Source organism: Kitasatospora herbaricolor (assembly GCF_030813695.1).
GTDB classification, from domain to species: domain Bacteria; phylum Actinomycetota; class Actinomycetes; order Streptomycetales; family Streptomycetaceae; genus Kitasatospora; species Kitasatospora herbaricolor.
In genome coordinates this window covers 2852449-3079111 of record NZ_JAUSVA010000002.1, presented here as the reverse complement: position 1 = coordinate 3079111, position 226663 = coordinate 2852449, and the positions used below count along the sequence as shown (strand labels likewise).

At 74.2% G+C, this 226663-nt stretch carries 200 protein-coding genes, 4 tRNA genes and 7 pseudogenes (2 of these 211 running past the window's edge); 117 read left to right on the top strand and 94 right to left on the bottom strand.

Annotated elements, in window-relative coordinates; genetic code table 11:
* From J2S46_RS13820 to J2S46_RS13810, 3 genes are all read right to left on the bottom strand, one after another.
* On the bottom strand, nt 1-461 hold the 5' portion of the coding sequence (locus J2S46_RS13820) for a hypothetical protein (RefSeq protein WP_191289233.1). It extends 133 nt beyond the left edge of the window; the window shows 461 of its 594 coding nt (coding positions 1-461); its start codon is at nt 459-461; the stop codon falls past the left edge of the window.
* Nucleotides 462-715: 254 nt separating this feature from the next.
* Nucleotides 716-2617: an ABC transporter ATP-binding protein gene (locus J2S46_RS13815; protein ID WP_229912584.1), complete on the bottom strand. Its 1902-nt coding sequence runs from the start codon at nt 2615-2617 to the stop codon at nt 716-718.
* Between the two features lie 155 nt (nt 2618-2772).
* Complete coding sequence (locus tag J2S46_RS13810; protein WP_191289353.1) at nt 2773-4506, bottom strand: ABC transporter ATP-binding protein; 1734 nt, start codon at nt 4504-4506, stop codon at nt 2773-2775.
* A 276-nt stretch (nt 4507-4782) separates the two neighbouring features.
* Here J2S46_RS13810 and J2S46_RS13805 point away from each other — a divergent pair, with 276 nt between their 5' ends.
* Together J2S46_RS13805 and hemW are read left to right on the top strand one after the other, a co-directional pair.
* Nucleotides 4783-6705 (top strand): AMP-dependent synthetase/ligase, encoded by a 1923-nt coding sequence (locus J2S46_RS13805; protein WP_229912510.1) that lies wholly within the window; start codon nt 4783-4785, stop codon nt 6703-6705.
* 66 nt (nt 6706-6771) lie between these two features.
* On the top strand, nt 6772-8001 hold the full coding sequence (gene hemW, locus J2S46_RS13800) for a radical SAM family heme chaperone HemW (protein ID WP_191289232.1): 1230 nt from the start codon (nt 6772-6774) through the stop codon (nt 7999-8001).
* A 145-nt stretch (nt 8002-8146) separates the two neighbouring features.
* Here the strand turns inward: hemW and J2S46_RS13795 are convergent, their stop codons facing one another.
* The 5 genes from J2S46_RS13795 to htpX all read right to left on the bottom strand — a co-directional run bounded on the left by J2S46_RS13795 (nt 8147) and on the right by htpX (nt 11458).
* Nucleotides 8147-8983 carry a DUF3097 domain-containing protein gene (locus J2S46_RS13795; RefSeq protein ID WP_191289231.1) on the bottom strand — a complete coding sequence of 279 codons (837 nt, stop codon included), beginning with the start codon at nt 8981-8983 and terminating at the stop codon, nt 8147-8149.
* A 57-nt stretch (nt 8984-9040) separates the two neighbouring features.
* On the bottom strand, nt 9041-9502 hold the full coding sequence (locus J2S46_RS13790) for a DUF2785 domain-containing protein (RefSeq protein ID WP_268255681.1): 462 nt from the start codon (nt 9500-9502) through the stop codon (nt 9041-9043).
* 18 nt (nt 9503-9520) lie between these two features.
* Entirely contained in the window at nt 9521-9835 is a 315-nt protein-coding gene (locus tag J2S46_RS13785) for a hypothetical protein (RefSeq protein ID WP_229912507.1), read from the bottom strand.
* 53 nt (nt 9836-9888) lie between these two features.
* Nucleotides 9889-10473 (bottom strand): PspA-associated protein PspAB, encoded by a 585-nt coding sequence (gene pspAB, locus J2S46_RS13780; protein ID WP_191289230.1) that lies wholly within the window; start codon nt 10471-10473, stop codon nt 9889-9891.
* 64 nt (nt 10474-10537) lie between these two features.
* A complete protein-coding gene (gene htpX, locus J2S46_RS13775; protein WP_191289229.1) occupies nt 10538-11458 on the bottom strand; it encodes a zinc metalloprotease HtpX in 921 nt (306 codons plus the stop codon).
* A 253-nt stretch (nt 11459-11711) separates the two neighbouring features.
* Between htpX and hrcA the strand changes: the two genes are divergently transcribed.
* The 17 genes from hrcA (at nt 11712) to J2S46_RS13690 (ending at nt 28796) form a co-directional block, all read left to right on the top strand.
* Nucleotides 11712-12803, top strand: a complete 1092-nt coding sequence (gene hrcA, locus J2S46_RS13770; protein WP_191289228.1) for a heat-inducible transcriptional repressor HrcA — start codon at nt 11712-11714, stop codon at nt 12801-12803.
* Between the two features lie 73 nt (nt 12804-12876).
* Nucleotides 12877-14016, top strand: coding sequence for a molecular chaperone DnaJ (gene dnaJ / locus J2S46_RS13765; RefSeq protein WP_073927634.1), 1140 nt, complete (start codon nt 12877-12879; stop codon nt 14014-14016).
* A gap of 258 nt (nt 14017-14274) precedes the next feature.
* Nucleotides 14275-15024 (top strand): 16S rRNA (uracil(1498)-N(3))-methyltransferase, encoded by a 750-nt coding sequence (locus tag J2S46_RS13760; protein WP_191289227.1) that lies wholly within the window; start codon nt 14275-14277, stop codon nt 15022-15024.
* A 207-nt stretch (nt 15025-15231) separates the two neighbouring features.
* Nucleotides 15232-18486: a S41 family peptidase gene (locus J2S46_RS13755; RefSeq protein WP_191289226.1), complete on the top strand. Its 3255-nt coding sequence runs from the start codon at nt 15232-15234 to the stop codon at nt 18484-18486.
* A 101-nt stretch (nt 18487-18587) separates the two neighbouring features.
* Nucleotides 18588-19214 carry an RDD family protein gene (locus tag J2S46_RS13750; RefSeq protein ID WP_191289225.1) on the top strand — a complete coding sequence of 209 codons (627 nt, stop codon included), beginning with the start codon at nt 18588-18590 and terminating at the stop codon, nt 19212-19214.
* Between the two features lie 42 nt (nt 19215-19256).
* Nucleotides 19257-19616, top strand: coding sequence for a histidine triad nucleotide-binding protein (locus J2S46_RS13745; RefSeq protein WP_191289224.1), 360 nt, complete (start codon nt 19257-19259; stop codon nt 19614-19616).
* A gap of 4 nt (nt 19617-19620) precedes the next feature.
* Entirely contained in the window at nt 19621-20538 is a 918-nt protein-coding gene (locus tag J2S46_RS13740) for a ribonuclease Z (RefSeq protein ID WP_191289223.1), read from the top strand.
* Nucleotides 20539-20756: 218 nt separating this feature from the next.
* Nucleotides 20757-21896, top strand: coding sequence for a PhoH family protein (locus tag J2S46_RS13735; RefSeq protein ID WP_191289222.1), 1140 nt, complete (start codon nt 20757-20759; stop codon nt 21894-21896).
* A 14-nt stretch (nt 21897-21910) separates the two neighbouring features.
* Entirely contained in the window at nt 21911-22405 is a 495-nt protein-coding gene (gene ybeY / locus J2S46_RS13730; protein ID WP_191289221.1) for an rRNA maturation RNase YbeY, read from the top strand.
* Nucleotides 22406-22424: 19 nt separating this feature from the next.
* Entirely contained in the window at nt 22425-23765 is a 1341-nt protein-coding gene (locus J2S46_RS13725; protein WP_191289220.1) for a hemolysin family protein, read from the top strand.
* 99 nt (nt 23766-23864) lie between these two features.
* The gene (locus J2S46_RS13720) at nt 23865-24101 is read left to right on the top strand and encodes a hypothetical protein (RefSeq protein WP_191289219.1); all 237 of its coding nucleotides are present in this window, start codon (nt 23865-23867) and stop codon (nt 24099-24101) included.
* Between the two features lie 162 nt (nt 24102-24263).
* A complete protein-coding gene (locus J2S46_RS13715) occupies nt 24264-24803 on the top strand; it encodes a DUF4383 domain-containing protein (protein ID WP_191289218.1) in 540 nt (179 codons plus the stop codon).
* A 148-nt stretch (nt 24804-24951) separates the two neighbouring features.
* Nucleotides 24952-25305 (top strand): cytidine deaminase-like protein, encoded by a 354-nt coding sequence (locus J2S46_RS13710; protein WP_073927916.1) that lies wholly within the window; start codon nt 24952-24954, stop codon nt 25303-25305.
* Nucleotides 25306-25423: 118 nt separating this feature from the next.
* Nucleotides 25424-25585 carry a hypothetical protein gene (locus J2S46_RS13705; protein ID WP_191289217.1) on the top strand — a complete coding sequence of 54 codons (162 nt, stop codon included), beginning with the start codon at nt 25424-25426 and terminating at the stop codon, nt 25583-25585.
* Between the two features lie 53 nt (nt 25586-25638).
* Nucleotides 25639-26589 carry a GTPase Era gene (era, locus tag J2S46_RS13700; RefSeq protein ID WP_073927624.1) on the top strand — a complete coding sequence of 317 codons (951 nt, stop codon included), beginning with the start codon at nt 25639-25641 and terminating at the stop codon, nt 26587-26589.
* An 88-nt stretch (nt 26590-26677) separates the two neighbouring features.
* On the top strand, nt 26678-28156 hold the full coding sequence (locus J2S46_RS13695) for a peptidase M16 family protein (protein WP_191289215.1): 1479 nt from the start codon (nt 26678-26680) through the stop codon (nt 28154-28156).
* 52 nt (nt 28157-28208) lie between these two features.
* Entirely contained in the window at nt 28209-28796 is a 588-nt protein-coding gene (locus tag J2S46_RS13690; protein ID WP_191289214.1) for a hypothetical protein, read from the top strand.
* Nucleotides 28797-28852: 56 nt separating this feature from the next.
* On the opposite strand, the gene J2S46_RS13685 is transcribed toward J2S46_RS13690, so the two are convergent.
* Together J2S46_RS13685 and J2S46_RS13680 are read right to left on the bottom strand one after the other, a co-directional pair.
* Nucleotides 28853-29119, bottom strand: coding sequence for a protealysin inhibitor emfourin (locus J2S46_RS13685; RefSeq protein ID WP_073927915.1), 267 nt, complete (start codon nt 29117-29119; stop codon nt 28853-28855).
* Between the two features lie 68 nt (nt 29120-29187).
* Nucleotides 29188-30207, bottom strand: a complete 1020-nt coding sequence (locus tag J2S46_RS13680) for a M4 family metallopeptidase (RefSeq protein WP_191289213.1) — start codon at nt 30205-30207, stop codon at nt 29188-29190.
* A 311-nt stretch (nt 30208-30518) separates the two neighbouring features.
* On the opposite strand from J2S46_RS13680, the gene leuA reads away from it, so the two are divergent.
* The 4 genes from leuA (at nt 30519) to J2S46_RS13660 (ending at nt 35218) form a co-directional block, all read left to right on the top strand.
* The gene (leuA, locus tag J2S46_RS13675; protein ID WP_191289212.1) at nt 30519-32315 is read left to right on the top strand and encodes a 2-isopropylmalate synthase; all 1797 of its coding nucleotides are present in this window, start codon (nt 30519-30521) and stop codon (nt 32313-32315) included.
* A 330-nt stretch (nt 32316-32645) separates the two neighbouring features.
* Entirely contained in the window at nt 32646-33308 is a 663-nt protein-coding gene (locus J2S46_RS13670) for a TerB family tellurite resistance protein (RefSeq protein WP_191289211.1), read from the top strand.
* A 315-nt stretch (nt 33309-33623) separates the two neighbouring features.
* Nucleotides 33624-34370 (top strand): DNA repair protein RecO, encoded by a 747-nt coding sequence (recO, locus tag J2S46_RS13665; RefSeq protein ID WP_073927618.1) that lies wholly within the window; start codon nt 33624-33626, stop codon nt 34368-34370.
* A 2-nt stretch (nt 34371-34372) separates the two neighbouring features.
* Nucleotides 34373-35218, top strand: coding sequence for an isoprenyl transferase (locus tag J2S46_RS13660; protein ID WP_191289210.1), 846 nt, complete (start codon nt 34373-34375; stop codon nt 35216-35218).
* Between the two features lie 61 nt (nt 35219-35279).
* On the opposite strand, the gene J2S46_RS13655 is transcribed toward J2S46_RS13660, so the two are convergent.
* Genes J2S46_RS13655 through J2S46_RS13640 form a run of 4 tightly spaced genes read right to left on the bottom strand, consistent with a single transcriptional unit; the run spans nt 35280 to nt 38509 of the window.
* The gene (locus J2S46_RS13655; RefSeq protein ID WP_073927616.1) at nt 35280-35690 is read right to left on the bottom strand and encodes a Fur family transcriptional regulator; all 411 of its coding nucleotides are present in this window, start codon (nt 35688-35690) and stop codon (nt 35280-35282) included.
* 35 nt (nt 35691-35725) lie between these two features.
* The gene (locus J2S46_RS13650; protein ID WP_229912504.1) at nt 35726-36661 is read right to left on the bottom strand and encodes a metal ABC transporter permease; all 936 of its coding nucleotides are present in this window, start codon (nt 36659-36661) and stop codon (nt 35726-35728) included.
* Nucleotides 36658-37533: a metal ABC transporter ATP-binding protein gene (locus J2S46_RS13645; protein ID WP_191289209.1), complete on the bottom strand. Its 876-nt coding sequence runs from the start codon at nt 37531-37533 to the stop codon at nt 36658-36660. Before J2S46_RS13645 ends, J2S46_RS13650 begins: the two co-directional genes overlap by 4 nt.
* 16 nt (nt 37534-37549) lie before the next feature.
* Nucleotides 37550-38509: a metal ABC transporter solute-binding protein, Zn/Mn family gene (locus J2S46_RS13640; protein ID WP_191289350.1), complete on the bottom strand. Its 960-nt coding sequence runs from the start codon at nt 38507-38509 to the stop codon at nt 37550-37552.
* 237 nt (nt 38510-38746) lie between these two features.
* Here J2S46_RS13640 and J2S46_RS13635 point away from each other — a divergent pair, with 237 nt between their 5' ends.
* The gene (locus tag J2S46_RS13635; RefSeq protein ID WP_073927614.1) at nt 38747-40129 is read left to right on the top strand and encodes a glycine--tRNA ligase; all 1383 of its coding nucleotides are present in this window, start codon (nt 38747-38749) and stop codon (nt 40127-40129) included.
* 78 nt (nt 40130-40207) lie between these two features.
* Here J2S46_RS13635 and J2S46_RS13630 read toward each other — a convergent pair whose 3' ends face one another.
* The 3 genes from J2S46_RS13630 to ybiA form a co-directional block, all read right to left on the bottom strand.
* Nucleotides 40208-41593, bottom strand: a complete 1386-nt coding sequence (locus J2S46_RS13630) for a hypothetical protein (RefSeq protein WP_191289208.1) — start codon at nt 41591-41593, stop codon at nt 40208-40210.
* A gap of 73 nt (nt 41594-41666) precedes the next feature.
* Nucleotides 41667-42965: a hypothetical protein gene (locus J2S46_RS13625; RefSeq protein WP_191289207.1), complete on the bottom strand. Its 1299-nt coding sequence runs from the start codon at nt 42963-42965 to the stop codon at nt 41667-41669.
* Between the two features lie 7 nt (nt 42966-42972).
* Nucleotides 42973-43551 carry a riboflavin biosynthesis intermediates N-glycosidase gene (gene ybiA / locus J2S46_RS13620; RefSeq protein ID WP_191289206.1) on the bottom strand — a complete coding sequence of 193 codons (579 nt, stop codon included), beginning with the start codon at nt 43549-43551 and terminating at the stop codon, nt 42973-42975.
* Between ybiA and J2S46_RS40840 the strand changes: the two are divergent.
* A pseudogene (locus tag J2S46_RS40840) lies at nt 43550-43855 on the top strand (hypothetical protein); the annotation flags it as partial. The gene ybiA and the pseudogene J2S46_RS40840 sit on opposite strands and share 2 nt — an antisense overlap.
* A 198-nt stretch (nt 43856-44053) precedes the next feature.
* Here J2S46_RS40840 and J2S46_RS13615 read toward each other — a convergent pair.
* Nucleotides 44054-45379 (bottom strand): MFS transporter, encoded by a 1326-nt coding sequence (locus J2S46_RS13615; RefSeq protein ID WP_229912580.1) that lies wholly within the window; start codon nt 45377-45379, stop codon nt 44054-44056.
* A 299-nt stretch (nt 45380-45678) separates the two neighbouring features.
* On the opposite strand from J2S46_RS13615, the gene J2S46_RS13610 reads away from it, so the two are divergent.
* The gene (locus J2S46_RS13610) at nt 45679-46575 is read left to right on the top strand and encodes a helix-turn-helix transcriptional regulator (RefSeq protein WP_191289204.1); all 897 of its coding nucleotides are present in this window, start codon (nt 45679-45681) and stop codon (nt 46573-46575) included.
* A 45-nt stretch (nt 46576-46620) separates the two neighbouring features.
* Here J2S46_RS13610 and J2S46_RS13605 read toward each other — a convergent pair whose 3' ends face one another.
* The 4 genes from J2S46_RS13605 to J2S46_RS13590 form a co-directional block, all read right to left on the bottom strand.
* Entirely contained in the window at nt 46621-47412 is a 792-nt protein-coding gene (locus J2S46_RS13605) for an alpha/beta fold hydrolase (protein WP_191289203.1), read from the bottom strand.
* Between the two features lie 361 nt (nt 47413-47773).
* Entirely contained in the window at nt 47774-48118 is a 345-nt protein-coding gene (locus J2S46_RS40835; protein ID WP_370882188.1) for a hypothetical protein, read from the bottom strand.
* A gap of 128 nt (nt 48119-48246) precedes the next feature.
* Nucleotides 48247-48915, bottom strand: a complete 669-nt coding sequence (locus tag J2S46_RS13595) for a YdcF family protein (RefSeq protein WP_191289202.1) — start codon at nt 48913-48915, stop codon at nt 48247-48249.
* Nucleotides 48912-50027, bottom strand: coding sequence for a helix-turn-helix domain-containing protein (locus tag J2S46_RS13590; protein ID WP_191289201.1), 1116 nt, complete (start codon nt 50025-50027; stop codon nt 48912-48914). The genes J2S46_RS13595 and J2S46_RS13590 overlap by 4 nt, the downstream gene beginning before the upstream one ends.
* A 179-nt stretch (nt 50028-50206) precedes the next feature.
* Here J2S46_RS13590 and J2S46_RS13585 point away from each other — a divergent pair, with 179 nt between their 5' ends.
* Genes J2S46_RS13585 through J2S46_RS13575 form a run of 3 tightly spaced genes read left to right on the top strand, consistent with a single transcriptional unit; the run spans nt 50207 to nt 51221 of the window.
* On the top strand, nt 50207-50530 hold the full coding sequence (locus J2S46_RS13585; RefSeq protein WP_191289200.1) for a hypothetical protein: 324 nt from the start codon (nt 50207-50209) through the stop codon (nt 50528-50530).
* A complete protein-coding gene (locus J2S46_RS13580; RefSeq protein WP_191289199.1) occupies nt 50527-50733 on the top strand; it encodes a hypothetical protein in 207 nt (68 codons plus the stop codon). Before J2S46_RS13585 ends, J2S46_RS13580 begins: the two co-directional genes overlap by 4 nt.
* Nucleotides 50730-51221, top strand: a complete 492-nt coding sequence (locus tag J2S46_RS13575) for a hypothetical protein (RefSeq protein WP_191289198.1) — start codon at nt 50730-50732, stop codon at nt 51219-51221. Before J2S46_RS13580 ends, J2S46_RS13575 begins: the two co-directional genes overlap by 4 nt.
* Before the next feature lie 55 nt (nt 51222-51276).
* Here the strand turns inward: J2S46_RS13575 and J2S46_RS13570 are convergent, their stop codons facing one another.
* Together J2S46_RS13570 and J2S46_RS13565 are read right to left on the bottom strand one after the other, a co-directional pair.
* Nucleotides 51277-51861 (bottom strand): hypothetical protein, encoded by a 585-nt coding sequence (locus J2S46_RS13570; protein WP_191289197.1) that lies wholly within the window; start codon nt 51859-51861, stop codon nt 51277-51279.
* The gene (locus tag J2S46_RS13565) at nt 51858-52373 is read right to left on the bottom strand and encodes a hypothetical protein (protein WP_191289196.1); all 516 of its coding nucleotides are present in this window, start codon (nt 52371-52373) and stop codon (nt 51858-51860) included. The genes J2S46_RS13570 and J2S46_RS13565 overlap by 4 nt, the downstream gene beginning before the upstream one ends.
* A 135-nt stretch (nt 52374-52508) precedes the next feature.
* Here J2S46_RS13565 and J2S46_RS13560 point away from each other — a divergent pair.
* The 9 genes and pseudogenes from J2S46_RS13560 to J2S46_RS41030 form a co-directional block, all read left to right on the top strand.
* Nucleotides 52509-53222: pseudogene (locus J2S46_RS13560) on the top strand (sensor domain-containing protein); the annotation flags it as partial.
* A gap of 58 nt (nt 53223-53280) precedes the next feature.
* Nucleotides 53281-53742: a sensor histidine kinase gene (locus tag J2S46_RS13555; protein ID WP_229912588.1), complete on the top strand. Its 462-nt coding sequence runs from the start codon at nt 53281-53283 to the stop codon at nt 53740-53742.
* On the top strand, nt 53730-54374 hold the full coding sequence (locus tag J2S46_RS13550) for a response regulator (RefSeq protein WP_191289195.1): 645 nt from the start codon (nt 53730-53732) through the stop codon (nt 54372-54374). Before J2S46_RS13555 ends, J2S46_RS13550 begins: the two co-directional genes overlap by 13 nt.
* Nucleotides 54375-54376: 2 nt before the next feature.
* Nucleotides 54377-55249, top strand: coding sequence for a DUF4097 family beta strand repeat-containing protein (locus J2S46_RS13545; protein WP_191289194.1), 873 nt, complete (start codon nt 54377-54379; stop codon nt 55247-55249).
* Between the two features lie 84 nt (nt 55250-55333).
* A complete protein-coding gene (gene dusB / locus J2S46_RS13540) occupies nt 55334-56518 on the top strand; it encodes a tRNA dihydrouridine synthase DusB (protein ID WP_191289193.1) in 1185 nt (394 codons plus the stop codon).
* A 563-nt stretch (nt 56519-57081) separates the two neighbouring features.
* The gene (gene ppdK / locus J2S46_RS13535) at nt 57082-59790 is read left to right on the top strand and encodes a pyruvate, phosphate dikinase (protein ID WP_229912500.1); all 2709 of its coding nucleotides are present in this window, start codon (nt 57082-57084) and stop codon (nt 59788-59790) included.
* A 258-nt stretch (nt 59791-60048) separates the two neighbouring features.
* Nucleotides 60049-60564 (top strand): ribonuclease domain-containing protein, encoded by a 516-nt coding sequence (locus tag J2S46_RS13530; RefSeq protein WP_229912499.1) that lies wholly within the window; start codon nt 60049-60051, stop codon nt 60562-60564.
* Nucleotides 60565-60691: 127 nt separating this feature from the next.
* Nucleotides 60692-61255 (top strand): ADP-ribosylglycohydrolase family protein, encoded by a 564-nt coding sequence (locus J2S46_RS41035; protein WP_307349948.1) that lies wholly within the window; start codon nt 60692-60694, stop codon nt 61253-61255.
* A complete protein-coding gene (locus J2S46_RS41030) occupies nt 61252-61956 on the top strand; it encodes an ADP-ribosylglycohydrolase family protein (RefSeq protein WP_307352762.1) in 705 nt (234 codons plus the stop codon). Before J2S46_RS41035 ends, J2S46_RS41030 begins: the two co-directional genes overlap by 4 nt.
* Before the next feature lie 61 nt (nt 61957-62017).
* On the opposite strand, the gene J2S46_RS13515 is transcribed toward J2S46_RS41030, so the two are convergent.
* Nucleotides 62018-62746, bottom strand: a complete 729-nt coding sequence (locus tag J2S46_RS13515) for a GNAT family N-acetyltransferase (RefSeq protein WP_191289191.1) — start codon at nt 62744-62746, stop codon at nt 62018-62020.
* An 813-nt stretch (nt 62747-63559) separates the two neighbouring features.
* Here J2S46_RS13515 and J2S46_RS13510 point away from each other — a divergent pair.
* The 3 genes from J2S46_RS13510 (at nt 63560) to J2S46_RS13500 (ending at nt 66699) form a co-directional block, all read left to right on the top strand.
* Complete coding sequence (locus tag J2S46_RS13510) at nt 63560-64504, top strand: PAC2 family protein (RefSeq protein WP_073927595.1); 945 nt, start codon at nt 63560-63562, stop codon at nt 64502-64504.
* A 426-nt stretch (nt 64505-64930) separates the two neighbouring features.
* The gene (locus tag J2S46_RS13505) at nt 64931-65458 is read left to right on the top strand and encodes a DUF1062 domain-containing protein (protein ID WP_191289190.1); all 528 of its coding nucleotides are present in this window, start codon (nt 64931-64933) and stop codon (nt 65456-65458) included.
* Between the two features lie 248 nt (nt 65459-65706).
* On the top strand, nt 65707-66699 hold the full coding sequence (locus J2S46_RS13500; protein ID WP_191289189.1) for an SGNH/GDSL hydrolase family protein: 993 nt from the start codon (nt 65707-65709) through the stop codon (nt 66697-66699).
* A 191-nt stretch (nt 66700-66890) separates the two neighbouring features.
* On the opposite strand, the gene nirD is transcribed toward J2S46_RS13500, so the two are convergent.
* From nirD to J2S46_RS13480, 4 genes are all read right to left on the bottom strand, one after another.
* Nucleotides 66891-67280 carry a nitrite reductase small subunit NirD gene (nirD, locus tag J2S46_RS13495; RefSeq protein ID WP_191289188.1) on the bottom strand — a complete coding sequence of 130 codons (390 nt, stop codon included), beginning with the start codon at nt 67278-67280 and terminating at the stop codon, nt 66891-66893.
* On the bottom strand, nt 67277-69886 hold the full coding sequence (gene nirB, locus J2S46_RS13490) for a nitrite reductase large subunit NirB (RefSeq protein ID WP_191289187.1): 2610 nt from the start codon (nt 69884-69886) through the stop codon (nt 67277-67279). The genes nirD and nirB overlap by 4 nt, the downstream gene beginning before the upstream one ends.
* A complete protein-coding gene (locus J2S46_RS13485; protein WP_191289186.1) occupies nt 69883-71187 on the bottom strand; it encodes an NAD(P)/FAD-dependent oxidoreductase in 1305 nt (434 codons plus the stop codon). Before J2S46_RS13485 ends, nirB begins: the two co-directional genes overlap by 4 nt.
* Nucleotides 71188-71332: 145 nt before the next feature.
* Complete coding sequence (locus J2S46_RS13480) at nt 71333-71905, bottom strand: TetR/AcrR family transcriptional regulator (protein ID WP_191289185.1); 573 nt, start codon at nt 71903-71905, stop codon at nt 71333-71335.
* 85 nt (nt 71906-71990) lie between these two features.
* On the opposite strand from J2S46_RS13480, the gene J2S46_RS13475 reads away from it, so the two are divergent.
* Entirely contained in the window at nt 71991-73295 is a 1305-nt protein-coding gene (locus tag J2S46_RS13475; RefSeq protein ID WP_191289184.1) for an MFS transporter, read from the top strand.
* Nucleotides 73292-73732, top strand: coding sequence for a nuclear transport factor 2 family protein (locus tag J2S46_RS13470; protein WP_191289183.1), 441 nt, complete (start codon nt 73292-73294; stop codon nt 73730-73732). Before J2S46_RS13475 ends, J2S46_RS13470 begins: the two co-directional genes overlap by 4 nt.
* A 125-nt stretch (nt 73733-73857) precedes the next feature.
* Here J2S46_RS13470 and J2S46_RS13465 read toward each other — a convergent pair whose 3' ends face one another.
* Complete coding sequence (locus tag J2S46_RS13465; protein WP_191289182.1) at nt 73858-75942, bottom strand: molybdopterin oxidoreductase family protein; 2085 nt, start codon at nt 75940-75942, stop codon at nt 73858-73860.
* Nucleotides 75943-76100: 158 nt separating this feature from the next.
* Between J2S46_RS13465 and J2S46_RS13460 the strand changes: the two genes are divergently transcribed.
* The 4 genes from J2S46_RS13460 (at nt 76101) to J2S46_RS13445 (ending at nt 81873) form a co-directional block, all read left to right on the top strand.
* The gene (locus tag J2S46_RS13460; RefSeq protein WP_191289181.1) at nt 76101-76967 is read left to right on the top strand and encodes a sirohydrochlorin chelatase; all 867 of its coding nucleotides are present in this window, start codon (nt 76101-76103) and stop codon (nt 76965-76967) included.
* Between the two features lie 189 nt (nt 76968-77156).
* On the top strand, nt 77157-78491 hold the full coding sequence (locus J2S46_RS13455; protein ID WP_191289180.1) for a deoxyguanosinetriphosphate triphosphohydrolase: 1335 nt from the start codon (nt 77157-77159) through the stop codon (nt 78489-78491).
* 41 nt (nt 78492-78532) lie between these two features.
* Entirely contained in the window at nt 78533-80452 is a 1920-nt protein-coding gene (dnaG, locus tag J2S46_RS13450) for a DNA primase (protein ID WP_191289179.1), read from the top strand.
* Between the two features lie 170 nt (nt 80453-80622).
* The gene (locus J2S46_RS13445; protein ID WP_442358320.1) at nt 80623-81873 is read left to right on the top strand and encodes an RNA polymerase sigma factor; all 1251 of its coding nucleotides are present in this window, start codon (nt 80623-80625) and stop codon (nt 81871-81873) included.
* Nucleotides 81874-81906: 33 nt separating this feature from the next.
* On the opposite strand, the gene J2S46_RS13440 is transcribed toward J2S46_RS13445, so the two are convergent.
* From J2S46_RS13440 to J2S46_RS13420, 5 genes are all read right to left on the bottom strand, one after another.
* Entirely contained in the window at nt 81907-82080 is a 174-nt protein-coding gene (locus J2S46_RS13440) for a hypothetical protein (RefSeq protein ID WP_191289178.1), read from the bottom strand.
* A gap of 235 nt (nt 82081-82315) precedes the next feature.
* Nucleotides 82316-83296: a DUF2690 domain-containing protein gene (locus J2S46_RS13435; protein WP_191289177.1), complete on the bottom strand. Its 981-nt coding sequence runs from the start codon at nt 83294-83296 to the stop codon at nt 82316-82318.
* 185 nt (nt 83297-83481) lie between these two features.
* On the bottom strand, nt 83482-84885 hold the full coding sequence (gene gad, locus J2S46_RS13430; protein WP_191289176.1) for a glutamate decarboxylase: 1404 nt from the start codon (nt 84883-84885) through the stop codon (nt 83482-83484).
* A 103-nt stretch (nt 84886-84988) separates the two neighbouring features.
* Nucleotides 84989-86422 carry an FGGY family carbohydrate kinase gene (locus tag J2S46_RS13425; protein WP_191289175.1) on the bottom strand — a complete coding sequence of 478 codons (1434 nt, stop codon included), beginning with the start codon at nt 86420-86422 and terminating at the stop codon, nt 84989-84991.
* 199 nt (nt 86423-86621) lie between these two features.
* On the bottom strand, nt 86622-86918 hold the full coding sequence (locus J2S46_RS13420) for a hypothetical protein (RefSeq protein ID WP_190209930.1): 297 nt from the start codon (nt 86916-86918) through the stop codon (nt 86622-86624).
* 244 nt (nt 86919-87162) lie between these two features.
* On the opposite strand from J2S46_RS13420, the gene J2S46_RS13415 reads away from it, so the two are divergent.
* A tRNA-Asn gene (locus tag J2S46_RS13415) sits at nt 87163-87238 on the top strand.
* 58 nt (nt 87239-87296) lie between these two features.
* Nucleotides 87297-87369: transfer RNA gene (locus J2S46_RS13410), tRNA-Asn, on the top strand.
* A gap of 136 nt (nt 87370-87505) precedes the next feature.
* On the opposite strand, the gene J2S46_RS13405 is transcribed toward J2S46_RS13410, so the two are convergent.
* Together J2S46_RS13405 and J2S46_RS13400 are read right to left on the bottom strand one after the other, a co-directional pair.
* The gene (locus J2S46_RS13405; protein ID WP_191289174.1) at nt 87506-88255 is read right to left on the bottom strand and encodes a trypsin-like serine peptidase; all 750 of its coding nucleotides are present in this window, start codon (nt 88253-88255) and stop codon (nt 87506-87508) included.
* Nucleotides 88256-88416: 161 nt separating this feature from the next.
* Entirely contained in the window at nt 88417-89298 is an 882-nt protein-coding gene (locus J2S46_RS13400) for a trypsin-like serine protease (RefSeq protein WP_229912497.1), read from the bottom strand.
* Nucleotides 89299-89547: 249 nt separating this feature from the next.
* Here J2S46_RS13400 and J2S46_RS13395 point away from each other — a divergent pair.
* From J2S46_RS13395 to J2S46_RS13380, 4 genes are all read left to right on the top strand, one after another.
* Nucleotides 89548-89621 (top strand) — tRNA-Ile (locus J2S46_RS13395).
* Between the two features lie 368 nt (nt 89622-89989).
* The gene (locus J2S46_RS13390; RefSeq protein ID WP_229912495.1) at nt 89990-91078 is read left to right on the top strand and encodes a hypothetical protein; all 1089 of its coding nucleotides are present in this window, start codon (nt 89990-89992) and stop codon (nt 91076-91078) included.
* A 78-nt stretch (nt 91079-91156) separates the two neighbouring features.
* Complete coding sequence (locus J2S46_RS13385) at nt 91157-91678, top strand: isochorismatase family protein (protein WP_191289173.1); 522 nt, start codon at nt 91157-91159, stop codon at nt 91676-91678.
* A gap of 91 nt (nt 91679-91769) precedes the next feature.
* Nucleotides 91770-92696 carry a 1-aminocyclopropane-1-carboxylate deaminase/D-cysteine desulfhydrase gene (locus J2S46_RS13380; protein ID WP_191289172.1) on the top strand — a complete coding sequence of 309 codons (927 nt, stop codon included), beginning with the start codon at nt 91770-91772 and terminating at the stop codon, nt 92694-92696.
* Here J2S46_RS13380 and J2S46_RS13375 read toward each other — a convergent pair.
* Nucleotides 92656-93270, bottom strand: coding sequence for a TetR/AcrR family transcriptional regulator (locus tag J2S46_RS13375; protein ID WP_191289171.1), 615 nt, complete (start codon nt 93268-93270; stop codon nt 92656-92658). The genes J2S46_RS13380 and J2S46_RS13375 overlap by 41 nt on opposite strands.
* Nucleotides 93271-93438: 168 nt before the next feature.
* Here J2S46_RS13375 and J2S46_RS13370 point away from each other — a divergent pair.
* Nucleotides 93439-94293: pseudogene (locus J2S46_RS13370) on the top strand (NADP-dependent oxidoreductase); the annotation flags it as partial.
* Between the two features lie 215 nt (nt 94294-94508).
* On the opposite strand, the gene J2S46_RS13365 reads toward J2S46_RS13370, so the two are convergent.
* Nucleotides 94509-96101 carry an LCP family protein gene (locus J2S46_RS13365; protein ID WP_229912493.1) on the bottom strand — a complete coding sequence of 531 codons (1593 nt, stop codon included), beginning with the start codon at nt 96099-96101 and terminating at the stop codon, nt 94509-94511.
* A gap of 223 nt (nt 96102-96324) precedes the next feature.
* Entirely contained in the window at nt 96325-96831 is a 507-nt protein-coding gene (locus J2S46_RS13360; protein WP_191289169.1) for a MarR family winged helix-turn-helix transcriptional regulator, read from the bottom strand.
* 150 nt (nt 96832-96981) lie between these two features.
* Between J2S46_RS13360 and J2S46_RS13355 the strand changes: the two genes are divergently transcribed.
* Nucleotides 96982-98007 (top strand): NADP-dependent oxidoreductase, encoded by a 1026-nt coding sequence (locus tag J2S46_RS13355; protein WP_191289168.1) that lies wholly within the window; start codon nt 96982-96984, stop codon nt 98005-98007.
* Between the two features lie 397 nt (nt 98008-98404).
* A complete protein-coding gene (locus tag J2S46_RS13350) occupies nt 98405-98899 on the top strand; it encodes a DUF3145 domain-containing protein (RefSeq protein ID WP_073927575.1) in 495 nt (164 codons plus the stop codon).
* A gap of 192 nt (nt 98900-99091) precedes the next feature.
* Here the strand turns inward: J2S46_RS13350 and fabF are convergent, their stop codons facing one another.
* The 5 genes from fabF to J2S46_RS13325 form a co-directional block, all read right to left on the bottom strand.
* Nucleotides 99092-100357 carry a beta-ketoacyl-ACP synthase II gene (gene fabF, locus J2S46_RS13345; RefSeq protein WP_191289167.1) on the bottom strand — a complete coding sequence of 422 codons (1266 nt, stop codon included), beginning with the start codon at nt 100355-100357 and terminating at the stop codon, nt 99092-99094.
* A gap of 156 nt (nt 100358-100513) precedes the next feature.
* On the bottom strand, nt 100514-100759 hold the full coding sequence (locus J2S46_RS13340) for an acyl carrier protein (RefSeq protein WP_073927573.1): 246 nt from the start codon (nt 100757-100759) through the stop codon (nt 100514-100516).
* Between the two features lie 82 nt (nt 100760-100841).
* Nucleotides 100842-101873 (bottom strand): beta-ketoacyl-ACP synthase III, encoded by a 1032-nt coding sequence (locus J2S46_RS13335; RefSeq protein ID WP_307349921.1) that lies wholly within the window; start codon nt 101871-101873, stop codon nt 100842-100844.
* Nucleotides 101870-102829 carry an ACP S-malonyltransferase gene (locus tag J2S46_RS13330; protein ID WP_191289165.1) on the bottom strand — a complete coding sequence of 320 codons (960 nt, stop codon included), beginning with the start codon at nt 102827-102829 and terminating at the stop codon, nt 101870-101872. Before J2S46_RS13330 ends, J2S46_RS13335 begins: the two co-directional genes overlap by 4 nt.
* Before the next feature lie 90 nt (nt 102830-102919).
* Complete coding sequence (locus J2S46_RS13325) at nt 102920-104095, bottom strand: PucR family transcriptional regulator (RefSeq protein WP_286158462.1); 1176 nt, start codon at nt 104093-104095, stop codon at nt 102920-102922.
* A 298-nt stretch (nt 104096-104393) separates the two neighbouring features.
* On the opposite strand from J2S46_RS13325, the gene J2S46_RS13320 reads away from it, so the two are divergent.
* Entirely contained in the window at nt 104394-105170 is a 777-nt protein-coding gene (locus tag J2S46_RS13320) for a pirin family protein (protein WP_229912491.1), read from the top strand.
* Between the two features lie 44 nt (nt 105171-105214).
* On the opposite strand, the gene J2S46_RS13315 is transcribed toward J2S46_RS13320, so the two are convergent.
* Nucleotides 105215-106048 (bottom strand): serine hydrolase domain-containing protein, encoded by an 834-nt coding sequence (locus J2S46_RS13315; protein WP_191289164.1) that lies wholly within the window; start codon nt 106046-106048, stop codon nt 105215-105217.
* Between the two features lie 106 nt (nt 106049-106154).
* Between J2S46_RS13315 and J2S46_RS13310 the strand changes: the two are divergent.
* Nucleotides 106155-106661: pseudogene (locus tag J2S46_RS13310) on the top strand (MerR family transcriptional regulator); the annotation flags it as partial.
* A gap of 218 nt (nt 106662-106879) precedes the next feature.
* Nucleotides 106880-107884, top strand: a complete 1005-nt coding sequence (locus tag J2S46_RS13305) for an aldo/keto reductase (RefSeq protein ID WP_191289162.1) — start codon at nt 106880-106882, stop codon at nt 107882-107884.
* A 97-nt stretch (nt 107885-107981) separates the two neighbouring features.
* Here J2S46_RS13305 and J2S46_RS13300 read toward each other — a convergent pair whose 3' ends face one another.
* Nucleotides 107982-108551: a TIGR03086 family metal-binding protein gene (locus J2S46_RS13300; RefSeq protein WP_229912577.1), complete on the bottom strand. Its 570-nt coding sequence runs from the start codon at nt 108549-108551 to the stop codon at nt 107982-107984.
* A 103-nt stretch (nt 108552-108654) separates the two neighbouring features.
* Here J2S46_RS13300 and J2S46_RS13295 point away from each other — a divergent pair, with 103 nt between their 5' ends.
* Nucleotides 108655-109662: a helix-turn-helix transcriptional regulator gene (locus tag J2S46_RS13295; protein WP_191289160.1), complete on the top strand. Its 1008-nt coding sequence runs from the start codon at nt 108655-108657 to the stop codon at nt 109660-109662.
* 33 nt (nt 109663-109695) lie between these two features.
* On the opposite strand, the gene J2S46_RS13290 is transcribed toward J2S46_RS13295, so the two are convergent.
* The 8 genes from J2S46_RS13290 to J2S46_RS13255 all read right to left on the bottom strand — a co-directional run bounded on the left by J2S46_RS13290 (nt 109696) and on the right by J2S46_RS13255 (nt 121328).
* The gene (locus J2S46_RS13290) at nt 109696-110910 is read right to left on the bottom strand and encodes an alpha/beta hydrolase (protein ID WP_191289159.1); all 1215 of its coding nucleotides are present in this window, start codon (nt 110908-110910) and stop codon (nt 109696-109698) included.
* Nucleotides 110911-111297: 387 nt separating this feature from the next.
* Nucleotides 111298-113640 carry a Dyp-type peroxidase gene (locus J2S46_RS13285; protein ID WP_229912485.1) on the bottom strand — a complete coding sequence of 781 codons (2343 nt, stop codon included), beginning with the start codon at nt 113638-113640 and terminating at the stop codon, nt 111298-111300.
* Between the two features lie 155 nt (nt 113641-113795).
* On the bottom strand, nt 113796-115688 hold the full coding sequence (locus J2S46_RS13280) for a galactose oxidase early set domain-containing protein (RefSeq protein ID WP_191289158.1): 1893 nt from the start codon (nt 115686-115688) through the stop codon (nt 113796-113798).
* 223 nt (nt 115689-115911) lie between these two features.
* The gene (locus J2S46_RS13275) at nt 115912-117138 is read right to left on the bottom strand and encodes an acyltransferase family protein (protein ID WP_191289157.1); all 1227 of its coding nucleotides are present in this window, start codon (nt 117136-117138) and stop codon (nt 115912-115914) included.
* Nucleotides 117139-117276: 138 nt separating this feature from the next.
* Entirely contained in the window at nt 117277-118407 is a 1131-nt protein-coding gene (locus tag J2S46_RS13270; protein WP_191289156.1) for an alpha/beta hydrolase, read from the bottom strand.
* Between the two features lie 130 nt (nt 118408-118537).
* Entirely contained in the window at nt 118538-119209 is a 672-nt protein-coding gene (locus J2S46_RS13265) for a response regulator (protein ID WP_191289155.1), read from the bottom strand.
* On the bottom strand, nt 119206-120507 hold the full coding sequence (locus J2S46_RS13260) for a sensor histidine kinase (RefSeq protein WP_191289154.1): 1302 nt from the start codon (nt 120505-120507) through the stop codon (nt 119206-119208). Before J2S46_RS13260 ends, J2S46_RS13265 begins: the two co-directional genes overlap by 4 nt.
* Nucleotides 120508-120653: 146 nt before the next feature.
* On the bottom strand, nt 120654-121328 hold the full coding sequence (locus J2S46_RS13255; RefSeq protein ID WP_191289153.1) for a TetR/AcrR family transcriptional regulator: 675 nt from the start codon (nt 121326-121328) through the stop codon (nt 120654-120656).
* 221 nt (nt 121329-121549) lie between these two features.
* Between J2S46_RS13255 and J2S46_RS13250 the strand changes: the two genes are divergently transcribed.
* Nucleotides 121550-123157 carry an MFS transporter gene (locus J2S46_RS13250; RefSeq protein ID WP_191289152.1) on the top strand — a complete coding sequence of 536 codons (1608 nt, stop codon included), beginning with the start codon at nt 121550-121552 and terminating at the stop codon, nt 123155-123157.
* A gap of 225 nt (nt 123158-123382) precedes the next feature.
* Nucleotides 123383-124936, top strand: a complete 1554-nt coding sequence (gene wsfD, locus J2S46_RS13245; RefSeq protein WP_191289151.1) for a glycan biosynthesis hexose transferase WsfD — start codon at nt 123383-123385, stop codon at nt 124934-124936.
* 37 nt (nt 124937-124973) lie between these two features.
* On the opposite strand, the gene J2S46_RS13240 is transcribed toward wsfD, so the two are convergent.
* Both J2S46_RS13240 and aceE read right to left on the bottom strand, forming a co-directional pair.
* Complete coding sequence (locus J2S46_RS13240; RefSeq protein WP_191289150.1) at nt 124974-126290, bottom strand: cryptochrome/photolyase family protein; 1317 nt, start codon at nt 126288-126290, stop codon at nt 124974-124976.
* Nucleotides 126291-126436: 146 nt separating this feature from the next.
* The gene (gene aceE, locus J2S46_RS13235; protein WP_191289149.1) at nt 126437-129187 is read right to left on the bottom strand and encodes a pyruvate dehydrogenase (acetyl-transferring), homodimeric type; all 2751 of its coding nucleotides are present in this window, start codon (nt 129185-129187) and stop codon (nt 126437-126439) included.
* Nucleotides 129188-129794: 607 nt separating this feature from the next.
* Here aceE and J2S46_RS13230 point away from each other — a divergent pair.
* From J2S46_RS13230 to J2S46_RS13210, 5 genes are all read left to right on the top strand, one after another.
* Nucleotides 129795-130232 carry a DUF3052 domain-containing protein gene (locus J2S46_RS13230; RefSeq protein ID WP_073927554.1) on the top strand — a complete coding sequence of 146 codons (438 nt, stop codon included), beginning with the start codon at nt 129795-129797 and terminating at the stop codon, nt 130230-130232.
* A 230-nt stretch (nt 130233-130462) separates the two neighbouring features.
* Nucleotides 130463-130921, top strand: a complete 459-nt coding sequence (locus tag J2S46_RS13225) for a peroxiredoxin (RefSeq protein WP_191289148.1) — start codon at nt 130463-130465, stop codon at nt 130919-130921.
* Between the two features lie 210 nt (nt 130922-131131).
* On the top strand, nt 131132-131707 hold the full coding sequence (locus tag J2S46_RS13220) for a TerD family protein (protein WP_073927552.1): 576 nt from the start codon (nt 131132-131134) through the stop codon (nt 131705-131707).
* A 290-nt stretch (nt 131708-131997) separates the two neighbouring features.
* Nucleotides 131998-132573 (top strand): TerD family protein, encoded by a 576-nt coding sequence (locus J2S46_RS13215; RefSeq protein WP_073927551.1) that lies wholly within the window; start codon nt 131998-132000, stop codon nt 132571-132573.
* Between the two features lie 139 nt (nt 132574-132712).
* Nucleotides 132713-133819 (top strand): DUF475 domain-containing protein, encoded by a 1107-nt coding sequence (locus J2S46_RS13210; protein ID WP_191289147.1) that lies wholly within the window; start codon nt 132713-132715, stop codon nt 133817-133819.
* A 141-nt stretch (nt 133820-133960) separates the two neighbouring features.
* Here the strand turns inward: J2S46_RS13210 and J2S46_RS13205 are convergent, their stop codons facing one another.
* Nucleotides 133961-135088 (bottom strand): DUF2637 domain-containing protein, encoded by a 1128-nt coding sequence (locus J2S46_RS13205; RefSeq protein WP_191289146.1) that lies wholly within the window; start codon nt 135086-135088, stop codon nt 133961-133963.
* 345 nt (nt 135089-135433) lie between these two features.
* Here J2S46_RS13205 and J2S46_RS13200 point away from each other — a divergent pair, with 345 nt between their 5' ends.
* On the top strand, nt 135434-136177 hold the full coding sequence (locus J2S46_RS13200) for a TerD family protein (RefSeq protein WP_073927548.1): 744 nt from the start codon (nt 135434-135436) through the stop codon (nt 136175-136177).
* Between the two features lie 76 nt (nt 136178-136253).
* Here J2S46_RS13200 and J2S46_RS13195 read toward each other — a convergent pair whose 3' ends face one another.
* Nucleotides 136254-137294, bottom strand: a complete 1041-nt coding sequence (locus J2S46_RS13195; RefSeq protein ID WP_191289145.1) for a TerD family protein — start codon at nt 137292-137294, stop codon at nt 136254-136256.
* A gap of 436 nt (nt 137295-137730) precedes the next feature.
* Between J2S46_RS13195 and J2S46_RS13190 the strand changes: the two genes are divergently transcribed.
* From J2S46_RS13190 to J2S46_RS13180, 4 genes and pseudogenes are all read left to right on the top strand, one after another.
* Nucleotides 137731-138897: an HpcH/HpaI aldolase/citrate lyase family protein gene (locus J2S46_RS13190; protein ID WP_191289144.1), complete on the top strand. Its 1167-nt coding sequence runs from the start codon at nt 137731-137733 to the stop codon at nt 138895-138897.
* Between the two features lie 385 nt (nt 138898-139282).
* A pseudogene (locus J2S46_RS41025) lies at nt 139283-140701 on the top strand (phosphoribosyltransferase family protein); the annotation flags it as partial.
* A gap of 152 nt (nt 140702-140853) precedes the next feature.
* Nucleotides 140854-141993 (top strand): annotated as a pseudogene (locus tag J2S46_RS41020) (cysteine protease StiP family protein); the annotation flags it as partial.
* A gap of 6 nt (nt 141994-141999) precedes the next feature.
* Nucleotides 142000-142869 carry an HAD family hydrolase gene (locus J2S46_RS13180; protein WP_191289143.1) on the top strand — a complete coding sequence of 290 codons (870 nt, stop codon included), beginning with the start codon at nt 142000-142002 and terminating at the stop codon, nt 142867-142869.
* Nucleotides 142870-142953: 84 nt separating this feature from the next.
* Here J2S46_RS13180 and J2S46_RS13175 read toward each other — a convergent pair whose 3' ends face one another.
* The 3 genes from J2S46_RS13175 to J2S46_RS13165 all read right to left on the bottom strand — a co-directional run bounded on the left by J2S46_RS13175 (nt 142954) and on the right by J2S46_RS13165 (nt 145087).
* Entirely contained in the window at nt 142954-143181 is a 228-nt protein-coding gene (locus J2S46_RS13175; protein ID WP_191289142.1) for an FmdB family zinc ribbon protein, read from the bottom strand.
* A gap of 21 nt (nt 143182-143202) precedes the next feature.
* Nucleotides 143203-143685: a DUF4442 domain-containing protein gene (locus tag J2S46_RS13170; RefSeq protein WP_229912477.1), complete on the bottom strand. Its 483-nt coding sequence runs from the start codon at nt 143683-143685 to the stop codon at nt 143203-143205.
* 109 nt (nt 143686-143794) lie between these two features.
* Nucleotides 143795-145087: a coiled-coil domain-containing protein gene (locus tag J2S46_RS13165; RefSeq protein ID WP_229912576.1), complete on the bottom strand. Its 1293-nt coding sequence runs from the start codon at nt 145085-145087 to the stop codon at nt 143795-143797.
* Between the two features lie 368 nt (nt 145088-145455).
* Between J2S46_RS13165 and J2S46_RS13160 the strand changes: the two genes are divergently transcribed.
* A tRNA-Val gene (locus J2S46_RS13160) sits at nt 145456-145527 on the top strand.
* Between the two features lie 249 nt (nt 145528-145776).
* On the opposite strand, the pseudogene J2S46_RS41095 reads toward J2S46_RS13160, so the two are convergent.
* Nucleotides 145777-146040: pseudogene (locus J2S46_RS41095) on the bottom strand (site-specific integrase); the annotation flags it as partial.
* Nucleotides 146041-146141: 101 nt separating this feature from the next.
* Here J2S46_RS41095 and J2S46_RS13155 point away from each other — a divergent pair.
* The 5 genes from J2S46_RS13155 to J2S46_RS13135 all read left to right on the top strand — a co-directional run bounded on the left by J2S46_RS13155 (nt 146142) and on the right by J2S46_RS13135 (nt 148798).
* Nucleotides 146142-146318: a hypothetical protein gene (locus J2S46_RS13155; RefSeq protein ID WP_191289140.1), complete on the top strand. Its 177-nt coding sequence runs from the start codon at nt 146142-146144 to the stop codon at nt 146316-146318.
* A 441-nt stretch (nt 146319-146759) separates the two neighbouring features.
* A complete protein-coding gene (locus J2S46_RS13150; RefSeq protein WP_191289139.1) occupies nt 146760-147560 on the top strand; it encodes an SDR family NAD(P)-dependent oxidoreductase in 801 nt (266 codons plus the stop codon).
* Nucleotides 147561-147704: 144 nt separating this feature from the next.
* Nucleotides 147705-147920 carry a hypothetical protein gene (locus tag J2S46_RS13145; protein WP_191289138.1) on the top strand — a complete coding sequence of 72 codons (216 nt, stop codon included), beginning with the start codon at nt 147705-147707 and terminating at the stop codon, nt 147918-147920.
* A 173-nt stretch (nt 147921-148093) separates the two neighbouring features.
* The gene (locus J2S46_RS13140; protein WP_191289137.1) at nt 148094-148543 is read left to right on the top strand and encodes a DUF2871 domain-containing protein; all 450 of its coding nucleotides are present in this window, start codon (nt 148094-148096) and stop codon (nt 148541-148543) included.
* A gap of 90 nt (nt 148544-148633) precedes the next feature.
* Entirely contained in the window at nt 148634-148798 is a 165-nt protein-coding gene (locus J2S46_RS13135) for a hypothetical protein (protein ID WP_191289136.1), read from the top strand.
* A gap of 95 nt (nt 148799-148893) precedes the next feature.
* On the opposite strand, the gene J2S46_RS13130 is transcribed toward J2S46_RS13135, so the two are convergent.
* The 4 genes from J2S46_RS13130 to J2S46_RS13115 are packed head-to-tail and all read right to left on the bottom strand — an operon-like array spanning nt 148894 to nt 153003.
* The gene (locus tag J2S46_RS13130) at nt 148894-150195 is read right to left on the bottom strand and encodes an ABC transporter permease (protein ID WP_191289135.1); all 1302 of its coding nucleotides are present in this window, start codon (nt 150193-150195) and stop codon (nt 148894-148896) included.
* A complete protein-coding gene (locus tag J2S46_RS13125) occupies nt 150192-150926 on the bottom strand; it encodes an ABC transporter ATP-binding protein (protein WP_370882309.1) in 735 nt (244 codons plus the stop codon). Before J2S46_RS13125 ends, J2S46_RS13130 begins: the two co-directional genes overlap by 4 nt.
* Nucleotides 150927-150955: 29 nt before the next feature.
* Nucleotides 150956-152326: a peptidoglycan-binding protein gene (locus tag J2S46_RS13120; RefSeq protein ID WP_191289134.1), complete on the bottom strand. Its 1371-nt coding sequence runs from the start codon at nt 152324-152326 to the stop codon at nt 150956-150958.
* Nucleotides 152323-153003 carry a hypothetical protein gene (locus J2S46_RS13115; RefSeq protein WP_191289133.1) on the bottom strand — a complete coding sequence of 227 codons (681 nt, stop codon included), beginning with the start codon at nt 153001-153003 and terminating at the stop codon, nt 152323-152325. The genes J2S46_RS13120 and J2S46_RS13115 overlap by 4 nt, the downstream gene beginning before the upstream one ends.
* Before the next feature lie 257 nt (nt 153004-153260).
* Here J2S46_RS13115 and J2S46_RS13110 point away from each other — a divergent pair, with 257 nt between their 5' ends.
* Both J2S46_RS13110 and J2S46_RS13105 read left to right on the top strand, forming a co-directional pair.
* Entirely contained in the window at nt 153261-153917 is a 657-nt protein-coding gene (locus tag J2S46_RS13110) for a response regulator transcription factor (RefSeq protein WP_190212145.1), read from the top strand.
* 32 nt (nt 153918-153949) lie between these two features.
* Nucleotides 153950-155275 carry a sensor histidine kinase gene (locus tag J2S46_RS13105; protein WP_229912475.1) on the top strand — a complete coding sequence of 442 codons (1326 nt, stop codon included), beginning with the start codon at nt 153950-153952 and terminating at the stop codon, nt 155273-155275.
* A gap of 186 nt (nt 155276-155461) precedes the next feature.
* Here the strand turns inward: J2S46_RS13105 and J2S46_RS13100 are convergent, their stop codons facing one another.
* Nucleotides 155462-156178, bottom strand: coding sequence for an SDR family oxidoreductase (locus J2S46_RS13100; RefSeq protein WP_191289132.1), 717 nt, complete (start codon nt 156176-156178; stop codon nt 155462-155464).
* Nucleotides 156179-156320: 142 nt separating this feature from the next.
* Between J2S46_RS13100 and J2S46_RS13095 the strand changes: the two genes are divergently transcribed.
* On the top strand, nt 156321-157274 hold the full coding sequence (locus tag J2S46_RS13095) for an AraC family transcriptional regulator (protein WP_191289131.1): 954 nt from the start codon (nt 156321-156323) through the stop codon (nt 157272-157274).
* 179 nt (nt 157275-157453) lie between these two features.
* On the opposite strand, the gene J2S46_RS13090 is transcribed toward J2S46_RS13095, so the two are convergent.
* Both J2S46_RS13090 and J2S46_RS13085 read right to left on the bottom strand, forming a co-directional pair.
* A complete protein-coding gene (locus J2S46_RS13090) occupies nt 157454-157642 on the bottom strand; it encodes a VOC family protein (protein WP_191289130.1) in 189 nt (62 codons plus the stop codon).
* 145 nt (nt 157643-157787) lie between these two features.
* Nucleotides 157788-158573, bottom strand: coding sequence for a DUF2470 domain-containing protein (locus J2S46_RS13085; protein WP_191289129.1), 786 nt, complete (start codon nt 158571-158573; stop codon nt 157788-157790).
* 292 nt (nt 158574-158865) lie between these two features.
* Between J2S46_RS13085 and J2S46_RS13080 the strand changes: the two genes are divergently transcribed.
* Entirely contained in the window at nt 158866-160470 is a 1605-nt protein-coding gene (locus J2S46_RS13080) for an ROK family transcriptional regulator (protein WP_442358319.1), read from the top strand.
* 128 nt (nt 160471-160598) lie between these two features.
* On the opposite strand, the gene J2S46_RS13075 is transcribed toward J2S46_RS13080, so the two are convergent.
* On the bottom strand, nt 160599-161690 hold the full coding sequence (locus tag J2S46_RS13075) for a sugar ABC transporter substrate-binding protein (protein WP_191289128.1): 1092 nt from the start codon (nt 161688-161690) through the stop codon (nt 160599-160601).
* 360 nt (nt 161691-162050) lie between these two features.
* Between J2S46_RS13075 and J2S46_RS13070 the strand changes: the two genes are divergently transcribed.
* The 6 genes from J2S46_RS13070 to J2S46_RS13045 all read left to right on the top strand — a co-directional run bounded on the left by J2S46_RS13070 (nt 162051) and on the right by J2S46_RS13045 (nt 168647).
* The gene (locus J2S46_RS13070; protein ID WP_191289127.1) at nt 162051-162779 is read left to right on the top strand and encodes a ScbR family autoregulator-binding transcription factor; all 729 of its coding nucleotides are present in this window, start codon (nt 162051-162053) and stop codon (nt 162777-162779) included.
* A 143-nt stretch (nt 162780-162922) separates the two neighbouring features.
* The gene (locus tag J2S46_RS13065; protein WP_191289126.1) at nt 162923-164125 is read left to right on the top strand and encodes a sensor histidine kinase; all 1203 of its coding nucleotides are present in this window, start codon (nt 162923-162925) and stop codon (nt 164123-164125) included.
* Entirely contained in the window at nt 164122-164790 is a 669-nt protein-coding gene (locus J2S46_RS13060) for a response regulator (RefSeq protein WP_191289125.1), read from the top strand. The genes J2S46_RS13065 and J2S46_RS13060 overlap by 4 nt, the downstream gene beginning before the upstream one ends.
* A 211-nt stretch (nt 164791-165001) precedes the next feature.
* Nucleotides 165002-165298 (top strand): SHOCT domain-containing protein, encoded by a 297-nt coding sequence (locus J2S46_RS13055; protein WP_191289124.1) that lies wholly within the window; start codon nt 165002-165004, stop codon nt 165296-165298.
* Nucleotides 165295-166071, top strand: a complete 777-nt coding sequence (locus J2S46_RS13050; RefSeq protein WP_191289123.1) for an ABC transporter ATP-binding protein — start codon at nt 165295-165297, stop codon at nt 166069-166071. The genes J2S46_RS13055 and J2S46_RS13050 overlap by 4 nt, the downstream gene beginning before the upstream one ends.
* A complete protein-coding gene (locus tag J2S46_RS13045; RefSeq protein ID WP_191289122.1) occupies nt 166068-168647 on the top strand; it encodes an ABC transporter permease in 2580 nt (859 codons plus the stop codon). Before J2S46_RS13050 ends, J2S46_RS13045 begins: the two co-directional genes overlap by 4 nt.
* A gap of 87 nt (nt 168648-168734) precedes the next feature.
* Here the strand turns inward: J2S46_RS13045 and J2S46_RS13040 are convergent, their stop codons facing one another.
* The 3 genes from J2S46_RS13040 to J2S46_RS13030 all read right to left on the bottom strand — a co-directional run bounded on the left by J2S46_RS13040 (nt 168735) and on the right by J2S46_RS13030 (nt 171261).
* Nucleotides 168735-170510 (bottom strand): hypothetical protein, encoded by a 1776-nt coding sequence (locus tag J2S46_RS13040; protein WP_191289121.1) that lies wholly within the window; start codon nt 170508-170510, stop codon nt 168735-168737.
* 160 nt (nt 170511-170670) lie between these two features.
* Nucleotides 170671-170988: a hypothetical protein gene (locus J2S46_RS13035; RefSeq protein ID WP_229912473.1), complete on the bottom strand. Its 318-nt coding sequence runs from the start codon at nt 170986-170988 to the stop codon at nt 170671-170673.
* 117 nt (nt 170989-171105) lie between these two features.
* The gene (locus J2S46_RS13030) at nt 171106-171261 is read right to left on the bottom strand and encodes a hypothetical protein (protein ID WP_191289120.1); all 156 of its coding nucleotides are present in this window, start codon (nt 171259-171261) and stop codon (nt 171106-171108) included.
* Nucleotides 171262-171388: 127 nt separating this feature from the next.
* Between J2S46_RS13030 and J2S46_RS13025 the strand changes: the two genes are divergently transcribed.
* The 6 genes from J2S46_RS13025 to J2S46_RS13000 all read left to right on the top strand — a co-directional run bounded on the left by J2S46_RS13025 (nt 171389) and on the right by J2S46_RS13000 (nt 177949).
* Nucleotides 171389-172018, top strand: a complete 630-nt coding sequence (locus tag J2S46_RS13025; protein ID WP_191289119.1) for a TetR family transcriptional regulator — start codon at nt 171389-171391, stop codon at nt 172016-172018.
* A 108-nt stretch (nt 172019-172126) separates the two neighbouring features.
* Nucleotides 172127-173026 carry a trypsin-like serine peptidase gene (locus J2S46_RS13020; RefSeq protein WP_191289118.1) on the top strand — a complete coding sequence of 300 codons (900 nt, stop codon included), beginning with the start codon at nt 172127-172129 and terminating at the stop codon, nt 173024-173026.
* Between the two features lie 134 nt (nt 173027-173160).
* Complete coding sequence (locus J2S46_RS13015; protein WP_191289117.1) at nt 173161-174603, top strand: S28 family serine protease; 1443 nt, start codon at nt 173161-173163, stop codon at nt 174601-174603.
* 229 nt (nt 174604-174832) lie between these two features.
* Entirely contained in the window at nt 174833-175444 is a 612-nt protein-coding gene (locus J2S46_RS13010; protein WP_191289116.1) for a TetR/AcrR family transcriptional regulator, read from the top strand.
* Nucleotides 175428-177065 carry an acyl-CoA dehydrogenase family protein gene (locus J2S46_RS13005; RefSeq protein WP_191289115.1) on the top strand — a complete coding sequence of 546 codons (1638 nt, stop codon included), beginning with the start codon at nt 175428-175430 and terminating at the stop codon, nt 177063-177065. The genes J2S46_RS13010 and J2S46_RS13005 overlap by 17 nt, the downstream gene beginning before the upstream one ends.
* Complete coding sequence (locus J2S46_RS13000; RefSeq protein WP_229912471.1) at nt 177062-177949, top strand: amidohydrolase family protein; 888 nt, start codon at nt 177062-177064, stop codon at nt 177947-177949. Before J2S46_RS13005 ends, J2S46_RS13000 begins: the two co-directional genes overlap by 4 nt.
* 3 nt (nt 177950-177952) lie before the next feature.
* On the opposite strand, the gene J2S46_RS12995 is transcribed toward J2S46_RS13000, so the two are convergent.
* Nucleotides 177953-178753 carry an inositol monophosphatase family protein gene (locus tag J2S46_RS12995; RefSeq protein WP_191289114.1) on the bottom strand — a complete coding sequence of 267 codons (801 nt, stop codon included), beginning with the start codon at nt 178751-178753 and terminating at the stop codon, nt 177953-177955.
* A 108-nt stretch (nt 178754-178861) separates the two neighbouring features.
* On the opposite strand from J2S46_RS12995, the gene J2S46_RS12990 reads away from it, so the two are divergent.
* Nucleotides 178862-179857, top strand: coding sequence for an Lrp/AsnC family transcriptional regulator (locus J2S46_RS12990; protein WP_191289113.1), 996 nt, complete (start codon nt 178862-178864; stop codon nt 179855-179857).
* Here the strand turns inward: J2S46_RS12990 and J2S46_RS12985 are convergent.
* Together J2S46_RS12985 and J2S46_RS12980 are read right to left on the bottom strand one after the other, a co-directional pair.
* Nucleotides 179825-182806 carry an AfsR/SARP family transcriptional regulator gene (locus tag J2S46_RS12985; RefSeq protein ID WP_191289112.1) on the bottom strand — a complete coding sequence of 994 codons (2982 nt, stop codon included), beginning with the start codon at nt 182804-182806 and terminating at the stop codon, nt 179825-179827. The two genes, J2S46_RS12990 and J2S46_RS12985, sit on opposite strands and share 33 nt — an antisense overlap.
* A 320-nt stretch (nt 182807-183126) precedes the next feature.
* On the bottom strand, nt 183127-183612 hold the full coding sequence (locus J2S46_RS12980) for a DUF2269 family protein (protein WP_191289111.1): 486 nt from the start codon (nt 183610-183612) through the stop codon (nt 183127-183129).
* 415 nt (nt 183613-184027) lie between these two features.
* Between J2S46_RS12980 and J2S46_RS12975 the strand changes: the two genes are divergently transcribed.
* Nucleotides 184028-185386: a hypothetical protein gene (locus tag J2S46_RS12975; protein WP_229912464.1), complete on the top strand. Its 1359-nt coding sequence runs from the start codon at nt 184028-184030 to the stop codon at nt 185384-185386.
* Nucleotides 185387-185492: 106 nt separating this feature from the next.
* Here the strand turns inward: J2S46_RS12975 and J2S46_RS12970 are convergent, their stop codons facing one another.
* Entirely contained in the window at nt 185493-186224 is a 732-nt protein-coding gene (locus J2S46_RS12970) for a 4'-phosphopantetheinyl transferase family protein (RefSeq protein ID WP_191289110.1), read from the bottom strand.
* Between the two features lie 213 nt (nt 186225-186437).
* Here J2S46_RS12970 and J2S46_RS12965 point away from each other — a divergent pair, with 213 nt between their 5' ends.
* The gene (locus J2S46_RS12965) at nt 186438-188321 is read left to right on the top strand and encodes a choice-of-anchor A family protein (protein ID WP_307349872.1); all 1884 of its coding nucleotides are present in this window, start codon (nt 186438-186440) and stop codon (nt 188319-188321) included.
* A gap of 122 nt (nt 188322-188443) precedes the next feature.
* Here J2S46_RS12965 and J2S46_RS12960 read toward each other — a convergent pair whose 3' ends face one another.
* From J2S46_RS12960 to J2S46_RS12950, 3 genes are read right to left on the bottom strand one after another with little or no spacing between them, the layout of a single operon-like run.
* Nucleotides 188444-188929 carry a F0F1 ATP synthase subunit B gene (locus tag J2S46_RS12960; RefSeq protein WP_191289108.1) on the bottom strand — a complete coding sequence of 162 codons (486 nt, stop codon included), beginning with the start codon at nt 188927-188929 and terminating at the stop codon, nt 188444-188446.
* Between the two features lie 59 nt (nt 188930-188988).
* Complete coding sequence (gene kynU, locus J2S46_RS12955; protein WP_229912462.1) at nt 188989-190266, bottom strand: kynureninase; 1278 nt, start codon at nt 190264-190266, stop codon at nt 188989-188991.
* Nucleotides 190263-191093: a tryptophan 2,3-dioxygenase gene (locus J2S46_RS12950; RefSeq protein ID WP_191289107.1), complete on the bottom strand. Its 831-nt coding sequence runs from the start codon at nt 191091-191093 to the stop codon at nt 190263-190265. The genes kynU and J2S46_RS12950 overlap by 4 nt, the downstream gene beginning before the upstream one ends.
* A gap of 249 nt (nt 191094-191342) precedes the next feature.
* Here J2S46_RS12950 and J2S46_RS12945 point away from each other — a divergent pair, with 249 nt between their 5' ends.
* Nucleotides 191343-191777, top strand: a complete 435-nt coding sequence (locus J2S46_RS12945; protein WP_191289106.1) for an Lrp/AsnC family transcriptional regulator — start codon at nt 191343-191345, stop codon at nt 191775-191777.
* 24 nt (nt 191778-191801) lie between these two features.
* Nucleotides 191802-192335 (top strand): NADPH-dependent FMN reductase, encoded by a 534-nt coding sequence (locus J2S46_RS12940; RefSeq protein WP_191289105.1) that lies wholly within the window; start codon nt 191802-191804, stop codon nt 192333-192335.
* A gap of 98 nt (nt 192336-192433) precedes the next feature.
* On the opposite strand, the gene J2S46_RS12935 is transcribed toward J2S46_RS12940, so the two are convergent.
* Nucleotides 192434-193066, bottom strand: coding sequence for a MarC family protein (locus tag J2S46_RS12935; RefSeq protein ID WP_191289104.1), 633 nt, complete (start codon nt 193064-193066; stop codon nt 192434-192436).
* A 42-nt stretch (nt 193067-193108) separates the two neighbouring features.
* Nucleotides 193109-193432: a barstar family protein gene (locus J2S46_RS12930; protein ID WP_191289103.1), complete on the bottom strand. Its 324-nt coding sequence runs from the start codon at nt 193430-193432 to the stop codon at nt 193109-193111.
* Nucleotides 193433-193574: 142 nt separating this feature from the next.
* Here J2S46_RS12930 and J2S46_RS12925 point away from each other — a divergent pair, with 142 nt between their 5' ends.
* From J2S46_RS12925 to J2S46_RS12905, 5 genes are all read left to right on the top strand, one after another.
* Nucleotides 193575-194135: a DoxX family protein gene (locus tag J2S46_RS12925; RefSeq protein WP_191289102.1), complete on the top strand. Its 561-nt coding sequence runs from the start codon at nt 193575-193577 to the stop codon at nt 194133-194135.
* Between the two features lie 139 nt (nt 194136-194274).
* A complete protein-coding gene (locus J2S46_RS12920; protein ID WP_229912460.1) occupies nt 194275-194895 on the top strand; it encodes an FxLYD domain-containing protein in 621 nt (206 codons plus the stop codon).
* A gap of 120 nt (nt 194896-195015) precedes the next feature.
* Nucleotides 195016-195594: a Uma2 family endonuclease gene (locus tag J2S46_RS12915; protein WP_191289101.1), complete on the top strand. Its 579-nt coding sequence runs from the start codon at nt 195016-195018 to the stop codon at nt 195592-195594.
* A 308-nt stretch (nt 195595-195902) separates the two neighbouring features.
* Entirely contained in the window at nt 195903-197720 is a 1818-nt protein-coding gene (locus J2S46_RS12910) for a glycosyl hydrolase family 18 protein (RefSeq protein WP_191289100.1), read from the top strand.
* A 199-nt stretch (nt 197721-197919) separates the two neighbouring features.
* Nucleotides 197920-198483 carry a SigE family RNA polymerase sigma factor gene (locus J2S46_RS12905; protein ID WP_191289099.1) on the top strand — a complete coding sequence of 188 codons (564 nt, stop codon included), beginning with the start codon at nt 197920-197922 and terminating at the stop codon, nt 198481-198483.
* 42 nt (nt 198484-198525) lie between these two features.
* Here the strand turns inward: J2S46_RS12905 and J2S46_RS12900 are convergent, their stop codons facing one another.
* On the bottom strand, nt 198526-199086 hold the full coding sequence (locus J2S46_RS12900) for a MarR family winged helix-turn-helix transcriptional regulator (protein ID WP_190212184.1): 561 nt from the start codon (nt 199084-199086) through the stop codon (nt 198526-198528).
* Between the two features lie 172 nt (nt 199087-199258).
* On the opposite strand from J2S46_RS12900, the gene J2S46_RS12895 reads away from it, so the two are divergent.
* The 4 genes from J2S46_RS12895 (at nt 199259) to J2S46_RS12880 (ending at nt 203946) form a co-directional block, all read left to right on the top strand.
* A complete protein-coding gene (locus J2S46_RS12895; protein ID WP_191289098.1) occupies nt 199259-200548 on the top strand; it encodes an MFS transporter in 1290 nt (429 codons plus the stop codon).
* Between the two features lie 194 nt (nt 200549-200742).
* Nucleotides 200743-202356: a dolichyl-phosphate-mannose--protein mannosyltransferase gene (locus J2S46_RS12890; RefSeq protein ID WP_191289097.1), complete on the top strand. Its 1614-nt coding sequence runs from the start codon at nt 200743-200745 to the stop codon at nt 202354-202356.
* Nucleotides 202357-202359: 3 nt separating this feature from the next.
* Nucleotides 202360-203151, top strand: a complete 792-nt coding sequence (locus J2S46_RS12885; RefSeq protein WP_229912459.1) for an ABC transporter permease — start codon at nt 202360-202362, stop codon at nt 203149-203151.
* Between the two features lie 210 nt (nt 203152-203361).
* Nucleotides 203362-203946 carry a TMEM165/GDT1 family protein gene (locus J2S46_RS12880; protein WP_229912457.1) on the top strand — a complete coding sequence of 195 codons (585 nt, stop codon included), beginning with the start codon at nt 203362-203364 and terminating at the stop codon, nt 203944-203946.
* Between the two features lie 98 nt (nt 203947-204044).
* On the opposite strand, the gene J2S46_RS12875 is transcribed toward J2S46_RS12880, so the two are convergent.
* The gene (locus tag J2S46_RS12875) at nt 204045-205076 is read right to left on the bottom strand and encodes a peptidoglycan-binding domain-containing protein (RefSeq protein WP_191289095.1); all 1032 of its coding nucleotides are present in this window, start codon (nt 205074-205076) and stop codon (nt 204045-204047) included.
* 311 nt (nt 205077-205387) lie between these two features.
* Between J2S46_RS12875 and J2S46_RS12870 the strand changes: the two genes are divergently transcribed.
* The 6 genes from J2S46_RS12870 (at nt 205388) to J2S46_RS12845 (ending at nt 213443) form a co-directional block, all read left to right on the top strand.
* The gene (locus J2S46_RS12870; RefSeq protein WP_191289094.1) at nt 205388-207466 is read left to right on the top strand and encodes an MFS transporter; all 2079 of its coding nucleotides are present in this window, start codon (nt 205388-205390) and stop codon (nt 207464-207466) included.
* Nucleotides 207467-207703: 237 nt separating this feature from the next.
* Nucleotides 207704-209332: a PucR family transcriptional regulator gene (locus J2S46_RS12865; RefSeq protein WP_191289093.1), complete on the top strand. Its 1629-nt coding sequence runs from the start codon at nt 207704-207706 to the stop codon at nt 209330-209332.
* A 286-nt stretch (nt 209333-209618) separates the two neighbouring features.
* Nucleotides 209619-210953, top strand: coding sequence for a type III PLP-dependent enzyme domain-containing protein (locus tag J2S46_RS12860; protein WP_191289092.1), 1335 nt, complete (start codon nt 209619-209621; stop codon nt 210951-210953).
* Between the two features lie 236 nt (nt 210954-211189).
* Nucleotides 211190-211429, top strand: a complete 240-nt coding sequence (locus tag J2S46_RS12855) for a hypothetical protein (protein ID WP_191289091.1) — start codon at nt 211190-211192, stop codon at nt 211427-211429.
* Nucleotides 211430-211663: 234 nt separating this feature from the next.
* On the top strand, nt 211664-211999 hold the full coding sequence (locus tag J2S46_RS12850) for an antibiotic biosynthesis monooxygenase family protein (RefSeq protein WP_191289090.1): 336 nt from the start codon (nt 211664-211666) through the stop codon (nt 211997-211999).
* Between the two features lie 232 nt (nt 212000-212231).
* Nucleotides 212232-213443: a beta-ketoacyl-[acyl-carrier-protein] synthase family protein gene (locus J2S46_RS12845; RefSeq protein WP_191289333.1), complete on the top strand. Its 1212-nt coding sequence runs from the start codon at nt 212232-212234 to the stop codon at nt 213441-213443.
* Nucleotides 213444-213455: 12 nt separating this feature from the next.
* Here J2S46_RS12845 and J2S46_RS12840 read toward each other — a convergent pair whose 3' ends face one another.
* The 6 genes from J2S46_RS12840 to J2S46_RS12815 form a co-directional block, all read right to left on the bottom strand.
* Nucleotides 213456-214409 carry an ECF transporter S component gene (locus tag J2S46_RS12840; protein ID WP_191289089.1) on the bottom strand — a complete coding sequence of 318 codons (954 nt, stop codon included), beginning with the start codon at nt 214407-214409 and terminating at the stop codon, nt 213456-213458.
* Nucleotides 214406-216073, bottom strand: coding sequence for an ABC transporter ATP-binding protein (locus J2S46_RS12835; protein WP_191289088.1), 1668 nt, complete (start codon nt 216071-216073; stop codon nt 214406-214408). The genes J2S46_RS12840 and J2S46_RS12835 overlap by 4 nt, the downstream gene beginning before the upstream one ends.
* Entirely contained in the window at nt 216070-217173 is a 1104-nt protein-coding gene (locus tag J2S46_RS12830; RefSeq protein WP_191289087.1) for a CbiQ family ECF transporter T component, read from the bottom strand. The genes J2S46_RS12835 and J2S46_RS12830 overlap by 4 nt, the downstream gene beginning before the upstream one ends.
* A 92-nt stretch (nt 217174-217265) precedes the next feature.
* Nucleotides 217266-217931 (bottom strand): SCO2322 family protein, encoded by a 666-nt coding sequence (locus J2S46_RS12825; RefSeq protein WP_229912451.1) that lies wholly within the window; start codon nt 217929-217931, stop codon nt 217266-217268.
* Nucleotides 217928-219217 (bottom strand): SCO2321 family membrane protein, encoded by a 1290-nt coding sequence (locus tag J2S46_RS12820; protein ID WP_191289086.1) that lies wholly within the window; start codon nt 219215-219217, stop codon nt 217928-217930. Before J2S46_RS12820 ends, J2S46_RS12825 begins: the two co-directional genes overlap by 4 nt.
* Nucleotides 219218-219569: 352 nt before the next feature.
* Entirely contained in the window at nt 219570-220184 is a 615-nt protein-coding gene (locus J2S46_RS12815) for a TetR family transcriptional regulator (protein ID WP_191289085.1), read from the bottom strand.
* A gap of 263 nt (nt 220185-220447) precedes the next feature.
* Between J2S46_RS12815 and J2S46_RS12810 the strand changes: the two genes are divergently transcribed.
* The 3 genes from J2S46_RS12810 (at nt 220448) to J2S46_RS12800 (ending at nt 223662) form a co-directional block, all read left to right on the top strand.
* Entirely contained in the window at nt 220448-221755 is a 1308-nt protein-coding gene (locus J2S46_RS12810) for a glycosyltransferase family 4 protein (RefSeq protein ID WP_191289084.1), read from the top strand.
* A 93-nt stretch (nt 221756-221848) separates the two neighbouring features.
* Nucleotides 221849-222607, top strand: a complete 759-nt coding sequence (locus tag J2S46_RS12805) for a class I SAM-dependent methyltransferase (RefSeq protein WP_191289083.1) — start codon at nt 221849-221851, stop codon at nt 222605-222607.
* On the top strand, nt 222604-223662 hold the full coding sequence (locus tag J2S46_RS12800; protein WP_229912448.1) for a prenyltransferase/squalene oxidase repeat-containing protein: 1059 nt from the start codon (nt 222604-222606) through the stop codon (nt 223660-223662). Before J2S46_RS12805 ends, J2S46_RS12800 begins: the two co-directional genes overlap by 4 nt.
* A gap of 87 nt (nt 223663-223749) precedes the next feature.
* On the opposite strand, the gene J2S46_RS12795 is transcribed toward J2S46_RS12800, so the two are convergent.
* From J2S46_RS12795 to J2S46_RS12785, 3 genes are all read right to left on the bottom strand, one after another.
* Entirely contained in the window at nt 223750-224676 is a 927-nt protein-coding gene (locus tag J2S46_RS12795) for a hypothetical protein (protein WP_191289082.1), read from the bottom strand.
* Nucleotides 224677-224849: 173 nt separating this feature from the next.
* Nucleotides 224850-225884 (bottom strand): N-acetylmuramoyl-L-alanine amidase, encoded by a 1035-nt coding sequence (locus tag J2S46_RS12790; RefSeq protein WP_370882186.1) that lies wholly within the window; start codon nt 225882-225884, stop codon nt 224850-224852.
* A 7-nt stretch (nt 225885-225891) separates the two neighbouring features.
* Nucleotides 225892-226663 carry the 3' portion of a hypothetical protein gene (locus J2S46_RS12785; RefSeq protein WP_191289081.1) on the bottom strand. The gene runs 530 nt beyond the window's last position, so only the last 772 of its 1302 coding nucleotides appear in the window; its start codon lies beyond the right edge, outside the window — the gene reads right to left on this strand; it ends in the stop codon at nt 225892-225894.

Sequence of the window (226663 nt, the reverse complement as noted above, 5' to 3'; positions counted from 1 at the left end):
GGCCGACCGGCGGCCCGTTCGGCGGCCTGGAGGGTTTTGGGATTGGTCGTGGTGGCCGGCAGGTCGGGGGCGCCCTCGATCCGGTGCAGGCCGACGTACGACATGGCCCCGGTCCGCCGGACCCAGAGCTCCACCCCGACGATGTCGCCCCAGGGCACCAGTGCGCTGGTGCCCTCGTACCGCAGGGGGTGGCCGCCCAGCAGGATGCCCTCGCGGTCCACCCGCAGGGCGGTCCGGCGGCCGCGGACGGCGGCCGCGGTGACGGCCAGCGAGGCGCCCGCGGTGAGCAGGGCGAGGACGCCGAGGGTGACCAGCACCAGTCCGGCCGCGCCTCTGACGAGCACGCCGATCGCGATCGCCACCAGGCCGGTCAGCGCGCCGACGGCGTTGGTGACGGCCTTGCGGGTGCTCCGACCGGTCCAGCCGAAGTGGGTCTCGTAGACGTCCTGGGGTGTTGGCACGGGTGCGAGTGTGGCAGTGCCGGGGGCGGCACGGAAGATCTTTTTCAGGCCTCGGAGCGGCCGGTCCGAGGTTCGGCCGCCGAGGCGGCCCGGGGCCGGGGGAGGCGGGCGGCCGCGGGGCCGGGGAGGCCGGTGGGTCCGCGGCCGGGGGCCGGGCACTCCGGGAGCCGGCACACGACGAGGGGGAGGCCGGTCCCACCGGCCTCCCCCTCGCCCTCCGCCCGCGGGGGCGCGGACCCGCGCCCCCGCCGCGGTCAGTCGACCTCGGCCACCGCCTCGGCGAACTGCGCCTGGTACAGGCGGGCGTAGGCGCCGCCGACGGCGATCAGGTCGTCGTGCGAGCCCTGCTCGACGATCGAGCCGTTCTCCATCACCAGGATCACGTCGGCGTCCCGGATGGTGGAGAGGCGGTGGGCGATCACGAAGCTGGTCCGGCCGCTGCGCAGGCGGGCCATGGCCCGCTGGATCAGCACCTCGGTGCGGGTGTCGACGGAGCTGGTCGCCTCGTCCAGGACGAGGATGCTCGGCTCGGCCAGGAAGGCCCGGGCGATGGTGATCAGCTGCTTCTCGCCGGCGCTGACGCCGGTGCCCTCGTCGTCGATGACGGTGTCGTAGCCGTCCGGCAGGGTGCGGACGAAGCGGTCGACGTGCGCGGCCTTCGCCGCCTCGACGATCTGCTCGCGGGTGGCGCCGCCGTCGGCGCCGTACGCGATGTTCTCCGCGATGGTGCCGCCGAACAGCCAGGTGTCCTGGAGCACCATGCCGATGCCGGCCCGCAGCTCCTCGCGGGTCATCGCGGCGATGTCCACCCCGTCCAGGGTGATCGTGCCGCCGCTGACCTCGTAGAACCGCATGAGCAGGTTCACCAGGGTGGTCTTGCCGGCGCCGGTCGGGCCGACGATGGCCACCGTGTGGCCGGGCTCGACCTTCAGCGAGAGGTCCTCGATGAGCGGCTTCTCCGGGTCGTAGCGGAAGGCCACGTCCTCGAAGGCGACCCGCCCGCGCAGCTCGGCCGGGCGCTCGGGCCTGACGGGCTCGGCGGACTGCTCGGGGGCGTCCAGCAGCTCGAAGACCCGCTCCGCCGAGGCGACGCCGGACTGCACCAGGTTGGCCATGCTGGCGACCTGGGTGAGCGGCTGGCTGAACTGCCGGGAGTACTGGATGAACGCCTGCACGTCACCGATGGACAGCGCGCCGCTCGCCACCCGCAGGCCGCCGACCACGGCCACCAGCACGTAGTTCAGGTTGCCGATCAGCATCATCGCCGGCTGGATGATCCCGGAGATGAACTGGGCCCGGAAGCTCGACGCGTACAGCGCCTCGTTGTGCTCGCGGAAGGTCTCGGCGGACTCCTTCTGCCGGCCGAAGACCTTCACCAGCGCGTGGCCGGTGTACATCTCCTCGATGTGGCCGTTCAGCTGGCCGGTGGTCTTCCACTGCGAGACGAACTGCGGCTGCGCCCGCTTGCCGACCTTGGTCGCCACGACGATCGAGGCCGGGACGGAGATCAGCGCGATCAGGGCCAGCAGCGGCGAGATCCAGAACATCATGGCCAGCACGCCCACGACGGTGAGGGTCGAGTTCACCACCTGGCCGGTGGTCTGCTGCATCGACTGGGCGATGTTGTCGATGTCGTTGGTGACCCGGCTGAGCACCTCGCCGCGCGGCTGCTTGTCGAAGTAGCTCAGCGGCAGCCGGGAGAGCTTGGCGTCCACCGACTCGCGCATCCGGAAGACCGTGCGCTGGATGGCGTTGGCCGCGATCCGGCCCTGCACGATGCCGAACAGGGCGGAGGCCACGTAGATCGCCAGCACCCAGAGCAGCACGGTGCCGATGGCACCGAAGTCCATGCCCTGGCCGGGGGTGAAGTCGACCGAGTTGAGCATGTCGGCGACGCCGCCCTGGCCGTTCGCGCGCAGGCCGTCGAGGACCTGGGCCTTGGTCTCGCCGGCCGGGGCCTGTCGGCCGACCACGCCGGCGAAGATCAGGTCGGTCGCGTTGCCGAGCACCTTGGGGCCGACCACGGCGCAGCCGATGCTCAGCACGCCGAGCCCCAGCACGCCGACGATGGCCGCGCGCTCGGGGCGCAGCAGGTTCAGCAGGCGCTTGCCGGAGCCCTTGAAGTCCATCGACTTCTCGGCGCCCTGGCCGCCCATGAACCGGCCGGGGCCGGCCGGGCCGCGACGGGCGGCGGCGGTCTGCGAGTCGCTGACGGCGATCTTCGGCGCCGCGCCGTCCGCCGGGCCGGGGCCGCCGCCGGGGCTCTTGCCCCCGGGGCCCGGCTTCTCGGGGCCCTTGTTCATCGGGGTGGTCACGTCGCCTCCTGCTCGGTGAGCTGGGAGAGCACGATCTCCCGGTATGTCGGGTTGTCGGCCATCAGCTCGTGGTGCGTGCCGACGCCGACCACGGCGCCCTCGTCCAGGACGATGATCCGGTCGGCGTCGCGGATGGTGCTGACCCGCTGCGCGACGATCAGCACGGTCGCCTCGGCGGTCTCCCGGGCGAGCGCCTTGCGCAGCTTCGCGTCGGTGGCGTAGTCGAGTGCCGAGAACGAGTCGTCGAAGAGGTACACGCCGGGCTTGCGGACGAGGGCGCGGGCGATGGCCAGGCGCTGGCGCTGGCCGCCCGAGACGTTGCCGCCGCCCTGGGCGATCGGGGCGTCCAGGCCCTCGGGGAACTTCTCCACGAATTCCTTCGCCTGGGCGACCTCCAGCGCGTGCCACAGCTCCTCGTCGGTCGCGTCCGGCCGGCCGTAGCGGAGGTTTCCGGCCACCGTGCCGGAGAACAGGTACGGCTTCTGCGGGACCAGTCCGACGGTTTCGGCGATCAGCTCGGGCGCCAGCCGGCGGACGTCCACGCCGTCCAGCAGCACCTCGCCGCCGGTGGCGTCGATCAGCCGCGGGACGAGGCCGAGCAGGGTGGACTTGCCGCTGCCGGTGGAGCCGATCACGGCGGTGGTCTCGCCGGGCCGGGCCAGGATGTCGATGCCGCGCAGCACCGGGGCTTCGGCGCCCGGGTAGCGGAACTCGACGTTGCGCAGCTCCAGGTTGCCGCGTCGCAGCAGCTCGGTGACCGGGTCGGTGGGCGGGACGACGCTGGACTCGGTGCCCAGCACCTCCTCGATCCGCTCGGCGCAGACCTCGGCGCGCGGCACCATCATGAACATGAAGGTGGCCATCATGACGCTCATCAGGATCTGCATCAGGTAGGAGAGGAAGGCCGTGAGCGCGCCGATCTGCATCCCGCCGCTGTCGATCCGGTGGGCGCCGAACCACATCACGGCGACGCTCGAGAGGTTCACCACGAACATCACGCTGGGGAACATGAAGGCCATCAGCTTGCCGACCCGCAGCGAGACGTCGGTCAGCTCCTGGTTGGCGCCGGCGAAGCGTTCCTGCTCGTGGCCGTCCTTCACGAAGGCGCGGATCACCCGGATGCCGGTGATCTGCTCGCGCAGCACCCGGTTGACGGTGTCGATCTTCTTCTGCATGCTGCGGAACTGCGGCCGCAGCCGGCGCACCAGCAGGACGACCACGGTGCCGAGCAGCGGCACCACGACCAGCAGCAGCGCGGACAGCGGGACGTCCTGGTTGAGGGCCATCAGCACGCCGCCGAAGCACATGATCGGCGCGGCGACCATCAGGTTGAAGCCCATCAGGACCAGCATCTGGACCTGCTGGACGTCGTTGGTTGTGCGGGTGATCAGGGAGGGCGCGCCGAACTGCCCCAGCTCGCGGGCCGAGAAGCTCTGCACCCGGTCGAAGACCGAGGCGCGGATGTCGCGGCCGACCGCCATCGCGGTGCGCGCGCCGTAGTACACCGCGCCGATCGAGCAGGCCGCCTGGACCAGGGTGACGGCGATCATCACCGCACCGATCTGCAGGATGTAGCCGGTGTCGCCCTTCACCACGCCGTCGTCGATGATGTCGGCGTTCAGGGTCGGCAGGTAGAGCGCTGCGATGGTGGAGACCAGCTGGAGCAGCACCAGCAGGGAGATCGGTCGGGAGTAGGGCGTCAAATGGGCCCTGAGCAGTCTGATCAGCACTGGCAACACTCTCATGCTCGACAGTGGGATTCGCATCCCGATTTTGGGTCCTCGGGGGACTCGTACAACGGCATTGCCTCGGTCCGACCCTGAGACTAGTGGCGCGCATTGCACTTGCGGCGCGCCGGTGTGCCAGCTGGAGTCACCCTCTTACGGAACGGCTGGTTTCCCCCTAGGCTGCTGCCATCCCCTTGTTACTTGTCGGTTAACAAGACGGCCCGGCGGCCGCCCCCACGGTCACCGTTCACCCTCGGCCACCCGCCCCCGGAGGTCTCGTTGAGTTCCGCGCAGTCCCTGATCGGCTCCGGCAGTGTCGACATCGTCGCCGGGCGCCCCGCCTCCGTCGCACACCTCTTCCTCGACCGGGTGGCGGCGACACCCAACGGTGAGGCCTACCGCTACCCCGTGCCGGTGGACGAGCACGCCGCGGACGGCGCCCCCGGCGCCGAGCAGTGGCGCTCGCTCACCTGGGCGCAGACCGCCGCCCGGGTGAAGGCCGTGGCCGCCGGGCTGATGTCGCTCGGCATCGAGGCCGAGGACCGGGTCGCGCTCTCCTCGTCCACCCGGGTCGAGTGGATCATCGCCGACCTCGGGAACATGTGCGCCGGCGCGGCCACCACCACCGTCTACCCGAGCACCAACGCCGACGAGACGGCGTTCATCCTGTCGAACTCCGGCTCGAAGGCCCTGTTCGCCGAGAACGCGGCCCAGCTGGACAAGGCCGTCAGCCAGCGGGAGCACCTGCCGGAGCTGAGGACCGTCATCCTGTTCGACGCCCCCGCCGAGATCCCCGAGCCGGCCGGCCTGACCGTGCTCACCTTCGCGGAGCTGGAGCGGCTGGGCAACGAGTACCTGGCGGAGCACGCCGACGCCGTCGACAAGGCCGTGGCGGCCATCGACAAGGAGCAGCTGGCCACCCTCATCTACACCTCCGGCACCACCGGCCGCCCCAAGGGCGTGCGCCTGGTGCACGACTGCTGGGCGTACGAGGGCCGGGCCCAGGAGGCCAGCGGGCTGCTGCGGGCCGAGGACATCCAGTTCATGTGGCTGCCGCTGTCGCACGTCTTCGGCAAGACCCTGATCTCCGGGCAGATCGCCACCGGGCACGTGATGGCCCTGGACGGCCGGGTCGACCGGATCATCCACAACCTGCCGGTCATCCGCCCGACCCTGATGGCCTCGGCGCCGCGGATCTTCGAGAAGGTCTACAACGGCATCGCCGGCAAGGCCCGGGCCGAGGGCGGCGCCAAGTACAAGATCTTCCAGTGGGCGGCCAAGGTCGCCCGTGAGCACGCCCGGATCTCCCAGGCCACCCGGATCGCGACCGGCCGGGAGTCGGTGCCGTTCGCGCTGGGCCTGCAGCACGCGCTGGCCGACAAGCTCGTCTACGCCAAGATCCGCGCGGCCTTCGGCGGCCGGATGCGCGGCTCGGTCTCCGGCAGCGCCGCGCTGGCGCCCGAGATCGGCTACTTCTTCGCCGGGGCCGGCGTCCCGATCCTGGAGGGCTACGGCCTCACCGAGACGAGCGCCGGGTCCTGCGTGAACCGCGCGGAGGACTTCCGGATCGGCACCGTCGGCCTGCCGCTGCCGGGCACCGAGGTCCGGATCGCCGAGGACGGCGAGATCCTGCTGCGCGGCCCGGGCGTCATGCGCGGCTACCACAACCTGCCGGAGAAGACCGCGGAGGTGCTGGAGCCGGACGGCTGGTTCCACACCGAGGACATCGGCGAGCTGACCGAGGACGGCTTCCTGCGGATCACCGACCGCAAGAAGGACCTGTTCAAGACCTCCGGCGGCAAGTACGTCGCGCCCAGCGAGGTGGAGGGCAAGTTCAAGGCGATCTGCCCGTTCGTCAGCAACATCCTGGTGATCGGCAACGGCCGCAACTACTGCACGGCGCTGATCGCCCTGGACGAAGCGGTGATCATGCCGTGGGCCGCCGAGCACGAGCTGGCCGGCCGGTCCTACGCCGAGGTGGTCTCCTCGCCGCAGGTGCGCGAGCTGATCGAGGGCTTCGTGCAGCGGCTGAACACCGACCTCCAGCGCTGGCAGACGGTGAAGAAGTTCACCCTGCTCCCGCGCGACCTGGACATCGAGCACGGCGAGCTGACCCCGAGCCTCAAGATCAAGCGCCCGGTGGTCGAGAAGACCTACGCCGACGCGGTCACCCAGATGTACGCGGGGGCCGTCGAGGCCTGACCGGCCCGTCCGCGGCTCCTCCGTCGTCCCGTACGGCACACCCGTGCCGTACGGGACAATGGACCAATGCCTTCCGCACTCCCCGACGGCGAACCCGTGCCGTCCGACGGTTCCCTGCCCGCCCACGCCCTCGACGGGCTGGGAGAGCGGCCCTTCGGGTTCTACGTCCACGTGCCGTACTGCGCCACCCGCTGCGGCTACTGCGACTTCAACACCTACACCGCCACCGAGCTGCGCTCCTCGGGCACGGTCGCCTCGCAGGAGACCTACGCCGACAACCTGGTGGCGGAGATCCGGCTCGCCCGGACGGTGCTCGGCGACGCCGACATCCCGGTGCGGACGGTCTTCCTCGGCGGCGGCACCCCCACCCTGCTGCCCGCCCGTGACCTGGTGCGGATGCTCGCGGCGATCCGCGAGGAGTTCGGCCTGGCGCCCGGCGCCGAGGTCACCACCGAGGCCAACCCGGAGTCGGTCGACCCCGCCTACCTCGCCGAGCTGCGCGAGGGCGGCTTCAACCGGATCTCCTTCGGCATGCAGAGCGCCCGCCCGCACGTCCTGGAGCTGCTCGACCGCCACCACACCCCGGGCCGGCCCGAGGCCTGCGTGGCCGAGGCCCGGGAGGCCGGCTTCGAGCACGTCAACCTGGACCTGATCTACGGCACCCCCGGCGAGTCGGACGACGACTGGCGGGCCTCGCTGGACGCCGCCGTCGGCGCCGGCCCCGACCACGTCTCCGCGTACTCGCTGATCGTCGAGGACGGCACCAAGCTGGCCGCCCGGGTCAAGCGCGGCGAGCTGCCGATGATCGACGACGACGTGCACGCCGACCGCTACCTGATCGCCGACGAGGCGCTCGGCAAGGCCGGGTTCGGCTGGTACGAGGTCTCCAACTGGGCCACCTCCGAGGCCGCCCGCTGCCGCCACAACGAGCTCTACTGGACCGGCGCCGACTGGTGGGGCGCCGGCCCCGGCGCGCACAGCCACGTCGGCGGCGTCCGCTGGTGGAACGCCAAGCACCCCGCCGCGTACGCCCAGGCGCTGGCCGAGGGCCGCACGCCCGGCCAGGGCCGCGAGGTGCTCCCGGCGGCGGACCGCCGGGTCGAGCGGATCCTGCTGGAGCTGCGGCTGGTCGAGGGCTGCCCGCTCTCCCTGCTGGCCCCGGCCGGCCTGGAGGCCGCCCACCGGGCGCTCGACGACGGCCTGCTCGACCCCGCCGCCTTCGAGGCCGGCCGCGCCGTGCTGACCCTGCGGGGGCGGCTGCTGGCGGACGGCGTCGTGCGTGACCTCGTGGACTGAGTCCCGTCGGCGTGGGAGCAGCCGTCGCCCGGGGCCTGCCCGATCACCGCTCCGAGCGGACCAGCAGGTTCGGCGACCCCGTTCGCCGGCCGTGCTCGGGGTGACGCCCGACACGGTGGAGTACCGGACCCACGCCCGAGGGCGCTCAGTCCTCCGTGAGCGTCACGAAGTCGATCAGTTCCTCGACCCGGCCCAGCAGGGCCGGGTCGAGGTCCCGGTAGGAGTTCACCGAGGCGAGGATCCGCTTCCAGGCGGCGGGGGTGTCCACCGGCCAGCCGAGCCGGCGGCAGACGCCCTCCTTCCAGGACTCCCCGCGCGGCACCTGCGGCCAGCCGGGGATGCCGACGCTGGCGGGCTTCACGGCCTCCCAGACGTCGATGTACGGGTGGCCGACGACGAGCACCGAGGAGCCGGTGACCTGGCCGGCGATCCGGTGCTCCTTGGTGCCCGGCAGCAGGTGGTCGACCAGCACGCCCAGGCGCCGGCCCGGGCCGGGGGAGAACTCGGCCACGATCGCGGGCAGGTCGTCGATGCCCTCCAGGTACTCCACCACCACGCCCTCGATCCGCAGGTCGTCGCCCCAGACCCGTTCGACCAGCTCGGCGTCGTGCCGGCCCTCCACGTAGATCCGCGACTCGCGGGCGACCCGGGCCCGGGCCCCGGGCACGGCCACCGAGCCGGAGGCCGTCCGGCCCGGCCCTTTCGCCGGCGCGGGTGCCGCGCCGGCCGGCCGGACCAGGGTGACCACCCGGCCCTCCAGCAGGAAGCCGCGCGCGCCCATCGGGAACACCCGGTGCTTGCCGAAGCGGTCCTCCAGGGTGACCGTCAGCCCCTCCGCCGTCTTCTCGCACCGCACCACCGCCCCGCAGAAGCCGGTGGCCGCCTCCTCCACCACGAGGCCCCGCTCGGCGGGCACCTCCGGGGCGGGCTGCTGCCGCTTCCACGGCGGGGTCAGGTCCGGGCCGTAACTCCTGCTGCGCATCCTCGGACTATACGAAACCCTCCGTCACCCCACCGCCGGGCACGCGCACCCGGCGCCTCACCCGAGGAACGGCGCGACCACCGACAGCACCTCGGCGAGCCGCGCGAGCAGCGCCGTACGGTGCGTCAGCGGTACGGCTTCGCCGACGCCTTGGGGGCCGGGTCGCACACCGCGGTCGGCCAGCAGATAGAGCATCCGCAGGGTGCGCATGGTGTTGGAGGCGTACGCGGGGACGGGGCCGGGCGTGCCGGCCGCGAAGTCGGCGGCGACGGCGTCCAGCCAGCCGAGCGACTCCTCCCAGGTCAGTTCGGGACGGGTCAGGACGAGGGCCGGCGCCCGGGCGAGCCGGTCGTCCTCCTGCGCGTCCCACACGTGGGTGGCGGGGGCCAACAGGCGGGCCGCGCCGAGGTCGAGCAGCGGCGCCGGTGCGACCTGCGGGCAGCGTCCGAGGGCTCCCAGCAGGTCGGCGCCGTGGGCCACCGCGTGCAGCCGGCCGAGCTGCGGGTGGTGGCCGCGCAGGTCCGTCTCGGCGGGGTATCAGTCGGCGAACGCCGTGACCCGGCCGGCCCGGTGGTCGCCGTTCCTGACGAGCGCGGCGAGGACCGGCGCGGCGAAGCTTCGGGTCTGGATCTCTGGGTCGGACAGTCGCGCCGCCATCGTGTCGCCCAGGTCGCGTCGCAGCTCCCGGTCGAGCCCGGGGATCCAGCGGGCCAGCAGGGTGTACGCCTGGTCGTCGCGGAGCACCGGGTCGGGCGAGCGCAGCGCCTCGGTGAGTTCGGCGACCAGTCCGGCCGGGGAGCGGTCGGCGGGCCGGGCCGAACCGTGGTCGATGATCTGCTGCCAGTCGGTCATGACCGGCAACGGTAGGGCCCGGACGGCGCCCGTACCAGGGATTCCGGGCCGGCTCAGAGCCCCGGCGCGCCCCAGACCGGGAACCAGCGGGAGAGGTCGGACTCGACCCGCAGGTCGTTGCCGAGCATCGCCTTGATCTGGAGTTCCAGCGGGCTGTTGCGCTTCTCGCCGCCGCCGGGCACGGGCGCGAAGGGGAAGAAGGTGCCGCGCTTGTACAGGTAGACCAGGGCCAGCGACTGCCCGGCGTCGTTGCGGAAGCCCACCAGGGAGCAGAGCAGTTGCGGGCCGAAGCCGTTCGCCTCCAGCTCGCTGTTGACCGCGTGCAGGTCGTTGACCAGCTCCGGCAGCTCCTCGGGGGTGTGCCGGGCCAGCAGCCAGGAGTAGCCGTAGCCGTCCTGGCTCGCCTCCACCGGGACGCCGCCGCGGCCGGTGTCGGCGTCCAGCAGTTCGCGCACCTGCCGCTCCACCTCGCCGAAGGCGCCGCCCTCGACGGCCGCGAAGCAGACCGAGCCGAGCCCGGTGGGCCGGAACCCGGCGGCGGCCTCCAGGGTCAGCGCCGCCGACGGCACGCCGAAGAGCTGGTCGAGGTCGGGCCGGACGGGCTTGCTGCGGCCGAACAGGGTGTCCAGGAATCCCATCGGGCTCCTCCACGGTCGATCGGGCGAGGGATCGGGCCTTACGGGATCCGCTGTTCCCGGGCGGTCAGCGGTTGAGGTCGGTCGAGATCCGCGCGAGCTGCTCCAGCCGCTTCTCCAGCGACGGGTGGGTGGACAGCAGCTGGCCGGCCGCCTCCCGGGCGCTGAGCGCGGGGGCGAAGTAGAAGGCGTTGTACGGCTGCGCCTGGCGCAGGTCCCTGGTGGGGATCGCGGCGATCTGGCCGGTCACCTTGGTCAGGGCGGAGGCCAGCGCGCTGGGGCGCCCGGTCAGCTGGGCGGCGGCCCGGTCGGCGGCCAGCTCGCGGTAGCGGGACAGCAGCCGGGTCAGCAGGAAGCTGATCACGTACACCACCATCGAGACCAGCGGGATGATCAGCATCGCGATGGCGGCGTTCTGGTCGTTGCTGTTGCGGTTGCCGCCCATCAGCCCGCTGTACATGGCCATCCGGGTCATCGCGCCGGCCAGCACGCCGAGGAACCCCGCGACGGTCATGACGGCGACGTCCCGGTGGGCGACGTGCGAGAGCTCGTGGGCGAGGACGCCCTCCAGCTCCTCCGGCTCCAGCCGGCGCAGCAGGCCGGTGGTGACGCAGACCACGGACTTCTCGGGTTTGCGGCCGGTGGCGAAGGCGTTCGGCATGTCGTTCCGGGAGACCGCCACCCTGGGCTTGGGCATGTCGGCGAGTGCGCAGAGCCGGTCAATGGTTCCGTGCAGCTGGGGGTACTGCTCGGGGGTGACCTCGTGGGCGCCCATCGCCCGTTCGGTGATCTTGTCGCTGAACCAGAACTGGGCGACGAACAGCCCGCCCGAGATCAGCACGATGATCGGCCAGGCCCCGCGCAGCAGCACGATGAGCACACCGGTGAAGCCCACGTACAGGAGGCCGATCACGAACATCGTGGCGACCATCCGGCCGGTCAGTCCACGGTCGGGCGCGAAACGGGTGTGCTGCCCTGAGGTCGACATCGCTGCTCCTCGCATTCGCCGGTTGACTTCGATGCTGCCACCTGGCGGGGCGGGCGGCATCACCCCGCGCGGGGCGGTGCGTGCAGGATCACCACCGACGGGCCGTTCCTGCCGTCGGGCCCGGGCCTTACACTGGCAGGTACGGTTCTGGCACTCGACTGTCCTGAGTGCCAGGCGGCCCACAGCGGGTGATCCACCGGGTGACCCAGACCGAGTCATAACGGACAACGTGCGAAGACGGAGGTGCGTGCCCATGGCCAACGACCGCAGGGCGGACGACCGCAAGTCCGACACCAGGCACCTCGACGGCAGGCAGCTCGACGTGCGTCCGCTGGACGACCGCAAGCTCGCGGTGCTGCGCGCGATCGTCCAGGACTACGTCGGCACCGAGGAGCCGGTGGGCTCCAAGGCCCTGGTCGAGCGGCACAGTCTCGGGGTCTCCCCGGCGACCGTGCGCAACGACATGGCGGCCCTGGAGGAGGACGGCTACATCCAGCAGCCGCACACCAGCGCCGGCCGCATCCCCACCGACAAGGGCTACCGGCTCTTCGTCGACCGCCTCGCCGAGGTGAAGCCGATGACCGCGCCCGAGCGGCGCGCGATCCGGCACTTCCTGGACGGCGCGGTCGACCTGGACGACGTGGTCGCCCGGACGGTGCGGCTGCTCGCGCAGCTGACCCGGCAGGTCGCCGTCGTGCAGTACCCCTCGCTCTCCCGCTCGACCGTGCGGCACATCGAGCTGGTCGCCCTCGCGCCGGCCAAGGTGATGCTCGTCCTGATCACCAACACCGGCCGGGTCGAGCAGCGGATGGTCGACTGTCCCGGCACGGTCGGCGAGACCGTCCTGGCGGACCTGCGGGCCCGGATCAACGCCCGCGCCGTCGGGCAGCGGCTGCCGGACGTCCCCGAGCTCCTGGAAGGCCTGCCGGCCGCCTTCGAGGCGACCGACCGCCCGACCGTCACCACCGTGCTGGCGACCCTCTTCGAGGCGCTCGCCGAGCAGAACGAGGAGCGGATCATGCTGGCCGGCACGGCCAACCTGACCCGCTTCGGGCACGACTTCCCGCTCACCATCCAGCCGGTGCTGGAGGCGCTGGAGGAGCAGGTCGTCCTGCTCCGCCTGCTGGGTGAGACCGGCGACGCCGGGATGATGGTCCGGATCGGCCGGGAGAACGCGTACGAAGGGCTCAATTCCACCTCGGTCGTCTCGGTCGGTTACGGTTCGGGCGACGAGAGTGTGGCGAAGCTGGGCGTGATCGGTCCGACCCGGATGGACTACCCGGGCACAATGGGGGCGGTGCGAGCGGTGGCACGGTACGTGGGTCAGATCCTGGCCGAGTCGTAGAACAGCGCCGTTGGACCTCCAACGGTGACAACCAGTCGCAGCACTTCTAGAGGCGGAACAAGCGGAGCATTTGGTGGCCACGGACTACTACGCGGTACTCGGCGTCCGACGGGATGCGGGGCAGGACGAGATCAAGAAGGCGTTCCGGCGCCTTGCCCGTGAACTGCACCCGGACGTCAACCCGGACCCGAAGACGCAGGAGCGGTTCAAGGAGATCAACGCCGCCTACGAGGTGCTCTCCGACCCGGCCAAGCGCCAGGTCTACGACCTCGGCGGCGACCCCCTCTCCCCGAACGGCGGCGGCGCGGGCGGATTCGGCGCGGGCGCGGCCGGATTCGGCTTCTCCGACATCATGGACGCGTTCTTCGGCGCCGCCTCCGGCCAGCGCGGGCCCCGCTCGCGGACCCGGCGCGGCCAGGACGCGATGATCCGGCTGGAGATCACCCTGGAGGAGGCCGCCTTCGGCACCACCAAGGAACTCCAGGTCGACACCGCCGTGACCTGCACCACCTGCTCCGGCGAGGGGGCGGCCCCCGGCACCTCCGCGCAGACCTGTGACATGTGCCGCGGCAAGGGCGAGGTCTCCCAGGTCACCCGGTCCTTCCTGGGCCAGGTCATGACCTCCCGCCCCTGCCCGCAGTGCCAGGGCTTCGGCACCGTCGTGCCCACCCCCTGCCCCGAGTGCGCGGGCGACGGACGGGTCCGCGCCCGCCGCACGCTCACCGTCAAGATCCCGGCCGGGGTCGACAACGGCACCCGGATCCAGCTGGCCGGCGAGGGCGAGGTCGGCCCCGGCGGCGGCCCGGCCGGCGACCTGTACGTCGAGATCGCCGAGACCGCCCACCCGACCTTCCAGCGGCGCGGGGACGACCTGCACTGCACGGTCACCATCCCGATGACGGCGGCCTCGCTCGGCACCCAGGTGCCGCTGCAGACCCTGGACGGGCTGGAGGAGGTCGACATCCGGCCCGGCACCCAGTCCGGCCAGTCGATCCCGCTGCACGGGCGGGGCATCACCCATCTCCGCGGCGGCGGCCGGGGCGACTTGATAGTGCATGTCGAGGTGCAGACGCCCACCAAGCTCGACCCCGAGCAGGAGGAGCTGCTGCGCCGGCTGGCTCTGCTGCGCGGCGAGGAGCGCCCCTCGGGCACCTTCGCCCCCGGGCAGCAGGGGCTGTTCTCGCGGCTGAAGGACGCCTTCAACGGCCGCTGAGCCGCCGAGCCCCGGGCGCAAGCGCGGCAGCGGCCCGTGACCCCGTACGACGGGGGCGCGGGCCGCTGTCACCCCCGCGCGGGCCCGTCGGAGCGCGCCGCGGGACGCCTCGCGCGCGGGGGCGGCGACGTGCGCTCCCCGGCGTACGCGTCAGCGCCCCCGTAGGCCCGCGCGCCCGAGCAGCCCCCGCGGCCCCGACCCGCACACCTGAGCACCAGCACCAGCACCAGCACCGCCAGCCCCCGGAGGCAGACCCCGATGACCGCACCCGTGTTCGTCACCGACTCCGCGCGGCTCGAAGGCGCCGCCGCCGGCACGCTGGTCCGCCTGGACGGCCCCGAGGGCCGGCACGCCGCCGCCGTGAAGCGACTGGAGCCCGGCGAGGCGGTCACCCTCGCGGACGGGCTCGGCCTGGGCGTGGACGGCACCGTCGCGGCCGTGCACGGCAAGGACGCGATCGACGTCACGGTCCTCGCGGTGCGCCGCGAGCCCGGTCCGTCCCCGCGGATCGTCGTCGTGCAGGCCCTGCCCAAGGGCGACCGGGGCGAACTCGCGGTCGAGACCATGACCGAGGTCGGCGTCGACGTGGTGATCCCGTGGCCGGCCTCCCGGTGCATCACCCAGTGGAAGGGCGACCGCGGGGCGAAGGCGCTCGCCAAGTGGCGGGCCACCGCGCGGGAGGCGGGCAAGCAGTCCCGCCGGTTGCGGTTCCCCGAGGTCCGCGACCCGATGACGACCCGCCAGCTGGCGCCGCTGCTGGCCGGGGCCGCGTTCGCCGCCGTGCTGCACGAGGACGGCGCCCAGCCGCTCGCCGCCGCCGCGCTGCCGCCCGCCGGTGACCTGGTGCTGATCGTCGGCCCCGAGGGCGGGGTCTCCCCGGAGGAGCTGGCGGCCTTCGCCGAGGCCGGCGCGGGGCCGTACCGGCTGGGCCCGTCCGTGCTGCGCACCTCGACGGCCGGGGTGGCGGCCGGCGCCCTGCTGCTCGGGCGGACCGGGCGCTGGTCCTGACCGGGCACCGAGCCTGACCGGGCACCGGGTGCCGCACCGTCTGCCGTCTGCCGCCGGTCCGCCCGGCGACCGGCCGGGTGCGAACGGCCGCCCCACGGCCGGGCCCGCGGCCGGCCCGTCCCGGGCCCCGCGGCGGGGGGCGCCCACCCGGGTTCGCTGTCGAAGAAAACGCTTCGCACTGTGCGTGCACATGCATAAAGTGACGCCGTGACCGAACCCCACAGCACCCTCGCGGGCGCGTACCTGCGCCACCCCCACCTGCACGGTGACCTGATCACCTTCGTCGCCGAGAACGACATCTGGCTGGCCCCGCTCGACGGCGGCCGGGCCTGGCGGCTGACCGCCGATCAGGTCCCGGTCTCGCACCCCAGATTCTCCCCGGACGGCCGGCACATCGCCTGGGCGTCCACCCGCGACGGCGCGCCCGAGATCCACCTGGCGCCGGTCGAGGGCGGCCCGGCCCGCCGGCTGACGTACTGGGGCAGCGGCCAGACCAGGATGCGCGGCTGGACGGCGGACGGCCGCCCGATCGCCACCACCACGGCCGGCCAGGCGACCCTGCGGCGCAGCTGGGCGTTCGCCGTCCCGCTGGACGGCGGCGAGCCCGCCCGGCTGCCGTACGGTCCGGTCGGCGGCCTGGCGCAGGAGCCCGGGGCCACGGGGGAGTCCCCGGCCGGGGGCGGGGGGCGGGTGCTGCTGCTGTCCGCCTGGAGCCGCGAGCCAGCGCACTGGAAGCGCTACCGCGGCGGCACGGTCGGCAAGCTGTGGATCGGCACCGAGGAGTTCACCCGGGTGCACGCCGGGCTGGGCGGCAACATCGAGTCCCCGCTCTGGGTCGGCGGCCGGATCGCCTTCCTCTCCGACCACGAGGGCGTCGGCCGGCTGTACTCCAGCCTCCCGGACGGCAGCGACCTGCGCGTCCACACCACCGCGGACGACGGCTTCTACGCCCGCAACGCCAGCACCGACGGCGCCCGGGTGGTCTGGCACAGCGCGGGCGACCTCTGGATCCTGGACGACCTGGACGGCGCCGAGCCGCGCCGGCTCGACATCCGGCTGGCCGGCCCCGCGACCGGCCGCCGGCCGCGCCCGGTCGGCGCCGCGCACTGGCTGTCGGGCGTCGCCCCGGACCGCACCGGCCGGGCCAGCGCCGTGGTGGTGCGCGGCAGCGTGCACTGGCTGACGCACCGTGAGGGACCGGCCCGGGTGCTGGACGAGACGCCGGGCGTCCGCGCCAGGCTGGCCCGGGTGGTCCCGGGCGAGGACGGCGCCCAGGGCGTGGTCTGGGTGACCGACGCGGAGGGCGACGACGCCGTCGAGTACGCCCCGGCGGTGCTCGGCGCGGAGCGGCGCCGACTGGCCGCCGGGCAACTCGGCCGGGTGCTCGGCCTGGTCGTCTCGCCGGACGGCAAGCAGCTGGCGGTGGCCTCCCACGACGGCCGGGTGCTGCTGGTGACCCTCGCCGACGGCACCGTGCACGAGCTGGCCCGGAGCACCGACGGCGAGGTCAACGGGCTGGTCTTCAGCCCCGACTCGGCCTGGCTGGCCTGGTCGCAGCCCGCGCTCGGACCGTGGTCGCTGCGCCAGATCGTGCTCGCCAACCTGGCCACCCGCTCGGTCGGCGAGGCCACCCCGCAGCGGTTCGTCGACACCTCGCCGGCCTTCACCGCGGACGGCAAGCACCTCGCGTTCCTGTCGGTGCGCAACTTCGACCCGGTGTACGACGCGCACGTCTTCGACCTGTCGTTCCCCAACGGCTGCCGCCCGTACCTGATCACGCTGGCCGCCGACACGCCGTCCCCGTTCGGCCCGCAGCGCGCCGGCCGTCCGTTCGGCGGCGAGGACGACGAGGCCAAGGGCAAGAAGGCGGACGCCGAGGACGGCTCCGACACGACTCCCGTCACCCGGGTCGACCTGGACGGCATCGCGGACCGGATCATCCCCTTCCCGGTCGAGGGCGGCCGGTTCGGCAGCCTGCGCGCGGTCAAGGACGGCGTGCTCTGGACCAGGCTGCCGCTGGTCGGCGAACTGGGCGACGAGGCGGCCTCGCTGGAGGACGAGCGGCCGCGCCCGGTGCTGGAGCGCTTCGACTTCAAGAAGCTGCGCGCCGAGGAGCTGGTCACCGGGCTGGACTCGTTCTCCGTGACCGGGGACGGCAGCCGGCTGGCGGTGCTGGACGAGGGGCAGCTGCGGATCGTCCCGGCCGACCACAAGGCCGCGGGGGAGGACGACGAGACCGACGTGGACCTCTCCCGGCTGCGGGTCACCGTCGACCCGGCGGCCGAGTGGCGGCAGATGTTCGACGAGAACGGCCGCATCATGCGTGACAACTTCTGGCGCGCGGACATGGGCGGTTTCGACTGGGCCGGTGCGCTGGCCCGGTACCGGCCGCTGGTGGAGCGGCTCGGCTCGCACGACGACCTGGTCGACCTGCTCTGGGAGGTCCAGGGCGAGCTGGGCACCTCGCACGCCTACGTGACCCCGCACGGCACCGGCACCGAGGCCGCCCGCCGGCAGGGCCTGCTCGGCGCGGACCTGGTCAAGGACGGCGAGGTCTGGCGGATCGAGCGGATCCTGCCCGGCGAGTCCTCCGACCCGCGGGCCCGCTCGCCGCTGGCCGCGCCCGGCGCCGCCGTGCGCCCGGGTGACGCCGTGCTGGCCGTCAACGGCCGCCCGGTGGACCCGGTCACCGGCCCGGCGCCGCTGCTGGCGGGCACGGCCGGCCAGCCGGTCGAGCTGACCGTGGCGGGCAAGGACGGCACCGACCAGCGGCACCCGGTGGTGGTGCCGCTGGCGGACGAGGAGGCGCTGCGCTACCACGACTGGGTGGCCGGGCGCCGGGCCGCCGTCCGGGAGCTGTCCGGCGGCCGGCTGGGCTACCTGCACGTCCCGGACATGGTCAGTGCCGGCTGGGCTCAGCTGCACCGCGACCTGCGGGTCGAGATGGCCAAGGAGGGCGTGGTGGTGGACCTGCGGGAGAACCGCGGCGGCCACACCTCGCAGCTGGTGATCGAGAAGCTCAACCGGAAGATCATCGGCTGGGACCGCGCGCGGGACGTCGCGGGCGCCGACCCGTACCCGGGCGACGCCCCCCGCGGGCCGGTGGTGGCGCTGGCCAACGAGTTCTCCGGCTCGGACGGCGACATCGTCAACGCCGCGATCCAGGCGCTCAAGATCGGCCCGGTGGTCGGCACCCGCACCTGGGGCGGGGTGATCGGCATCGACAGCAAGTACAGCCTGGTCGACGGCACCGGGGTGACCCAGCCCAAGTACGCCTTCTGGCTGGAGGGTTACGGCTGGGGCGTGGAGAACCACGGGGTCGACCCGGACGTCGAGGTGCCGATCGCCCCGCACCAGTACGCGGCCGGCGAGGACCCGCAGCTCGCCGAGGGCGTCCGGCTGGCCCTGGCCGCCCTGGCGGAGAACCCGGCGAAGACGCCGCCGCCGGTGCCGGGGCTGTAGCCGGGCCGGTGGTCCGCCGGGCGGGAGCAGGCCTCCCGCCCGGCGGTGGCCGGTTAGGATGCGTGGCTGATCCATGATCACCGCGCAACGGGGGCAGCGAGATGGCACAGGCACACCCGCAGGGTTCGTACGGCCAGGATCCGTACCGGCAGCCGCCGGCCGGCCCGTACGGGCAGCCGGCGCAGCCGTACGCCCAGCAGCCGTACCCGGCGCAGCCGTACGCCCAGTACCCCCAGCCCCCCTACCCCCAGCCCCCCTACCCCCAGGCCCGGTACCCCCAACCCGGTCACGGCCCGCAGCTCCCGCCGGCGCCGGCGGAGGCGGGGGACGGCCGCCGGATGCTGGCCGCCCTGCTCGACGGGGTCTTCGCCCTGGTGGCCGGGTTCGCGGCGGCCAAGAACTCCTCGCAGCACGGCGGTTCGGCGGGCGCCTACTTCGGGCTGCTGCTCGCGGTGGCGGTGGGCTTCTCCTTCGTCAACCACGTGGTCCTCGCCCGGCTGCTCGGCTTCAGCCTGGGCAAGGGAGCGCTGGCCGTGCGGGTGATCCGGTACAAGGACGTCAGCCGGCCCGGCACCTGGCGGCTGACCAGGCGCTGGCTGCTCGGCTTCGTGCTGATCCCGATCGGCCTGATGGTCGAGGAACTGGAGCCGGCGGAGGCCTGCGGCGTCCGGGTCGTGCGCCGCAAGCACCTGGCCGCCCGGGAGCAGCGGGCCGGGCGGCTCGGCTAGCATGCGGCCGTAGCCCCGACCCGATTCCGCGAGGAGACACCGATGTCCGGCGAGCCGCAGTCCGACTGCCTGTTCTGCAAGATCGTGGCGGGGGAGATCCCGGCGACGGTGGTCCGGCAGAACGAGCGCACCGTCGCGTTCCGGGACATCAGCCCGCAGGCCCCGACCCACATCCTGGTGATCCCCAAGGCGCACTACCCGAACGCGGCCGCGCTCGCCGCCGCCGAACCCGCGCTGGCCGCCGAACTGCTGGTCGAGGCGGGCGAGGTGGCGGCGGACGAGAAGATCGACCGGGCCGGCTACCGGCTGATCTTCAACACCGGTGCCGGCGCCGGGCAGACCGTCTTCCACGCGCACGTCCACGTGCTCGGCGGCACGCCGCTGCGTGAGGGCCTGGTCTGACACCGTGTCGCAACGCGAACTCGTCGTCCTGGGCACCGCCAGCCAGGTGCCCACCCGGCACCGCAACCACAACGGCTACCTGCTCCGCTGGGACGGCGAGGGCCTGCTCTTCGACCCCGGCGAGGGCACCCAGCGGCAGATGCTGCACGCCGGGGTCTCCGCCACCCAGATCACCCGGATCGGCGTCACGCACTTCCACGGCGACCACTGCCTGGGCCTGGCCGGGGTGATCCAGCGGATCAACCTGGACCGGGTGCCGCACCCGGTGGACGTCTACTTCCCGGCCTCCGGCGAGGTCTTCTTCCACCGGCTGCGGCACGCCACGGCCTTCCACGAGACGGCCGTGCTGCGCCCGCACCCGGTGGAGGAGGCGGGCCCGCTGCCCGTCCCCGGGGCCCGGTTCACGCTGGACGCCGTCCGCCTGTCGCACCCCGTGGAGTCCTTCGGCTACCGGCTGGCCGAGCCGGACGGCCGCCGGCTGGTGCCGGAGCGCCTCGCCGAGCTGGGCGTCTTCGGCCCGGCGGTGGGGCGGCTGCAGCACCAGGGCGCCGTCGAGGTGGACGGCCGGACGGTCACCCTGGACGAGGTCAGCGAGCCGCGGCCGGGTCAGCGGTTCGCCTTCGTGATGGACACCCGGCTCTGCGACGGCGTCGGCGAGCTGGCCGAGGGCGCCGACCTGCTGGTGATGGAGGCGACCTTCCTGGACGCCGACGCGCACCTGGCCCGCGAGCACGGCCACCTCACCGCCGGGCAGGCCGCCCAGGTGGCCGCGGAGGCGGGCGCCCGGACCCTGGTGCTCACCCACTTCTCCCAGCGCTACCCGGACCTCGGCGGCCACCTGGCCGAGGCCCGCCGGTACTTCGACGGGGAGATCGTGGTCGCCGAGGACCTCGCCCGGGTGCCCGTCCCGCCCCGGCGTTGACCGCGTCGGAATTTGGACGGCCTCGGTGCCCGGCCCGGAAAACCAGTCGCATCGGCCCCGGAACTGCCGGAGCATCGACCGCGTGCGCGATTCGTCCGCCGGGAGGTGGCGCCGCACCGCCCCGGCGATCACGCGCGCGGCGTACCCTGGTGACCCCGGACCGACCGAGCGGCACCACGAGACCACGGATGGGATGAGGCAGGCCTCAGCGCCGACCTATGAGTAACACATCACATACCCGTACGAACGGACAGTCGCGGCCTGCCGAGGCGGCCGGCTCCGAGCGGGTCGCCAGCGCCAGGATCGTCATTCCCGAGAAGCACCCGATGGTCACCCTGCTCGGTGCCACCGACTCGCTGCTGCGCGTGATCGAGCGGTCGTTCCCGGCCGCCGACATCCACGTCCGGGGCAACGAGGTCACCGCGACCGGGGAGCGCGCCGAGGTCGCCCTCGTGCAGGAGCTCTTCAACGAGATGATGCTGGTGCTGCGCACCGGCCAGCCCCTGACGGAGGACGCCGTGGAGCGTTCGATCGCGATGCTGCGCAACGCCGGGGACAACCCGGACGACCCGTCGCCGTCCCAGGTGTTCACCGCGAACATCCTCTCCAACCGCGGCCGGACCATCCGCCCCAAGACCCTCAACCAGCAGCGCTACGTCGACGCCATCGACAAGCACACGATCGTCTTCGGCCTCGGCCCGGCCGGTACCGGCAAGACCTATCTCGCGATGGCCAAGGCCGTGCAGGCCCTGCAGGCCAAGGAGGTCAACCGGATCATCCTGACCCGGCCCGCCGTCGAGGCGGGGGAGCGGCTGGGCTTCCTGCCCGGCACCCTCTACGAGAAGATCGACCCGTACCTGCGCCCGCTCTACGACGCGCTGCACGACATGATGGACCCGGACTCGATCCCGCGGCTGATGGCCGCCGGGACGATCGAGGTCGCCCCGCTCGCCTACATGCGCGGGCGCACCCTCAACGACGCCTTCATCATCCTGGACGAGGCCCAGAACACCTCCCCCGAGCAGATGAAGATGTTCCTCACCCGCCTCGGTTTCAACTCCCGGGTGGTGGTCACCGGCGACACCAGCCAGATCGACCTCCCGGGCAGCACCCGCAGCGGTCTCAAGGTCGTCCAGGAGATCCTCGTGGACGTCCCCGACATCCACTTCTCCGTCCTCACCAGCACCGATGTGGTCCGCCACAAGCTGGTCGGCCGGATCGTGGACGCCTACGAGGCCTGGGACGCCCGCCAGGAGGCCGAGGAGAACACCCCGCCCGCCCGCAAGCCCTCCCAGCGGCGCACCGTCAAGCCGCCGTCGGCCCGGGCACCCCGCCAGTCCCATCGCACCGAAAGCTGAGTAACAGCCCCTCCATGTCGATCGACATCGCCAACGAGTCCGGTTGGGACGCCGACGAGGACTCCATCCTCGACATCGCCCGCTACGCCCTCGACAAGATGCGGATCCACCCGCAGTCCGAACTGTCCGTGATCCTGGTGGACAGCGCGGCGATGGAGGAGCTCCACATCCAGTGGATGGACCTGCCGGGCCCCACCGACGTGATGTCCTTCCCGATGGACGAACTGCGTCCCGGCAAGGAGGGCGACGAGCTGCCGCAGGGCCTGCTCGGTGACATCGTGCTCTGCCCGGAGGTCGCCAAGCAGCAGGGCGAGGCGGCGCCGTCGAAGCACTCGATGGACGAGGAGCTGCAGCTGCTCACCGTCCACGGGGTGCTGCACGTGCTCGGCTACGACCACGAGGAGCCGGACGAGGAGCGCGAGATGTTCGCGCTCCAGAAGCGGATCCTGGACGACTGGCGTGCCGGTCGGGGCCTCGGCGGCATCTCGCCGGCCCCCACCACCCACTGAGCGCGGGGTCCGGTCCGCTGTGAGTGGCGAGAGTACGAGCTTCATCCTGGGCGCCGTCCTGCTCACCGGCGTCGGGTGGCTGGCCGCCTGCGCCGAGGCGGGCATCTCCCGGGTCTCCCGGTTCCGCGCCGAGGAGGCCGTCCGGGCCGGCCGGCGCGGCGCCGACCGGATGCTGACGCTGGCCTCCGACCCGATCCGCTACCTCAACCTGGCCACCCTGATCCGGGTGGCCAGCGAGATGGCGGCGGCGGTCATGGTCACCGTGGTCTGTGTCCGCAACGTGGAGCCGACCTGGCAGGCCGTGCTGCTGGCGTTCGGGGTGATGGTGCTGGTGTCGTTCGTCGCGGTCGGCGTCTCGCCGCGCACGATCGGCCGTCAGCACCCGCTGAGCACCGTCACGGCGGCGGCCTTCGTGCTGCTGCCGCTGGCCCGGATCCTCGGCCCGATCCCGCGGCTGCTGATCCTGACCGGCAACGCGCTGACCCCCGGAAAGGGCTACCGGGAGGGTCCGTTCGCCTCCGAGGCGGAGCTGCGGGCCCTGGTCGACCTGGCCGAGAAGGACGACCTGATCGAGGACGACGAGCGCCGGATGGTGCACTCGGTCTTCGAGCTGGGCGACACCATCGTGCGCGAGGTGATGGTGCCGCGCACCGACCTGGTGATGATCGAGCGCCACAAGACCGTCCGGCAGGCCCTCACGCTGGCGCTGCGTTCCGGCTTCTCGCGGATCCCGGTGGTCGGCGACAACGAGGACGACGTGGTGGGCATGGTCTACCTCAAGGACCTCGTACGCCTCACCCACATCAACCGTGACGCCGAGTCCGAGCCGGTCGGCGGCATGATGCGCCCGGCCGTCTTCATCCCCGACAGCAAGCCGGCCGGCGACCTGCTGCGCGAGATGCAGCAGATGCGCTCGCACGTCGCGATCGTGATCGACGAGTACGGCGGCACGGCCGGCCTGGTCACCATCGAGGACATCCTGGAGGAGATCGTCGGTGAGATCACCGACGAGTACGACCGGGAGATCGCACCCGTCGAGGACCTCGGCGACGGCTCGTACCGGATCACCGCCCGGCTGCTCGTGGAGGACCTCGGCGACCTGTTCGGCATCGAGCTGGAGGACGAGGACGTCGAGACCGTGGGCGGCCTGCTCGCCAAGCACCTCGGCCGGGTGCCGATCCCCGGGTCGTCCTGCGAGATACCGCTGCCGGAGGACGCCGGCACCGACCTCAGCGCCATCCTGCTGACGGCCGAGAGCTCGGCCGGCCGGCGCAACCGGATCGGCACGGTGGTGGCCGCCCCCGTCCGCCCGGTGGACGACGGCGACGGCGAGGACGCCGACCGCGCCGACGGGCGCTGACCGGGGCGACGGACGAGGACCCTCCGGGGCGGGCGCGGCCCGCCCCGGAAGGCTCAGCACGAGTTGCCCGGCCGCCGGGCACGTCACCACGATGTGGTCATGACTCATGAGTTGCGCGCTGAGTACGGCCCGCAGGGCCGGTCCGGCGGCGTCAGGACCTGGCACATCATGCGCACCGTCGGGGCCACCGAGGCGATGTGCGGCCGGACGATCGACCCGGACGCGGAGACCCGCCCGGAGGACGACTGGGGCAGGACCGAGCGGCCGGCCTGCCAGCAGTGCGGTTCGCTGTACCTGCACGAGGTGCCGCACGGGTCGGGCGACCCGCACCGCTAGGCCGTGTCGGACAATTCGCGCGCCCGGCGGGAAGTGTCGGACACGCCCCAGGGCCCGCGCCCGCCGCCATGCGGTCCCCGGGATCGGGCGTAGCGTGGAACGCGGGGCGCGTTGTCCGTCCGGGGGGCGGTCCACGGCTTCTTCCGCATCGTGGAGGTCTCCATGAAACTGCAAGACGAACTGCCCGTCGACCACCGGCTGGCCTCGGTCTACCGGTACAGCGCGGGCCTGGGCGGCGTGTTCCTGCTGGTCTTCGGGATCCTCGGGCTGCTGGACCACCCGGGTTTCCTGTCCACCAGCGGCAACCACATCGCGGGCATGTCCACCAACGGCGCGCTGAGCCTGCTCTCCGTGGTGATGGGCGTCGTACTCGTCGGCGGCGCGGTGGTGGGCGGCAACTTCGCCTCCAACCTGAACATGATCGTCGGCGTGCTGTTCGTGCTCTCCGGCTTCTACGGCCTGACCGTGCTCGGCCGGCCGGACGCGAACATCCTCAACTTCCGCATGTCCAACTGCCTGTTCGCCTTCATCTTCGGATTCGTCGTCCTCACCTTCGGCATGTACGGCCGGGTGAGCAGCCACCTGCCGCACGACAATCCCTACTGGCAGAAGCGCCACCGCGACCAGGAGCCGCTGCCCTCCGGCCCGCCCGCGTTCGTGAAGGTCCTCAAGCCGGGGCCGCCGAACCCGATCGGGCACTGACCGGACCCGGTCGGGCGCCGACCCGGCGCGCGGCGGTCCCGGGCCGGCCGGCAGCCGCGGCCCGGGACCGCCTCGCCCGGAGCGGCCGGGCGACCGCCGGTCGGAACGCGCCGACGCCCGACGATCACGGCGGCCTATGCTCTGCGGCATGAGTGATGTCACCGAGCTGGACCCTGAGGACAAGAAGATCATCACCCTGGCCCGTTCCGCCCGCGCCCGCAACGGCGTGGCGGAGGGGGCCGCGGTGCGCGACGAGAACGGCCGCACCTACGTCGCCGGCACGGTCGCCCTGGAGTCGCTGAAGCTCAGCGCGCTGCAGACGGCCGTGGCGATGGCGGTGGCCAGCGGGGCGCGCAGCCTGGAGGCGGCCGCCGTGGTCACCGAGGCCGGGCAGCCCGCCGAGGCCGACCTGGCCGCCGTGCGCGACCTCGGCGGCGCCGGCACCCCGGTGCTGCTCGCAGGCCCGGACGGCGCCCTGCGGGTGGCCGCCGAGGCCCGCTGAACGACGGCCGCCGGGGCCGGCCGGACCGGCAGGCGGACGGACGCCCACTCCCGTCGATCCGACGGATAATCTCACCGGGAGAGCTCCGGGGGGAGCTCCTGACCGGGGGAGCCGGACGATGGGGACGTGGGCGTTCTTCGCCGGGCTGCTGGCCAGCGTGATGGGCATGGGCAAGTGGCAGGAGACCGGCTCGCCCTGGTGGCTGGGCGGCTCGATCGCCCTCTTCGTGATCGTCCTGGTCAGCGGCCTGGCCTCGCTCGGCGGCGGCAAGAAGCCGTAGCGCGCGACCGGGCTGCGGCGGCCTGTCCGTCCAGACCTTGGTGATCAGGGACAATGGGGCGCATGAGCGTTACTTCCCCCTCCCAGGCCGGCACCTACCGATCCGGCTTCGCGTGCTTCGTCGGCCGCCCCAACGCGGGCAAGTCGACCCTGACCAACGCCCTGGTGGGGACGAAGGTCGCGATCACCTCCGACCGCCCCCAGACCACCCGGCACACCGTACGCGGCATCGTGCACCGCCCGGACGCCCAGCTCGTGCTGGTCGACACCCCCGGCCTGCACAAGCCCCGCACCCTCCTCGGCGAGCGCCTCAACGACCTGGTCCGCAGCACCTGGGCCGAGGTCGACGTGATCGGCTTCTGCCTCCCCGCCGACCAGAAGCTCGGCCCCGGCGACAAGTTCATCGCCAAGGAGCTCGCCGAGGTCAAGAAGACGCCCAAGGTCGCCGTCGTCACCAAGACCGACCTGGTCGACTCCAAGGCACTGGCCGCCCAGCTGATCGCCATCCACCAGCTCGGCCTGGAACTCGGCATCGAGTGGGCCGAGATCGTCCCCGTCTCCGCCGTCGCCGACACCCAGGTCGGTCTGCTGGCCGACCTGCTCACCCCGCTGCTCCCGGCCGGCCCGCCGCTCTACCCGGACGGCGACCTCACCGACGAGCCCGAGCAGGTCATGGTGGCCGAGCTGATCCGCGAGGCGGCCCTGGAGGGCGTCCGCGACGAGCTGCCGCACTCGCTGGCCGTGGTGGTCGAGGAGATGATCCCGCGCGAGGGCCGCCCGGCGGACCGCCCGCTGCTCGACATCCATGCCAACGTGTACATCGAGCGGCAGAGCCAGAAGGCCATCGTGATCGGCGCCAAGGGCGCCCGCCTGAAGCACGTCGGCACCACCGCCCGCAAGCACATCGAGGCGTTGCTCGGCACGCCTGTCTACCTGGACCTGCACGTCAAGGTCGCCAAGGACTGGCAGCGCGACCCCAAGCAGCTGCGCAAGCTCGGTTTCTGACGGACCGCCGGCCCGGCCGTGCCCCCGGGGGCACGGCCGCCGGGGGCCCCGTGACCCCATCTGACCTGGGCAATCGTATGATCGCCCGATGCATCGTGATGTCATCGACGGAGTCCCCGTCCTCTGGGAGCAGGCCCCCGGCCCGCTCGAAGCCGCCCTGGTGTTCGGCTGCGGGGCGAGGGACGAGACCTTCCGCACGCTCGGCGTGACGCACCTCGTCGAGCACCTCGCGATGAGCACCCTGCCCAGGCTGCACCACGAGCACAACGCCATGGTCGACCTGGAGCTCACCCAGTTCACCGCCACCGGACGGCCCGAGCAGATCGCCGCCTACCTGACGCTGGTCTGCCAGGCGCTCGCGGACCTTCCGGTCCAGCGGATCGAGCAGGAGAGCGGCGTCCTGGCGGCCGAGGACGGCTGCGCCAGCCACCCGACCGTCGGCGCCCTGCTCTCGCACCGTTACGGCATCGAGGGGCTCGGCCTGGCCCCCTGGAACGGTCCCGGGCCGGACCGCATCCCGCTGGAGGCGGTCCGCGACGTCGTCGCGCGCTTCTTCCACGCCGGCAACGCCGTCCTCGTCCTCACCGGCCCGCCGCCGGAGGGCCTGCGGCTGCCGCTGCCGGCGGGGCCGCGCCCGGCCCGCGGCGAGGCCCAGCAGGTCCGCACGGCGCACTCCCGCTGGCAGGAGGACGCCGTCCCGGGCCCGGGCCTCGGCCTCGACTGCGACCTGGCCGACCAGCCGCTCCAGCTGGCGCTGGCCGTCCTCCAGGAGCGCCTGCGCAACACCGCCCGTCACCAGCACGGGCTCAGCTACGACGTCTCCTGCGCCTCCGCGGCGGCCGGCCTCGGCCGGGGCGAGCGGGTCGTGCACCTCGACGCGCGGGAGGGCGAGGAGCAGCGGGTCGCCGTACTGCTCTGGGAGGGAGCCCTGAAGCTGGCCGCCGAAGGCCCCTCGGAGGAGGAGGTCGCCGAGGAGATCGCCGCCGCCCGGGAGCTGTTCCTGGACCCCCGCGCGGTCTCCTTCGAGCTGGAACTCGCGGCCTCGGCCGAACTGTTCGGCACCCCCTACCGGCCCGTCCCGGAGCGGCTCGCACTGCTGGAGAAGGTCACCGCGGAGCAGGTGCGCCAGGCCTTCGCCCGGGCGATGGACTCCGCGCTGCTCGTCGTCCCCCCGGGGACCGAGGTCTCGCTGCGCCTGCCCGACGGCTCCCCGCTGCCCGAGGCCCGCTGCACCGCGGCCGGCCTGCCGGCCGACGGGCAGCAGTTCCGCCCCTCGGTCAAGGACCGGCTGTTCCACCCGGCGGCCCGACGGGCCCGGCTGGTGCTGAACGACGCGGGCGTCTGGCTGCGCAACCCGGACGGCGAGGTGCACCACATCCCGTACCGGGAGGTGGTCGGGGTGGAGATCCAGGGGCCCGGGCGGGTGGTGTTCGGGGCCGCGCCCTGCGTCATCCCCGTCCTGCCGGAGATGTTCGCCGGCCTCACGCCCGGGCTGCGGGCCCTCGACGCGGCCGTGCCCGAGGAGTTGCGCTACGCCGCCTCCGGGTTCCGCAGCGCGGACAACTGACCCACCGCTCAAGCGTTTTCGCCCTCCGCCCAGCGAACGATCGGAACACACCGTGCCCACCTACGCCGCAGTCACCGGCGCCCCGACCGAGCGCACGCTGGCGGCCCTGGGCCGCTCCAGGCTCGGCGGCTACCTCTTCCCCGGGGCGGACGGCCGGGGCAGCGGCGTCCTCTTCGACCCGCCCAGGCCCCGGTTCGGGCGGATCTCGGCGGGCCGCCTGCGGAACCCCGCCTGGGACCTCGCGGTCGAGCTCAAGGAGACGGTCTGGCTGCTCCGGGACGAACAGGGCGGCGCCTGCGCCACGGCCTGCTTCCCCGGCGGCGGCTACCTGGAGATGGGCTGGGCGGCCGACTGGACCCCGGCCGGGGACCCGCGGCAACGGGACGCCCAGCGCGCTGGCTGGGACAAGCACTGTGCGGAGATCACCCGCAAGGCCGGGCTGGTGCCCGGGGCGGCGGGCCCGCTCGCCGAGGTCCGCAACGACCCGGCGCCGGACGGCAGCCGGCCGAGCGGTGAGGACGTGCTGCGGCGGCTCTGCGCGGTGGTGGGCGCGCCGGACACGGTGGTCGGCCAGTCGCTGCTGGAGCAGGCCGGGCCGCGGGGCCGGGACTTCGTCCGGTTCGAGGCGAAGGGCCGCTGACCCGCCGGGGCCGGCCCACCGCCGGGCGGCCCCGGCCCGGCGGGGCGGCCGGGGGCTCAGGCGCCCTCGCGGAGGACCAGCGAGACGAGTTCGCGCTGGGAGTCGGTCAGTTTGGGATCGGCGCAGTGGACGGTGCGCCCGTCGACGGTGATGGCGTAGTGGAAGCCGTCCGGTACGCCGTACGAGGGCGCGCGCAACCCGCCCACCACGGCCTCCCGGGCGAGGGCGTGGACGTGCGGGGCGTCCGTGCGCTCGGCGGTGTCCAGCTCCGCCTGGCGTGTGCGGCCCGCGAGGCCGCCGGTCCGGGTCACATGGATACGCATGGTGTCCATGGTGCTACCCAGGGCTGGGATTTGCGGTCGCTTTCCCAGAGCTTCACATTAACCGGACCTCATCCGACACTGATGCCGACCTTGGCCCAGGCCGCCGTCACGGTGTTGGCGACCGCCGCGTCCTGGTAGCGGGCCGCGGCGGCGGCCACGGTGGCCCGGGCGAAGGCGGTGAACCCGGCGTCGGGGGTGAGCCGGTCGGTGGTCAGGGTGTCGTACCAGATCCGGCCGGCCCGCTCCCAGGCCGGACCGCCGAGGGCGGTGGCGAGCAGGTAGAAGGCGTGGTTGGGGATGCCGGAGTTGATGTGCACGCCGCCCTCGTCCTGTGCCGTCTCGACGTAGTCGCGCAGATGGGCCGGCTGCGGGTCCTTGCCGAGCCGGGGGTCGTCGTAGGCGGTGCCGGGCGCCTTCATCGAGCGCAGCGCCACGCCCTGCACGCCGGGGGCGAGCAGGCCGGCGCCGATCAGCCAGTCGGCCTCGTCGGCGTCCTGCCGCAGGGCGTACTGCTTGACGAGGGAGCCGAAGACGTCGGACAGCGACTCGTTGAGCGCGCCGGACTGGTCGTGGTAGGCCAGCCCGGCGGTGAACTGGGTGACGCCGTGGGAGAGTTCGTGGCCGATGACGTCCACGCAGGCGGTGAAGTCGCCGAACACGACGCCGTCCCCGTCGCCGAAGACCATCCGCTGCCCGTCCCAGAAGGCGTTGTCGTAGTGCTCGCCGTAGTGGACGGTCGCGTCCAGCCGCATGCCGGCGCCGTCGATCGAGGGGCGGCCGTACACGTCGGAGAAGAGCGCGTAGGTGGCGCCCAGGCCGTCGTAGGCCTGGTTGACGCAGTGGTCGGCGACCGGCGGCGCGCCCTCCGGGCGCACCGTGCGGCCGGGCAGCCGCTCGGTGTGCCGCGCGTCGCGGACGACGCGCCGGGGACGGTCCGTTCCGGGCGCGGGCACCGGTGCCACCAGCCGGGCCTCGCGGTGCGCGGCGTCGAGGGCGAGCGAGCGGACGGCGGCCGCGTGGCCCTGCTCGGCGAGCCGGTCCAGGATGTAGGGCGGGACGATCGAGCAGCGCGGAGGGAGGGGAGTCATGGCGCCAAGGGTGACGCAGCCGTGACAATTTGTCACCAGGCCGTCACGCAGCCGTTCGTCTCAAAGGGTGAAAAAGTCCGTGGACGCGCTTCGGCCTCGGGAGGGCCTGGGTTAGGCTGGTTCACATCATGCGTATCCGGCAGCTTCTTCTTAGCCGCCGCGGCGAGGGCCTGTAGTCCACTGAGGCCGGCTCCCTTGCCGCGGGGGACTGTGCTGTGCGCGTATGAACGCCAAGCGCGGCAGCAGCCGGCCAGTCGGGTGTCCATCACCCCGACCAGCCCGCATCACACACGGAAGCCGAGAGTCACTCCATGACCGAGCAGAGCTCCGCCACGTCGATTCCCGCCGGGCGCCCGTTCGTCGACCGTCCCACCCCGATCACCGCCGCCGGCGTCCGGCAGAAGCCCTCGGGCATGCCGTTCGGCCGCTACGTACCCTTCGGGACCATCGACCTGCCGGACCGCACCTGGCCGAGCAAGGTGATCACGCAGGCGCCGCGCTGGCTCTCCACCGACCTGCGCGACGGCAACCAGGCGCTGATCGACCCGATGTCGCCGGCCCGCAAGCGCAAGATGTTCGACCTGCTGGTGAAGCTGGGCTACAAGGAGATCGAGGTCGGTTTCCCGTCCTCCGGCGCGACCGACTTCGAGTTCGTCCGCTCGCTGATCAACGAGGACGCCATCCCCGAGGACGTCACCATCTCGGTGCTGACCCAGGCCCGCGAGGACCTGATCGAGCGCACCGTGGAGTCCCTGAAGGGCGCGCCGCGCGCCACCGTCCACCTGTACAACGCGACCTCCCCGCTGTTCCGCCGGGTGGTCTTCAAGGGCAGCAAGGACGACATCAAGGGCATCGCCGTCGACGGCACCCGCCTGGTGATGGAGTACGCCGAGAAGATCCTGGGCGACGAGACCGTCTTCGGCTACGAGTACTCGCCGGAGATCTTCATCGACACCGAGCTGGACTTCGCCCTGGAGGTCTGCGAGGCGGTGATGGACGTCTGGCAGCCCGGCCAGGGCCGCGAGATCATCCTGAACCTGCCGACCACGGTCGAGCGCTCCACGCCGAACGTCTACGCCGACAAGATCGAGTGGATGTCGCGGAACCTGACGCGCCGTGAGTTCGTGGCGCTGTCCACCCACCCGCACAACGACCGCGGCACCGGCGTCGCCTCGGCCGAGCTGGCCATCATGGCCGGTGCCGACCGGGTCGAGGGCTGCCTGTTCGGGCAGGGCGAGCGGACCGGCAACCTGGACCTGGTCAACGTCGGGATGAACCTGTTCTCGCAGGGCGTCGACCCGATGATCGACTTCTCCGACATCGACGAGATCCGCCGCACCGCCGAGTACTGCAACCAGATGGGCGTCCCCGAGCGCCACCCCTACGCCGGCGACCTGGTCTACACCTCGTTCTCCGGCTCGCACCAGGACGCGATCAAGAAGGGCTTCGACGCCCTGGAGGCCGACGCCAAGGCGGCCGGCGTGCCGGTCGGCGAGTACACCTGGGGCGTCCCGTACCTGCCGATCGACCCGAAGGACGTCGGCCGCAGCTACGAGGCGGTCATCCGGGTCAACAGCCAGTCCGGCAAGGGCGGCATCGCGTACGTCCTGAAGAACGACCACAAGCTGGACCTGCCGCGCCGGATGCAGATCGAGTTCTCGAAGATCATCCAGGCCAAGACCGACACCGAGGGCGGCGAGGTCACCCCCGCCGACATCTGGGCCGTCTTCCAGGACGAGTACCTGCCCACCCCCGACAACGCCTGGGGCCGGATCTCGCTGACCGGCTCGCGCAGCCTGACCACCGAGGACGGCCGTGACGCGCTGACCACGCAGGCCCTGGTGGACGGCGTGGAGACCACGCTGACCGGTACCGGCAACGGCCCGGTCTCCGCCTTCGGCGACGCGCTGGCCGGCATCGGCGTGGACGTCCGCGTCCTGGACTACGCCGAGCACGCGCTGAGCGAGGGCGGCGACGCCCAGGCCGCCGCGTACGTCGAGTGCGCGGTGGACGGCAAGGTGCTGTGGGGCGTCGGGATCGACAGCAACACCGTGCTGGCCTCCCTGAAGGCGATGATCAGCGCGGTCAACCGCGCGCGCCGCGGGTAATCCGTCCGGCTGAACCTCGCAGGACCGAGCGGGCCGCCCTCCGGGGCGGCCCGCTCGCGTTCCCGGGACCACTCGCCCCGCCCCCTCCACCCCGCCACACCCCCGCACGTAGTGACCCCAGCCCCCACCAGGGCGAGCCGAGCCCCAACAAGGCTGTGTTCTGCGCCACATTTTTCTGCGTCGGAAGCCGTTCGGGGTGCTGACACATGCCCGTAACCATGGCAACATCGACCCACCGGAAATCCGGGGTCGGTGGGACGGCCACGGCGTCCGGTCGCGTGACCTGCCCATTGTTGTGCAGGCCGCCTGCCATGTCTGGGGAGTGGCGCCGTGACAGGGTTGTGGGGTGTCCGTCCTCGGTGGCGGACTGACGTTCTCGGTGACTTCTTCTGCCCAGGCTGCGGCGGGGACCGCAACTACCGTCGGCAGCACGGCCGGCGGTGGCTGCGTCTCCTCGGCACGCCGGTGCTCCCGCTGGGACCGGTGATCGGCAGCGTCCAGTGCACCACCTGCCACGGCCGGTACGGCGTGCAGAGCCTGGAACAGCTCACCGGCGTCCGCCTCTCGGCGATGCTCCGCGACGCCCAGTACACCGTCGCCCTGGCCGTCCTCGCGGCCGGCGGCACCGGCGGCCGCAGCGCCCGCGAGGCGGCCTGCGCGGTGGTCAAGGACGCCGGCTTCGAGGACTGCGGCGAGGCCCAGGTGCTCGCCGCGCTGGCCGCGCTGTCCGGTCTGGGCGGCGAACTCCACCAGGCGCACGGCCTGGCCGACGGCCTGGCCATCGAACTCCACGCGGCGCTCGAACCGCTCACCCCGCACCTCGCCCAGCAGGGCCGCGAGCGGCTGCTGCTCCAGGGCGCCTGGATCGCGCTGGCCGACGGCCGGTACCTGCCGCAGGAGCGCGAGGCGTTGACCGAGGTGGGCCGGTGCCTGGGCCTCGGCGAGGAGCAGGTCGCCACCCTGCTGGAAGCGGCGACCCGCGCCGCGCACTGAGCCTCCGGGGCCTCCCCCCTGCCCCGGAGCAGGGCCCGACCTCCCCCCTCGGGCCCGCCGCGACCCGTACCGGCGGACATCCCCCCACGGACCCCGGTGCGGGATCACGGCTGCCGTCCCGATGCCGCGCCCGCCGCCCGCCGCCCCGCCCGGAGCACGCGGCCGGAGCACGCGGCCGGTACGCGAGAATGGAGGGATGCCCCCTCTGTTCGAGAGTCTCGCGCCCCTCGACGGCCCCGTGCCCCCGCGGCGTTCCGCGCCCCCCGGCGGCGCCGTGCCCCCCGGTGGTCCGGCGCGGACCGGCGGGGCCGCGGCATGAGCCTGTTCCGGGACGACGGTGTCGTGCTCCGGGCGCAGAAGCTCGGTGAGGCCGACCGGATCATCACCCTGCTCACCCGGCGGCACGGCAAGGTCCGCGCCGTCGCCCGCGGGGTGCGCAAGACCAAGTCCAAGTTCGGCGCCCGGCTGGAGCCGTTCTCGCACGTGGACGTGCAGTTCTTCAGCCGCGGCAGCGACCTGATCGGCCGTGGCCTGCCGCTCTGCACCCAGGTGGAGACGATCGCGCCGTACGGCGGCCCGATCGTCGCCGACTACGGCCGCTACACCGCCGGGACGGCGATGCTGGAGACGGCGGAACGATTCGCCGAGAACGAGGGCGAGCCGGCCGTCCAGCAGTACCTGCTGCTGGTGGGCGGACTGCGGACGCTCGCCGCCGGCCAGCACGAGTCGCACCTGGTGCTGGACGCGTTCCTGCTGCGTTCGCTCGCCGTCAACGGGTACGGCGCGAGCTTCACCGACTGCGCGAAGTGCGGACTCGAAGGGCCCAACCGGTTCTTCTCGCTGCAGGCCGGCGGGGTGCTCTGCGGGGACTGCCGGGTGCCTGGCTGTGCCGTACCCTCCCCTGAGACACTGGTACTGCTCGGCTCGCTCCTGTCAGGGGACTGGCAGACGGCCGACGCCTGCGAGCCGCGGTACTGGCGGGAGGGCAGCGGTCTGGTCGCGGCCTATCTGCAGTGGCACCTGGAGCGGGGAATCCGCTCGATGAGATACGTGGAGAAGTAAGCATGGCAGCGCGACGGCTCTTCGGCGGAAGCAAGCAGAGGGACTACCTCCCCCCGACCCCGCACCCGAGCGGCGCCCGGCCGCCGAAGATCCCCGGCGAGCTGGTGCCGGGCCACGTCGCCATCGTGATGGACGGGAACGGCCGCTGGGCCAAGGAGCGCGGGCTGCCCCGCACCGAGGGCCACAAGGTCGGCGAGAGCGTCGTGCTCGACGTCCTCAAGGGCGCCATCGAGCTGGGCGTGAAGAACATCTCGCTGTACGCCTTCTCCACCGAGAACTGGAAGCGGTCCCCGGAGGAGGTGAAGTTCCTGATGAACTTCAACCGGGACGTCATCCACCGCCGCCGCGACGAGATGGACGCGATGGGCGTGCGGGTCCGCTGGGCCGGCCGGATGCCCAAGCTCTGGAAGAGCGTGGTGCAGGAGCTGCAGGTCGCCGAGGAGCAGACCAAGGACAACGACGCCGTGACGCTCTACATGTGCGTCAACTACGGCGGCCGGGCCGAGGTCGCCGACGCGGCGGCGGCCATCGCGGCCGATGTCGCGGCCGGCAAGCTGGACCCGAAGAAGGTCAACGAGAAGACCGTCGCCAGGTACATGTACCACCCGGACATGCCGGACGTGGACCTCTTCCTGCGTCCCAGCGGCGAGCAGCGCACCTCCAACTTCCTGCTCTGGCAGTCCGCCTACGCCGAGTTCGTGTTCCAGGACGTGCTCTGGCCGGACTTCGACCGCCGCGACCTGTGGCGGGCCTGCGAGCAGTACGCGATGCGTGACCGCCGGTTCGGCGGCGCCCTGCCCAACGAGGTGACGGGGGAGCCCGCCGCCGAGGTGCCGACCCAGCGCTGAGTCCGCGCGGACGTGCCGAGGGCCCACGGGATCCGTCCCGTGGGCCCTCGGTGCGTGCGGCTCAGGCCTTGGCGGCGCAGTCCGCACAGGTGCCGAAGATCTCCAGCGTGTGCGCGATGTCGCTGAAGCCGTGCTCGGCGGCGACGGCGTTGGCCCAGCGCTCCACCGCCGGGCCCTCGACCTCGACGGTGGCTCCGCAGTGACGGCACACCAGGTGGTGGTGGTGCCCGCTGCTGCAGCGCCGGTAGACGGCCTCGCCGTCGGCGGTGCGCAGCACGTCGACCTCGCCGGCGTCGGCGAGCGACTGCAGGGTGCGGTACACGGTGGTCAGGCCGACCGAGTCACCCCGGTGCTTGAGCATGTCGTGCAGCTCCTGCGCGCTGCGGAAGTCCTCGATCTCGTCCAGGGCCGCCGAGACGGCGGCTCGCTGCCGGGTCGATCGGGCGCGCGGCGTCGGGCCTGCGGTGGTCACCGTGGGTCCTCCTGGGGGTGGGGGCGTCTCGCACCTCATTGTGCCAGCCCCGCTCCGCTCGTCGGGCCGCTCTGCGCGCAGGCGTTCGCCTCGGCCCCGCCCTGGCCCGGCAGCCGCACGTCGCAGACCTCGGGGCCGCGGTCGGCCGGGGCCCGGTGGCGGCGTCGGGCGAGTGGCCCGGAGACGGCGCTGAACAGGGCGAAGACCACGATGGCGAGCAGCACGATGGCCGGGCCGGAGGGGACGTCCGCCTGGTAGGAGCCGGTCACGCCGGCCAGCGAGACCACCACGCCGAGCGCGATGGCGGCGGCCTGGGTGGCGGCGAAGGAGCGGGTGAGCTGCTGGGCGGCGACCACCGGGACCACCATCAGGGCGCTGACCAGGAGCAGGCCGACCACCCGCATGGCCACGGTGACCGTGACGGCGGCCATCACCGCGAGCAGCAGGTTCAGCAGGCGCACCGGCAGGCCGGTGACCCGGGCGAACTCCTCGTCCTGGCAGATCGCGAAGAGCTGGCGGCGCAGGCCGACGGTGACGGCGATGACGACGGCGCCGAGGATCGCGATGGTGAGCAGGTCGGCGGGGGCGACGGTGAGGATGGAGCCCCAGAGGTAGCTCTCCAGGCTGCCCGAGCCGGCCTCGGCGGAGAGCGAGACCAGCAGCTTGCCGCAGGCCATGCCGCCGTAGAAGAGCATGGCGAGGGCGATGTCGCCGCGCTGGTTGCCGCGGGAGCGGACCAGCTCCATGACGACCGCGCCGAGCACGCAGACCAGGACGGCCATCCAGACCGGGCTGGTCTGGAAGATGAAGCCGAGGCCGACGCCGGTCATCGCGACGTGTCCCATGCCGTCGCCCAGCAGGGCCTGGCGCCGCTGCACCAGGTAGATCCCGACCGCGGGCGCGGTGACGCCGACCAGGACGGCGGCGAGCAGGGCCCGCTGCATGAAGTCGTAGGAGAGCATCTCGGTCATGCCGGCCGCCTCGGGGTGGTCGTCAGCCCGGTACCCGTCAGGCCGGTGCTCGTCAGGTGGTGGTCGTCCGCGTGCGGGTGGACGTGGTCGTGGCCGGGCAGCGCGTGCAGGCCGGTGTTCGGCACCGGCGGGCCGTCGTGGGCGACGCAGCCGTCCCGGAGCAGCACCACGCGGTCGATCAGCGGCTCCAGCGGGCCCAGCTCGTGCAGCACCAGCAGGACGGCGGTGCCGCGGGCGACCTCGCTGCGCAGGGTGTCGGCGAGCACCTGCTGGCTGGCGGCGTCCACGCCGGCCATCGGCTCGTCCATGATCAGCAGGTCGGGGGAGCCGACCAGGGCGCGGGCGATCAGCACCCGCTGCTGCTGGCCGCCGGAGAGGTCGGCGACGCCGTCGCGGGCGCGGTCGAGCATGCCGACGGCGTCGAGGGCCCGGTCGACCGCCTCGCGGTCCTTGCGGCGGAACGGCAGCAGCCGGTGCTGGGGGAGCCGGCCGGTGGAGACCACCTCGCGGACGGTGGCGGGGACGCCGCCGGCGGCGGTGGTGCGCTGCGGGACGTAGCCGATCCGGTGCCACTGACGGAACTTGGCGTACGCGGTGCCGAACAGCTCCAGGGTGCCGCGCTCCAGCGGGACGGCGCCGATCACGCTCTTCACGGTGGTGGACTTGCCCGAGCCGTTGGCGCCGAGCAGGGCGACCACCTCGCCGGGCCGGACGGTGAGGTCCACGCCGCGCAGGACGGGGCGGCCGCCGAGCGAGGCGACCGCGCCGGTGAGGCGCACGACGGCGGGGGCGGCGGCCGTCGGGGTGCCGGGGAGCGGTGCCGGGTCGGGATCCGTCGGGGGTGTGACGTCCTTGGTGCTGTTCTGGAGCATGGGGTGTGGTGTCCCGTCAGCTGGTGGCGCCGAGCGCGGCCTGCAGGTTGGCGAGGTTCTGCTTCATGATCGTCAGGTAGTCGTCGGCCGCCGCGCCCCCGGTGGGGGGCTTGATGCCTTCGAGCGGGTCGAGGACGGCGGTCTTCAGGCCGAGGTCCTTGGCGACGGTGTCGGCGAGCTTGGGGCTGACCAGGGTCTCGAAGAAGATGGTGGTGGCGCCGTTGTCGCGGGCGGCCTTCTGGACCTCGGCGAGCCGGGCGGGGGTGGGTTCGGCCTCGGGGTCGACGCCGTTGATGGCCACCTGGGTCAGGCCGTAGTGCTCGGCGAGGTAGCCGAAGGCGGCGTGGCTGGTGACGAAGGTCCTGGTGGTCGCGTTCCGCAGGCCGTCCTGGAACTGCTGGTCCAGCGCGGTGAGCTTGTTCACCAGGTCGTCGGTGTTCCGGGTGTACTCCGCGGAGTGCTCGGGGTCGGCCTTGGCGAACTCGGCGCCGACGCTCCTGGCGACCGCCGCGTAGCGGGTGGGGTCGAGCCAGATGTGCGGGTCGCCGGCCGGGCCCTCGTGGTGGTGGCCGCCGCCCTCCTCGGTGCCCTCGTCGAGGTGGTGGTCGACCAGCGGGCTGGCGGCGGCGGCGTCCACCAGGTGCTTGCTGTGGGACTGGCCGACGGCCTGGTCGACGGTGGGCTGCAGGCCCTTGAGGTAGAGCACGGCGTCGGCCTTCTGGACCGCGCCGACCTGCTTGGCGGTGAGCTCCAGCTCGTGCGGCTCGACGCCGGCCGCGGTGAGGTCGGTGATCCTCACGTGCTCGCCGCCGATCTGCGCGGCGAGGAACTCCATCGGGTAGAAGGAGGCGATGACGTCCAGCTTGCCGTCCGAGCCCTTGGCGCTGCTGGTGCCGCCGCAGGCGGACAGGGCCAGGGCGCCGATCGCGGCCGTGGCGGCCAGGGCTATGGAGCGGGGGGCGCGTCGGAGGATCATCATGACAACCATTCTCATCTTATGTGGAAATGATTGTCAACTCACCCGTTCGGGTCAATGGACCCGGCCGTCCGGGGGACACCTGTTCGGGCCGCTCCGGCGCCGTGTCGTCACCGGGCCGGTGCCTCGCTGCCGATACCGATTTGAACCCGGTACCCGTATGGCCGGTAACCTGAGGTATTCGGGTACGAGCAACCAGCCGTGCCCTGACCGTGCCGTCGTACTGAAGAGAGCACTGTGGCCGCCGACAAGATCGACACGATCGTCAGCCTGAGCAAGCGCCGTGGCTTCGTCTACCCCTGCAGCGAGATCTACGGTGGCCAGCGCGCCGCCTGGGACTACGGACCGCTGGGTGTCGAGCTCAAGGAGAACATCAAGCGCCAGTGGTGGCGTTCGATGGTCACCGCGCGGGAGGACGTCGTCGGGCTCGACTCGTCGGTGATCCTGGCCCGCGAGGTCTGGGAGGCCTCCGGCCACGTCGCCACGTTCAACGACCCGCTGACCGAGTGCCTCTCCTGCCACAAGCGGTTCCGCGCGGACCACCTGGAGGAGGCGTACGAGGCCAAGCACGGCAAGCTGCCGGCCAACGGCCTCGCCGACCTCAACTGCCCCAACTGCGGGAACAAGGGCTCCTTCACCGAGCCCAAGGAGTTCTCGGGCATGCTGAAGACCCACCTCGGCGTCACCGAGGAGGCCTCCGGCCTGGCCTACCTGCGCCCCGAGACCGCGCAGGGCATCTTCACCAACTTCAAGGCCGTCCAGCAGACCTCGCGCAAGAAGCCGCCGTTCGGCATCGCCCAGACCGGCAAGAGCTTCCGCAACGAGATCACGCCCGGCAACTTCATCTTCCGCACCCGCGAGTTCGAGCAGATGGAGATGGAGTTCTTCGTCAAGCCGGGCGAGGACGAGGAGTGGCACGAGTACTGGCTCCAGCAGCGCTGGGACTGGTACGTCGGCCTCGGCATGAAGACCGAGAACATGCGCTTCTTCGAGCACCCGAAGGAGAAGCTCTCGCACTACGCCAAGCGCACGGTGGACATCGAGTACCGCTTCAACTTCGGCGGCACCGAGTTCTCCGAGCTGGAGGGCGTGGCCAACCGCACCGACTACGACCTCACGGTGCACAGCGAGCACTCCGGCCAGGACCTCAAGTACTTCGACCAGGAGTCCGGCGAGCGGTACTTCCCGTACGTCATCGAGCCGGCGGCAGGCCTCAACCGCGCGATGCTGGCCTTCCTGCTCGACGCCTACTTCGAGGACGAGGCGCCCAACGCCAAGGGCGTCATGGAGAAGCGCGTCGGCATGCGCCTTGACCCGCGCCTGGCGCCGGTCAAGGTCGCGGTGCTGCCGCTGTCGCGCAACGCCGACCTCTCGCCCAAGGCCCGCGGCCTCGCCGCCGACCTGCGCACCGCGTGGAACGTCGAGTTCGACGACGCGGGCGCGATCGGCAAGCGCTACCGCCGCCAGGACGAGATCGGTACGCCGTTCTGCGTCACGGTCGACTTCGACACCCTTGAGGACAACGCGGTCACCATCCGCGACCGCGACACCATGGCGCAGGAGCGGGTCTCGCTCGACCAGGTCAAGACCTACCTGGCGAGCCGTCTGATCGGCTGCTGACAGCACGCTTCGGCCCCCGTACGCCATCGCGGCGTACGGGGGCCTTCGTATGTCCTGGACCCGCCCGCGGGGCGCCGGTCAGCGGCGGGAGCGGCGGGAGCGGGGCGCCGGCGGCTCGGTCGCCAGGCCGGCCGCGCGCAGGGCCGCCTCGGCCGCTCGCCGGCGGCCCGGGTCGCCCTCGGCGACGGCGGTCAGCAGCGTGCCGTACCGGCCGGGGTCGCCGGCCAGCGCCACGCCGACCTGCGCCAGTTCGGCGGGCTGCCGCAACGCCACCAGCTCCCGCAGCAGGGCGCCGGCCAGCGGCTCGGTCAGGGCGGCGGCCAAGGCGGAGATCTCCGGGCCGGGCCGGGCGGCGGCCTGGCGCAGCAGGGTCCGGGTGTCGCCGGGCCGGCCGGCCGCGTGCAGCCGCTCGGCCAGGGCGGCCAGGTCGGCGGGCGGCGCGGAGCCCCATTCCCAGAGCAGGGTCTGCCCGTCCGCGTCCTGGCCGGAGCGTTCCAGTGCGGCCAGCAGCTCGGGCAGGACGGCGGCCGGGTAGCCCCAGAGGGCGTGGAACAGCTCGGCCGCCTCGCTGACCAGGGCCGCCCGGCGCAGTTCGGCGAGGGTCCCGGCGGCGTGGCCCGGCGCCCCGTGGGCGACGGCCCGGGCGAGGTAGGCGGCGGCGCCGGCCGGGCCGCCGGAGCGGAGCAGCGCGGTGAGCCGGGCGACGTCGGCGGGGGCGAGGGTGACGGCGGCCTGGGCGACCAGGGCGGCCGACTCCTGGGCGGAGCCGCGCCGGTGCAGGCCGGCGATCCGTTCGGCGAGGCCGGCCAGTTCGGCGGGGGTGCGGGGCTGCGGGGCCGGGGCAGGCGGGGCGTGGAGGTCGGCCGGCCCGGCATCGTCGGTCCGGGCCTCGGCCGGTGCCGGACCGCCCGCGGCGGCGTCGTCCGGGTCGGTCTGCCGGGCGGCCCGTCCGCCGCCGAAGCGGGCGCCCGTGGCCCGCGGTGCGGCGGCCGTCGGCGGGGTGTCGGCCGGGGGTGCCGGCGCGGGCGGTGCGGCGGGCTCCTGCTCGTACGCGCCGCCGAAGCGCGCCCCGGTCGGTCGCTTGCGCCGGGGCTCGGGCGCCGGGGCCGGCGCGGGCTCGGGGGCGGCGGCCTGCGCCGGTACGGCCGCCTCGTCCTGGCGCCGGAGCCGGTCCTCGACGGTGAGCAGGTGCTCGCTGAGTTCCAGGCAGCGGGCGCCGAGGGACTCGCGCAGTTGCCGGGCGTGGTCGAGCTGGCGCAGCAGTTCGGGGTCGGGCTGCTGCTGGGGCTGGGCGTAGCCGTGGTCACGACCGGGCAGGCTGACCGCGCGGACGGCTTCGCCGAGCCGGCGTTCGCGCTGGGTGGCGTACTGGCGGGCGCGCAGCAGTTCGTCGAGTTCGGCCCGCAGCGCCCGGGCGTCCTGTCCCACCGATGAGCGGGTCCTGCTCTCCTGGTGCACCGTCATCGCCCGCCCGACCTCTCCACCGTGCCCCGACCCTGGTTGCCGGTCATCCTGGCGGGGCGATACGGCGGGCGTGTTACGGCCGTGAGTCCGCTCGTTTTCGGTCCGGGGAGGAATGCCCGTCCGGTGTACGAACAGGGTCGGCGTGAGGTGCCGCCCGGGGCCGGCGGGCGGCGCCGGGGCCGTCCAGGAGGCGGTCGGCCGGCGCGCGGTCGGCCTGTAGACGGTCGGCCAGCGCGCCCGCGGCGACGGCTGCCAGCAGGAAGGCGGTGGCCGCGCGCAGCAGGCCGGCCTCGTAGTACGCGTCCGGCACCCAGCGGGCCGCGGGCCGGGCGGCGGCGAGGCCGGCCGCGCCGGCGAGGGCGAGCCGGCCCGGCGCGCCCGCCCGCAGCGCGGGCAGCGCGGCCGTGAGCAGGACCAGCAGTCCGCCGGCGAGCGCCACCACGGGCGTCCCGAACGCCGTCCCGTAGCGCACGGCGAGCGCCGGTACCAGGAAGAGGACCAGGCCCCGGCGCAGCAGCGTCCCGATCGCCGAGACCGCGGGCCCGGCCGGCGCTCCCCGCGCGGGCAGCGCGACCCGGACCCGGTGCACGGCGGCGAGCACGGCCACCGCCCCGGCCGCGGCCGGGAGTTCGGCGCCGAGCCGGCCCAGGTTGTACAGCAGCACGGTGTCGTAGAGGGCGAGCACCAGGCGGCCGACCGCCCACAGGCCGACGCCGAACAGCAGCAGCCCGGCCGCGCCGGCCGGCGGCGCCGGGGCGTCGTCCCGGGCCGCGAGCCGGCGGATCAGCAGCGGCGTCAGGGCGGCGGAGAGCACCCGCAGCAGGATGTCGTCGACGGTGTACGGGTTGTGCAGCTGCCACTCGACGGCGCAGAAGGCCACCGTGTACGAGACGGCGGCCAGCGGGAGGAGCGGCGAGCGGGCCGCCCGCCGGTACAGCCCGGGGTCGAGCATCCGCAGCACGGTGGCGAACGCCAGCAGGACGAAGGGCAGTTCCAGCAGCGCGGGGACGCGCAGCACCGACGGCGCGAGCAGCCGAGGGGCGGGCCAGTGCGCGGCGAGCCACCGCACCGGCGCGTTCCCGTCGGCGAGCGCGAACCACCCGGCGGGCAGGTGGCGGGTGATGAAGGAGGTGTCCCCGCCGTGCTCGCGCAGCACGTACACGGTGACCAGCACCTGGTTGAGGGTGAGCAGCGCGATCACGACGGCCAGGGCCGCGCCCGTGCCGGGCGGCCGGCGGCGGGGCGGGGCCACCGGGCCGGCCGGGGCGGGCGATCCGGGGGCCGCGCGCAGGACCTCGGGGGCGAGGAGCAGGCCGGCCAGGACGGAGGCCAGCACGGTGGCGTCGATCAGCAGCGGTACCGGGGCGGGCACCGGGCGCTCACGCCGAGAGCCGTGCGCGGGCCGCCATCAGGGCGAAGCCGAGCAGGTTCAGCCCCCGCCAGCGGGCCGGCTTCGTCACGTCCTCGTGGTCGGCGGCCAGCCCGACGCCCCAGATCCGGTCCACCGGGCTGGCCTCCACCAGGACGCGCTGGGAGGTGTCCAGCAGGTACGACCGCAGCGCCTGGTCCTGCCCGAACTTGGCGACGCTGCCCGCGACCACCAGCTCGAAGCGCTCCGCCGTCCAGCGCTGGTCGTCGAAGCCCGTCACCTGCCGCCCGAGCGCCTTGGCCTCCGCGGGCGTGCGGGCCTTGAGGATCCGCGGCACCATCTGCTCGTCGCCGAACATCCGCGCCTTGCCCGCCATCATCCAGTGCTCGGCCGTCGGGTAGGTCACCCCGTCGACGACGAACGGCGACGGCCACCACTGGCTCAGCGCCCCGGGGCCGATCCTGCCGCCGGGCTGCGGCCGGTGACCCCAGAACAGCAGGTACTTCGGCCGGACCCCGGCCGCCACCAGGGCGGTGAGCTCCTCGCGGTCGCGGGTCTCGGCGGGGGCGGTGGGGCGGCTGATCGTCATGGGGGCATCCTCGCACCGTCGGCGGGGGAGGGGCGCGGGGTTTTCCGGGCGGCGCGGATGGTCACTGCGCGCCGTGCTCCGGGCCGGGCGAGCCCCCGGGGACGGGGCGGGGCGTGGCCGATCCACCACCCTGGGTGACGTCCCGCTGCGGCGAGCAACCCGGAGCCGACCGGTGATCGTGACGGAACGGCAGGGGCGGCGCGGCCCCACCGCCGCGGAGCACCAGGCCGAGTTCGACCGGCTGGCCGCCCGCGGCTTCCGGCCGCTGCGGGTCCGCGGCCACGAGCCGGCCGGCGTCCGGCTGTTCGCGAGCGTCCGGGCGGTGCAGGGCGGCAGCGCCTGGCAGGCCCGCCACGACCCTGATGCGGCAGGTGCGGCAGGCGGTGTGACCCGCCGGGCCGCCGACGGCCGCCGAAGGGCGGCCGGGGCGCGGCGCCGCAGCCCCCCGGACGCGAGGCCGCTCCCGCCCCGGGGCACCGGGGACGGGAGCGGGCCCGTACGCTCACCCCACCACCCTCGGCAGCCGCAGGCTGAGGCCGAGGATGGTGAACGAGCCCAGCAGTTGGATGCCCAGTACGAGGGCGAGCGCGTGGCTCATGCCGAGCGAGGGGGAGAGCGCGAGGTAGAGGGTGCCGAGGGTGGCCACCCCGAGCGCCAGGCTGGACTGTTGACCGGTCGCCAGTACGCCGCTGCCGACACCCGCCCGCTCCGCCGGGACCTTGGAGAGCACGATCCGGAACAGCGGGGTCCCGATCAGGCCCTGCCCGATGCCGGCCAGGGCGACGCCGGGTGCCATCCGCAGCGGCGAGAAGTGCGCCCAGTCGGTGAGCACCGTGGTGGCGAGGGTGGCCAGTCCGAGGGCCTGGACGACCGCGCCGGCGGCCAGCACCCGGCTGCCGAAGCGCCCGATCAGCCGCGGCCCGGACAGCGAGGCGGCGAAGTACCCGACGGCCATCGGCACGAGGGCCCAGCCGGCCGCGACCGGCCCCAGCCGCAGGCCCTGCTGGAGGGCGACGGCGACGACGAACATGAAGCCGCCGAAGCCGGCGAAGTACGGCACCGCGATGCCCAGGCCCCGCCGCATCTCGGGGATCCGCAGCAGCGACGGCGGGACGAGCGGCAGGCCGCCGGCCCGCTCCGAGCGGCGCTCGACCTGGACGAAGGCGGCGACCAGGAAGGGGAACAGGGCGAGCAGCAGCCAGGTCCAGAGCGGCCAGCCGACCGCCCGGCCCTCCATCAGCGGCACCAGCAGCGCCAGCAGCGAGGCCGTCAGCAGGGCGGTGCCCGGCACGTCCACCCGGGCGGCCTGCGGGGAGCGGCTCTCCGGCACGTAGCGGAGCGCCAGCACCAGGGTGAGCAGCGCGAACGGGACGTTGAGCAGGAAGACCGAGCGCCAGCCGGTGCCGAAGAGGTCGGCGGCGACCAGCATGCCGCCGAGCACCTGGCCGATCACCACGGAGAGGCCGCCGGCCGCGCCGTAGATGCTCAGCGCCCGGGCCCGGCGGGCGCCGCCGGTGGCCGCGGTGATGGTGGCGAGCACCTGCGGGAGCAGCAGCGCCGCCGAGGCGCCCTGGGCCGCGCGGGCGGCGACCAGGGTCCAGGCGCCGGGGGCCAGCCCGCAGGCGAGCGAGGTGAGGGCGAAGGCGGCGGCGCCGATCACGAACAGCCGGCGGCGGCCGAAGATGTCGCCGAGCCGTCCGCCGAGGACGAGCAGGACGGCGAAGGCGATGCCGTACCCGGCGGCGACCAGCTCCAGCAGGGCCGGGCCGGCGGCGAGGTCGTGGTCGATGGTGGGCAGGGCGACGTTGACGATGAAGAAGTCGAGCATCGGCAGGAAGGCGCCGAGCAGGACGGTGACGAGTCCGGCGGTGCCGAGGGTGCCGGCGCCCGGGGTGGGGGCGCCGGCGGCCGCGGCGCCGGTCGAGCCGGTGTCGCGGGAGCCGGTGGCGGGAGCGGTGGCGGTGATGATCGATCGTCCCGGGTGCGGGGTGGCGGGGGCCTTGACTGCTTCTAGTGGCTGGGTCACGACTACTACGATCGGCCGCCGCCTACCCTGGTACCAGAGTCTCTTTATCCAGGTATAGGAAGTACCTGGCAACCGGCTGCGAGAAGGTGCATGCTGGTGCCATGAGCCTGAGCACCGCACCCGCCGACCCCGTTGCCGGCATCGGCGCCGGCGGCCGGTCCGCACCCGTGGAGGCGCCTGCCGAGGCGCGCCGGCACGAGCTGGCGGCCTTCCTGCGCAGCCGCCGCGAGCGGATCGCCCCCGAGCAGGTCGGCCTGCCCGTGACCGGCCGCCGCCGTACCCCGGGCCTGCGCCGGGAGGAGGTCGCGCAGCTCGCCGCCGTCGGGGTCACCTGGTACACCTGGCTGGAGCAGGGCCGGGCCATCCAGGTCTCCGTCCAGGTCCTGGACGCGGTCGCCCGCGCGCTGCTGCTGGACCGGAACGAGCGGGCGCACCTGTTCGCCCTCGCCGGCGCGGACGACCCCTCGCCGGTGCAGGAGTGCGCCACGGTGACTCCGGCGGTCCGCCTGATGCTGGACCAGTTCGGGCCGATGCCCGCGGCCGTGGTGAACAGCCGGTACGACATCCTGGCCCACAACCACGCCTACACCCACCTGGCCGGGGACCTCGAGGCGCAGCCCTTCGAGGACCGGAACCTGCTCTGGATGGCCTTCACCCCCTCGCGCTTCCAGGACGTCCTGGTGGACGTCGAGGTCGAGCGCGAGGGCATGGTGGCCCGGTTCCGCTCCGCGATGGCGGACCACAGCGCCGAACCCGCCTGGAAGGCCCTGGTGGCCCGGCTCCGGCAGGCCTCCCCGGACTTCGAGGCCGCCTGGGCGCGCCACGAGGTGGCGCGGCCCGGCAACGGCGTCAAGCGCTTCCTGGTCCCCGGCGCCGGTCTGCTCAGCTTCGACTACACCGGCCTGTGGCTCGGCCCCCGGGCCGGCTCCCGGATGGTGGTGTACACCCCGCGCTGCGAGGAGACCCGGGAGCGGCTGGCGCTGCTGGCCGCCCGGTAGGCCGCCGCCGGCGGGCGGATGCCGGCGCCCGGGGCGGGCCGGCCGTCAGCCCTGGGCGTCGAGGAACGGCCGCAGGGCGGCGGTGAGTTCGGCCGGCGACTCCACGGCGATCAGATGGGCCGCGTCGGGGAACTCGACCAGCTCGGCGCCGGGGATCTCGGCGGCGTAGCGGCCGGCGATGGCCTGGAAGTCGGCGTTGTCGCGCAGGCCGATGCCGACCAGGGCCGGGACGCCGATCGTGGCGACCTCGTTGCCCGTGACGCCCCGGGACAGTTCGCCCACCGCCTCCTGGTTGGCCAGTGCCGTCCGTACCGGCCTCCGGAGCCGCTCGGTCAGCCCGGGGTCGATCTCCTCCCAGCCGCGGGTCGCCCCGCGCAGCCACATGTCCAGGTTCACCTGGACGGCGGCGTCCAGGTCTCCGGCAGCCAGGGCCTTGGTCTCCGCCTCGTCGTAGGCGAACATGTCCGCCGACCAGTCGTACCCCGGCCACGGCGCGGCCAGCAGCGCGAGGGACCGCACCCGCTCGGGGTGGGCGAGGGTGAAGCCCACCGACACCCGGCCGCCCCAGGAGGCCCCGACCAGGTGGACCCGCTCGTGGCCGAGGTGGTCCAGCAGCCGGAGCAGGTCGTCGGTCTCGCCGAACTCGCCGCTCGGCACCGGGGATGCGCCGAAGCCGCGCAGGTCGTACCGGACGACGGTGTACCGCTCGGCGAGCGCGGGGACGACCGCGTCCCACATCCGGTGGTCGGCGATGCCGGCATGCACGAGGACGACGGGCGGACCGTCACCGGTGACGGTGTACGCGAGGTGGCCGAGTTCGTCGGCGAGGTTGATCATCCGGGCATGGTGGCAGGTTGGCGGCGTACATGCCACCGGGTTCCCGTGGCGGACCGGTTGCCGCTGCGGGCGGAGCCTCCGGCGCACCTCCAGCGCGGGAGGGACCTGCGCCTGTTCAACGGCGCCGTCCCGCCGTGGCCGGAGGTGCGCCGGAGGCGAGCCCGGTCGGGCAGGCGCTCGCGGAGCGCCTCGGAGTGCCGTTCCACGTCGCGAGCCCCGACCTGCCGGACGACTCCGCTCCGCGCTGGCGGACCTCCGCCGACCGCGGTTGCGCCGGGCCCGCCGACCGGGCGGGGACGTCCTACCGGGTTCTGCCCGTCGATGTGGTCAACTGGTGGCTCCGCGCGCCGGTGCGAACCGGTCACCGGTCGGTGGCCAGGCCCGTCGGCACCGCGGAACCCGCCCCGGCCGACGGCCTGCCGGCCAGCCGGCCGGGGCGGGACCTCACACCCTCGGGGAGGCGCCGCGTTCGCGCGGGATCGGGCCTGTCTGAGGTGGTCGGCGCCACCGCGGGTCGGCGAACCCGCCGCTCTCCGTGGCCGAACCGTCGGCACTGGCTGGAGTTTTCAGGCCACGGTGAACTCGCCGGTGGCGGTGGCGGTGACGAAGGCCTGCCAGGCCTCGGCGGGGAAGAGGAGGGCGGGCCGTCAGGGTTCTTGGAGTCGCGGACGGGCGTGAGGTCGGGGTAGCCGTCGGCGACCTCCACGCAGCCGTTCTGCCCGCCGCTGTATGTGCTCTTGCGTCAGGGAGCTATGGCCGAATCACGTTGCATGGTTCTCGAATTCCTTCCGTACAGCGCGGATGAGGGCGAGCGAGGCGGCCTGTGGTAGCCGCTCAGCGGAGGAGACGGCTGTCGAAGCCGCCGTCCAGGAGGCGTCCGTAGGCGTCACGCACTCTCACTGGTACGTCCTGCTCGATGGCGAAACCGAGCCGCGGGTACTCGATGACCCGCTGCAGGTCGCCCACCAGATTGTCGATGACGAGGGTGTCATCGCCGATGGCCTCCACGTAGTCGTCCAGGCTCATGGGTGCTGACGCGCAAATCACCTCGACCTCCGGCCAAAGCCTGCGACACGTCGCGTAGGCCCGGCGTTCCATGTAGGGCATGGAGATGAGCATCACCGACCGGACGTCCAGCCCCGCCGTAGCGAGCGAATCGCGGGAGAACTGGATGTTCTGGCCGGTGTTCCGCGCCGTCGGCTCCTGCAGTACGGCGTTGGCGGGAACGCCCAGGGCGACGGCCTGCTCGGTGAAGTGAGCCGCCTCGCCCCGGGGGAAGCGCTCAGGGTGAGTCGGGTTGGGTCCGCCGGTGAACACGAGCGTGGTGAAGAGGTTGGCGTGGAACAGCTCGGCGGCGTAGGTCGGCACGCCGAAGTCGTGACTGCCCAGGCCGATCGCGGCGTCGCAAGGGCGCAATTCGTGCTTCATCTGGTGGTAGTCCCAGATCAACGCGGCATCGGCCCACTGCTGGTCGGTGATGCGGCACTGCTGCGTTTCCGTCATCCTGGCTCTCCAGTCACCCCGGGGCCGAGGGTTGGTGGCGACTGTGTGAACTGCCGTCTGATTCCCTCGATGCTCTTCAGTTGGTGGCTCATACCGTACTGGGCGGCCTGCCGTGCAGCCGTGTCCAGCACATGCAGACCCTCGCCGGCGGTCGCCCGATCGGACAGCAGGATGTGTCCGTGGGCGGTGGTCAGGCGTACACGCTGCATCGGCGAGTCACCCGCGCTCGTGCTCCTCGCCACCTCGATCAGGCGAGAGGCAGTCTCGAGGTTGCCGGCGCCTCGGTGGGCCAATGCCAATTTCTGGTGTGCCACCGACCAATCCTCGGGCTCGCCGAGACCCTCGAACGCCCGGATCGCGGATTCCATGACGCTTGCAGCGTAGTCATGCTCGCCGCTCTTGCTGAGTGCTGTGCCCACCCAGAGCCGTGCGCGGGCCCGATCGCGTGGGCTCAGTCGGTCATCGACGGCAAGATGTTCGTACCGCTTTGCTGCCAGGTCCAGCTTGCCGGACATCTCGGATACTACTGCCAGCGACAGGTCCAGTTGAGCGACTCGGCGAGGGATGCCCAACTGAGTGAAGAGAGCGTGCGATTCCGAGTATGAGTGCGAGGCTGACAGAGGCCCGACGAGAGCGCCTTTGTCGCGCTGGAGGTCCCCGAGCAGCGTGGTGGAGCGGGCATACAGGTATAGGCCCTTCTCGTCGAGTTCCCGTGCCGGCCAGCGCCCTCGCCACCTGTCGAGCAGGCTGGCAGCGAAGTTGAAGTCCTGACGACTGAGCGCGGCCACGGAGCGGTCGATGTCCTCGGTCCAGGACTCGTAGTCCCACAATCGTGGGCTGTTTGCGGGGTCCGGCTGAGATTGAGCTGGGCCGCTGCCCTCAGACAGAAGCGACTCGAAGCGTAGGTGCGTCGCCGGGTCGCACCGCGCGAGCGCGGTGTCGAGGATGGCTTGAGTGTCTGCCCGAGGCACCGTCGTGGCGCCGAGCTTCTCCCAGTTCGACACAGTGCGAACTGCCACGCCCAGGTCCCCTGCGAAGTCCCGCACGCTGCGCCGACTTGCCTTTCGGAGGGCGCGTGCCTCAATGCCACTCCATTGCTGAACAGTCGTCATGTCCGCCTCGCACTGTGGGAGAACTCATCGAAGCATGCATCGAGGCGAAGGTGCTCCGGAACTGCCACGAAAGTGCAACGCTGCGGCATTCCCAAGCGATTCCGGGGGCGGCAACCTTGAGGCATCCCCAGGTGCCCCAATTCGGGCGTATCCCCAGCTTCATATGAAAGGAAATACGTATGGGAGCAGGTGTTTCTTCGAAGCTCGAGAAGGAGCTTGATTCGTCCATGGGCAAAGCCGCCCCTTGGGTTGATCCGGTGCGACCGGAAGGGCCTTCGGCTGGTGTTGCGCCGATCCCGTGGTCGCCTGGCGCTGGTCAAGCCGTCGCCGTCGTCCCCCCGGACTGGGAGATCACCGATCCGGCGGCCCCTCGTTGCCGGGGCGAAGTGGTCGACGTGGTGGGTGACTTGGTGACAGTCCGGGTGCTCGGGCACCTGCGGTTGCGGCGGGTGCACCAGGTGGCGGCGTGGACGGGCGAGGAACAGGAGGAGGGTGCGCGATGAGCGACCGGGCGAAGCCGTACCGGCCCCGCGAGGGCGAGACGGTACGGGACAGCAGGCGCCGGCTGACCGGTGTCTGCATGGACACCCAGGGCGGCTGGGTCTACCTGAGCCCCGAGGGCGGGGGAGTGGAGTGGACGGCGAGGCCCGAGCACATCGCGCCGCTGGGGGACCTGGGCGCCGACGGGGAGGAGGGTGCGGCGTGAGGAGTCCGGACGGGGTGCGGCCGCTGGTCACGGCGGGCGTGGTCGTGGTGGCCGCTGCGGCGGTCGCCGTTGCCGCCGTGATCCCGGTCCGGGGCGGCCCGCCGGGGACGACGGGGCTGGTGGCACTGCTGGCCTTCGCGATGGCGCTGATGACGGGCATCGCGGTCTCGGGAGCACCGGAAAGGGCAAGGGCGGAGACAGCGGCAGGAACGGGGGCAGACACGGAGGAGACGGTGGCGCGGCAGCCGGCCCGCCATGAGGCCGTGCTGCCGCCGCCCGCGCCGGCGGAGGAGGTGCCCCCGCGGCGAGGGCGTTGCTTCGGTTGCGTCCGACTTGCGGCGGTGACCGAGACCGGGGTGCTCGCCAGGGGCGGGGTGGAGGTGCCGTTGTACGTCTGCTCGTCCTGCCTGGAGCACCTGGAGGCCTGGCACGCGGCGCAGCTCCCCGTGGCCCGGGCGGACCGGACGGGCGCCGGGTTCGCCCCGTGACCCCGGACCCGCCGCCCCGCCGACCCGGCGGAGGGACCGGCGGCGTCGCCCGGGCCTACCGGATCGCCGGACTGCTCGCCGCCGTGACGGGCCAGGACGTCCGGCTCGCCAGGATTCCCGCCGGGTACCGCCTGACCCTCGCGGCCCCGGCGGACCCGCTGATCCAGGGCGCCCTGCTGCCGGTGCTCGGCGCCACCACGCGCTGGGGGTACGCGAGCCGCACCGGGCTCTGGTGCGAGGTCGACGGCTGAGCGGCCGGGGCGCCGGCCCGGGCCACGAGCAGGCAGGCGGCGGCCAGGGGCAGTTCGACGCACAGGGCCATCACCAGCGCCGAGGCGAGGGCGACACCGGGTGCGGCCGTGACCACGTCGGCGAGGGCATCGGCGCAGAGCAGCACCGCGGCGCCGGCCGCCGTCCGACGGGCCGACCGTGCAGGATGTGTGAGCAGGACATGGGTGGCGGCGAGCGCCCCGAACTCCAGGGTGTCCAGCACCACCCACCAGGTCTCCCCGCAGGCGGCCAGCACCGCCAGCCAGGGCAGCAGCGCGAGGGCGGCCGGGCCGGGCAGGCGTACGGCCAGGCGTTCGCAGGGGCCGAGAGGTTCCGGGCGTCCAGGGCCGGGACGGGTGGCGGGATTCACGCCGCATCGCCGCCGTGGGCGCCCGTGGTCCTGGACCGGGACCGGACCAGGGGCAGCCGCTCGGCGGGTGCCTCACCGGTGGAGTCCCGTACCGTCACGGTGCTGAACGGGCCCTCGGCCCAGGCCAGCCAGAACACCCCGGACACCGTCACGGCGGGTGCCACCAGCCGGGCCCGGCGCCGCAGCGGCAGCCGTCCGGCGGAGAACTCCACCACCGGGACGGGCCCGTGGGCCGGCAGCCGGCCCCAGGCGAACGAGAGGCGCCGCCCGCCGTCCGTGCTGCGCCGCGCGCCCCGCAGCAGCCGGGCCGAGAGCCGCGAGAGGACCAGGACGTCCAGCAACTCGCCGTGCTCGTAGACCTCCAGGGCGGGCCGCCCCCGCCGGTGCCCACCGCCGCCACCGCTGCGGCGGACCTCCCACGGCCCTCCCGGCGCGGCCGGCTCCCGCCCTTCGTCGCGGGTGCCCGACGGTGCGTCCGCCGCCTCCACTGCTGTCCCCGTTGTCCTCGTCATGCCGTCAAGCCTTGCTGTCGGGGCGGGAGATGTCGGTAGCGCGATCGACCCGACCGGGGGTGTAGCCAGCTGCACCCCCGGCCCGGCAGCCCCCTTCATGGCGGGCCGTGATCATCACGTCCTAGGCTGTCGGGCATGCCCCCGACCCCCACCCCGCTGCGCCGCGCGCTCACCGCGAGTGCCGGGCGGGCCCCCTGGTCGGCCGGGCCCTGGCACGACACGCTCTTCGTCTCCGCCGGGGCCGCACTGAGCGTTCCGCTCTGGGCGGCGGTGCTCGTCCCGAAGCTGCTCTTCCCGCTGCTGGGGCTGGTGCTGCTCTCGCTCGGCCCGCTGAGCGCCGCGCAGCGCAGCCGGATGCGGGTGCTGCGCGGGGTGGAGATCCCGCGCAGGGCCCGGGACGGCCTGGGCCCGCTGCGCCGGCTGCGTTCACCGGCGGCCCGGCGGCAGGCGGGGTACCACCTGGTGGCCGCGCCGCTGCTGGCGGTCGGCGCGGCCCTGGTCCTGTACGGCTGGGGCGTCGGCCTGGTGCTGGCGACGGTGTACGGCTGGGAGTGGCTGATGCCGCCCGGCAGCCGGGTGCACGCGGACAACTGGCTCGTCCCGCAGGAGGCCCTGGTCACGCTGGCGGGTCTGGTGCTGCTCGCCGTCGCGCCGTACGCGGCCGGCCGGCTGGCCGGGCTGGACGAGCGGGTGACCAGGGCGATGCTCGGCCCCAACCGGGCGGAGCAACTGGAACGCCGGGTGGAGGACCTCGCCGAGAGCCGGGCCGGGGTGGTGGACGCGGCCGACGCCGAGCGCCGCCGGATCGAACGCGACCTGCACGACGGCGCCCAGCAGCGGCTGACCTCGCTCGCGATGAACCTGGGCCTCGCCCGGCGCACCCTCAAGGACGTCCCCCCCGGAGGCGATGCAGGTGATCGTCGACGCGCACGAGGAGGCCCAGGCCGCCATCGCCGAGCTGCGCGACCTGATCCGCGGCCTGCACCCGGTGGTGCTGGAGGACCGCGGCCTGGACGCCGCGCTGTCCGGCATCGCCGCCCGCGCCCCGCTGCCGGTGCGCCTCGACGTCCAGGTGCCGCCGGGGATCGCGCCGACCGTCGAGGCGGTCGCGTACTTCACCGTCTCCGAGGCGCTGACCAACGTCGCCAAGCACGCCCGCGCCTCCAGGGTCGACCTGTCGGTGCGCGGGCGGGGCGGCCGGCTGCGGATCACCGTCACCGACGACGGCGTGGGCGGAGCCGACCCGGCGGGCGGCACCGGACTCACGGGACTGCGCAAACGCGCCGCCTCGGTGGACGGCACCCTCGCCGTCCACAGCCCCCTCGGGGGCCCCACCACCATCACCGTGGAGCTGCCGTGCGTGCTGTGATCGCCGAGGACTCGGTCCTGCTGAGGGCCGGGCTGGTCAAGGTCCTGGAGGCGGTGGGCTTCGAGGTGGCGGCCGCGGTCGGTGACGCCGAGGAGCTGCTCGCCGCCGTCGAGGAGCACGCGCCGCAGGTGGTGGTGACGGACGTCCGGATGCCGCCGGGCTTCACCGACGAGGGCGTCCGGGCGGCACTGATGATCCGGCGGCAGTGGCCGGAGGTCGCGGTGCTGCTGCTCTCCCAGTTCGTGGAGGAGCGCTACGCCGCCGACCTGCTCGCCACCAACACCAGCGGTGTCGGCTACCTGCTCAAGCAGCGGGTGGCGAACGTCGACGACTTCGTGGACGCCCTGCAGCGGGTGGCCGAGGGCGGCACCGCGCTGGACCCGGAGGTGGTCGCCCAGCTGCTGGTGCGCCGCAACAGCGACCCGCTGGAGCGGCTGACCCCGCGGGAGCGGGAGGTGCTCGGCCTGATGGCGGAGGGCCGCTCCAACGCGGCCATCGCGGCGGCCCTGGTGGTCGGCGACAGCGCCGTCGCCAAGCACATCAACTCGATCTTCACCAAGCTGGACCTGCCGCCGGCGGACGCGACCCACCGCCGGGTGCTCGCGGTGCTGCGCTTCCTGGAGGTCGGCTGACGATGGAGCGGGTCGCCGGAGGGCAGAGGGCGGGGGCCGCGGACGCGGACGGGGCCTGGACGGACGGTCCGGAGGGGACGCGGCGGCCGGGCGGGACGGCGCGCGGACTCCGGGTCTGGCGCCTCGGCGGCGGGCTGGTGATGGCGGTGGTGCTGGTGCTCTCCGGCTCGCAGGCCGTGGGCGTGCTGGTGCGGCAGCACACCGTGCGGGACAAGACGTACGCGCTGGCCGCCCGCGAGCTGGTGCTCGACACCACCGGGGCGGAGGTCCGGATCGAGCCGGGACTGCCCGGGCAGGTGCTGGTCCGCAGCAGCCTGGACTGGACCCTGCGCAAACCGCTGGTGGCGATGCTCTGGGAGGGCGACACCCTGAAGGTGACGGTGCGCTGCGACCGGATGCTCGACCTCGGCGGTCTCGGCTGTGGGGTCGGCCTCGACATCCGGGTGCCGGCCGCCACCGTGGTGACCGGCCTGAGCACGTCGGGGTCCGTCGAGGTGCGCGGTCTGACCGGGGAGGTCCGGCTGCGGAGCGGCTCGGGGGCGTTGGTGCTGACGGGCCTCGGCGGGCGGGTGACCGCCCGGTCGGGCTCGGGATCGGTCTGGGGCACGGCGCTGGCGTCGGCGCGGGTCGAGGTGGGCACCGGCTCCGGCGACGCCCGGCTGGCCTTCGCCCGTCCGCCGGACGCGGTCACCGCCTCGACCACGTCCGGGGAGCTGTGGATCACCGTTCCCACCGGTTCGCGGTACCGGATCACCGGCCGTTCGTCCTCGGGCGGGCGCAGCATCGACCCGGTGCTGGAGGACCCGGAGGCGCCGCGCGGGATCGACGTCTCCACCCGCTCGGGGGCGGTGTTCATCAGGTCGTCCGACGGCTGACCGGCCACCGGGCCGGGTGGGGGACAATGAAGAGTCCCGGACCGCGCCCGGCGGGACCGCCTAGCTGCTGAGGATGCGCCGCGCATGACCGCCACGCCCGCCACCGCCACGCCCGTGCCCGCCCCGGCCGACTCCGAGTTCGCGCCGCTGGACATCGGCCCGATGCGGGTGTGGCCGCCCGTCGTGCTGGCCCCGATGGCGGGCATCACCAACGCGCCGTTCCGCACCCTGTGCCGGGAGCAGAGCGACGGCAAGGGCCTGTTCGTCAGCGAGATGATCACCACCAGGGCGCTGGTCGAGCGCAACGCCAAGACCATGCAGCTGATCCGCTTCGACCCGAGCGAGAAGCCGCGCTCCATCCAGCTGTACGGGGTGGACCCGGTGACCGTCGGCAAGGCCGCCCGCATGATCGCGGACGAGGGCCTGGCCGACCACATCGACCTCAACTTCGGCTGCCCCGTCCCCAAGGTGACCCGCAAGGGCGGCGGCTCGGCGCTGCCGTACAAGCGGAACCTGCTGCGGGAGCTGCTGCGCGAGGCCGTCGCGGGCGCGGGCGACCTGCCGGTGACCATGAAGATGCGCAAGGGCATCGACGACGACCACCTCACCTACCTGGACGCCGGCCGGATCGGCGCCGAGGAGGGCGTCTCGGCGATCGCCCTGCACGGCCGCACGGCCGCCCAGCACTACGGCGGCACCGCGGACTGGTCGGCGATCGCCCGGCTGCGGGAGTCCGTCCCGGCGCACATCCCGGTGCTGGGCAACGGCGACATCTGGTCGGCCGGCGACGCGCTGCGGATGATGCGGGAGACGGGCTGCGACGGTGTGGTGGTAGGCCGCGGCTGCCTGGGCCGGCCGTGGCTGTTCAAGGACCTGGTCGCGGTCTTCGAGGGGGACGCCGACCCGGCGCGCCCCTCGTTCGCGGACGTGTCCCGGGCGATGGTGCGCCACGCGCAGCTGCTGGGCGAGTGGATGGGGGACGAGCAGCGCGGGGTGGTGGACTTCCGCAAGCACGTCGCCTGGTACACCAAGGGCTTCTCGGTCGGCTCCGAGCTGCGGGTGCGGCTGGCCAACTCCAGCTCGCTGGCCGAGCTGGGCGGGACGCTGGCCGAGGTGGAGCAGTCGCAGCTCTGGCCGGCCGGCGCGGACGGCCCCCGCGGCCGGACCAGTGGCAACAACCGGGTGGTCCTCCCCGAGGGCTGGTTGGACGATCCGTACGACTGCGCCCTGCCGGGCGTTGACGCCGAATCGGACACCTCCGGCGGGTGACTTGGACGTTCCGGCCGGTCGGCCCCGGAGGGGGTGACTGCCGGAGCGGCCCAGCCCTCTTGGACAACCTGGCCAAGAGGGCTCCATTCGGGCTTGGTCCGATCACGGAACGAACACGTTTCTGGACACAGTGCGACGATTGGCGCAGTGTCGCTACGCACGACTGGTGAGATGCGCCCGTGACGCTTGCCACATACCGTGGCGACTGACATACGGTCAGGTGTCGGTCTTGGCCCGGAAGGCGCAAATCGCCTTCCGAAGGGGTCGGCGGAGTATCGGAGGGTCGGGGTGCAGGAAATCAAACCGGGGCAACACGGCCGGGCGCTCACCATCACGCTCTGTCCGCTTCGTGTGATCTTCGTGTTTCCATGCGTTCAAGACTTGAATGCTAGCTAGCGTCAGCCGGACGATTTCAGCACCAGAGGTGAACGCCCTGACGGGCATTCGATCTGCTGGGTTACCGATCGGTACCGGCCTCGTACGGCCTATTGGCAGCGCAAGAACGCCTTCGAAATGGGTATGTTCTCCGGCGTCAGGGCAACCGTGTGCGAGGAGACCGACCCGTGCCGTCCCAGCAGAAGTTTGTTTACTCCTTCACTGAAGGAAACAAGGACCTCAAGGATCTTCTTGGCGGCAAGGGCGCCAACCTCGCCGAGATGACCAACCTGGGCCTCCCCGTCCCTCCGGGGTTCACCCTCACCACCGAGGCCTGCAAGGTGTTCCTGGAGACCGGCAGCGAGCCGGCCTCGCTCCACGAAGAGGTGAGTGCGCACCTCGACTCCCTGGAGCGGGAGATGGGCAAGAAGCTCGGCCAGGCCGACGACCCCTTGCTGGTGTCCGTCCGTTCCGGCGCCAAGTTCTCGATGCCCGGCATGATGGACACCGTCCTCAACATCGGGCTCTCCGACGCCTCGGTGCTCGGCCTCGCCGCGCAGTCCGGCAACGAGCGCTTCGCCTGGGACTCCTACCGCCGCCTCGTCCAGATGTTCGGCAAGACCGTGCTGGGCGTCGAGGGCGAGCTGTTCGAGGAGGCCCTCGACGAGGCCAAGGCCGCCAAGGGCACCGCCGACGACCTGGACCTGGACGCTTCCGACCTCCAGGTACTGGTCGACACCTTCAAGGCCATCGTGCTGCGCGAGACCGGCCGTGACTTCCCGCAGGACCCGCGGGACCAGATGGACCTCGCCATCCACGCCGTCTTCCACTCCTGGAACGGCGACCGGGCCCGGCTGTACCGCCGTCAGGAGCGCATCCCCAACGACCTGGGCACCGCGGTCAACGTCTGCAGCATGGTGTTCGGCAACCTCGGCGAGGACTCCGGCACCGGCGTCGCCTTCACCCGTGACCCCTCCACGGGCGCGGTCGGCGTCTACGGCGACTACCTCTCCAACGCCCAGGGCGAGGACGTCGTCGCCGGCATCCGCAACACCCTGCAGCTCAGCGAGCTGGAGAAGCTGGACAAGAAGTCGTACGACGAGCTCATGGCGATCATGCACAAGCTCGAACTGCACTACCGCGACCTGTGCGACATCGAGTTCACCATCGAGCGCGGCAAGCTCTGGATGCTGCAGACCCGGATCGGCAAGCGCACCGCCGCCGCCGCCTTCCGGATCGCCGTCCAGCTGGTCGACCAGGGCCTGATCGACCTGGACGAGGCGCTGCACCGGGTCACCGGCGGGCAGCTCGCCCAGCTGATGTTCCCGCGCTTCGCCCCCGACGCCAGCTCCAAGCGGGTCGCCTGGGGTCTCGCGGCCTCGCCGGGCGCCGCGGTCGGCAAGGTGGTCTTCGACTCCTACACCGCCGTGAAGTGGTCCCGCTCCGGGGAGAAGGTCATCCTGGTCCGCCGGGAGACCAACCCGGACGACCTGGACGGCATGATCGCCGCCGAGGGCATCCTCACCTCGCGCGGCGGCAAGACCTCGCACGCGGCCGTCGTCGCCCGCGGCATGGGCAAGACCTGTGTCTGCGGCGCCGAGGAGCTGGAGGTCGACACCAAGCGCCGCCGCTTCACCACCGCCGACGGGCAGGTCGTGGAGGAGGGCGACATCGTCTCCATCGACGGTGCGACCGGCAAGGTGTACCTCGGCGAGGTACCCGTGCTGCCCTCCCCGGTGGTCGAGTACTTCGAGGGCACCCTGCACGCCGGCGCCGACGTCCAGGGCGGCCTCGTCCAGGCCGTCCACCGGCTGATGTCGCACGCCGACGTGCGCCGCCGCCTCGCGGTCCGCGCCAACGCCGACAACGCCGAGGACGGCGGGCGCGCCCGCCGCTACGGCGCCCAGGGCATCGGCCTGTGCCGCACCGAGCACATGTTCCTCGGCGAGGAGCGCCGCAAGGAGGTCGAGCACCTGATCCTGGCGGACAACGACAAGGACCGGGAGTCCGCGCTCGGCACCCTGCTGCCGCTGCAGAAGGGCGACTTCCTGGAGCTCTTCCAGGCGATGGACGGACTGCCCGTCACCGTCCGGCTGCTCGACCCGCCGCTGCACGAGTTCCTCCCCGACATCACCGAGCTGTCGGTGCGCGTCGCCCTCGCGGAGGCCCGCAAGGACCCGAACGAGAACGACCTGCGCCTGCTCCAGGCCGTCCACAAGCTGCACGAGCAGAACCCGATGCTGGGCCTGCGCGGCGTGCGCCTCGGCCTGGTCATCCCCGGTCTGTTCGGCATGCAGGTCCGGGCGATCGCCGAGGCGGCCGCCGAGCGCAAGCTGGCCGGCGGCGACCCGCGCCCGGAGGTGATGATCCCGCTCGTCGGCACCGTCCAGGAGCTGGAGATCGTCCGGGACGAGTGCGAGCGGGTGCTCGCCGAGGTCTCCTCCTCCACCGGTGTCCAGCTGGACATCAAGCTCGGCACCATGATCGAGCTGCCGCGCGCCGCCATCACGGCCGGTCAGATCGCCGAGGCCGCCGAGTTCTTCTCCTTCGGGACGAACGACCTCACCCAGACGGTCTGGGGCTTCTCCCGCGACGACGTGGAGGCCTCGTTCTTCACCGCGTACCTGGAGAAGGGCATCTTCGGGGTCTCCCCGTTCGAGACCATCGACCGCGACGGCGTCGGCGCGCTGGTGAAGCAGGCCGTCGTAGCCGGCCGGGCCACCCGCCCGGACCTCAAGCTCGGCGTCTGCGGCGAGCACGGCGGTGACCCGGACTCGGTGCACTTCTTCCACGAGGTGGGCCTGGACTACGTGTCCTGCTCCCCCTTCCGGATCCCGGTGGCGCGCCTGGAAGCGGGCCGCGCCGCCCTCGAGACGGCGGGCAGCGACTCGCGCTGACGGTGGCGGGCACCCGGGCGGCCAGGCATCGGCCGTCCGGGGCCCGACCCGCCTCGGCGCAGGTCGCTGACCGCATCCCCTCCCGCCGGGAGGGGCGTACACCGGAGCTCGGCGCAGGAGAACCGGCGTACGTACAGCAGTTGGGGCGGGAACGGACAATGGCGTCCGCTCCCGCCCCTTCCGCATTCCCTGCGCCGATCGGGTGATGACGCACCCCGTTCGGACGGCCGGCGCGACGTGCCCGGCAAGCTGGATGTCATGACCAGTCCCATGACCAGCCGCAACCGCCTGATCGCCGTCGCCGTGCTCCTGGTCTGCGCGATCGCCGCCGCGGGCGCCTACGCCCTCAGTGCGCACCGGGACCCGGCGGACGCCGGCGCGACCCCCTCCCCGCCTGCCGCCTCCGGCTCGGCCCCCGGTTCGCCCACCGCCGGTCCGGGCTCGCCCGGCGCCGGCCCCACCGCCGCAGCCTGGGTGCCGGCCGACCCGCGGATCGCCGACGTCTGCCGGAGCAGGCTCCCCACCCCGGCCCGCAGCACCCTCGCCCTGATCGCCGCGGGCGGCCCCTACCCGTACCGCTCCGACGGCGTCGTCTTCGAGAACCGCGAGAGCCGGCTGCCCCGGCAGCGCGCCGGCTACTACCACGAGTACACCGTGGTCACCCCCGGCTCCCAGGACCGCGGCACCCGACGCGTCGTCACCGGCGCGGTCGGCGAGCAGTACTGGACGGCCGACCACTACGCGAGCTTCCAGGAGATCGACCCGCGCTGCTGAACCGGGCCGGTCACCCGGGCCGGCGCACCGGGCCCGGTCATCCGGGCCGGCCACGGTCGGACCGGGCCGGACGGCGGCCCGGAAAAGCACTGGGCGTCATGTTCTCAGTCTGAGAACATGACGCCCGATGACCCTTCCCGCCGACAGCGACGCGACCACCGACCCCGCCCTCGACTCCCTGCACGGCCTGGCCGTCGGGGACGCCCTCGGCGCCCAGTTCTTCGTCCCCGGCACCGGAGGCCACCTGGCCGCCCGGACCACCCCGCCCGGCCCCTGGCCGTGGACGGACGACACCGAGATGGCCTGCTCCGTCCACGCCGCGCACCGCGAACGCGGCAGCATCGACACCTTCGACCTGACCCACGCCTTCGCCCGCCGGCACGACTTCGACCGCGGCTACGGCCCCGCCGCCAACCGGCTGCTGCGCCTGATCCGCGAGGGCGGCGACCCGAAACGCCTGGCGGCCGAACTCTTCGACGGTCAGGGCTCGTACGGCAACGGCGCCGCCATGCGGGTCGCCCCGCTCGGCGCCGCCTTCGCCCACGACCCGGCGGCCGCCGTCGGGCCCGCCGCCGACAGTGCCGTGATCACCCACACCCACCCGCAGGCGGTCGCCGGCGCGATCGCCGTCGCGGTGGCGGCCGCCCACGCCGCCCGGGCCCGGAACCCACCACCCCCGCCGCCCTTCTGACGGCGGTACGGGAGCTCACCCCGCCCGGCGCCGTCCGGGAGGGCATCGGCGAGGCGATCGGCCTGCTCGCCGCGCCGGACCTGCGGGCGGTCGCCCGGGTGCTCGGCAACGGCAGCCGGGTCAGCGCCGCCGACACGGTGCCGTACGCGCTCTGGTGCGCGGCCCGCCGGCTCGGGGACTACCCGGGCGCGGTCCGGGACGCGATCGCCGCGGGCGGGGACATGGACACCACGGCCGCGATCACCGGCGGCATCGTCGCCGCGCGCACCGGCACGGCCGGCATCCCCGCCGGGTGGCTCGCCGCCCGCGAGCCGCTGCCCGGCTGGGCGACCCCGGAGCCGGGCAGCGTCGCGACCGCCACGACCGACCCGGTCGCCGCCCGTCCGCTGCTCTCCCCGCGCCCGCAGGCGGTGCCGGACCTGCTCTGGAGCGAGGAGCAGTGGCAACGGGTCCGGCGCGGCCTGCGCCCGGCGGCGATGGAGGACAAGTGGGTCTCCTGGACGGCCGAGGGCACCCTCCACCTGCACCGCAGCTGGACGGGTGACGCGGTCTGGGAGGTCCGGGTGGCACCCGTCCGCGGCGGCGGGTGGCGGCCGGTCTCGGCACTGGTCGAGGAGCGCTTCGAGGGCCTGCGGGTCGGCGCCCTCGACGCCGACGCGTTCTTCGCCGCGGTCCTGCGGCTGGCCGCCCGCGGGTACTGACCCGTGCGGGAACGCCGGCGGGGCCCGTCCGGCGGGCCCCGCCGGCGTAGCGACCGGTCGGTCAGGCGGGGATCAGCTGCCCAGTGCCACCGCCGTGTCTAAGGCACTCCTGGTTGATCGCCCGGTCCGGGGCGCTGGGCGAGGTGGCCGCGGCGATCCGCAGCTCGATGATGTCCCGCACGGCGGGCCACTCCTCGTCCAGGATGGAGTAGAAGGCGGTGCTGCGGACCACGCCGTCCAGGCCGCGCGAGTGGGCCCGGCGGACGCCCTCGCAGGTGGCCCCGAGCCGCTCGATGGCGGTCCGCGAGCGCTGGTTGCGGGCGTCGGCGCGCATCGAGATCCGCTGCACGCCCCACACCTCGAAGGCGTGCCGCAGCATCAGCAGCTTCGCCTCGGTGTTGATGCCGGTGCCCTGGGCGCGCGGGGACAGCCAGGTGTTGCCGATCTCGGCGGCGTCGGGCACCGCGGTGGCCGGATCGCCGAACGGGATGCCCGGCGCCGGCGGCCAGACCAGCGGGCCCTGCCAGTAGTCGAGTTCGAGGAAGCGGGTCGAGCCCACCACCCGGCCGTCGGCGGTGCTCACCGTCGCGAACGGCAGCGAGCGGCCGGCCGCCTGGTCGGCGAGGGCGCGGGCGACGTAGTCGCGGGCCGCTTCCAGGCCGTGCGGGACGGGGGTGAAGGCGTAGGTCGTACGGTCCTCGGCGCCGGCCTGGGCCAGCGCCTCGGCGTGGTACGCGGCAAGGGGCTCCAGCCGGACGGTGCGGCCGGCGAGGATGACGGGTACGGGCACGGAACCTTCCGTCCTTCGGCGTCGGAGGGAGACCTCGCGCCGGGATACGGCGCGGAGGGCGACTGGACTTCGCCCCGGCTCCAGGGGGATCCGCCCGTTCCGGCGTACGCCGGAGTGCCCGGTTCGTACGGCGGGGGAGGCGGCCCGGAGGCGGGCAGCGCGGTGCCGGAACGGACACGGGTCCACGGACCGGTCCGGCGGGATGAGCGAGGGGACAGTGTGCGTCCGCGATATGGCCGAGGGGGAAACGAGTACGCGAAGGGAAGCAGGCGGCCAGATGAAGGCAAGGTGCGTCGTGTGGGCTGGCCCAACAGCGGTCCGGGACGTGGTCAACGGCGTTACCGACGACGAGACGACGACGCGACGATGCGAGGCAGCGAGAGGACGATACCCGTCAAAGGGCGGTGCGTCACTTCGCGGCACGCGAAAGGGGGCGTGTGAGTCCCCGCCGTACGCTGCGCCGCCCGGGCGCGGGCCCCGGAATTTGCCCGGCGCACGCCGCGCCGGACCCGCGGAGGGGGTGTGACCAGCGGGTTTCCGGCAGGGTGCGATGATTCTCCGACCGGGGGAGGGCCGGGCGCCGTTCCCGGCACGAAGCGCGGCCGCAACGGGAATGCAAGGGGCCTCCGGCACGCTGGAGTGAGCGGAGACCCGCGTCGGCGAACAGCCCGCGCGGGGATCCCGAGGCCGGAACCGGCCGGGACGGGCCGCAGGGCCCGGCCGGACCGGAACGGGCCCGCGACGCAGGACGTCAGACCGAGACAGTCAGACCGAGACAGACCGACGACGAGAACGAACGGGGTTGGGTACGCGGTGCGAGATCACCAGGCGCTGTACGAGCTGGAACCGCAGGGTGTGGCCGCCGTGGCCGCCGCGAACGCGGCCTTGGGCGACACCGGCGCGGGCCTGGTGCTGCTGTACCACTTCGAGGGCTTCATGGACGCAGGCGAGGCCGGAGGCCAGGTGGTGGCGCACCTGCTGGAGGAGGGCTCCCCGCAGGTCGTCGCCCGCTTCGACCACGACCGCCTGGTGGACTATCGCGCCCGGCGCCCCGCGATGGTCTTCGACCGCGAGCACTGGGCCTCCTACGACCCGCCGGAGATCCTGCTCCAGCTGGTCGAGGACGCGGCCGGCTCGCCGTTCCTGCTGCTCACCGGCCCCGAGCCGGACGTCGAGTGGGAGCGATTCGCCGCCGCCGTGCGCGAGCTGGCGGAGCGGTTCGAGGTCCGGCTCGCCATCGACTTCCACGGCATCCCGATGGGCGTGCCGCACACCCGCCCGGTCGGCCTGACCCCGCACGGCAACCGCCTCGACCTGGCGTCCGGCTACCCGCAGTGGTTCGAGCAGGCCCAGGTGCCCGGCAGCGCCCAGGCCCTGCTGGAGTACCGGCTGGCCGAGGCCGGCCAGGACGTCCTCGGCTTCGCCGTGCACGTGCCGCACTACGTGGCCCGCTCCGCCTACCCCGCCGCCGCCGTGCTGATCCTGGAGGCCGTCCAGTCGGCCACCGGCCTGGTGCTGCCCGGCCACTCGCTGCGCGACCGGGTCGGCGAGGTGTACGCCGACATCGAGGAGCAGCTGGCCCAGGGCGACGGCGAGCTGCGTTCGGCCATCCGCGGCATGGAGGGCCAGTACGACGCGGTGGCCGGCGCCGAGGGCCGGGACAGCCTGCTCGCCGAGGCGGTCGACCTGCCCTCGGCGGACGAGCTGGGCCGGCGCTTCGAGCAGTTCCTGGCGGAGCACGAGCGGGACGCCGACTAGGGGGCGTCCGACAGGGCCCGGCAGGCCCTGACGACCTGACCGCGCCGGGCCCGGGCAAATGTGCCCCGCCCCGCGCGGGGGTGGTGGGCGGGAACGACCGTGATGTGACCGGTCGATCCCGCCCACCGTCGTGTCTGCCTGTCTGCATATCTGTCTGCGTGCGTGCGTGCCGGCCGTCGCCCGCGCCCGTACCGACCGGCCGGATTCCACTCCGGCCCGGCCTTCGAAAAACCGGTGGAGCCGCGTCGCCGTGCGCCGCTACCGTGCTGCGGAACCCAGTTGTCCAGTGAAGGACAAGCCCTTGTACACCGTGTGAGACCTCCCGAGCGCTGATTCGTCGCGCGTCGCACCTGTGCGCCGCGCACCTTTTTGCTGCGGTCTTCTCACTGGAACCGGTGTACTTCTGTGCTCAAGGACTGGGTGGTCATGCCCACCTGCCTCCCTCTCGTCATCCGCCGCTGTCACGCGTGCCCGTCCGGGCGCTTCCGGGCCGGCGGAAAGTTCCGCGTCAACGCCAATCACAAGGTCGTCGACGCCTGGCTCCTCGCCCTCTGCACCGGGTGCGGGGACACCACCAAGCTCACCGTCCTGGAGCGGGTGAACGTTCGCTCCGTACGACCCGGGCTGCTCGGCCGGCTGCACGGCAACGATCCCGGCCTGGCGGCCGAGTTGCTGCAGGACCCGGTCCTGCGGCGGCGCAATCGCATCGCCCTCGACTGGGACGACGCCTGGCGCCTGGACACCGGCGGTTCGGATCACCTCGGCCGCGAGGTGATCGACGTCTCGGTCCGCTTCGCGGCGCGGATCCCGGTCCGGCCGCTGCGGCTGATCGCGGAGGGCTGCGGCCTTTCGCGGGCGGAGGTCGCGAGACTGGTCGAGCAGGGCAAACTCGTGTCGGCCGTCCGGCTGGGCGGCAAGCTCTCCGGCGACTTCGGCTTCACGCTCAAGCGCTGAGCCCGACACGGGCCGGGGCCGGCTCTCGCGAGGGAGCCGGCCCCGGCCCGAAGCCCCGGCCCCGGCCCGAAACCGCGCCCCGGCTCCGTCCCGACCCCGGGGCGGGGCCGGGGCGCGAAAAGTTTCCGCCGGCGGGAGTCCTCGGGCCGGGCCCGTTCGTTGCTGCTGCCGAGGTGCCCGGGGGACGGGTCGCCGGCCGCGCACGTACCGAGGGCGTGCGGTTTTCCTATCCCCAGGGGGGCTCTGCTGTGCACAGGCGATCACCCGGCGGCCCCGCCGCCGCCCGCGTCGCGGTCCTGCTCGCCGCCGTGCTGCTGGCCGCGGGCTGCACCGGCGGGACGGACGGCCCGAAGGCGGCGGAGCAGGGTCCCGGCCGGGCCGGCGCCGGTCCGAGCCCCAGCGCGACGCCCGCCGCCCCGGCGGGCCCGTACGTGGCGCTGGGCGACTCGTACACCTCCGGTCTGAAGATCGAACCGCAGGTCGGAGAGCCCCGGGGCTGCGCCCGCTCGGCCGTCAACTACCCCTCCCTGGTGGCCAAGGCGCTCGGCCTGGCCGGGGCCGACTTCCGGGACGTCAGCTGCAGCGCGGCCCGCACGGCCGACCTGACCGGCGCCCAGCGCACCGACGACGGCTCCAACCCGCCCCAGCTGGACGCCCTCTCGGCGGCCACCCGGCTGGTGACCGTCGGGATCGGCGGCAACGACGCCGGGTTCATGGAGGTGGTCGGCGAGTGCGCCCGGCAGATCCTGGTGCAGTCGCTGGCGCGGAGCCTGGCCGGCGGCGAGGCCGCCGCGGCGCCGTGCCGGGACCACTACGCCTCGGGCGGCGCCGACCAGGTCCGCCGCAAGGTGGACGCGGCTGGGGAGAAGCTCGCCGGGGTCCTGGCCGAGGTGCGGCGCCGGGCCCCGCAGGCGCGGGTCCTGGTGGTCGGGTACCCGGCTCTGCTCCCGGCCGACCCGAGCGCCTGCGCGCCCGTGCTGGGTGCCGGCGTGGCGCCCGCCGACCTGGGCTTCCTGGGCGAGAAGGAGCGCGAGCTCAACGGCATGCTCGCCGAGCGGGCCGCGGCGGCCGGGGCCCGGTTCGTGGACACCGCCACGCCCTCCGCGGGCCACGACATGTGCGCGGGGGCGGCCCGCTGGGTCGAGCCGCCCTTCCCGGCGCCCGGCCTGGCCGCCGTGCACCCGAACGCCGAGGGCCAGCAGGGGATGGCGGCAGCGGTGCTGCAGGCCGTCCGGGGGTAGTCCGGCGGTCCGGTGGGGGCGGCCCGGGCGGACGCCCCGGGAAACGGGCCGGCGGCCGTCCGCGCGGTCAGGGCGATGACCACGGACGGCCGCCGGGGGGCCGGGGGTTCCGGTGGCGGGGGTGCTTCAGGTGCCGATCAGGGCCCGGCCGGGCTCTCGGGCCGGGTATTCGGGCCGGGCTCGGACCGGCCTCAGGCCGGGCTCAGCCGGGTCGGGTGGACGACGATCCGCACCGACTCGTCGTCCAGGCACTCGCCGGTGACCAGGTCGAACCGCTGCTTGAGCAGCGGCGAGGCGACGTAGACCCGGCCGTCCGGGGTCGAGCCGAGCAGCCCGCGGGAGAGCACGTACGCGCCGGTGAACGGGTCCCGGTTGGCGATCGCGTGGATCCGGTCCAGGTGGTCGCGGAACACCGCGGCCTGCCGGCCGTCCGGCAGCAGGGCGGCCACACCGCGGCCCGGGGCGAGCCGCTCCAGGTCGCAGACGGGGGCCCAGACGCCTTCGGCGAGCACCTCGATCCGGTCGGTGGCGACGCCCTCGGTGGCGACGGTGAAGGCGGTCTCAGTGGCGACGGTGGTCATCGGACCTCCAGCAGGAGCGAGTTGTCGGGGTCGAGGGCGGCCAGCAGATCGGCCTCGGTCGCGAGCAGCGTGAGGTCGGGCTTGACCTGGCCGCGCTCGGGGGTGAACCGGATGCTCGGGTCCTCCACGCCGGGGGCGTTGACGAAGGACACGAAGCGGCGCATCCGCTCCGGGTCGGCCAGCGTGGCGGCCCATTCGTCCTGGTAGTCGGACACGTGGTTGGCCATCAGGGCCTCCAGCTCCTCGGCGATGCCGAGGCTGTCGTGCACCACCACGTCGCGGACGTGGTCGAGGCCGCCCTCGATCCGCTCCAGCCAGGCGGAGGTGCGCTCCAGCCGGTCGGCGGTCCGGATGTAGAACATCAGGAACCGGTCGATCAGCTTGATCAGCTGGTCGTCGTCGAGGTCCTGGGCGAGCAGGTCGGCGTGCCGGGGGGTGGCGCCGCCGTTGCCGCCGACGTACAGGTTCCAGCCGTTGGAGGTGGCGATGATGCCGAAGTCCTTGCCGCGGGCCTCGGCGCACTCGCGGGCGCAGCCGGAGACCGCCGACTTCAGCTTGTGCGGGCTGCGCAGGCCCCGGTAGCGCAGTTCCAGGTGGATGGCCATGGCCACCGAGTCCTGGACGCCGTAGCGGCACCAGGTGGAGCCGACGCAGGACTTCACCGTCCGCAGGGACTTCCCGTACGCGTGGCCGGACTCGAAGCCGGCGGCGACCAGCTTGGTCCAGATCAGCGGCAGCTGGTCCACCGTGGCGCCGAAGAGGTCGATCCGCTGGCCGCCGGTGATCTTGGTGTAGAGGCCGAAGTCACGGGCCACCTCACCGATCACGATCAGCCCCTCCGGGGTGATCTCACCGCCGGGGATCCGCGGGACCACCGAGTAGGAGCCGTTCTTCTGGAGGTTGGCCAGGAAGTGGTCGTTGGTGTCCTGCAGGGCCGCCTGCTCGCCGTCCAGCACGTGGCCGGAGGCCTCCAGCTCGGGCGCCAGCGAGGCGATGATCGAGCCGACGGTCGGCTTGCAGACCTCGCAGCCCTCCCCGCCCAGGCGGCCGTGCTCGGCCAGCAGCCGGCGGTGGGTGGAGATCCGCTTCACCCGGACGATCTCGTACAGCTCCGCGCGGGTCTGCCCGAAGCAGGGGCAGAGGCCCTTGTCGACCTCGATGCCGGAGGCCTCCAGCTCGTCGCTGACGATCGTGGAGAGCAGCTTGACGCAGGAGCCGCAGCCGGTGCCGGCCTTGGTGCACTTCTTGACCTCGGGGACGGTGCCGCAGCTGTGCTCGGTGACGGCCGCGCGGACCTCGCCCTTGGTGACGTTGTGGCAGTTGCAGACCACCGCCTCGTCCGGCAGCGCGGAGCTGCCCAGCGAGACCGGCGCACCCATCCCGGCGGGCAGCACCAGCGACTCGGCGGGGACGGGCAGCGGGGTTCCGGTGCCGGCCAGCGGCCGCAGCGAGGAGTACGCCTCGGCGTCGCCGACCAGGATGCCGCCGAGCAGCGCGCCCTCGGGGGTGACCACCAGCTTCTTGTAGATGCCGGAGCGGGAGTCGGAGTAGACGACGTCCAGCGCGCCGGGGGTGGTGCCGAAGGCGTCGCCGAAGCTGGCCACGTCCACGCCGAGCAGCTTGAGCTTGGTGGACAGGTCGGCGCCGGTGAACGGCTTGGCGGCCTTGTCGGCCAGCTGGTGGGCGACCGCGCCCGCCATCTCGTAGCCGGGGGCGACCAGGCCGTACACCCGGCCGTCCACGGCCAGTGCGCACTCGCCGATGGCGAAGACGTTCTCGTCGGAGGTCCGGCAGTGCTCGTCCACGGCGATGCCGCCGCGCTCGCCGACCGTCAGGCCGCAGTCGCGGGCCAGCTGGTCACGGGGGCGCACACCGGCCGAGAAGACCACCAGGTCGGTGTCGAGGCTGCTGCCGTCGGTGAAGATCATCCCGTTGGCCGCCCCCTCGGGCGAGACCGTCACGGCGGTGGTGCCGATGCCGGTGTGGACGACCACCCCCATCTCCTCGATGGTGCGGCGCAGCGCGTCGCCGCCGCCCTCGTCCACCTGGACGGGCATCAGCCGGGGGGCGAACTCGACCACGTGGGTCTGCAGGCCCAGGCCCTTGAGCGCGCCGGCCGCCTCCAGCCCGAGCAGGCCGCCGCCGACCACGGCGCCGACCCGGGAGCCGGCCGCGTACGCCTCGATGGCGTGCAGGTCCTCGATGGTGCGGTAGACGAAGCAGCCCTCGGCGTCCTTGCCGTCCACCGGCGGGACGAACGGGTAGGAGCCGGTGGCGAGCACCAGGGTGTCGTAGCCGATGCTGCGGCCGCTCGCGGTGGTGACCGTCCGGGCCTCGCGGTCGATCGCGGTCGCCGGGTCGGAGAGGTGGATCTCGTAGCCGTGCTTCTCGGCGAAGCCGTCCTCGGCGAGCAGCAGGTCCTCGGGGGTCTTGCCGGAGAAGTAGGAGGTCAGCGCGACCCGGTCGTAGGCGTGCCGGGGCTCCTCGGCGAGGACGACGACCCGGTAGCGGTCGGCGGCTCCGGCGTCGGCCAGGGCTTCCAGGAAGCGGTGGCCGACCATGCCGTATCCGACCAGCAGTACGGTCGGCCTGGTGGTGGTGGTCATCGGGTCCCTCCGGGGGTCGTGCTGCTCTGCGTGGTGGCGGTGAGCAGGTGGAGCGGGTGGGCTGACAGGGCCTCGTCGCCCTCCCAGGTGTGGGCCAGGGTGCCGACTGTGCTGAGGTCGCCGAGCAGGACGCCGCCGACGAGCCGGTCGTCGCCCCGCTCGTCACGGCGGACGATCACCTTGCGGTAGGTGCCGCCGGCGGCGTCGGCGAGCCGGATCACCCGGTCCTCGGGGGCGGCCGGCTCCGTCTCGCCGAAGGCGGCGAGGTCGAGCGGCGCACGGTCGGGGCCGGTCAGGGTGAGCCGGGTGAGCAGCCGGCTGCCGGTGTAGGAGGGGCCGGCCGGGCCGGCCGCGAGCAGCCGGGCCAGGGTGTCGGCCTGTTCCTGGGCGGGGCCGGCCAGGCCGTAGAGCACGCCGCGGTGCTCGGCGCAGTCGCCCACCGCGTGGATGTGCGGGTCGCTGGTCCGCAGCCGGTCGTCGACCACGACGCCGCGGCGGGTCTCCAGGCCCGCCGCCTCGGCGAGCCCGGTCCGCGGCCGCACCCCGACGGCGACCACCAGCAGGCCGGCCTCCAGCCGGAAGCCGTCGGCGAGTTCGACGCCGGTGACGGTGCGGTCCTCGGTCAGCACGGAGCGGACCCGGCACTCGGTGTGCACCTCGATGCCGAGGTCGGTGAGGTGCTTGCGCAGCAGCGCGCCGGCCGCCGGATCGAGGTGGCGCTCCATCAGGTGCTCGCCCTGGTGGGCCAGCACCACCTGGACGCCGCGCGCCGCCAGCGCCCGGGCGGCGCTCACCCCGAGCAGCCCGCCGCCGACCACCACGGCCTGCGCGACACCGGGCAGGTAGGCGTCGATGTCGGCGCAGTCGGCCATCGTCCGGAAGGCGAAGACGCCGCTCGGCAGCGTGTGCCGCTCCCGCCCGGCCCCGGAGTCGTCGAACAGGCCGCGCAGCGGCGGCAGGACGGGGTTGCTCCCGGTGGCGAGCACCAGGTCGCCGTAGCCGATCGTGGATCCGTCGTCGCAGAGCACCCGGCGCTGCTCCCGGTCGATCCGCACCACCCGGGCCTGCCGGCGCTCGACCTGCGGCGGGAGTGCGGCCAGCGCGGCCACGCCGGGGGCGTAGCGGCCCGCCAGCACCTCGGCGAGCAGCACCCGGTTGTACGCGGGGTGCTCCTCCTCGGCGAGCAGCACGACCGGGCGGTCGGTGCCGTGCTGGACGAGCTGCTGGGCGAGCCGGTGGCCGGCCATCCCCGCGCCGACGACCACGATGCCGTCCGCTGGGGGAGTACCGGTTGTTGTCATGCCTTTGAGCATGTGGCGCGGGTGTTTCCCGTCCGGGGCCGGTCTGTTTCGGAGGCGGAACGTTGACCTCAGCGGGGTCCAGGGCCGGGTGTGAGCCCCGCGGGGCCCCGCCGTCGCGCGCCGCGGTGGCGGCGCGCGACGGTCGTCAGTGCGCCGGCCCGGCGGCCACCAGGGCCACGCTGCGGGCGAGTTCGGCGGCGTACGCCGGGGTGAGGGCCGCGGGGTCGAACAGCAGCCGGTACCACATGGGCCCGTAGACCAGGTCGAGCAGGAACTCGTCGTCGGGGTGCCCGACCTCGCCGCGGGCCCGGCCGCGGGCCAGCAGTTCGCGGACCGACTCGCGGCGGACGGCGATCAGCTTCTCCCACAGCAGCGCGGCGAACGCCTGGTCCTGCACGGCCTCGGCGGCAAGCGCCCGGTTCAGGGTGCCGTTGACGCCCTGCTGGCCCGCGAAGGTCGCGGTGAGCAGAGCGGTGAGGTCACCGCGCAGCGTGCCGGTGTCGGGGGTGGGCAGGTGGGTGAAGGCGTAGCCGGCCAGGGCGTCCAGGACGACCTCGCCCTTGCTGCGGTAGCGGCGGTAGACGGTCTGTTTGGAGACACCGCTGAGCGCCGCGATGCCCTCCATGCTGAGGCCGCGGTAGCCGTGCTGCTCGGTCAGGTCGACGGCGGCTCGGCGGATGGCTTCGTCGACGGCGGGGTCACGGGGGCGTCCGGTCATGGCCTTCACCTTACGGATTGACATACGGTCCGTCTCGTATTGAAATATGGATACGCAACGGACCGTATTGGAATGGGGGTCTCCGATGCGTACCACCCGGGCCCCACTGGCCCGCCCAGCTCTCCCCGTCCCGGCCCTCCCCGCCGCGACCGCTCCCGGCGCCGCCCCCGGGCCCGCCGGCCGATCCCACCGCACCGCCCGGCCCGCGCTCGCGGCCCTCTCGCTCGGCTACTTCACCCTGGGCACCGCCTCGCTCGCCGTCGTCGGGCTCGGCGGCCCGATCGGCCGCGACCTGCACACCGCACCCGGCGGCGTCGGCGTCCTGGTCGCCGTCTTCGCCCTCACCTTCGCACTGGCCGCCCCGCTCGCCCCGGCCGTCCTGGGCCGCCTGGACCGCCGCCGCGCGCTGCTCCTCGGCCTCGCCCTGATGGCCGCCGGCGGCGTCCTCGGCGCGCTTGCCCCCTCGTACGCCGTGCTGGTCGGCGCCCGGGTGCTGGCCGGGCTCGGCGGCGCCGTCTTCGGGCCCGCCTCCTCGGCGGTCGGCTCGCTGATCGTCCCGGAGGAGCACCGCCCGCGGGCGCTGGCCACGGTCTTCGCCGGCATGACGGTCGCCGCCGTCCTCGGCGTGCCGCTCTCGGCCTACCTGGGCGGCGCGGTCGGCTGGCGCTGGACGCTGGCCGGCATCGCGGCCGCCACCCTGCTGGCGCTCGTGCTGGTCGCCGCCCTGGTGCCGGCCGTCCCGGCGGGCGAGCCGCCCACCGCCGCCGCCTACCGACGGGTGCTCGCCACCCCGGGCGCCGCCGCCACCGTGCTGACCACCCTGCTGTACATGGCCGCCCAGTTCACCGTCTACGGCGTCGCCGGGGGCTACGTCGCGGCCCGCTTCGGTGCCTCCCCGAGCGCCGTCACCCTGGTGCTGTTCGCCTTCGGCCTCTGCGGGGTGGCCGGCAACGCCTGCGGCGCGCGGCTCTCCGCCCGGCTCGGCGGCGCCCGGACGGTGACCCTCACCCAGGCCGGCCTGGCCGCCGCCTTCCTGGGGCTGCTCGCCGCCCCGCGGGCCCTGCCGGCCGCGGTCCTGCTGTTCGCGCTCTGGGCCTTCTTCAGCCAGCTCTACCAGGCGCCGCAGCAGGCCCGCCTGATCGCCCTGGCGCCCGGGCAGCGCGGCCTGCTGCTGGCCCTCAACGCCTCGATGCTCTACGTCGGCATCAGCCTCGGCAGCCTGCTCGCCGGCACCTTCCTGCCCGTCCTCGGCGCCGGCCCGCTGCCCGCCCTCGGCCTGCTGCCGCTCGCCCTCGCGGGCCTGGCCCACCGGGCCTCCGTCCGCCGCACCGTCCGCTCCACGCCGGCCCCGTCCACGGCCGGCACCGACCGAGAAGGAGTCACCCGATGACCGCCACCACCGATTCCCCCGCCGTTCCCGCCGCCGCCGTTCCCGCCGCGGGGGATCCCACGGACACCGCCGCCGCCCGCGCGCTGGTCCAGGACTACCTGGAGAACTTCTGGAACCAGGGCCGCACCGACCTCGCCGACCGCTACCTCGCCGCGGACCTCCAGCAGCACAACCCCCACCTCCCCGACGGCCGCGCCCCGCTCGCCGAGTTCGTCGCCGGCCTGCGCGGGCAGCTCCCGGAGCTCCGCTTCGAGCTGCGCCGCCTCGCCGCCGAGGGCGACCTGGTCTTCGCCCACTCCCACTTCACCGCCGCACCGGGCGACCCGGGCCGCGCCGTCGTCGACGTCTTCCGGATCGCCGACGGCCTGATCGCCGAGCACTGGGACCTCAGCGAGGCCGTTCCGGAGAGCACCGCGAGCGGCCGCCCGGTCGTCTGAAGGCGAACAGCCGGGGGCGCGGGAACTCCGGGGGCTGCTCGAACGCCTTTCGGCGGGCGCGCCGCGCTTCGCCGCCGAGGTGCGGCGGGCGATCTGAGCCGTGGGCCGGCAGTTCCCGGGACGGTTCAGGCGCCGGCCACCGCCTCCAGCCGCACGGCGCAGACCTTGAACTCCGGCATCCGGGAGACCGGGTCCAGCGCCGGGTTGGTGTGGATGTTGGCGCTGCCCTCGCCCGCCCAGTGGAAGGGCATGAAGACGGTGTCGGGCCTGATCGCGGTGGTCAGCCGGGCGGGGGTGACGGTCCGTCCGCGCCGGCTGACCACCGCGACCTGGTCCCCGTCCCGCACGCCCAGCCGGCCGGCGAGCAGCGGGTGCAGCTCGACGTACGGGCCCGGGGCGGCGGCGTTCAGGGCGTCGACCCGGCGGGTCTGCGCGCCGGACTGGTACTGGGCCAGCACCCGGCCGGTGGTGAGGCGCACGGGGTACCGGGCGTCCGGCTCCTCGGCGGCGGGCCGGTGCTGGACGGGGACGAAGCGGGCCCGTCCGTCCGGGTGGGCGAAGCGCTCCAGGAAGAGCCGCGGGGTGCCCGGGTGCTCCGGCGACGGGCAGGGCCAGAACACGCCGTCCTCGGCCGCGATCCGCTCGTAGCTGATGCCCGCGTAGTCGGCCGCGCCGCCCGCCGAGGCGCGGCGCAGCTCGTCGAAGGCCTTCTCCGGGTCGGTCGGGAACCCCTCGCCGTGGCCGAGCCGGGCCGCCAGCGCGTGCAGCACCTCCAGGTCGGTCCGTACGCCCGCCGGAGCGTCGACGGCCTTGCGGCGCAGGACGACCCGGCCCTCCAGGTTGGTCATCGTCCCGGTCTCCTCGGCCCACTGGGCGACCGGCAGGACCACGTCGGCCAGTTCGGCCGTCTCGGACAGCACCACGTCGCTGACCACGAGGAAGTCGAGCGAGCGCAGCCGCTCGGTGACGTGCCCGGCGTGCGGGGCGGAGACCACCGGGTTGGAGCCGGTCAGCAGCAGCGCCCGGACCTCCCCGCCGAGCGAGTCCAGCAGCTCGTACGCGCTGCGCCCGGGGCCGGGCAGCGAGTCGGGGTCGACGCCCCAGACGGCGGCGACGTGGGCGCGGGCGGCCGGGTCGTCCAGCTTGCGGTAGCCGGGCAACTGGTCCGCCTTCTGGCCGTGCTCGCGTCCGCCCTGGCCGTTGCCCTGCCCGGTGAGGCAGCCGTAGCCGGCGTTCGGGCGGCCCGCGTTGCCGGTGGCCAGGCAGAGGTTGATCCAGGCGCTCACCGTGTCGGTGCCCTTGGCCTGCTGCTCGGGGCCGCGCGCGGTGAGCACCATCGCGGCGTCGGCGTCGCAGAACAGCCGGGCGGCCTCGCGCAACTGCGGCAGCGGGACACCCGTCACCGCCTCGACGTGCTCGGGCCAGTGCGCCATCGCGGCGGCCCTGGTCTGGGCCCAGCCGGTGGTGCGTTCCGCGATGAAGGCCTCGTCGGTGCGGCCGTCCGCGACCACCAGGTGCAGCAGTCCGAGCGCGAGGGCCAGGTCGGTGCCGGGGCGCGGGGCGAGGTGCAGGTCGGCGAGCTCGGCGGTGCGGGTGCGGCGCGGGTCGACGACGACCAGGGTGCCGCCGTTCTCCCGCAGTTCGCGCAGGTAGCGGACGAAGGGCGGCATGGTCTCCGCCGGGTTGCTGCCGACCAGGATCACGCAGCCGGCCCGCGGGATGTCGGCGACCGGGAACGGCAGGCCGCGGTCCAGCCCGAAGGCCCGGGTCCCGGCGGCCGCGGCCGAGGACATGCAGAACCGGCCGTTGTAGTCGATCGCCGAGGTGCGCAGTGCCACCCGGGCGAACTTGCCGAGCAGGTAGGCCTTCTCGTTGGTCAGCCCGCCGCCGCCGAACACCCCGACGGCGTCCCGCCCGTACGTCGCGGCGGTGGCGGCCAGCCGGTCGGCGACCAGATCCAGGGCCTCCTCCCAGCGGGCCGGCCGGAGCGTGCCGTCGCGGCGGACCAGCGGCGTGGTGAGCCGGGCCCCGGGGGCCAGCACGGCGGCGGCGTTGGAGCCCTTGCCGCACAGCGCGCCCCGGTTCACCGGGAAGCCGGGCCGCTCGACCACCGAGACCGGGACGGCGCCCCCGGTGGGGCGCAGCCCCATGCCGCACTGGAGGGCGCAGTACGGGCAGTGCGTGTCGGTGGTGGCGACGGCGTTGCTCATGCCGTCACCCTGCTACGGCGCTGTTTCGCCGCCACGACCCGCGCGTTACGGCTTCCGCACACCGGGCTCACCCCGGCGGGCCCCGGCTGTGAGGGCGGGGAAACCAGTCGTGACCGCCGGGCAACGGCAGGGAAACAGCGAGCGGCCACGCTGGAACCATGACGCCGCCCACCTGGACCTCCAGCTCCTCCGACCTCCTCGCCGAGATCTCGCAGCAGTTCACCGCCAGGTCGGCCGGCACCTCGGCCGGCACCTCGGCCGGCCGCCCGGCCGTCCGCCCGCCGCTGGTCCTGCACTCGGCCCGCCGCCCGGCCCTGGTGCTGGTCGCGCACGGTTCGCGCGATCCGGCGGCCCTCGCCGAGATCCGCCGGCTGCTCGCCCTGCTGCGCGGCGCCCGCCCCGAGCTCGACGTCCGGCTGGCCCACCTCGGGCTGAACGCGCCGCTGCTGCCGGACGTGCTGGCGGAGCTGGCCGGCCCGGTGGTCCTGGTGCCGCTGCTGCTCGGCCGGGGTTACCACGTCAAGGTCGACCTGCCGGCCCTGCTGGCGGCCGCGCCGCAGGTCAGCGGCACGATCACGGCCCCGCTCGGGCCGGACGGGCTGCTCACCGAAGTGCTGTACGAGCGGCTGGTGGAGGCCGGCTGGAGCGACCCCGCGACCGTCCGCGAGCGGCACCGGCACGGCCGCGACGCCGTCGTGCTGGCCGCCTCGGGCTCGCGTGACCCGGACGCGGCGGTCGACACCGAGGCCCAGGCCCGGCTGCTCGCGCGGCGGTTGCACGTGCCGGTGGTGCCCGGGTACGTGGCGGCCGGCTCGCCGAGCGTGGCCGAGGCGGTGGCCGGGCTGTCCGCGCGCGGCTACCGCCGGATCGCGGTGGCGGGGTACTTCACCGCCCCCGGCGACTTCGCCCGGCTGGCCGCGGCGGCGGGGGACTGGCTGACCAGCGCCCCGCTCGGCGCGCACGAGCTGATGGCCCGTCTGGTGCTGGCCCGCTACGAGCACTCCCGGCTGCGGACGGCGGCCTGAGCCGCGGCGGCGGCCGCCCGCCCCCGCCTGCCCCCGCCCGACCGCACCCGGTGCCCGACCGCCCGCACCCGGTGCCCGCGGGCGCCCGGCCGCAGGCCGCGCCCCCGCCCGGGGTTCGCGCCCTGTTGTGCGCCCGGTCACGCGCGGCACCCCCCGGCTGTCGGACGGGCGGCGTACCGTGACTGCCATATGGACGACACCGCGCACCGCACCGCCACCCCGGACCTGACCCCCTCGAACCAGCCGGGCCCGTACGACGGGGCCGCCGAGGCCCGCTGGGTGCCCGAGCCGGACAAACGCCCCGGCCGTACGGCGTTCCAGCGCGACCGCGCCCGCGTCCTGCACTCCGCCGCCCTGCGCCGGCTGGCGGGGACGACCCAGGTGGTCGCCCCGATGCGCAGCGACTTCCCCCGCACCCGGCTGACCCACTCGCTGGAGTGCGCCCAGGTCGGCCGCGAGCTGGGCGCGGCCCTCGGCTGCGACCCGGACCTGGTGGAGACCGGCTGCCTGGCGCACGACATCGGCCACCCGCCGTTCGGCCACACCGGCGAGGAGGCGCTCGACCAGGCCGCCGAGGCCTGCGGCGGCTTCGAGGGCAACGCCCAGTCGCTGCGGATCCTGACCCGCCTGGAGCCCAAGCGCTTCGCCCCGCTCGACGAGGAGGCCGCCCGGCTCGCGCCCTGGCCCGGCCGCAGCGTCGGCCTCAACCTCAGCCGCGCCGCGCTGGACGCCGCCACCAAGTACCCGTGGCCGCGCGGCGCCCACCCCACCGACCCGGGCTCCACCAAGTACGGCGTCTACGCGGACGACCTGCCGGTGTTCCGCTGGCTGCGGGCCGGCTCCCCGCCGGACCGCAAGTGCTTCGAGGCGACGGTCATGGACTGGTCGGACGACGTCGCCTACTCCACCCACGACGTCGAGGACGGCCTGCAGGCCGGCCACATCGACCCGGACGCCCTGCGCTCCCCGGTCGAGCGCGCCGAGCTGTTCAAGGTCGCCGGGCGGTACGCCCCGGACGCCCCGCCCGAGGAGCTCTCGGAGGCGCTGGACCGCCTGCACGCCCAGCCCTGGTGGCCCGCCGCCTACGACGGCTCGGCCCGCGCCCGGGCCGGGCTCAAGGACCTCACCAGCCAGCTGATCGGCCGGTTCTGCCTGGCCGCCGAGCAGGCCACCCGGGCCCGCTACGGCCCCGGCCGGCTGACCAGGTACGCGGCCGAGCTGGTGGTCCCGCGCGAGGTGCGGCTGGAGTGCGCGGTGCTGAAGGCCGTCGCCGTCCGGTACGTGATGCAGCGCGACGAGCAGGAGCAGCTCCGCTCGCGCCAGCGGATCGTGATCGCCGAGCTGGCCGAGGTGCTGACCCGGCGGGCCCCGGAGGGTCTGGACGTGGTCTTCGCCGCCCGCTACGAGGAGGCCGAGGACGACTGCGCCGCCCTGCGCGCGGTGATCGACCAGATCGCCACCCTGACCGACGCCTCGGCACTCGCCCTGCACGCCCGGCTGCTCGGCCCGGCGGCCCGGACCTGAAGGCACCCGGGGACGGGCCGCCGGGGACGTAGACTTCCACAGTGGCCGGGCGGATCAGGGATGAAGATGTACAGGCGGTGCGCAGCGCGCTGCCCATCGACGTGGTGGTCGGCGAGTACGTCCAGCTGACCAACGGCGGCGGGGGCGAGTACAAGGGCGTCTGCCCGTTCCACGACGAGAAGTCGGCGTCGTTCTACGTCAACCCGTCCAAGGGCGTCTTCCACTGCTTCGGCTGCCAGGAGAACGGCGACACCATCGCCTTCCTGATGAAGATCGAGCACTTCACCTTCGCCGAGGCCGTCGAGCGGATGGCCGCCCAGGCCAACATCACCCTGCGTTACGAGGAGGGCGGCTACAACCCCCGCCACCAGCAGGGCGAGCGGACCAGGCTGGTCGAGGCGCACAAGGTGGCCGCCGCGTTCTTCCAGGAGCAGCTGCAGTCGCCGGAGGCCGAGATCGGCCGGCGGTTCCTGGCCGAGCGGGGCTTCGACGAGGAGGCGGCCCAGCACTTCGGGGTCGGCTACGCGCCGGCCGGCTGGGAGCACCTGGTGCGCTTCCTGCGCGGCAAGGGCTTCAGCGACAAGGAGGTCCTGCTCGGCGGCCTGGCCTCGCAGGGCCAGCGCGGCGGCCTGATCGACCGCTTCCGCGGCCGGCTGGTCTGGCCGATCCGGGACATGGGCGGCGAGGTGATCGGCTTCGGCGCCCGCCGGCTGCGCGAGGACGACAACGGTCCGAAGTACCTCAACACCCCCGAGACGCCGATCTACAAGAAGTCCAACGTGCTGTACGGCATCGACCTGGCGAAGAAGGAGATCGCCAAGTCGGGCCGGGCGGTGGTGGTCGAGGGCTACACCGACGTGATGGCCTGTCACCTGGCCGGGGTGACCACGGCGGTGGCGACCTGCGGCACGGCCTTCGCCGAGGACCACATCAAGATCATCCGTCGGCTGCTGATGGACACCTCCCAGTACCGGGGCGAGACCGTCTTCACCTTCGACGGCGACGCGGCCGGCCAGAAGGCCGCCCTGCGGGCCTTCGAGGACGACCAGAAGTTCGCCGCCCGCACCTCCATCGCGGTCAGCCCCGGCGGCATGGACCCGTGCGACCTGCGCCTCGCCCAGGGCGACGAGGCGGTCCGGACGCTGATCGACAACCCCGTCCCGCTCTTCGAGTTCGCGCTGCGCTCGGCCGTGGCCCGCCACCGGGTGGAGACCGCCGAGGGCCGGTCCGCCGCGCTGCTGGAGGCGGCGCCGATCGTCGCCAAGATCAAGGACCGCTCGATCCAGCACGAGTACGCCGTCCAGCTGGCCGGCATGCTGGGCATCCTCGACGAGCAGTTCGTGGTCCGCCGGGTCGGCCAGCTCGCCCGCTGGGACCGCGACAACAAGCAGCAGAACCAGCGCGGCGGCAACCAGCAGCAGGCCCGCCGGCCGGAGGTGCAGGCCCAGCCGGCGCAGCCGGCCCGCCCGGTCTTCCGGCTCAACCCGCGCGACCCGGCGCAGTTCGTCGAGCGCGAGCTGCTCAAGCTGGCCCTGCAGTACCCGGCGCTGGTCAGCCCGGCCTTCGACAACTACGGCGAGGACGAGTTCCCGACCCCGCCGTACACGGCCGTGCGCAGGGCGATCGGCCAGGCCGGCGGCGCCGCGTACGGGGCCGCCCTGCCCGACTTCACCAAGACCGTCCGGGAGATCGCGCCGGACGACCAGGTGCGCTCGCTGGTCACCGAGCTGACCGTCGAGCCGGTGCGCACCCGGCGCAAGCCCGACGAGATCTACGCGGGCGAGTTCCTGGTCAAGCTGCGGCTGCAGGCCGTGGAGCGGCGGGTGGCCGAGGTCAGGGCCCAGCTCCAGCGGCTGGGCAACCGGGCCGCCCCCGAGGAGCTGCACGCGGTGCAGACCGAGCTGTGGCAGCTCCAGCAGTACGGCCAGCAGCTGCGCAGCCGGGGCGCCGCCGCGCTCTAGCCGGCGAACCCCCGCCGGTGACGGCCGGTCGCGGGCCCGCCGCGGCCCGGCGGCAGAAAGTGCGCGCACGAGTCTCGGCCGGAGCGTGTGGCGTACCCCACACTGGAGGGCGTCCCACCTCCGTTCAGCGCGGGTCCGCCAGAGTCGCGCACGGCCCCGAGGGGATGCCCGTGGACCCAGCCGCGACAGTTCGTCCTACGCCGACCCGGACCCCCGACACCTTCGACAGCGCCGATCTCCCGGGCCCGCACGGCCCCGGCCGGGAGGCCTCGGGCCGGGGCGCCGCGAGCCCGCGCCCACCAGGTCCGGAGCTGCCCCATGCCCGGTCCGGTACCCCCGGCGGCCGGCCGGCGGTACCCGTCGAGGAGCCGCCGGAGGAGCTTGTCGAGGATCCCGCCCAGGAGCTCGTCGAGGAGCCGCCCGAGGAGCCCGTCGAGGAGCCCGTCGAGGAGCCCGACGAAGGGCCCGGCGATGGGCCGGCCCGGGCGGCCTCCCTGGACGCCGCCGCCGGCCCCGCCGCGGACCTGTTCCGCCAGTACCTGCGCGAGATCGGACGGGTCCGGCTGCTGACCGCGGCGGAGGAGGTCGAGCTCGCCCGCCAGGTCGAGGCCGGCCTGTTCGCCGAGGAGCGGCTCTCCCGCACCCCGGGCCCGGACGACCGCCTCGCCGACGAGCTCGACCGTCTGGTGGTGCTCGGCCGGATCGCCAAGCGCCGGCTCATCGAGGCCAACCTGCGCCTGGTGGTCTCGGTGGCCAAGCGCTACATCGGACGCGGCCTGACCATGCTCGACCTGGTCCAGGAGGGCAACGTCGGCCTGATCCGGGCGGTGGAGAAGTTCGACTACACCCGGGGCTACAAGTTCTCCACCTACGCGACCTGGTGGATCCGGCAGGCGATGAGCCGGGCCCTCGCGGACCAGGCCCGCACCATCCGGGTCCCGGTGCACGTGGTCGAGCTGATCAACCGGGTGATCCGGATCCAGCGGGGACTGCTCCAGGAGCGCGGCGTCGAGCCGACCCCGGCCGACATCGCCGCCGTCCTGGAGCTGCCGGAGACCCGGATCCGCGAGGTGCTGCGCCTGGCCCAGGAGCCGATCTCGCTGCACACCCCGGTCGGCGAGGAGGACGACGTGGCCCTCGGCGACCTGATCGAGGACGCCGACGCGGCCTCACCCGTCGAGTCGGCCTCGTTCCTGCTGCTGCGCCGGCACCTGGAGGCCGTGCTGGCCACCCTCGGCGAACGCGAACGGCAGGTGGTGCAACTGCGCTACGGCCTGGACGACGGGCGCCCGCGCACCCTGGAGGAGATCGGGCACCTCTTCGGGGTCACCCGTGAGCGGATCCGCCAGATCGAGTCGAAGACCCTCGGCAAACTGCGCGACCACGCCTTCGCCGAGCAGCTCCGCGGCTACCTGGACTGACGTCCGGAGGTCGGCCCCCGGATCGTGCGGGACTCAGCCCCAGATGCTGTTGTTGGCGAGCGGCCGGGCCAGGCCGGCGAGGCCGGTGCCCGGGGCGGCGGTGGTGGCGGAGGCGGCGGGGCCGCGCGCTCCGGCGGGGCCGGCCGCGGCCGGGCGGGTCAGGACGGACGGGAGGCAGCTGCGGTCGAGCAGCGAGCCGACGGACATGAGGGACTCCGTGGAGATCGGCCGCGCGGACGACGGGCCCGGCGGGCCCGACGGAAGGCGAGGACGCCTTCCCTGCGGTGATCACCATGCTCCGGCCCGGCCCACCGCGCGGTCCAGCTCCACGCCGTCCCCAACCGGGCCGCGGCGTCCCCAAGGCTCTGACCTGCAGGGACGTCGCGGAGTGGGGACGGTGTCGGCTGTCCGGCGGCTCCTTCGGCCGGGCGGAAGGCAGGCCTCAGGGCGCGGCCGGCGCCTTCACGTGGTCGGTGCAGGCGCGGGTGGCTCCGTCGGGCAGGGTGGCGCAGACCCAGGCGGACTTGTCGCCGGTCAGCTCCACCATCGGCGAGTAGGCGTCGTTGCCCCATTTCACGGCGTACGGGGAGGTGGTCCCGTCCGAGTTCTCCGCCGAGACGATGGCGTTGGGCGCCGCGTAGGTGATCCGGCCCCATGCCGCGGAGCAGGCCTTGCTGTAGCGCAACTCCATGACGATCTCCTGGTTCTTGCCCAGGACGAGGGTCTGGCCGTCCTGGCTGCAGCCCATCGCGCCCGGGTCCTTCCCGCTGCAGCCGGCCGCGCTGCAGCCGATCGGACGCGGCGTCGCGGGGGCGGAGGCGGTGGTGGAGGCGGACCCGGTGGGCGCGGGCGCGGCCGCCGCGCTGCCGGTGGCGGCGACGGTGGGCGCGGCGCCGGCGGCCGTGTCCGTGGCGTCGCCGTCCCGGGCCAGCCCGAGGACCAGGACCAGGGCGGCGACCAGGACGGCCGCGAGCGCCCCGGCGGCCACCGCGCGGCGGGCGGTCCACCGGGTGGTGCGTCCGGCCGGTGCGTCGGCCGCGCCGTCCTCGGCGCCGGTGCCCTCGGCGCCGGCCGCCCCGGCACCGGTGGCGGCCGCGCCGGCCGCCACCTGCTCGCGCTCGCTGCGCTCCCGGTCGGCGAGGTCCCACAGTTCGAGCAGCGGGGCCACCTCGTGCTCGAAGGCGGTGCCCAGGCTCTCCACCGCCCCGCGGGGCGGGAACTGCTTGCCGTTGACCCAGCGCTCCCACGAGGACTTGGCGTAGTGCGTCCGCTCGCCGATCTTGGCGTAGCTGAGCCCCGAGGCGTCCTTGAAGGCCAGCAGCTCCAGGCGCAGCCGCTCGGCGGCCTCGGGCCCGGCGTCCGGTACGGGGCCGGAGGCGCTGTTCGGGGGCGTGGTGGGGGAGTCCTCGGTGGTCATCGTCATGCCGTTCGCCTGGGGGTGACCGGGTCCGGCTGAGTACGGGACGGTGCCACGCGCCTGGACGGCCCCCTCCTCAAGGCCCGGCGGTTTGGTGGTCCTGAGAGTCCGTCGGGCAGCATAGCGCGCGCCGCCCGCACCCAGGACGGGCGGCGGCCCGGCAGGCACCCGGAGCGCCGCCCGACGGTGGGTCAGTGGTGGAAGGCCGTCCGGGCCGGGACCCCGAGGTCCTTCAACGGGCCGGGCTGGCTCTTGAGTTCCGGCAGCAGCCGGGTCAGGTCGGCGAGCAGCAGGTCGGCCAGGTCGCGGGAGAAACCGTTGCGGCAGACCACCCGCAGCACGGCGAGGTCGGTCCGGTTCTCCGGGAAGCGGTAGGCGGGGACCTGCCAGCCCCGCTCGCGCAGCCGGCGCGAGACGTCGAAGACGTCGAACGGCACGTCGCCGGTGGTGGTGAAGGCGAAGACCGGCAGTTCGTCGCCGCGGGTGAGCAGCCGGAAGCAGCCCAGCTTCTCGACGGCGCCCGACAGGTACAGCGCGACGTCCCGGGAGGCCTGCTGGACGGCCCGGTAGCCGTCGTGGCCGAGCCGCAGGAAGGTGTAGTACTGGGCGATCACCTCGCCCCCGGGGCGGGAGAAGTTCAGCGCGAAGGTGGGCATCTCGCCGCCCAGGTAGTTCACCCGGAACACCAGCTCCTGCGGCAGGGCCTCCTTGTCGCGCCAGAGTGCCCAGCCCACGCCCGGGTACACCAGCCCGTACTTGTGGCCGGAGGTGTTGATCGAGGAGACCCGGGGGAGCCGGAAGTCCCAGGGCAGGTCGGGGTCGAGGAAGGGCGCGACCATGCCGCCGGAGGCGCCGTCCACGTGCACCGGCACGTCGAGCCCGGTGCGGCCCTGGAGTCCGTCGAGGGCCGCGCAGATCTCCGCCACCGGTTCGTAGCTGCCGTCGAAGGTGGAGCCGAGGATCGCGACCACGCCGATGGTGTCCTCGTCGCAGAGCGCCACGGCCTGCTCGGCGCCGAGGTGGTAGCGCTCGCCCTCCATCGGGGCGGTGCGGGCCTCCACCTCCCAGAAGGCGCAGAACTTCTCCCAGCAGACCTGGACGTTGACGCCCATCACCAGGTTGGGCCGGGCCCCGGCGGCGTACCGCTCGGCGTTGCGGGCCGTCCAGCGGCGCTTGAGGGCCAGCCCGGCCAGCATGCACGCCTCGCTGGAGCCGGTGGTGGAGCAGCCGACGGAGCTGCTCGGGTCGGGGGCGTGCCACAGGTCGGCGAGGATCGCCACGCAGCGCCGCTCCAGCTCGGCGGTCTGCGGGTACTCGTCCTTGTCGATCATGTTCTTGTCGAGGCACTCGGTCATCAGCCGGGTCGCCTGGGCCTCCATCGAGGTGGTCACGAAGGTGGCCAGGTTGAGCTTGGCGTTGCCGTCCAGCATCAGCTCGTCGTGGATCAGCTGGTAGGCGGTCTCCGCCGGGACGGGGCCCCGGGCCAGCCGGTGCACCGGCGGGGCCAGCTCCATCGACCCCAGCGGGTCGGCCGCCCCGATGAACGGGCTGACCGTCAGCCGCCGGTCGTCGTCGGCTCCCTCGTGCAGCGCCATGGGGGATCCGTCCTTCGCTCCGGCGGCCGTGTCCCGCTCCACGCTGCCACCGGTGGCCGGGTGACGCACGTCCGGTGCCACCACGGCCGGCCCCCGGACGGTCTCAGGAGGCGGTCTCCGGGTGGATCTGCTCCCGGGCCGCCGCGTACTGCCGGCGCACCGCCGACCCGACCGGCAGGTCCCGCTCCTGGTCGGGGACGGTGGTGACGGCCCCCTCCGGCAGCTCCCAGTGCGGCGGCTCGGCGCCGCCGGCCAGTGCCCAGGCGGCCTGCCGGGCGGCGCCGCGCGCCGCGTGGTCGCCGGGCGCCGGGACGACGACGGGCACGCCGAACACCTGGGGCGCGATCTGCCGGACGGCGGGCAGCCGGCCGGCGGTGCCCAGCAGGAACACCCGGCGGACCTCCACGCCCTTGGCGCGCAGCACGTCCAGCGCGTCGGCGATGTTGCAGAGCATGCCCTCGACGGCGGCCCTGGCCAGGTGGTGGGCCGCCATCGACTCGGCGCGCAGGCCGGTCAGGGTGCCCGCCGCGTGCGGCAGGCTGGGCGTGCGCTCGCCGTCCAGGTAGGGCAGCAGCACCAGGCCGTAGGAGCCGGGGGAGGACTGCAGGGCCAGCTCGCTGAGGCCCTCCAGGTCGGTGCCGAGCATCCCGGCGGTGGCCCGTAGCACCTGGGCGGCGTTGAGGGTGGCGGCCATCGGCAGGTGGCGGCCGGTGGCGTCTGCGAAGGACGAGATGACGCCGGAGGCGTCCACCACGGCCCGGTCGTGCACCGCGAAGATGGTGCCGTTGCCGCCGATCGAGACCACCGCGTCGCCGGGGCCCAGGCCCAGGCCCAGGGCGGCGGCCATGTTGTCACCGGTGCCGGCCGAGATCAGCAGGCCCTCGGGGGTGTGCCCGGCGGGTTCGGCCGGGGCGAGGACCTCCGGCAGCCGCAGTTCGTGGCCGAGGGCGAGCTTCACCAGGTCCTGCCGGTAGTCACCGGTGACCGGCGACCAGTAGCCGGTGCCGGAGGCGTCGCCGCGGTCGGTGGTGCGGCGCTGCGGGTGGCCGAGGAGCTGCCAGATGAGCCAGTCGTGCGGCAGCAGCACCTCGGCGATCCGCCGGGCCGAGGCCGGTTCGAACTCGGCCAGCCAGCGCAGCTTGGCGATGGTGTAGCTGGCGGTCGGGACGGCGCCGATGGCCTGGGTCCAGGCGGCGGGGCCGCCGAGGGCGTCCACCAGGGCCGCCGCGGCGCCGGCCGAGCGCGGGTCGTTCCACAGGATGGCGGGGCGGACCAGCACGCCGCCCGCGTCCAGGCCGATCATGCCGTGCTGCTGGGCGCAGACGCCGATCGCCCGGACGCTCTCCAGCAGGCCGCCCGCGGCGGCCTCCCCCAGCGAGTGCAGCCAGGACTGCGGGTCCGTCCCGGCCCGGGCGTCGTCGCCCTCGGGGGCCGGGTGCGGGGCCTTGCCCGAGCGCAGCACGGTGCCGGTCTCGGCGTCGCACGCCACGATCTTGGTGCGGTTGGTCGAACTGTCTATCCCCGCGACGATGGCCATGTCGAGATCATGCCTCAGCGGGCGGCCGGACGCGGCCGGGCGGCACAAGTGTTGCCCAGTCGGTACCGGCCGGTAGGCGTCCGGTCGCACGGTGGTTCGGCGGGCGACCCGGCCTCGTGCACCGCTCCGGTGCGGCCGGCCGGCGCGGTGGTGCCGCCGCCCGCCGGCCCGGCGTCCGCGCGGGGCGCGAGCGGTCCGTTCACGGCCGGAAGGTTCCCCAGCTGTCGTCCGCCGGCACCGGCTCGCGGTTGAAGTACGGCACCCGTTCGGTCAGCGAGTTCGGCAGCTTGTCACCGACCTTGTCGGCCACCGCGCCGGCCGCCTTGCCGGCCGCCGCGCCCGCCTGCTGCTTGGCCTTGCCGGCGGCGCTCTGCACCCGCGGGTTCTGCGCGACCTTGCGGGTGGCCTTGGCGATCTGCTCGTACCGCTGCCGGCCCGCCCGCGAACCGAGCACGTACCCGGCCGCGGCCCCCACGATGAAACTCAGCTTCCACATGCTCGGTCTCCACCCTTCCTCGCGGACTGTGCCGCATTGCCCTACCCGCCGTTCGCGGCGGCGAACCGTCCGTGTCCCCAGCATCCCCGTGCGGTACGCCGGCCGCGCGCCGGGCGCGCCGGGCGGGGGGTCGCGGAGCGGTGGCGGGAAAGCGATTGGCGGACCACCCCCCTGAGTGCGCTAATGTATGTCCCGCAGCGAGCGCCGAGGGCCCGGGAGACCGGAAGCCCGGAGCGGAAGCCGATCCCCCATAGCTCAATTGGCAGAGCAGCCGACTGTTAATCGGCAGGTTATTGGTTCGAGTCCAATTGGGGGAGCCACAGGAAGCCGGGCCCACGGGCCCGGCACGCCTGCTGTGCAGTACCTCGGTACGCGCGATCCCGCATAGCTCAATTGGCAGAGCAGCCGGCTGTTAACCGGCAGGTTTTTGGTTCGAGTCCAAATGCGGGAGCTTCATCGGGTTCGTCCCCGGTGAGTGCTCAGAGCGAAGGCCCCCCGATCGACCGGGGGGCCTTCGTGTTTCCCGGCCCGTCACCGTCAGGCCCCGCTCCCGTCCCCGGCCGGCCGTCCGCTGCCTTCGGCCGGCCTCAGCCGGTCGCCGCCCGGTGGTAGAGCTCGGTGACCCGCTCGTCGAAGGTCACGCTGTAGGAGATCCGCGGGGTGTCCCCGCCCTCCTGGTAGCCGCCGATCACGCCCACCACCGCGCCGGCCCCGGTGATCCAGGGGCTGCCGCTGGTGCCGTCCGTGTAGCCGTCGCAGTCGAAGCGCTCCTGGGTGGGGCTCTGCGAGGCCGTCCGGGTGGAGCAGGTGATCGGCTCCTCGCCGCCGTTCGGGTAGCCGGTCACCGAGACGGCCAGCCCGAAGCCGCTCTCGCCGCCGAGGCTGTTGCCGCCGACCACGTCCTCGATCTGGCGGCCCCCCGACGGCTTCACCGTGACGAACGCCACGTCGTACTCGGGGTCGGCCTCCTCGCTCCAGCGCGGGTCGACGGTCACCGCGTCCAGCGCCCAGCTGCCGTACGGGGACGTGCCGTTGCGGTAGCCGGGGGTGAAAACCAGGCCCTCCTGCGGGCCGTAGTCGTCCGGCACCACGCAGTGCGCGGCGGTGACCAGCAGGTTGTGCCGGGGGCTGCGCACCACGCTGGCCGTACAGGCGCGGGGCCCCTGGGCGGTGCCGAGGGAGAGCGTGCCGACGCGGTCCCCGGCGGCGTCCCGGGGAGCGGTGCGGGCCGCCGGGGGCGCCTCGACGGCGGCGCTGCAGGCGGTGGCGGCGATCAGCAGGGCGGCCGCGGGGGGCAGCAGCCGAGCGCGTACGGGCCGGGCCGGGCCGAGTGCCATCAGGACTCCGCCTCTCGTCCTCGCGTCCGGCGGCCGCGTGTCGGGTGTACGGGCGCCGCGCCGGGGGCCGGCCGTCCGGCGCGCCGGGCCGCCGTCGTCCGGCGCCCCGTACCTGGAAGATCTACCAGTCCGGACGGGGGCGGCGCCACCGCCCGGCCCGCTCACCCGGTGGCCCGGTCGTACAGGGCCTGCACGTCCTCGCCGAAGTAACTGCTGTACGAGATGTCGGGGGTGTCGCCGCCCTGCTGGTAGCCGCCTATCACCCCGACCACGGTGCCGGTCATGGTGGCCGGGTCGAAGTCGGTCACCCAGGGGCTACCGCTGGTGCCGCCGGTGTAGTCCGGGCAGTCGATCCGCAGCTGGGTCGGGCTCTGCTCCTGCGAGGTGTTGCTGCAGGTGATGGGAAGGTCGCCGCTGCTCGGGTAGCCGGTCACCTTCACCGGCAGCCGGTGGTCCCGGTCGATGCCCAGCAGGTTGGCGCCGAGCACCTGCTGCACCTGCCGGCCGTTCTGCGGGGCGACGACCGCGAAGGCGACGTCGATGTCGGGATCGCCGGACTCCTCCCAGCGCGGGTCGACCGTCACCGACAGCAGCGGCCAGACGCCGTTCGGGGTCTCGCCGGCGCGGTAGCCGGGGACGAACACCAGGTCGCCGCGCGGCCCGAGGCGCGGGTCGTCGACGCAGTGCGCGGCGGTGACGATCAGGTTGAGGCCGGCGCTGTCGACGACGCTCGCGGTGCAGAAGTGGTCGCCGGCGGCCGAATGTGTGAAGACCGCCCCGACCAGGCTGTTCAGCGCGGTGGGAGCGGCGGTGCGGGTCGTCCCGGGGTGCTCGGCGACGGCGGCTCGGATCCGGTCCTTGGTCCAGCCGTGCACCGCGTCGGTGCCGCCGGCCGCCGGCGTCGGGGTGCCCGGTGCCGGGGTGCCGGTGGTCGGGGTGCCGGACGCCGTGGCGGCGGGCGGCCCGGCCGGGGACAGACACCCCGCGCAGGCCAGCGCGAGGGCCAGGGCGCAGGTTCCCGCGGTCAGCTCACGCATCGTCATCCGCCGCACCCCGGCACCCTCCGCGCCGCGCCGGACCGTGGACCGGGCCGGCTCGTCGGCTCCCAGGATCGGGCCCGGGGGTCGGCCGGGCCACCGGGATTCGCCCGGACGGGGAGGGCACCGGGCCCGCGTACCCATGTGCGCCCCCGGCGCGCATCACGGGTGATCGACCGGCTATGCTGCCCGGGACGGCCTTCCGGGGCCGTCTGCTGCTGCCGCGACCGGCCCACCGGGCGCGCACGGCGAACCGGGGCGGTAGCTCAGCCGGTTAGAGCAGGGGACTCATAATCCCTTGGTCGTGGGTTCGAGTCCCACCCGCCCCACCGTCGAAAGATGTCGGCCCGCCGCGAATTCGCCGCGCTGACCTGCCGAAACGGTCGACTGTCCTGGAGGAACTCTAGGGCAGCGCCACCCTCCTCCGGGCACGGACATGCCGAGGTTCACCCATCCGGGATGCCGCCGGCGCCGAGGTATTGACGATCCGTCCGGCGCCGCCCGCACAACCCGCCGCCGTGGCGTCGCGGATCCCCGCGCCGGTCGCCCGACCGGGCCCTGGCGGGCCACCGGCCCGCGCACCGGCCGGCGCGGGACCGCATGGTCCGGCCCGGCCGCCGCCGGACGGTGCGCCGCCCGTACTCCTCCGGTGCTCCTCACCCGCCCGGGCGGTCCGTCCGCCGCGCATAGTTGGGGTATGGACTCCAGCTTCGGCCGGGTGGTGCGACAGCCTCCGACCACGCCCGTGCCGCTCCGAGGCGTGCTGCCCCGGCGGGCGGTGCTGCTCGGGGGCGCGGGGGTGCTCCTGGGCGCGGCCGGCTGCGCCCGGGGAGGGCCGGCCGGCCCCTCGGCGGCCGCCCCGACCGGCTCGCCGACCCCCGCCACGACCACCGGCCCCTCCCCCTCCACCGGCTCCCCGTCCGCCGTGGCCACCGGCGGTACGGCCGCCGCCCTGCCGGCGGTCACGCCCTGGGTGCCCGGCCCGGGCGAGGTGGCCCCCGACGTGAAGCTGCGGGCCGTGCAGCTGGTCGAGGCGCTGGGCACCTGGCCGGCCGGCGGCCAGGGCGTCGCCGCGGCCGGGGCCCGGGCCGCCGCGCTCGGGCTCAACCCGGCCCTGGCCGCCCAGGCCGGGCCGCTGCTCCCGGCGGCCGACCGGGCCGTCGTGCAGGTGGTGTACGCCCAGTACGGCGGACTGCTGGCCGACAGCGCCAGTGTCATGGTGGTGTGCCGCCAGTGGACGGCCCGGGCCGACGGCACCGTCGCCGAGGGCGGCACCACGGTCGACGTCCGGCTCGGCCGGGCGCAGCCGCGCTGGACGGTGACCGAGCTGCACCCCGCCGACCCGGGACCGCCCGCGGCCGCCCTCTCCGCCGCAGCCCGCGCCGTGCTGACCGACACCCGGATCCAGCTGCCGCCCGCCGCGCTGGCCGACGTCACCAGCGGCGCCGTCCACGACAGCGTGCTGCGGGCGATGCTCACGCTGGCGGGGACGTACACCTTCCAGGTGACCGTGCTGCGCTCCGGGCACCCGCTGGACGTCTTCGGCACCGACCGGCCCAGCGACCACCCGCAGGGGCGAGGCGTGGACGTCTGGCAGATCGACGGCCACACCGTCGCCGACCCGTCGACCGACCACGCGCTGGTCGACGGCTTCATGCGGGCCGCCGCCGCGGCGGGCTCCTACAACGTCGGCGGGCCGCGGCAGCTGAGGGGTGGCGTGACGGCCAATCAGTTCTTCTCCGACGACACCCACCACGATCACGTCCACGCCGGGTTCACCGACTGAGGACGGCGCTCGGCGGTCTGTGAGAGAGTGCGCCCCGAGAAGGTGATCACCCGACCACGGAGAACCGGGGGCAAACTCGTGGAGACGTCGGTGGAGCTGGGGGCGGCGCGCACCGCCCTGGTGCTGGTCGATCTGATGGACCGGATCGTCGCGCTGCCGTTGCGGCCGAGGAGCGGCGACGAGGTGCTGGCGACCTCGCTCGCGCTCGCCGGGAGGTTCCGGGCGGCCGGGGCGACGGTGGCCGCGATCCGGGTGGAGCGGCCGGGCGTCGCGGAGCAGCCGCCGGGCAGCGGGCTGGCGGCGGGGGTCGCCGAGGCGGCCGACCTGGTGGTGGTCAAGCGGACCGTCGGCGGCTTCCACGGCACCGGCCTGGACGCTCTGCTGCGCGAGCGCGGGGTGGACACCCTGGTGTTCGCCGGCATCGCGACCAACATGGGGGTGGAGTCGACCGCGCGGTCGGCCGACGACCACGGGTACGAGCTGGTGTTCGCCGAGGACGCGATGACCGCGTTGACGGAGGAGGAGCACCGCGCGGCCGTCACGCTGGACCTGCCCCGGTTCGGCGCGGTGGTGCCGGCGGCCGGCATCCGGCTCGGCTGACCCCCGCCCCGTCCGCCGGGCCGGCCGCCGCTCCTCCACCGCCGGGGCCGGCCGCACGGTCCGTGAGCCGCACGGTCCGTAAGCTGGGGCGATGCTCGCACCCGCCGCCCTGCCGACCCCGCTGCACCGGCTGTCCGACCCGGTGCTGGAGCGGGCCGGCCTGGAGCTGCGGCTCAAGCGGGACGACCTGCTGCACCCGGCCGTGCCCGGCAACAAGTGGCGCAAGCTGGTGCCCAACCTGGAGCTGGCGCGGGAGCGGGGGCACACCCGGCTGCTCACCTTCGGCGGGGCCTACTCCACCCATCTGCGGGCGACCGCCGCCGCGGCCTCGGCGCTCGGCCTGTCCAGCGTCGGTCTGGTCCGGGGTGAGGAGCTGGCCGCGGCGCCGCGGAACTGGTCGCTGCGGGCGGCCGAGGCGTCCGGGATGGAGCTGGGGTTCCTCACCCGCGGCGACTACCGCCGGACGGTGGCCGGGCTGGCGGACCCGGCCGTCGCGGCGGAGCTGGCCGAGCGCTGGGGCCGCTGCCTGGTCCTGCCCGAGGGCGGCTCCAACGGGCCGGCCGTGACCGGCGCGGCGGCGATTCCCGCCGAGATCCCGGATCTCGGCCCGGGCGACCTGCTCTGCTGCCCGGTCGGCACCGGTGCCACCCTCGCGGGCATCGCGGCCGGGCTGCCGCCGGGCGCGCGCGCCCTCGGGGTGGCGGTGCTGCGCGGCGGCGAGGGGTACCTGGAGGGCGAGCTGGCCCGGCTCCACCGGGAGGCCTACGGGCGGGAGTTCGCGAACTGGCGGATCGACCACGGGCACCACGGCGGCGGCTACGGGAAGGTCCCGGCGGAGCTGGAGGCCTTCGCCGCGGGGTTCGAGGACCGGCACGGGGTCGCACTGGAGCGGCGCTACGTCGCCAAGACGCTGCTGGCCGTCCACGACCTGGCCGCGGCCGGCGAGCTGGCGCCGGGCACCCGGGTGACGGTGGTCGTCACGGGGCTGCCGGACCCGGTGCGGCAACTCCGGGGCTGATCGCGAGTCCGTCCATGAAGACCGTGAACAGGTGGGCGCCGCGGCCGGCCTCCGAGGGCGCCTGGTCGGCGATCCATCCGAGGGCGTTGACCAGGGTGAACAGGTCGGTGCCGTCGATGTCCGGGCGGATCCGCCCGGTCTCCTGGGCCCGCCCGAGCAGGTCCCCGGCGGCCTGCCGCATCGCCACGCAGGACGCGTGCAGGGGTGAGTCCGGGTCGTTCAGGGTGGCCATCAGCGAGCCGGCCAGTCCCCGGTAGCCGCCGGTGCTGACGATGAAGCCGCGCAGCCACTCGGTCAGTGCCGCGGCGGGCTCCAGGGTGCGCCCGAGGTCGGCCGCGCGGGTGGCGAGCCCGTCGAAGCGTTCGCGCAGCAGCGTCTCCAGCAGGTCCTCGCGGGTCGGGAAGTGCCGGTAGAGGGTGCCCAGTCCGACGTCGGCGCGGCGGGCGACGTCCCGCAGGGAGGCCTGGGTGCCTTGTTCGTCGACGACGGTCCGGGCCGCTTCGAGGATGCGTTCGCGGTTGCGCTCGGCGTCGGCGCGTCGGCCGCGGGGGGCGGCGGGGCTCTCTGCGGTCATGCGTTCTCTCCGGTCGGGGGCCGGTCGCCGGGGCGTCCGGGTGTTTCGCGGCGGGGGCCGGTCGGCGGCCGCGCGGGCTGCGGCCGTTGACAAGTGGAGCACTGCTCCGGTTATATCCGGAGCATTGCTCCGCATTCTACGGGGCACTCGCGCGACCAGGGGAGAGTCATGACCAAGGCAACGATGGGTGCGATTCGGGTGCACGCCTTCGGCGGCCCGGACGTGCTGCGCTACGAGCAGGTGCCGGTGCCCGAGCCGGCGCCGGGCGAGGTGCTGGTCGAGGTCCGCGCGGCCGGGCTCAACCCGCCGGACTGGTACGCCCGGATCGGCTTCGCCAACATCCCCGCCGCGCTGCGGGCCCGCCTGACGCTGCCGTTCGTCCCGGGGACGGACATCTCCGGCGTGGTGGTGGCCCTGGGGCCGGGGGACTCCGGCTGGTCCGTCGGTGACGAGGTGTTCGGGCTGGTGCGGTTCCCCTCCGCCGGCGACGCCGGCCGGGGGTACGCCCAGTACGCGACGGCGCCGGGGACGCACCTCGCGCGCAAGCCGTCCGGGCTGGACCACGTGGGCGCCGCCGGGATCCCGATGGCCGGGCTGACCGCCTACCAGTACCTCTTCGACCACATCGGCCTGGAACGGGGCCCGGACGCGGCGGCGGGCCGGACGGTCCTGGTCAACGGCGCGGCCGGCGGGGTCGGCCACTTCACCGTCCAGCTCGCCGAGGCGATCGGCGCCGAGGTGGTCGCGGTGGCCAGCGGGCGGCACGAGGAGTTCCTGCGCGCCCTCGGTGCGGATCGCTTCGTCGACTACACGAGCACCGCCGTCGAGGACGTGGTGCGCGAGGTCGACCACCTCGTCGACACCGTCGGCGGCCCCGACGGCCACCGGCTCCTGCCGGTGGTGCGACGCGGCGGCACCCTCAGCCCGGTCTTCCTGGGCGAGTACCACCGCGAGCGCGCGGGCGCACTGGGCATCACCTTCCCCTCCGGTCAGGTGCACTCGGACGGGGCGCAGCTGGGCGAGCTGGCCCGGATGGTCGAGCAGGGCCTGCTCACGGTGGGGGTGGACAGCGTCTTCCCGCGCGGCCGACGCGCACGAGCGGGCGGAGCGCGGGCACATCCAGGGCAAGATCGTCCTGCGGGTGGCGGAGGGCGGGTGAGCCACCGGTCCCGGCCGGCCCGCCACGGGGGTGCGGGCCGGCCGGGACCGGGTCGGCCGCAGGGCCCGCAGGGGCCGGGTCAGCCGAAGGTGAGGTTGGCGCAGGGGTCGGTGTCGGCCGTCCGGGCGTTGTCGGCGATGCCGGTGGGGATCGTCGACGGGATGGTGCTCGACGGGCTCGGGCCGCCGGTGGCGCCGCCGGCCGGGCCCACGGCGGCCGGCTCGTAGTCCCGGCCGAGGGTGATCACCACGCTGTCGGCGCCGGCCTCGGCGACCAGCCGGGCGCCCGGGAAGAGCGTGGCCAGCTGCTGGACGGCGGCCTGCTGGGCCGCGGGGTAGGTGATCTCGGTGGTGAGCCGGCCGCCGCCGCTCGCGCCGAGGGTGACGTCCTGGTAGCCCTTGGCCCGGAGGGTGTCCGCGGCGCGGCCGGCCAGCCCGGCGGTCTTCGTCCCGTTGACGACCACGATCGGCGCGGCGACGGGGGCGGCGGGGCCCGAGGCGGCGGTGGCGGGGGCGGCCGGGCCGGTGGCCGGGGCGGCGGAGGAGGAGGGGGCCGTGCCGCCCGGGGTCCCGGGGGCGGTCGGGCCGGCGGCCGGCGAGGCGGTGGCCGGATCGCTCTGCCCGGTGGGCCGGCCGTCGAGCGTGCGGTCCTGGCGCAGCAGCGCCCAGAGGGTGTCCACGTCGGGGTGGACCAGGGCGACCCGGTCGCCGGCGAAGCGCCAGGGGGTGGTGACGAAGGTGATGTCGGCGAGCTTGATGTTCTGCAGCGACTGCGCGAAGTCCACCAGCTTCATCGCGGTGCCCAGGCCCTCGTCCACGGTGAGCGAGCGGGTGGCGGCGTCGGCGAGCGGGAGCAGGGTCGGCAGCGAGAAGCCCAGGCCCTGGACCTTCTTGATCATCGAGGAGAGGAAGGCCTGCTGACGCTTCATCCGGCCGATGTCCGAGTTGTCGCCGAATCCGTAGCGGGCCCGGAGGAAGTCGACGGCCGGCTGCCCGGATATCTTCTGCGGGCCCTTCTTCAGGTGGATGTCGTGCGAGTTCACATCGTTGGGGACGCATATGTCGACCCCGTTGATGGCCTCGGTCATCGCCGCCACGCCGCGGAAGTCGACCACGACGGTGTGGTCGATCCGAAGGCCCGTCAGCGCCTCCACGGTGTTCTGGGTGCAGGCCGGGTTGCCGTTGGGGAACTCGCCGACGGTGAAGGCCTCGTTGAACATCTGGTTGGTGCGCGGGGTCGTCCACGTCCCGTTCTGCAGCTTGCAGGACGGGATGGTGACCAGGGTGTCGCGGGGGATCGAGACGCCGACGGCGTGCTTGTGGTCCGCGTAGACGTGCAGCAGGATCGCGGTGTCGGAGTGGCCCACGCCGATGTCGCCGCCGCCGAGTTCGTCGTTGCCGCCCTCCCGGGTGTCCGAGCCGAGGACCAGCACGTTCACCGGCAGCCTGGCGCCGGGCGTGACGGGTACGGGGGCCGGCGGGCGGCTGGTGGCGACACCGCCCGGGTCGAAGGTGCTGATGTTGGTGTCGAGCCGGTGGTAGAACCAGGCACCCGCACCCGCGACGGAGAGCACCAGGACGGCGGTGAGCCCGATGGCCGTACGGGCGAGCCGCCGGCGCCGGGGCGTGCCGCTGCGCCGGCCGTCGGTACGGCCGTTCGTGGGATCGGTCATCGCCCCTGTGCTCTCTCGTCGGCCGCCGGCCCGGGGCCGGCGGTCTGGTCTCATGGGTAAGACGCTTCGGGAGAACGTTCGGTTACACCCGCGGGCGATCCGGTCGGGCCGTGTGACACGTCTCACGCCCGGCGGCCGCTTTCGCCCCGGTTCGCCCCGGGGTCGGCGGCCCGCGCGTGCCCGCACCGTGCCGGGCGGGGCCGGCGGCCGGCCCGACGGGCGGTCAGGCGGCCGGGCCGGCGGGGTCGGTGGACGCGAGGTCGGCCGGGGTACCCGGGCCGACGCCGTCGAGCATCCGGCGCAGCAGGTCGCGCAGCACGGCCCGCTCGTCGTCGCCGAGTGCGGCCAGCGGCTCGCGGGCGAAGTTCAGCGACTCGCGCAGCTCCTCGGAGGCGTCGGAGCCGGCTTCGGTGGCGGCGACCAGCTTCACCCGGCGGTCGTGCTGGTCGGCCTCCCGGGTGACGAAGCCGCGGGACTCCAGGCGGTCGACGATGCCGGTGATGTTGGACGGTTCGCAGCTGAGCGTCTGGGCGATGTGCCGCATCGGCATCGGGCCGCGGCGCAGCAGGGCGAGCACCTTGGCCTGGGCGCCGGTGAGCGAGCGGGCGGCGGCGGCCTCCTCGTACTCGCGGTGGAAGAGCGCGACCAGGTTCGCCATGAGGTCGACGACCTCGCGGGTGATCGCATCGGTCGGCTGCGGGGCGATGACCTCGGTCGGCTGCGTGTCCATACCGACCAGTCTACCTGAACATTTGACAACGTGAACCTTTCATGCCCACGATTGCTTTACCGGCTCAACCTTTCAGGTGGGCCGGTAAACCGGGGGAGAGTCCTCAGGACCGCCCCCGGGCTGACCCGCCGCAACCGCAAGGAGAGATCGATGGCAGAGCAGGCAGTGCCCACTGTCGCCCGTGAATGGCACCTCGCCGCCCGCCCCCAGGGCTGGCCGACCCCGGCGGACTTCGCGCTGGTCGAGGCGCCGGTCCGGCAGCCGGGCCCGGGCCAGATCCTGGTCCGCAACGAGTACCTCTCGGTCGACCCCTACATGCGGGGCCGGATGAACGACGTCAAGTCCTACGTGCCGCCCTTCGCGCTCGGCGAGGTGATGGACGGCGGCGCGGTCGGCCGGGTGGTCGCCTCGCAGGCCGAGGGCTTCGCGGTCGGCGACGCCGTGCTGCACGGGCTCGGCTGGCGCGAGTACGCCACCCTGGACGCCGGGCACGCCGTCAAGGTGGACGCCGAGGCGGCGCCGCTCTCCTACTACCTGGGCGTGCTCGGCATGCCCGGCCTCACCGCCTACGCCGGCCTGCTCGCGGTGGCGGGCCTCAAGGAGGGCGACCGGGTCTTCGTCTCCGGCGCCGCCGGCGCGGTCGGCTCGCTGGTCGGCCAGATCGCCAGGCTGAAGGGTGCCTCCCGGGTGGTCGGCTCGGCCGGCTCGGCGGAGAAGGTCGCCACGCTGGTGGACGACTACGGCTTCGACGCCGCCTTCAACTACAAGGACGGACCGGTCCGCGAACAGCTGGAGAAGGTCGCGCCCGAGGGCATCGACGTCTACTTCGACAATGTCGGCGGCGAGCACCTGGAGGCGGCGATCTGGGCGCTGAACGTGCACGGCCGGGCCGTGCTCTGCGGCGCCATCGCCCAGTACAACGACACCTCCGCGCCGGCCGGCCCGCGCAACCTGGCGCTCGCCATCGGCAAGCGGCTGCGCCTGGAGGGCCTGCTGGTGCGTGACCACGCCGAGCTGCAGCCCCGGTTCACCGCCGAGGTGGCCGGCTGGCTGCGCGACGGCAGCCTCCACTACGACGAGACGGTGGTGGACGGCGTGGAGCACGCCACCGACGCCTTCATCGGACTGCTGCGCGGTGGCAACACCGGCAAGATGGTCGTCCGCCTCGCCCCCTGACCCGGCCCTCCTCCCGGCTCCGGCCCCCGGTCGGAGCCGGCCTGGTGCCGCGTCAACTGCTCCGCCCGCCGCCCGCCGCCCCCTCCGGGCCGGCGGGCGGTTTGCGTACGGGCGCTGGCCGGGGCCGCGCACTACCGCATCCCGGCCGGATCCGAAAGAGCGTCACCCGAGGTGGGGGGCGGCGCGGTACGGTGGTCCCGCCCCGTCATGGGGCCGTTCGGGGGAGAGATCCGAACGAGGGGTGGACCTCGTTGAGGATCCGACTAACATTGAGTGAAAGCCTGTCCGTTTTGCTCAATTTAGTGGCTTAATGTCGCCTAACTTGGGTAACTGTGGATCACCTGCAGGCACGAGGCAGCTGGGGAAGGCGACCCTCGTCCACAGCCTGGAGGTCCCGGTGACGACACGTGGAGTCCTGTACATCCACTCAGCGCCCCGCGCGCTGTGCCCGCACGTCGAGTGGGCGGTGGCGGGCGTGCTCGGTGTGCGGGTGAGCCTCGACTGGATCCGCCAGCCGGCCGCACCCGGCCACTGGCGTGCCGAGTTCTCCTGGCAGGGGGAGCCCGGCACCGCGTCGAAGCTCGCCTCCGCCCTGCGCGGCTGGCAGTTGATGCGGTACGAAGTGACCAGCGAGCCCTGCGCGACCGCCGAGGGCGAGCGCTACAGCAGCACGCCCGGCCTGGGCATCTTCCACGCCGTGACCGGCATCCACGGCGACATCCTGATCCCCGAGGACAGACTGCGCGCCGTCCTGCTGCGGGCCCGCAACGAGGGCAGCGACCTGGAGGCGGAGATCTCCCGGCTGCTCGGCAAGCCCTGGGACGACGAGCTGGAGCCGTTCCGCTACGCGGGCGAGGGCGCCCCGGTGCGCTGGCTGCACCAGGTGGTCTGAGCCCGGCCGTCCGGGCGAGGGTGCCGCGGGCCCGGCCGGCCCGCGGCACCCTCGCCGCCCGCCCGCTCCGCCGCCGGACCCGGCAGCCGGACATGACGGCCGGATCCGACAGCCGGACATGACAGTGGGGCCGGTGTCCGAGCGGACACCGGCCCCACTGTCATGCCGGGGGCGTCAGGACGCCCCCGTGGATCAGACGCTGCGGAAGGCCAGCACCACGTTGTGGCCGCCGAAGCCGAACGAGTTGTTCAGCGCCGCGATCGGGCCCTCGGGCAGCTTGCGGGGCTCGCCGGTCACCACGTCCGCGTCGACCTCGTCGTCCAGGTCGTCGAGGTTGATGGTCGGCGGGGCCAGCCGGTTGTACAGGGCCAGCACCGTCGCGACGGTCTCGATGCCGCCGGCGCCGCCCAGCAGGTGGCCGGTCATCGACTTGGTGGCCGAGACGGCGATGTGGTCCAGGTGCTCGCCGAGCTCCTTGCGCAGGGCCTTCAGCTCCGCGACGTCACCCTGCGGGGTCGAGGTGGCGTGCGCGTTGACGTGCACGATCTCGGCCTTGTCCAGCTGGTTGCGGTCGAACAGGTCGGCCAGCGCGCGGGCCACCCCCGCACCGGTCGGCTCCGGCTGCGCGATGTGGTGCGCGTCCGAGGACAGGCCCTGGCCGATCGCCTCGGCGTAGACCCGGGCACCGCGCGCGGCGGCGTGCTCGGCGGACTCCAGCACGACCACACCCGCGCCCTCGCCCAGCACGAAGCCGTCACGGGCCTTGTCGTACGGACGCGAGGCGCGCTGCGGCTCGTCGTTGTTCTTGGACATGGCCATCATGTTGGCGAAGGCCACGATCGGCAGCGGGTGGATCGCCGCCTCGGTGCCGCCGGCCACCACGACGTCGGCGCGGCCGCTGCGGATCATCTCGATCGCGTAGCCGATCGCCTCGGCGCCGGAGGCACAGGCGGAGACGGGGGTGTGCACGCCCGCGCGAGCGCCGACCTCCAGGCCGACGTTGGCCGCCGGGGAGTTGGGCATCAGCATCGGGACGGTGTGCGGGGAGACCTTGCGGACGCCCTTCTCCTTCAGCACGTCGTACTGGTCGAGAAGGGTGGTCACGCCGCCGATGCCGGAGGCGATCACGGCGCCCAGGCGCTCCGGGGCGAGCTTGGAGGACACGTCGGTGGCGGGGGTCTCGTAGCCGGCGTCGGCCCAGGCCTCGCGGGCGGCGATCAGCGCGAACTGCGCCGAGCGGTCCAGCTTGCGGGCCAGCGGGCGGGGCAGGATCTCGCCCGGCTCGACGGCGGTGCGGGCGGCGATCCGCACGGGGAGGTCGGCCGCCCACTCCTCGGTCAGGACGCCGACGCCGGAACGGCCGGCGAGCAGGCCCTCCCAGGTGGAGGCGGCGTCGCCGCCCAGCGGCGTGAAGGCGCCGATACCCGTGACGACCACGGTGCGGTTTTCAGCGGTCACTGGTTTTTCTCTCTCACGTGTGGCGGGGGTTCGGCGGCGCCGGGGGTGGGGCCCGGCCGGGGCGCTACGCGGGGGCGCAGGGCCCCGGCCGGTCTTTCAGGCGGTCGCACCGGGCGATCCGGTCGGGTCGACCGGGCCGGAGGTGGTGACCAGTGCTCAGGCGTTGGCGAGGATGTAGTCCACGGCGTCGCCGACGGTCTTCAGGTTCTTGACCTCGTCGTCCGGGATCTTCACGTCGAACCGCTCCTCGGCGGCCACGACGACCTCGACCATGGACAGCGAGTCGACGTCCAGGTCGTCCGTGAAGGACTTGTCCAGCTCGACGTCCTCGGCCGGGATACCGGCGATCTCGTTGACGATCTCAGCGAGACCTTCCAGGACCTCGTCCTTGGTGGTAGCCATGGTGGCTGCTCCTCTTCGGTGTAGATGCGACGGCCCGGCGGGCGGCCGCAGGTTCAGTGGGTACAGCGGTACAGCGGTGTGCCTAGGGGAGCGTAACGACTGCCGCCGCGTAGACCAGACCCGCCCCGAATCCGATGATCAGGGCGAGGTCGCCGCTCCGGGCTTCACCGCTCTCCAGCATGCGTTCCATCGCCAGTGGGATGGACGCCGCCGAGGTGTTGCCGGTCTCGGCGATGTCGCGGGCCACCGGTACCGACGCGGGCAGCTTGAGCGCCTTGATCATGGCATCGGTGATCCGCATGTTGGCCTGGTGCGGGATGAACGCACCGAGCTGGTCGGCGGTGATCCCGGCGGCGTCCAGCGCCTGCTGGGCCACCTTGGCCATCTCCCAGACGGCCCAGCGGAAGACCGGCTGGCCGTCCATCCGCAGGGCCGGCCACTTCTGCTCCTCGCCGACGCCGTTGACGGCGTCCTGCTTGGCGAAGGCGGTGTCCCAGGCCTGGGTCTGCGAGATGACGTCCCGCTGGGAGCCGTCCGAGCCCCAGATGACCTTGCCGATCCCCGGCGTGTCGGACGGGCCGACGATGACCGCGCCCGCGCCGTCACCGAAGATGAAGGCGGTCGAGCGGTCCGAGGTGTCGGTCAGGTCGCTGAGCCGCTCGACACCGATCACCAGCACGTACTCGGCGCTGCCGCCGCGGATCATGCCGTCCGCCAGGCCCAGGCCGTAGCCGAAGCCGGCGCAGGCCGCGGAGATGTCGAAGGCCGGGGCCGTCCCGCAGCCGAGCCGCTGGGCGGTCTCGGTGGCGATGGCCGGGGTCTGCTTGAGGTGCGAGACGGTCGCGACGATCACGCCGCCGATCCGCTCCGCCGAGATCCCGGACTGCGCGATCGCCTTGCCGGCGGCCTGCACCGACATCTCGGCGACGCTCTCCTCCGGGCCGGCCCAGCGGCGCTCGGCGATGCCGCTGCGGCTGCGGATCCACTCGTCCGAGGAGTCGATCCAGTTCAGCACCTCGGAGTTCGGGATCACCCGGACCGGGCGGTACCCGCCGACCCCGAGGATGCGCGAGAACGCCGCGCCGGTGGCGGGCCGGATCTGTGGGGTGGTCATGCGTTCTGCTCCTGACCGCCGGACGCGTGGGCACCGTGCTCAGCCACCAGCGCGCGAGCCTTGTCGAGATCGGCAGGGGTCTTGAGGGCCAGCGTCGCGACACCCTTGACGTTGCGCTTGACCAGGTTGGTGAGGGTGCCGGCCGGCGAGAGCTCGATCACGGCGGTCGCGCCCAGCTGCTGCAGGGTCTCCATGCAGAGGTCCCAGCGGACCGGGCTGGAGACCTGCGACACCAGCCGCTCCAGCACCTCGGCGCCGGACCGCACGACCTCGCCGTCCCGGTTGGAGACGTACGCCACGGCCGGGTCGGAGACCTTCAGGGTCGGCGCCAGCTCGGCGAGGCGCCGCACGCCCGGGGCCATGTGCTCGGTGTGGAAGGCGCCCGCCACCTTCAGCGGGATCACCCGGGTGCCGGCCGGCGGATCGGCCTTGAGGGCCTCCAGCTGGGCCAGCGTGCCGGCCGCGACGATCTGGCCGCCGCCGTTGTTGTTGGCCGCGGTCAGGCCGTGCTCGGCGAGCTTGGTGGCGACCGCCTCCGGGTCCCCGCCGAGCAGGGCGGCCATGCCGGTCGCGGTGACCGCGGCGGCCTCGGCCATCCCCAGGCTCCGCTCGCGGACGAAGGTCAGCGCGTCGTGCGCGCTGAGCACCCCGGCGCCGGCGGCGGCGGTGATCTCACCGACGCTGTGTCCGGCCACCGCGCCGACGATCTCCCGGGCGAGGTCCTCGTCCGGGAAGAGCGCGCGGGCGGTCACCAGGCCGGCCGCCACCAGCAGCGGCTGGGCGACGGCGGTGTCCTTGATCTCCTCCTCGGAGGCCTCGGTTCCGTAGCGCACCAGGTCGAGCCCGGCGACGTCGGACCAGCCGCGCAGGCGGTCGGCGACGCCGTCCACCTCCAGCCAGGGGCTGAGGAATCCGGGAGTCTGGGCACCCTGTCCAGGGGCGACGATTACGAGCACGGTTCAAGCCTCTCTTGCCAGGAGCCCGGGGGCGGGTAGGCGACGGTAACGAAGAAAAGCACGCGGGATTGTGGAGTCCCTACAGCGCTGTCAGTTCTGCTCCCCGACCGTGCCGAGCCGGCCCAGTGCGAGTGCGATGCGCAGCGTGAAGGCCGACCGTACGTCGGAGGGAGCATAGCCCGTGACGTCAGTCACACGTCGGAGCCGGTAGCGCACCGTGTTGGGGTGGACGAAGAGCATCCGGGCGGCGCCCTCCAGCGAGGAGGCCTGCTCCAGGTACACACTCAGCGTCTCCAGGAGGGCCGAGCCCGCCTCGTCGAGCGGTGTGTAGATCTCCTCCACCAGCTGGCGGCGGGCGGCCTTGTCCCCGGCGAGCGCGCGTTCCGGCAGCAGGTCGTCCGCCAGGACGGGGCGCGGGGCGTCCGGCCAGGCCGCGCAGGCCCGCAGGCCGGCCGCGGCCGCGTGCGCCGACCTGGTCGCCGACAGCAGGTCGCCGACGGTCGGGCCGACCACCACCGGGCCGGGGGCGAACTGGCCGATCAGCGCCCGGGCCGCGTGCACGGGCTCCTTGTCGCCGCCGACCACCACCACCAGGCGCTTGCCCAGCACACCTGTCAGGACGTGCAGCTTGGCGTACCTGGCGGCCCGTCGGATCGCCTCCACCACCAGCTCGCTGTCCCCGTCGGGCGCGCTGCCCATCACCACCCGGACCTGGCTCGGCTGGCCCCAGCCGAGCGCGGCCGCCCGGGAGAGCACGCCCTCGTCCGCGTCACCGGAGAGCAGCGAGTTGACGACCAGCGCCTCCAGCCGGGCGTCCCACGCGCCGCGCGCCTCCGCCGCCTGGGCGTAGACCTGCGCGGTGGCGAAGGCGATCTCGCGGGCGTACACCAGCACCGACTCGCGCATGTCGGCCTCGTCGCCGGGGGCGGCCACCTCCTCGATGGCCTCCTCCATCACCTCGATGGTGGTGCGGATCAGCTCGACGGTCTGGCGCAGCGTGATGGCCCTGGTCAGCTCGCGCGGCGCGGTGCCGAAGACGTCGGTGGAGATGGCCTGCGGCGCGTCCGGGTGCCGGTACCACTCGGTGAAGGCGGCGATGCCCGCCTGCGCGACCAGGCCGATCCAGGACCGGTGCTCCGGCGGCATCCGCCGGTACCAGCCGAGCTGGTCGTCCATCCGGGCGATCGCGGCCGAGGCCAGCTTGCCCGAGGACTTCTCCAGCCGTTTCAGGGTCGCGACCCGCCGCTCGGCGCGGTCGGCCGCCAGTTTGCGCTCCTGCGCGGTCAGCCGGGGCGCGGCCCGTCCGGCGCGCGGCGCGGCGGCCTTGCCGCCCTTCGCGGCCGCGCCGGACCGGGCCGCTGCTCTGGTTGCTCCGGCCCTGGCAGCGCCCGGCGCGGCGGGCTCCGCCGCGCCGGTGGCGTCGTCGGGCGTGTCGGACTGGTCGTTCTTGGCGTTCGCGGAGGCGGCTGGCACAGGACAAGACTGCCTCACCCGGGTGACCGCTCGTGCACAGCCCCTCCGATCCGGCCCGGTGGCAGCGGTCACACCGGCTACCGTGGGGCCCGTGACCGACGCCGCCCTCCGCCCCCGGACCGACCTGCGCCGCACCGCCGAGCGGTACCTCTCGACCCCGGCTCCCGGCATCGAGACCAGGCACGCGTTCTCCTTCTCCGGGCACTACGACCCGAGGAACACCCACTTCGGCGCCCTGCTGGCCTGCAACGAGGAACGGCTCGCACCCGGCGCCGGCTTCGACGAGCACCGCCACCGGGACACCGAGATCGTCACCGTCGTCCTGGAGGGCGCGCTCGCCCACCGCGACAGCGACGGCCACAGCGGCGTGGTGCGCCCGGGCATGGTGCAGCACCTGGGCGCGGGTTCCGGCGTCACCCACACCGAGCGCAACGTGGGCGGCGCCGAGGTGCCCGTCCGCTTCGTCCAGATGTGGCTCCAGCCGGACGTCTTCGACGCGCCCCCCGCGTACGGGCTCCGCCGGGTGGAACGGGCCGCCGAGGGGTTGACGCTGCTCGCCTCCGGCCTGGCCCGTGACGCGGACTCGCCGGCCCTGCGGCTGCGCCGCTCGGACGCCGCGCTCTGGCTGGTCACGGCCGGCCCCTGGCTGCCGTTGCCCGAGCTGCCCGCCGCCGAGTACCGCTACGCGCACCTGACGGCGGGCTCGCTGGGCTTCCGCACCGTCCGGGGTCCGCAGGGCGGCGGCCGCTCGATGGAGCCCGGCGACAGCGCCCGGATCAGCGGCGACGCGTTCGCCGACCCGACGGCCGGCGAGCACGGCGCCGAGCTGCTGCTCTGGGAGATGCACTCGCCCGTCTCGTACGGCTGACCCGGGGCCCGGCCCGCCCCGGCGGCCGCCGGGCCCCGGCGGGCTCAGCCGTCCAGTTCCTCCAGCACGGCGTCGGTGAAGGCCGGCCACGCCTCGGCCGCCCACGGGCCGAAGTCGCGGTCGGTGAGGGCGACGCAGGCGACGCCCGCGGTCGGGTCGACCCACAGGAAGGTCCCGGACTGCCCGAAGTGACCGAAGGTGGCCGGCGAGCTGGTGGTGCCCGTCCAGTGCGGGGCCTTCCCGCCGCGGATCTCGAAGCCCAGGCCCCAGTCGTTGGGCTTGCGGTGCCCGAAGCCGGGCAGCACGCCGCTCAGCCCGGGAAAGGCGACCGACCGGGTGGCGGTCTCGACGGTGGAGCGGTCCAGCAGGCGGGGCGCCTGCAGCTCGGCGGCGAACCGGACCAGGTCGGCCACCGTGGAGACGCCGCCGGCGCCGGCCGGCGAGCGGTGCCCGGTGTCCAGGTACGAGGCGGCCATGCCGAGCGGCTGGAACACCGCCTCCGCCACGTACTGCGCGAACGGGATGCCGGACGCCTTCGCCAGGGTCTCGGCGAGCACGTCGAAGCCGGCGTTGGAGTAGAGCCGCCGGGTGCCCGGCGCCGCCATGGTCCGGTGCTCGTCGAAGGCCAGGCCGGAGGTGTGGGCCAGCAGGTGACGCACCGTGGACCCGTCCGGGCCGGCCGGGTCGTCCAGCTCGAAGACGCCCTCCTCGACCGCGACCAGCGCCGCGTACGCGCTGAGCAGCTTGGTCACCGACGCCAGCGGGAAGGGGTGCTCCTGCGGCCCGTTCTCACCCAGCAGCGCGCCGTCCGCGCCGCGCACCACGGCCGTCGCCGCGTTGGTAACCGGCCAGTCCTCGATCATCCGCAAGCTCTGCATGGGCCCGACTCTAGCCAGTTCCCCCGGACGGCCGCGTGCGAGGCTTGCTTTGAGTGCGCTCCAACTCACTAGCGTCGTAGTCACCGCACACCAGGGGGTCCAGCCCATGACCACACTCACTCCGGCCACCGACGCACCGGCCGCCCGGCACGCCGTCGCGGTGTGCCCGCCGGCCCGGGCCGCCGGCCCGTCCCCCGACCCGGCCGACACCGGGCGGCGCAGCTGCGCCGAGGCGTACGCCGCACCGGACAGCACCCCGGACCGGAGCCCGCGGCACACCATCAGCGAGGTCGCGGCCGCCACCGGCCTCACCGCCCACACCCTGCGCTGGTACGAGCGGATCGGCCTGCTGGACCCGGTCGACCGCACCTACTCCGGCCAGCGCCGCTACAGCGACGGCGACCTCGCCCGGCTGGGCTTCCTGAGCCGGCTCCGGCTCACCGGCATGTCGGTCGCCGACATGCTCCGCTACGTGGAGCTCGCCCGTCTCGGCGAGCACACCTTCGCCGAGCGGCGCGACCTGCTGGTCACCCACCGGGAGGAGGTGCGGCAGCGGCTCGCCGACCTGCACGCGACGCTCGCCGTGCTCGACCACAAGATCGACCTCTACTCCGGCACCCAGGACCCGACGGCACTGCGCGAGCCCCCGACCGGGCCCGACCCGGCGAGAGCGCGGCGGCCGGCGGCACGGATCCGGCACACGGCGACGGAGCAGCACCCCGTCCCGGAGCGGCACCTCGTCACCGAGCAGGCCCCCGTCACAGAGCAGCCCCCCGTCACGGCACGGGCCCCCCGTACCCGGGCCCCGAGCAAGCAGAGGAAACAGAGCGCATGACCATCCCCACCACCAAGCTCGGCAGCACCGGCCCCGTCGTCGGCGTCCAAGGCCTCGGCTGCATGGGCATGAGCGAGTTCTACGGCCCGACCGACACCCCGGAGGCACTCGCCACCCTGGACGCCGCGCTCGACCTCGGCGTCACCCTGTTCGACACCGCCGACGCCTACGGCGGCGGGCACAACGAGGAGCTGATCGGCCCGTTCGTCCGGGCCAACCGCGACCGCGTGGTGCTGGCCACCAAGTTCGCCATCGAGCGGCGCGAGGACGACCCGGCCTGGCGGGGCGTGCGCAACGACCCGGCCTACATCCGCTCCGCCGTCGACGCCTCGCTGCGCCGGCTCGGCGTGGACGTCATCGACCTCTACTACATGCACCGCCGTGACCCGGCCGTCCCGTTCGCCGAGTCGGTCGGTGCGATGGCCGAGCTGGTGCAGGCCGGCAAGGTGCGCCACCTGGGCCTGTCCGAGGTCACCGGCGCCGAGCTGCGGGAGGCCCACGCCGTGCACCCGATCGCCGCCCTGCAGTCCGAGTGGTCGATCTTCTCCCGGGACGTCGAGCGCACGGCGGTGCCCGCCGCCGCCGAGCTCGGGGTCGCCTTCGTGCCCTACTCGCCGCTCGGCCGGGGCTTCCTGACCGGCGCGTTCACCGCCGCCGAGGAGCTCTCGCAGGGGGACTACCGGCGCCGGCACCCGCAGTTCAGCGGCCCGAACGCCGAGGGCAACGCCCTGCTGGTGGAGCCGGTGCTGAAGATCGCCGCCGCCCGCGAGGTCGGCGCCGCGCAGGTCGCCCTGGCCTGGGTGCACCAGCGCGCCGAGGTGCACGGCCTGCCGGTGGTGCCGATCCCGGGCACCCGCCGCCGGAGCAGGCTGGCGGAGAACACCGCCGCGGCCGGCCTGCGGCTGACCGCCGAGGAGCTCGCCGAGCTGGAGCCGATTGCCGCCCGGGTCGCCGGCAGCCGGTACGCCGACATGTCGTTCACCTCGGCCGGGCGCGAGTAGCCCGTCCGGGCCGGGTGGAACGCCCCCCGCGCTCCACCCGGCCCGCTGGGCCGGCCGGCCGCTCCCGGACCGCTCCGGACCCCTCCGGCGTCCGCGCTCAGGCCTCCCGGCCGAGCCAGCCGGCCAGCCGGGCGTAGGGGGCCGCGTCCGCCGGGACGGGCCGGACCTCGCCGAACGGCACGAAGCCGCGGATGTCGGCGGGCAGCACGGCCTCCGCGACGGCCAGCGCGGCCAGGGCCAGCCCGTCGTCCAGCGGGAGGGTGCTGTCCAGCGCCCGGGCGATGTCCCAGGAGTGCGTGACCGCCTCCATCACGTAGCCGCCCAGCGCGCCCCGGCCCGGCACCTCGCCCCAGGGCGCCACGCTCGGCCGGTCCAGCTTGGCGTCCTCGGCCCAGGCCGCCGTCACCCGGGCGACGGCCCGCTCGAACACGGCGGGCCACTCGTCGTCCTCGATCTCGCCGCAGGCGGCCGCCACGTCCTGGGCCCGGCCGCCCTCCCCGATGTAGGCGATCCGGTGCACGCCGCCGACGGTGTGGCTCAGCAGCTCCCGCAGGTCGTACTCGGTGCACGGGGTGGCGTTGCCGAGCGCCTCGGGCGTCACCTCGGCGAGCAGCTTCTCCAGCTGGCCGAGCGCGAGCAGGTACAGCGGGCGGGGGTCCTGGGTCATGTCCACGGTGTTCTCCAAGCGATGAGCGGGTCTCTGCTTCGGGACCCACCCTCGCGGGAAAACCTGACATCCGCCGTCAGGTTTTCCTGGCATTCTCGACGCCATGAAAGCCGACCGGCTGCTGTCGATCCTGCTGCTGCTCCAGACCCGCGGGCGGGTGACCGCCGCCGAACTGGCCGAGCGGCTGGAGGTTTCCGTCCGGACCGTCTACCGGGACGTCGAGGCGCTCTCCGCGGCCGGTGTGCCGGTCTACACCGAGCGCGGGCGGCACGGCGGCGTCGCCCTGCTGCCCGGCTACCGCACCGACGTCACCGGACTGACCGGCGACGAGGCCCGGGCGCTGTTCGTGCTGGCGGCCGAGGGCGCGCACCGCGCGCTCGGGCTGGACGGCGCGCTCGGCTCCGCCCTGCGCAAGGTGATGGCCGCGCTGCCCGCCCCGCACCGCCCGGCCGCCGAGCGGACCAGCGAACGCGTCCTGGTCGACCCCGCGCGCTGGATGCGGACCGGCCCGGACACCGCCGTCGACCTGGGCGAACTCCAGCGGGCCGTGTTCGCCGACCGCCGGCTGCGGCTCGCCTACCGGCACAGCGGCGCCGCCGGGCCGGCCGAGTACACCGTCGACCCGTACGGCCTGGTGAGCAAGGCCGGTGTCTGGTACCTGGTGGCCGATCTGGCCGGCGAGCCGCGGCTGTTCCGGGCGGACCGGGCGTCGGCGGCGGAGACCCTGGAGGAGCCGGTGCGCCGCCGGCCGGGGGCGAGCCTGGGCGAGGTCTGGGCGGGGCTGCGGGAGCGGGTGGAGCGGCTGCCGGTCGAGGTGACGGTCCGGCTGAGGGTCCGCCGGGAGCGGCTGGACATGTTCGTCCGGATCCACGGCGCCCTGCTGGTGGCGCCGCCGCCCGCCCCGGCGGGGGAGTGGGCCGAGCTGGTGATGGGGTTCCGGGCGGTGCGGGCCGTCCGTGCCCTGCTGGCCTTCGGCGCGGACGTCGAGGTGCACTCCCCGCCCGAGGCCCGCCGGGAGCTGGCGGCGGCGGCCGCCGAGGCGGTGCGGCTCTACGCGCGGGACGCGGCCGTGCCCGGCCCGGAGGCGGACGGCCCGGACGCCGGGCGGTGACCGGCGCCGCTCAGGGGGAGGAGGCCCCGCCGCTCAGCTCTGCGCCGGCAGGGTGTGGCTGACCGCCCGGTAGCGCCCGAGCGCGATCGAGGCGAAGTTCTGCAGGCTGTGGGTGCCGGTCGCCAGGTACCCGTTGTGGCCGGCCGCCCCGGCCGAGGAGATCTCCTCGGCGCCGAAGCCGCCGCCGGTCGGGTCGGCGCCGTGGCCGAGCCCGCCGAACTCCAGGTACGGCACGTTGCCGATCCAGTCGGTGGGATTGCGGGTGGCCCAGACCTGGACGCCGCCGCCCAGCTCGGCCGCGCTCTCCACGCCCATGCCCGGGCTGCCGAACACGACCACGTCGGTGATCCCGGCCGGCTCGCCGTCCGCGCCGGTGGCTGGCGGGATGTCCGGGGCGGCGATCCCGCAGACCACCGAGCCGTAGGAGTGGCAGAACAGGGCCGGCGGGGCGGTCGGGGCGGTGGTCTCCTTGAGGCCGCCGAGCAGCCGCTCCAGGCGGGGCGCCGCGACGTCGGCGAGCCGCGAGGTGACCGCGTCCGGGCCGAGGCCGGAGGGGGTGACGTAGCCCGTCCAGGCGATCACCGCGCTCACCGTGTCGGGGGCCTGGCGCTGCTCCTCGGCGAGCAGCGCGCGGGCCATCCCGGCGGGGGAGCGCAGCGGCTCGGAGGCCTGGTCGTGGTGGCCGAGGTCGGCGTCGGAGCCGGGGACCAGCACGGACACGCGCTGGGCGCGGGCGAGGTCGCCGAACACCTCGCTGACCAGGCCACGGCCGCGCGGGTCGAAGGCCAGGATCTGCCGGCCGGCCTGCAGCAGGTGGTCGCAGTCGTTGGCGCGCGAGACGGCCAGCGCGCGCTCGGCGGAGTCCAACGAGTGGTCGGCGGCCCGGGCCCGGGCGCGTTCGCGCTCGGCGGCGACGGCCAGCCGGTTGGCGCGGTAGCGGACGTCGAGCGGGGCGCCGTCGAAGTTGCCGACCACCAGCGGGTACTCGGTGAGCAGCCGGTCCAGCTCGGCGGGCTTCAGCGAGGCGAAGAAGGTGGCGACGGTGCCGGCCGAGGTGGTGGCCGGGTCAGGGAGGGCGCGCCCGAGGGAGTGGTCCTGCACCCAGGCGGCGCTGCCGGCCGGGGGCGACGCGATGGCGACCTGTTCGGTGGAGGCGGCGGCCTGGGCCGCGGCCGCTCCGGCGTCCACGAGGACCGCGCAGCCCGCGAAGGCGCCGATCAGTACACGCTTCCAACGCCTTCGGCGCATGGCGTCAACTCCCTCGGGGACCCGTGACCGTCACTGCGGGCGGGGCCCGGAGGTGGTACGACTGCCTACTGCTCCGGCAAGCGTAGGTGGTCGGGAGGAGCGATGGGCGAGCCCTAAACTGTGGGATGGGTCACATGTCGATCCGTCGGCCCCGTATCGCCGGGCTGAACCGGGAGTTTCGCCGGGGTGCCACCTCGGCGGTCCGATGATCCGCCCGCGCGCGTCGCCGGACGGGCGCCCGTGGGTCGCGACGCCCGACCGGCGCGTGCGCGGGGTGCGCCGGTGCAGGTCAACGTCCTGCTCGCGGATTTCGGTGGGCCGGTGTGCCGGTGGGTGACCGGCCCGTCCGGGGTGCCCGAGGCCCCGGCCGGACCGGCCCGTCCGGGGTCAGGCCAGCGAGGTCCAGCTGCCGGCGTCGCGGTCCGCCTGTTCGAGGCGGTCCGGGTGCCCGCTGCCGTCGGCGACCGAGATCCGGCGGTACCTGTTCTGATGGAAGACCCAGAACTCGCTCTTGCCGCCCGTGCGCTGACGGTCCGGCACGGCGAGGAAGCTGTCGACCCGGGTGACGCCTTCGAGCGAGACCCAGGCGGTCAGCTCGCGGTCGGAGCGCTCCAGGGCGTCCATGTGCAGGCCGCTGTCGAAGACCGAGATCAGCCGGTAGACCTGCCGTCCGCCGGCACTGTGGAACACCCAGTACCAGCTCTTCCCGCCGACGCCCTGCAGGTCCGGCACCGGGAGGAAGGCGTCGACCTGCGCGACGCCCGCCAGCGAACCCCACCGGCCGAGGCCGCGGTCGGCGTGGTCCAGGGTGTCGGTGTGCGCGACGCCGTCGGCGATCGACACGCCCCGGTAGACCTGCTTGCCCTCGACGGTGTGGAAGAACCAGTACCGGCTCCGCCCCCCGACCCGCTGCTTGCCGGGGATCGGCAGCACGGCGTCCACCCGGGCCACGCCCTGCAGTGCCGCCCAGCCGGTGAGGGCGCCGTCGGACTTCAGCAGGGCGTCGTCGTGGGTGCCGCCGGCGACCGAGATCTTGCGGTACCGGCCCTGCCGGAAGACCCAGAACTCGCTGACCCCGCCCGGGACCTGCGCGTCCGGCACCGCGAGGAACTCGTCCACCACCTGGGCGGGGGGCCGCGGGGGCGTCGACCCGCCGCCGGGCAGGGCGGTTCCGGGCTGCTGGGCGCCGGTGCCCTGCTGCGGGGCGCCGCCGCCGGGCTGCTGCGCCGCCGGTGCCAGCGGGGCGAGGGTGCCGTCGGCGAGCCCGCGCAGCAGGCTGAGGGACGGCGCGAAGGCGTAGACCGAACCCTCGGTGCGGACGAACTGCTTGAAGCCGAGCGGGGTGACCTGACGGCTGCCGTCCGCGGCCCGGCTCTCGTAGCTGACCGGGCAGTCCAGTCCGATCATCGGGTCGCCGCCGGGCTCGTGGGGCGCGCGCCCGGGCGGGAAGTTCGTCTCGTCGATCCAGGCGGTCTGGATGAACTCGAACTGGGTGGTGATGTCGGCCTGGTAGCAGACGAAGAGCAGGCCGCGCGGGTCGTCCGGTCCGCCGGGGCCTTCGGAGGCCGGGTCGAAGGGCTGTCCGTAGGGCGCGCCGCGGCGCATGATGCGCCGCCCGTCGAGGAGTCCGGCCTCCAGCGGCGGCTCGCCGGGTCGCTCGCGCAGGCCGTCGCGCGGGCTGGTCTTGCGCAGGTGCGAGAAGAGCGGCGTGACCAGGCCGTCCGGGTCGTCCCGGAACCCGAAGTCGTTGTCGTCGGACGCGGCCGGGTCGAAGGGCACGTCGGCGCCGGGGTGCTTGCAGACCGGCGCGCCCGAGCGCCAGCGGCCGACCAGCCGGGCCGCCAGCCACTCGGTGGTGGCCTCCGGCGGGACGGCCTTGGCCTGCTTGAGGATCCTCAGCTGGACGCCGACCTGGGCCCACCAACCGGGAACGTCCTGGGCGAGCCGGCGGACCACCTGGAAGGAGCCGTTCCGCGCCCAGTCGGGCAGGCCGGTGCTGCTGCCGGGGGCGGGCTCCTCGCCGACGACGAACTCGCCGGCCGGGACGATCCGGGTGCCGGGGTGGCCATCCACCTCGTCCGGGTTCGTCGCGGAGGGCCGGTCGAAGCCGCGGACGCCCGGCTCGCTGACGCCGTCCTTGAAGCCGAAGTGCTCCTTGCCCCGGCGGGTGCCGAGCAGGGTCGCCGCGTTCTGCTGGAAGACGATCACGATCCGGGCCTGGGCGGCGGCGTCCCGCTGCTCGGTGACCGCGGCCTGGAGGTCCTGCGCGGTGTCGGCGGCGACGGTCAGCACCGCGTGCACCGGCTGGGTCCGGCCGTTGCCGAACAGCCAGTTGTCGGGGGAGTTGTCGCCGGTGTCGCCGAGCGCGCCGGCCCGCTTGGCGGAGCCGTCCTTGAACGCCTCCAGGGTGCCGCCGACGGGCGCGTTCTCGTAGGGCTCCCGGCCGGACAGCTCGGCCAGGCCGGCGTAGGTGAAGCTGACGCCCGTCCAGACGGCCTTCAGCGAGCCGGGGTCGTCGCCGCCGGAGGCCCGGCGGGCGGCGCTGAAGGCCGCGTTGAAGGCGGCCACCTGACGGGTGGTGGCGATCCTGGGGGTGAGGGCCTTGAGCCAGGCCCGGGCCTTGGGGGCGTCCTCGAACTTCAGGAACAGCAGGGTGACGTGGTCTTTCTTGAATCCGGCGAGGATGTCGCCCTGGATCTCGTCGCTCTCGCGCAGTCTCAGATCGGTCATGCGTGCCCTCCTGGGGCGGTCTCACAGGAACACGTACGGTAGTCGGGTTCATCGTGGACGAACCAAAAAGTCACCCGGACGGGGCCGCGCGGGATCCGTCGCGCGCGCCCCCGTCCGGGGTGCGGGGCCGGGTGGGGCCGTCCGATGACCGGCCGTCAGGACGGAGTGCCCAGCTGGACCCACTGCGCGGTGCTCGGGACGCCCTTGTCGTCGAGGAGGAAGAGCATGTAGTACCCGGGCGGCGCCGCGGCCGCCGACGGCGGCGCCTGGAGCTCCAGCTTGGTGCCGGCCCGGCTGGTGATCCGCAGCTCGACGTGGCGCTGGCTGGTGTTCACCGAGTGGGTCGCGGTGGTCGGCGAGAGCAGCACGGCGCGGGCGGCCAGCGTCGGCGTCGAGGTGGTCGCCAGGAACCTGCCGCCGTAGCCGATCATGCTCTGCGGCGCCTTGTCGAGCACCGGACGGTTGCCCTTGGCCAGGTAGGCGGGCTCGTAGATCTCGATGCTGCCGTTCATGTCGTCCGTGATGTCCGGGTCGTTGGCGAGCTGCTGCAGCTCGTCCCCGGTCACCATCACCCGGCCGTCCGGGAGCACCACCGCGTTGGAGTGGTAGCCGCGCGGCAGGCGCTGGACGGGCCCCAGCCGCCAGTTGCCCTGCGCGTCGCGCAGCTCGGTCTGGCGGTACTTCAGGTCCGCGTTGGGGTTGTACGGGCCGTTGCCGTAGTCGCGGATGTCGTAGGCGCCGTTGACCGTCATCAGGGTGCCGTCCGGCAGCAGCAGGGTGTCGTCCTGGGTGCGGCCGAAGGCCCGGGACTTCTCCGCCGTCCAGGCGCCGTTGGAGAATTTGAGGGTGTTCGGGTTGTCCCGGTCGCCGCCGAGCAGCAGGGTGGCGTCCGGGCCCTCGGGGCCGCCGGGCAGCGGCACGGCCGAGCCGTAGTTGCGCTTCTTGCCGTCCGGCCTGGCCGGCAGGTCGGAGCGGGTCTCGTTGTTCGGGTCGAACAGCCACTGCTCGCCGGGGTGCCGGCCGAAGCCGTAGACGTTGCCGTCGCGCATCGAGAACAGGTGCGGGTAGTCCAGGGTGAACGGGGCGCTCGCCCTGAACGTGTCCACCGGGGTGTTGCGCGGCAGGTCCGACTTGGTCTGCGGCACCGGGAAGTCCTTCGCCGGGAACCGCTCGACCACCGGGGTCGGGGTGCCCCAGCCCAGCTCGGACTGGCCGGACATGATCAGCTGCCGGCCGTCGGGGCCGGTGACCACCGACGGGTACCAGCGGCCGACCGACATGTCCGGGTTGCGGGTCCAGGTCTCCGTCCACGGGTCGAAGATCAGCGACAGCTTGGCGCCGCTGCCGCCGTTGCCGCCGAGGTTGCCGCCGAAGACCCCGAGCATGCCGTTCGGCAGGAACGAGTGCCCGGCGCAGAAGAACGGCGCCGGGCGGGGCTCGCCGAGCCCGTCCGGCATGTCGATCACGGGCGGGGTGACCTTGGTGAACGCGCCGGGGCCGGTGCCCTTGGCCGGGTCCCAGAGGAAGGCGCGGCCGGCGTTCTCCTTACCGGTGGTCTGGGTCGGCGCCGGCTCCTTCTCCGGGTTGGTCTCGATCCGCTCGAAGGAGAAGAGCAGCACCTTGCCGGTCGGCAGCATGGCGATGTGGGCGGCGAACTCCGGCGAGGAGAAGTACTGCTTGAAGGCGCCGGAGGTGGTCGGGTCGAAGCCCGCGTTGATCGTCGCCTGGGAGTCCGTCAGCGCGTTCAGCCGGTTGGTCCTGGTCGTCTGCGGGTAGTCACCGACGCCGCGGATCGCCGCCCTGGCGCCGGCGTGCGCCTCGGCGTGCTCCTGGCCCAGCGACGCGACCTCGTCGGGGCGCATCTCGGCCATCACCCGGGGCGAGGTGATGTGCGGGGCGGCCTCCTCGCCCGCCGAGTGGCCGTCGTGGCCGTGCACCTGGGCGGCGCGGGCCAGGGCCGGGGCGGCGGTGGTCAACAGGCTCGCGCCGGTCAGGGCGGAGACGACGGCGCACGCCGAGAGGGCGGCGGAGAGTTTCCTGCGGGACATGGGGCTCCTCGGGGGCAGGGGCGTGGGGGCAGGGGTGCGGGGCCGGCGGGGGAGTACGCGCGGGAGTCCGTGGGCGGGGCCGCGCGGGGCCGGGGCCGACGCGGCCACATCATCACGCCCCGTGGTGGTTCGCATGCGACTCGACCGGCGGGTGCGCCAGGATGAGCCGTTCGGGCTCACCTGACCGATTCCGCAGAGTGACGGCCGGCCGGCCGCCGTACCGTCACACCACGCCGAGCGCGTAGCCCGCGAAGACGGCCGCCCCGGCCCCCGCCACCGCCTTCCAGGTGCGGGAGAACGAGGTCCACGGACCGTCGAAGCGGCGGGCGAACCGGCCGATCCCGACCAGCCCCGCGGCGAACAGCGGCAGCAGCACCAGCCGGCCCGCCACCCAGGCCGGCGAGTCCGGGGCGGTGGTCAGCCCCGGCACCGCGCCGAAGGCCGCCGCGCCCGGCACCGCCACCGCCAGCATCGCGCTCTGGTGCCAGCAGAAGACCGTCATCGCCGACAGGTTGACCAGCACCACCGGCAGCCAGAGCAGCGGCCGGCGCAGCAGCCGCCCGATCCGCTCCCGCAGCAGGACGGCCGCCCCGCACTGCACCGCCGCCAGCGCGAGCACCAGCAGCGACGGCGGGTGCGAGTTGGTGCGCGCCGCACCCGGCACGCCCACCATGCTGGCCGGGTAGTGGAAGAACAGCAGCAGGGCGGCGAACAGCGCGCCGCCGCCCAGCAGCAGGAGCCGCGCGGCCCGGCGGCCCAGCCGGCCCTGCGCCCAGAGCACGCCCAGCTGGTAGGCGAACATCCAGCCCGGGAGGATGTTGACCAGGGCGAGCCAGGAGGGCACCGCGTCGGCCCACGGCCCGTACCGCAGGGCGTCCACCAGGGCGACCACGGCCAGCATCGCGGCCGCCGATCGGCCGCCGAACCGCCGGCCCAGCGCCACGCACCACGGGGTGAGCGCCGTCAGCCCGAGGTACACCGCGATGTACCAGAGCGGCTGGACGACCAGCACCGAGCCGGTCCGGACGGTGCCGTCGGGCACGCCGAGCCGGTGCAGCACGGGGATCAGCAGCGCCCAGACGGCGGCGACGCCGAGCACCGGCCGCAGCAGCCGCACCGCCCGGCCGCGCAGCCAGGCCGGGGTGCTCGCGCCGCGCTCCCGGGCGCGCTCCAGCGAGCGGACCGAGGAGTGGCCGCCGACCAGGAAGAACACGCCGAGCATCTGCAGCAGCCAGCTGACCGGTGCGAAGAAGCCCAGCGAGCTGAGCGGGCTGGCGTTGTGCAGCGCGCCGTCGGGGGAGAGGGTGAGGCCGCCTAGCATCCAGTGCCCGACCGGTACGGCGAGCAGGGCGAGCGCGCGGAGCCCGTCGAGGGCGCGGTCGCGGGTGGCGGGGGTCTGCGCGTCGACCTTGGCGGCGGCTCGGCGCAGGGCGGTCAGGGGTGCGGCCATGGTGCGGCTCCTTCGGGGCGGCTCGGGGTGCTCGGTACGGCTCGGGGTGGCTCGGTGCGGTGGGCCCGGTGGGCCCGGTGGGTCCGGGGCAGGGCGGTTCGGCCAGGGGCGGTTCGGTCCGGGCGGTCCGGCGCCGGTTCAGCCGGCCGGGCGGCCGAGGGTGAGGTCGGCGAAGCGGGCCAGTGAGGCGGTGCCGGGCGCGAAGTAGCCGGTGTGGCCGTGCGATCCGGTCGAGGGCAGGTGCCGGGCGCCGAAGCCGGCGCCGGTCGGGTCGGCGCCGTGCCCGAGGCCCAGCAGCGAGACGTTGGGGACGTCGCCGATCCAGTCCGAGCCGTTGCGGTCGGTGGCCCACAGCGGCACCCGGCGGTCGAGGGCGGCGGCGTCCGGCACGCCCATGCCCGGGGAGCCCAGCACCACCACGCCGGAGGCCTGCGCCGGGCCGGGGGCGGTCAGCCCGCAGACCACCGAGCCGTAGCTGTGGCAGAGGACGGTGGCGGGGGCGTCCGGCGAGGTGGTCCGGGCCAGGCCGGTGAGGAACCGCCCGAGCCGCCGGGCGCCGGCCTCGGCGAGGTCCTCGGCGGCGGCGTCCAGGCCGACCCCGACGGGGGTGGTGTAGCCCGCCCAGGCGACCACGGCGGCGGCCCGGCCGGTGGCGTCGTACAGGGCGCGGGCCATGCCGGCGGGCGTGCCGTACGGGTCCCCGGCGCGGTCGAAGCTCATCAGGTCGATGTCGGAGCCGGGCACCACGACCGCGGTGTGCCGGGCGGCTGTCAGGTCCCCGTAGGCCTCGGCGACCGTGCCCCGGCCGCGCGGGTCGAAGGCGAGGATCTGCCGCCCGTCGGTCAGCAGGCTCCGGCAGCGCTCGGCGCGGGCCCGGGCCGCCTCGTGGTCCTGGCCGGTCAGCGCAGGGTCGCCGGCCCTGGCCCGCTCCTTGCCGAGCTCCTCGCCGAGGGCCAGCGCGTTGGCCCGGTAGCGCAGCGGGACGGGTGCGCCGTCCAGGTTGCCCACCACCTGGGGGTGGCGGACGGCGAGGGCGTCCCGCTGCGCCGGCGGCAGGCCGGCGAAGAAGTCCGCGACCTCGGCGGGCGTCGCGCCGGCCGGGTCGGGCAGCCGGACGCCGAGTGTGGTGTCGGCGACCCAGGCGGCGCTGCCCGGCGGCGGCCCGGTGACCGGCGTCTGCGAGTCGGCGGCGGCCCAGCCGCCCGCGCCGAGCAGGGTGACGGCGGTGATCGCGGCGGCGGCCAGCGTCCGCCTGAAGCGCAGCAGCATCGTTCTGTTTCTCCCTCGTGCGTCCGGTGCGACGAGGGAGAAGGTAGGAAGGCGAAGGCCCCGCGGGCGTCACACCGCGGGGCCAACCACCGGGTAGCACCCGGGTATCAGGCGGGTGTCAGGAGGGGCTTCACTGACCCGGCGTCACCAGTCCGGACTCGTAGGCCAGCACCACCGCCTGGGCGCGGTCTCGCAGGTCGAGCTTGGCGAGGATGCGGCCGATGTGGGTCTTCACGGTCTGCTCGGCGAGTACCAGCCCGGCCGCGATCTCCTGGTTGGACAGGCCCCGGGCGATCAGTTCCAGCACCTCGGTCTCACGCGGTGTCAGGCCGTTGAGCCGCAGCTTCGGGTCGCGGCGCGGGGCCGGCCGGGTGCGGGCGAAGTCCTCGATCAGCCGGCGGGTGACGGAGGGGGCGAGCAGGGCCTCGCCGGCCGCGACCACCCGGACGGCGGCGATCAGGTCGGCCGGCGGGGCGTCCTTGAGCAGGAAGCCGCTGGCCCCGGCGCGCAGCGCCTCGTACACGTAGTCGTCCACGTCGAAGGTGGTCAGCATCAGCACCCGGGGGCGGTGCCCGCCGTCGGTGCGGCCGAGCAGCTGCCGGGTGGCCTCCAGGCCGTCCATGACGGGCATCCGGACGTCCATCAGGACGACGTCGGGGTGGGTGCGGCCGCTGACCTCCAGGGCCTGCGCGCCGTCCGCCGCGTCGCCGACCACGTCGATGTCCTGCTGCGCGTTCAGCAGGGCGGCGAAGCCGGCCCGCACCATGGCCTGGTCGTCGGCGATGATCACTCGGATGGTCACTCGGCGTTCTCCTGGAGGCTGTCGATCGGCAGTGCGGCGGCGACCCTGAAGCCGCCGTCGGGCAGCGGGCCGGTGTCCAGCCTGCCATCCAGCAGCCGGACGCGTTCACGCATCCCGACCAGGCCGTGGCCGGTGCCCTCCGCGGCGTGCTCCAGTGGCTCGGCCCCGGCCGGCGGGGCCGCGTTGGCCACCGCGACCAGCAGCCGGCCGTCCTCGACCGCCAGAGAGACCCAGGCCTCGGCGCCCGGCGCGTGCCGCACCACGTTGGCCAGCGCCTCCTGGACGATCCGGTACGCCGAGAGGTCCACCGCCGGCGGCAGCGGCCCGGCGGCCTCCGCGCTGACGGTCAGGTCGGCGCTCACCCCGGCCCGGCCCACCGTCTCGACCAGCCGGGCGAGGTCGCCGACGCCGGGCTGCGGGGCCGTCTCGGTGCCGGAGTCCTCGCTGCGCAGCACGCCCAGCAGGCGGCGCATCTCGGTCAGCGAGGCGCGTGCGGTGCCGGCGATGGCGGCGAACTCCTCGGCGGCGTCGGCCGGTACGCCGGTGAGCCGGTAGGGCGCGCTGGCGGCCTGCACGGCGATCACCGACATGTGGTGGGCGACCACGTCGTGCAGCTCGCGGGCGATCCTGGCGCGCTCCTCGAGCAGGGTGCGGCGCCCGCGTTCGGCCTCGCTGATGTGCTCCTGCTCGACCAGCAGCCGGCGGGCCTCGGCGCGCTCGCGAAGCGCGCCGCCGAGCACCAGCACGGCGCCCGGCAGGGTGATCCCCAGCAGGCTGTTGTCACCGCCGAACTGCCCGTCGGGGGCGAGCAGGGCCGTCGCCAGGGTGGCGGCGGCGGTGACCAGCCAGACCGCGAAGAGGGTCCGGCGGGGCTCCCGCAGGGAGAGCGGGATCATCAGCAGGCAGTAGCCGACGATCGAGGTGGCCGGCCAGGGCCAGACGGAGCCGGTCGGCTCCCCGGCGGCGAGCAGCAGCAGGGCGGTCAGCAGATGTGCCGAGCCGATGATCCACCAGGCCGGCAGCGGGCGGCTGACGGCGAGCAGCAGGGGGACGCTCTGGGCCACCGCCAGCCCGGCGGCGAGGCCGGCGTTCATGCCGTAGTCGTCTGCCAGCACGTTGATCGAGCTGGGCAGCAGCGCCGTCACCGCACCGAGGGCGAGGACGTGCGGCAGGTAGCGCAGCCAGCGCGGGGAGGCGTGGGCGAACAGCGGGGTGTGGTCCCGGGACGGCCGGGCCAGGGCGGTCGCCAGCGCGGCCAGGGTGGAGGGGCCGGTACGTCCGGTGGGCGGGGAGTCCATGCCGCCCAAGCCTAGGAGCGCGGCGATCGCCGGGCGTCCCACCGGGGGCCTGTCCTGCGGGTGCTACCGGGGTATGACACCCGGCCGGCCGCCGGCCGCCCGGGCGGGTGTCCGGTCGGCTGTCCTGTCGGCTGCCGGGCAGCCGGTCAGGACCGCCAGTCGCCGGCCAGGGCCGGTCCGAGCTGGTCGAAGTGGCGCTCGATCAGCGCGATCATGCCCTCCGGCCCGCTGTCCTCGGGCTGGGCGGACCAGGCGAGGTGCGCCGAGCGCAGGACCCCGCCGAAGACCGCCGCCATCACCTTGGGGCGCAGGTCGACGGCCGGGTCCAGGCCCTCGCGGGCGGCGAGCAGGCCGGCCACCACCTGCTCCTGCTCGGTGATCCGGCGCAGGTGGGCGGCGAGCAGGGTCGGGGTGTCCTCGATCATCTGCATCAGTTCCAGCGCGGCGGTGACCCCGTTCGGCCCGTCGTGCCGGCTGCTGGCCAGATCGCGCCAGCACTGGACGATCGAGGCGCGCAGGGCCTGGAGCGGGCTCTCGCCGGCAGGGCGGCCGCGCAGGCACTCGATGAAGTAGTCCTCGGCGTCGGCCATCACGGCAAGGGCGACCTCGTCCTTGTTGGCGAAGTAGCGGAAGAAGGTGCGCTGCGAGACGTCCACGGCGGCGGCGATCTCGTCGACCGTGGTGTGCCCGAACCCCTGGTCCAGGAAGAGCCGGTGGGCGGCCTCGACCAGGGCGTCCCTGGTGCGTTGCTTCTTCCGTTCGCGCAGGCCGACGACCCGGCCGGCCGGGTCGGTCGCGGGGGTCGTGAGCTGCGCGGCCATGGCGGGGGCCTTCCGACTGCGGGTGGGCAGGGGGGTCAGCGCCAACGATAGCGCTCTGACAAATGTCAGCCATAGGCAGAAGGCAGGGTTTGCCGAATGTCAGTAGCTGACATAATCTCCCCGGAGTGGCGTCCGCCGGGCCGTAGTACTCGTGGGGACGGGCGGGCCCGCGGCGCCACGCCAACGTCCCGTGTCGTCAACGCCCCCCGGAGGGCCGTCAGATGAGCCAGTCCGTCGTCAAGAACGCGAAGGCGGACGCCTCGCCGCCGGGCCAGGCCGCCCCGGCGGGGAGGCGCCTGCAGGGCCACCCCTGGCTGACCCTGCTCACCGTCGCCGTAGGCGTCATGATGGTCGCCCTGGACGGCACCATCGTGGCGATCGCCAACCCGGTGATCCAGACCGACCTCAAGGCCTCGCCGGCCGACATCCAGTGGGTGACCAGCGGCTACCTGCTGGCCCTCGCGGTCTTCCTGATCACCGCCGGCAAGATCGGCGACCGCTTCGGCCACAAGTCGACCTTCCTGGTCGGCGCGGTGGGCTTCGCCGCCACCTCGGCCGCGATCGGCTTCGCGGGCAACATCCAGACGGTGATCGCCTTCCGCGTCCTGCAGGGCCTGTTCGGCGCGTTGCTGCAGCCCGCCGCGCTCGGCCTGCTGCGCGGGGCCTTCCCGGTCGAGAAGCTCAACATGGCGATCGGCATCTGGGCCGGCGTGATCGGCGCCTCCACCGCCGCGGGCCCGATCGTCGGCGGCCTGCTGGTCGAGCACGTCTCCTGGCAGTCGGTGTTCTTCATCAACATCCCGGTCGGCCTGGCCGCCCTGGCGCTCGGCATCTGGGTCCTGAAGGACGTCCGGGCCGAGAACGCCGCGAAGTCCTTCGACATCCCCGGCATCCTGCTGCTGTCGGCCGCGATGTTCATGCTGGTCTGGGGCATCATCAAGGCCCCCAGCTGGGGCTGGGGCGACACCAGCACGCTGCTCTTCCTCGGCGGCGCGGTGCTCTCGCTGGTGGCCTTCGCGCTCTGGCAGCGGGTCGCCCGCGAGCCGCTGATCCCGCTCAGCCTGTTCCGCTCGGTGCCGCTCTCGGCGGGCACCCTGCTGATGATCCTGATGGCCTTCTCGTTCTTCGGCGCGATCTTCTTCGTGACCTTCTACCTGCAGAACGTGCACGGGATGTCGCCGGTCGACGCCGGCGTCCACCTGCTCCCGATGACCGGCATGATGATCGTCGGCGCCCCCGCCGCCGGCGCCGCGATCGGCCGGGTCGGCCCGCGGATCCCGATCGTGGTCGGCATGGTGCTCACCTCCGTCGCGATGTACGGCATGTCCACCCTGGACGCCGGCTCCGGCAGCGGCGTGATGTCGCTCTGGTTCGTGCTGATGGGCCTCGGCATCAGCCCCGTCCTGGTCGGGGCCACCGAGGTCATCGTCGGCAACGCGCCGCTGGAGCTGTCCGGCGTGGCGGGCGGCCTCCAGCAGGCCGCGATGCAGGTCGGCGGCAGCCTCGGCACCGCCGTGCTGGGTGCGCTGATGGCCGCCAAGGTCACCGACGTGCTGCCGGGCAACTGGGCCGCGGCCGGGCTGCCGCCGGTCGAGGGCGCCCAGGCGCAGGGCCTGGAGCAGGCCGCCCAGCTGGGCATCGCGCCGCCCCCCGCGCCGGGCACCCCGCAGCAGGTGGTGGACGCGATGGCGACGGCCGTCCACGACTCCTTCGTCAGCGGCATGTCGCTGGCCTTCGCGGTCGCCGCGGTGGTGGCCTTCGTGGCGGCCCTGCTCGGCCTGCTGGCCCGGCGCGGCAGCACCGACACCGGCCCGGCCGTGCACATCTGATCCCGGCCCGGCCGTCCCGCCGACCCCGTGGGCCTCGGTCACCGGCCCCGGTACCCGGCCCCTGACGCCCTCCCGGCGGCAGGGGCCTCGCCGTCGGCCGGTCCGGCCGGGCACGGACCGACCGGCGACCGGCCGACCGACCGGCCCGCACCGACCGGCGGAATCACCCGGCCGCCGAGGGTGTGGCGCCTTGCCCGCCGCCCGGGTGCGCGGTGGGCTGTCGGCATGACCAGCCAGCAAGCCGTCGTCGCGCCCCCGTCTCCCGCCCCGGCCCCGCGCGCCCCGGGCGGCGCGGCCCGCCTCCTCGGCCGGCCGGGGGTGTTCGCCGCCGCCGCCGGATCCGCCGCGGCCGCGCTGATGGCCGCCCGGATCTTCCTGCCCGGTCCGATCGGCCTGGCCGACAACGGCGACGGCCCGCGCCGGATGTGCGCGCTGGACAGCGTCGCGCAGGTCGACCCCGGCTCCGCCCCCTGGTGGGCGTACGTCAACTTCGGCTACGTCCGGGCGCAGCCGGGCGCCTGTGACCCGGACGGCGGCTACCCCAGCAGCGCGGCGCTGCTGCTGCGACTGGCGCGGCCGCTCGGGCACTGGCTCGGGCTGCCCGGCGAGGTCGACCTGCGGGCGCTCGCGGTGCTCTTCTGCCTGCTGGCGGGCCTGGCCGTCGGGGTGTTCGCGGCCGCGCTGCGCGGCGGCCCGGCGGCGCGCTCGCTGGTGTGCCTGGCGCTGTTCCTGGTGGTCGGGGACAGCATCTTCGCGGGCTACGCCGCCTCGCCCTACAGCGAGGGCGCCGGACTGCTCGGCATCCTGCTGGCGGCCGCGGGAGCGACCCATCTGGGCGGCTCCCCCCGAGCACGGCGGGCCGGACTGCTGGTCCTCACGGCGGGCGCGGTGCTCGCCGTCGCCTCGAAGACCCAGGCGGTGACGACGGCGCTGCCGTTCGCCGCCCTGCCGCTGTTCGCGCAGGTCCCGCCGTGGCGGGCGGCCAAGGCCCGGGCGGCGCGGGTGCTGCCGTGCTGCGCGGCCGCCGTGATCCTGGCGACGGGGGCGGTCGCCGCCCAGTGGCAGCCGGAGCAGTTCAAGGTGGTCAACCCGACCGAGATGGTCTTCGCCGGCCTGCTCGGCGCCGTCGACGACCCGGCCGCCGCAGCCGTCGAGCTGGGGCTGCCCGCCGACTTCGGGCGGTACGCCGGGCGCAGCTGGTGGTCGGCGGACCCGCCGCAGGACGACCCGCGCTGGCCCGAGGTGCGCGGCCGGATGACCTACCCCACCGTCGCCGGGTTCCTGCTGCGCCACCCCGGCGTCGCCGTCGACATCGCGCTCGGCGCGGTCGAGGACTTCGGCGCCGCCCGGCCCGGCTACCTCGGCTCCTACCCGGTGGGGGCCGGCGAGCCGGCCGGTGCCCAGGAGTCCCGGCTGGCGGTCTTCGGGACGCTGCTGCGCCTGCTGGGCGGCGGCCCGCTGCTGCTGGTCGTCCTCGGGCTCGGTGCGGTCGCGGCGGGCCGGCTGCGCGCCCTGCGGCACCACCCGGCCCGGCGGGCGTTCGCCGCGGCGGTGCTCTGCCTGGCCGGCGTCACGGCCGTCCAGTTCCTCACCGCCGCGTACGGCGAGGCGGTCGAGGGCGTCAAGCACCAGGTCTTCGCGATCTACGCGGCCGGGCTGGTCCTGGTGCTGGCCGCGGCCGGCCTCTGCTGCGCGCCCGCCCCGGGGCCGGCCGGCGGCGGCGCGCTGCCGCCGCCCCGGCAGGAGCCGAGCCGGGCCCCGGAGCAGGTGCAGCGGTAGCCCGGGCCGCAGGGCGTCCCGCGGGCCCGCCCCGGCGCTACCGGCCGCGGCCCTGCTGGAACCGGCCGGTGTCGAGCCCGATCAGCGGGGCCGGGTAGTCCGGCCGCTCGGCGAGCAGCCAGGGCCGGTGGACCGCCGCCCCGGGGACGTGCGCCAGCTCCGGGACCCAGCGGCGGACGTACGCCCCGTCCGGGTCGAAGCGCTTGGCCTGGGTGAGCGGGTTGAGCACCCGGTTGGGGCGGGTGTCGGTGCCGGTGCCGGCCACCCACTGCCAGTTCAGCTGGTTGTTGGCCACGTCGCCGTCGACCAGCAGCGAGAGGAAGTGGGCCGCGCCGGCCCGCCAGTCCAGGTAGAGGGTCTTGGCGAGGAAGCTCGCGGTGAGCAGCCGGGCACGGTTGTGCATCCAGCCCTCGTGGGCGAGCTGGCGCATCCCGGCGTCGACGATCGGGTAGCCGGTCCGGCCGGCCTTCCAGGCGGCCAGTTCGGCCTCGTCCCGGTGCCAGTGGTCGTCGTGCGGCCGGTAGTCCCGGCGCGCGGCGGCCGGGCGGGCGGCGAGCACCTGGTGGTGGAAGTCGCGCCAGACCAGCTGGCGCACGAAGGCCTCGGCGCCCGGGCCGCCGCGCCGCTCCGCGAGCGCGACCAGTTCGGCGGCGGAGAGGCAGCCGAAGTGCAGGTAGGGGGAGAGCCGGGACGTCCCGTCGCCGGCCAGGTCGTCGTGCACCTCGTCGTACGCGCCGACCTGCCAGGCCGTCCAGCGTGCGCGGCCGGCGCTCTCGCCGCCCTCGGGCAGCCCGGGGGAGTCCGGCCGGGCCTGCGGCAGCGGGCCGTCCGGAACGTCGTCCGGCACCCGTACGGTGCGCGGCGCGGCCACCGGGTGCCGCCGCTGGGCGGCCCGCCAGGCCCGCAGGTACGGGGTGAAGACGGCGTAGTGGTCCTTGCCGGCGGGGGTGACGGCGCCGGGGGCCAGGGCGGTCAGCACCGCGTCGTGCACCCGCAGCCGGTCGCCGAGGGCCTCGCGCAGGGCGCTCTCGCGGTGCTGGGCGAAGCCGCTCACCCCGGCGGCGACGTGCACCGACACCGCGCCGGTGGCGGCCGCCAGCCGGGCGGTCTCGGCGACCACCGGGCCGCGCCGGAGCACCAGCCGCCCGCCCCGGGAGCGCAGGCCGGCGTCGAGGTCGGCCAGGCAGCCGGCGAGGAAGGCGGACCGGTTGGGGACGGCGAAGCCGGTGGCGGCCACGCCGTCGTCCAGGACGAACAGCGGCACCACCTCGTCGGCGTCGGCGAGGGCGGCCCGGAGCACGGGGTTGTCGTGCAGCCGCAGGTCCTGGGTGAAGAGCGCGATGGAGACGGACATGCCTCATGGCTATCGCCACCGCGCCGGCCGCCCGGGCCGACACGCCCGGCGGTCGCCCGGCGAACACCAGTGCGGCGGGCGGATGCCGAAGGGCCGGACCCCCCGAAGGGAGTCCGGCCCTCGTACGACCTGGTGGTCCTACCGGATCAGGCGTCGCCGCCGGCGGCGCCCGGGTCGGCGGAGGCGACGTCGAGCAGCTGGTAGCGGTCGATCGCCTCCTTCAGCGCGCTGCGGTCGACCTTGCCCTGCTTGGCGAGCTCGGTGAGCACGCTCAGGACCACCGACTGGGCGTCGATGTGGAAGAAGCGACGCGCGGCACCACGGGTGTCGGCGAAGCCGAAGCCGTCCGCACCCAGCGACTGCCACTGGCCCGGCACCCAGCGCGAGATCTGGTCCGGCACCGCGCGCATCCAGTCGGACACGGCGACGAACGGGCCCTCGGCACCGGTGAGCTTCTGCGTCACGTACGGGACGCGCTGCGGCTCCTCCGGGTGCAGCAGGTTGAACTCCTCGGTCTCCACCGCGTCGCGGCGCAGCTCGTTCCAGGAGGTCGCCGACCACACGTCGGCCTTGACGTTCCACTCCTCGGCGAGGATGCGCTGGGCCTCCAGGGCCCACGGCACGGCCACGCCCGAGGCGAGGATCTGGGCCGGGATCCGGCCGGCGGTCGCCGGGGCGTACCGGTGCAGACCCTTGAGGATGCCCTCGACGTCGACGTTCTCCGGCTCGGCCGGCATCTTGATCGGCTCGTTGTACACCGTGATGTAGTAGAAGACGTCCTCGCCGTGCGGGTGCTCGGCGCTGGAGCCGTACATCCGGCGGATGCCGTCCTGCATGATGTGCGCGATCTCGAAGCCGTACGCGGGGTCGTACGCGACGACGCCCGGGTTGGTCGAGGCGAGCAGCTGCGAGTGGCCGTCGGCGTGCTGCAGGCCCTCACCGGTCAGGGTGGTGCGGCCGGCGGTGGCGCCGATCACGAAGCCGCGGGCCAGCTGGTCCGCCATCTGCCAGAACTGGTCGCCGGTGCGCTGGAACCCGAACATCGAGTAGAAGACGTACACCGGGATCAGCGGCTCGCCGTGCGTCGCGTACGACGAACCGGCGGCGATCAGCGAGGCGGTGCAACCCGCCTCGGAGATGCCGTCGTGCAGCATCTGGCCCTTCGGGGACTCCTTGTAGGCGAGCAGCAGATCACGGTCGACCGACTCGTAGGTCTGGCCGAGCGGGTTGTAGATCTTCGCCGACGGGAAGAGCGAGTCCATGCCGAAGGTGCGGTACTCGTCGGGCGCGATCGGCACGAACCGGTTGCCGATGCCCTTGTCCCGCATGAGGTCCTTGAGCACCCGGACGAACGCCATGGTGGTGGCGATGGTCTGGTTGCCGGACCCCTTCTTGACCGCCTTGTAGGCCTCGTCGCCCGGGAGCTCCAGCTTGCGCGGCCGCACCTTGCGGGTCGGCATGTAGCCGCCCAGCTCCTTGCGGCGGTCGTGCATGTACTGGATCTCTTCGGAGTCCTTGCCCGGGTGGTAGTAGGGCGGGTAGCCCTCGTCGAGCTGCTTGTCCGTGATCGGCAGGTGCAGCCGGTCGCGGAATCGCTTGAGGTCCTCGGTGGTGAGCTTCTTCATCTGGTGGGTCGCGTTGCGGCCCTCGAAGTTCGGACCGAGCGTCCAGCCCTTGACGGTCTGGGCGAGGATGACCGTCGGCTGGCCGGTGTGCTCGCGGGCCGCCTTGAACGCCGCGTAGACCTTGGCGTGGTCGTGGCCGCCGCGACCCAGGTGCTGGATCTGCTGGTCGGTCATGTCCTCGACCATCTTGCGCAGCCGCAGGTCACCGCCGAAGAAGTGGTCGCGGATGTAGCCGCCGGTCTCGGTGGCGTAGGTCTGGAACTGGCCGTCCACCGTGGTGTTCAGCTTGTTGACCAGGACGCCGTCGCGGTCCTGGGCGAGCAGCGGGTCCCAGCTGCGGTCCCAGATGAGCTTGATCACGTTCCAGCCGGCGCCGCGGAACTGCGACTCCAGCTCCTGGATGATCTTGCCGTTGCCGCGGACCGGGCCGTCGAGGCGCTGCAGGTTGCAGTTGACGACGAAGGTCAGGTTGTCCAGGCCCTCGCGCGCCGCCAGCGACAGCTGGCCGAGCGACTCCGGCTCGTCCATCTCGCCGTCGCCGAGGAAGGCGTACACGTGCGAGTCGGAGGTGTCCTTGATGCCGCGGTGCTCCAGGTAGCGGTTCATCCGCGCCTGGTAGATCGCACCGAGCGGGCCGAGGCCCATCGAGACGGTCGGGAACTCCCAGAAGTCCGGCATCAGCCGCGGGTGCGGGTAGCTGGACAGACCGTACGGCGCCTTGGACTTCTCCTGGCGGAAGGCGTCGAGCTGCTGCTCGGTGAGCCGGTCCAGGAGGAAGGCGCGGGCGTAGATGCCGGGGGAGGCGTGGCCCTGGAAGAAGATCTGGTCGCCGGACTCGCCGTCCGCGTCCTTGCCCCGGAAGAAGTAGTTGAAGCCCACGTCGTAGAGCGACGCGGACGAGGCGAAGGTGGCGATGTGGCCACCGACACCGATGCCCGGGCGCTGCGCCCGGGAGACCATCACGGCCGCGTTCCAGCGGGTCGCGTTGAGGACCTTGCGCTCGATCTCCTCGTTGCCGGGGAAGAAGGGCTCGTCCTTGGTCGCGATGGTGTTGACGTAGTCCGTGCTGCGCATCTCGGGCACGGCGACACGCTTCTCGCGGGCGCGCTCGATCAGGCGGAGCATCAAGTAACGGGCACGCTCGCGCCCCCGCTCGTCGATGGCCGCGTCAAGCGACTCCAGCCATTCCGCGGTCTCCTCGGGATCGAAGTCCGGGACCTGACTCGGAAGGCCGCCAATGATGATCGGGTTGCGATCGGATCCGGAAGCCACGCTGTTCCTTCACTGTCGGTCGAAACTGAGGTGTGTCGCGCCGCCTCCATCGTGTACCGAAACTCGGAGAGCCGTCATCTCTACCGATGGGTAACCGTTCCGCCTGGTGGGCGGGCCGGTCATGAGGTGTGCGGCAGGCTCCGTTGCCTGACTCGCGCACCCCCGGGTGTTACGAAGAGGTGGTCCGACCTTTACCTGCTGTGCCTGCTGTGCCTGCATCCCCGATTCGGGGGTACGGGCTCTCCAGGCCTCCAGGCACCCTTCCGTCCGATGGGCGGGCGGTCGGGCTGAGGGCCAACAGGAGACTCTACGCCCGCGAGTACACCGGTTCCGAATGCCGTTCGTATCTCGGGCAGGCGTACGCCCCGTGTACGCCGGTCGGGTGCCTGCCGGCGCCACCACGGCGGGCACCCCGCGCGGCGTGGCCGACCGGTGCAGACACGGGCAAATGGGTGTGATTACCGACACGTCGAACGGCGTGTCTTGCCACAAGTCGTCAACCTTTGGGTGGGATCGGGGGCCGGGTACTTGCGCGAACCGCCGCGCCCGTGTGGACTACGGCCAAGCCTCGGCATGGATGCCGAGCCGAATACTGGAGGTTATTCCCGTGAGCGCGACCGCGGACCCCGCGGACAAGTCCAACCCGGCGCACCGTCTGGGCTTCGAAGAAGGCCAGATCGTCCAGGAGCTCGGGTACGACGATGACACTGACCAGGATCTCCGCGAAGGCATTGAGGAGATCACCGGTACGGATCTCGTCGACGAGGACTACGACGACGTCGCCGACGCCGTTCTGCTGTGGCACCGCGAGGAGGACGGGGATCTCACCGATGCCCTCGTCGACGCCCAGGAATACCTGGCCGACGGCGGCCTGGTGTGGCTGCTGACCCCCAAGACGGGCCGTGACGGGCACGTCGAGGCCCATGAGATCGCGGACGCCGCCAAGACCGCCGGTCTCTCCCAGACGAGCTCGGTGGCCGTCGCCAAGGACTGGGCCGGTACCCGTCTGGCCACCCCGAAGGCGGCGAAGTCGGGCAAGCGCTGAGCGCCGGAGAAGCCTGTACCGGGCCCCGCTGGAGCTTCCTCCAGCGGGGCCCGGTCGTTCCCGGGGCGGGCCTGTAGGTGTCGCCGGGCGAGTTGTTCGCCGAGGGCGAAAGTGAGGCGCCCGGGCCCGGGCTCGCTCACCCGTTCGGCCTAATCGCCCCGGACGGATGCAAGGATGTGGCTCGGCCGCGCCCGCAGAGCGGCCACGTCGCGTTCAGAAAGGTCCGCATCATGGCCATCGAGGTCGGCACCCAGGCTCCGGATTTCGAGCTCAAGAACCAGCACGGCGAGCTGGTCAAGCTCTCCGACTTCCAGGGCGAGAAGAACGTCGTCCTGGTGTTCTACCCGTTCGCCTTCACCGGCGTGTGCACCGGCGAGGTGTGCGCGATCCAGAAGGAGCTGCCGCGCCTGCAGAACGACGACGTGCAGGTCCTGGCGGTCTCCAACGACTCGCCGTTCACCCTGCGCGTCTTCGCCGACCAGGAGGGCCTGGAGTACCCGCTGCTCTCCGACTTCTGGCCGCACGGCGCCGTCTCCCGCGCCTACGGCGTGTTCGAGGAGGAGAAGGGCTGCGCCGTGCGCGGCACCTTCGTGATCGACAAGGCCGGCGTGGTGCGCTGGTCGATCGTGAACGGCCTGCCGGACGCCCGCGACGAGCAGGAGTACCTGAAGGTCCTCGGCGCGCTCTGAGGACCGCGGCGGCCGACGGGGGCCGGCGGCTCGCCGGTGCGGCGCCGTGACCACGGCGATCCGCAAGGATTGGGCCCGGTCACTGCGCAGGACGGGAACCCGGCACTACGATCGGGCCGTTGGCAGGTCAGAGGCGCACCGGCCGAGGCCGGCCGCTTCGGACCGCACCGCGGGGGCACCACGACGTGCCTCCCGATTCTTGGAGGACCAGTGGGTGTCAGCCTGAGCAAGGGCGGCAATGTCTCCCTCACCAAGGAGGCCCCCGGCCTGACCGCCGTGATCGTCGGCCTTGGCTGGGACGTCCGCACCACCACCGGCACGGACTTCGACCTGGACGCCAGCGCGCTGCTCTGCAACGAGGGCGGACGGGTCGACGGGGACGGCAACTTCGTCTTCTTCAACAACCTGAAGAGCCCGGACGGCTCCGTCGAGCACACCGGTGACAACCTCACCGGCGAGGGCGAGGGCGACGACGAGCAGATCAAGGTCAGCCTGGCCACCGTCCCGGCCAACGTCGCCAAGATCGTCTTCCCGGTGTCGATCTACGACGCCGAGAACCGGACCCAGAACTTCGGCCAGGTCCGCAACGCGTTCATCCGCGTCGTGAACCAGGCCGACAACAAGGAGCTGGCCCGCTACGACCTCTCCGAGGACGCCTCGACCGAGACCGCCATGGTCTTCGGCGAGCTGTACCGCAACGGGGCCGAGTGGAAGTTCCGCGCCATCGGCCAGGGCTACGCCTCGGGCCTGCGCGGCATCGCGCAGGACTTCGGTGTGAACGTCTGACCCGCCCGCACCCCCGCCGCGGCCCCGCGTTCCCCGGAACGCGGGGCCGCGGTGTCTTCCCCGGCCGCCGGCCGGGCCCGGGCCGCCGCGTCCGGTGCCCGCCGCGTCCGGTGCCCGCCGGGGGCGGCGGCTCCGGCGGAGGCCGGGCCGGGCGCTGATAGGTTCTGCTAGTTCAGGAAGTTCAGTGGGCGGCCGGTGGCCGTTCGGGGGTCCGAGGGCATAGATCTGGGATGCGCCTCGTCGTGCCGCCGTCCGGCCGCAGCCGCCAGGGAGTGGGAGGAAGAACAGTCATGAGTGTCACGCTCGCCAAGGGCGGGAACGTCTCGCTGACGAAGGCCGCACCGAATCTGACGCAGGTGCAGATCGGGCTGGGCTGGGACGCGCGCTCCACCACGGGTGCGCCGTTCGACCTCGACGCCAGCGCACTGCTCTGCCAGGCCGGGCGGGTGCTCGGCGACGAGTACTTCGTGTTCTACAACAACCTGAAGAGCCCCGAGGGTTCGGTGGAGCACCAGGGCGACAACCTCACCGGTGACGGCGAGGGCGACGACGAGGTCGTCGTGGTCAACCTGGACCTCGTGCCGGCCCACGTGGACAAGGTGGTCTTCGCGGTGTCGATCTACGACGCCGAGGCCCGGATGGAGAACTTCGGCCAGGTCCGCAACGCGTACATCCGCGTGGTGAACGTGGTGGACGGGCAGGAGATCGCCCGTTACGACCTGACCGAGGACGCGTCCAACGAGACCGCCATGATTTTCGGTGAGCTGTACCGCTACCAGGGGGAGTGGAAGTTCCGCGCGGTGGGCCAGGGTTATGCCTCCGGCCTGCGCGGCATTGCTCTGGATTTTGGCGTAAACGTACAGTAAAGGCCTCATCATCACTCGGAACGAGCAACAAGGGGCACCGCGGGGGTGACCTGACCGGGATCCGGTCCCGGTCAGGGCGTCTCAGGACGACGCCGCACCCGTGGCATGCGCCCTGAAACCCGAAAGGTAACCAAATCCCGTGTTCCTCCGCACATTCGGCTGGTCGTTCGCGATCACTCTCGTCGGCCTGATCGCCGCCGGCCTGCTCTGGGGCGCCGAGGGCTTCGGCATCGTGCTGATCCTCTCCATCCTGGAGATCTCCCTGTCGTTCGACAACGCGGTGGTCAACGCCACGGTGCTGAAGCGGATGAACCCGTACTGGCAGAAGATCTTCCTCACCGTCGGCGTGCTGATCGCCGTATTCGGCATGCGCCTGATCTTCCCGCTGCTGGTGGTCGGTCTCACCGCGCACCTCAACCCGGCGACCGTGATCGACCTCGCGCTGCACTCCGACCAGACCTACAACGGGTCGACGTACGCCCAGTACCTGGAGGCCGCCAACCCGGCGATCGCGGCCTTCGGCGGCATCTTCCTGCTGATGATCTTCCTCGACTTCATCTTCGAGGAGAAGGACTTCAACTGGCTGAGCTGGATCGAGAAGCCGCTGGAGAAGGTCGGCAAGCTGGAGGCGTTCTCCTCGGTCATCGCCCTGGTCACGCTGGCCCTGGCGGCCAACTTCTTCGCCGCCGAGAACGCCGAGACGGTGCTGCTCGCCGGCATCATGGGCCTGGTCACCTACCTGGCGGTCAACGGCCTGTCGAGCGTCTTCGAGGCCGGCCTGGAGGAGGAAGAGGAGGCCGAGGAGGAGGCCGAGAAGGCCGGCAAGTCCATCGTGCAGGTGGGCGGCAAGGCCGCGTTCTTCCTCTTCATGTACCTGGAGGTGCTGGACGCCTCGTTCTCCTTCGACGGCGTGGTCGGCGCGTTCGCGATCACCCAGGACATCTTCATGATCACCCTGGGCCTGGGCATCGGCGCGATGTACATCCGCTCGCTGACGGTCTTCCTGGTCCGCAAGGGCACCCTGGACGACTACGTCTACCTGGAGCACGGCGCGCACTACGCGATCGGCGCCCTGGCGATCATCCTGCTGGTCGGCATCGAGTACCACATCCCGGAGATCGTCACCGGCCTGATCGGCGTCGCCTTCATCGGCCTGGCCCTCGGCTCGTCGATCCTGCGCAACCGCCGGGCGGCGGCGGCCGGCGGCGGCGGGGACTCCGAACTGGTCGGCAGCAACTCCAACTAGCCGGTCACCGGTCCGCGTCCGGCGCCCGCCGGGCCCGGACGCGGACCCGGCCCGCGGTGCACCACGCCCGCGGCGGCACAGCGAAACGGCCGCCCCCCGCACATGCGGGGGGCGGCCGTTTCGTCGTGCGTGCGCCGGTCGTCAGCCGAGCTGCTGCTCGATGGCGCGCAGCTTGCGCTCCAGCGAGTCCAGCTTGGGCATCGACAGGGTGTCGTCGTCAGCGGTCAGGTCCACCGAGGAGGACGAGTAGGAGGACGACGACGAGTACGGGGACGACGAGGAGTAGGAGGACGAGTACGAGGACTCGACCGCCGCCCGCGGACGCCGGCCCGGTTCGAGCGCGCTCCTGGGAGCGGGCTCCCGGACCGCGGAGGCGCTGCCGGTCAGGGTGTCCGGTTCACCGGCTAGCGCAGGCTCCGAAGCGCTCTGGCCGTCCCCGGCAGCGGTCAGCGCGGGCACCTGGCGGCCGCCGCGGGACCGGCCGAGCATCCCGCCCTGGCGGGAGATGGCCTTCAACTCGGCCCGTTCGCGCCGGTCGGCGCTGCGGGCGCGCAGCTTGGCGTCCATCTTCGACTGGCGCTCCTCGCGGACCTCGTCCACGGCCTCGTCCAGGCTGCGGACGTTCTCCAGCAGCATCAGCGACCAGGCCGCGTAGGTCTCGCGGGGGGCGCGGATCCAGCGGACGATCCGGATCTGCGGCAACGGGCGGGGCACCAGGCCCTGCTCGCGCAGCGCGGCCTTGCGGGTCTGCTTCAGCGCGCGGTCGAAGAGGATCGCGGCCGAGATCGACATGCCGGAGAAGAACTGCGGGGCGCCGTCGTGGGCACCGCCACGCGGGGCGTGCACCCAGTTGAACCAGGCGGACGCCACGGCGAACACCCAGACCAGCAGGCGGGAGCCGAGGGCAGCGTCGCCGTGGCTGGCCTCGCGGACGGCCAGCACGGAGCAGAACATCGCTGCGCCGTCCAGGCCGAACGGGACGAGGTACTCCCAGCCCCCGGAGAGGCCCAGGTTCTCCGTACCGAAGCCGACCAGGCCGTGGAACGACAGTGCGGCGGCGACACCGGCACAGCAGAACAGCAGGACGTAGGAGGCGATCCCGTAGATCATCTCCTTGCGGCGACGGCGTTCCTCGGTGCGCTCCCAGGAGTCACCGGACTCCTCGGTCTTGTTGTTCCTGAAGCGGAGGGTCGCCACCAGGACGGCGGTGAACACCAGTGCTGCGCCGCCGACGACGGCCCACACCAGTTGTATGGACGAGAGGTTCATTGCGGGTCGGGCCTCGGCTTTCCGCAGGAATGGTCTGTGTGCGGCACAGGACATCAGGTACCGCGGTGAACGGTGGGCCTGACGGTGCGTCGTTGCCGGCCGCGGGCGCACCTGCGGTGCCCCTGTGATGCGGACGGGACACCTGTGCGGCTAGACGATATCGCGTCCGAAGGGGCGGCATCGTACGGGAGCCGTCTTCTGCTCGCCATCCGGCACGCGGGGGGCGCTTGACGGTGCCTCGGGCGCCGACTTGGGTAGGGGTGTCGGTACGCACGGTGGCCGCCCGGTCGACGGATGCCGGATCATGAACCGTCAGATCGACTGGCGGACCTGGGGGAGGACTGGATGGCCTCGGTTTGGGAGTACCTGAGGGGCGAGCGCAACACCCTCGACCCCGGTGGACAGCACAAGGTGACCCTCACCAAGGCGAAGCCGCAGCACGCCCTCACCGGCGCCGCGGCCACCACCGGCAACCTGTACGTCAACCTGCACTGGAGGACCAGGGCGGCGGCTCCCGGCGCCTCGGCGGGGGAGACCTTACGGCGCTGGTTCAGCCCGCGGATCCTCAGCCCGATGGAGCCCGACTCGTACCAGGGGCCGGCCGTCAACGTCGACCTCGACCTGGCCTGCATGTACGAACTCAGCGACGGCAAGCGGGGCGTGGTACAGCCGCTGGGCAAGCTCTTCGGGGACCTGCAGAAGCCGCCGTACGTCAAGCTCAGCGGCGACGACGTGTACGGAGCGCCCTCCGGCGAGACGATGTACATCAACCTGGAGAAGAAGGACCAGTTCAAACGGCTGCTGATCTTCGTGTACATCTACGACGGCACCCCGGCCTTCGGGCAGACCGACGCGGTGGTGACCATCGTCCCGCAGACCGGCCCGCGGATCGAGATCAAGCTGGAGGAGCGGGCGCCCGCCGCGCGCTCCTGCGCGGTGGTGCTGATCGAGAACACCGGGGACGGGCAGCTGACGGTGCGCCGCGAGGTCCGCTACGTGAACGGGTTCCAGTCGGACATCGACCGGCTGTACGGCTTCGGCATGCAGTGGCAGCGCGGCTACAAGACGCCGTCGGGGACGGCCGAGTGAGCGCGGGGCCCGCGCCCGGGCCGGCCCGGCGCCGGCCCGGCGGGGCCCGCCCCGCCGGCCCCGGAGGCGCGGGGGCTCAGCGCGGCTGGAACTGCGGGCCCTGCGGGGGCAGGGCGAAGGCCTCCTGGGGCGCGGGCTGCTGGGCGGCCGGCGGGGGCGGCGGAGGGGCCGCCGGGGCCTGCGGGTAGCCGTAGCCGGACTGCTGGGCCGCGGCCGGCTGCTGCGGCGGGTACCCGGCGCCGCCGTCCGGCCGCGGGGAACCCCAGCCGGGCTGCGGGTACGGCTGCTGCGGGGCCGGCGGGTAGCCGTAGCCGGGCTGCCGGGGCGGCTGCTGCTGCGGGTAGCCGTACGCGGGCTGCGGGTGCTGCTGCGGGTGCTGCTGGGGGGCCGGCGGGACCGCGGGCGGTGCGGTGGGCGGTGCGACGGGCGGCGGCGGCGCCGTCGGGGGCGTGGCGGGCGCCAGGGTGTACGTTCCGGGCTCCGAGCGGGGGTCGGGGCGCGGGGTGTTGCGCGGGTCCTGGGTGTGGCCGCCGGCCGGCTGCCGGGCGGCCGGTGGTGCGGTCTGCGGCTCGTCCTCGACGGTGATGCCGAAGTCGGTGGCCAGGCCGATCAGGCCTGAGGCGTACCCCTGTCCGACCGCGCGGAACTTCCAGCCGCCGTCGCGCCGGTAGATCTCGGCGGCCAGCAGCGCGGTGACCTCCTCGGCGTCCGTCACCGCGAACTCGGCCAGCGCCGGGGCGCCCTCGCCCACCGCGGCGTCGAACAGCAGCACCCGCAGGCGGACCACCGCGCGGAACGAGCCGCCCTCGGCGGAGCCGGCCAGCACCACCCGGTCGACGTCCGCCGGCAGCTTGCCGAGCTCCACCTCGATGGTGTCGGCGACCTCGGCGTCCTGGCCCGTGCGGTGCTTGGGCAGGTGGCGCACGAGACCGGAGGGGTGCCGGGGCTGGTTGTAGAAGACGAAGTCCGCGTCCGAGCGGACCCTGCCGTCGGCGCCGAGCAGCAGCGCCGAGGCGTCCACGTCCGGCGATCCGGGTACGGCGTTCCAGCGCAGCACGGCGCGGACCGCGGCCACCGGCAGCGCGACGTTGGCGCCCTTTGCCATCACGTGCGTCATAGCGGACCATCCTGCCCCTTCGCCACCCATTCGGACAACGTGGCCGAAGGTGGCCGAAGCGTGCAGGCCTTTGCCGACTGCTTGCGCTTTGTGAAGTGGACGGTAACCTTCCGAGAATTCAATGTTTCGACGGAGCATTGGGCCGCAACGGTCCGTACGATGGGCGGCCTGGGGCCCCGGGGGGTTTCAGCAGCTCAGCAGTGCCGTCGGCCCCTCGGACGCGCAACGGCGCGCGGCACGCGGGCGCCCTCCCGTGCCGTCCGCCCGCCGGACGTGACCCCGAACCGGGAACCACGGCACCCGGCAGACCGGTTGTCGACGTGTCGGCGCAGCACCGCCGAGCAGGACCCACCCCAGCGCCACCACCGCCGTGACCATGCCCGATCCACCCCCAGCCCCGCCGCCCGGCGAGCCGCACCCCCCTGAGGAGAGCACCTTGCGCCACTTCGGCCACCTCGCCGACGACGTACGCGAACGCCTCTTCCTCGAACAGCCGGGGGGCTTCGACCGGGACAGCGAGGCCGGCGTGCTGTCCACCGCGCTCGGCGCCACCCTCTACTGCCCCGCCACCCGGGAGACCCTCGGGGCGGACGTCCGCAAGCAGGCCGCGCGGGGTGTCGTCTCCATGGTGCTCTGCCTGGAGGACGCGATAGCGGACCACGAGGTACCGGCCGCCGAAGCCAATCTGGTCGCCCGGCTCGGCGAATTGCACACGACTCGCACACAGGATCTTCCCCTTCTCTTCATCAGGGTCCGTACCGCCGGTCAGATCACCGATCTCACCCGCCGGCTCGGCCCCGCCGTCGGCCTGCTCTCCGGCTTCGTGCTGCCCAAGTTCACCGAGGAGAGCGGCAACGACTTCCTGGAGGCCCTCGCGGCCGCCGAGGAGACCAGCGGCCACCGGCTGTTCGCCATGCCGGTGCTCGAATCCCCCGAACTCGCCCACCTGGAGACCCGCCGCGAGCAGCTCTTCGGGATCTCCCGGCTGCTCGCCAAGCACCGCGAGCGGATCCTCGCCGTCCGCCTGGGCGTCACCGACCTCTGCTCCGCGTACGGCCTGCGCCGCTCGCCCGACCTGACCGCCTACGACGTCGCCCTGGTCGCCGCCGTCATCGGCGACGTGGTCAACGTGCTCGGCCGCGCCGACGGCAGCGGCTTCACCGTCACCGGGCCGGTCTGGGAGTACTTCCCCGTCCAGGAGCGGATGTTCAAGCCCCAGCTGCGCCGCACCCCGTTCGCCGCCACCGACCCTCCGGGGGAGGCCGTCCGGCAGCGGATCATCGAGCACGACCTGGACGGCCTGATCCGCGAGATCGAGCTCGACCGTGCCAACGGACTGCTCGGCAAGACCTGCATCCATCCCAGCCACGTGCCCGCCGTGCACGCCCTGTCGGTGGTGACCCACGAGGAGTTCTCCGACGCCCGCGACATCCTGGACCAGGAACGCGGCGGCGGCGGGGTGCTGCGCTCGGCGTACACCAACAAGATGAACGAGGCCAAGCCGCACCGGGCCTGGGCGGAGCGGGTGCTGCTGCGCGCAGAGGTGTTCGGCGTGGCCCGGGAGGACGTCAGCTTCGCCGAGCTGCTGGCCGCCTGCCTCTGACCGGGGCACCGGCCCGGGGCCCCGCGCACCGCAGGGCGCACCGCCCGTCCGCCCGTCCGGCCGTCCGGCCGTCCGTCCGCCCGTCCGCGAGCCGGTCGGCCGTGCCCCCCGCCGCCCGCACCCCCGTACGCTGGCCCTTCGGCCCCGGACCGCCCGCCGGGCCGGGCACCGAGGCCCGCCGGCCCCGGCCGGGCCGGCGAGGAGAGCGACCGCGCGCCCGGCGTGCACGCCGGGCGCGCGTACACCGCCGTACGCATTCCTGACACCTCGGCCTGATATGCACGCCTGACAAGCACCCGGGCCCGCCCCCACGAGCGGCCCCGCGGGGCAGCCGGACCCGCACGAACGCCCGAAACGCATGTGAGCAAGTACGAAAGCAGGAGCAGTGACAGCACAGGACGCCCCCACCGGCCCCGCCACCACCGCCGCGACGGCGCCGTGGACGGGCCGCTGGGTCACCGACCGGCTCGGCATCGGCCTGACCGGATCGGAGCGGCTGCCCGAGTTCGTCGGCCTCGCCCTGCGCGAGAACAAGAAGCGCGCCCACCTGCTGGTCTCCAACGTGCTCGGCAAGCACGTCCCGCAGCGCCCCGGCGTCGTCCACGGCGCCGGCCTCGACCTCGGCCGCCGGGTCCGCGAACTCCTCGGCGAGGACGCCTCCCGGCAGGCCGTCGTGCTCGGCTACGCCGAGACCGCCACCGGCCTCGGCCACAGCGTCGCCGACGCCCTCGGCGCGCCCTACCTGCACTCCACCCGGCGGCCGGTCCCGGGCGTCACCCCGGTCGGCGGCTTCGAGGAGGAGCACTCGCACGCCACCTCGCACCTGCTGCTCCCCGCCGACCCCGCACTGCTGGCCGGCGACGGCCCGCTCGTCCTGGTCGACGACGAGTTCTCCACCGGCAACACCGTCCTCAACACCATCCGCGCCCTGCACGCCGGCCACCCGCGCGCCCACTACGTGGTGGTCTCCCTGGTCGACCTGCGCGGCGAGGCCGACCGCAGCCGGCTCGCCGAGGCCGCCGCCGACCTCGGGGCCCGCCTCGACCTGGTCGCCACCGTCAGCGGCGGCGTCCGGCTGCCCGCGGACGTCATGCCCCGCGCCCAGGCGCTGATCGACCGCGCCGAGCCCCCCGCCCCGCTGCCCGACGGGCCGCCCGCCCCCGTCACCCGGGTCGACCTCGACTGGCCCGCCGGCCTGCCCGACGGCGGCCGGCACGGCTTCACGCCCGAGCACCGGGCCGCCCTGGACACCGCGCTGCCCGAACTGACCAAGCAGCTGCTCCGGGGCCTGGTCGCCGGCCCCGCCACTCCGAACCCCGGCCTCGCCGCCGCCCCCCGGGTCCTCGTCCTCGGCTTCGAGGAGCTGATGTACGCCCCGCTGCGGCTGGCCGGCGGACTGGCCGGCGTGCTCGGCGAGGAGAGCGTCCGGTTCTCCACCACCACCCGCTCCCCGGTCCTCGCCGTGGACGACCCCGGCTACGCGATCCGCACCAGGCTCGCCTTCCCCGCCCACGACGACCCGGCGGACGAGGGCTCCGGCGAGCGCTACGCCTACAACGTGGCCCCCGGCAGCGACCCCCGCCGCCGCTTCGAGGCGATCGTCCTGGTCGTCGACGACCACGGCGACACCGCCGCCCTGCACCAGGGCGAGCGGGCGCTGCTGCGCCAGCTGCGGCAGGTCACCGACCACGTGGTGCTCGCCGTCCTGCCCTCCTACCGGCCGGGCCGCGCCGCCGCGCCCGCCGCGCCGTCGGACGGACCGGGCACCGCCGCCCCGTCCGTCCCCGTACCGCCCCCGGCCCCCTGATGGGCCGGGACCCTCGCCCGCACCCCGGCGACCACCGGCCCGCGAGCGACCGTCAGCCCGCGACCGACCACCAGCCCGCGTCCGACCATCAGCCGCGCACCAGACCGAAGGCGAACATGACCACGCTGCCCCCCAGCACCGCGACCACACCGCGCCCGCTGTACGGCCCGGAGTTCTCCTCCTACGCCGCCGCCGATGTCACCTGGCTGCTCACCGACCTCTCCGACGTCCCGCTGGAGGCCCCGACCGAGGAGCGCGAGGAGGCCGTGCAGAGCGGCGGCGCGCACTACGCGGAGTCCCTGCCCGTCGAGTACCAGCCCAGCCCCGAGTACCAGGAGCTGTTCCACCAGGCCCTGCGCACCTCCGCCCGGCGGATCGCGCTGGCCGTCGGCACCGTCGCCGAGACCCTGCTGCGCGAGCGCGGCCGCGGCCTCGTGCTCGCCTCGCTCGCCCGCGCCGGCACCCCGGTCGGCATCCTGATCCGCCGCTGGCTCGCCTTCGCCCACGACATCGACACCCCGCACTACGCGGTCTCGATCGTCCGCGGCCGCGGCATCGACCAGGTCGCGCTGCGCTACCTCGCCGCCCACCACGAGGCCGCCGACGTGGTCTTCGTGGACGGCTGGACCGGCAAGGGCGCGATCACCCGCGAACTCGCCGAGGCCCTCGTCGGCACCGGGTTCAACCCCGAGCTCGCCGTCCTCGCCGACCCGGGCGGCTGCGTGCGCACCTACGGCACCCGGGACGACTTCCTGATCCCGTCCGCCTGCCTCAACTCCACCGTCTCCGGCCTGATCTCACGCACCGTGCTGCGGGCCGACCTGATCGGCCCGGACGACTTCCACGGCGCCAAGCACTACGCCGACCTCGCCGGCGCCGACGTCTCCAACTCCTTCCTGGAGACCGTCGCCGACCACTTCGAGGCCGTCCGCGAGGAGGCCCTGGCCGCCGCCGCGCGGCTGGCCGGGGAGGATCGCACCCCCGGCTGGGAGGGCTGGGCCGCCGTCGAGCGGATCAGCGCCGAGTACGGCATCGACAACGTCAACCTGGTCAAGCCCGGCGTCGGCGAGACCACCCGGGTGATGCTGCGCCGGGTGCCCTGGCGGGTGCTCGCCCGGCGCGGCGCCGGCGCCGACCTCGACCACGTACGACTGCTGGCGGCCCAGCGCGGGGTACCCGTGGAGGAGGTCGACGACCTCCCCTACTCCTGCGTCGGCCTGATCCACCCCCGATACAGCCGGGGCGCGGTCGGCGAAGCCGGCACCGCCGTCCTGACGAAGGAGGCCTGACGCCTGATGAGTACCGACCGGCAGTTCCTGGTGGCGAGCGACCTCGACCGCACCCTGATCTACTCCAACCGCGCCCTCGCGCTGGACGTCCCCGACCGGCTGGCACCGCGCCTGCTCTCGGTCGAGGTGCACGACGGCAAGGCGCTCTCCTTCATGACCGAGCAGGCCGCCGAGCTGCTGGTCGAGCTCGTCGGCGCGGCCGTCTTCGTGCCCGCCACGACGCGCACCCGCACCCAGTACGAGCGGGTCAACCTGCCCGGCCCGACACCCGGGTGGGTCCCGCAGTACGCGATCTGCACCAACGGCGGCCAGATCCTGGTCAACGGTGTGCCGGACCAGGACTGGCAGGCCGAGGTCCGCACCCGGCTGGAGGCCGCCTCCGCCCCCCTGCGCGAGGTCGTCGAGCACCTGGCCCTGGCGGCCGACCCGGAGTGGACCCACAAGCGCCGGGTCGCCGAGGACCTCTTCGCCTACCTGGTCGTCGAACGCGCCGAGCTGCCGGCGGGCTGGCTCGACGAGCTCACCGGCTGGTGCACCGAGCGCGGCTGGACGGTCTCCCTCCAGGGCCGCAAGGTCTACGCGGTGCCGTCCCCGCTCAGCAAGAGCGAGGCCCTGGCCGAGGTCGAACGCCGCCTCGGCGGCGCCACCGTGTTCTCGGCCGGCGACTCCCTGCTCGACGCCGAACTCCTGCTGGCCGCGGACGCCGGCTGGCGCCCCGGGCACGGCGAACTCGCCGACTCCGGCTGGACGGCGCCCGGCGTCACCGCCCTCACCCAGGTCGGCGTCGCGGCGGGCGAGGAGATCGTCCGCCAGATCCTGGACCGCGTCCGGGCCGGCGCCCGCCCGGGGGCGGCGCGGACCGCGCCCGCGCGGTAGGGCGGCAGGACCGCCCGCTCAGGGCGGGAGGGCAGCTCCGGACGCGGCCGGTCCCTGACGCCGGCCCGGAGCCGCGCGCCCGGGTCAGCCGCAGCAGCCGCCACCGCAGCAGCCGCCTCCTCCGCCGGAGGGGGCCTGCTGCGGTGAGGCCGAGGCGCCGCCGCCCACGCCCGTCACGGCGACGGTGGAGAGCAGCTTGACGGTGTCGGGGTGCCCCTGCGGGCACACCGCCGGATCGTTGGCCTGGGCCATCGCGCGGCGGAGCTCGAACGTGGCGCCGCAGGAGCGGCAGCGGAAGTCATAACGAGGCATGTCCGCAGGGTACCCAGCAGATCAGCCCGCGGACACGCCCCGGTCGCGCTTCTGCCGGACGTACACCTGCTTGCGCACCCGCGCGACGACCGAACCGTCCGCCGCCACCACCTCGGTGTCGAACCAGACCAGGGCCTTCTTGCCGTCCTGGGTCAGCTCGCGGATCTCGGCGAGCCGGTCGTCGGTCAGCGTGAACTCGGCGAAGATGTCGCCGCGCCCCGGCGAGACGAAGCTGATCTCGGCGGCGGCGTCCCACACCAGGTAGTCCCGGCCGAGGTTCTGCATGACCAGCAGCATCCAGAACGGATCGGTCATCGCGAAGATCGACCCGCCGAAGTGCGTGCCGACGTAGTTGCGGTTCAGCCGGCCGAGCCGGAGCCGGACCTTCGCGAAGCGGAAGTCCTCCGCGACCGACAGCACCCGGATGCCCGCGAAGAGGAAGGGCGGCCAGAGGTTGATCCCACGCCGGAAGGTCGCGGCGGTCATGGTGCGCTTACGTGCCATGGGAGGACTCTAGCCGATCAAGTTACCGGCGAGTAATGCCGTGTGCCGGCCACCCGAACCGCCTCCCGCGCGCCTCCCGCGCGCCTCCCGCGCCGCTCCCGCGCCGCGGTCAGTGGTGGCCGCCCGCGCCCAGATCGCCCCGGATCAGCTCCACCACCTGGGCCGCCGTCTCCCGGACGGCAGCCAGCTCGCCGAGGAAGTGCCAGTAGTCCGGGTGCCGGCCCGCGGCCTCCAGTGCGGCGACCGCCCGGTCGAGGCGCGCCACCGCCGAGTCCAGCGGGCCCGCGTGCCGGGGGTCCGGCGCCTGCCGGCCGGCCATCGCCAGCCGCTGGGCGTCCCGCAGCGCGAACCGCGTCCGCTCGATCTCGCGGTGCGGGTCGTGCTCCACCTCGTTCAACCGCCGGAGCCGGTCGTTGACCGCCGCCACCGAGTCGTCCGCCGTGGTGAGCAACGCCCGTACGGTACCGATCGCGCCCGTCGCGTCCGGCCAGCGCTGCTCGTCCCGGGCCCGCGCCGCCTCGGCCAGCTTCTCCCGCGCGGCCCGCACCGCCTCGCTCACCTGCACCGGAACCCGCTGCAGGTCCTGCCAGCACGCACTGCTGAACCGGCGGCGCAGCTCGCTCAGCGCCGGCTCCACCGTCCCCGCCTTGGTCTCCAGCGCCTGGATCCGGGTCCGCAGACTCGCCACCCGGCGATCGATCTCCTGAGCCCGCTCCGGCAGCCGCTGAGCCTGCTCGGCCACCGCCTCCGCCCGCCGCGCCACGTCGTCCGCCCGCTTCAGCGTCGGCGCGACCCCGTGCTTCGAGGCCCCCTCGTTCAACCGGGTCAGCTCGGGCGCCAGCTCGGCCAGCTGCGCCGCCAGATCGTCCGCCTTCAGCCCGGCCGCCCGGACCGCCTCCAGTGCGGTGGTCGCCGCCAGCAGCGAACGCTTCGCCTTCTCGACGGCCGGCGTCACCCGCATCAGCTGCGACTCGGCCTGCTGCAGCAGCGGCTGCAACCGCTGAAGGAACCCGTCCAGCTCGGCCTGCGCCGACCCGAGCTGCCCCTTCACGTCCTCCAGCCGGCGCCGGGCCTGGGCGGCCGCGCCCGACTCCAGCTCCTCGGCGTCCAGGTCGTACGCGTCGAGCGCCGCCAGGTAGTTCACACTGACCTGGTCCACCCGCCCCGACACCTGCTGGAAGTCGGCCAGGACCTGGCGCGCCGCCGCACTGTCCTCGGCCGCCCGCACCGTCTCCACCGCCAGCTGCACGTCCCGCTGGGCCGAGTCCAACTCGTAGAACGCCTGCTGCGCGGCGTCCCGGGCGGCTCGGGCATCGGCCCGCAGCGTGTCGTTGCGCCGCCACCAGCCGCCCCGGCCACCCCCCGCGCCACCGAACGCGGCCGCCCCGGCGGCCCCCACCATCCCCGCCACCACCAGCGGCAACACCAGCGCCTCGACCGCCGCGCCCCCGAGCCGCCCCCGCCCGCTCCCGCCGGCCACTCCCACGTCCGAGCTCCCTGCCTAGCCGTCCCGTCCCGCCGGACCACCCGAAGGTCGGCCCGGCAGCTGATCCACCACCCATTCTTCCCGATCACCCCCACCGACCGGCACCCCTCCCACCACAGCCACGCGCCCGTCCCGTCCAGCCCCGCCGCACCTGCCGCCGCCCCGGCTCCCCGCTCCCCTTCCACTCCTGTCCCACTCCTGTCCCACTCCTCGGCCATGTGCACCGGAGGGTCCCCCGGACCAGGTACTCTTGCCTTTCGTCGTGCCCCACGGGCCGCGACGGGGGGCGCGTAGCTCAGTGGTAGAGCGCTGCTCTTACAAAGCAGATGTCGGCGGTTCGAAACCGTCCGCGCCCACATCCGGCGATCCACGGTCGCCAGCACGAAGGGCCAGTTCGGAGGCTTGATCCTCACGAACTGGCCCTCTGTCGTTCCCGGCGGCGGGGGAGTGCTCAGCCGGGCCGTGCCATCCCCGTGCCAGATGCCGGCGGCGGGGCCTGCCGGCCGAGCGCCCTCCGGACGGTTTCACCCATGCGGTCGGCCCGGTCCCGGTCACTGGTCATGTGCCGGTAGATCAGCGCGGCGCGGGTGGTGCTGTGGCCCGTCCTTGCGGAGCGCGGCCAGTTCTCCGAAGCGGGGGGGGGTGAAGGCGGTCAGGAGGACAAGGGTCCGCCAGCGGGGACGGATGGCGTCCGCGACGGTGAAGACCTCGGTGATCGTGAGGACGGGACGCTCCGGCACGTCGTAGGCGTCGGCGCCCTTGGTACGGCAGGGGTTGCGCTGGATCAGTTCGTCGTCGACGGCGGTGTGCGTGATGGCCCGCAGGAGCTGATGGGCCTTGACGGCGGACGGTTCCCCGGCGGCCCATGCCTGACGAGGATCCGCGCTTGATGAGGCCGGAGAGACCCCAGCACCCGCAGCCCGGGTCTACGCTCGCAGTGCATAGAACGAACATCTCTCCGGGGGCCTGCATGAGTGACTACCTCAACCACGTCAATGCCGCTCAGGCGTACTTGGCGAAGCTTCCCGAGCGACTGTCGGACGCGACCATCGTTGAGGCAGCAAAGGTCGAGGCGACCCTCGCGCTCGCCGCAGCCGTCGCTGGTCGAGCAGGGGAAGTGAAGGAAGAGCCTCGGCCGGTCAGCTGAATCTCCGACCGCGCCACAAGGGGCTGGCACTTGGGCGAACAAGCACGAACGTTCAGGGGCTGTCGGTGCAGGTCCGTGCACTTGTCCCCGACGTTGCCCGAACGTCCATGGTGTCGAGCGCCGGGCGCGGGGTGCCTTGAGCCACGTGGGTGCGGACGTTCATCGTCAGCCCGGTCGGGCTGTGACCCAGGATCTCCGTCGCAACCCGCGGGGCGGCGCCGACGGGGAACCGGATCGTAGGCCCGGTTCTGGCGCCTGCCTGGTGGCCGGGGCGGGCGTCAGAACGCCGGGTGCGTGAAGGCCATGGGCTCCTGCCCGGGCGGGCAAGGGTCGCCGATGAGCTGTGGTCCGGCCCGTCTTCCGAAGGCCACCTGTCAGTGCCCGGCCGTACGGTGCGCTCGCGGGTGTGCTGGGGAAGAGCTTGGTCCTGGAGGCTGAGACGTGTTGTTGGAGAACAAGACCGCCATCGTCTACGGCGCCGGCGGCGCGGTCGGTCAAGCGGTGTCCCGGGCCTTCGCCCGCGAGGGGGCGTGGGTCTTCCTCACCGGGCGCAGGTCGGCGGGGCTTGGGGAGTTGGCGGCGGAGATCAGGGCCGGGGGCGGCCGGGCGGAGGTGGCCCAGGTTGATGCGCTCAACCGGGACGCGGTCGATCGGCATGCCGCCGAGGTGGTCGAGATGGCCGGCGGGATCGACATCTCCGTCAATGCGGTCAGTATCCGTGGGGACTTGCAGGGGACGCCTCTCGTGGAGTTGTCCCTGGAGGATTTCCTCACGCCGGTGAAGACCGCGGCGACCGCGAATTTCCTCACTGCGACGGCGGCGGCTCGGCACATGGCGGGAAGGGGCTCGGGTGTGATCCTGATGTTTTCGACCGCCGCGTCCCGGCTCTCCGGGCGTGACCAGGGTTTTCACGCGACCGGGGGGTTCGGCGTCGCCTGTGGCGCGGTGGAGTTGCTGTCGCGGCATCTGGCGGGAGAGGTGGGGCCGTCGGGGGTGCGCGTGGTCTGTCTTCGGCCGGACGGGATTCCGGACGCCTGGGTGACCTGGGGCATGATCGAGGACGCCGCGCCCGATCCGGAAGGCAGTGCGACGGTCAAGGCGTACATGGAGCGTGGTACAGCGCTGCGCCGGCTGCCGAGGCTGGCCGAAGTCGCCGACACGGCCGCCTTCATGGCGTCCGACCGGGCCGGCGCGGTCACGGGGACGGTGGTCAACCTCAGTTGCGGCTCGGTGATCGACTGAGCCGTGATCGACTGATCCGTCGTCGGCGGGGCCACCGCCTGTCGTCGACGCGGTGGAGCCCGGACCGGTCCACCGCTCGGGTGCCGAGGGCGGTCCGGCGGTGGCCGACCGCCCGCGGCCCGTGCGTAAGGGGAGAACGGAAGCGTGACGACGGACCCGCACCTCTTCGTCGAGGCCGGCTCGTGCTGGGCCCGGCGCGTTCCGGGCTTTCCCCGGTTCGACCGCGACTTCCGGGTGACCGCCGTGCACACGAAGGACGGGGTCACGTACGTCGAGACCGAGCGGCTGGACACCGGTGCGCGGTCGAGGGGGCTGCTGGACGACGTACTCGCACACGCGACGCCCGTCGAGGGGCCCTGATCCGTCGAGCGGTGGCGGAGCGCCCGTCCGGGAGGAGCGGTGGTGCCGAAGGGGAGGGTGTGGCGTCGTCCGACGTCTTTCCCTTATGTCCGAACCGGTGACCGGGCGCGTGGTGAGTGCTTCAATGACCCTCGACAGAGCGGTACTTGATCTGCGGGGGAGTGGGTACGAGGATGCGGAAGTCCTACTACGCGGCGCACGTCCACATGATCCTGGGCGTGATCTCCGGGCTGTACTACCGGGAGTTCACCAAGGCGAACGACTTCGAGGGTGACACCCAACTGGCGCTGATCCACACGCACCTGCTTGCACTGGGCATGCTGGGGTTCCTGATCGTGCTGGCCCTGGACAAGCTGTTCCAGCTGTCCGGGACGAGGCTGTTCACCGCCTTCTTCTGGTTCTACAACGCCGGGATCGGGATCACCGTCTCGATGATGTTCGTCCACGGGACCGAGACCGTGCTGGGCAGCAGCGTGCCGGAGGCCGTGTCGATGACGGCCGGGCTGGGGCACATCCTGCTCACGGTCGGGTTGATCCTGCTGTTCGTGCTGCTGGGCAAGCGTCTCAAGGATCCGGTGGCGGCCGAGGCGAAGGAGTCGGCTTCGGCGGAGACCCCGGCCTGAGGGCGCGCGGGGAGCGCGGAGGGGGACGGGTGCACCCCTGATCGGACCCATCGGGGTGCGGGCGGGCGGAACCAGCGATCGGATAGGGGCATGGCTACTACTGAACGCTGGCTGGCGAGGTACTCCGAGCAGCTGATCCACCTCGCCGAGGGCATCGATCCGAACGCGGCCGTCCAGTTCGTCCGCGAGGTGTACGAGGCCGGGCGGGCGGCGGGCATCGCCGAGGCGGAGAACGGGAAGCGCGAGTCCGAATAGCGGCGGGCGTCCGATGCACGCGCCGGGCCCGGACGGTGCGCGCCCCCCCGGGAGGGCGCCCGCACCGTCCGGGCCCGGCGGCCGCCGTCCGGGGCTCACCCCGTCGAGAGGGCCTCGGTGGGGGTGAGCCTGGCCGCCCGGGAGGCCGGATAGAGGCCGGCGACGGCGCCCACCAGGGCCGAGGCGGCCACGGCGGCGGCCAGGGCTCCGCCGGGGATGGCGAAGGGCCAGTGCTTGGCGGCCGCGTAGCCGTAGGTGGCGACGCCGCCGAGGGCTGCTCCGGCCAGGCCACCGAGGCCGGCCAGGGTGACCGCCTCGGTGAGGAACTGGGTGAGGATCTGGGCCCGGTTGGCCCCGAGGGAGCGTCGCAGGCCGATCTCCTGCCGGCGTTCGAGGACGGCGATCACCATCGTGTTGGCCACGCCGACGCCGCCGACCAGAAGGGCGACCGCGCCCAGGCCCAGCAGCAGGGCGTTGAAGGTGTTCTTGGCGGCGAGCTGGGCGGCCAGCGCGTCGGACGGTCGGCTGACCTTGACCTCGTTGGGGCCCGCGGGGTTGACGGTCGGGGCCAGCACGTCGCGTACCTGTTCGACGGCGGACTCGGCGGTGCGGGTGTAGACCGTGGTGGGGTGACCGTCGAAGCCGAGGTGTTCGGCCGCGGCCTGCCAGCCGACCAGGGCGGCGGTGTCGAGCTCGGGGGCCAGCGTCACCGGTTCGAGGATGCCGGTGACGGTGAACCACTGCTCGCCGAGCCGGACCAGGCCGCCCGGCCGCTCGACGGCCAGGCGGGCCGCGGCCTTGGAACCCAGCACGACGGTCGGGTACCTGCTGCTCGCGGCGGTCAGGAACCGGCCGCTGCTCAGCCGGCCGCCGACGGTGTCGAGCAGATCCTCGCGGGCGGCCAGGACGGCGATGCCACCGGTGATCCCGGCGTCGACGTGGTCGTTGCGGCGAACGGTCGCCCGGGTCTTCCCGGTCGCGGTGGCCGAGGTGACCGGGCCGATGCGTCTCACCATGGCGTCGGCGTCCGTGGGGAGCGGGCTGTCCTTGCCGGTGAAGCTCTGGCCGGGGCCGACGGTGAGCAGGTTGGTGCCCAGCTTGGCTATCTGGGAGGCGAGTTGGGCCTGACTGGAGGTGCCGATGCCGACCACGGCGACCATCGCCGCGACACCGATGGCGATGCCGAGGGCGGAGAGCACGGCCCGCAGTTTGCGGCCCCGCAGGCCGGAGACGCCGACGGCCAAGGCGTCGCGGGGCCGGAGCCGCGCCGACCCCGGCAACGGGTGGGCGCTCCGGGAGGGCCGCCCTGAGCCGTCGGGTGCGGGCCTGATCGACGCGGTGGCGGTGGCGGTGGTGGGGGCGTTGGGGGCGGTGGGGGAGGTGGCCGGGGTGCTCATGCGACCGCCTTCGTCGTGGTGTCCTCGCGGATCCGCCCGTCCAGGATCCGCACCCGACGGGGCAGGCCGGCGGCGAGCTGCGGATCGTGGGTGATGACCGCGATCGTGGTGCCCTCGGCGTTGAGTTCGCGCAGGAGCTGGACGACCGAGGCGCCGGAGGCGGAGTCCAGCGCGCCGGTCGGCTCGTCCGCGAGGACGATCTGCGGCCGGGCGACCAGGGCGCGGGCGATCGCGGTGCGCTGGCGCTCGCCGCCGGACAGCTCGTGCGGGCGGTGGCCGAGCCGGTGGCCGAGGCCGACCCGCTCCAGCGCCTCGGCGGCCTGCCGGCGGCGCCGGCTGTGGCGGACCCCCTGGTAGAGCAGCCCGGTGGCGACGTTGTCCAGTGCGCTGAGGTGCGGGGAGAGGAAGAACTGCTGGAACACGAAGCCGATCCAGTGCGCCCGGACGGCCGACAGGCGGCGGTCGGAGAGCCTGGCGATGTCGTGCCCGAGCACCTCGACGCTGCCCGAGCTGGGCCGGTCGAGGGTGCCCATCAGGTTGAGCAGCGTCGACTTGCCGGAGCCGGACGGGCCGACGATGGCCAGGAGTTCACCCTGGCGGATGGTGAGGTCGGCGTGGTCGAGGGCGGTCAGGCCGCCGCGGTAGGTCTTCGAGGCCCCGCGCAGTGCGATCACCGCGGGGGCCGGGCCGGGGAGCCGCGCGTCGGGCAGGCCGTAGGCCGGATCGGGCAGCAGGTCGGGCAGGCGGTCGGGCAGTGCGCTCACGGGCTCGGCACCAGCACCTTCTGGTCCTCGCGCAGGCCCTCGCCGCCGATCTCCACCCGGCCGTTGGCGAACAGGCCGGGCTTGACCCCGATCAGTCGCCGGCTGCCCGCCGACTCGACGACCTCCACCGCGTACCCGCCCTCGGCCAGTGCGACCAGGGCGTTGACCGGTACGGACAGGACGTCCTTGCGGCTCCGGCTGGTGAAGCCGACCGTGACGGGGGCGCCGTCCAGGGTGCCCGCGTCCTCGGGCCTGTCCAGCGCCACCAGGACCTGGACGGTGGCCTTGCCACCGCCGCCCAGGCCCGGATCGGGGTTGTCGTCCTTGGCGGCCACGGTGCCGATCGAGGTGATCGTGCCCGTGGTCGACCTGCCGTCGGGCAGGCGTACGGTCACCTTGTCGCCCTGCTTGGCCAGGGTCTGCTTGTCGACCGGCAGGTTGACGCTGATCTGGCGGCCGGTGCCGGAGACGGCGGCGACCTCGCCCTGTGCGGGCGCGCCGACGACCACCTTGACGGCGGTGATCCGGACCGGACCAGGCTGGACCACGATCGCCGACGGGTCGACCCGGCCGCTCTGCGGCACCCCGAGGGACTTCTGCCAGCGCTTGACGGCGGCGGTGGTCGCGTCGGTGAACTTCTCGTCCACCTGGAGGTCCTTGCCGAAGCCGAGCGCGGCGAGGTTCTGCTCCAGGAGGCGGACGTCCGGGCCGTCCGGGACGCCCTTGGTGAGGGCTCGCCAGAGCGGTGCCTCACCCTGGAAGAGCGGCACGGGACGACCGTTGACGTGGTAGACGGTGTCGCCCCGCTTGAACGAGTCGCCGACCTTGGGCAGCCCGGTGAACAGGCGGGTGCCGGTGTTCCGGTCGTCCGCGTCCGGGTCGCCGCCCTTCGGGCCGCCCGACGGGCTCGGCGAGGGCTGGCCGCCGCCCTGGGGCCGGGGTGCGCCGCCGGGGCTCTCGCCCTGGCCCGAGCCCTGGTCGGGCGCCGGCGCCGGGGCCTGGGCGTACAGCGATCCGGTCCCGGTGTAGCCGAGCGTCCCGTCGATGTCGGCGGTCACCGTGAGGTCGCCCCGGACGATCGGCGCGGTCGTCCCGTGCTCCTCCGCCTGGGCCGCCACCTTCTCGGGGCCGCCGGGCGCGAGCAGCACCGCGCCGCCGACCCCGAGGGCGGCGAGCACGGCGACGGCCGTGACGACGAAGGCCCGGGTACGGGTACTCCGACGGCCGCGCCCGGGCGGGGCGGGGACGGCGGCGGCCGTCGGGTGGCCGGAGCCGGCAGCGAAGAAATCGGCGGTGGCGTCGGTGCTGGGATCGGTGCTGGGATCGACGGCGGGATCGACGGCGGAATCGGTCGCGGGGCCGGTCACGGGGCCACCACCGTTGCCGCGCCGAGGGCGCCGCCCGCGCAGGCCTGCATGGCCTTCTCCATGGTGTCCTTGTCGGCGTTGTCGCTGCCGAAGGTCAGCCCGCCCTCCTCGCCCGGCTTGGGGTCGGGCATGTCGACGCCGTGCTCCCGCATGCAGCGCGCCATTGTCAGCGCCCGTTCCCGCTGCTCCGCCTTGTCCTTCTCGGAGAGCACACCGCCGTTCGGGAGCCACTTGCGGCAGGCCTCGTCGGCGGCCTGCATCTTGTCCATCTCCGCGCTTCCGGCGGCGTCCGCCGGCCGGGCGGCCATGGCCGGCATGCTGCCGTCGGCGTTCGGGTCGGGCATGTCGACGCCGTGCTCGCGCATGCAGCCGGCGAACTTCACCATGTCGCCCTTCTCGCCGGCGGCGGCCTGCGCCGGCGCGCTCGACGAGGCCCCCTTGTCGGCGAGCGAGGCGACCTTGTCGCCGCGGCCCGAGCCGGCGCCGGCGGAGCAGGACGAGAGCAGCAGCACGGTGCCGAGCGCCAGTGCGGTGGCACCGAGCACCGCGAGCCCGAGCCGGCCGGTGCGCCGCTCGGCACCACCCGGGAGATGGTCGGAGGAGGAGTGACAGGCGCCGTGGCAGTCGTCCTGACCGCTGCCGTGACGGTCGCGGTCACGTTCGCCGGGGTTCCGCATCGCGAGGTCCCTTCGCCCGGGGCGGCCCGCTGCCGCCCGGCATGCGGCAGTTCTACGTAAGGGCCGGTTCGGGCCCGGTTCGGACGGTGCTAACCGGGAGCTAACCGCCCGCAGCGGATGCTGTCCCAAGCCGGGAGCGGCGGCCCGTGACGTGCGGATCCGCGCCAGGCCCGGACGCCGGACGGCGGACGGCCCGGTGGACAGCCGATGGGCCCGGACCGGCCCGGAACATTCATGACCAGAGGGGTCGAACACGGATGAAGGTGCTCATCGTCGAGGACGAGGCGGAGCTGGCCGACCTGCTCGCCGACGGACTGCGCCGGCAGGGCTTCTCGGTCGACACCGCCGGCGACGGCGCGCAGGCGCTCTCCCGGGCGGCCGGCGCCTCGTACGACGTCGTCGTGCTGGACCGGGACCTGCCCGTCCTGCACGGCGACGCCGTGTGCCGGACCCTGGTCGCCACCGGCCACGGGGCCCGGATCCTGATGCTGACCGCCTCCGGATCGCTGGCCGAACGGGTCGACGGGCTGAACCTCGGCGCCGACGACTACCTCGCCAAGCCCTTCGCGTACACCGAACTCGTCGCCCGCGTCCACGCCTTGGCCCGGCGCGGCGGTGCGGGGGCACGGAGCACCGTGCTGGCACGGGACGGCGTCGTCCTGGACACCCAGCGGCACCTGGCCGAGCGGGACGGGCGACTGCTGCGGCTCAGCCCGAAGGAGATGCTCATCCTCGAACTGCTGCTGGCCGCCGACGGCGGCGTGGTCACCCACGGGGACCTGCTGGACGAGGCGTGGGAGGAGGCCGTCGACCCGCGCAGCACGGTGGTGAAGGTCGCCATCCACGGGCTGCGCCGCAAGCTGGGCGAACCGCCGCTGATCGAGAGCGTGCCCGGGATCGGATACCGGCTGTGAGCGCGGGCGCGGGCGCGGAGCAGACAGTGCAGGTGGAACAGACAGTGCAGGTGGAGCAGGTGGAGCAGGTGGAGCAGGTGGAGCACGCGGAGCGGACGGGAGGGCGCGGCGGGCTGCGGATCCGCACCCGGCTGGCGCTGCTGCACGCCGGGCTGTTCCTGGCCTGCGGGGCCGTCCTGCTCATCGTCCAGTACCTCGCGGTCAACCGGATCATCGGCGACAACCAGGCCGTGATCACCACGGTCCCGGCGACCGTGGCCGGTGCGGCCAGTACCGTCCCGGAGGCGGACGACCCGCTTCTGACGGGCGCCCTCCTGGCCCGGCCGGCCGAACCGTACGGGGGCGTGGTGTCCGGGCTGACCGCGCCGCAGGCGGCCCAGGCCACCACCTTCGCGGCAGCCCGGTTCGTCGATTTCAAGACCTTGGTGCTGGGCTCGCTGGTGGGTCAGTCGCTGGCCGCCCTGGGTGCGATGGCGCTGGTCTCGGCGGGTCTGGGCTGGTGGACGGCGGGGCGGTCGGTGGCCCGGCTGCGCACCGTGACGGCGGCGGCGCGGCGGATCTCCGAGCAGAACCTGCACGACCGGTTCGCGCTGACCGGGCCCGAGGACGAGATCAAGGAGCTCGGCGACACCTTCGACGCCATGCTCGTCCGGCTGGAGCGCTCCTTCGCGGCGAACCGCCGGTTCGCCGCCAACGCCTCGCACGAGCTGCGCACCCCGCTGGCGCTGCAGCGCACCTCGCTGGAGATCCCGCTGGCCGAGGGCAGGGTGCCCGAGGATCTCCGGCCGTCGCTGGAGCGGGCGCTGCGGGCGACCGCGCGCAGCGAGCGGCTGGTCGACAGTCTGCTGCTGCTCGCCAAGGGGCAGCAGGGGCCGCGGAGTTACCTGCCCGCCGACCTGGCGGGGCAGGCCGCCGACGCGGTGGACGCGCACCGGGAGCAGGCCGCCGCCGCGGGCATCGACCTCAGCTGCGACCTGGCGGGCGCGCCCACCTCGGGCGATCCCGTGCTGCTCGGGCAGGTGGCCGTGAACCTCGTCCAGAACGCGGTGCGGCACAACGAACCGGCCGTGGGCGGGCGCGGGCTGGTCCGGGTCAGTACGGCGAAGGTCGGCGGCGGCGCGGAGCTGCGGGTCGAGAACACCGGCTGCGCGGTCGACCCGGCCGAGGTGGACGACCTGTTCGAACCGTTCCACCGGGGCGCGGCCGCCCGGCTGGCGAGCGGCCGGCCGGGCTCCGGGCTGGGGCTGTCGATCGTGCAGGCGGTGGTCGAGAGCCACGGCGGCACCGTCCGGGCGCGGGCCCGGGCGGGCGGCGGCCTGTGCGTGACGGTGCGCCTGCCGGGGCCCCGGGCGGCCTGACGGTGCGCCTGCCGGGGCCCCGGGCCTGTTGGGCCGCTCCTTTCCGGCCGGGCGCGCTCGGCCCGGCCGGCAGGGACCGGTACTCCGGTCGGACGCCGCGGGCGATCCACCCGCGGGAGGGGCGGCGGGCCGCTGCCGGTCGTGGCAGCGGCGTCGCTCCGTCGGTTGGTTGGCGTGGCGCCCGGGTCACACCAGTGCCGCGCCGCCGTCCACCGCGAGCGTGGTGCCGGTGACGTAGGCGTTGGACAAGGCGAACAGATAGGCCGCCGCGGCTTCCTCGGCGGTGCCGACACGCCCCGTGAGCAGCCCGGACCCGGCGTCCTGGAGGAAGGCCTCCGGGTCCGGGACGCTGCTGTCCCACAGCTCGGTGCGGATCACACCGGGCTGGATCACGTTGACGCGCAGCGGGGCGAGTTCGACGGCGAGTGCCCGGGACAGGGCCTCGACGCCGCCGGTGATACCGGCCGCGAGCGCGGCTCCGGACAGGGGCCGGATCGCGAGGACGCCCGAGCTGAAGGTGATCGAGCCGCCGTCGCGCAGTCGCGGTGCGGCGTACTTGGCCGACAGGAACGCGCCCCAGAACCGCCGCTCGAAGAGGGCCCGGGCCTCCTGCGGGGTGGTGTCGGCCAGCGGCTTGATCAGCAGGGATTCGCCCGCGGTGTAGACGAGGTGGTCGAACTCCCCGACCTGCTCGAAGAACGCGGCGATGGCCTCGCCGTCGGCGACGTCCAGGCGGCGGCCTTCGGCCGGCCCGCCCAACCGCTTCGTCGCGGCGTCCACCCGGCCTTGGTTGCTGGAGGCGACCACGACGTCCGCACCGGCCGCCACGGCCTGTCGGGCCACCGCGAAGCCGATGCCGGAGGTTCCACCGATGATCACGATCTTCTTGCCGGCCAGAGACATGAGGTCCGTTCCTTCGTCGACGCGGTGCCGGGGCCCGGCACCTCCATGGCCCGAACGTACGCCTCCTCATCGAGACGATGAATAACTGAAGATCTCGACTCTTTGTCATCTCGTCTCGTCCTACCGGCGCTAGAGTGGTGCTATGGACATCCTGAGCGACACCCTCGAAGTCCTGCGCACGGGACGCCCGATGGTGACTCGAACCGACGCGCACGCTCCCTGGGCCCTGAGGTTCCAACCCGTCTCAGGAGCCGGATTCCACGTGGTCGTGGAGGGGCACTGCCACCTGCTCCCACCGCAGGGCCAACCGCTCGCGCTCGGACCAGGCGACATCGTGTTCCTGCGGCGCGGCAGCGGACACATCCTGTGCGACCTGCCGGACCGCGATCCGGTGGACTTCGTACCCGACCGCGTGGACCGTTCCTCGCCGATCGGCCAGGTCACGGTGGACGGACCGGGGGCGCGCACGGTGCTGGTGTGCGGCGCGTACGCGATCGACGTCGATCGCCCGCATCCGCTGTTCGGCGAACTGCCGGAGGTCGTCCACCTCCCCGCCGTTCCCGGCCGCCATCCGGTGCTGCGCTCGGCGGTCGATCAGCTGTGCGCCGAGTTCCACACGCCGCAGCCGGGTTCGGACGCGGTCGTCACCGCGCTCGTCGATCTGCTGCTGCTGTACATCCTCCGCTCGTGGTACGCCGAACTGCCCGCGGAGCGGTCCCGGGGCTGGACGGCCGCGCTGACCGACCCGGCGGTCGCCCCGGCCCTGAAGGCGATCCACGACGATCCCGGCCACCCCTGGACGGTGGAGTCGCTGGGCACCCGCGCCGGGTTGTCCCGTGCGGCGTTCGCCCGCCGCTTCGCCTCGGTGGTCGGCGAGCCGCCGTTGACCTACCTGACCAACTGGCGGATGGCCACCGCGGCGCGGTTGCTGCACCATTCGGCGGCCCCGCTGGGCACGGTCGCGCGGCACACGGGGTACACGTCGGAGTTCGCCTTCGCCAAGGCCTTCAAGCGGCACTTCGGATCGCCGCCGGGGGCCTACCGCAGGCAGGTCAGGACGGCGGGCGACGAACCACGCGGGGACAACTGGCGGTGAGGCCGGCGGCGCCCGTGCTTCTCGTACTTCACCTACGAGATCGCGCTCGACCCCGCGGGCGGGATCACCTCGGTGTGGGAGGTCTTCCACTCCTGACCGGTCTGACCCGGTCTGACCGGACCTCGATCGATCCGAGCCGAACCGGACCGGACCGGACCGGCTTGAGCCCGCCCGACCGGTCAGGCCGCCGGTCGGCGGTCGTCGCCGACCCGCTGGAAGGCCACCCGCTCCCGGCCGTCGGGGCTTTCGAGCGCCACGTAGTCGCCGCTGTCCTCCACGCGCGTGAGGGCGAGCAGCTTCTCGTAGAAGCCGGCGAGTTCGGCCGGGGCGGGGCAGTCGACGACGAGGGAGAACCGGTGTCCGATCACGGCGTCACCATGCCGGGACCGGGCGGGGGCCGTCAGCCTGTCCCGGTCCGGCGGCCGGGGTCGGGGCGAACGCGGGCCCGGCCGTGGGCCACGGGGACGTGAACCGGGGACGTGAACCGGGGCGCGGGCCGGGCGGCCGGCGGGGTCAGCGGCGCTCGGTGTGCAGCCGGAGCCGGCGGGTGCGGACCCGGCTCGCCGAGTGCAGCAGGGCGTGGATGCGGTAGCCGACCTGGTCCGGGTCGAGCAGCGGCTGCTCGAACGGGAGGCGGACGTCGTGGTGGGTCCGCAGGGTCTCCAGGCGCAGCACGATGCCGTACTGGTCCATGGCGAGCGGCCAGGCGCGGGTGACGCCGATCAGCAGCCGCGGGTCGACCAGGCCGGAGAGGGCGGCCACCTGGTCGTGGTGGTCGTCGGTCATGTGGGTGAGCAGGACCGCCTCGTAGGGGGCGAGCGGGTCGGGGGCGGTGCGGGCGAGGGCGTCCAGGTCGACGGGGGTGTGCGTCCCGCCGTTGCCGAGCAGGGCCTGGGTCGGGTCGAGCGGCATGCTGACGGTGCCGTCGGCCGCCTCGCGGGGGCGGCCGAGCCGGCCGGCGATCCGTACCTGGCAGCGGATCCGGTCGCGGACGGCGACCGGGGCGACGTCGGTCCATTCGAGCAGGACGGGCACGCCGTCCTCGTCGGCCTCGGCCGCCTCGCGGGTGAGCCGGCAGTCCCGGGGGGCCTGCAGGTACGGGACGGCGCCCCGGGCGGCGAACGCCGGCTCCGGGGCCGGGCCGAAGCCGCTCGCGCCGCCGAATCCGAGCAGGTGCGGGCCGATCAGGTCGTGGCGGCCGGCCCGGGTGGTCACGGTCAGGGAGGAGGCCGCCTGGAGCGCGCTTCGGACCCGCTCGGCGTCCGTGGGGGCCGGGATGCTGACGTCGGTGGGGCGCATGGCTGCCTTCCGCTTGACTTAGGTAAGCCTAACTTAACTCATGGACGGAGTGGGTGGCCAGGTCCGCGTCGCCTCCCGTTCCGCGTGCCTCCGCCCCCCTCCGCCCGCCGAACGCCCCTTCGCATACGCACCCCTCGCCGCCCCGGGCGCGCCCGCACGCCCGCTTCACACCGGCGGCACGCGGGCGGCACATCCACCTTGCCGACCACCGGTCGGCGCAACCGCCCCGGCGCATACAGTTGCGGAGGAAGTCAGAAGATCACCGACACCACTTCAGGCGCGGAGGCGACCCATGAGCTCCCACCCGGCCGCGAGACCCGGCCCGGGCTCCGACCAGCGTTCCGACCGGGCCCCCGGCCCGGGCGGGCAGCCCGTGGCCGACGGGGCATCAGGCCACCCCTCCGCGAAGGGGTCCGGCCGGGGAGCCCGGACGGGATCCGCCACGGGGTCCCGCCCGGCCCCGGACGCGGGGGAGGCCCTCGGGTCCGGGGCGGACGAGGACGGTCACGGCGGCCCCGGGCGGGACGGCCGCGAGCAGGACGGCCCGGAGCGCGAGGGCCGCGACCGGGCCGGCCGGGAGCAGGGCGGCCTCGACCTGGGCGGGCCCGACCCGGCGCCCGGGTCCGGCGCGGAGCAGCCCTGGAGCAGGCAGCGGCTGCGCAGCAACAACGAGTGGATGCTGCTGGAGCGGCTGCGGACCACCGGCGCCGCCTCCCGCGCCCAACTCGCCCGGGACACCGGCCTTTCCAAGCCCACCGTGTCGGCTGCGCTGGCGACCCTGGAGCAGGCCGGACTGGCCCGCGAGGCCGGGCTGCTGGCTCCCGGCCGGGGCCGGGTCGCCGTCCTGTACGAGCCGGACCCGACCGCGGGGTACGTGCTCGGCGTGGACATCGGCCGGGGCCGGCTGCGGGTCGCGGTGGCCGACCTGGCAGGGGAGATCACGGCGCGGCGGGACGTCCCGAACCTCGGCCGCAGTGCCGGCGCGGTGGCCGACGCGGTGATCGCGGAGTCCCGGGCCGCGATCGGGGAGGCCGGGATCGGACCGGGCGCCGTGGTGCACGCGGCCATCGGTACCCCGGGGGTCTGGGACGAGACGGAGCAGCGGGTCCGGTACGCGGCGCAGCTGCCGGGCTGGGGCCGCCGGGGCCTGTTCGACCGGATCAGGGCGGGGCTGGACACCACCATCAGCGTGCACAACGACGCCAACCTGGCGGCGCTGGGGGAGTACGCGCGCGGCGCGGGCGCCGGGAGCCGGCACTTCGTCTATCTGCTGCTAGGCACCGGCATCGGCATGGGTGTGGTCTCCGGCGGCAAGCTGCAGCGCGGCGCGCACGGGGCGGCCGGCGAGATCGGGTTCCTGCCGCTGCCGGGCGGCCGGCCGGCCGGGGCGGGTGCGGGCCGGGACGGGGACCAAGGGGGCGGGGACCAGCAGAGCACGGACCAGCAGACTACGGACCAGCAGGGCGGGGACCACGACCAGCGGCCCGGGATGCTGGAGTCGGCGGCCTCGGCGGAGTCCGTGGTCCGCAGCGCGAAGGAGTTCGGCGTGCGCGGGGCGAGCACCGCCAAACAGGTCTTCGACGCGGCCCGGGCCGGCGATCCGGCCGCGCTCGCCGCGGTGCAGCGGCAGGCGGAGCAACTCGCCTACGCCGTGGCCGTGGTGTCCTCGGTGATCGATCCCGACCTGGTGGTGCTCGGCGGGGGGATGGGCCAGAGCTCCGATCTGCTGCTGGACCGGGTCGAGGAGGCGCTGCACGCGCTCACCCCGTTGCGGCCGCGGCTGGCGCCGAGCCTGCTGGGGGACGAGGCGGTGCTGATCGGCGCGCTGTCCACAGCCCTGCGCACCGCCCGGCCGGAGGTCTTCGACCGCCGGTCGGCGGCGGTGGCCCGGGCCTGACCGCCGGGGCGGTGGCCCGCCGGCGGCCGCGGCCGGCGCGTCCCTGCACCGGCCGCGACTGCGGGCGGGCCACCCGGCGGCGGCGACCGGGGTCGGCCCCCGCCCGCCGTCGCCGTGGCCGGTCGGTGCTACTTGATGCCGGCGGCCGCGCAGGCGTCCGCGTACGGCGCGGCGCAGACCTCGGCCGCCGTGTAGAGCCCGCCGGCGATCACCGTGACGGCGACCTTGGCCTTGGTCACCACGATCGGGGTGAGGAGCATCGACGGCACGTGGGAGCCGCCGCTCTCGGTGATCGCGCTCGCGATGGAGGTGACGTCCAGACCCTTCAAGAGGTGGACGGCGATGGTCGCGGCCGCGTCGGTCTCCGGCTTGTACGGCTTGTAGATCGTGTAGGCCTGCTCGCCGGAGAGGACCCGGCGGACGGCGTCGAGCGAGGCGTCCTGGCCGCCGACCGGGACGTTCTTGAGGCCGGCGCCCTTGAGGGTCTCGATGACCGAGGCGGCCATCCCGTCGTTGGCGACGTAGACCGCGTCGATGTTGTCCTTGCCGACCTGGCGGATCGCGTCGGTCATCTTCTGGGCGGCCACCTCCGGCTTCCACTCGCCGGACTGCTCGTACGAGATCCGCTTGACCTTGCCGTCCAGCGACTTGTGCGCGCCGGTCTTGAAGCTGGCGGCGTTGGGGTCGGACTCGGCGCCGTTGATCATGACGATGTCGGCCTCGGCGGCCTTCGGGCCGAGCGCCTCCAGCAGTGCGTTGCCCTGGAGTTCACCGGTGCGGGCGTTGTCGAAGGAGACGTACGCGGCGACGTTGCCGGCGGCCAGGCGGTCGTACGCGATCACCTTGGCGCCCTTGGCCGCGGCGGCCTGGACCCAGGGCGCGGTGTTCTTGGCGTTGACCGGGTCGAGCAGGATGACCTTGATGCCCTTGGCCAGCAGCGCGTCGAACTGCTGCTTCTGGGTCTCCTCGTTGCCGTCCGCGTTGGCGTAGTCGATGGTGCACTTGGTGCAGAGGGACGCGACGGAGGCCTCGATCAGCGGCTTGTCGAAGGCTTCGTACCGGGTCGAGGAGGACTTCTCGGGCAGCAGCAGGCCGACGGTGGTGGCGCCGACGCCGCCCGAGCTCTTGCCCGCGTCGTCCTGACCGCAGGCGGTCAGGCCCAGGAGCGCGAGTGAGAGCGCGGCTGTGCCACTGATCGTGCGTCGCGTCACAACATTCATGCGGGGTGGTGCCTCCTGACTGCGCCGCATCGTTGCGGCCGAGCACGGAGTCAAACGCCCCTCGGTGCTTGTCGTCAATAACTAAACCGTTGACGCTGGACAAGTGCCTAATTCGTTACCTTCTTAAAAGATTGATGGTCACCGGTCAAACGGCGGGCGGGGGTCGCTGACAAGGGCTCAGCGGGCCGATTCTGTAGGGCACATGACATTGCCGACGGGCCCCGAATGCGCCGGAGGGCCGGGATTGCGGATAGGGATGATGCGTTAACATTTTGCCCCGGACCGCCGACCGTACCGGTCGACCCGTTTTCTGGGCGCGCCCGACGTTCAGCCCCTGTCGAGCCCCCGGAGGAGCCAGCCATGGCGAAGCAGCTGCGTGCCGAGCAGACGCGGACCACGATCGTCGAGGCCGCGGCGCAGATGTTCGACCGCCAGGGGTTCGGCTCCACCAGCCTCAGCGACATCGTCGCCCGGGGCGGGATCACCAAGGGCGCCCTCTACTTCCACTTCGCCTCCAAGGAGGCCCTGGCCCGGGCCGTGATCGCCCGCCAGCACCAGTTGTCGGCGAATGCCGCGGAAAGGCTCCTCGCCCGCGGTCTCCCCGGGCTCGAAACGGTGCTCCGGACGCCGTTCCTGCTGGCCGAGCAGGTGCTCACCGACCCGGTGGCCCGCGCCGGGGTCCGGCTCACCCTGGAGGGGGGAACCCTGCGGAATCCGGTCGACGGACCGTACGAGGAATGGACCGGCGTCCTCGCGGAGCAGCTGCGACGGGGCGTGCGGGAGCTGGACGTGCGCCCGGCCGTCGACCCGGACGCCTGCGCGCGCTTCGTGCTCAGCGCCTTCACCGGTGTGCAGACGGTGGCCCGGGTGCTGGAGTCGCCCGGCCACCTCCCCGCGCGGCTCCAGGAGATGTGGGAGGTGCTCATCCCCGGACTGGCGCTGCCCCGGCGCTGCGCCCACCACCGTGACCTGGCCGCCCGGCTCGCCGACCGGCTGGCGCGGAGCGCCGCGGTGGCGGGGGCGGCGCCCGCCCCGTCGGCCCTCCCGGTGCCCGCCCCGTCGGCCGTCGCCGTCGGCGGCCCGGTCTGAGCGGGGCGGGCCCGCACCGCTCGGACCGGGCACCGGCGCCGTACCTTCCGGCCGCGTACCGGCGCCGTACTGCGCAGGGAGTACGCCGGACCGCCCCGGCGGGGTGACGCGCGCCGCCGCCAGGCCGGTCTAGCCTTCCGGGCATGGCATCAGATCCTCAGGACGGCGGGCCCTGGCGCCCCCCGTGGGTGCGCGCCGCCAAGGCCGGCTGGCCGGTGGCCTCGGCGCTGGTGATCGCGGTGATCCAGGTGGCCGGCACCACGGCGGCCGCCCGCCATCAGGCCGGCAGCCGGGCCGGTCTGGACGCCTTCGGCTACCTGCTGCTCCTGCTCGGCCCGGCCCTGCTGGTGCTGCGCCGCCGCCGGCCGGTCGCGGTGGTGGCCGGCGTCTCGGCGGTGACCGTCGCGTACCTGGTCGCCGGCTACCCGTACGGGCCGGTGTTCGTCAGCCTGGTCGTCGCCGTCTGCGTGGCCGTGCAGACGGGCCACCGCCGGGCGGCCTGGACCGGCCTGGGCGTCTGCTACCTGGCGCACGCCCTGGTCACCTTCGTCCTGCCCGCCGACTGGTCGCGCGCGCCGGCGCCGCGGATCCTGTGGTGGCAGGAGGCCGGCGCGCTGGCCTGGGTGCTGCTGGTGGTCGCGGTCGCCGAGATCCTGCGCTTCCGGCGGGAGCGGATGGACGCCCGGCGGGCCTTCGAGGCGCAGGCCGAGCGCCGCCGGGCGGACGAGGAGCGGCTGCGGATGGCCCGCGAGCTGCACGACATCCTGGCGCACAGCATCTCGCTGATCCACCTGCAGGCCGGGGTCGCCCTGGAGCTGCTGGACACCCGGCCCGAACAGGCCCGGACGGCGCTGACCACGATCAAGAGCGCCAGCAAGGAGGCGCTCGGCGAGGTGCGCCAGGTGCTCGGCACGCTCCGCTCGCCGGACACCGCCGCCCCGCGCGGGCCGGCCCCCGGCCTGGCCAGGCTGGACGAGCTGGTCGAGCAGGCCGGCCGGGCCGGGCTGACGGTGACGGTGCGGGTCGCCGGCCGGCCCCGGCCGCTGGCCGCCGGGGCCGACCTGACGGCCTTCCGGATCGTCCAGGAGGCGCTGACCAACGTGATCCGGCATTCGGCCGCGCGCGCCGCCGACGTCCTGCTGGACTGGGAGAGTGCCGAGGCCCTCGCCGTCCAGGTGGAGGACCCGGGCCCGGCCGGACAGGCCTACCCGGGCGGCTCCGGCAGCGGACTGGTCGGGATGCGCGAGCGGGTGGCCGCGTTCGGCGGCACGCTGGAGGCGGGCCCGCGGCCGGGCGGCGGCTTCCGGGTCCGGGCGGTGCTGGTGACGACGAAGGGGGCGACGTGATCCGGGTCCTGCTGGCCGACGACCAGGTGCTGGTCAGGGCGGGTTTCCGGGCCCTGCTGGAGGCCCAGTCGGACCTGGAGGTGGTGGGGGAGGCCGGCGACGGCGAGGAGGCCGTCCGGCTCGCCCGCGAACTCATCCCCGACGTCGTCCTGATGGACGTCCGGATGCCGCGGCTGGACGGCCTGCAGGCCACCCGCCGGATCGCCGGCGAGCCGGAGCTGGCGGCCGTCCGGGTGGTCGTCCTGACCACCTTCGAACTGGACGAGTACGTCTTCGAGGCGCTGCGTGCCGGCGCCGCCGGGTTCCTGGTCAAGGACACCGAGCCGGCCGACCTGCTGCGTGCCGTCCGGGTCGCGGCCGCCGGCGACGCGCTGCTCTCGCCCGGTGTGACCCGTCGCCTGATCGGCGAGTTCGCCGCCCGCTCCAAGGCGCCCGACGGCTCCGGGCCGGACCTCTCGGTGCTCACCGACCGCGAGCGCGAGGTGCTGGCCCTGGTAGGCCTCGGCCTGTCCAACGAGGACATCGCGCGGCGCCTGGTGGTCAGCCCGCTCACCGCCAAGACCCACGTCAGCCGGGCGATGGTGAAGCTGGCCGCCCGCGACCGGGCCCAACTCGTCGTCCTGGCGTACGAGTCCGGGCTGGTCCGGCCCGGCTGGCTGGGCTGACCCGCTGGGGCCGACCGGCTGGGCCGCCGGGGCCGCCGGGCCCCACCCACCGACACGCCGCCCCGAGGTACCCGCCGGCCCGCCGGGTACTCCGCACGCAGTACCGGCGAAGCCGCTGCCCGTACGACGCGCCGCGACCCCCCTCGGCGGAATGCTCGAAGTGCCCCGGGAGCACTCCCGGGACGAGCCACCGCCGAGGAGATGAACCGTCATGGACACCCTGCTGGCCGGCGTGACGCCGGCCGCCACCGCCCTCGCCGACCACGGGTGGGACGGACCGGGCCCCTGGATCCTGCTGTTCCCGCTGTTCTGGATCGCGGTGGTGCTCCTCGTCGTCCTCGTCCTGCGCCGCACCTTCCGGGGCCGGGGCTGGGCCGGCCGGCCGGACGCCCCGCTGGCCGTGCTGGGCCGCCGCTACGCCGAGGGCGCCATCGACGCCGAGGAGTACCGGGCCCGCCGCGCCGTCCTCACCGAGGACCCGCGCGAGCGCCGGGGCGGTGCCGAATGAGTGCCACCGAACCCCGGGCGACCACCCTCGACCTCGTCCCGGACGTCGCCGCCCGGGTCGCCGACGCCGTGAAGGTCTACGGCGTCGGCGCCACCGAGGTCCGCGCCCTGGACCACGTCACCGTCGACTTCCCCGCCGCCCGCTTCACCGCCGTCATGGGGCCGTCGGGCTCCGGCAAGTCCACCCTGATGCACTGCGCCGCGGGCCTGGACACCCTCAGCGCCGGCAGCGCCTGGATCGGCGGCACCGAACTCGGCGCCCTGAACGACCGCCGGCTGACCCTGCTGCGCCGCGAGCGGATCGGCTTCGTCTTCCAGGCGTTCAACCTCGTCCCGACCCTGACCGTCCGGGAGAACATCACCCTCCCGCTGGACCTGGCCGGCGCCGCCCCCGACCAGGCCTGGCTGGACTCCCTGATCGACGTGATCGGGCTCGGCGACCGGCTGCATCACCGCCCGAGCGAACTCTCCGGCGGCCAGCAGCAACGGGTCGCGGTCGCCCGGGCGCTGGCCGGGCGGCCCCAGGTGGTGTTCGCGGACGAGCCCACCGGCAACCTCGACTCCCGCACCGGCGGCGAGGTGCTCGGCCTGCTCCGGCGGGCCGTCGACGAGATGGGCCAGTGCGTCGTCATGGTCACCCACGACCCGACCGCCGCCGGCCACGCCGACCAGGCCCTGTTCCTGGCCGACGGCCGACTGGTCGACCGGATGGACGCGCCCACCGCCGACCGGGTGCTCGACCGGATGAAGGCCTTCGAGAAGGGACAGTCATGAGCCCGGCCGCCACCGCCCTGCGGATCAGCCTGCGCTCGCTGCGCGCCCACCGCCGGCGCCTCGCCGGGACCTTCCTGTCGATCCTGCTCGGCGTCAGCTTCCTGGCCGGGACGATGGTGCTCGGCGACACCCTGCGGGCCAACTTCGACACCCTGTTCGCCGACGCCAACGCCGGGACCGACGCCGTGGTGCGCAGCGCCGACGTCCTGGACTCCCCGGGCACCCCCGGCGGGGTCAGGGCCCCGGTCGAGGCCGAGCTGGCGGCCCGGCTGCGCACCGTCCCGGGGGTGGCCGCCGCCGAGGCGTCCGTCCAGGGCGCGGGGCAGCTGGTCGGCAGCGACGGCAAACCGGTCGGTGGCCAGGGGCCGCCCACACTCGCCGGCAACTGGCTGGCCGACCCGGAGCTCAACCCGTACCGGCTCGCCGAGGGCCGGGCACCGGCCGCGCCCGGCGAGGCGGTGGTCAACCGGGGGGCCGCACGGAGCGGCGGCCTGCACCTGGGTGACACCACGGTGCTGCGCACCCCCGACCCGCTGCGGATCACCATCGTCGGCATCGCCACCTTCGGCGACAGCGCCGACGGGATGGGCCCCAGCACCTTCACCGCGCTGACCACGGCGCAGGCCACGGCCCGGCTCACCCCGAAGGGCGCCGGGCAGGCCTCGGCCGTGCAGGTCCGCGCCACGGCCGGCACCTCGCAGGCCGAACTGGTCCGGGCGATCACCCCGTACCTGCCCGCGGGCGTGCAGGCGGTGACCGGCGCGGCCGCCACCGCGGAGAGCACCGCGCAGGTCTCCGGCCGGTTCCTGACCATGTTCACCACCCTGCTGCTGGTCTTCGCCGGCATCGCCCTGCTGGTCGCCACCTTCACCATCCACAACACCTTCGCCATCGTGGTCGCCCAGCGGACCAGGGAGAACGCCCTGCTCAGAGCGCTCGGGGCGGCCCGCGGCCAGGTGCTGGGGGCGACCCTGGCGGAGGCGCTGGCGGTCGGCCTGCTGGCCTCGCTGGCCGGCCTGCTCGGCGGCATCGGGGTGGCGACCGGCCTGAAGGCGCTGTTCGCCGCCCTCGGGTTCTCGCTGCCGACCGGCGGCATGGTGATCGGCGCCGCCGCCGTCCTGCTGCCGTTGCTGGTCGGCACGGTGGTGGCGGTCGGCTCCGCGCTGCTGCCCGCCGTCCGGGCCGGGCGGACGGCGCCGCTCGCCGCCCTGCGGGAGACCGCCGTGGACCGGGCGGCCGACGGCCGGGCCGGCCGGGCCCGGACGGCGCTCGGCGGGCTGCTGCTGGTGGCCGGGGTCCCGCTGGCCGTGACCGGCGCCACCGGCGGCCCGTCCGTCGCGCTGACCACCGCCGGGGCGCTGGCGGTGCTGGCCGGGGTGGTGGTGCTGGGTCCGGTCGCGGCCGCCTTCGCCGTCCGGACGCTGGGCGCCCCGCTGACCCGGCTGCGCGGGGTGCCGGGCACGCTGGCCAGGCGCAACGCCGCCCGCAACCCCCGGCGGACCGCCGCGACGGCGACCGCGCTGATGATCGGCGTCGCGGTGGTGACCCTCTTCACCGTCTTCGGGGCCTCGATCAGGGCCACCCTCGACCGGACGGTCGCCGACTCCTTCGCCGGGGACCTCGCCGTCACCGCGCCCTCCTTCGGCGCCGGCGGCAGCGGCCTCAGCCCCGGACTGGCGGACGCCCTGGCCGGTCTGCCCGAGGTGCGGCAGAGCGTCGGACTCGGCCGGGGCGTCGCCCGGGTCGAGGGCCACGGCCGCACCCTGGACGTCACCGACCCGGCGCGGCTGGCCGGCATCGTCGACCTCGGCCGGGTGGAGGGCTCGCTGGGCTCGCTCGGCACCGACGGCCTCGCGGTCTCCCGGGCCGAGGCGGACCGGCGGGGCTGGCGGCTCGGCGGCAGCGTCGCGGTCGGCTTCACCGACGGGACGAGCGGCCCGTTCACCGTCCGGGCCCTGTACGACTCCGCCGGGCTCGCCGGCGACTACCTGGTCACCCGCGAGGCCTGGGCGCCGCACCGGGGGCAGGACAGCGACACCATGGTCGCCGTCGCCCTCCGCCCGGGCGTCCCGCTCGCCCAGGGCCGGGCCGCCGTGGAGCGGGCCGCCGCGCCGTTCGGCAACCCGCGGGTGCAGGACCGCGACCAGTACGCGGCGGGGGCGGCGTCCGGCGTCGACATGATGCTGTCGGTCGTCTACGCGCTGCTCGCCCTGGCCGTGCTGATCGCCCTGCTGGGCATCGCCAACACGCTGACCCTGGCGATCCACGAGCGGACCAGGGAGCTCGGCCTGCTGCGCGCGGTCGGCCAGACCCGCGGCCAGCTGCGTGGCATGGTCCGCTGGGAGTCGGTGCTGGTCGCCGCCTTCGGCACGGTCGGCGGTCTCGGGCTCGGCGCCTTCCTGGGCTGGGCGCTGGTGAAGGCCTCGGACGGTGCCGGGACGGGCTCCTTCGCGATCCCGCCGCTCCAGCTGGCCGTGGTGCTGGTCGCCGGTCTGCTGGCGGGCGCGGTCGCCGGCCTGCGCCCGGCCGGGCGGGCGGCCCGGCTCGACGTGCTGCGGGCCGTCGCCGCCGACTGACCGTTCGGGGCCGCCCCGTCCGGCACCGTCCGGGACCATGCCCGGCGGGGGCCACCAGGTCCGCGGACCTGGTGGCCCCCGCCGCGGTCAGCCCTGCGGGAAGTGGTGCACGTACGCCACCGGGCGGCCCGCGGCGTCGCGGCCGACCCGCCCGGTCCCCGGGTCGGCCGCGACGCCGGTCCGCTCCAGCAGGACGCCGACGGCCACGCCGCCGGCGTCCGGGTGCGCCACCGCGTGCCAGCCGTGGGCGAAGGCGCCCGGGTCGCGCCCCGAGGGGTTCTCCTCGGGCCGGGTGCCGCCCGCCGACCCGTCGGCGCCGGTGGCGTCGCGTGCCGCCCGGCGGGCCGCCAGCACCGGCCGGGCGTGCTCCACCAGCCGCCCGACCGCCTGCGCCGTCCCGGCCGACAGGGTGGCGGGGCGGCCGCCGAAGCAGAGCAGTCCGCTGCCGTTCGGGCCGCTCCAGGTCTCCTTGTCCCAGCTGACCGGTGGGGTGGTCGCCAGGGCCACCGCCAGCATCCGGACCCGGGCGTGCTGCCCGGCCTGCGGGGCGTCGGCCAGCGGCTCGACGGCGACGGCGACGGGGTAGCGCCCGGGCGGCAGCGCGGTGTCGCCGGCCCACCCGTCCGGTCCGGGGTCGGTGACGGCCAGGACGCCGGTGGGCAGCACCAGGTCGCCGATCTCCTGGATCTGATGGGGGGTGCCGGGGCGCGGGCCGGGGGCGAGGCTCGGCGCGTAGGAGGCGAACAGCGCGGGGAAGTCCACCTGCTCGGCCCGCACCCGGCCGAAGGCGGCTCCCGTGCCCGGGAGTCGGGCGTCGTCGCCGACCGGCCGGCCGGTCCCGGGGCCGCCCGTGCCGGCGACGGGGACGACGGGCGCCCGGCGCCCCCGGTACGCGCCGAGCGGCGCGCCGTCGCGATGGGTGTGCCCGACGAAGGTGTCCCAGCCGGCGTCGAACAGCACGGCGGTCGCGCGGCCCTCGGTGTCGGTCCATGCCAGCTCGACCGGCAGCGGTGCGACGCCCGCGTCCAGCCGGAGGTCGAGCCCCGGCCGGCCGTCGGCGAGGCGGTGGAAGACGGCGTGACAGCCCGGGGTCGGTCCGGTCGGCAGACCGGTGGGGGAGGCGGCGTCGCCCTCGTAGCTGAACCGCCGGCCGTCGGCCGCCACCCAGTGGCCCTGGAAGCGGTGCATCCGGGCGCCGAAGCCGACGGCCGCGCGGCCGCCCTCGGCGTCCAGCCAGGACAGGGTGCGCAACTGCGGTGCGGTGCCGTCGTCCAGGGCGAGCCACAGGGCGCCGGGCCGCGGTTCGCCGGTGTCGTCGAGCGGGGTGCGCAGGGTGCTGAAGACGCGCAGGCGGGTCCGGACCGGGACGAACCTGTCGCGGTCCGGGTCGGCCAGCCGGGCCCGCTCGGCGCGGCCGGGGTGGGTGGCCGGGTCGATCAGGATCCGGCTGATCCGCAGGGCCCGGGCGGCGGCCGGGGCGGGGCCCACGGTGAGCAGGTTGCGGCCGGGCCGGAGCAGGGCGGCCGGGACCGCGGCGGTGGCGGTCCGCCCGCCGAACGGCGGCGGGCCGTCGTGCCGCCGGCCCGAGGGGGCGGCGCCCGCCGGCTCCGGGCCGGGCGGCCGGGTGCGGCCGGGGCGGGTCTCCACCGGCTCGCCGTTGACGGAGAGTACGGGGGCGCCGTCGGACGCCAGGGTGACGGTCAGTTCGGCCGGGTGCTCGGGCAGTCCGAAGCCGAGCTCCAGCGTGCTGCCGGGCGGGACCGCGTGGTAGCCCTCGGCCGATGCCGGACCGGGGCCGGATCGGATGCCGATGTTGTTGGAAATGAAGGGAGTTGAAGCAAAGTCGGCGAAGGTTGGCTCCATGCGGGGAGCGTAGTCGCCACCCGTGCCGGTCGGGCAGGGGCCTCGCTCGGTCGCGCGGGCCGGGCGGCGTTCGGGCGGCGGCCCTTTCGGCTTCCGGGGCGGTCGTCCGAGCCGGGTGCGGGCCGTCGTCGCCCGGGGCCGCCGTCGTTCTGATGGTCGGTCAGCCGAGGTGCCAGAGCTGGCCGTGGCCGGCCAGGGTGGCTGCGGCCAGCACCGCGAGGTCGGCGACCCCGAGGGTGAGGCCGAGCAGGGCGCGGCCGCGCCGGGTGGTGCCGCGGACCAGGGCGAGGACGGCCAGCACGATCGCGAGCGGGCCGAGTGCGATGTTGAAGAGCAGCAGGCCCGGCAGGCCGAGCAGGAAGGAGGCGACGGCCAGGTTGTCGGCGTCGGCGGCCCTGCGGTCGGTGCCGGTGCGGTCGGTGCGGTCGGCGGTGCTGCGGTCGGCGGTGCTGCGACGGGCGGTCAGGGTGCTGTTCACGGGGTTCCTCCGATGGTCGGCCCGGCGGGCCGATGGCCGGTGGGCCGGTGCGGGGTGGGCCGATGGTCGATGGCCGGTGGGCCGTGGCCGGGTGGCCGGATGCGCGGGGTCGGCAGGTCAGCGGGCCCTGCGCCGGGCGAGGCCCTCGCGGGCGCCGAAGGCCAGCAGCCAGAGGGCGATGACGGCCGAGGCGGCGAGGAAGACGGGCATCGAGGTGTGCACGGCGGCGCCGGCGAGCAGTCCCATGGCGACCAGGAGGGCGAGCAGGAACATGGTGTGGGCCTTTCTCGGGTCGGTCGGCGGACGGGAGCAAGTCGGCGAACACTTGGGATGACAACTGTTCGCTGACATCATCACTCTACGCTGGCGAATCTCGGCAAACAGTTGTTTACTGAATGATGTGAGTCACACCGTGGGGGTCAGACAGGCCCAGAAGCAGCAGAGCCGCCGCGCGCTGATGGACGCGGGCCTGCGCCTGCTGGAGGACCAGAACCTCACCGGCCTCGGCGTCCGCGAGGTCACCCGGGCCGCCGGCATGTCACCCGCCGGCTTCTACCGGCACTTCCGGGACATGGCCGACCTCGGCGTGGCCCTGGTGGAGGAGTCGCTCGCCAGCCTGCACGTACTGGTCCGCTCGGTGCTGGAGGGACGCGGCGGCGCCGAGGAGCTGATCGACCGTACGGTCGAGATCATCGAGCTGCACGTCCGGGAGCACCCCGCCCATGTCCGCTTCCTGGCGCGCGAGCGGCACGGGGGCGCGCGCCAGGTCCGGGAGGCGATCGCGGCCGAACTGGACCGCTTCGCCGAGGAGGTCGGCGCCGCGCTCGCGCTGCAGTCGGCCTCCGCGGGCTGGGGGGAGGTCGAGCTGCGGATGCTGGCGGAGCTCTACGTCGGCCATGTGGTGTCGACCGCGGCGGCCTTCCTGGAGGCCCCGGCCGACGACCCGGGAGCGGCCCGGCGGGTGGCCGCCACCGCCCGGATGCAGTTGCGCCTGGTCAGCCTCGGGCGCCGGCACTGGAAGGATTCCTGACGATCCGTCGGTGTCGCGCGGCGGCTTCCGCTCGTAGGTGAGGGTGTCTTGACATCTCGTCATGCACGCGCCAATTTTGGTGCACCCCCACATACGAGAGGCCCTCCCATGAAGAAGCCGCTCATAGGCGTGCTCACCGCGCTCCTGCTGGCCGGGGCCACCGCCCTCGCCGCCCCCGCCGCCGCTGCCGCCGCCCCCTCCGGTGCGCAGGGCCGGGCCATCTCCGCCGACCGGGTCGACCTCGCCGGTCCGCCGGCTCAGGCGCAGCCCGCCGTCGCCGTGAGCTTCGCCGGGACGGTCGCGCTCAGCAACTGCTCCGGCTCCCTGGTCCGGATGCCGAACTCCGCCGCCGGCGACCCGGCACTGGTCCTCTCCAACGGGCACTGCCTGGAGAACGGGATGCCCGGCCCCGGCGAGGTCGTCGTCGGCCAGGCCTCCAGCCGCACCTTCTCGCTGCTGAACTCCACCGGCGGCAAGCTCGGCACGCTGCGCGCCAGCAGGGTCGTCTACGGCACCATGACCGACACCGACGTGTCGCTCTACCAGCTCAACACCACCTACGCCGCGATCCAGTCGCGGTACGGCATCGCACCGCTGACCATCGCCGCGACCCACCCCGCCCAGGGTGCGTCGATCAAGGTCGTCTCCGGGTACTGGAAGAAGATCTACTCCTGCTCGGTCGACGGCTTCGCCTACCGCCTCAAGGAGGGGGAGTGGACCTTCAAGGACTCCGTCCGCTACACCTCCAGCTGCAACACCATCGGCGGCACCTCCGGCTCGCCGGTGGTCAGCACCGCCACCGGTGAGGTGGTCGCCGTGAACAACACCGGCAACGAGGACGGCGAGTCGTGCACCGTCAACAACCCCTGCGAGGTCGACCAGAACGGTAAGGTGACGGTTCGTCAGGGCATCAACTACGCCCAGCAGACGTACGGGATCCCGGCCTGCTTCGCCGCCGGGAACCGCCTCGACCTGACCCGCGCCGGCTGCACCCTGCCGCGCCCCTGAGACCGACCGACAGCCGGTGGGCCGCCCGCAGCCAGCGGGTGGCCCACTCGGCCGTGAGCACCACCGGCCGGACGGCCCACCGGGCCCCGTCCGGCCGGCACCGCACCGCCACCCGCCGACACAACGGAGAGTCGATGCGCACCACGCTCAAGAGGCTGCTGGTAGCGGCAGTACTGATCCCCCTGCTCGCCCTCGGGTCCGCCGCGCCGGCGCTGGCCCGCGGCGAGGGCGCCGGCCCCGTCGCGGCCGCCACGGACATCAAGGACCGCCTGGCGGCGATCCCCGGGGTGACCGTCACCGAGGAGAAGCCCACCACCACCGGGCACCGGTACTTCCTGCTGACGTACACCCAGCCGGTCGACCACCGCCGGCCCTGGCTGGGCACCTTCCAGCAGCGGTTCAGCGTGCTCCACCGGGGCGAGGACCGCCCGACCGTCTTCTACACCAACGGCTACACCCTGGGCACCACCCCCTCGCGCACTGAACCCACCCGGCTGCTCGACGGCAACCAGGTCTCCGTCGAGTACCGCTACTTCACGCCCTCCCGGCCGCAGCCCGCCGACTGGTCCAAGGCCGGCATCGAGCAGGCCGCCGGCGACGCCCACCGGCTGATCACCGCCCTCAAGCGGATCTACGACCACGAGTGGATCTCCACCGGGGCCAGCAAGGGCGGCATGTCCTCCGTCTACCACCGGCGGTTCTACCCGGACGACGTGGACGGCACCGTGGCCTACGTCGCCCCGAACGACGTCGACGACCGCGAGGACTCCGCCTACAGCGCCTTCTTCGACCAGGTCGGCACCCCCGCCTGCCGGGCCGCGCTGGACGCCGCCCAGCGCGAACTCCTCGTCCGCCGGGCCACGCTGGAGCCCCGCTACGCCGCCGACAACGCGGCGGTGGGTAACACCTTCGGCACCATCGGCGACGCCGACCGCGCCTACGAGGTCGGCGTCCTCGACGTGGTCTGGGCGTTCTGGCAGTACAGCACCGAGGCGGACTGCGCGAACGTGCCGGCCGCCGGCGCCACCGACGACCAGCTGTACGCCTGGCTCGACACCCACTCCGGCGTCACCTCCAACAGCGACCAGTCGCTCGCCGGGTACACCGCGTACTACTACCAGGCCGGCACCGAGCTGGGCTCCCCGAACTTCGACGTGTCGCACCTCAAGGGCCTGCTGCACTACGACACCAAGGAGCTCTACTCGCCGCGCAGCTACGTGCCGCGCTCGATCCCGATGCGCTTCGACCCGTCCGCCATGCGGGACATCGACCGCTGGGTGCGGCACGACGCCGAGCGGATCATCTTCGTCTACGGCCAGAACGACCCGTGGGGCGCCGAGCGCTTCACCCTCGGCCGCGGCAGCGAGGACAGCTACGTCTACACCGCCCCCGGTGCCAACCACGGTGCCAAGATCGCGGCGCTGACGCCCGCCGAGTCGGCCGCCGCCACCGCCAAGCTGCTCGACTGGGCGGGCCTGGGCAGTGCCGAGGCCGGCCGCCCCGCGGCCCTCGCCCAGAGCGCGCCCTTCACCGACCTCGACCGGGCCGGGCTGCTGGAGGAGCACCACCGGCTGTAGCGGGCCGCCCGGTCACCCGTGCTCCGGCACGGGTGACCGGGCGGGCAGGGCGCCGCCGCCGGCCTGCGCGGCGTGCCTCGACGACGGGCTGGAGGAGTACCGGCGCGGTCACCCGTTCCGGCCGGCCGCGGGCCCGGGAGCCGAAGGCCGGACGAGCCGCTCCCGGTGCTCCGAGGAGGCTTCGCGCGCCCCCTGGTCGAAGCACTGAATGAGTGCTTCAATGCTTCCCATGCCCTACCGACGCACTCCCGCCGTACAGGCCCGCCTGGACGCCCAGCGCGAGGCGGTCCTGCAGGCCGCCGTCGGCCTGCTCGCCGAGCGCGGTTACGGCGGCTGCTCGATGGCCGCCGTCGCCGACCGGGCCGGGATCGCCACCGGCAGCCTCTACCAGCACTTCGCCAACAAGGCCGAGCTGTCGGTGGAGCTGTTCCGCCGGGTGGTCAGCCGGGAGATCGCCGCCGTCACCGAGGCCGTCGCCCGCCACGACACCCCGCCGGACAAGGTCGCCGCCGTCGTCGAGACCTTCGCCGCCCGCGCGCTGAAGGCGCCGCGCCTCGCCTACGCGCTGCTGGTCGAACCCGCCGACGCCGTGGTCGACACCGAGCGGCTGGTGTTCCGGCGCGCCTTCCGTGACGTGATAGCGGCCCAGATCGCGGCGGCCGTCGCCGCCGGCCGGCTGCCCGCCCAGGACCCGGAGCTCACCGCCGCCGCGCTGGTCGGCGCGGTCGGCGAGGCGCTGGCCGGGCCGCTCGCCGCCGGCTCCGCCCCGGACGAGGTCATCCCCGGCCTGGTCTCCTTCACCCTGCGTGCCCTGGGAGGACACGATGCCACCGACGCATGACGTCACCAACCAGGTACCGCTGCCCTACGGCCACGACGCCGCCGACGACCCGGGCCTGATCGAGGCCCTGCGCCGGGCCGGCGCAGGCTGGGCCGAACCAGAACTGCACCGGCTCGGCGTGCTGGCCGGCTCCGAGCAGGCCGGCGAGTGGGGCCGGCTGGCCAACGAGCACCCGCCGGTACTGCGCACCCACGACCGCTTCGGCAACCGGATCGACGAGGTCGAGTTCCACCCGCACTGGCACGACCTGATGCGGACCGCCGTCGGTCACGGCCTGCACGCCGCGCCCTGGCGCGACAACCGCCCCGGCGCGCACACCGCCCGGGCCGCCAAGTTCTACGTCTGGAGCCAGGTCGAGGCGGGCCACACCTGCCCGATCTCCATGACCTACGCGGCCGTCCCGGCCCTGCGGGCCACCCCCGCGCTCGCCGAGTGGCTCGAACCGCTGCTCGCGGCCCCCGAGTACGACTTCGGGCTGCGCGAGCCGCACACCAAGCGCGGCCTGATCGCCGGCATGTCGATGACCGAGAAGCAGGGCGGCTCCGACGTCCGCGCCAACACCACCACCGCCGTCCCGCAGCCCGACGGCAGCTACCGGCTGACCGGGCACAAGTGGTTCACCTCGGCGCCGATGTCCGACCTGTTCCTGACCCTCGCCCAGGCCCCCGGCGGGCTCAGCTGCTTCATGCTGCCCCGGGTGCTGCCCGACGGCGGGCGCAACCGGATCCAGCTCCAGCGGCTCAAGGACAAGCTGGGCAACAAGTCCAACGCCTCCGCCGAGATCGAGTACGACGGCGCGGTCGGCCTGCTGGTCGGCGAGGAGGGGCGCGGGGTGCGGACCATCATCGAGATGGTCAACATGACCCGGCTGGACTGCACCCTCGGCGCCGCCGCCGGCATCCGCCTGGGCACCACCCGCGCCCTGCACCACGCCACCCACCGGCGGGCGTTCGGCGCCGCGCTGGTCGACCAGCCGCTGATGCGCAACGTGCTCGCGGACCTGGCGGTGGAGTCCGAGGCGGCCACCGCCGTCGCCATGCGGCTGGCCGCCGCGACCGACGCGGCGCTGGCCGGCAACGAGAGCGAGGTGCTGGTCCGCCGGCTCGGCCTGGCCGTCGCCAAGTACTGGGTCTGCAAGCGCGGTCCGGCGCACGCCGCCGAGGCCCTCGAATGCCTGGGCGGCAACGGCTACGTGGAGGAGTCCGGGATGCCCCGGCTCTACCGGGAGGCGCCGCTGGTCTCGATCTGGGAGGGCTCGGGCAACGTCGCGGCGCTGGACGCGCTGCGCGCGATGGCCAAGCGCCCCGAGAGCGTCGAGGCCTTCCTCGGGGAACTCGACCTGGCCGCCGGGGCGGACCGCCGCCTGGACACCGCCGTCGCCGACCTGCGCAAGCAGCTCGCCGACCCGACCGACCTGGAGTACCGCACCCGCCGGCTGGTCGAGTCGATGGCGCTGGCCTTCCAGGGCTCGCTGCTGGTCCGGTACGGCAGCCCGGCGGTCGCCGACGCGTTCTGCGCCTCCCGGCTCGCCGGCGACCACGGCGGCGCCTTCGGCACCATGCCGGCGGGCCTGGACACCGCCGCGATCCTGGCCCGGGCGGCCACCCCGGTCCTCCCGTGAGCGCCGCCGAGGTCCGGGCCTTCTGGCAGGGCCTCGGCCTGCCCGGGCTGGTCGACGTGCACACCCACTTCATGCCGAAGAACGTCCTGGACAAGGTGTGGGCGTACTTCGACGCGGCCGGCCCGCTGCTGGGCCGGCCCTGGCCGATCACCTACCGCGAGGAGGAGGCCCGGCGGGTCGAGCTGTTGCGGGAGTTCGGCGTCCGGGCGTTCACCGCGATGCTCTACCCGCACAAGCCCGGCATGGCGGCCTGGCTGAACGCCTGGGCGGCCGGCTTCGCCGCCCGCACCCCGGACTGCCTGCACACCGCCACCTTCTACCCCGAGCCCGGGGCGGCCGGGTACGTGGCGCGGGCGCTCGCGGACGGTGCCCGGGTCTTCAAGGCGCACCTCCAGGTCGGCGGGTACGACCCCGCCGACCCGCTGCTGGACGAGGTCTGGGGGCTGCTCGCCGAGAACGGCACCCCGGTGGTCACCCACTGCGGCTCGGGCCCGGCCCCCGGCAAGCACACCGGCCCGGGGCCGATCGGGGCGGTGCTCGCCCGGCATCCCCGACTGCCCCTGGTGGTGGCGCACATGGGCCTGCCCGAGTACGGGGACTTCCTCGACCTCGCCGAGCGGTACCCGCAGGTCCGGCTGGACACCACGATGGCGTTCACCGCCTTCACGGAGCGGGACAGTCCCTTCCCGCCCGCCGAACTCCCGCGCCTGCGGGCCCTCCAGGGCCGGATCCTGCTCGGTACGGACTTCCCCAACATCCCGTACCCGTACGCCGAGGCGCTGGACGCGCTGGCCGGGCTCGGGCTGGGGGAGGAGTGGCTGCGGGCGGTCTGCCACGACAACGCGGCGGAACTCTTCGACCTCGACGCCGGCAAGGACATCTGACGGTCAGTCGATCCGGGCGAGCACCTTCAGGGCGTCCCCGTGCAGGCTCGGCGCGGCCGCCAGGAAACCGTCGGCGGCCGGTGTCCAGGGCGCGCCGAGGGCGTCCGTCACCACCGCGCCGGCCTCGGCCGCGATCAGCGCGCCCGGCAGCAGATTGCCGGCGTCCGGCCCGTACTCCCAGAACAGCCCGAGGTGGCCGGAGGCGACCTGGGCCACCTGCAGGGCGGTCGGGCCGAGGTTCCGTACGGCCAGCACCCGGGCCAGCACGGCCGGCAGCGCGGCGCCCGCCCGGCGCAGCGCCACCGGGTCCTGTGCGGCCAGCGGCGGGTGTCCGAACCCGGAGACGGCCACCGCGAGTTCGCGGTCGACCGGCGTGGCCCGCCGGCCGTCCAGCACCGTCCCGGCGCCGAGCACCGCCGCGTAGGTGGAGCCGCCCAGCTGCGGCGCGTGCACCACCGCGAGCACCGCCCGGCCGTCCCGGACCAGGGTCGCCGTCACCGCCCAGTGCGGCAGCCCCAGCAGGTACTGGACGGCGCCGTCCGTCGGGTCGCACATCCACCACTCGCCCTCGGGCGGCACGGCGGCCGCCGGTGCGTCGTCCAGCCGGCCGGCCCCGGGGCGCAACCGGCCGAGCCGCAGCCGCAGTTCCTCGCCGGCCGGGCCGTCCAGTTCGGCGAAGTGCGCCATCGCCTCCGGCAGCGTCCGGGCCGGCGAGGGTGCGGCCGGGCGGGCGGCCGCCAACCGGGCGCCCACCGCCCGGACGGCGTCCACGACCTCGGGGAGCAACTGCTGGATCTCGTTCATGCCGGCCTCCGTCCGTGCGCCGGGAGCGTCCCGGCCGCAGGACAAGTCGTATCGTTCGAGCAGCCGGACCGGACCTCAGGACGGCGCAACCGGCGGAGAATGGACAGCATGGACACCTCGACAGCGGATCCGGCCACCGTGCTGGACACCCTGGACCGCCGGCTGGTCTCGGCCCTGCAGGTCGACGGCCGGGCCGAGAGCGGCCGGCTCGCCGAGGTGCTCGGCGTCTCGGCGCGGACGGTCACCCGGAGGCTGGCCCGGATGCGGCAGGCCGGCCTGCTGAAGGTCGTCCGGATGCCCGACGCCGAGTTCGGGGCGGTCGGCGCACTGCTGCTGAGGGTCCGGGTGCTGCGCGGCAAGGTCGACACCGTCGCGCACGCCCTGGCCGCCCGGCCGGACGTCCCGTTCGTCGACGTGATGCTCGGCGGCAGCGAGATCGGTGCCGTCGTGCTGGCCGACGACGGCACCCGCGACCGGCTGCTGCACGGCCAACTGCCCGCCACCGGCTCCGTGCTGGAGAGCACCGCGCACGTGGTGCTGCACGCCTTCGCCGACGCCGGCCAGTGGCAGGCCGGCTACCTGGACGCCGCCGAGGCCGCCGCCCTCAGGCCGCCGCCGCCCAGCACCCCGCCGCCGGCCACCGACGCCCTGGACCAGCGCCTGCTCGCCCGGCTGGGCGAGGACGCCCGGCTCCCGCACGCCGCCCTGGCGGCGGCCGTCGGAGCCCCCGAGTCCACCGTCCGGCGCCGGCTGCACCGCCTCGCGGCCGGCGGCCTGCTGCGCACCCACGCCACCGTCGACCCCCGCCTGCTGGGCATGGCGGTGGACGCCAACCTCTGGATCGACGTGCCGCCCGGCCGGCTCGCCGAGGTGGGCGAGGCGCTGGCCGCGCACCCGCAGGTGCACGGGGTGTTCGCCACCAGCGGCCCGTGCAACCTGCTGGCCACCGTCTTCTGCCCGGACCACGGCGGCCTCTACCGCTTCACCACCGGCACGCTGGGCCCGCTGGGCGTCACCCGCGCCGAGACCGCCGTCGTCGGGCGGGCCGTCAAGCGCGCCGGCGTGCTGCTGTCAGCGCCGGGCGGCCGCCCCCGACCCGCCTGAGCGCGGGGAGGGCACGGTCACCAGCAGCGGCGCCGGGGCGGGCGCGGCCAGCACCGCCGGCGCGAGCAGCTCCTCCAGCTCGGCGACCAGCGGGGAGTCGGTGCCGGCCAGTGCCCGCAGCGCCTCCTGCCAGTGCGCGACGGCCTCGGCCCGGCGCCCCCGGGCGTCCAGGATCAACCCCCGGACGTGCTGGGCGAGGCCCTGTGCGTAGGTGTCGCCGCGCTCGGCGGCCTGGCCCAGCAGCGCCTGGCACTCCCGGTCGGCCTCCTCGTCCCGGCGCAGGCCGTGCAGCGAGCGGACCAGTCCGAGCCGGGCCTGCGACTCGTGGTGCCAGTCGTCGTTGCCGGTCAGCAGCCGCATGCAGGTCTCGAAGTGCGGCAGGGCCTGGTCGGGTTCGCCGAGGGTCAGGTGGGCGTAGCCGATGTTGGTGCGCGCCGCCTGCCGGATGATGGAGTCGCCGATCCGCTCGCCCGACTCCAGGCTCAGCCGGTGGAAGTGGATCGCCAGCCGGGGATCGTCCTTCTCCCGGAGGTTGCCCAGGGTGCTCAGCACGATCGCCTCGTCCCGCTCCACGCCGCGGCGGCGGGCGATCAGCAGGCACTCCTCCAGGACGACGGTGGCCTCGGCCGCCCGGCCGAGGTCCCGGAGCAGCAGCCCCCGGTTGCCGAGCGCCGGCTGCACCCGGTCGTCGTCACCGAGCGCCCGCCAGACCTCGATCGCCTGGTCGTTCAGGGCCAGCGCGGCCTCGAACTGGCCGGCCATGTAGTGCGCGGCGGCGAGGTCGCTGAAGGCCTGCCCCTGCGCCGAGGGGTCGGCGGCGGCCCGCGCGGTGGTCAGCGCGATCTCGCTGAGCACCCGCAGGGCCTCGACCCGGCCGCGGCGCTGCAGGTACGGCGAGAGCGAGCGGGCCAGCGCCAGCACCACCTCCCGGTGGGCCGGCACGTCGGCGAAGTTCATCGCCAGCGCGGCCATGTTCGTCAGCTCCCGGTCGCACCAGGCGAAGGCCGCGGCGGAGTCGGCGAACGGCTGCGCCGTGCCGACCGGCTCGGGCAGCCGGCGGTCGCGCTCCGCGCCGGCCGGCAGGATCGCCAGCACCGACTCCCGGGCGGCCGCCGCGTACCAGCGCAGGGCACGGGCGGCGGCGGCCTCGCGGGCCGGCAGCGGGTCCAGGCGGCCGGCCAGTTCGCGGGCGAAGTCGCGGACCAGGTCGTGCGGCGCGTAGCTGCCGAAGTCGGTCTCCTCCAGCAGGGCGACGTCCACCAGCCGCTCCAGCGCGGCGGCCGCGCGCGGCTCCTCGTCGTCCATCAGCCGGGCGAGCAGCGGCGCGCCGTACTCGGCGAGGTCCAGGGCGCCGATCCGGCGCAGTGCGAGGGCCGCGTCGCGGTCGTCCTCGCGCTCCGAGGTGAGCAGTGCGTCGTGGGCCACGGCGAGCGAGCGGCGCACGCTGAGGTCGTCGTACTCCAACTGGTCGAGCCGGCGCTCCTCGTCGGTGAGCAGTTCCACCAGCGCCTCGGCGGTCAGCGCCCGCCGCACGGCCAGGCGGGCCGCCACGACCCGGAGGGCGAGCGGTAGTTGGCCGCAGAGCTCGACCAGCCGCCGGACCGCCGGGCAGTCGTCCGACGGCTCGCGCCCGGAGGCGCTGGTGATCAGGGCGGTGCTCTCGTCGGCGGTCAGCGGGGCGAGCGGGATGTGGGTGGCGCCGTCCAGGGCGGCCAGCGGGGGCCGGCTGGTGACCAGCACGGCGCAGCCCGGGCCGGCCGGCAGCAGCGGGCGGACCTGGGCGGCCGAGGCGGCGTCGTCGAGCACGATCAGGGTGCGGGTGGCGTCCAAGGTCGAGCGCAGCAGGGCGGCCGCGGTGTCGGCGTCGCCGGGGATCAGCCGGGGCTCGACGCCCAGCCCGCGCAGCAGCACGCCGAGGGCCTGCACCGGTTCGAGCGGTGCCACGCCCTGGGTGGCGCCGTGCAGGTTGAGGAAGAGCTGCCCGTCGGGGAAGTGCTCGCGCAGGGCCCGGGAGACCTGCAGGGCCAGCCCGGTCTTGCCGACCCCGGCCATGCCGCTGACGACCGCCACCGCGGGCTGTCCGTCCTCGCCGGTGAGGGCCGCGTGCACGGCCCGGATCTGCTCGGAGCGGCCGACGAAGTGCGCGGGCGGTACCGGGAGCTGGGCGGGCCGGGGGCGGGCGGCGGCCGGCGCCGGCTGTTCCGCCGGGCCCGGCTGGGTGGTGAGGATCTCCTGGTAGGCCTCGCGGACGGCGCGGCCCGGTTCGACCCCCAGCTCGTCGATCAGGGCCCGGCGCAGGGCGTGGAAGGCGGCGATGGCGTCGGCCTGCCGGTTGGTCCGGTGCAGCGCGAGCATCAACTGCCGGTGGAAGGCCTCCCGATAGGGGTGCTCACGGGTCAGCGAGCCGAGTTCGGCGGTCAGGAACTCGTGCTGTCCGAGCTGCAGGGCCGCGTCGTAGCGCCACTCCAGCACCTGGAGGTGCTGGTCCGTCAGCCGGTCGACCAGCGGGTGCTCGGCGAAGGCCGGTACGTCCGCGAGCGGCCGCCCGCGCCAGAGTTCGAGGGCCGCGGCGCTCTCCCGCTCCACGCCGTTCCAGTCCTGGCGCTGGTGGGCGGTGCGGGCGGCGGCCAGCCGGGCCGCGAACAGCTCGGTGTCCAGCTCGCCGGGTTCGACGTGCAGCAGGAAGCCCTGGGGCACGGCTCGCAGGCGCGAGTCGCCGTCGGTGGCGAGCGCGCGGCGCAGCCGGGCCACGTGGTTGTGCAGCGAGGCGGTCGCGGTGGCGGGCGGGTGCTCGCCCCAGAGGGCTTCCTTGAGGGTGTCGATCGGGACCTGCCGGCCGGGGCGCAGCAGCAGGGCGGTCAGCAGCGTCCTGCTCTTGAGGGCGCCGACCGGGCGCCCGGTACCTGCATCGCTGTGCACGGTCAGCGGACCGAGCAGACCAAAACGCATGTCACAAGTCTCCCGTGATGGACCTGGCCGCCCCCATCGACTCTGCGCCGTCGGTCCTGTTGGTGACATGTTAGTGGTCCGTTGGCGGGACCCCGCAGGATCGGTGGCTGATGACCCGTCCTGCGCGGGGCGGTCCGGCCACGGGGGTGTCGGACGGCTCCGCCGGCGACGCGGGGACGGAACAGTCGCCGCGCGGTCCGTTCGTGGACCTCGCCCGTCCGTCCGTGGATCTCGCGGCTCGGTTCGAGGATCTCGACGCTCCGCTCGGGGTGGCCCGGGCCGGGCGGCCGCGCCGACCGGCCGATCCGTGGATCCGGCCGTCAGGCGCCGGTGGTGGAGCCGGGGCGGATCACCATCAGGACGACCACCACGGCCCAGAGCAGGTTGAAGACGCCGGCCGTCATCGGCAGCAGCCGCAGGCCCTGGACGGCCTTGGCGTGCTCGGGGGCCTGCGGGTCGGCGAGTTCCAGCGCGTCCACGGCGGCCTGCTGGGCGGGCAGGACGAAGAGCAGCAGCGAGAGCGCCGCCAGCGCGGTCAGCACCATCGAGACGATCAGCCAGGACTGGCCCAGCACGTCCATCACCTGGGCGGTGCCGATGCCCAGCACGGGGACCGCGAGGCCCAGCCCCGCGTAGACCTGGGTGATCCGGTGCAGCAGCCGCACGGAGCCGGTCTCCGGGGCCCGGTCGGGGCCGCCGGCGAGCGCGGCCCGGGCCCGGGCGGGGAACATGCTGACCGCCACCGCGACCGGACCGATGAACAGCACCGACACGAGGACGTGCAGGCTGAGGAGGAACTTGGCCATGGCGGGCGGCCCTTTCGCGCTCGGGTGGGACGGTGCGGCGGGGCGTCCACCGGAGCGAAGCCCCGAGCACGCTAACACCGGCCCTCGGGGGCTCCGCCGGCCGGGGTCGCCGGACCGTCTCCGGGGGCTCCGGGCCGCCGCGGGGCCCGCGGGCGCCGCGCTCCGCCGCCGCCGGGACGCCGGCGCTCCGGCGGCGATCGGGGCGCGGGGCGCCGGGAGGCCCGGGGCGGTACGGCGACCGGCGGGCCACCAGCAACCGGCCTTCTGCGCCGCCGATGTGACGGTCCTTCGGCGTGACCGGGCCGACCGCCGAGTCTTGTCGCGGGGCGAGGATGTGTATGAAGATCGTGTCGGGTCACCATCAAGATCCATCCTGAGCCGGTCCCTCACCGGCACGCACACCACGGGGGTACAGATGACCACGGACGCACGACGGCCGGGCGACGGCCGGGCGGACGGCGGCGCGGAGCGCAGGCCGGGACGCCGCGCCCTGCTCGCGGGGCTCACCGGGGCGGGCGCCCTCGCGGGCAGCGTCGTCCTCGGCGGCGCCAGCGCCTCGGCGGCGACCACGGGCGCGGACACCTACGTGGTCGACGTCGTCGCCAAGGGGGCCGACCCGACGGGCCAGACGCCCAGCGACACCGCGTTCCGGGCCGCGGCGGCGGAGCTGCTCGGCTCCTTCCAGCAGGGCCCGATCTCGGGCGCCGTCCCGAAGAAGGTGCTGCTCGTCCCGCCGGGCAACTACCTGCTCACGCAGCCGGACTCGCTGCTGCCGGGGGAGGACGGCGTCGGCCACGGCGGCATCGTCGACGGCATCTCGATCACCGGCTACGGCAAGCGGCTCTCCCGCATCACGTACGCGCCGACGGCCCGGAACACCACGCTGTGGACCAACCGCCAGCGGTACAAGAACATCCGGATCAGCGGTCTGACCTTCGACAGCCAGGACGCCACCGCGACCTTCAACTACGCGTACTCCTCGGACGCCGGCGGCGTGCAGGACACCTGGTACACGGACGTCGAGTGGCGCGGCTCCTGGAAGGTCGGCATCGGCCTCGACGGGCCCGCCTCCACCTCGGACCTCAACAGCGAGATGGGCTGGGACCACTGCCAGATCGGCGGCTCCTACACGGACGCCTTCCTGGTGATCGGCATGACGCCGGCGGAGCCGCAGCAGGACCAGTTCCTGAACTACTGGTTCCGGGACTGCAAGGTCGAGTTCAAGTCCGGCTCCTTCGTGCGCAACGAGCGCGGCGGCTCGATGAACTTCGTCGGGGGCTCCTACATCCTCACCGACGCGGCCTCCACCGGGACGTTCTTCCAGCTCGGTTCGGCAGCGAGCGGCCGCGCCGACTCGACCATGCGCCTGTACGCGCAGGGCATCCGCTTCGAGCTGCGCGGCGCGGGCCACAAGGTCATCGACTCGGGCTGGTACAAGGGCTCGATCACCTTCGTCTCCTGCGACGACACCGCGCTCTCCTTCCAGGCCTGGGGGGCGAACGCGGTCACCCACCAGTACCGCTTCGACGCCGTCAACCCCTCCCGCGGTCCGATGGTGCGCTACCAGGACTGCGCGCTCATGGGCTCCCACCAGGTGACGGCCGCCACCGCCACCACGGCGGGCAAGCTGCTCTACGACGGCTGCCGCTTCAGCAGCGTGACGGCGGGAACCGGCGCCGCCGGCTTCCTCCGCTGGCCGGGCACCGCACCCTGGTACGAGTTCCGCGACTGCCTGACCAAGAGCGGCAGGCTCGCCGACGCCAAGGTGTCCTGACGGGCGGTGGCGGGGTGCCCTGACACCCCGACGACGACGGCCGCGTCTGCCCGGCCGGGCGGGTGCGGCCGTCGTCGTACGTCCGGACACCGCCTGCCGGGTGCCCTCAGGGGGCCAGGGTGGCCAGGGTCGCCAGCCGGGGCGCCCGGGTGCTCACGGCGCAGGCGGTCGCGCCGGTACCGCGGCCGTCGGCGTCCTGCCCGCCGTCCTGCCAGTCCAGCAGGTACAGGTCCGTGAACCGGCTGTGCAGGGGCAGCTCGCCGGGGGTGTCCAGCGGCAGGGCGGAGAGGTCCAGTCCGCCGAGGGTGTCCAGCGTGGTCCGGCCGATCTTGACCATGGCCTCCTTGCGGACCCACTGCCGCAGGAAGGCCCGGCCCGGCTCCGGGTGCGCCTGGACGAGCCGCATCTCGGCCTCGGTGAGCACTCGTTCGAAGACCTCGACCGGCGTCCCCGTCCTGGTCGGCAGCTCCACGTCGACGCCGACGGGGTGGTACCCGGCGGCCACGGCGACCACGCCGCGGGTGTGCGAGAGGCTGACGTGGAGGTCCGGGTGGCCGGGCAGGTAGGGCTTCCCGTGGGTGGGATCGCCGCAGTCGGGGCACTTCTGGGCCAGCGTCAGACCGCTCGCGTCCACGCCGAGCACCCGCGCGGCGCAGATCCGGACGAGGACGTGCGCCGCGACGTAGTCGAGCCGTCCGGAGGCCTGGTGGAACCGGGCGGCGCGCTGCTGCTCGGCGGGGCCGAGCAGGTGCTCGCCCGCCTCGGGGTGCCGCATGACCTCGGTGCTCGCCGCGACCGCCACCAGGGGGCCCGCCGGTTCGTACGAAGCGTTGTCCATCGTTGTCGCCCTCTCCGATCGCCGTGCCCAACCTATGAGCCGGGAGCCTGATCGGACAACCCGCCGACGGGAGACCAACCGTATGATCCCGGGGCAAAAGGGACGGCGTGGTGACCATGAACCGGACGGCTCGCGGGCTTGGATGGGACACATCATCAGATGAGTGACGGGTGATGGGGGGCAACCCGCTCCGACGTGCGTAAGGGGCAGTCAATGAATCTTGGTGTCGGCACCACGGGGCCGGTCGAGCCGCCCCCTCCGGCGACCGGTCCGCCGCCCGCCCGCAACCGCCGGGTGGTCAGGGCGGCCCTCGTCGCCGGGCTGACGCTGGCTCCGCTGACCGCGCTGCTGAGCATCGGCAGTGCCGCCCCCCTGGCCCCTCCGCTCGGGCCCTGCAGCGGGCCGGACTGCCCGGCCGTCTTCCCCTCGCCGCCGAACAACGGCAGTTTCCCCGGGCGGGACGCCACCATCAACATCTTCACCGGGGGCTACTTCCGGGCCTCCGAGCGCGCGGCCGAGGCCGAGGGCAAGATCGTCACGCTCGGCAACTTCACCATCGACAAGAACGGCGGCGGCAGCTTCAACGCGGGCGTCGTCGGCGTCGGCTCGCGGGTGCCCCCGCCGGACGGGACCGACCACGTGACGGTGGGCGGCAACGTCGACGTCAGGACCACGAACACGCTCCTGCTCGGCGGGACCCAGGTCGGCGGGCCCGACGCCTACGGCAACCTCAGGTACGCCGGCACCCTCTCCGGGACCGTCACCCTCACCGCGCCCGGCCAGGCCGTCCAGGACGCCCACGCCGTCGACCAGTACCGGTCCGTGCTGACCCAGATCGAGAACGCCTCGGCCTGCACCGGTCAGGCGACCGCGACCGGTACGGTCGCCCTCACCAGTTTCAGCGCCACCTTCACCGGCGACGGAACCAGCGCGCGGCAGGTCTTCAACGTCGCCGGGGACCTCGCGAGCCCGACGGGCGGCCAGATCGGCCTGGTGTTCGCCGGCATCCCGGCCGGCGCCACCGTGATCGTCAACATGCTGTCGGCCAATCCGGTGATCAACACGTACACGGGTACCGGCTTCCCCGGGGACCAGACCACCGAACTGCGGCCCAAGCTGCTGTACAACTTCCCGACCGCCACCACCGCGCTGCTCACCGGTGGGGCCCAGTTCCAGGGCAGCATCATGGCGGGCAACCCGGCCGGCACCACCACCATCGAGATGCCCGGCATCAACGGCCGGGTCTACCTGGCCGGCAACCTGGAGCAGCGCGGCTCGGGCGGGTACGAGCTGCACGCCTACCCGTTCGACGGGGACCTTCCGGAGTGCACGTCGCCTTCGCCGAGCCCGAGTCCGAGCCCGAGCCCGAGCCCGTCGCCGTCGCCGAGTCCGAGCCCGAGCCCGTCGCCGTCGCCGAGTCCGAGCCCGAGTCCGAGCCCGTCGCCGTCGCCGAGCCCGTCACCCAGCCCGAGCCCGAGTCCGAGCCCGTCACCGTCCCCGAGCCCGAGTCCGAGCCCGTCGCCGTCGCCGAGCCCGAAGCCGAGTCCGACGCACTCGTACAGCCCGAAGCCCAGCCCCACCCACTCGTACAGTCCGAAGCCTTCGCCCAGTCCGAGTCCGTCGGTGAGCCCGAGCCCGAGCCCGAGCCCGAGTCCGTCGCCGAGCCCGAAGCCGAGTCCGACGCACTCGTACAGCCCGAAGCCCAGCCCCACCCACTCGTACAGTCCGAAGCCTTCGCCCAGTCCGAGTCCGTCGGTGAGCCCGAGCCCGAGCCCGAGCCCGAGTCCGTCGCCGAGCCCGAAGCCGAGTCCGACGCACTCGTACAGCCCGAAGCCCAGCCCCACCCACTCCTACAGTCCCAAGCCTTCGCCCTCGCAGAGCGCGAGTCCGACCCACAGCCCGAGCGTCGTGCCTTCGCCGAGTACTCCCGGCGGCCCGCCGACCCACGGGCACGGTGGCGGATCCCCGAGCGGTCCGTCGCTGCCGTCCACCGGCAGCAGCGTCAGCCCCGTCCTGATGGGGTTCGCGAGTGCGGTGCTGCTGGCGGGTGGTGGTCTGGTCGTGATGGTGGTCCGTCGTCGCGGACGCCACAGCTGACCCGCCCCCGGCAGGGCCTTCGCTGAAAAGCCCGGTGCCCCGGTGTCCTTGGACACCGGGGCACCGTCGTCGCCTCGGACACGCCCGGGGGCGTGGCGGCGGGGCGGCCCGCCCGGGTGCGATCAGCGCTCGGCGAAGAACCGCTCGACCGAGCCACGCCCGGCGGTGAAGGAGTCGAGCGGCTCGCCGACGATCCGGCCGGCGAGATCGGTGGCGAGGGTGCCGACGTTCTCCCGGAGCGCCACGGCGGCGAGCGCCTGGTCCACGGTGAAGCGGGCGCGGGCGGCGCGGACGAGCTCCTCGCGTTCGCGCTGGCCCTCCTCGCGGGCGGCCGCGACCAGGGCGGCGCCCTCCTCGGCCGCGGCCTGGCGGATCCGGGCGGCCTCGTGGTGGGCCGCGGCGAGTTCCTGCCGGTAGGCGGCGAGCGTGCGCAGGGCTTCGGCCTGTGCCTCCGCGGCCCGTTCGGCCCCGCCTTCGATGGCGTCCCGCCGTGCGGCGAGGGTGCGTTCGAGGCCGGGCAGGACGATCCGGCCGAGTATGCCGAAGATCAGGAAGAAGCAGAGCAGTCCGACGAGGAGTTGCGCGGGGTCAGGCTCCAGAGGTCCCATGCGCACCATCGTACGAAATGATGATCCGTCATATAAGGGCCCCTGTCGGTGGCGGTGGCCTAGGTCACCGCGCCGCGCCGGTTGAAGCGCTCCTCGCGCCACTCGCCGGACTCCAGCACCTCGGCCAACTGCTGTGCCGCGTCCCAGACCTGCGTGTACGAGACGTACAGCGGCGTGAACCCGAAGCGCATCAGGTCGGGGGCCCGGAAGTCGCCGATCACCCCGCGCTCGATCAGCGCCTGCACCACCGGGTACCCGTCCCGGTGCCGCAGCGCGACCTGGCTGCCCCGGCGGTCGTGCTCGCGCGGCGTCACCACCTCGATGCCGTCCAGCGGTTCGACCAGCGAGATGAACAGGTCGGTCAGGGCCAGGCTCTTGGCCCGGACGGCCCGCAGGTCGGCCCGCTCCCAGACGTCGAGTCCGGCGCCCAGCGCGGCCTGCCCCAGCAGGGAGGGCGAGCTGGTCAGGAAGCGTCCGATGCCGCCGGTCGGCGCGTACGCCGGCTCGAAGGCGAACGGGCGGGCGTGTCCGAACCAGCCGCTCAGCGGCTGCTCGGCGGCGCTCTGGTGGCGCTCGGCGACGTACAGGAAGGCGGGGGAGCCCGGGCCGCCGTTCAGGTACTTGTAGGTGCAGCCGACCGCGAAGTCGGCTCCGCAGGCGTCCAGTTCGACCGGCAGCGCGCCCACCGAGTGGCAGACGTCCCAGATCATCAGGGCGCCGGCCGCCCGGACCTGGGCCGTGATGGCCGCCATGTCCAGCAACTCGCCGGTGCGGTAGTCGACATGGGAGAGGACGACGGCCGCGACGTCGCCGTCCAGGTGCCGCTCCAGCTCCTCGGCGCCGGTCGAGGGCAGCAGGACGCTGCGAGCGCCCCCGGCCAGAGAGGTCACGCCCTCGGCGATGTAGAGGTCGGTGGGGAAGGCCGCGCCGTCGCCGAGCACCGTGTGCCGGCCGGGCCGCAGCCGCAGGGCCGCCGCGAGCACCTTGAAGAGGTTCACCGAGGTGGTGTCGCAGACCACCACCTGGCCGGCGGCCGCCCCGACCAGCGGCGCGATCCGGCCGCCCAGGCGGTACGGCTGCTCGAACCAGCCGGCGTCGTTCCAGCTGCGGATGAGCTCGCGGCCCCACTCCTCCTCGACCACCTCGCGGACCCGCTCCGCGGTCCGCACCGGCAGCGCGCCGAGCGAGTTGCCGTCCAGGTAGACGCCCTTCTCGGGCAGGGTGAAGTCGGCGCGGAACCCCGCCAGCGGGTCCGCCGCGTCCAGGGCCTCGCACTGCGCCCGGGTGGTGCCGGGCCGGCCGCCGGAGAGCCGGGTGTCGTCGGGTCCGATGCTCACAGTTCGTTCCTCACGGTCCACAGTTCGGGGAAGACGTCCTGCTCGGCGGAGCGCTTCAGCCAGGTCAGGCCGCTGGACCCGCCGGTGCCGGGCTTGTCGCCCATCGAGCGCTTGACCGCCGAGTAGTGCTTCTGCCGCCAGCGGGTGACCCGCTCGGCCGCGTCGAGCAGTGCCTCGCCGAGGCCCGCCAGGTCGGCGTACGCGGGCTCGGTGTACACCCGGTGCCAGGCCTCCTGCACCTGCGGCAGCGGCTGGTAGCGCTGGGCCGAGGGCTCGTGGGGGACGGCCAGGCCGCGCCGCGCGAGCAACGCCAGCACGTCGTCGTACAGGCTCGGGGCCCGCAGCGCGCCGGCCAGCTCCTGGTGCGTGGCGGGCACCTCCTCGTACATCCGCAGCAGGTGCTCGCTCTTGTTGCCGAGCAGGAACTCCAGGCGCAGGAAGGCGGAGGACTGGAAGCCCGAGGCCTCGCCGAGCACCTCGCGGAAGGAGCCGAACTCCCGCGGGGTCATGGTGGCGAGCAGGTCCCAGGAGTTCACCAGCACGTCCTGCACGTGGGTGCCGCGCCGCAGCGCCGCCAGGGCGGCCGGCACCTCGTCCTCGCGCAGGGCCTGCTGGGCCAGCGTCCACTCGTGCCGGAGCAGGTCGAAGAGCAGTTCCATCACCTGGGTGGTGATGATGAAGGAGAGCTCGGCCGGCACCTTGCTGCGCGGGTGCTGCAGGCTGTGCAGCTCCTCCAGCCGGACGTACCGCGCGTACGGCGTCCCGCTGCCGGGCTCCTCCTCCCGTCCGAACGACAGGTTGGGTGTGCTCACCGCGTCGTGCCCCATGTTTCCGGTCCTTCCTGACAGCCCGCCCTGCGCCGGGTCTTTCCGCGCCTCCGGTCCGTCCCGGCCGGGCGGACCTATTGTGCGGCCGGCCCTGCCCGCTCTTGAATGGGCTCCGGACACCGGATCGGCGGTCGGGCCTTGCGATCGCATGGTCTTTCGACCTTTCGGCTTCAGGAACGCAAACCGTCCCTTCCGTCCCGTCCGACACACCGGTGGCACCCCGGCCACCACGACCAGCAGGGAGCCATCATGGACACCGTCGACCGCCGGCTGCTCGCCGAACTGCAGGCCGACGCCCGGCTCTCCTACAACGAGCTGTCCCGCCGGGTCAGCCTCTCCCCGCCGGCCGTCGCCGAGCGTGTCCGCCGGCTGGAGGCCGACGGCGTGATCAGCGGGTACCACGCCCACGTCGACCTCGCGAAGGCCGGCCTGCCGGTCACCGCGCTGGTCCAGATCCAGTGCTACGGGCCGCGCTGCCTGCTCCGCGACCCCGAGGTGGCCGACTGGCCCGAGGTGCTGCAACTGCACCGGGTGACCGGCGGCGCCTGCTGCGCCCTGCTGGTCGCGGTGCCCGCGATGGCGCAGTTCGAGGCGCTGATCGACCGGCTGGCGGGGTACGGGCAACCCGCCAGCTCGATGATCCTCTCCAGTCCCGTCCCCTGGCGGCCCGTGGTTGCCCCCTGAGGGCCGCCGGGTAGGTTGACCGGCATGCCGACGAACCGTCATGTCCTGCTGCTGCCAGGGAGTCTGCGCACCGGCTCCTCCAACGAGATCGTGCTGCGCACCGCCGCCGACCTGGCCCCCGAGGGGGTCACCACCACGCTGTACGAAGGGCTGGCCGGGCTGCCGCACTTCAACCCGGACGACGACGCCGACCCGCTGCCGGCCCCGGTCGCCGAGCTGCGCGCGGCCGTCGCGGCCGCCGACGCGATCCTGGTCTGCACCCCCGAGTACGCGGGCACCCTGCCGGGATCCTTCAAGAACCTGCTGGACTGGACCGTCGGCGGCGTCGAGATCTCCGACAAGCCGACGGCCTGGATCAACGCGGCCAACCCCGGCCGCGGCCTCGGCGCCGAGGCCACCCTGCGCCTGGTGCTGGGCTACACGGGCGCGGCCGTGCTGGAGGAGGCCTGCGCCGCCGTACCGGTGGACCGCGCGGTGGTCGGCCCGGACGGTGTGATCACCGACCCCGGGGCCCGCGCGGAGATCGCCCGGGTGCTGGCGCTGCTCACGGCCGGCTGATCCTCCCGCGGGCGGCCGCCGGAGCGGCGCTCCGCCCGTCGCCGGCCGCCGGGGTGTCCGCGCCCCGGCGGACCGGGCCCGCCCGGGCGCCCGCCCGCTCAATGGCCCACGGCCATGTGCACGCCCAGCTCGGCCAGCCCGTTCAGGAACAGCTCCACGCCGACCGCGGCGAGCAGCAGTCCGAGCAGCCGGGAGAGCAGTTCCAGCGAGGTCCGCCGGCTTCGCTGCAGCAGCGGGGCCAGCAGCAGTACGCAGACGCAGTTGATCGCCACCACCGCGAGGTAGGCCACGGCCACGGTGGTGTGCCAGCCCCAGGTGTCCTTGCTGAGCGACCCGATCAGGACGCCCGTCATGGCCAGCGGGCTGGCGATGTAGGGCAGCAGCAACGCGCGGATGCCGTCCACCATCGGGTTCGCCAGGTGCTCGTCGTCCGAGTCGCCGCCGCCCAGGTGGATGCCGAGGACCAGCGCCACCGCGTAGATGAAGAAGATCGTCCCGCCGGCCAGCTGCAGCGACTGGTCGCTGACGTGGAACAGCGTGGTGACGAAGTCCGCGATGTACGCCATCACCCCGCCGACGACGGCGGCGACCAGCGAGCTCCACAGAGCCAGCCGGCGCAGGTAGCCGGTGCTGCGGCCGGTCCCCAGCTGGGCGAAGGACAGCAGGACCTTGGGCGGCCCGACCACCGCGAAGAACGCGATGAAGGCACTGCTGAGATCGAAGACGTACATGGCCCCAGCCTTACCGCAGCCGGGCTCCCGCGCAGCAGAGGCTCAGCGGAGCAGCACGGTGACGCCGCCCGCGCGCAGGGTGTCGAGCACCGCCTCGAAGTAGCTCAGCTCGTGCCCGCCGATCACCGCAGGACCGGTCAGCCGCCGGCGGGCCGCCGCCGCGTCGTGCCAGACCAGGGTGAACGGCGGCTCCGCGCCGAAACCCCCGCGCAGGCAGTCGGCGAGCGCGTCCAGGTTGCTGCCGTAGTAGCCGCCGGGGCCGTTGACGGCCTCGCCGAGGGCGGCGTAGCAGCTCGCCCGGTCGGTGATCCGGGAGCCGTCCAGGTGGTGCTCGGGCGGTGGTTGCGCCGTCTCGTTCCCTGTCATCCCGGTCCCCGTCCTCGGCCGCTCCCGGCGGGTCCGGGTCGCACCACGATCTTCGCCCGGATGGCGGCGCCGGGTCGAACCGGGCCGACCTTTGGGCTGGGATGGGCAGCAGGATCATCAGCCGTACGAACAGAGGCCCGACATGACCTGTCTCAATCGCAAGGATCTCGGTCTGCTCGCCCTGCGCGGCGCGGTGGGCGGGGTGCTCATCGCGCACGGCACGCAGAAGCTGTTCGGCTGGTTCGGCGGCGGGGGGCTGGAGGGCACCACGCAGGCCATGGAGCACATGGGCTTCCATCCCGGGCGGCGGAGCGCGATCGCCGCGGGCCTGGGTGAGGCGGGCGGCGGGGCGATGCTGGTGGCCGGGCTGGCCACCCCGGCGGCCGGGGCGATCGTGGCGGGCACCATGGCGGGCGCGATCTCGGTGCACGCCCCGGCCGGGTTCTTCAGCACGGCCGGGGGTTACGAGTACCCCGCCCTGCTCGGCGCCGCCGGCCTGTCGCTGGGGCTGTCGGGGGCGGGCCGGTACTCGCTGGACCACGCGCTCGGGCACCGGGTGGACCGCCCCTGGATCGGCGTCGTCGCCTTCGTGGCCAGCGCCCTCGGGGCCTGCTCGGTGGTGTCCCGCCGCCGGCACGTGATGCGGCTGCGCGAGGAGCGGGCCGCGATGGACGCGGGCGAGGAGGGCGCCGGGCTCTCCTGAGTCCGGCCGCGGCCGGCGGGGGCGGCCCGCGCACCGCCGCGGACACCCGCGCACCGCCGTGGCACCGCGAACGACCGGCCCGGGAGCCCCGGGTCGCGGGGGACCAGGCCCGGGAGGACCCGGGAGAGAAGAGGACATCATGGAGCGTCAGCAGCCCCGCCCGACCCGTCAGGACACCTCCGCTCCCACCGTCCGGCGCCCTCGCGCCGCGCTGGCCGGTGCGGCGGCCGCCCTGGCCGCGATGGCGCTCGGCACGGCCGCCCTCGCCGGCTGCTCCTCGGACAGCACACCGAGCGGGGCGGCGTCGGCGGTGGCCTCGGCGGCGCAGTCGGCGCTCTCCGCGGCCGCCTCGGCGGCCCAGTCCGCGCTGGCCTCCGGCGCTTCGGCGGCGCAGTCGGCGCTGGCCTCGGGAGCCTCCGAGTTCGCCTCGGCGGCCGCCTCGGCGGAGGCCGCCGCCTCCTCGGCGCTCGCGGGTGTGAAGGGCGGTCTGGAGGCCCAGGGTGATGTGACCGCCGGCGACGTCACCACCGACTCGCAGGGGCGGGCCCAGGTGCAGCTCACGGTGAAGAACGGGCAGTCGCAGTCCTACCGCTACAGCGTCCAGGTCAACTTCACCGACCAGTCCGGCAACGTGCTGGACGCCACGGTCGTCAGCGTCCCCGAGGTGGCGGCGGGCCAGAGCGCGCAGGCCACCGCCGTCAGCAACCGGGACCTCTCGGGCGACGTCAAGGCCGTGGTCGCCCGGGCGGTGCGGTACTGACCCGGGGACGGGTCCGGACGTCAACGCGCGGATCGCGGGTCGCCCCAAGAGGTGGATGTCGTGCCGGCGGGCGTGGGTAGGCTGGCTGTGACGGCGAGGATCTCGCATATGGGAGCAACCATGACTGCCGTGCCTGACTGGCTCATCCCGCCGGAGGGCGGGTTCACCGCCGACGACCTCGACAGGATGCCCGGCCTCCCGCCGCACACGGAGTTGATCGACGGGAGCCTCGTCTTCATGAGCCCGCAGAAGTACTTTCATTCGCTGGCCATGTATCTGCTGGAGCAGGGCCTCCGAGCGACGGCCCCGCCCGAGTTGCGGGTGGTGCGGGAGATGAGCGTGGTGCTGGGCCGCCGGGACCGGCCCGAGCCGGACCTCTCGGTCGTGCGGGCCGACGCCGTGACCGAGGAGGCGGAGGAGACGGGGTTCCCCGCGTCCGCCGTGGTGCTCGCCGTCGAGGTGGTGTCGCCGGACTCCGTGGAGCGGGACCGGGACACCAAGCCGCGCAAGTACGCGCAGGCCGGCATTCCGCACTTCTGGCGGGTGGAGAAGGCCGAGGGGCGCCGGCCGGTGGTCTACGTCTACGAACTTGACCCGGCCACGGACACGTACGCCGTCAACGGGATCCACCACGACCGGCTGAAGGTCGGGGTGCCGTTCCCGGTCGACATCGACCTGACAGAGATCGATCGTCTCTAAGGTTCCCAGGGTTTACCCGCAGGTCAGATGTGGTGAGGGGAATCGGGCAACCTTAAGGGCGGCTCAAGGGCCAACCGGGCCTCTTGACGCGTGAGTTGGTCTAGTCCATTTTAATCCCCAGGTGCAGGGAGCCCCTGAGCCGGCGTCGGAGGTCCAGACCTCTGGCGCCGGTTCGGCGCACCCCGGCGTCCGTCAAGGCATGCCCCAGCTCGATTCCCTTCTGTCATGTCCCTGGTCGCGCGGCCCCACCCCGTGCGAACCGTGCCAGGGCTGTGGCGGAGCCCCCACAACCCTGGAGTCACGCACCCATGCTTCGCTCTGTTCCCACGGCCCAGGAGCCGGTTCGCAGGCGGCGGCCGAAGAGCCTGGTCGCGGTCGCGGCCGGCACCGCCGCGTCCCTGCTGCTCGGCGCGGGCCTCGCGCTCACCTCCGGCGGCACCGCCAGCGCGGCCGCCACCAACACCACCGGCGCCCCGGCGACCTCCGGCGGTATCAAGGTCGCCTACTTCGACCAGTGGTCGATCTACGGCAACGCGTACTACCCGAAGACGATTCAGGACACCGGCGTGGCCGGCAAGCTGGACTACCTGATCTACGACTTCGCCAACATCAACCCCACCACGCTCTCCTGTTTCCAGGCCACCAAGGCGGCCTCGCAGGACGAGAACAACCCCAGCGCGGGTGACGGTGCGGCGGACGCGTTCGCGGACTACCAGAAGTCCTTCGGTCCGGACATCTCGGTCGACGGCGTCGGCGACGCCTGGGGCCAGCCGATCGCGGGCAACTTCAACCAGCTGAAGAAGCTGAAGGCGAAGAACCCCAAGCTCAAGGTCCTCATCTCGCTCGGCGGGTGGACGTACTCCAAGTACTTCTCCGACGCGGCCGCCACGGACGCCTCGCGCAAGAAGCTGGTCTCGTCCTGCATCGACATGTTCATCAAGGGCAACCTGCCCGTCGACGCCGGCTACGGCGGCGCGGGCTCGGCCGCCGGCATCTTCGACGGCATCGACATCGACTGGGAGTACCCGGGCGGCGGCGGCCACCTCGGCAACCACGAGAGCCCGAACGACAAGCAGAACTTCACCCTGCTGCTGAAGGAGCTGCGCACCCAGCTCGACGCGCAGGGTGCGGCCGACGGCAAGACCTACGCCACGGCGGCGGCGGTCGGCGCCGGCCAGGACAAGATCAAGAACCTGGAGACCGACAAGATCGGTCAGTACCTCACCTTCCTCGACGTCATGACGTACGACATGCACGGCGGCTGGGAGGCGAAGGGCCCGACGAACCACCAGGCCCCGATCTACTCCGGTCCGAACGACCCGATGACCCCGGTCACCCCGGGCACCGGCAAGTACTCGATCGACAACGCCATCAAGGCCTTCACGGTCGGTGACGCGCAGTACGGCATCCCCGGCGGCTTCCCCGCCAAGAAGATCAACATGGGCGTGCCGTTCTACTACCGCGGCTGGACCGGCGTGCCGAACAACGGCAAGAACGGCCTCTTCCAGACCGCCACCGGCCCGGCGGCCGGCGCGGCGATGTCCGGCAGCGTCCCCGGCATCCAGATGTACAAGGAGCTCGCGGGCTTCGTCGACAACCCGTCGAAGACCTACTGGGACGACACGGCCAAGGCCGCGTACTTCTACGACGGCACCACCTTCTGGTCCGGCGAGAACGCCCAGTCCATCCAGGCCAAGGTCGACTACGCGCACTGCAACGGCCTCGGCGGCTCCTTCGCCTTCTCCCTGTACGACATGGGCACCCAGACCGCGCTGTTCGACAAGATGGCCTCGGCCACCGACGGCTCCGCCGCGAACTGCCCGGCCGGCCCGACCACCTCGGCCTCGCCGACCGCCACGGCCTCCCCGACCGTGACCCCGTCGACCACCGCGTCGCCGACCGCCACCGCCACCGCGACCTCCTCCCCGACGGCGACGGTCTCCCCGACCGCCACCGCCACCTCGGGTGCCTGCACCGCCCCGAGCTGGAGCGCCTCGGCCGTCTACGCGACCCCGACCAAGGTCTCCTGGAAGGGCCACTACTACACCAACAAGTGGTGGACCACGAACGAGGACCCGAGCCTCAGTGGCCAGTGGGGCGTCTGGACCGACAACGGCGCCTGCTGACGACACGTAGCTGAGTGAAGGGCGCTTGACGGAGCCCGCACCACGATGAATCCCCCTCGGACGGGCCACCCCGGACGTCCGCGAATCCGGCCCGCTGGGACTTCTCCCGGCGGGCCGGAGGGCTGTCCGGCCCCGGCCCGGCAGTGATGCACGACGGACGGCCTGCCACATGACAGGCCGTCCGTCGCGTTATAGGGGCATGGAGCAGACAACGGGCAAGGGCACGGCGTCGCGGGAGCCACTGGAGTTCCCCGCCTTCGTCGCGGCGCGGGGGCGGCACCTGCTCAGGACGGCGTTCCTGCTGACCGGCGGTGACGCGCACCTCGCCGAGGACCTCGTGCAGGAGGCGCTCGGGCGGGTGTACGGGAAGTGGCGCAGGATCTCACGCATGGAGAACCCGGCCGGGTACGCGCAGACCGTCCTGGCCAACACCTTCCTGTCGTACCGGCGGCGGCGCAGCAGCACGGAGCGGGCGACCGACAGCATCCCCGAGGCCGGCGTCAGCGACCCGGACCCGGCGCTGCGGCTGACCCTGCTGCGGGCGCTGGGCGAACTCGCCGCGGTGGACCGGGCGGTGCTGGTGCTGCGGTTCCGGGAGGACCGCAGCGTGGAGGAGACGGCCGCCGCGCTGCACCTCAGCCCCACCGCCGTCCGCTCCCGCAGCAGCCGGGCACCGGCGCGGATGCGGGCGCGGCTCGGCGAGGAATCGGCAGCCGTCCTGTGCCTGGCGCTCCTGACCCGTCCGTCCGCCCGCCGCACGTGAACGGCCCGCCCAGGCCGGGGCGGGCCGTTCACGTGCGGAAGGTCAGTCCAGGTCGTCCGTGCGGCCGAGGGCGTCCGGCTGGCTCTCCTCGATCCGGCGCAGCATCCGCCCGAGCATGCCGGAGAGCACCGCGCGCTCCTCGCCGACCACGTCCTGGAGGAGCTCCTCCTCGAAGACGGCGGCCATCCGCATCGACTCCAGCCACTTGTCGCGGCCGTTCTCGGTCAGCTCGATGATCACCCGGACCCGGTTGCTCTCGTCCCGCTCCCGGGTGACCAGGTCCTCGGCGACCATCCGGTCGATCCGGTGGGTCATCGCGGCGGGGGTGAGGCCGAGCCGCTTGGCCAGGTCGCCGGGGCCGAGCCGGTACGGGCTGCCGGCGATCACCAGGGCCTTGAGCACCTCCCAGTCGGCGGAGGTGATTCCGAGCACAGTCAGCTGCCGGGTGTAGGCCACGTTCATCCGCCGGGTGACCCGGGAGAGGGTCTGCACGATGGTCTCGACCTGAGGGTCCACGAGCGGGAACTCCCGCTGGTAGACGGCCACCTGCTCGGAGATCCCCAGCTCGCCGGCGGCGGGCGGCTCGGGCTTGCGTGCGCTCATGGGGACCAGTGTCGCACGTGCGGGGTGCACTGTTTAAGCCTTTGACACGAGAGACTTCCGGTCCTTAGAGTTTAGCTCTGAAATCTTGCGCAGTTAAGCGTATCCAGCGAAAGTCCAGCCGGAGAGGTCCGGAGCGGGCTCCAGGGAAAGGGTGTGCACGGTGACCGGCACGGTGAAGCAGCAGAGGCAGCGGCGTCAAGGGGCGGGCGGCCCGCTGCGCCGCGTCCAGATCGGCAACGCGCTCAGCGCGTTCGGCAGCGGATTCACGATGCCGTACATGTTCGTCTACGTGGACCAGGTGCGCGGCCTCGGCTCGCTCGCCGCCGGGATGGTGTTCACCGTCTTCGCGCTGGCCGCGCTCGCCGTGCTGCCGCTCACCGGGCGGGGCATCGACCGCTACGGCCCGCGTCCGGTGCTGCTGGTCGGCGCCGCCGTCGCGGCCATCGGCGCCTTCGCCTTCGGGCGGGCCACCGGCACCCCCGAGCTGATCCTCTTCTCGTTCCTGTTCGGGGCCGGCTTCACCACCTGCCAGCCCGCGCTCGCCACCATGATCGTGCGCAGCTCCACCAGGGCCACCCGCTCGCACGCCTTCGCGCTCCAGTTCACCCTGGTCAACCTGGGCATGGGCATCGGCGCGCTGATCGGCGGGCAGATCGTGGACGTCGCCGTCCCGGGCAGCCTCACCACCCTGTTCACCATCGAGGCGGCCGCGCTGCTGGCGATGGGCCTGGTCGCCGGCAGCGCCCGGATCCCGGCCGCCGAGCCCGCGCCGGTGGGCGGGCGGTCCGGCCCGAGCGGGCTGCGCGCGCTGGTCGCCGACAAGGCGATGCTGCGGCTCTGCGTGCTCGCCGCGCTGATCTTCTTCACCTGCTACGGCCAGTTCGAGTCCGGCGTCGCGGCCTTCGCCACCGACACCGTCGGCGTGGCGCCCTCGACCCTGGGCCTGGCCATCGGCGCCAACGCGCTGACCATCGTGGTGCTGCAGATGTTCGTCGTACGGATCACCGCCCGCCGCCGGCGGACCACCGCGATGGCCGCCGCCGGCCTGGTCTGGCTCGGCGCCTGGACGATGGCCCTGGTGGCCGGACTGGTCCGGGCCGAGGCTCTGGCCGCGACGGTCTCGATCGTCTCGATCTACGCGCTGTTCGGCGTCGGGGAGTCGCTGCTGGCGCCCACCCTGGGCCCGATCGTCGCCGATCTGGCACCCGCGCGGCTGCTCGGCACCTACAACGCCGGCTACGCCCTGGTGAAGCAGATCGCCGTCGCGGTCGGTCCGGCCGTCGGCGTCCTGCTGGTCGGTTCCGGCACCTGGCCGCTGTACCTGGCCGCGATGGCCCTCTGCACCCTGCTGATCGTCGTCATGGCCCTGCGGCTGCGCGGTCACCTGACCCCGGCTCAGGACAACGCCCGTCAGGCGGCGCCGCACTTCGCCGACGTCCGGGAGCTGCAGACCGCGGCCTGACCGCCGGGGCGGGCCCGCGGTGCCCCGGGCGCGTCCCGGGGCACCGCGGCGCGTTCCCGGGGTTCGCGGACGATCGCCGCCCGCAGGCCCGACACGCTTGGTTTCGCGCCGGGAGCCACATAGTGTCAGTCGCTGTTGGCACGGGGCCGGGAGTGCCCTGGGCCGAGCAGGCGAGTGAGCGAATCGGCGAGGCAATGACACAAGCGGTAGTCACGCACACCCCGGCACCGGCAGCCCCCGCGGGCCCCGAACCGGCCCGGCGGGGGCTGGTGTCCTGGGCCGTCGCCCGGTCCGGCTGGCTGGGGCCGATCGCGGTGGCCCTGTTCGCCGGACTGCTCAGGTTCTGGCGGCTGGGCTACCCCAACGCCTTCGTCTTCGACGAGACCTACTACCCGAAGGACGCCTGGTCCCTGCTCCGGCAGGGGTACGAGGGCGTCTGGCCGGACAGCGCCAACGCCGACGTCCTCGGCGTCCCGCAGCGCATCCCGCTGACCCCCGCACCGGAGTTCATCGCCCATCCGCCGCTCGGCAAGTGGGTGATCGCGCTCGGCGAGCAGCTGTTCGGCCTGCACCCGTTCGGCTGGCGTTTCATGACCGCGCTGCTCGGCACCCTCACCGTGCTGATGCTGGCCCGGATCGGGCGCCGGCTGTTCGGCTCCACCCTGATCGGCTGCACCGCCGCCCTGCTGATGTCCGTCGACGGCCTGCAGTTCGTGATGAGCCGGGTCAGCCTGCTCGACGGCGTCCAGATGGCCTTCGTCCTCGGCGCCTTCGGCTGCCTGCTGGTCGACCGCGACCACGCCCGGGCCCGACTCGCCCCGGGGCCGGACGGCGGCCGGCCGGACGGCGACCGCGCCAGGCTGGGCCTGCGGCCCTGGCGGATCGCCGCCGGGGTGCTGCTCGGCGCCGCCTGCGCCACCAAGTGGAACGGCCTGACGATCCTGGCCGCCTTCGGCCTGCTGACCGTCCTGTGGGACGCCTCCCGCCGCCGCTGGGCCGGCGCCCGCCACCCGTACCGCTCGATGCTGCGCCGCGACGCCGGCCCGGCCCTGCTCGCCACGGTGGGCTCGGCCGCGGTGGTCTACCTGGCGTCCTGGAGCGGCTGGTTCGCCACCGACGGCGGCTACAACCGGCACTGGGCGGACGGCCGGGCCGGGCTCTCCACCGAGAAGCTGTTCGGCGTGTCGCTGCCGCAGGTGGACATGACCTGGGTGCCTGCCGCGCTGCGCGGCTGGTGGCACTACCACTCGCAGATGTGGGACTTCAACACCGGCCTGAGCACCCCGCACACCTACCAGTCCAACCCGTGGAGCTGGCTGGTCCAGGGCCGTCCGGTCTCGATGTACTGGGAGCAACTGCCGCAGGGCCAGAAGGGCTGCACGGCGGCCGGCGGCTGCGCCAGCCAGATCCTCGGCCTCGGTACCCCCGTGCTCTGGTGGGCGGCCTGCTTCGCGCTGGTCTACCTGCTCTGGCGCTGGTTCTTCCGCCGGGACTGGCGCTCGGGCGCGGTGCTCTGCGCCGTCGCCGGCATCTATCTGCCGTGGTTCCGCTACCAGGAGCGGACGATCTTCTCGTTCTACATGGTGGTGCTGGTGCCCTTCCTGTGCCTGGCGGTGGCCCAGATGCTCGGCGCGATGCTCGGCCCGCCCGGCTGCTCGCCCGAACGCCGCCGGATCGGCGCCGCCGGGGCCGGGGTGATCGTGCTCGCCGTGATGGCCTGCTTCGCGTACTTCTACCCCCTGTACACGGCGGAGGTGTTCCCGATGACGGACTGGCAGGACCGGATGTGGTTCACCAGCTGGATCTGACCGGTGACGCCCCCGGCCGGCCGGGCCCTCGCCGCCGGCGGTCAGCTGCTGCCCGTCACCCCGGCGCTGGGGGTGGGGATCGCCGTGCTGCTCGCGGCCGCCGTCGCGGTGGCCGGCCGGGGGCTGCTCGGGTACGGGCACGCGGTGCTGCGGGCCGGCGGGCGGGCGGTGCTGCAGCTCGCGCTCGTCGCGCTGGTCATCGCCTGGGTGGTCGGCTCGCTCTGGACGTCCGCGCTGTTCGTGCTGCTGATGTTCGCCGTCGCCGTCCGGACGGCGGGCCGGCGGATCACCGACGGGCCCGCCTGGGTCTGGGCCGCCGTGCCGGTCGGCGTCGCGGTGCTGCCCGTCCTGACGCTGCTGCTGGCCACCGGGCTGCTCCCGGCCCGGGGGCTGGCGGTGATCCCGGTGGCGGGCATCCTGATCGGCGGCGCGCTGACCGCCACCTCGCTGGCCGGCCGCCGCGCCCTGGACGAGCTGCGCCAGCGGCACGGCGAGGTGGAGGCCGCGCTGGCGCTGGGGCTGGAGGAGCGGGACGCCCGGCTGGAGATCTGCCGGACCGCCGCCGCGACCTCGCTCGTCCCGGTGCTGGACCAGACCCGTACGGTCGGGCTGGTCACCCTGCCCGGCGCCTTGGTCGGGATGCTGCTCGGCGGTGCCTCTCCCGTGCAGGCCGGCGCGGTGCAGCTGTTCGTGCTGGTCGCCCTGCTGCTGGTGGAGTCGGTGGCGATCGTGGCCGTGCTGGAACTGGTCGGCCGGGGGCTGGTGGCCGCCGGGCCCCCGGGGACGGTCGGGTAGACTCGGTGACGTTGAAGGGGAGTAGCCCTCCACCGGACCGTCGACATACTGGCTCCTCACGGGGCCCGGCGCCCGGGGTACCCGGCAGGTCCGGGTGCCGGCGAGACCTTCGGCCGCAGTGCTGTGCCTACCAACCAGCGCTGTCGGGCCGAGGCGTCCCCTGACGGAGCTGCTGAGGCCGGACAGCCCGATCTAGGGAATCCTGACCTCGTGAGTCTGACCGTTCTCGCCATCACCTTCGGCATCGTCTTCCTCGCCGAACTGCCGGACAAGACGGCCCTGGCCAGTCTTGTGCTCGGCACCCGTTACCGCGCGAGTTACGTCTTCGCCGGCGTCGCGGCCGCGATGGCCGTCATGGTGGGCCTGGCGCTGGTCGCCGGCCAGCTGCTCGCCCTGCTGCCGCAGCGCTGGGTGGAGGGCGTCACCGGCCTGCTGTTCCTGGCCGGCGCCGCGATGCTGCTCTTCCACCACGGCGGGGAGGAGGAGGGCCACGCCGCGAAGGAGCCGTCCTCGAACAGTTTCTGGAAGGTCGCCGGGGCCAGCTTCGCGGTGGTCGCGGTGGCCGAGTTCGGTGACCTCACCCAGATCATGACCGCCAACCTGGCCGCCAAGTACGACGACCCGCTGGCCGTGGGCCTGGGCGCCTGGCTGGCGCTCTGCGCCGTCGGCGGGATCGCCATCGCGGGCGGGCAGAAGCTGCTGCAGTACGTGCCGATGAAGGTGATCGTCCGGGTGGCGGCCGGCGTGATGCTGCTGATGGGCGGGTTCAGCCTGTTCAAGGCCGTGACCGGCTGATCAGGGCCGTGCGGGTCTTGCCCCTCAGGGCCGTGAGGGGCTGATCGGGGCACCGGCGGGCTCCGGCGGGGCGGGTCCGGCCGGTGGGCCGGAGCCGCTCAGCAGTCGGGCGGTGCGGTCTCCAGGGCGGCCCTGGTCCTCGGGCCGTACTTGCCCGACTCGCTCTTGAGGGAGGGCTTGTGGTTCTCCTGGAACGCCTTCAGGACGAACTCGGTCCACCAGTCGAAGGTGCCGGATATCAGCGACTTGTCGACCGTCCCGCAGCTCTCGGTGACCAGCAGCTGCTGCATCACCTTGACGTCGTCGCCCTTCATGTCCCGCTCCAGGATCCGGACGGTCGGGGACGGGCTCGGGGACGGGCTGGGCGTGCCGGCGGGCGTCGTCGGGGCCGGTGCGGCCGGCGCCGGCGGCGCGGCCTCGGTGGTCGGGGCCGCCGTGGTGGACGCCTTGCCGCTCGGCTTCGCGGGGCGGCTGGGGGAGGGCGCGGCCGTGGTGGACTCGGCGGGCGCGGCGCTGGGGCTCGGGAGCCCGGTGCTGGGCAGGTCGGTGGGCGCCGTCAGGGTCGGCGTGAGGACGGCGGTAGGGGAGGGCAGCGCCTTCCGGTCCGGGCTCCCCGAGGGCGACGCCAGGAAGGCGGCCCCCACGCCGAGGACCACCACGCCGGCGCCCGCGGCCAGGATCGCCCCGCGGCGCCGGGCGAGCGGGCTCTGCTGCTCCCGCCGTCGGCCGGCCCGGCCGCCGCCGGGAGCGTCCTGCGGGACGGTGGGGGTGTTGTCGAACGCGAAGAGGCCCAACTCGTCCGGCGCGGGTCCGGGCTGCGGGGGCACCTGCCCGTACGGCGGCGAGGCCGGCGCCTGGGGCATCAGCGTGGTCCGGTAGCCGGCGCCGGGCCGGCCGCCGAAGTCGTCGTAGCCGGTGGCCGGCGGGGCCCCGGTGGGGCCGAACGCGTCGTACCCGGGGGCCGTCCCGGCCTCCGCACCGACCTGCCCGACGGCCCGCGGCACGTAGGGGCGGACCAGCGGCGGCCCCTCGATGTGCGGCAGCACCGCCGTGTCGGAGAGGTCCGAGGAGCATCCGCAGCCGCCGGCGGTCCGTACGGCGCCGCACGCGGGGCAGTGCTGGTCCGGCATCGGCCGGTCCTCCTCGGTCTGGGTTGGTGAGCGCGCCCGATCGGTTCAGGAGGCGAACGCGCCCGATTATGCATGACGTTCCCGAAGGGGGGACAGGGGCGATCGGCCGTCAACGAGGCTCTTGTGACGGTTGATGCCGATTGGACCCGATGAACAATCAGTGCGGCGACGCCTCGGGCCGCCGACCGGAGTCGTTACGGATGGCGCAATCAGATGCCTCATACCCAGGCAAATCTGACAATGTGGTCAGTTGGAACGACCATTCAGCGGTGCCCGGCCGGCCGGGGGCCCCAGCCACGAGGAGTCGCGCCATGGCCGACCCGGAAGCCGAGCCCGGCCGGACCCGGGCCACCCCGGCACCCGCGCCCCCCGGGACCACCGCGAAGAACCTCTGGCTCCCGATCGGCGCCCTGCTGCTGGCCCTGCTGATCGCCGCCCTCGACCAGACCATCGTCTCCACCGCGCTGCCCACCATCGTCAGCGACCTCGGCGGTCTCGAACACCTCTCCTGGGTCGTCACCGCCTACCTGCTCGCCTCCACCGCCGCCACCCCGCTCTGGGGCAAGCTCGGCGACATGTACGGCCGGAAGCGCTTCTTCCAGTCGTCCATCGTGATCTTCCTGATCGGCTCGGTGCTCTGCGGCCTGGCCCAGAACATGGGTCAGCTGATCGGCTTCCGCGCCCTGCAGGGCCTGGGCGGCGGCGGCCTGATGGTGCTCACCCAGGCCATCGTCGGGGACCTCGTCCCGCCCCGGGACCGCGGCAAGTACCAGGGCCTGTTCGGCGCCGTCTTCGGCGTCACCAGCGTGCTCGGGCCGCTGCTCGGCGGGGTCTTCGTCGACAACCTCAGCTGGCGCTGGGTGTTCTACATCAACGTCCCGATCGGGGCCGTCGCCCTGGTGGTGATCGCCGCCGTCCTGCACAGCACCGAGGTGAAGCGCCGCCACCGGATCGACTACCCCGGCACCTTCCTGATCGCCGCGGTCGCCACCTGTCTGGTCCTGATGACCTCGCTCGGCGGCACCACCTGGCCGTGGGGCTCCTGGCGGATCATCGGCCTGGGCGCGCTCGGCGCCGCCCTGCTCGTCGTCTTCATCGCCGTCGAGCGCCGGGCCGAGGAACCCGTCCTGCCGCTGCGGCTGTTCCGCATCCGCACCTTCAGCCTGGTCGCCGTCATCTCCTTCGTGGTCGGCTTCGCCATGTTCGGCGCGCTCACCTACCTGCCGACCTTCCTCCAGGTCGTGCAGGGCGTCTCACCCACCATGTCCGGCATCCACATGCTGCCGATGGTCCTCGGGATGCTGCTCACCTCCATCGGCTCCGGCCAGATCGTCTCCCGCACCGGGCACTACCGGATCTTCCCGATCATCGGCACCGCGCTCACCGCCGTCGGCCTGCTGCTGCTCTCGCTGCTCACCGAGAACAGCTCCACCACCCGGATGAGCTTCTGCTTCCTGGTCTTCGGCCTCGGGATCGGCCTGGTCATGCAGGTCCTGGTGCTCGCCGTGCAGAACGCCGTCGGCTACCAGGACCTGGGCGTCGCCACCGCCGGCGCGACCTTCTTCCGCTCCATCGGGGCCTCCTTCGGCGTCTCGGTCTTCGGCGCCGTGTTCGCGAGCGGCCTCAACCGCCGGCTGGCCGACGCACTGGCCGGGGTGCCGCTGCCGCCCGGCTTCAGCGCCGGCTCGATCAGCTCCGACCCGCAGGCCATCACCGAGCTGCCGGCCGCCGTCCAGAACGACATCCACCACGCGTACGCCGAGTCCATCACCCGGGTCTTCCTCTTCGCCGTCCCCGTCGTCCTGGTCGCCTTCGCGCTCTCCTTCCTGCTGCGCGAACAGCCGCTGCGCTCCACGGTGACCGCCCCCGACCTCGGCGAGTCGATCGGCGTCAACCCGGTGGAGCGCAGCTCCCTCGACGAGATCGCCCGCGCGCTCTCCTCGCTCGGCACCCGCGAGGCCCGCCGCGACCTCTTCCGCCGGATCACCGCCGCCGCCGGCCTGGACCTCCAACCGGCGGCCAGCTGGCTGATCCTGCAGATGCACCACCAGGACACCGTCGAGCCCGCCGAACTGGCGGAGCGCCGGGTCGTCCCGTTCGCGGTCGTCGAGGCGGCCGCACGGGAGGTGGAGAGCCGCAGGCTGGCCGTCCGGACCGGCGGCGGGCGGCGGCTGCGGCTGACCGAGGCCGGCGACGAGACCGCCCTGCGGCTGGTCGCCGCCCGGCGCGGCCAGCTGGCCGAGCTGCTCGGCGACTGGGACGAGAAGCAGTACGCCGACCTCGCCGGGCTCCTCACCCGCCTCAGCGACGGCCTCTGCGCCGACACCCGCGACCGGCCCGACCCGACGCCGGCCGAACATGTCCCGCACAACGAGGGGCGCACGCTCTGACGGTGGCGGGCCGGGCGGGCGCCCGTCAGGCACGAGGTCCGTCCCGGTCGCCGCCATGGCCCGGGTCCTCGCACATCGCCGTGCGCCCGTCACCGCCGGCGGGCGGCCGTGACCCGGCGGTGCGAGAGCGGTGAACATCGCCGGCCGCGGCACTAGGCTGACGCCCGGACGGGGGCGGCCGGACGTGAAGTGACGTCGGGTCAGAAGTGACGTGTGGTGCCAAGGGGAGGGGCTGCCATGTCGGGCACGGAGTCATGGGGCGGGCCGAAGCAGACCCTGACCGGGCTGCTGGCGCTGGTGGGGGAACGGTTCGTCGAGCTGGACGGCACGCCGCAGGAGACGGGCGGCACGGTGAGCCGGGTGGTGCTGCTCGACCCGCTGGAGCCGCAGGAACTGCCGGGGGACCTGCTCGTCGCCGTCGGCGTCGACCCGCACTCCGAGGAGGCGGTGGCCCTGGTGCGCAGGGCGGGCGCCGCCGGGGCGGCCGGCGTGGTCTTCGGCCCGGCCGGGACGGGCCCCCGCAACGAGGCGCTGCGCGAGGCCGCCGCGCAAGCCGGGACGGCGGTGCTGTTCCGGGGCTGGTGGACCGACTGGCCGACCGCGATCGGGATGCTGCACGCGGGGCTGTCCGTGGCGCGGGAGCCGGGCATCGCCGGCGTCCGGCTGGGCGATCTGGAAGGGCTGGCGAAGGCGATCGCCGTCCAGGTCGGCGGGTCGGTGACGATCGAGGACCTGGACTCCAACGTGCTCGCCTACTCGCCCACCGGCCAGGGGGCGGACCCCGTCCGGCAGGCGACCATCCTGGCCCTCAAGCCGCCGGAGGGACGCCTGGTCGACATGGAGCGGGCGGGCTTCTTCCGCCAGCTCTGGAAGTCGACCGACGTGCTCTACCGCAAGGCGCAGGGGGAGGCCCCCGAGCGTCTGATCGTGCTCGTCCGCGCCGGCGACCTGCCGCTGGGCTCCATCTGGGTGGCGGCGGACGGGAAGCCCCTCGTGGTCGCCGACGCCACCGACGCGCTGCGGTCGGCCGCGCGGGTGGCGGTGGCCCACCTGCTGCACGACCGCGCGCGCCGGGACGGGCAGGACCAGCAACTGCTGGAAGCGGCCCGGGCGCTGCTGGAGGGCCGGGGCTCCGCCGAACTGCTGGCCGAGCGGACCGGGGTGCCGAGGGCGGAGCGCTGCGCCGTCCTCGCCGTCCACGCGGCCTCCGGCCGGGCCGGCGAGCAGGTGCGTGACCGGCTGGCCAAGTCGGTGTTCCGGTACTGCGTCGAGCGCGGCCGGCTGCCGGTCGTGGTGCCGACGGGCCACGGGGTCCTGATGCTGCTCGGCGGCCTGTCGAAGGACGCGGCGGCGGCCGAGGCGCACGTCTCGCAGCTGGGGCGGGCGCTGGCCCGCGACCTCGCCGGGCCGCTCGGGCTACGCGTGCGGATCGGCGTCGGAGAGGTCCGGGAGCGGCTGGACCAGGCGCCGGAGTCCCGGCGGACGGCCGATCTGGCGCTCGGCGGCCTGCTGTTCGGCAGCTCCGCGCTGGACTGCGCGCGGGTCGCGGAGGTGGCCGACTCGGTGGCCCTGCTGCACTTCGTGGACGCGCTGCGCGACCAGGACCCGCCGGTGGAGACACCGGTGGACCGCCTGGTCGCGAACGGTGAGACGTCGCTGGTGGAGACCCTGCGCGCCTATCTCGACCACTCCAGGGAGAAGGCCAGGGCCGCGGACGCCCTCGGCGTCGCCCGGAGCACCTTCGCCCACCGCCTGGACCAGACCGTGGTCCGGGTCAGCGGCATCGACCTGGACGATCCCGACGCCAGACTGCTGGCCCAGCTCCAGCTGCGGCTGCTGAGCCGCCGGGCCCTCGACCGGGACTGAGTTCGTCGCCCCGCACGAAGAGGGCGCCCCGCCGTCGTCGCGCGGCACCACCGGGCACGGCCGGCGCCGCACGTCGGCCCCCGGCACGACCCGGTCGGCCGCAGGTCGTCCCCGTGCACCACCGGGCCGCGGCCGGCCTTCGCCGCCGGCCGCCGGCACGGCCCCGCCACCGGGAATCCGGAGGGTGGGACGAAGACGCGCCCACCGTCCGACGGGCAGTCTGGTGGCACGGCCCCGGGAGCTCCGGCGGCCCTGCATCCGAGACGAACCAGCGGAGCGTGGCACCATGACCGATCCCCGGCCGACGGCCCTTCAGAGCGCCGAGCGGCGCGAGCTCATCCTGCGCGCCGCCGTCCGCGAGGGGCTCCTCGACCCCGAGGACGCGCTGCTCGCGGGGTTCATCGACTTCGACGCCGTCGCGGCCACCGTCGCCGCGCTGCACCGCGCCTTCCCGGAGCAGGTCGAGGTGCTGCACGCCTTCGCGGCCAAGGCCAACAGCCTGGTCCCGGTGCTGGAGGAGCTGCGCGGCCTCGGAATGGGCTGCGAGGTGGCCAGCCCCGGCGAGTTCGCCCAGGCCCTCGCGGCCGGGTTCGACCCGGCGCGGATCGTCTTCGACTCCCCGGCGAAGACCCGCCGCGAGCTGCGGCAGGCGCTGGACCTCGGGGCCGCGGTCAACATCGACAACTGGCAGGAGCTGGCCCGGGTCGACGAACTCCTCGCCGACAAGGCGGAGAACGGGACCCCGGAGCCCCGGTCCAGGATCGGGGTCCGGATCAACCCGCAGGTGGGCGGCGGCTCCATCGGTGCGATGAGCACCGCCACCGCGACCTCGAAGTTCGGCATCACCCTGGCCGACGAGGGCAACGCCGAGCGGCTGGTGGCGGCCTTCCGGGAGCGTCCCTGGCTCACCTGGCTGCACTGCCACGTCGGCTCCCAAGGCTGCCCGCTGGACCTGATGGCGAAGGGGGTTGCGGCGGCCGTCGCCTTCGCCCAGGAGATCAACCGGGAACTCGGCCGCCGTCAGGTCGTGGGCCTGGACATCGGCGGCGGCCTGCCGGTCGACTTCTCCGGCGACCTGGGCGGCCCGGGGTACGAGGAGTACGTGGAGCGCCTGCGGATCCACGCACCGGCCCTGTTCTCCGGCGAGTTCCAGCTGGTGACCGAGTTCGGCCGCTCGGTGCTGGCCAAGAGCGGCTTCACCGCCGGCTACGTCGAGTACACCAAGAACTCCGGCGGCCGGGCGATCGCGATCACCTCCGCCGGCGTGCAGGTGGCCACCCGCACGGTCTTCGCCCCCGAGGCCTGGCCGCTGCGGATCAGCACGCACGACGCCACCGGGGCGGAGAAGCACGGGGAGCCGGTCGAGCAGGACATCGCCGGCCCGGCCTGCTTCGCCGGCGACCTGGTCGCCCGGGCCCGCCCGCTGCCGCTGCTGGAGCCCGGGGACATCGTCGCTCTGCTGGACACCGGCGCCTACTACGCGTCGACCCCGTTCAACTACAACAGCCTGCTCGAACCGGCGGTGCACGGGGCCCGGGTGGCGGCCGACGGCACCGTGCGGTTCAGCCTGCTGCGCCGGGCGCAGACCGTCGAGGAGCTGCTGGCCCGGACCGGGGGCTGAGCGGCGGCGGCCGCTCCGGTCGTCCGTACTGCGCCGTTCCGTACTGCCCTGTTCCGCACTGCCCCGTTCAGTGCCGACCTGTTCAGTGCCGACCTGTTCAGTGCTGCCCTGTTCCGCACGCACCGTCCCTCGTTCGCCGTCCGTCGTTCGCCGTGCACCGTTCGCCGTGCACCGTCCGTCGTGCGTTGTCCGTTGTCCGTCGCTCACGTCCGCATCGTCCGTCCGAGAGGGCCGTCATGACTCGTTCACGCCGTCGTCCGACACCGCCGTCCGCCCCGACCCCGCCCGGCCGCAGGTTCCGGCCGGCCGACCAGGTCGTGGTCGTCGCCGTCCTGATCCTCGCCTCGGTCCTCGCGGTGGCGGGGGTGCCCACCGCCACCGTGCTGCAGCTGCTGGCGGGGGCGGGCGGCGTCGCGGTGGGGCTCATGCAGCGGCAGCCGGCGCTGCCGCGGGCCGTCCGGCGGAAGCGGCCGTAGGCTCGCCCGCCGGCGCCCGGGCCGGCCGGGCCTCGGCCGGACGAGCCGATGTGAGGGAGGGGCCGGCGTTGCCCCGGCCCCTCGGCCACGTCGGCGCTCCGGGCTTCGTACGCTGGGCGACGGGCGGCGTCTTCGAGCCGCCCGGTGCCGTGCGCCCCGGTCCGCGCCGGAGCGCGGGCACCCGGTCGAGGTCGGCCGCCGCGGCGGCCGACCGTCCAACTGATGAGGTGTCGTATGGCCAGTGTCGTGAAGATCAACGTCCTGACGGTCCCGGCGGAGCAGCGCGAGGTGCTGGAGAAGCGGTTCGCGTCGCGGGCCGGGGCGGTGGAGAGTTCGGACGGGTTCGAGTGGTTCGAGCTGCTGCGTCCGGTGGAGGGGACCGACCAGTACCTGGTGTACACCAGGTGGGCCTCCGAGGACCACTTCAAGGCGTGGATGGAGGGCCCGATGCAGGCGGCGCACCGTCAGGGCCCGCCGGCCGCCGAGGGCGGGGCCGCACAGCGCCCGGCGGCCTCCGGGTCCACACTGTGGTCCTTCGAGGTCGTCCAGTCGGCGGGCCCGAAGGGCTGAGAACCGGCCGCGCAGGCAGCTCGCCGGCCCCCGGGGCCGGGGCCGGCGAGGCCGGACTGCCCGGCCGATTTATGGGAACCCTACAAAGGATCTTGCTGCGACTCCGTACCGTTCGATGCCGGAGGGTCGGCAATTCCCTTGGCAGAGTGATGGATGCGTTGAGCACCGTCCGCCCGGAGACCGGGCGTGAGGTGTATCACTCTGACAAGGGGGTTCAGTGGTGACGCTGAACATGGAGGATGTGGTGGTGACCGGGCTGGGGGCCACCACCCCGCTCGGCGGGGACGTGGCCTCGACCTGGGCCGCGATGCTGGCCGGGGAGTCCGGGATCGGCCCGATCACGGAGGACTGGGCGGCCGCGCTGCCCGCCCGGATCGCGGGCCGGCTGCGGGTCGAACCCACCGAGGTGCTGGACCGGGTACAGGCCCGGCGGCTCGACCGGTGCGAGCAGATCGCCCTGGTCGCGGCCCGGCAGGCGTGGGCCGACGCGGGGCGTCCCGAGGTCGAGCCGGAGCGGCTGGCCGTGGTGATCGGTACCGGTACGGGCGGGGCGCTGAGCATGCTCGGCCAGGACGACGTCCTGGAGGCCTCCGGGGTGCGCAAGGTCTCCCCGCACACCGTGCCGATGCTGATGGCGAACGGGCTGGCGGCCTGGGTCAGCATCGACCTGGGCGCCAAGGGCGGGGCCCGCACCCCGGTCAGCGCGTGCGCCTCGGGCGCCGAGGCGATCGCGACCGGACTGGACCTGATCCGGCTGGGCCGCGCGGACGTGGTGGTGGCCGGCGGCACCGAGGCGTGCATCCACCCGCTGCCGATGGCCGGCTTCACCCGGGCGAGGGCGCACTCCACCCGCAACGACGCGCCGCAGGAGGCTTCCAGGCCCTTCGACACCGGCCGGGACGGCTTCGTGATCGGCGAGGGCTGCGCCCTGGTGGTGCTGGAGCGGGCCGGATTCGCCGCCGCGCGCGCGGCCCGGGTGCACGCCGTGCTGGCCGGGGCCGGGGTGACCTCCGACGCGCACCACATCACCGCCGCGCACCAGGACGGGCAGGTCCGGGCGATCCGGCTGGCCCTGGCTGCCGCCGGTCTCGGCCCGGCCGGGATCGGGCAGGTGCACGCGCACGCGACGTCCACGCAGCTGGGGGACCTCACCGAGGCCGGGTCGATCGTGGCGGCGGTCGGCACCCACCCGGTGGTCACCGCCACCAAGTCGATGACCGGCCATCTCTTCGGCGCGGCGGGGGCGCTCGGGGCGGTCGCCGCCGTGCTGGCCCTGCGCGAGGGGGTCGTCCCCGCCACCGTGAACCTGCGGGAGCAGGACCCGCGGGTGGAGCTGGACGTCGTGGTCGGCGCGCCCCGCCGGGGCCCGGCGGGCGCGGCGCTGGTCAACTCCTTCGGGTTCGGCGGCCACAACGCCTCGCTGGTGTTCACCGCGGCGCGCTGAGTCCGGGCGGGTTCAGCCCGCCGCCGGGCCGTCGTCCCTGTTGTCCGGTGCCCCGGTGAAGACGACCGGGGCACCGAAGGCGGCGCGCCGGGAGGCCCGGCGCAGGGTACGCAGCACGGGTCCGCCGAGGGTCAGGCAGAGCACCACGGTGAGCGCGGCGCGGGGGAGGTCCCAGCCGAGCGAGGTGGTGAGGCAGTAGGCCACGAAGCGGGGGAGGTTCTCGCCGAGCGGCGCGCCGGCGACGAAGGAGACCGAGCTGGAGAGGCCGCCGATGTACGGCCAGCCCTGCAGGTTCATGACCGTCCCGTACGCGACGGCGGAGCCGGCGCCGTAGGCCGCCAGCAGGGCGAGTTCGCGGCGGCCGCGCACGGTGGCGGGGCCGGGCAGCAGGCCCGCGCCGAGGCAGACCCAGCCCATCGAGAGCATCTGGAACGGCAGCCACGGGCCGACCCCACCGGTCAGCAGCGCGGAGGCGAACATCGAGACCGACCCGAGGACGAAGCCGAAGCCGGGCCCGAGCACCCGGCCGGAGAGCACCATCAGGAAGAACATCGGTTCCAGGCCGGCCGTCCCGGCGCCGAGCGGCCGCAGGGCCGCGCCGGCGGCCGCCAGCATGCCCAGCAGGGCGACCGACTTGGCGTCCAGGCCGGGCTCGCCGTCGGCGGAGCGTCCCTCGGAGATCTGGGCCACCACCACGGCGAGCAGCAGCGGCAGCAGCAGGGCGAACAGCCAGGGTGCGTCGGCGGAGTGCCCGACCAGGGCGGAGTCGGTGGCGGCGAGCAGCGGCCAGCCGAAGGCCACCACGCCGATCGCCGAGATCACCAGCAGGGTGGCGACCGAGCGCCGGCCGAGCGGGACGGGCCGGGCCAGCCTGGCGTGGTCGGCGGCGGAGGCGAGCGGGAGCCTGTCCGCGTCCGCGCTCCGGGGGCCGGCGGCGTCGCCGGCGGGCTTCGTCCCGCCGCTCATGCCGGGCCGCCTTCGGCGCCGGCCAGGGCCTGCTCGACCTGGTGGACGGTCAGCCAGGGCGAGGGACTGAGGATCTTGGCGACCTGGGGCGCGAAGGCGGGGGAGGAGAGCACGATCTCCGGGGTCGGGCCGTCCGCGACGATCTCGCCGTCGGCCAGGATCACCGTGCGGTGGGCGAGCGCGGCGGCGAGTTCGACGTCGTGGGTGGCGAGCAGCACGGCGTGCGCGTCGGCGGCCAGCGCGCGCAGGATCTCCACCAGTCTGGCCTTGGCGGCGTAGTCCAGGCCGCGGGTGGGCTCGTCCAGCAGCAGCAGGGGCGGCCGGGAGGTCAGCACCACGGCCAGGGCGAGGCTGAGCCGCTGGCCCTCGGAGAGGTCCCGCGGGTGGGTGTCGTCGGAGATGCCGGGCAGCAGCCGCTCGACCAGGGCGCGGCAGCTGCCCGGCCCGGCGCCGGCGTCCTGGTCGGCGGCCGCGCACTCGGCGCGGACGCTCTCGCCGTACAGCAGGTCGCGCGGGTCCTGCGGGACGAGCCCGGCCCGGCGGACCAGGTCCTTCGGGCGGGCCTGGTGCGGGGTCAGGCCGCCGACCCGTACGGTGCCGGAGGCGGGGGCGTGCAGGCCGACCAGGCTGCCGAGCAGGGTGGACTTGCCGGCGCCGTTGCGGCCCATCAGGGCAGTGATCCCACCGGCGTGCAGGGTCAGGTCGACGCCGCGCAGGGCGGGCACCGGTCCACGCCGGACCACCAGGCGCCGTACGGTGGCGACCGGCTCGCCGGTCGGCCGGGCGTCGGCCGGTCGGGTGTCGGCCGGTCGGGTGTCGGCGGCGTCGGCGGCGTCGGGCGGCCGCAGGCCGTCCAGCCGGGCCCGCAGCGGGGCGGCCCGGCGCCGGGCGTCGCGCACCGACAGCGGCAGCGGGGACCAGCCGGCCAGCCGGCCGAGGGCCACCACCGGCGGGCGGACGGGGGAGTGCGCCATCACCTCGGCCGGGTCGCCCAGCACCGGGGCCCGTCCGGCGCCGGGGAGCAGCAGCACCTGGTCGGCGTACTGGACGACCCTTTCCAGGCGGTGCTCGGCCATCAGGACGGTGGTGCCGAGGTCGTGGACCAGCCGCTGCAGGACCGCCAGCACCTCCTCGGCGGCGCCCGGGTCGAGCGCGGAGGTCGGTTCGTCCAGCACCAGGACCTTGGGGTGGACGGTCAGCACCGAGCCGATCGCGACCCGCTGCTGCTGCCCACCGGAGAGCGAGGTGAGCGCGCGGCCGCGCAGTTCGGCGAGCCCGAGCAGGTCGAGGGTCTCCTCGACCCGGCGGCGCATCACCTCGGGTGCCAGGCCCAGCGACTCCATGCCGTAGGCGAGTTCGTCCTCGACCGTGTCGGTGACGAAGTGCGCGAGCGGGTCCTGGCCCACGGTGCCGACCAGGTCGGCGAGTTCGCGCGGGCGGTGGGTGCGGGTGTCGCGGCCGCCGACGGTGACCCGGCCGTGCAGGACGCCGCCGGTGAAGTGCGGCACGAGGCCGCTGACGGTGCCCAGCAGGGTCGACTTGCCTGAGCCCGACGGGCCCACCAGCAGGCAGAGTTCGCCCTCGGGGACGGTCAGGTCCAGGCCCTGCAGGGCGGGTGCGGCGGCGCCCGGGTAGCTGACCGAGACCTGCTCGAAGGTGATCATGAGGCACTCCGGGGCGGGATCGGGGCGGCGACGGCGGGCACCAGGCCGACCAGCACCGCCAGCGCGGCGGCCAGCGGCAGGGTCGGCGCGGTCAGCGGGACGAACGAGGGGGCGAAGGCGGCCGGGTACAGCGCCGCCAGCCTGATCACCAGGACGGCCACCAGCACGCCCGAGCCGGCCACCGCCCACTCGCGCCAGGTCCACGGGTCGGGCCGGTAGCGGGTCCTGGCGGCGCGCCGGCTGCCGAGCAGCAGCCCGGCGCCGGCGGCGGCCAGGCCGATCGCCAGCACCGGCAGCGCCCAGCCGGTGCCGGCCGAGCCGAGCAGTCCGTACGCGGCGGCGCAGACCCCGAGCAGACCGGCCAGGGTCAGGGCGGCGGTGGTGCGGGCGATCCGGGGCGGGACGTCGGCGGTGCGGCCGAAACCCCTGGTGTCCATCGCCGCGGCCAGTGCGACCGAGCGCTCCAACGCGCCCTCCAGCACCGGGAGTCCGACGCTGAGCAGGGCCTTCGCGCCCCGGTCGGAGCGGCCGCGCAGCCGGCGGGCGGCCCGCAGCCGCTGCACGTCCGCGACCAGGTTCGGGGCGAAGGTCATCGCCACCACCACGGCGACCCCGGCCTCGTAGAGCGCGCCGGGCAGGGCACGCAGCAGCCGGGCCGGGCTGGCCAGGGCGTTGGCGGCGCCGACGCAGACCAGCAGGGTGGCCAGCTTCAGCCCGTCGTACAGCGCGAACAGCAGGCCCTCGACGGTGACCCTGCCGCCCACCCGGACGCCCTGCGCCCAGGCGGGCAGGGGCAGCTCGGGCAGCGTGAACAGGACGTGGGTGCCGGGCACGGGGGAGCCCAGCAGTACGGCGAACAGCAGCCGGATGCCGAGCACCAGCAGGCCGAGCCGCAGGAAGGTGCCGTACGAGCGTGACCAGGGGGCGTCGCTGCGCCGGGCCGCGACCACGTACCCGGCGACCGCGACGATCAGCAGGAGCAGCAGCGGGTCGGTGGTGCGGGAGGCGGCCGCCGCCAGGCCCAGTGCCCACAGCCACCACGCCCCGGGGTGCAGGTGGCGTGGTCCGGCGGCCGGGCGGGTGCGGCGGGGTGAGGTCACGGCGGGTTCCTGGTCGGCGGGCGCGGGCGGGTGGTTCGGACGGGACGGAAGGGACGGGACGGACGGGACGCGGCGCGAGGGCCGGTCGGTGGTCAGCGGCGCCGGCGGGCCTGCCGGACGGCCCCGGCGGCCAGCACCGCGACGGCGGCGCCGCCCGCGATCAGGCCGAGGTCCGGGCCGCCGGAGCCGCCCCGGTCGCCGGAGGCCGACGGCGTCCCGGCCAGGGCCTCGCCGCAGCCCGCCGCCGGGTACCCGGCGATGGCGCACAGGATGCCGGCGCCGTCGTAGCGCAGCGGCGGCGCGAGGGCGGCGAGCACCTCGGCGGAGCTGGCGCCGGTGGCCACCGAGGCGCAGCCCGTGCGCGCCGCGGGCGGCGCGGACCCGGCCGCGAGGGCGCCGGGCGGGGCGTCCGCGGCGGTGCCGAAGTCGAGCACGACGGCGATCCGCTTGCGGCCGGCCTGCGCGGGGGTGGCGGCGCAGGCGGCCTCGAAGTCGCCGGGCGCGCCCGGGCGGGCGGCGTCCCGGCCGCCGTCCGGGCTGACCGCGAAGCGCCAGCCGTCCACCGAGCCGTCCGGCGGGACGTACACGGCCGGGCCCTGCTGCTGGTACGCCCAGGTGCCGCCGGACCACTTCCAGAACGACCAGTAGCGGTAGCCGGTCGCCTGGGCGGGGGCGGCGGCGAGGACGGCGAGAAGGCCCAGCAGGGCGGTGGCGGCCAGCGTGGCCGCCACCGCCCGCGGGCGTGCCTGGACGGTCACTTGCCGGGCTTCCGGGCGGACCCCTGGGAGCCGCGCCGGCGCTGCAGGCTCAGCAGCAGGCCGCCGCCGACGCCGATCAGCAGGCCGACCCCGATCACCCAGAGGGTGGAGACACCGCCCTTGTCGTCCTTCTTCGCGGTGGCGGTGGCGGCCGCCGTCGCGGAGGACGGGCCCGACTTGAGCGCCGGTCCGGCCGCGGTCAGCTGCTGGACGAGGTCGGTGCCGCCGAAGTCGGCGGGGTCGCGCCGGGCGGCCTCGGCGACCAGCACCAGGGAGGCGGTGGCGGAGGCGTCGGTGCCGCCCTTGGTCCAGGTGCTGCCCTGCGCGGCCAGCCAGTCGACGGCGCCGGTGGCCTGCTCGGCGTGGCCGGACTGGACCAGGCTCAGCACCGCCCAGGCGGTCGCGGTCCAGTCGGGGGTGGGGGTCGCGCCCGGCAGGGTGAGCATCAGGTGCTGCCCGGTGGCGGCCAGCTGGGTGGTCAGGTACGCGGCGGCGGCCTCGGCCGAGTCGGCGCGTGGCACGGGCTGCGCGGCGGCGCCGGCCGGGCAGGCCAGGGCCTTCGGCGCGGCGTCGACCGTATTGGTGTTGGTCACCGGCAGCCGGCCGCCGGCGGCGCCCAGCGCGGCCTGGGCGGAGGCCAGCGCGTTGGCGGCCGGCGCGCCGGCGGGGTCGGGCTGGTAGGCGAAGGCGCCGCGCTGGTCGGCGGGCGCGGCGCAGCCGAGCTGGAAGAGCGCCAGGCCGTCGTAGCCGCTGCGGCCGGACCTGGCGACGGTGGCCGGGTCGGCCTTGGCGGCGATCAGCGCGGTGACGGCCAGGCCGGTGGAGTTGGCGTCACCGGGGTTGCCGGGGTTGTAGGCCCAGCTGCCGTCCGCGTTCTGGTTGGCCTTCAGCCACTGGACGCCCTTGTCCACGGCGTCCTGGTGCCCGCCGAGCGCGGCCAGCGCCTGGACGGCGACGGAGGTGGCGTTGCTGTCCTCGGTGGCCGCGTCGCAGGCGGCGGCGGTGTCGGCGCGGAAGGACGGCCAGCCGCCGTCCGCGCACTGCTGGCCGGTCAGCCACCCGACGGCGCTGTCGGCGGGGACGGCCTTGACCGCGGCCAGCGCGGCCAGGGCCAGCGACTGGCGCCAGACGCCGTCGTACGTCGGGTCGCCCTGCCCGTACAGCCCGGCGGGGACGGCGACGGTGGCGCTGGGCGAGGGGCTGTCGGCGAGGGCCGGCGCGGCGGCGGTGCCGGCCAGCAGCAGGGCGGACAGCACGGCGGCGCCCGTACGGGCGGCGGTCAGCATGGTGGGTGGAGCCTTTCGATGAGCGGTGGGTGGCCCCGGGAGGGGCCGTCCGTAGACCTCGACGGTGCCGGGCGGACGCCCGGCCGGGCCGCTCGCCGCTCCCCGGGCGGTCCGGCTCGCCCGGCGCCTGGGCGCGGGCTCACGGTTGCGGGGTCAGCGCCGGTGTCGCACCGGCTTTCCCCGGAGGGCGGCGGATGCAGTTGTGGTGGTGCCCGTCGACTCTAGCCGCAGCCTCCGGCGCCGATGTGCCGACGTGGTGTGGGCTCGGTCGCAACCGGCGCCGCCGGGCCGGATCGAACGAGAACCGGTTATCGCCCCGGGGTGGTCGGGCGCAGGCCGGGCCGGGACCGGGTCAGGGCAGGGCGAGCAGCCGGGCGGCGGTGCGCAGGTCCGCCCGGACCTCGGCGATCGAGGCCCGGCCGGACAGCCAGGAGACCAGCGCCGAGTGCCAGGTGTGCTCGATCACCCGGACCGCCGCCCGCTGCTGCTCGCTGGGCGGGCCGGCCTGCCCGATCGCGTCCAGGATGATCTGCGCGGTCAGCCCGCTGACCCGGTCGACCTCGGCGCTGACCGAGCGGTCGGCGAAGGACAGCGCCCGCACCATCGCCTCGGCCAGCAGCGGCTCGCGCTGCAGCGCGTGGAAGGCCCGGGTGAGCGTCTCGGCGACCCGCAGCGCGGGGTCGTCGCCGGCCGGCGGGTGGCGCCTGACCTGCTCCAGCAGCTGCTGGAGCTGCTCCTGCATCACCGCGACCAGCAGGTGCACCTTCGAGGGGAAGTAGCGGTACAGCGTGCCGAGCGCGACCTGTGCGCCGTCCGCGACCTCGCGCATCTGCACCGCCTCGTACCCGCCCCGGCCGGCCAGCGCGGTGGCGGCGCGCAGGATCCGCAGCCGGCGCTCGGCCTGCCGCGCGGTGAGCGGCAGGCCGGCCGGCGGGGTGGTGGCCGGGTCGGGCGTGGTGGTCGGCAAGAGGGCCCCCAGGGCGCGAGGTCACGGTCGGTCGCGAGGTCGGTCGAAGGACGGGTCGCGAGGCGGCTCGCGGGCGTGGCGTGAATCACCTTCCCCGGCTCGGAACCACAAGCTACGGGCCGGTATCTTCAAGGTCTCTCATTGTTCACATGCTCAATGACGAACTCCACGCCACAGTGAAACCTGATCTACTTTAGCGCCGTGGGCCGCCCCCGGTCCGGAGCAGTGAATCAGACCCGAGCAGCAGAGATAAGGGGCCGAGGATGACCGCGCAGCCGCTGCGGATTGCCCTGCTGTCCTACCGCGGCGACCCGTTCTGCGGCGGTCAGGGCGTCTACGTCCGGCACCTGTCCCGCGAGCTGGCGCGCCTGGGCCACCACGTGGACGTGATCGGCTCGCAGCCCTACCCGGTGCTGGACGAGGTGCCCGGCCCCGGTTCGGTGCGCCTGGTGGAGCTGCCGAGCCTGGACCTCTACCGCGCCGACGACCCGTTCCGCACCCCTGCGCTCGCGGAGTACCGCGGGCCGGTGGACGTGCTGGAGGTCGCCACCATGCGCACCGGCGGCTTCCCCGAGCCGCTGACCTTCTCGCTGCGCGCCCGGCAGTACCTGGCCGCGCACAAGGGCCGCTACGACGTCGTGCACGACAACCAGACCCTCGGCTACGGCCTGCTCGGCCTGGAGCGGCACGGGTTCCCGCTGGTCACCACGATCCACCACCCGATCACCGTGGACCGGCAGCTGGAGCTCGACGCGGCGCCGACCCGGCTGCGCCGGCTCTCGCTGCGCCGCTGGTACTCCTTCACCCGGATGCAGCGCCGGGTCGCCGCCCGCCTCGACCACATCATCACCGTCTCCGGCACCTCGAAGACCGAGATCGCCGAGCACCTGGGCGCCGCCCCCGGCGCCGTCTCGGTGGTGCCGATCGGTGCCGACACCCGGCTCTGGTCGCCCTCGCCGGAGGTCGCCGCCGTGCCGGGCCGGATCGTCACCACCTCCAGCGCGGACGTCCCGCTGAAGGGCCTGGTGCACCTGGTGGAGGCCCTGGCCAAGGTCCGGACCGAGCGCGACGCGCACCTGGTGGTGGTCTGCAAGCAGCGCGGCGAAGGCCCGGTGGCGGAGGCCGTCCGGCGCTTCGGCCTGGAGCCGTACATCGAGTTCCGCAGCGGGCTGACCGACCAGGAGCTGGTGGACCTCTACCGCTCCGCCGAGGTGGCCTGCGTGCCGTCGCTGTACGAGGGCTTCTCGCTGCCCGCCGCCGAGGCCATGGCCACCGGCACGCCGCTGGTGGCCACCACCGGCGGGGCGATCCCGGAGGTGGCGGGCCCGGACGGGGAGACCTGTCTGGCCGTGCCGCCGGGCGACGCCGGCGCGCTGGCGGCGGCGCTCGGCCGGCTGCTGGACGACCCGGAGCTGCGGGCGGCGCTCGGCGCGGCCGGCCGTGAGCGGGTGCTGTCCCGGTTCACCTGGGAGCGGGCGGCCGAGCTGACCGCGGAGCGCTACCGGGCGGCGATCGCCACCGGCGCCGGGCAGCGGGCCAGGGCGGGCGCGGGCTGGCGCTACGTCGCCTGACGGCCGGGTCGCGTGCGGCGACCGCCGGGCCGTGGCGTCACCCGAGTGACGTGACGTCAAGAACGTTTGGTACCAAGGAATGGGAGCCCCGCAGTGCTGACCGTCGATTTCTCGCGCTTCCCGCTCGCCCCCGGCGACCGGGTGCTCGACCTGGGCTGCGGCGGGGGCCGGCACGCCTTCGAGTGCTACCGGCGCGGCGCCGACGTGGTCGCCCTCGACCAGAACGCCGAGGAGATCGCCGAGGTCCGGAAGTGGTTCGCGGCCATGGCGGAGGCGGGCGAGGCCCCGGCCGGCGCGTCCGCGGTGGCGGTGGAGGGCAACGCGCTGGCGCTGCCGTTCGAGGACGAGTCCTTCGACAAGATCATCATCTCCGAGGTGATGGAGCACATCCCCGACGACAAGGGGGTGCTGCAGGAGATGTTCCGGGTGCTCAAGCCCGGCGGCCTGCTCGCCGTCACCGTCCCGCGCTGGCTGCCGGAGAAGATCTGCTGGGCGCTCTCCGACGAGTACCACGCCAACGAGGGCGGCCACATCCGGATCTACCGCGGCGACGAGCTGCTGGAGAAGCTGACCGACGCCGGCCTCACGCCCTACGGCACCCACCACGCGCACGCCCTGCACTCGCCGTACTGGTGGATCAAGTGCGCGGTCGGCGTCGACAACGACAAGGCGCTGCCGGTCAAGGCCTACCACCAGCTGCTGGTCTGGGACATCGTCGGCACGCCGGTGATCAGCACCCTCACCAAGGCCGCCGAGAAGGCCCTCAACCCGGTCATCGGCAAGAGCTTCGTCGCCTACGCGAGCAAGCCGCAGCGGCCCTCGCACCGGCCCGCCGACGAGGCCGGCGCGTGACCGCCGCCGTCCCGGAGGCGCTGCTGCTGGACGGTGTGCTGGACGCCGAACAGGCCGCCGCGACCGTCCGCAGCATCCTCGCCGAGCAGCGGCCGGACGGTGCCATCCCCTGGTTCACCGGCCACCACCTGGACCCCTGGGACCACACCGAGGCCGCGATGGCCCTCGACACGGCCGGCGAGCACGCCGCCGCCGAGGCCGCCTACCGCTGGCTGGTCGACCAGCAGAACCCGGACGGCTCCTGGTACGCGGGCTACACCGCCGGCGAGGTCACCAACGCGTCCAAGGAGACCAACTTCTGCGCGTACATCGCGGTCGGGGTCTGGCACCACCACCTCAGCACCGGGGACGACGCCTTCCTGGAGTGGATCTGGCCCACGGTCAGACGGGCCCTGGACTTCACCGTCGGCCTGCGCCTGCCCGGCGGCCCGATCGCCTGGCGGCTCGACGAGGACGGCACCGCGCCCGACGAGGCGCTGCTCACCGGCTCGTCCAGCATCCTGCACGCGCTGCGCTGCGGGCTGGCCGTCGCCGACTACCTGGAGGAGCCCCAGCCCGACTGGGAGCTGGCCGCCGGGCGGCTGCGGCACGCGGTGGCCCGCCACCCCGAGCGGTTCCTCGACAAGGACCGCTTCTCGATGGACTGGTACTACCCGGTGCTCGGCACCGCCCTGCGCGGCCCGGCCGCGCTGGAGCGGATAGCGCGCGACTGGGACCGCTTCGTGGTGCCCGGCCTCGGCGTGCGCTGCGTCAGCGACCGCCCCTGGGTGACCGGCGGGGAGAGCGCCGAACTCGCTCTCGCCCTGTGGGCGGTCGGCGAGTCCGACCGCGCGGTGGAGATCCTGCGCTGGATCCAGCGGCTGCGGCACACCGACGGCTCGTACTGGACGGGGTACGTCTTCGAGGACGACGCCGTCTGGCCGGAGGAGCGCACCACCTGGACGGCCGGGGCGCTGCTGCTCGCGGTGGCCGCGCTCGGCGGCGACCCGGCCACCGTCGCGGTCTTCGGCGGCGACCAGCTGCCCGCGGGGCTGCTGGTGCAGGACTGCTGCTGATCCCGGCGCCGGGCGGCGGTAGCGGGAACACGAGTGGGGCGGGACCGGAGATCCGGTCCCGCCCCACTCGACTCCTTCCGGCCGGCGTCAGCCGCGCTGGATGCCCGAGGTGTCGTTCAGCACACCCTGGCTGCCGTCCTGCAGCTGGGCGACCAGGGCCGCGCCGCGCTGCTCGACCGCGAGGTACCAGGTGCCGGGGACGAGCTCGCCCACCGGGCCGCCGTGCGGGTTGTCCTTGGGGGCCAGCTGGCGCTGCTCCGGGACGGCGAACCAGAACGGTGCGAAGTCCGCGGCCGGGGCGGCCGGCGCCGGCTGGGCCTGGACCGGCTGCGGCTGGGCCGGCTGGCCGCCGAGCGAGGCGTCCTGCGGCTGGCCGGGGGCTGGGTAGCCGTACCCGCCCTGCTGCGGCTGGCCGTAGGCCGGCGGCTGCGCGGCCTCCTGGCCGGGGACGGGGTAGCCGTACTGGCCGGGCTGCGGCTGGCCCTGGGCCACGCCGGGCGCCGGGTAGCCGGCCGCGCCGGGGTAGCCGGGCTGGACGGCCGGCTTGTCGGTGACCAGCGGGGCCTGCAGGGCGGGCACCAGCGGACCGGCGGCGGCCGCGCCGGCCAGCACGATCAGCGCGAGGACCGCCAGCCAGGCGCCGAAACCGTGACCGTATGCGGAGCTGTCACCGCCACCGCCGAGCGCCCAGACGCCCGTCCACAGCGCGGCGACCGCGAAGGCGATGCCCCACTGGTCGAGCCGCAGGCCGAGCACCTGGCGGGTGGCGGCGGCCGGGCCCTGGAAGCGCTGCACCAGGATCAGGGCGGCGGCCGCCAGGCCGAGCAGGAACACCGACGGCAGGATCGGGAACAGCCCGGTGTTCCAGGCGTTCTGTGAGGCCGAGAAGCAGGACGAACTCTTGACGCCGGAGCAGGCGTCGAAGGTGCTGTACGGCAGGAAGGAGGCGATGAACAGCAGGACGGCCGCACCTGCGACGGCGGCGTCTCCCCTGGTGAGAGCGCGCAGATTCACTAACGTTCCCCTCGTTGGTGTGTCGTGGACGGCAGTTTGCGTGTCCGGATTGCCGGACCGGTCACCGGACGGGAAAACTCCCGAACGGACCAAGAGCCTAGGGCCAACGCCCGGGCGTGTGCACGGCGGGCTCCGTAATGGGGCGAAGTCGTTGCAAAAGCCAGCTCCGCTGGTCAGCCCGGTGTGGTCAGATACGTCGTCAGCGCGTCGGCGATGCCCTGCGCGGCCAGCTGGCGCCATTGAGGGTCCGTCATCCGCTGCGCGTCGCCCGCGTTGCGCATGTTGCCGCACTCGATGAACACCTTGGGGACGGCGGAGAGGTTCAGCCCGCCCAGATCGGACCGGGTGTCCAGGCCCTGCGAGGCGATGTAGTCGGCGAACGGCTCGCCGGTGGCGGCCTTGAAGCTGTCGCGCAGCAGCAGGCCCAGGCGGTGCGAGGGCGCGACGATCGCGGCGTTCGCGGCCCGCCCGGCGGCGACCTTCGCCGGCATGATCACGTGGAAGCCGCTGCCGGAGGCGGGGCCGCCGTCCGCGTGCACGGACACCGCGGCGTCCGCGTGCGCGGTGTTGCCGGCCTTGGCCCGCTCGTCGATGCAGGGCCCCCACGGCTTGTCACCGTCCTGGGTGAACACGACCGTCGCGCCCCGGGCCTCCAGGATCGTCCGGGCCCGCCGGGAGACGTCCAGGGTGTACTCGGCCTCGGAGTAGCCGGCGTTGGTGGAGGTGCCGGTGGTGTCGCACTCCTTGCGCGCGTTGCCTATGTCGACCTGTCGGTTGATCTCGGCGGTGTGCGCGGAGTTCTTGGTGTTGTGCCCGGGGTCGATCAGCACCGTCCGCCCCACCAGCACCCGGCCGACCGGCGACGCGCCGGTGGCGGGCGCCGCCGGGGGAGCCACCGAGGGGCTGCCCTCCGCCGGGGCGACGCCCGGTGCGGACACCGCGCCGGCGCCCGCCGGGCTCGCGCCGGCCGGCCGGGGCGTCGACAGTCCGGGGTCGAGCGCCGCCTCCGGGTCCGCGGCGGCGGCCGACGAGGCGTCCGAGGTCTTGCCGGCCACCGCCTGCCAGCCCAGCCAGCCCGCGAAGCAGAGCGGCAGCACGGCGCAGACGACGGCCACCACGTGCAGCCGGGTACGCCGGGGCCGGACCTCGGCCGCCGGGCCGTCGGGGGAGCGGGAGGGGTCGGGGTGCTGAGGGGTGGTGCCGGTCACGAGTCGTTCAGATCCTGTCCCAGGTGCGCGGCGTCAGCCCGTAGGTGTCGACGGCCGGTTTCCATTTCGCGACGAAGTCCTTCTTGGCGAGAGTCGCCTGCGGATTGAGTTCGTCCGCCCGCTTCTTCTCGGCGGTGGTCGGCGCGCCGCCGGCCGGGCAGCCCTGGGCGGAGACCGCCCGGGCCCAGGCCGCGTAGGCCCGGTCGATCTCGGCGGACTGCTGCCAGGCGGTGCGCAGCGACTGGACGGCCTCCGCGCCGCCGGACACGTCCGCGAAGTCGAGCTTGGCCAGCTCGCCGAGCAGCTGCTCGCGCTGCTGGGCGCCGGTGTCGAAGACCTGCGCCGCGCTCTCGATGTCCGCCTTGGCCGGGCAGCTGGAGACCTTGGCCACCGCGCTGCCGATCGGGGCCTTGGCCCCCTCCGCGCGGGCGAGCAGCTCGTCCAGCGCCTTGGCCTGGGTCTGCGCCTTCACCTGGTCGGCGGTCGGGCTCGCGGCGGGACCGGTGGCGGTGGGGGCAGGACCGCTCGCGGGCGCCGAGGCGTCCCCGCTGAGCAGCGGCGCGGGCTGCTGGCCGCCGCCGGCACCGGGGCTCGCCGGCGCCGCGGCCTTCCGCTCCGGGCCGTCGCTGGAGTTCTGCACCGCCCACACCACGCCGCCGCCCAGGCCGAGGACCAGCAGCAGGCCGACCGCGACCAGCAGCGGGGTGCGGCTGCGGGCCGGCCGCTCCTCGTCGTCCAGGTCGATCGCCTCGTAGCCCGCGGGGCCGGGCTGCCCGGCC

Coding starts and splice junctions, on each gene's coding strand:
- J2S46_RS12820 (WP_191289086.1), bottom strand. CDS start 219,217: ATGCTGACCGCCGCCCGTACGGGCGCCGCCGTGCTGTCCGCCCTGCTG.
- J2S46_RS13555 (WP_229912588.1), top strand. CDS start 53,281: ATGCAGGTGATCGTCGACGCGCACGAGGAGGCCCAGGCCGCCATCGCC.
- J2S46_RS13710 (WP_073927916.1), top strand. CDS start 24,952: ATGAGTGATGTCACCGAGCTGGACCCTGAGGACAAGAAGATCATCACC.
- J2S46_RS13255 (WP_191289153.1), bottom strand. CDS start 121,328: ATGGCCGCGCAGCTCACGACCCCCGCGACCGACCCGGCCGGCCGGGTC.
- J2S46_RS13720 (WP_191289219.1), top strand. CDS start 23,865: ATGACTCATGAGTTGCGCGCTGAGTACGGCCCGCAGGGCCGGTCCGGC.
- J2S46_RS13200 (WP_073927548.1), top strand. CDS start 135,434: ATGGCCTCGGTTTGGGAGTACCTGAGGGGCGAGCGCAACACCCTCGAC.
- J2S46_RS13280 (WP_191289158.1), bottom strand. CDS start 115,688: ATGTCCCGCAGGAAACTCTCCGCCGCCCTCTCGGCGTGCGCCGTCGTC.
- J2S46_RS13010 (WP_191289116.1), top strand. CDS start 174,833: ATGCCCTACCGACGCACTCCCGCCGTACAGGCCCGCCTGGACGCCCAG.
- J2S46_RS13705 (WP_191289217.1), top strand. CDS start 25,424: ATGGGGACGTGGGCGTTCTTCGCCGGGCTGCTGGCCAGCGTGATGGGC.
- hemW (WP_191289232.1), top strand. CDS start 6,772: ATGCCTTCCGCACTCCCCGACGGCGAACCCGTGCCGTCCGACGGTTCC.
- J2S46_RS12990 (WP_191289113.1), top strand. CDS start 178,862: ATGGACACCTCGACAGCGGATCCGGCCACCGTGCTGGACACCCTGGAC.
- J2S46_RS13680 (WP_191289213.1), bottom strand. CDS start 30,207: ATGACTCCCCTCCCTCCGCGCTGCTCGATCGTCCCGCCCTACATCCTG.
- J2S46_RS12865 (WP_191289093.1), top strand. CDS start 207,704: ATGTCGGGCACGGAGTCATGGGGCGGGCCGAAGCAGACCCTGACCGGG.
- J2S46_RS12940 (WP_191289105.1), top strand. CDS start 191,802: ATGCCGACGAACCGTCATGTCCTGCTGCTGCCAGGGAGTCTGCGCACC.
- J2S46_RS13505 (WP_191289190.1), top strand. CDS start 64,931: ATGCCCACCTGCCTCCCTCTCGTCATCCGCCGCTGTCACGCGTGCCCG.
- J2S46_RS12890 (WP_191289097.1), top strand. CDS start 200,743: ATGACACAAGCGGTAGTCACGCACACCCCGGCACCGGCAGCCCCCGCG.
- J2S46_RS13205 (WP_191289146.1), bottom strand. CDS start 135,088: ATGAACCTCTCGTCCATACAACTGGTGTGGGCCGTCGTCGGCGGCGCA.
- J2S46_RS13135 (WP_191289136.1), top strand. CDS start 148,634: ATGGCTACTACTGAACGCTGGCTGGCGAGGTACTCCGAGCAGCTGATC.
- J2S46_RS13315 (WP_191289164.1), bottom strand. CDS start 106,048: ATGCAGAGCTTGCGGATGATCGAGGACTGGCCGGTTACCAACGCGGCG.
- J2S46_RS13585 (WP_191289200.1), top strand. CDS start 50,207: ATGGGAGCAGGTGTTTCTTCGAAGCTCGAGAAGGAGCTTGATTCGTCC.
- J2S46_RS13480 (WP_191289185.1), bottom strand. CDS start 71,905: ATGACCGGACGCCCCCGTGACCCCGCCGTCGACGAAGCCATCCGCCGA.
- J2S46_RS13295 (WP_191289160.1), top strand. CDS start 108,655: ATGAAAGCCGACCGGCTGCTGTCGATCCTGCTGCTGCTCCAGACCCGC.
- nirB (WP_191289187.1), bottom strand. CDS start 69,886: ATGACCACCACCACCAGGCCGACCGTACTGCTGGTCGGATACGGCATG.
- J2S46_RS13045 (WP_191289122.1), top strand. CDS start 166,068: ATGAGCCCGGCCGCCACCGCCCTGCGGATCAGCCTGCGCTCGCTGCGC.
- J2S46_RS12935 (WP_191289104.1), bottom strand. CDS start 193,066: ATGTACGTCTTCGATCTCAGCAGTGCCTTCATCGCGTTCTTCGCGGTG.
- J2S46_RS13140 (WP_191289137.1), top strand. CDS start 148,094: ATGCGGAAGTCCTACTACGCGGCGCACGTCCACATGATCCTGGGCGTG.
- J2S46_RS12870 (WP_191289094.1), top strand. CDS start 205,388: ATGGCCGACCCGGAAGCCGAGCCCGGCCGGACCCGGGCCACCCCGGCA.
- J2S46_RS13005 (WP_191289115.1), top strand. CDS start 175,428: ATGCCACCGACGCATGACGTCACCAACCAGGTACCGCTGCCCTACGGC.
- ybiA (WP_191289206.1), bottom strand. CDS start 43,551: ATGACGATCAGCCGCCCCACCGCCCCCGCCGAGACCCGCGACCGCGAG.
- J2S46_RS13240 (WP_191289150.1), bottom strand. CDS start 126,290: ATGTCCGTCTCCATCGCGCTCTTCACCCAGGACCTGCGGCTGCACGAC.
- J2S46_RS13815 (WP_229912584.1), bottom strand. CDS start 2,617: ATGGGCGGCCAGGGCGCCGAGAAGTCGATGGACTTCAAGGGCTCCGGC.
- J2S46_RS13040 (WP_191289121.1), bottom strand. CDS start 170,510: ATGGAGCCAACCTTCGCCGACTTTGCTTCAACTCCCTTCATTTCCAAC.
- J2S46_RS12995 (WP_191289114.1), bottom strand. CDS start 178,753: ATGAACGAGATCCAGCAGTTGCTCCCCGAGGTCGTGGACGCCGTCCGG.
- leuA (WP_191289212.1), top strand. CDS start 30,519: ATGACCGAGCAGAGCTCCGCCACGTCGATTCCCGCCGGGCGCCCGTTC.
- J2S46_RS13365 (WP_229912493.1), bottom strand. CDS start 96,101: ATGACCGATCCCACGAACGGCCGTACCGACGGCCGGCGCAGCGGCACG.
- J2S46_RS13405 (WP_191289174.1), bottom strand. CDS start 88,255: ATGGCACTCGGCCCGGCCCGGCCCGTACGCGCTCGGCTGCTGCCCCCC.
- J2S46_RS13785 (WP_229912507.1), bottom strand. CDS start 9,835: ATGACCGACTGGCAGCAGATCATCGACCACGGTTCGGCCCGGCCCGCC.
- J2S46_RS13795 (WP_191289231.1), bottom strand. CDS start 8,983: ATGCGCAGCAGGAGTTACGGCCCGGACCTGACCCCGCCGTGGAAGCGG.
- J2S46_RS13760 (WP_191289227.1), top strand. CDS start 14,275: ATGACCGCACCCGTGTTCGTCACCGACTCCGCGCGGCTCGAAGGCGCC.
- J2S46_RS13285 (WP_229912485.1), bottom strand. CDS start 113,640: ATGACCGATCTGAGACTGCGCGAGAGCGACGAGATCCAGGGCGACATC.
- J2S46_RS13745 (WP_191289224.1), top strand. CDS start 19,257: ATGTCCGGCGAGCCGCAGTCCGACTGCCTGTTCTGCAAGATCGTGGCG.
- J2S46_RS12860 (WP_191289092.1), top strand. CDS start 209,619: ATGACCGATCCCCGGCCGACGGCCCTTCAGAGCGCCGAGCGGCGCGAG.
- J2S46_RS12915 (WP_191289101.1), top strand. CDS start 195,016: ATGACTGCCGTGCCTGACTGGCTCATCCCGCCGGAGGGCGGGTTCACC.
- J2S46_RS13685 (WP_073927915.1), bottom strand. CDS start 29,119: ATGCGTATCCATGTGACCCGGACCGGCGGCCTCGCGGGCCGCACACGC.
- htpX (WP_191289229.1), bottom strand. CDS start 11,458: ATGTCGACCTCAGGGCAGCACACCCGTTTCGCGCCCGACCGTGGACTG.
- J2S46_RS13360 (WP_191289169.1), bottom strand. CDS start 96,831: ATGGACACGCAGCCGACCGAGGTCATCGCCCCGCAGCCGACCGATGCG.
- J2S46_RS12905 (WP_191289099.1), top strand. CDS start 197,920: ATGGAGCAGACAACGGGCAAGGGCACGGCGTCGCGGGAGCCACTGGAG.
- J2S46_RS13020 (WP_191289118.1), top strand. CDS start 172,127: ATGAAGAAGCCGCTCATAGGCGTGCTCACCGCGCTCCTGCTGGCCGGG.
- J2S46_RS12925 (WP_191289102.1), top strand. CDS start 193,575: ATGACCTGTCTCAATCGCAAGGATCTCGGTCTGCTCGCCCTGCGCGGC.
- J2S46_RS12855 (WP_191289091.1), top strand. CDS start 211,190: ATGACTCGTTCACGCCGTCGTCCGACACCGCCGTCCGCCCCGACCCCG.
- J2S46_RS13340 (WP_073927573.1), bottom strand. CDS start 100,759: ATGGCTACCACCAAGGACGAGGTCCTGGAAGGTCTCGCTGAGATCGTC.
- J2S46_RS12875 (WP_191289095.1), bottom strand. CDS start 205,076: ATGCCGGACCAGCACTGCCCCGCGTGCGGCGCCGTACGGACCGCCGGC.
- J2S46_RS13065 (WP_191289126.1), top strand. CDS start 162,923: ATGGCATCAGATCCTCAGGACGGCGGGCCCTGGCGCCCCCCGTGGGTG.
- J2S46_RS12840 (WP_191289089.1), bottom strand. CDS start 214,409: ATGAGCGGCGGGACGAAGCCCGCCGGCGACGCCGCCGGCCCCCGGAGC.
- J2S46_RS13565 (WP_191289196.1), bottom strand. CDS start 52,373: ATGACGAGGACAACGGGGACAGCAGTGGAGGCGGCGGACGCACCGTCG.
- J2S46_RS13155 (WP_191289140.1), top strand. CDS start 146,142: ATGAGTGACTACCTCAACCACGTCAATGCCGCTCAGGCGTACTTGGCG.
- J2S46_RS12945 (WP_191289106.1), top strand. CDS start 191,343: ATGGACACCGTCGACCGCCGGCTGCTCGCCGAACTGCAGGCCGACGCC.
- J2S46_RS13110 (WP_190212145.1), top strand. CDS start 153,261: ATGAAGGTGCTCATCGTCGAGGACGAGGCGGAGCTGGCCGACCTGCTC.
- era (WP_073927624.1), top strand. CDS start 25,639: ATGGGGCGCATGAGCGTTACTTCCCCCTCCCAGGCCGGCACCTACCGA.
- gad (WP_191289176.1), bottom strand. CDS start 84,885: ATGGCGCTGCACGAGGGAGCCGACGACGACCGGCGGCTGACGGTCAGC.
- J2S46_RS12930 (WP_191289103.1), bottom strand. CDS start 193,432: ATGACAGGGAACGAGACGGCGCAACCACCGCCCGAGCACCACCTGGAC.
- J2S46_RS12950 (WP_191289107.1), bottom strand. CDS start 191,093: ATGGGGCACGACGCGGTGAGCACACCCAACCTGTCGTTCGGACGGGAG.
- J2S46_RS13695 (WP_191289215.1), top strand. CDS start 26,678: ATGCATCGTGATGTCATCGACGGAGTCCCCGTCCTCTGGGAGCAGGCC.
- J2S46_RS13275 (WP_191289157.1), bottom strand. CDS start 117,138: ATGGCCGCACCCCTGACCGCCCTGCGCCGAGCCGCCGCCAAGGTCGAC.
- J2S46_RS13195 (WP_191289145.1), bottom strand. CDS start 137,294: ATGACGCACGTGATGGCAAAGGGCGCCAACGTCGCGCTGCCGGTGGCC.
- J2S46_RS12920 (WP_229912460.1), top strand. CDS start 194,275: ATGGAGCGTCAGCAGCCCCGCCCGACCCGTCAGGACACCTCCGCTCCC.
- J2S46_RS13165 (WP_229912576.1), bottom strand. CDS start 145,087: ATGGTGGGGGCCGCCGGGGCGGCCGCGTTCGGTGGCGCGGGGGGTGGC.
- J2S46_RS13115 (WP_191289133.1), bottom strand. CDS start 153,003: ATGCGGAACCCCGGCGAACGTGACCGCGACCGTCACGGCAGCGGTCAG.
- J2S46_RS13400 (WP_229912497.1), bottom strand. CDS start 89,298: ATGACGATGCGTGAGCTGACCGCGGGAACCTGCGCCCTGGCCCTCGCG.
- wsfD (WP_191289151.1), top strand. CDS start 123,383: ATGACCAGCCAGCAAGCCGTCGTCGCGCCCCCGTCTCCCGCCCCGGCC.
- J2S46_RS12910 (WP_191289100.1), top strand. CDS start 195,903: ATGCTTCGCTCTGTTCCCACGGCCCAGGAGCCGGTTCGCAGGCGGCGG.
- J2S46_RS13735 (WP_191289222.1), top strand. CDS start 20,757: ATGAGTAACACATCACATACCCGTACGAACGGACAGTCGCGGCCTGCC.
- ybeY (WP_191289221.1), top strand. CDS start 21,911: ATGTCGATCGACATCGCCAACGAGTCCGGTTGGGACGCCGACGAGGAC.
- J2S46_RS12845 (WP_191289333.1), top strand. CDS start 212,232: ATGGAGGATGTGGTGGTGACCGGGCTGGGGGCCACCACCCCGCTCGGC.
- J2S46_RS13485 (WP_191289186.1), bottom strand. CDS start 71,187: ATGACAACAACCGGTACTCCCCCAGCGGACGGCATCGTGGTCGTCGGC.
- J2S46_RS13615 (WP_229912580.1), bottom strand. CDS start 45,379: ATGCTCGACTTCTTCATCGTCAACGTCGCCCTGCCCACCATCGACCAC.
- J2S46_RS12850 (WP_191289090.1), top strand. CDS start 211,664: ATGGCCAGTGTCGTGAAGATCAACGTCCTGACGGTCCCGGCGGAGCAG.
- J2S46_RS13270 (WP_191289156.1), bottom strand. CDS start 118,407: ATGCTGCTGCGCTTCAGGCGGACGCTGGCCGCCGCCGCGATCACCGCC.
- J2S46_RS13355 (WP_191289168.1), top strand. CDS start 96,982: ATGGCAGAGCAGGCAGTGCCCACTGTCGCCCGTGAATGGCACCTCGCC.
- nirD (WP_191289188.1), bottom strand. CDS start 67,280: ATGACCACCGTCGCCACTGAGACCGCCTTCACCGTCGCCACCGAGGGC.
- J2S46_RS13290 (WP_191289159.1), bottom strand. CDS start 110,910: ATGCGCCGAAGGCGTTGGAAGCGTGTACTGATCGGCGCCTTCGCGGGC.
- J2S46_RS13465 (WP_191289182.1), bottom strand. CDS start 75,942: ATGAGCAACGCCGTCGCCACCACCGACACGCACTGCCCGTACTGCGCC.
- J2S46_RS13180 (WP_191289143.1), top strand. CDS start 142,000: ATGAGTACCGACCGGCAGTTCCTGGTGGCGAGCGACCTCGACCGCACC.
- J2S46_RS13050 (WP_191289123.1), top strand. CDS start 165,295: ATGAGTGCCACCGAACCCCGGGCGACCACCCTCGACCTCGTCCCGGAC.
- J2S46_RS13440 (WP_191289178.1), bottom strand. CDS start 82,080: ATGTCCGTCGGCTCGCTGCTCGACCGCAGCTGCCTCCCGTCCGTCCTG.
- recO (WP_073927618.1), top strand. CDS start 33,624: ATGAGCCTGTTCCGGGACGACGGTGTCGTGCTCCGGGCGCAGAAGCTC.
- J2S46_RS13455 (WP_191289180.1), top strand. CDS start 77,157: ATGGACGACACCGCGCACCGCACCGCCACCCCGGACCTGACCCCCTCG.
- J2S46_RS13380 (WP_191289172.1), top strand. CDS start 91,770: ATGCTCGCACCCGCCGCCCTGCCGACCCCGCTGCACCGGCTGTCCGAC.
- J2S46_RS13605 (WP_191289203.1), bottom strand. CDS start 47,412: ATGATCAACCTCGCCGACGAACTCGGCCACCTCGCGTACACCGTCACC.
- J2S46_RS13250 (WP_191289152.1), top strand. CDS start 121,550: ATGAGCCAGTCCGTCGTCAAGAACGCGAAGGCGGACGCCTCGCCGCCG.
- J2S46_RS13085 (WP_191289129.1), bottom strand. CDS start 158,573: ATGCGCCCCACCGACGTCAGCATCCCGGCCCCCACGGACGCCGAGCGG.
- hrcA (WP_191289228.1), top strand. CDS start 11,712: ATGGCCAACGACCGCAGGGCGGACGACCGCAAGTCCGACACCAGGCAC.
- J2S46_RS13260 (WP_191289154.1), bottom strand. CDS start 120,507: ATGGACTCCCCGCCCACCGGACGTACCGGCCCCTCCACCCTGGCCGCG.
- J2S46_RS13390 (WP_229912495.1), top strand. CDS start 89,990: ATGGACTCCAGCTTCGGCCGGGTGGTGCGACAGCCTCCGACCACGCCC.
- J2S46_RS12970 (WP_191289110.1), bottom strand. CDS start 186,224: ATGGACAACGCTTCGTACGAACCGGCGGGCCCCCTGGTGGCGGTCGCG.
- J2S46_RS13015 (WP_191289117.1), top strand. CDS start 173,161: ATGCGCACCACGCTCAAGAGGCTGCTGGTAGCGGCAGTACTGATCCCC.
- J2S46_RS13660 (WP_191289210.1), top strand. CDS start 34,373: ATGGCAGCGCGACGGCTCTTCGGCGGAAGCAAGCAGAGGGACTACCTC.
- J2S46_RS13030 (WP_191289120.1), bottom strand. CDS start 171,261: ATGTTCCTGCTCGCCCTCCTGGTCGCCATGGGACTGCTCGCCGGCGCC.
- J2S46_RS13580 (WP_191289199.1), top strand. CDS start 50,527: ATGAGCGACCGGGCGAAGCCGTACCGGCCCCGCGAGGGCGAGACGGTA.
- J2S46_RS13055 (WP_191289124.1), top strand. CDS start 165,002: ATGGACACCCTGCTGGCCGGCGTGACGCCGGCCGCCACCGCCCTCGCC.
- J2S46_RS12965 (WP_307349872.1), top strand. CDS start 186,438: ATGAATCTTGGTGTCGGCACCACGGGGCCGGTCGAGCCGCCCCCTCCG.
- J2S46_RS13630 (WP_191289208.1), bottom strand. CDS start 41,593: ATGACGGTGCACCAGGAGAGCAGGACCCGCTCATCGGTGGGACAGGAC.
- J2S46_RS13610 (WP_191289204.1), top strand. CDS start 45,679: ATGAGCCTGAGCACCGCACCCGCCGACCCCGTTGCCGGCATCGGCGCC.
- J2S46_RS13375 (WP_191289171.1), bottom strand. CDS start 93,270: ATGACCGCAGAGAGCCCCGCCGCCCCCCGCGGCCGACGCGCCGACGCC.
- J2S46_RS13100 (WP_191289132.1), bottom strand. CDS start 156,178: ATGTCTCTGGCCGGCAAGAAGATCGTGATCATCGGTGGAACCTCCGGC.
- dusB (WP_191289193.1), top strand. CDS start 55,334: ATGACCGCCACGCCCGCCACCGCCACGCCCGTGCCCGCCCCGGCCGAC.
- pspAB (WP_191289230.1), bottom strand. CDS start 10,473: ATGGGATTCCTGGACACCCTGTTCGGCCGCAGCAAGCCCGTCCGGCCC.
- J2S46_RS12835 (WP_191289088.1), bottom strand. CDS start 216,073: ATGATCACCTTCGAGCAGGTCTCGGTCAGCTACCCGGGCGCCGCCGCA.
- J2S46_RS13425 (WP_191289175.1), bottom strand. CDS start 86,422: ATGGCCATCGTCGCGGGGATAGACAGTTCGACCAACCGCACCAAGATC.
- J2S46_RS12975 (WP_229912464.1), top strand. CDS start 184,028: ATGACCACGGACGCACGACGGCCGGGCGACGGCCGGGCGGACGGCGGC.
- J2S46_RS13070 (WP_191289127.1), top strand. CDS start 162,051: ATGGCGAAGCAGCTGCGTGCCGAGCAGACGCGGACCACGATCGTCGAG.
- J2S46_RS13305 (WP_191289162.1), top strand. CDS start 106,880: ATGACCATCCCCACCACCAAGCTCGGCAGCACCGGCCCCGTCGTCGGC.
- J2S46_RS13225 (WP_191289148.1), top strand. CDS start 130,463: ATGGCCATCGAGGTCGGCACCCAGGCTCCGGATTTCGAGCTCAAGAAC.
- J2S46_RS13080 (WP_442358319.1), top strand. CDS start 158,866: ATGAGCTCCCACCCGGCCGCGAGACCCGGCCCGGGCTCCGACCAGCGT.
- J2S46_RS13475 (WP_191289184.1), top strand. CDS start 71,991: ATGCGTACCACCCGGGCCCCACTGGCCCGCCCAGCTCTCCCCGTCCCG.
- J2S46_RS12985 (WP_191289112.1), bottom strand. CDS start 182,806: ATGCGTTTTGGTCTGCTCGGTCCGCTGACCGTGCACAGCGATGCAGGT.
- J2S46_RS13335 (WP_307349921.1), bottom strand. CDS start 101,873: ATGACCACCCCACAGATCCGGCCCGCCACCGGCGCGGCGTTCTCGCGC.
- J2S46_RS13075 (WP_191289128.1), bottom strand. CDS start 161,690: ATGAATGTTGTGACGCGACGCACGATCAGTGGCACAGCCGCGCTCTCA.
- J2S46_RS13590 (WP_191289201.1), bottom strand. CDS start 50,027: ATGACGACTGTTCAGCAATGGAGTGGCATTGAGGCACGCGCCCTCCGA.
- J2S46_RS13300 (WP_229912577.1), bottom strand. CDS start 108,551: ATGACCCAGGACCCCCGCCCGCTGTACCTGCTCGCGCTCGGCCAGCTG.
- J2S46_RS13470 (WP_191289183.1), top strand. CDS start 73,292: ATGACCGCCACCACCGATTCCCCCGCCGTTCCCGCCGCCGCCGTTCCC.
- J2S46_RS13650 (WP_229912504.1), bottom strand. CDS start 36,661: ATGACCGAGATGCTCTCCTACGACTTCATGCAGCGGGCCCTGCTCGCC.
- J2S46_RS12900 (WP_190212184.1), bottom strand. CDS start 199,086: ATGAGCGCACGCAAGCCCGAGCCGCCCGCCGCCGGCGAGCTGGGGATC.
- J2S46_RS13750 (WP_191289225.1), top strand. CDS start 18,588: ATGGCACAGGCACACCCGCAGGGTTCGTACGGCCAGGATCCGTACCGG.
- J2S46_RS13130 (WP_191289135.1), bottom strand. CDS start 150,195: ATGAGCACCCCGGCCACCTCCCCCACCGCCCCCAACGCCCCCACCACC.
- J2S46_RS13215 (WP_073927551.1), top strand. CDS start 131,998: ATGAGTGTCACGCTCGCCAAGGGCGGGAACGTCTCGCTGACGAAGGCC.
- J2S46_RS41035 (WP_307349948.1), top strand. CDS start 60,692: ATGACCCTTCCCGCCGACAGCGACGCGACCACCGACCCCGCCCTCGAC.
- J2S46_RS13530 (WP_229912499.1), top strand. CDS start 60,049: ATGACCAGTCCCATGACCAGCCGCAACCGCCTGATCGCCGTCGCCGTG.
- J2S46_RS13175 (WP_191289142.1), bottom strand. CDS start 143,181: ATGCCTCGTTATGACTTCCGCTGCCGCTCCTGCGGCGCCACGTTCGAG.
- J2S46_RS12980 (WP_191289111.1), bottom strand. CDS start 183,612: ATGGCCAAGTTCCTCCTCAGCCTGCACGTCCTCGTGTCGGTGCTGTTC.
- J2S46_RS13170 (WP_229912477.1), bottom strand. CDS start 143,685: ATGGCACGTAAGCGCACCATGACCGCCGCGACCTTCCGGCGTGGGATC.
- J2S46_RS12960 (WP_191289108.1), bottom strand. CDS start 188,929: ATGGGACCTCTGGAGCCTGACCCCGCGCAACTCCTCGTCGGACTGCTC.
- J2S46_RS13595 (WP_191289202.1), bottom strand. CDS start 48,915: ATGACGGAAACGCAGCAGTGCCGCATCACCGACCAGCAGTGGGCCGAT.
- J2S46_RS13640 (WP_191289350.1), bottom strand. CDS start 38,509: ATGATCCTCCGACGCGCCCCCCGCTCCATAGCCCTGGCCGCCACGGCC.
- J2S46_RS13460 (WP_191289181.1), top strand. CDS start 76,101: ATGACGCCGCCCACCTGGACCTCCAGCTCCTCCGACCTCCTCGCCGAG.
- J2S46_RS13545 (WP_191289194.1), top strand. CDS start 54,377: ATGGAGCGGGTCGCCGGAGGGCAGAGGGCGGGGGCCGCGGACGCGGAC.
- J2S46_RS13420 (WP_190209930.1), bottom strand. CDS start 86,918: ATGTGGAAGCTGAGTTTCATCGTGGGGGCCGCGGCCGGGTACGTGCTC.
- J2S46_RS12810 (WP_191289084.1), top strand. CDS start 220,448: ATGACCGCGCAGCCGCTGCGGATTGCCCTGCTGTCCTACCGCGGCGAC.
- J2S46_RS13715 (WP_191289218.1), top strand. CDS start 24,264: ATGAAACTGCAAGACGAACTGCCCGTCGACCACCGGCTGGCCTCGGTC.
- J2S46_RS13095 (WP_191289131.1), top strand. CDS start 156,321: ATGGACATCCTGAGCGACACCCTCGAAGTCCTGCGCACGGGACGCCCG.
- J2S46_RS13435 (WP_191289177.1), bottom strand. CDS start 83,296: ATGACGATGACCACCGAGGACTCCCCCACCACGCCCCCGAACAGCGCC.
- J2S46_RS13645 (WP_191289209.1), bottom strand. CDS start 37,533: ATGCTCCAGAACAGCACCAAGGACGTCACACCCCCGACGGATCCCGAC.